175 protein-coding genes, 2 tRNA genes, 3 rRNA genes and 1 riboswitch are annotated in these 192,905 nt (G+C 55.3%); of the genes, 6 read left to right on the forward strand and 174 right to left on the reverse strand.

The genetic code is table 11. The features are described 5' to 3' along the window. Window positions 1–136: 136 nt before the first annotated feature. From Q8Q08_11850 to Q8Q08_11895, 10 genes are all read right to left on the reverse strand, one after another. Window positions 137–334, reverse strand: coding sequence for a hypothetical protein (locus Q8Q08_11850; protein MDP2654707.1), 198 nt, complete (start codon window positions 332–334; stop codon window positions 137–139). Window positions 335–356: 22 nt separating this feature from the next. Further along, window positions 357–800, reverse strand: a complete 444-nt coding sequence (locus Q8Q08_11855; protein MDP2654708.1) for a hypothetical protein — start codon at window positions 798–800, stop codon at window positions 357–359. A gap of 79 nt (window positions 801–879) precedes the next feature. Next, entirely contained in the window at window positions 880–3,657 is a 2,778-nt protein-coding gene (locus Q8Q08_11860; GenBank protein ID MDP2654709.1) for an RHS repeat-associated core domain-containing protein, read from the reverse strand. A gap of 106 nt (window positions 3,658–3,763) precedes the next feature. Further along, window positions 3,764–4,618, reverse strand: a complete 855-nt coding sequence (locus Q8Q08_11865) for an outer membrane beta-barrel protein (GenBank protein ID MDP2654710.1) — start codon at window positions 4,616–4,618, stop codon at window positions 3,764–3,766. A 120-nt stretch (window positions 4,619–4,738) separates the two neighbouring features. Beyond that, window positions 4,739–5,335, reverse strand: a complete 597-nt coding sequence (locus Q8Q08_11870; protein MDP2654711.1) for a transposase — start codon at window positions 5,333–5,335, stop codon at window positions 4,739–4,741. Window positions 5,336–5,480: 145 nt separating this feature from the next. Next, a complete protein-coding gene (locus Q8Q08_11875; GenBank protein MDP2654712.1) occupies window positions 5,481–5,957 on the reverse strand; it encodes a hypothetical protein in 477 nt (158 codons plus the stop codon). Window position 5,958: 1 nt separating this feature from the next. Beyond that, window positions 5,959–12,945 (reverse strand): toxin TcdB middle/N-terminal domain-containing protein, encoded by a 6,987-nt coding sequence (locus Q8Q08_11880; GenBank protein MDP2654713.1) that lies wholly within the window; start codon window positions 12,943–12,945, stop codon window positions 5,959–5,961. Between the two features lie 643 nt (window positions 12,946–13,588). Next, window positions 13,589–13,825, reverse strand: a complete 237-nt coding sequence (locus Q8Q08_11885) for a hypothetical protein (GenBank protein MDP2654714.1) — start codon at window positions 13,823–13,825, stop codon at window positions 13,589–13,591. A 52-nt stretch (window positions 13,826–13,877) separates the two neighbouring features. Further along, on the reverse strand, window positions 13,878–14,987 hold the full coding sequence (locus Q8Q08_11890; protein MDP2654715.1) for a hypothetical protein: 1,110 nt from the start codon (window positions 14,985–14,987) through the stop codon (window positions 13,878–13,880). Window positions 14,988–15,468: 481 nt separating this feature from the next. Next, entirely contained in the window at window positions 15,469–15,747 is a 279-nt protein-coding gene (locus Q8Q08_11895; protein MDP2654716.1) for a hypothetical protein, read from the reverse strand. Window positions 15,748–15,959: 212 nt separating this feature from the next. Between Q8Q08_11895 and Q8Q08_11900 the strand changes: the two genes are divergently transcribed. Genes Q8Q08_11900 through Q8Q08_11915 form a run of 4 tightly spaced genes read left to right on the forward strand, consistent with a single transcriptional unit; the run spans window position 15,960 to window position 18,981 of the window. Further along, window positions 15,960–16,508, forward strand: a complete 549-nt coding sequence (locus tag Q8Q08_11900) for an XRE family transcriptional regulator (protein MDP2654717.1) — start codon at window positions 15,960–15,962, stop codon at window positions 16,506–16,508. A 51-nt stretch (window positions 16,509–16,559) separates the two neighbouring features. Then, window positions 16,560–16,946: a four helix bundle protein gene (locus Q8Q08_11905; protein MDP2654718.1), complete on the forward strand. Its 387-nt coding sequence runs from the start codon at window positions 16,560–16,562 to the stop codon at window positions 16,944–16,946. 51 nt (window positions 16,947–16,997) lie between these two features. Continuing rightward, complete coding sequence (locus Q8Q08_11910; GenBank protein MDP2654719.1) at window positions 16,998–17,363, forward strand: response regulator; 366 nt, start codon at window positions 16,998–17,000, stop codon at window positions 17,361–17,363. Further along, window positions 17,353–18,981 (forward strand): ATP-binding protein, encoded by a 1,629-nt coding sequence (locus Q8Q08_11915; protein MDP2654720.1) that lies wholly within the window; start codon window positions 17,353–17,355, stop codon window positions 18,979–18,981. Before Q8Q08_11910 ends, Q8Q08_11915 begins: the two co-directional genes overlap by 11 nt. Here Q8Q08_11915 and Q8Q08_11920 read toward each other — a convergent pair. From Q8Q08_11920 to Q8Q08_12005, 18 genes are all read right to left on the reverse strand, one after another. Next, window positions 18,971–20,158 carry an HD domain-containing protein gene (locus Q8Q08_11920; GenBank protein MDP2654721.1) on the reverse strand — a complete coding sequence of 396 codons (1,188 nt, stop codon included), beginning with the start codon at window positions 20,156–20,158 and terminating at the stop codon, window positions 18,971–18,973. The two genes, Q8Q08_11915 and Q8Q08_11920, sit on opposite strands and share 11 nt — an antisense overlap. Further along, window positions 20,155–20,523: a response regulator gene (locus tag Q8Q08_11925; GenBank protein ID MDP2654722.1), complete on the reverse strand. Its 369-nt coding sequence runs from the start codon at window positions 20,521–20,523 to the stop codon at window positions 20,155–20,157. Before Q8Q08_11925 ends, Q8Q08_11920 begins: the two co-directional genes overlap by 4 nt. A 26-nt stretch (window positions 20,524–20,549) precedes the next feature. Further along, on the reverse strand, window positions 20,550–22,730 hold the full coding sequence (locus tag Q8Q08_11930) for an ATP-binding protein (GenBank protein ID MDP2654723.1): 2,181 nt from the start codon (window positions 22,728–22,730) through the stop codon (window positions 20,550–20,552). Beyond that, entirely contained in the window at window positions 22,723–23,778 is a 1,056-nt protein-coding gene (locus Q8Q08_11935; protein ID MDP2654724.1) for an SDR family oxidoreductase, read from the reverse strand. Before Q8Q08_11935 ends, Q8Q08_11930 begins: the two co-directional genes overlap by 8 nt. Window positions 23,779–23,786: 8 nt before the next feature. Beyond that, a complete protein-coding gene (locus Q8Q08_11940; protein MDP2654725.1) occupies window positions 23,787–25,022 on the reverse strand; it encodes a beta-ketoacyl-[acyl-carrier-protein] synthase family protein in 1,236 nt (411 codons plus the stop codon). A 3-nt stretch (window positions 25,023–25,025) separates the two neighbouring features. Continuing rightward, window positions 25,026–25,454 (reverse strand): 3-hydroxyacyl-[acyl-carrier-protein] dehydratase FabZ, encoded by a 429-nt coding sequence (locus Q8Q08_11945; GenBank protein MDP2654726.1) that lies wholly within the window; start codon window positions 25,452–25,454, stop codon window positions 25,026–25,028. Window positions 25,455–25,583: 129 nt separating this feature from the next. After that, entirely contained in the window at window positions 25,584–26,504 is a 921-nt protein-coding gene (fabD, locus tag Q8Q08_11950; protein MDP2654727.1) for an ACP S-malonyltransferase, read from the reverse strand. Between the two features lie 127 nt (window positions 26,505–26,631). Continuing rightward, a complete protein-coding gene (locus tag Q8Q08_11955) occupies window positions 26,632–27,018 on the reverse strand; it encodes a four helix bundle protein (protein MDP2654728.1) in 387 nt (128 codons plus the stop codon). A gap of 44 nt (window positions 27,019–27,062) precedes the next feature. After that, window positions 27,063–28,043 (reverse strand): beta-ketoacyl-ACP synthase III, encoded by a 981-nt coding sequence (locus Q8Q08_11960; protein ID MDP2654729.1) that lies wholly within the window; start codon window positions 28,041–28,043, stop codon window positions 27,063–27,065. Next, on the reverse strand, window positions 28,040–29,032 hold the full coding sequence (plsX, locus tag Q8Q08_11965; protein ID MDP2654730.1) for a phosphate acyltransferase PlsX: 993 nt from the start codon (window positions 29,030–29,032) through the stop codon (window positions 28,040–28,042). Before plsX ends, Q8Q08_11960 begins: the two co-directional genes overlap by 4 nt. Before the next feature lie 41 nt (window positions 29,033–29,073). Then, on the reverse strand, window positions 29,074–29,274 hold the full coding sequence (rpmF, locus tag Q8Q08_11970) for a 50S ribosomal protein L32 (GenBank protein ID MDP2654731.1): 201 nt from the start codon (window positions 29,272–29,274) through the stop codon (window positions 29,074–29,076). A gap of 91 nt (window positions 29,275–29,365) precedes the next feature. Continuing rightward, on the reverse strand, window positions 29,366–29,779 hold the full coding sequence (locus tag Q8Q08_11975) for a DUF177 domain-containing protein (protein MDP2654732.1): 414 nt from the start codon (window positions 29,777–29,779) through the stop codon (window positions 29,366–29,368). Continuing rightward, the gene (coaD, locus tag Q8Q08_11980) at window positions 29,776–30,258 is read right to left on the reverse strand and encodes a pantetheine-phosphate adenylyltransferase (protein MDP2654733.1); all 483 of its coding nucleotides are present in this window, start codon (window positions 30,256–30,258) and stop codon (window positions 29,776–29,778) included. The genes Q8Q08_11975 and coaD overlap by 4 nt, the downstream gene beginning before the upstream one ends. Before the next feature lie 58 nt (window positions 30,259–30,316). Beyond that, window positions 30,317–30,895, reverse strand: a complete 579-nt coding sequence (gene rsmD / locus Q8Q08_11985) for a 16S rRNA (guanine(966)-N(2))-methyltransferase RsmD (GenBank protein MDP2654734.1) — start codon at window positions 30,893–30,895, stop codon at window positions 30,317–30,319. Between the two features lie 54 nt (window positions 30,896–30,949). Then, complete coding sequence (gene recG / locus Q8Q08_11990; GenBank protein MDP2654735.1) at window positions 30,950–33,031, reverse strand: ATP-dependent DNA helicase RecG; 2,082 nt, start codon at window positions 33,029–33,031, stop codon at window positions 30,950–30,952. A 100-nt stretch (window positions 33,032–33,131) separates the two neighbouring features. Further along, entirely contained in the window at window positions 33,132–33,551 is a 420-nt protein-coding gene (locus Q8Q08_11995; GenBank protein MDP2654736.1) for an EamA family transporter, read from the reverse strand. Between the two features lie 214 nt (window positions 33,552–33,765). After that, window positions 33,766–34,158 carry a hypothetical protein gene (locus Q8Q08_12000; GenBank protein ID MDP2654737.1) on the reverse strand — a complete coding sequence of 131 codons (393 nt, stop codon included), beginning with the start codon at window positions 34,156–34,158 and terminating at the stop codon, window positions 33,766–33,768. A gap of 9 nt (window positions 34,159–34,167) precedes the next feature. Continuing rightward, the gene (locus tag Q8Q08_12005) at window positions 34,168–34,299 is read right to left on the reverse strand and encodes a hypothetical protein (protein ID MDP2654738.1); all 132 of its coding nucleotides are present in this window, start codon (window positions 34,297–34,299) and stop codon (window positions 34,168–34,170) included. Window positions 34,300–34,360: 61 nt separating this feature from the next. Between Q8Q08_12005 and Q8Q08_12010 the strand changes: the two genes are divergently transcribed. Further along, a complete protein-coding gene (locus Q8Q08_12010; GenBank protein MDP2654739.1) occupies window positions 34,361–34,864 on the forward strand; it encodes a hypothetical protein in 504 nt (167 codons plus the stop codon). On the opposite strand, the gene Q8Q08_12015 is transcribed toward Q8Q08_12010, so the two are convergent. The 62 genes from Q8Q08_12015 to Q8Q08_12320 form a co-directional block, all read right to left on the reverse strand. Beyond that, complete coding sequence (locus Q8Q08_12015) at window positions 34,830–37,961, reverse strand: efflux RND transporter permease subunit (protein ID MDP2654740.1); 3,132 nt, start codon at window positions 37,959–37,961, stop codon at window positions 34,830–34,832. The two genes, Q8Q08_12010 and Q8Q08_12015, sit on opposite strands and share 35 nt — an antisense overlap. A 35-nt stretch (window positions 37,962–37,996) precedes the next feature. After that, window positions 37,997–39,487, reverse strand: a complete 1,491-nt coding sequence (locus Q8Q08_12020; GenBank protein MDP2654741.1) for a TolC family protein — start codon at window positions 39,485–39,487, stop codon at window positions 37,997–37,999. A 17-nt stretch (window positions 39,488–39,504) separates the two neighbouring features. Further along, window positions 39,505–39,924, reverse strand: a complete 420-nt coding sequence (locus Q8Q08_12025) for a MarR family transcriptional regulator (protein ID MDP2654742.1) — start codon at window positions 39,922–39,924, stop codon at window positions 39,505–39,507. A gap of 326 nt (window positions 39,925–40,250) precedes the next feature. Further along, window positions 40,251–40,367, reverse strand: a 5S ribosomal RNA gene (gene rrf / locus Q8Q08_12030). A 92-nt stretch (window positions 40,368–40,459) separates the two neighbouring features. After that, window positions 40,460–43,420 (reverse strand): 23S ribosomal RNA (locus tag Q8Q08_12035). A gap of 136 nt (window positions 43,421–43,556) precedes the next feature. After that, window positions 43,557–43,629, reverse strand: a tRNA-Ala gene (locus Q8Q08_12040). 213 nt (window positions 43,630–43,842) lie between these two features. Beyond that, window positions 43,843–43,919, reverse strand: a tRNA-Ile gene (locus Q8Q08_12045). A 174-nt stretch (window positions 43,920–44,093) separates the two neighbouring features. Beyond that, window positions 44,094–45,679, reverse strand: a 16S ribosomal RNA gene (locus Q8Q08_12050). The 16S, 23S and 5S rRNA genes sit together here with 2 tRNA genes alongside, the layout of an rRNA operon. 280 nt (window positions 45,680–45,959) lie before the next feature. Continuing rightward, a complete protein-coding gene (locus tag Q8Q08_12055; GenBank protein ID MDP2654743.1) occupies window positions 45,960–47,444 on the reverse strand; it encodes an AAA family ATPase in 1,485 nt (494 codons plus the stop codon). 18 nt (window positions 47,445–47,462) lie between these two features. Continuing rightward, on the reverse strand, window positions 47,463–48,371 hold the full coding sequence (locus Q8Q08_12060; protein ID MDP2654744.1) for an amidohydrolase family protein: 909 nt from the start codon (window positions 48,369–48,371) through the stop codon (window positions 47,463–47,465). Between the two features lie 96 nt (window positions 48,372–48,467). Then, window positions 48,468–48,704: a transcriptional coactivator p15/PC4 family protein gene (locus tag Q8Q08_12065; protein MDP2654745.1), complete on the reverse strand. Its 237-nt coding sequence runs from the start codon at window positions 48,702–48,704 to the stop codon at window positions 48,468–48,470. A 91-nt stretch (window positions 48,705–48,795) separates the two neighbouring features. Then, window positions 48,796–49,575 carry an SDR family oxidoreductase gene (locus Q8Q08_12070; protein MDP2654746.1) on the reverse strand — a complete coding sequence of 260 codons (780 nt, stop codon included), beginning with the start codon at window positions 49,573–49,575 and terminating at the stop codon, window positions 48,796–48,798. 14 nt (window positions 49,576–49,589) lie between these two features. Then, window positions 49,590–50,726, reverse strand: a complete 1,137-nt coding sequence (locus tag Q8Q08_12075) for an MFS transporter (protein MDP2654747.1) — start codon at window positions 50,724–50,726, stop codon at window positions 49,590–49,592. A gap of 58 nt (window positions 50,727–50,784) precedes the next feature. Beyond that, on the reverse strand, window positions 50,785–51,243 hold the full coding sequence (locus tag Q8Q08_12080; GenBank protein ID MDP2654748.1) for a polyketide cyclase: 459 nt from the start codon (window positions 51,241–51,243) through the stop codon (window positions 50,785–50,787). 675 nt (window positions 51,244–51,918) lie between these two features. Further along, a complete protein-coding gene (locus Q8Q08_12085; GenBank protein MDP2654749.1) occupies window positions 51,919–53,115 on the reverse strand; it encodes a hypothetical protein in 1,197 nt (398 codons plus the stop codon). A 62-nt stretch (window positions 53,116–53,177) separates the two neighbouring features. Further along, a complete protein-coding gene (locus Q8Q08_12090) occupies window positions 53,178–53,981 on the reverse strand; it encodes a cyclase family protein (GenBank protein MDP2654750.1) in 804 nt (267 codons plus the stop codon). Window positions 53,982–54,063: 82 nt separating this feature from the next. Continuing rightward, window positions 54,064–54,303, reverse strand: coding sequence for an acyl carrier protein (locus Q8Q08_12095; protein MDP2654751.1), 240 nt, complete (start codon window positions 54,301–54,303; stop codon window positions 54,064–54,066). Between the two features lie 96 nt (window positions 54,304–54,399). After that, window positions 54,400–55,632 (reverse strand): beta-ketoacyl-[acyl-carrier-protein] synthase family protein, encoded by a 1,233-nt coding sequence (locus tag Q8Q08_12100; protein MDP2654752.1) that lies wholly within the window; start codon window positions 55,630–55,632, stop codon window positions 54,400–54,402. Window positions 55,633–55,645: 13 nt separating this feature from the next. Further along, window positions 55,646–55,936, reverse strand: coding sequence for a hypothetical protein (locus tag Q8Q08_12105; protein MDP2654753.1), 291 nt, complete (start codon window positions 55,934–55,936; stop codon window positions 55,646–55,648). A gap of 26 nt (window positions 55,937–55,962) precedes the next feature. After that, window positions 55,963–57,225 carry a beta-ketoacyl-[acyl-carrier-protein] synthase family protein gene (locus tag Q8Q08_12110; GenBank protein MDP2654754.1) on the reverse strand — a complete coding sequence of 421 codons (1,263 nt, stop codon included), beginning with the start codon at window positions 57,223–57,225 and terminating at the stop codon, window positions 55,963–55,965. A gap of 117 nt (window positions 57,226–57,342) precedes the next feature. Then, window positions 57,343–57,768, reverse strand: a complete 426-nt coding sequence (locus tag Q8Q08_12115; GenBank protein MDP2654755.1) for a DUF4440 domain-containing protein — start codon at window positions 57,766–57,768, stop codon at window positions 57,343–57,345. Between the two features lie 42 nt (window positions 57,769–57,810). After that, complete coding sequence (locus tag Q8Q08_12120; GenBank protein ID MDP2654756.1) at window positions 57,811–58,848, reverse strand: 2-dehydropantoate 2-reductase; 1,038 nt, start codon at window positions 58,846–58,848, stop codon at window positions 57,811–57,813. Continuing rightward, entirely contained in the window at window positions 58,845–59,360 is a 516-nt protein-coding gene (locus Q8Q08_12125) for an SRPBCC family protein (protein ID MDP2654757.1), read from the reverse strand. The genes Q8Q08_12120 and Q8Q08_12125 overlap by 4 nt, the downstream gene beginning before the upstream one ends. Further along, the gene (locus Q8Q08_12130) at window positions 59,357–59,638 is read right to left on the reverse strand and encodes a hypothetical protein (protein ID MDP2654758.1); all 282 of its coding nucleotides are present in this window, start codon (window positions 59,636–59,638) and stop codon (window positions 59,357–59,359) included. The genes Q8Q08_12125 and Q8Q08_12130 overlap by 4 nt, the downstream gene beginning before the upstream one ends. Before the next feature lie 81 nt (window positions 59,639–59,719). Beyond that, window positions 59,720–61,198 (reverse strand): radical SAM protein, encoded by a 1,479-nt coding sequence (locus Q8Q08_12135; GenBank protein ID MDP2654759.1) that lies wholly within the window; start codon window positions 61,196–61,198, stop codon window positions 59,720–59,722. Window positions 61,199–61,368: 170 nt separating this feature from the next. Further along, on the reverse strand, window positions 61,369–62,874 hold the full coding sequence (locus Q8Q08_12140; GenBank protein MDP2654760.1) for an aldehyde dehydrogenase family protein: 1,506 nt from the start codon (window positions 62,872–62,874) through the stop codon (window positions 61,369–61,371). Window positions 62,875–62,878: 4 nt separating this feature from the next. Continuing rightward, window positions 62,879–63,898, reverse strand: a complete 1,020-nt coding sequence (locus tag Q8Q08_12145; GenBank protein MDP2654761.1) for a class II aldolase/adducin family protein — start codon at window positions 63,896–63,898, stop codon at window positions 62,879–62,881. Further along, the gene (locus Q8Q08_12150; GenBank protein ID MDP2654762.1) at window positions 63,891–64,391 is read right to left on the reverse strand and encodes a hypothetical protein; all 501 of its coding nucleotides are present in this window, start codon (window positions 64,389–64,391) and stop codon (window positions 63,891–63,893) included. The genes Q8Q08_12145 and Q8Q08_12150 overlap by 8 nt, the downstream gene beginning before the upstream one ends. Continuing rightward, window positions 64,381–65,388: an S-methyl-5-thioribose-1-phosphate isomerase gene (locus Q8Q08_12155; GenBank protein MDP2654763.1), complete on the reverse strand. Its 1,008-nt coding sequence runs from the start codon at window positions 65,386–65,388 to the stop codon at window positions 64,381–64,383. Before Q8Q08_12155 ends, Q8Q08_12150 begins: the two co-directional genes overlap by 11 nt. Further along, complete coding sequence (locus Q8Q08_12160) at window positions 65,385–66,158, reverse strand: hypothetical protein (protein MDP2654764.1); 774 nt, start codon at window positions 66,156–66,158, stop codon at window positions 65,385–65,387. Before Q8Q08_12160 ends, Q8Q08_12155 begins: the two co-directional genes overlap by 4 nt. A gap of 30 nt (window positions 66,159–66,188) precedes the next feature. Further along, on the reverse strand, window positions 66,189–67,694 hold the full coding sequence (locus Q8Q08_12165) for an AMP-binding protein (GenBank protein ID MDP2654765.1): 1,506 nt from the start codon (window positions 67,692–67,694) through the stop codon (window positions 66,189–66,191). 153 nt (window positions 67,695–67,847) lie between these two features. After that, window positions 67,848–68,411 carry a PadR family transcriptional regulator gene (locus tag Q8Q08_12170; protein ID MDP2654766.1) on the reverse strand — a complete coding sequence of 188 codons (564 nt, stop codon included), beginning with the start codon at window positions 68,409–68,411 and terminating at the stop codon, window positions 67,848–67,850. Window positions 68,412–68,419: 8 nt separating this feature from the next. Beyond that, on the reverse strand, window positions 68,420–68,872 hold the full coding sequence (locus Q8Q08_12175) for a hypothetical protein (protein ID MDP2654767.1): 453 nt from the start codon (window positions 68,870–68,872) through the stop codon (window positions 68,420–68,422). Between the two features lie 54 nt (window positions 68,873–68,926). Further along, a complete protein-coding gene (locus Q8Q08_12180) occupies window positions 68,927–69,349 on the reverse strand; it encodes a hypothetical protein (GenBank protein MDP2654768.1) in 423 nt (140 codons plus the stop codon). 13 nt (window positions 69,350–69,362) lie between these two features. Next, complete coding sequence (locus tag Q8Q08_12185) at window positions 69,363–70,847, reverse strand: hypothetical protein (protein MDP2654769.1); 1,485 nt, start codon at window positions 70,845–70,847, stop codon at window positions 69,363–69,365. A 19-nt stretch (window positions 70,848–70,866) separates the two neighbouring features. Next, the gene (gene rfaD, locus Q8Q08_12190; GenBank protein MDP2654770.1) at window positions 70,867–71,835 is read right to left on the reverse strand and encodes an ADP-glyceromanno-heptose 6-epimerase; all 969 of its coding nucleotides are present in this window, start codon (window positions 71,833–71,835) and stop codon (window positions 70,867–70,869) included. 17 nt (window positions 71,836–71,852) lie between these two features. Beyond that, window positions 71,853–72,410 (reverse strand): hypothetical protein, encoded by a 558-nt coding sequence (locus Q8Q08_12195; protein ID MDP2654771.1) that lies wholly within the window; start codon window positions 72,408–72,410, stop codon window positions 71,853–71,855. An 80-nt stretch (window positions 72,411–72,490) separates the two neighbouring features. Then, entirely contained in the window at window positions 72,491–73,990 is a 1,500-nt protein-coding gene (gene malQ, locus Q8Q08_12200) for a 4-alpha-glucanotransferase (protein ID MDP2654772.1), read from the reverse strand. After that, entirely contained in the window at window positions 73,987–76,434 is a 2,448-nt protein-coding gene (locus Q8Q08_12205; GenBank protein ID MDP2654773.1) for a DUF3536 domain-containing protein, read from the reverse strand. Before Q8Q08_12205 ends, malQ begins: the two co-directional genes overlap by 4 nt. A gap of 57 nt (window positions 76,435–76,491) precedes the next feature. Then, the gene (glgB, locus tag Q8Q08_12210; protein ID MDP2654774.1) at window positions 76,492–78,405 is read right to left on the reverse strand and encodes a 1,4-alpha-glucan branching protein GlgB; all 1,914 of its coding nucleotides are present in this window, start codon (window positions 78,403–78,405) and stop codon (window positions 76,492–76,494) included. 279 nt (window positions 78,406–78,684) lie between these two features. Further along, on the reverse strand, window positions 78,685–79,857 hold the full coding sequence (locus tag Q8Q08_12215) for an EAL domain-containing protein (GenBank protein MDP2654775.1): 1,173 nt from the start codon (window positions 79,855–79,857) through the stop codon (window positions 78,685–78,687). A gap of 115 nt (window positions 79,858–79,972) precedes the next feature. After that, window positions 79,973–80,527, reverse strand: a complete 555-nt coding sequence (locus Q8Q08_12220; protein MDP2654776.1) for a dihydrofolate reductase — start codon at window positions 80,525–80,527, stop codon at window positions 79,973–79,975. A 165-nt stretch (window positions 80,528–80,692) separates the two neighbouring features. Continuing rightward, the gene (locus tag Q8Q08_12225) at window positions 80,693–81,508 is read right to left on the reverse strand and encodes a thymidylate synthase (protein MDP2654777.1); all 816 of its coding nucleotides are present in this window, start codon (window positions 81,506–81,508) and stop codon (window positions 80,693–80,695) included. Between the two features lie 88 nt (window positions 81,509–81,596). After that, window positions 81,597–82,625, reverse strand: coding sequence for an FAD:protein FMN transferase (locus Q8Q08_12230; protein MDP2654778.1), 1,029 nt, complete (start codon window positions 82,623–82,625; stop codon window positions 81,597–81,599). A gap of 83 nt (window positions 82,626–82,708) precedes the next feature. Continuing rightward, window positions 82,709–85,027, reverse strand: coding sequence for a fused MFS/spermidine synthase (locus tag Q8Q08_12235; protein MDP2654779.1), 2,319 nt, complete (start codon window positions 85,025–85,027; stop codon window positions 82,709–82,711). Then, window positions 85,027–85,983, reverse strand: a complete 957-nt coding sequence (locus Q8Q08_12240; GenBank protein MDP2654780.1) for a DegT/DnrJ/EryC1/StrS family aminotransferase — start codon at window positions 85,981–85,983, stop codon at window positions 85,027–85,029. Before Q8Q08_12240 ends, Q8Q08_12235 begins: the two co-directional genes overlap by 1 nt. Then, window positions 85,980–86,729 (reverse strand): class I SAM-dependent methyltransferase, encoded by a 750-nt coding sequence (locus Q8Q08_12245; GenBank protein ID MDP2654781.1) that lies wholly within the window; start codon window positions 86,727–86,729, stop codon window positions 85,980–85,982. The genes Q8Q08_12240 and Q8Q08_12245 overlap by 4 nt, the downstream gene beginning before the upstream one ends. Window positions 86,730–86,742: 13 nt before the next feature. Next, window positions 86,743–87,780 (reverse strand): GNAT family N-acetyltransferase, encoded by a 1,038-nt coding sequence (locus Q8Q08_12250; GenBank protein ID MDP2654782.1) that lies wholly within the window; start codon window positions 87,778–87,780, stop codon window positions 86,743–86,745. Continuing rightward, window positions 87,777–89,402 carry a glycosyltransferase family 39 protein gene (locus Q8Q08_12255; protein ID MDP2654783.1) on the reverse strand — a complete coding sequence of 542 codons (1,626 nt, stop codon included), beginning with the start codon at window positions 89,400–89,402 and terminating at the stop codon, window positions 87,777–87,779. Before Q8Q08_12255 ends, Q8Q08_12250 begins: the two co-directional genes overlap by 4 nt. A gap of 34 nt (window positions 89,403–89,436) precedes the next feature. After that, complete coding sequence (locus Q8Q08_12260; protein MDP2654784.1) at window positions 89,437–90,165, reverse strand: glycosyltransferase family 2 protein; 729 nt, start codon at window positions 90,163–90,165, stop codon at window positions 89,437–89,439. A 1-nt stretch (window position 90,166) separates the two neighbouring features. Further along, window positions 90,167–90,631: a cyclic pyranopterin monophosphate synthase MoaC gene (gene moaC, locus Q8Q08_12265; GenBank protein ID MDP2654785.1), complete on the reverse strand. Its 465-nt coding sequence runs from the start codon at window positions 90,629–90,631 to the stop codon at window positions 90,167–90,169. A gap of 11 nt (window positions 90,632–90,642) precedes the next feature. After that, entirely contained in the window at window positions 90,643–91,068 is a 426-nt protein-coding gene (locus Q8Q08_12270; protein ID MDP2654786.1) for a peptide chain release factor-like protein, read from the reverse strand. A gap of 3 nt (window positions 91,069–91,071) precedes the next feature. Further along, on the reverse strand, window positions 91,072–91,920 hold the full coding sequence (locus Q8Q08_12275; GenBank protein MDP2654787.1) for a 50S ribosomal protein L11 methyltransferase: 849 nt from the start codon (window positions 91,918–91,920) through the stop codon (window positions 91,072–91,074). Window positions 91,921–92,165: 245 nt separating this feature from the next. Further along, a complete protein-coding gene (locus tag Q8Q08_12280) occupies window positions 92,166–92,366 on the reverse strand; it encodes a cold-shock protein (GenBank protein ID MDP2654788.1) in 201 nt (66 codons plus the stop codon). Window positions 92,367–92,597: 231 nt separating this feature from the next. Then, window positions 92,598–93,569 carry a GGDEF domain-containing protein gene (locus Q8Q08_12285; GenBank protein MDP2654789.1) on the reverse strand — a complete coding sequence of 324 codons (972 nt, stop codon included), beginning with the start codon at window positions 93,567–93,569 and terminating at the stop codon, window positions 92,598–92,600. 131 nt (window positions 93,570–93,700) lie between these two features. Next, on the reverse strand, window positions 93,701–97,969 hold the full coding sequence (locus Q8Q08_12290; GenBank protein ID MDP2654790.1) for a hypothetical protein: 4,269 nt from the start codon (window positions 97,967–97,969) through the stop codon (window positions 93,701–93,703). Between the two features lie 114 nt (window positions 97,970–98,083). Further along, window positions 98,084–99,715 (reverse strand): 2,3-bisphosphoglycerate-independent phosphoglycerate mutase, encoded by a 1,632-nt coding sequence (gene gpmI, locus Q8Q08_12295; protein MDP2654791.1) that lies wholly within the window; start codon window positions 99,713–99,715, stop codon window positions 98,084–98,086. Window positions 99,716–99,819: 104 nt separating this feature from the next. Next, window positions 99,820–100,119, reverse strand: coding sequence for a hypothetical protein (locus Q8Q08_12300; GenBank protein ID MDP2654792.1), 300 nt, complete (start codon window positions 100,117–100,119; stop codon window positions 99,820–99,822). A 109-nt stretch (window positions 100,120–100,228) separates the two neighbouring features. After that, on the reverse strand, window positions 100,229–101,284 hold the full coding sequence (locus tag Q8Q08_12305) for a class I fructose-bisphosphate aldolase (GenBank protein ID MDP2654793.1): 1,056 nt from the start codon (window positions 101,282–101,284) through the stop codon (window positions 100,229–100,231). A gap of 168 nt (window positions 101,285–101,452) precedes the next feature. Beyond that, the gene (locus Q8Q08_12310; GenBank protein ID MDP2654794.1) at window positions 101,453–101,776 is read right to left on the reverse strand and encodes a hypothetical protein; all 324 of its coding nucleotides are present in this window, start codon (window positions 101,774–101,776) and stop codon (window positions 101,453–101,455) included. Between the two features lie 43 nt (window positions 101,777–101,819). Beyond that, window positions 101,820–102,431 carry a DUF3251 domain-containing protein gene (locus Q8Q08_12315; GenBank protein MDP2654795.1) on the reverse strand — a complete coding sequence of 204 codons (612 nt, stop codon included), beginning with the start codon at window positions 102,429–102,431 and terminating at the stop codon, window positions 101,820–101,822. A gap of 110 nt (window positions 102,432–102,541) precedes the next feature. Next, on the reverse strand, window positions 102,542–104,284 hold the full coding sequence (locus tag Q8Q08_12320; GenBank protein ID MDP2654796.1) for a M3 family oligoendopeptidase: 1,743 nt from the start codon (window positions 104,282–104,284) through the stop codon (window positions 102,542–102,544). 187 nt (window positions 104,285–104,471) lie between these two features. On the opposite strand from Q8Q08_12320, the gene Q8Q08_12325 reads away from it, so the two are divergent. Next, a complete protein-coding gene (locus tag Q8Q08_12325) occupies window positions 104,472–104,702 on the forward strand; it encodes a L28 family ribosomal protein (protein ID MDP2654797.1) in 231 nt (76 codons plus the stop codon). Between the two features lie 70 nt (window positions 104,703–104,772). Here Q8Q08_12325 and recJ read toward each other — a convergent pair whose 3' ends face one another. The 84 genes from recJ to Q8Q08_12745 all read right to left on the reverse strand — a co-directional run bounded on the left by recJ (window position 104,773) and on the right by Q8Q08_12745 (window position 192,543). Beyond that, a complete protein-coding gene (recJ, locus tag Q8Q08_12330) occupies window positions 104,773–106,473 on the reverse strand; it encodes a single-stranded-DNA-specific exonuclease RecJ (protein ID MDP2654798.1) in 1,701 nt (566 codons plus the stop codon). 51 nt (window positions 106,474–106,524) lie between these two features. After that, window positions 106,525–108,201, reverse strand: a complete 1,677-nt coding sequence (argS, locus tag Q8Q08_12335) for an arginine--tRNA ligase (GenBank protein ID MDP2654799.1) — start codon at window positions 108,199–108,201, stop codon at window positions 106,525–106,527. Between the two features lie 184 nt (window positions 108,202–108,385). Beyond that, window positions 108,386–108,709: a ribosome silencing factor gene (gene rsfS, locus Q8Q08_12340; GenBank protein ID MDP2654800.1), complete on the reverse strand. Its 324-nt coding sequence runs from the start codon at window positions 108,707–108,709 to the stop codon at window positions 108,386–108,388. Window positions 108,710–108,861: 152 nt separating this feature from the next. Further along, on the reverse strand, window positions 108,862–109,035 hold the full coding sequence (locus tag Q8Q08_12345; GenBank protein MDP2654801.1) for a hypothetical protein: 174 nt from the start codon (window positions 109,033–109,035) through the stop codon (window positions 108,862–108,864). A gap of 103 nt (window positions 109,036–109,138) precedes the next feature. Beyond that, on the reverse strand, window positions 109,139–110,410 hold the full coding sequence (locus Q8Q08_12350) for a pitrilysin family protein (protein MDP2654802.1): 1,272 nt from the start codon (window positions 110,408–110,410) through the stop codon (window positions 109,139–109,141). Between the two features lie 19 nt (window positions 110,411–110,429). Next, on the reverse strand, window positions 110,430–111,227 hold the full coding sequence (gene trpA, locus Q8Q08_12355; protein MDP2654803.1) for a tryptophan synthase subunit alpha: 798 nt from the start codon (window positions 111,225–111,227) through the stop codon (window positions 110,430–110,432). A gap of 8 nt (window positions 111,228–111,235) precedes the next feature. After that, entirely contained in the window at window positions 111,236–112,423 is a 1,188-nt protein-coding gene (gene trpB / locus Q8Q08_12360; GenBank protein ID MDP2654804.1) for a tryptophan synthase subunit beta, read from the reverse strand. A gap of 37 nt (window positions 112,424–112,460) precedes the next feature. Next, window positions 112,461–112,994 (reverse strand): hypothetical protein, encoded by a 534-nt coding sequence (locus Q8Q08_12365; protein ID MDP2654805.1) that lies wholly within the window; start codon window positions 112,992–112,994, stop codon window positions 112,461–112,463. A gap of 44 nt (window positions 112,995–113,038) precedes the next feature. After that, on the reverse strand, window positions 113,039–113,962 hold the full coding sequence (locus Q8Q08_12370) for a DPP IV N-terminal domain-containing protein (GenBank protein ID MDP2654806.1): 924 nt from the start codon (window positions 113,960–113,962) through the stop codon (window positions 113,039–113,041). 21 nt (window positions 113,963–113,983) lie between these two features. After that, window positions 113,984–114,676: a DUF3108 domain-containing protein gene (locus Q8Q08_12375; protein ID MDP2654807.1), complete on the reverse strand. Its 693-nt coding sequence runs from the start codon at window positions 114,674–114,676 to the stop codon at window positions 113,984–113,986. Further along, on the reverse strand, window positions 114,676–115,119 hold the full coding sequence (locus tag Q8Q08_12380; protein ID MDP2654808.1) for a hypothetical protein: 444 nt from the start codon (window positions 115,117–115,119) through the stop codon (window positions 114,676–114,678). Before Q8Q08_12380 ends, Q8Q08_12375 begins: the two co-directional genes overlap by 1 nt. Window positions 115,120–115,134: 15 nt before the next feature. Continuing rightward, complete coding sequence (locus Q8Q08_12385; protein MDP2654809.1) at window positions 115,135–116,280, reverse strand: ArgE/DapE family deacylase; 1,146 nt, start codon at window positions 116,278–116,280, stop codon at window positions 115,135–115,137. Continuing rightward, the gene (locus tag Q8Q08_12390; GenBank protein MDP2654810.1) at window positions 116,277–116,579 is read right to left on the reverse strand and encodes a hypothetical protein; all 303 of its coding nucleotides are present in this window, start codon (window positions 116,577–116,579) and stop codon (window positions 116,277–116,279) included. Before Q8Q08_12390 ends, Q8Q08_12385 begins: the two co-directional genes overlap by 4 nt. 173 nt (window positions 116,580–116,752) lie before the next feature. Continuing rightward, window positions 116,753–116,897: riboswitch (cyclic di-GMP riboswitch) on the reverse strand. Window positions 116,898–117,094: 197 nt separating this feature from the next. Then, on the reverse strand, window positions 117,095–117,715 hold the full coding sequence (locus Q8Q08_12395) for a phosphoribosylanthranilate isomerase (GenBank protein MDP2654811.1): 621 nt from the start codon (window positions 117,713–117,715) through the stop codon (window positions 117,095–117,097). Window positions 117,716–117,731: 16 nt separating this feature from the next. Then, a complete protein-coding gene (gene trpC, locus Q8Q08_12400; protein MDP2654812.1) occupies window positions 117,732–118,520 on the reverse strand; it encodes an indole-3-glycerol phosphate synthase TrpC in 789 nt (262 codons plus the stop codon). 14 nt (window positions 118,521–118,534) lie between these two features. Next, window positions 118,535–119,551 (reverse strand): anthranilate phosphoribosyltransferase, encoded by a 1,017-nt coding sequence (gene trpD, locus Q8Q08_12405; GenBank protein MDP2654813.1) that lies wholly within the window; start codon window positions 119,549–119,551, stop codon window positions 118,535–118,537. A gap of 22 nt (window positions 119,552–119,573) precedes the next feature. Further along, the gene (locus tag Q8Q08_12410; protein MDP2654814.1) at window positions 119,574–120,146 is read right to left on the reverse strand and encodes an aminodeoxychorismate/anthranilate synthase component II; all 573 of its coding nucleotides are present in this window, start codon (window positions 120,144–120,146) and stop codon (window positions 119,574–119,576) included. 2 nt (window positions 120,147–120,148) lie between these two features. After that, entirely contained in the window at window positions 120,149–121,411 is a 1,263-nt protein-coding gene (gene murA / locus Q8Q08_12415) for a UDP-N-acetylglucosamine 1-carboxyvinyltransferase (GenBank protein MDP2654815.1), read from the reverse strand. Between the two features lie 15 nt (window positions 121,412–121,426). Continuing rightward, a complete protein-coding gene (gene prmC / locus Q8Q08_12420; protein MDP2654816.1) occupies window positions 121,427–122,236 on the reverse strand; it encodes a peptide chain release factor N(5)-glutamine methyltransferase in 810 nt (269 codons plus the stop codon). Continuing rightward, the gene (gene prfA / locus Q8Q08_12425; protein ID MDP2654817.1) at window positions 122,233–123,297 is read right to left on the reverse strand and encodes a peptide chain release factor 1; all 1,065 of its coding nucleotides are present in this window, start codon (window positions 123,295–123,297) and stop codon (window positions 122,233–122,235) included. The genes prmC and prfA overlap by 4 nt, the downstream gene beginning before the upstream one ends. A gap of 92 nt (window positions 123,298–123,389) precedes the next feature. Beyond that, a complete protein-coding gene (gene rpmE, locus Q8Q08_12430) occupies window positions 123,390–123,587 on the reverse strand; it encodes a 50S ribosomal protein L31 (protein ID MDP2654818.1) in 198 nt (65 codons plus the stop codon). Between the two features lie 13 nt (window positions 123,588–123,600). After that, on the reverse strand, window positions 123,601–124,968 hold the full coding sequence (gene rho, locus Q8Q08_12435; GenBank protein MDP2654819.1) for a transcription termination factor Rho: 1,368 nt from the start codon (window positions 124,966–124,968) through the stop codon (window positions 123,601–123,603). A gap of 84 nt (window positions 124,969–125,052) precedes the next feature. Continuing rightward, window positions 125,053–125,691, reverse strand: a complete 639-nt coding sequence (gene coaE / locus Q8Q08_12440; protein MDP2654820.1) for a dephospho-CoA kinase — start codon at window positions 125,689–125,691, stop codon at window positions 125,053–125,055. Next, entirely contained in the window at window positions 125,688–127,097 is a 1,410-nt protein-coding gene (gene glgA / locus Q8Q08_12445) for a glycogen synthase GlgA (GenBank protein MDP2654821.1), read from the reverse strand. Before glgA ends, coaE begins: the two co-directional genes overlap by 4 nt. Window positions 127,098–127,122: 25 nt before the next feature. Continuing rightward, window positions 127,123–129,702, reverse strand: a complete 2,580-nt coding sequence (gene polA, locus Q8Q08_12450; GenBank protein MDP2654822.1) for a DNA polymerase I — start codon at window positions 129,700–129,702, stop codon at window positions 127,123–127,125. Between the two features lie 132 nt (window positions 129,703–129,834). Then, window positions 129,835–130,530 carry a tetratricopeptide repeat protein gene (locus Q8Q08_12455; protein ID MDP2654823.1) on the reverse strand — a complete coding sequence of 232 codons (696 nt, stop codon included), beginning with the start codon at window positions 130,528–130,530 and terminating at the stop codon, window positions 129,835–129,837. A gap of 169 nt (window positions 130,531–130,699) precedes the next feature. Continuing rightward, window positions 130,700–131,983: an FAD-dependent oxidoreductase gene (locus tag Q8Q08_12460; protein ID MDP2654824.1), complete on the reverse strand. Its 1,284-nt coding sequence runs from the start codon at window positions 131,981–131,983 to the stop codon at window positions 130,700–130,702. Continuing rightward, window positions 131,962–132,837 carry a bifunctional 5,10-methylenetetrahydrofolate dehydrogenase/5,10-methenyltetrahydrofolate cyclohydrolase gene (locus Q8Q08_12465; GenBank protein MDP2654825.1) on the reverse strand — a complete coding sequence of 292 codons (876 nt, stop codon included), beginning with the start codon at window positions 132,835–132,837 and terminating at the stop codon, window positions 131,962–131,964. Before Q8Q08_12465 ends, Q8Q08_12460 begins: the two co-directional genes overlap by 22 nt. 11 nt (window positions 132,838–132,848) lie before the next feature. After that, on the reverse strand, window positions 132,849–133,337 hold the full coding sequence (locus tag Q8Q08_12470; GenBank protein MDP2654826.1) for a cyclodeaminase/cyclohydrolase family protein: 489 nt from the start codon (window positions 133,335–133,337) through the stop codon (window positions 132,849–132,851). A 140-nt stretch (window positions 133,338–133,477) separates the two neighbouring features. Next, window positions 133,478–133,858, reverse strand: coding sequence for a YraN family protein (locus tag Q8Q08_12475; GenBank protein ID MDP2654827.1), 381 nt, complete (start codon window positions 133,856–133,858; stop codon window positions 133,478–133,480). Continuing rightward, on the reverse strand, window positions 133,858–134,481 hold the full coding sequence (locus tag Q8Q08_12480; GenBank protein MDP2654828.1) for a ribonuclease HII: 624 nt from the start codon (window positions 134,479–134,481) through the stop codon (window positions 133,858–133,860). Before Q8Q08_12480 ends, Q8Q08_12475 begins: the two co-directional genes overlap by 1 nt. A gap of 45 nt (window positions 134,482–134,526) precedes the next feature. Then, the gene (gene rplS, locus Q8Q08_12485; protein MDP2654829.1) at window positions 134,527–134,913 is read right to left on the reverse strand and encodes a 50S ribosomal protein L19; all 387 of its coding nucleotides are present in this window, start codon (window positions 134,911–134,913) and stop codon (window positions 134,527–134,529) included. 110 nt (window positions 134,914–135,023) lie between these two features. Further along, window positions 135,024–135,701, reverse strand: coding sequence for a tRNA (guanosine(37)-N1)-methyltransferase TrmD (gene trmD / locus Q8Q08_12490; GenBank protein ID MDP2654830.1), 678 nt, complete (start codon window positions 135,699–135,701; stop codon window positions 135,024–135,026). Continuing rightward, window positions 135,688–136,824, reverse strand: a complete 1,137-nt coding sequence (gene tgt / locus Q8Q08_12495) for a tRNA guanosine(34) transglycosylase Tgt (protein MDP2654831.1) — start codon at window positions 136,822–136,824, stop codon at window positions 135,688–135,690. The genes trmD and tgt overlap by 14 nt, the downstream gene beginning before the upstream one ends. Window positions 136,825–136,840: 16 nt before the next feature. After that, window positions 136,841–137,848 carry a tRNA preQ1(34) S-adenosylmethionine ribosyltransferase-isomerase QueA gene (queA, locus tag Q8Q08_12500; protein ID MDP2654832.1) on the reverse strand — a complete coding sequence of 336 codons (1,008 nt, stop codon included), beginning with the start codon at window positions 137,846–137,848 and terminating at the stop codon, window positions 136,841–136,843. 17 nt (window positions 137,849–137,865) lie between these two features. After that, window positions 137,866–139,041 (reverse strand): SpoIID/LytB domain-containing protein, encoded by a 1,176-nt coding sequence (locus Q8Q08_12505; protein MDP2654833.1) that lies wholly within the window; start codon window positions 139,039–139,041, stop codon window positions 137,866–137,868. Window positions 139,042–139,048: 7 nt separating this feature from the next. Next, on the reverse strand, window positions 139,049–139,264 hold the full coding sequence (locus Q8Q08_12510; GenBank protein ID MDP2654834.1) for a DUF2905 domain-containing protein: 216 nt from the start codon (window positions 139,262–139,264) through the stop codon (window positions 139,049–139,051). Between the two features lie 53 nt (window positions 139,265–139,317). Beyond that, on the reverse strand, window positions 139,318–140,355 hold the full coding sequence (gene ruvB, locus Q8Q08_12515) for a Holliday junction branch migration DNA helicase RuvB (protein MDP2654835.1): 1,038 nt from the start codon (window positions 140,353–140,355) through the stop codon (window positions 139,318–139,320). A gap of 19 nt (window positions 140,356–140,374) precedes the next feature. Then, window positions 140,375–141,142, reverse strand: coding sequence for a segregation/condensation protein A (locus Q8Q08_12520; GenBank protein ID MDP2654836.1), 768 nt, complete (start codon window positions 141,140–141,142; stop codon window positions 140,375–140,377). Continuing rightward, a complete protein-coding gene (trpS, locus tag Q8Q08_12525; protein MDP2654837.1) occupies window positions 141,132–142,124 on the reverse strand; it encodes a tryptophan--tRNA ligase in 993 nt (330 codons plus the stop codon). The genes Q8Q08_12520 and trpS overlap by 11 nt, the downstream gene beginning before the upstream one ends. Window positions 142,125–142,153: 29 nt before the next feature. Further along, on the reverse strand, window positions 142,154–144,571 hold the full coding sequence (gene infB / locus Q8Q08_12530; protein MDP2654838.1) for a translation initiation factor IF-2: 2,418 nt from the start codon (window positions 144,569–144,571) through the stop codon (window positions 142,154–142,156). 44 nt (window positions 144,572–144,615) lie between these two features. After that, a complete protein-coding gene (gene nusA / locus Q8Q08_12535) occupies window positions 144,616–145,854 on the reverse strand; it encodes a transcription termination factor NusA (GenBank protein ID MDP2654839.1) in 1,239 nt (412 codons plus the stop codon). Window positions 145,855–145,874: 20 nt separating this feature from the next. Continuing rightward, window positions 145,875–146,336: a ribosome maturation factor RimP gene (gene rimP, locus Q8Q08_12540; protein ID MDP2654840.1), complete on the reverse strand. Its 462-nt coding sequence runs from the start codon at window positions 146,334–146,336 to the stop codon at window positions 145,875–145,877. An 8-nt stretch (window positions 146,337–146,344) separates the two neighbouring features. Beyond that, complete coding sequence (gene proS, locus Q8Q08_12545) at window positions 146,345–147,538, reverse strand: proline--tRNA ligase (GenBank protein MDP2654841.1); 1,194 nt, start codon at window positions 147,536–147,538, stop codon at window positions 146,345–146,347. Window positions 147,539–147,559: 21 nt separating this feature from the next. After that, window positions 147,560–148,825, reverse strand: a complete 1,266-nt coding sequence (locus tag Q8Q08_12550; protein MDP2654842.1) for an ATPase, T2SS/T4P/T4SS family — start codon at window positions 148,823–148,825, stop codon at window positions 147,560–147,562. A gap of 52 nt (window positions 148,826–148,877) precedes the next feature. Then, on the reverse strand, window positions 148,878–149,960 hold the full coding sequence (gene rseP / locus Q8Q08_12555) for an RIP metalloprotease RseP (GenBank protein ID MDP2654843.1): 1,083 nt from the start codon (window positions 149,958–149,960) through the stop codon (window positions 148,878–148,880). 84 nt (window positions 149,961–150,044) lie between these two features. After that, window positions 150,045–151,226, reverse strand: a complete 1,182-nt coding sequence (locus tag Q8Q08_12560; GenBank protein MDP2654844.1) for a 1-deoxy-D-xylulose-5-phosphate reductoisomerase — start codon at window positions 151,224–151,226, stop codon at window positions 150,045–150,047. A 27-nt stretch (window positions 151,227–151,253) separates the two neighbouring features. Next, window positions 151,254–152,075, reverse strand: coding sequence for a phosphatidate cytidylyltransferase (locus tag Q8Q08_12565; protein ID MDP2654845.1), 822 nt, complete (start codon window positions 152,073–152,075; stop codon window positions 151,254–151,256). Window positions 152,076–152,088: 13 nt separating this feature from the next. Beyond that, window positions 152,089–152,829 carry an isoprenyl transferase gene (locus Q8Q08_12570; GenBank protein ID MDP2654846.1) on the reverse strand — a complete coding sequence of 247 codons (741 nt, stop codon included), beginning with the start codon at window positions 152,827–152,829 and terminating at the stop codon, window positions 152,089–152,091. Window positions 152,830–152,945: 116 nt separating this feature from the next. Then, on the reverse strand, window positions 152,946–153,311 hold the full coding sequence (locus Q8Q08_12575) for a hypothetical protein (GenBank protein MDP2654847.1): 366 nt from the start codon (window positions 153,309–153,311) through the stop codon (window positions 152,946–152,948). A gap of 31 nt (window positions 153,312–153,342) precedes the next feature. After that, entirely contained in the window at window positions 153,343–153,969 is a 627-nt protein-coding gene (locus Q8Q08_12580; protein ID MDP2654848.1) for a flagellar motor protein MotB, read from the reverse strand. Between the two features lie 222 nt (window positions 153,970–154,191). Further along, complete coding sequence (locus Q8Q08_12585) at window positions 154,192–155,463, reverse strand: adenylosuccinate synthase (protein ID MDP2654849.1); 1,272 nt, start codon at window positions 155,461–155,463, stop codon at window positions 154,192–154,194. 11 nt (window positions 155,464–155,474) lie between these two features. Next, a complete protein-coding gene (locus Q8Q08_12590) occupies window positions 155,475–156,236 on the reverse strand; it encodes a hypothetical protein (protein MDP2654850.1) in 762 nt (253 codons plus the stop codon). A gap of 20 nt (window positions 156,237–156,256) precedes the next feature. After that, entirely contained in the window at window positions 156,257–157,840 is a 1,584-nt protein-coding gene (gene serA / locus Q8Q08_12595) for a phosphoglycerate dehydrogenase (protein ID MDP2654851.1), read from the reverse strand. Window positions 157,841–158,028: 188 nt separating this feature from the next. Beyond that, window positions 158,029–159,171 (reverse strand): alanine--glyoxylate aminotransferase family protein, encoded by a 1,143-nt coding sequence (locus Q8Q08_12600; protein ID MDP2654852.1) that lies wholly within the window; start codon window positions 159,169–159,171, stop codon window positions 158,029–158,031. 147 nt (window positions 159,172–159,318) lie between these two features. Then, the gene (clpP, locus tag Q8Q08_12605) at window positions 159,319–159,933 is read right to left on the reverse strand and encodes an ATP-dependent Clp endopeptidase proteolytic subunit ClpP (GenBank protein ID MDP2654853.1); all 615 of its coding nucleotides are present in this window, start codon (window positions 159,931–159,933) and stop codon (window positions 159,319–159,321) included. 1 nt (window position 159,934) lies between these two features. Next, on the reverse strand, window positions 159,935–160,828 hold the full coding sequence (locus Q8Q08_12610; protein MDP2654854.1) for a trigger factor: 894 nt from the start codon (window positions 160,826–160,828) through the stop codon (window positions 159,935–159,937). Window positions 160,829–160,966: 138 nt separating this feature from the next. Continuing rightward, window positions 160,967–161,695, reverse strand: coding sequence for an LPS export ABC transporter ATP-binding protein (gene lptB, locus Q8Q08_12615; protein ID MDP2654855.1), 729 nt, complete (start codon window positions 161,693–161,695; stop codon window positions 160,967–160,969). 69 nt (window positions 161,696–161,764) lie between these two features. Next, a complete protein-coding gene (lptC, locus tag Q8Q08_12620; GenBank protein MDP2654856.1) occupies window positions 161,765–162,679 on the reverse strand; it encodes an LPS export ABC transporter periplasmic protein LptC in 915 nt (304 codons plus the stop codon). Between the two features lie 8 nt (window positions 162,680–162,687). Further along, a complete protein-coding gene (locus tag Q8Q08_12625; protein MDP2654857.1) occupies window positions 162,688–163,227 on the reverse strand; it encodes an HAD-IIIA family hydrolase in 540 nt (179 codons plus the stop codon). Between the two features lie 208 nt (window positions 163,228–163,435). After that, window positions 163,436–164,395: a KpsF/GutQ family sugar-phosphate isomerase gene (locus tag Q8Q08_12630; GenBank protein ID MDP2654858.1), complete on the reverse strand. Its 960-nt coding sequence runs from the start codon at window positions 164,393–164,395 to the stop codon at window positions 163,436–163,438. Between the two features lies 1 nt (window position 164,396). Further along, the gene (gene kdsA / locus Q8Q08_12635) at window positions 164,397–165,224 is read right to left on the reverse strand and encodes a 3-deoxy-8-phosphooctulonate synthase (protein ID MDP2654859.1); all 828 of its coding nucleotides are present in this window, start codon (window positions 165,222–165,224) and stop codon (window positions 164,397–164,399) included. A gap of 1 nt (window position 165,225) precedes the next feature. Beyond that, window positions 165,226–165,960, reverse strand: a complete 735-nt coding sequence (gene kdsB, locus Q8Q08_12640; protein ID MDP2654860.1) for a 3-deoxy-manno-octulosonate cytidylyltransferase — start codon at window positions 165,958–165,960, stop codon at window positions 165,226–165,228. 107 nt (window positions 165,961–166,067) lie between these two features. After that, entirely contained in the window at window positions 166,068–167,093 is a 1,026-nt protein-coding gene (rfaE1, locus tag Q8Q08_12645) for a D-glycero-beta-D-manno-heptose-7-phosphate kinase (protein MDP2654861.1), read from the reverse strand. An 88-nt stretch (window positions 167,094–167,181) separates the two neighbouring features. Continuing rightward, the gene (locus tag Q8Q08_12650; GenBank protein MDP2654862.1) at window positions 167,182–168,219 is read right to left on the reverse strand and encodes a glycosyltransferase family 9 protein; all 1,038 of its coding nucleotides are present in this window, start codon (window positions 168,217–168,219) and stop codon (window positions 167,182–167,184) included. Window positions 168,220–168,236: 17 nt separating this feature from the next. Then, window positions 168,237–169,178 (reverse strand): glycosyltransferase family 9 protein, encoded by a 942-nt coding sequence (locus Q8Q08_12655; protein ID MDP2654863.1) that lies wholly within the window; start codon window positions 169,176–169,178, stop codon window positions 168,237–168,239. 18 nt (window positions 169,179–169,196) lie between these two features. Continuing rightward, a complete protein-coding gene (waaF, locus tag Q8Q08_12660) occupies window positions 169,197–170,231 on the reverse strand; it encodes a lipopolysaccharide heptosyltransferase II (protein MDP2654864.1) in 1,035 nt (344 codons plus the stop codon). Window positions 170,232–170,420: 189 nt separating this feature from the next. After that, window positions 170,421–171,512 carry a glycosyltransferase family 4 protein gene (locus Q8Q08_12665; protein ID MDP2654865.1) on the reverse strand — a complete coding sequence of 364 codons (1,092 nt, stop codon included), beginning with the start codon at window positions 171,510–171,512 and terminating at the stop codon, window positions 170,421–170,423. After that, window positions 171,509–173,617, reverse strand: a complete 2,109-nt coding sequence (pelF, locus tag Q8Q08_12670) for a GT4 family glycosyltransferase PelF (GenBank protein MDP2654866.1) — start codon at window positions 173,615–173,617, stop codon at window positions 171,509–171,511. Before pelF ends, Q8Q08_12665 begins: the two co-directional genes overlap by 4 nt. A gap of 137 nt (window positions 173,618–173,754) precedes the next feature. Continuing rightward, window positions 173,755–175,734 carry an ELM1/GtrOC1 family putative glycosyltransferase gene (locus Q8Q08_12675; protein MDP2654867.1) on the reverse strand — a complete coding sequence of 660 codons (1,980 nt, stop codon included), beginning with the start codon at window positions 175,732–175,734 and terminating at the stop codon, window positions 173,755–173,757. Then, the gene (gene lpxK / locus Q8Q08_12680) at window positions 175,694–176,776 is read right to left on the reverse strand and encodes a tetraacyldisaccharide 4'-kinase (GenBank protein MDP2654868.1); all 1,083 of its coding nucleotides are present in this window, start codon (window positions 176,774–176,776) and stop codon (window positions 175,694–175,696) included. The genes Q8Q08_12675 and lpxK overlap by 41 nt, the downstream gene beginning before the upstream one ends. Window positions 176,777–177,065: 289 nt before the next feature. Further along, the gene (locus tag Q8Q08_12685; GenBank protein MDP2654869.1) at window positions 177,066–178,325 is read right to left on the reverse strand and encodes a 3-deoxy-D-manno-octulosonic acid transferase; all 1,260 of its coding nucleotides are present in this window, start codon (window positions 178,323–178,325) and stop codon (window positions 177,066–177,068) included. A 28-nt stretch (window positions 178,326–178,353) separates the two neighbouring features. Then, complete coding sequence (gene xerC, locus Q8Q08_12690) at window positions 178,354–179,214, reverse strand: tyrosine recombinase XerC (protein MDP2654870.1); 861 nt, start codon at window positions 179,212–179,214, stop codon at window positions 178,354–178,356. Window positions 179,215–179,251: 37 nt separating this feature from the next. Then, window positions 179,252–181,237, reverse strand: a complete 1,986-nt coding sequence (gene topA, locus Q8Q08_12695) for a type I DNA topoisomerase (GenBank protein MDP2654871.1) — start codon at window positions 181,235–181,237, stop codon at window positions 179,252–179,254. A 133-nt stretch (window positions 181,238–181,370) separates the two neighbouring features. Further along, entirely contained in the window at window positions 181,371–182,462 is a 1,092-nt protein-coding gene (dprA, locus tag Q8Q08_12700) for a DNA-processing protein DprA (protein ID MDP2654872.1), read from the reverse strand. 50 nt (window positions 182,463–182,512) lie between these two features. Next, entirely contained in the window at window positions 182,513–183,031 is a 519-nt protein-coding gene (locus Q8Q08_12705) for a shikimate kinase (GenBank protein ID MDP2654873.1), read from the reverse strand. 137 nt (window positions 183,032–183,168) lie between these two features. Continuing rightward, window positions 183,169–184,188 carry a prepilin peptidase gene (locus tag Q8Q08_12710; protein MDP2654874.1) on the reverse strand — a complete coding sequence of 340 codons (1,020 nt, stop codon included), beginning with the start codon at window positions 184,186–184,188 and terminating at the stop codon, window positions 183,169–183,171. After that, on the reverse strand, window positions 184,185–185,051 hold the full coding sequence (gene aroE / locus Q8Q08_12715; protein ID MDP2654875.1) for a shikimate dehydrogenase: 867 nt from the start codon (window positions 185,049–185,051) through the stop codon (window positions 184,185–184,187). The genes Q8Q08_12710 and aroE overlap by 4 nt, the downstream gene beginning before the upstream one ends. Window positions 185,052–185,095: 44 nt before the next feature. Then, entirely contained in the window at window positions 185,096–186,613 is a 1,518-nt protein-coding gene (locus tag Q8Q08_12720) for a 2-isopropylmalate synthase (protein MDP2654876.1), read from the reverse strand. A gap of 2 nt (window positions 186,614–186,615) precedes the next feature. After that, the gene (locus tag Q8Q08_12725; GenBank protein MDP2654877.1) at window positions 186,616–187,485 is read right to left on the reverse strand and encodes a hypothetical protein; all 870 of its coding nucleotides are present in this window, start codon (window positions 187,483–187,485) and stop codon (window positions 186,616–186,618) included. Window positions 187,486–187,753: 268 nt separating this feature from the next. Continuing rightward, on the reverse strand, window positions 187,754–188,746 hold the full coding sequence (gene ilvC, locus Q8Q08_12730; protein ID MDP2654878.1) for a ketol-acid reductoisomerase: 993 nt from the start codon (window positions 188,744–188,746) through the stop codon (window positions 187,754–187,756). A 221-nt stretch (window positions 188,747–188,967) separates the two neighbouring features. Continuing rightward, on the reverse strand, window positions 188,968–189,933 hold the full coding sequence (gene pfkA, locus Q8Q08_12735) for a 6-phosphofructokinase (protein MDP2654879.1): 966 nt from the start codon (window positions 189,931–189,933) through the stop codon (window positions 188,968–188,970). An 87-nt stretch (window positions 189,934–190,020) separates the two neighbouring features. After that, entirely contained in the window at window positions 190,021–191,514 is a 1,494-nt protein-coding gene (locus Q8Q08_12740) for a hypothetical protein (protein MDP2654880.1), read from the reverse strand. A gap of 312 nt (window positions 191,515–191,826) precedes the next feature. After that, complete coding sequence (locus Q8Q08_12745; GenBank protein MDP2654881.1) at window positions 191,827–192,543, reverse strand: hypothetical protein; 717 nt, start codon at window positions 192,541–192,543, stop codon at window positions 191,827–191,829. Window positions 192,544–192,905 lie beyond the last annotated feature (362 nt).

The following is a 192,905-nucleotide window of genomic DNA, read 5'->3' on the forward strand; positions in this document are numbered from 1 at the left end:
CTGGATCGTCGCCTACAACACCGACTATCCGCATCAGTCCTTGAACAACATGACGCCTAAACAGTATTTTGAATCGTTTAACGCTCAACCCAAGGAGCCCGTTCTAACAAATTTTGCCCTTGCTTAAATAGTGGCATTACAAATCTGCATCATCTACTTTAATCAAATGCCCCTCCACCCCCTCTTGTCCAAGATTGCGCGAGCACGCAATCCTCACGCAACTGGCATTTAAACCGCTCGAATCCAATCGAAAAACATTCTGGACCGTTTTTTGTGTTGTCGCACACCCAAGGAAAGCCAGCAAGACGACAATGATGGCATATTGGGCTTTCATAAGAACTCCGCCCGGATTGGCGTCAAAGTTTATCCATGCTGTATTTAGTAAAAACCTCCCCCGTCTTGGCATCGATATCGACACCTACGACTCTAACGCCCTTGTCAAAATCAACGCCATGTAAAGGCACAAACCAAACATGCCAAATTAAAACTTTTTTCCCAAATCCGTTCGAGAGGGCTCCATTTTTCTTCAGCGACCGGAACTCCACTCTCGCCCGCGGATGGCCCCAATCAATCGCATAGCCATATTCATAATTTTCCATTTTCAATTGTTCAATAGAGACCTTTTGTTTCTCATCATAAACAAACACATATTCCTTATTCTGCCGGTATTCCAAAGCAATCTTGATTGCTTCTTCTTCTCCAATTATTTCATCTTTATACTTTACTCGCAATTTATCGGATTGCTCCTGCAATCGCTGGGTCTCCTTTTCAACAAACTTATTATTTTTATCTTTCATCATGACATCCTCCCCATAAACGTAGGGCAAGAAGAAATTGAGCAGCAAGACAAAAGCGCCTATTTGAAGTACTCTCATAGTTCTACTTTGAAAACCAATACTGGCTATTCGGCCCCGTACCGTAAACACCGACTTCCCCGGCTTTTGTTCTCGCTTGAGCGGCAAATTTTGAACAATATATGCCATCACTACCCGTCAACGGCATACCCCCAAAACGCACACCATTGCTATGCAGGTCAGCGGCCAGACTTCGAGCTGCATTTGCCAAACCTGCTTTACGTTGAATTGTAAAAATGCGATCCCGGTCAGAATAACCTCCAAAAGTTCGGACACTTCGAACTCCCGGCCCACTCAAATCCCCAACATCCGGGTGACTATCAACCACTTCTCCATTTCCCGCCCCAATCCCTGTATGATTGAACGGGCCTGGATCAAAAATCGCCATCCCAATACTATATAATTTACCGAGCCACCCACTGCTCTCCTTCCCTATCCGCGGACCGGCGAAAAATACTTGCGAATCTTCGGGTATTAGCGCAGTGTCTTTCGGTGAATATTGCCAAGACGCTACTGTACTCCCTAATGTAAACCCAATATTGTATGTCAATCCTCCCAACGCACCTTCGCCAAAATCGCCACCGGAGATTTCGGAACCAACGCCGCCCCCGATGATCGTTCCTAAGCCGGCCAACCCGGTCATGGCACCCACCGTGTACCCTGACCAACTGCTTCCCAACCCCGACAGAGCTGCCAACCCGACGTTGCCCCCGCCCATACCAGCTCCGGCGGCACCTCCCAACGCTCCTCCTCCAAGGACACCCCAAAAATTGCCAAACGTTTCCCCTAAAACACCCCCGCCGAAATATCCAACCACGGCACCGCCAATGGCCGCGCCGATATTTCCGCCTTCAAGGCCAGCGGTGAAAGCATTGTAAGCGGAGAATCCCAACCATGGCTGGCCAGTTGCAATCCCAACAACAGTACCGATAACGGCCCCTGCCAGCTGTTTAAAGAATTTCTTTAGCGAAAAATGCCCAGATGGGTCAACCCGGTTAACAGGATTGTTTAAAACATAACTATACCTGTTAAACTCTTGAGGGTTATTTGGGTTGGGGACAACTGTATCCGCCGTGATAAACCTCCCCAATCCCGCATCGTAATACCTGGCACCATAATAATACAATCCGACCTCGTCATCAAGACGTTGGCCGGTAAAGTAGTGTTCGACACTTTGGCCGGCGGAATAGTCATCGTGCCTTGTAAATTGGCCGTACGGCTCGTATTCCACCACCTCCTTGATCACCCCGCCCCAGTCTGTCACCACATTCGTGCCGCCCAAATGGTCCCCATGATAGAAAGACGCCTCGCTGTTCCCTGCCGCCGCCACACGCTGATCGCCCAAATAGATAAAATTCGTCCCCGCACCGTCTGTCTCTTCATACAACGCGCCCACAAACACAAATTCTTTCGTCATCGCACCGTTATCGTATAAAATCTTTTTGGTCCTGCCTCCGTCGCCGTCGTATTCGAATTTCGCCGCTAATTCGCTGTCCCGCCGCACTTCGACCAGCCGGTTCTCCGCATCGTAAAGGTATTCCGTCATCACTCCGCCTTGCTGCCTTACCGTCATGTTACCGTTAGCGTCATACTGAAAAACCGCGCCATCACTCAACGATGTGACAGCATGCGGCCCGGCGCCGTTCTGTCCGTATGTATATGTCAGCCCGTCTTTCTGAATAATGTTGCCGATCTCGTCATATTGATAATTCTTGCTCCCATAACCATCCCCCGTGGCTGTCGTCAGGCGGTTCAGGGCATCATACGCAAATGTCTGGCCGGCGGTGTGAACGGCGTCTTGGATTTCTACGATATTTCCAACGCCATCGTAGGTGTATTGAAAATCCTGGATGATCGTGCTTTGCGGGTCGGTGCTTTTGAGGCGTGTGAGCCGCAGGTTTTCAGGGTCGTACGAGTAATCCGTGACCACCCCGTTGCCGTATGCAACCCGGGCGATCTGTCCTGCGGCGTTGTAATCCACATCACTGATGAAAATTTCTTCGACAACCTGGGCATGCGCGGGTTCGGCGCCCAGCAGAAAATCCATGGCGTGAATGACCGCCCCCCCTAAAACCGCAGGGATAGCCTGCCATCCAGTTCCCCTGCCACGCTCGGCCGGGACAGCGCCCACTTCGGCCACACCCTCTCCCGTCCCCCATCCGCAAACCTCTCCGCTCATGATCTTGTGGCTCTGCCCGTTGACCCAGGAGCTAATACCGTATAAGTATCGCGTCGGTTCGTTTATTTCCGTCCTTCCCTCAAACGTCTTCAACAGCCTTTTTCGCTGGGAATCCAAATGGACATGCACCGTGACGATTGCCCCTTTACGAGCAACCGTGAAATAATACCTTTTGCCGATTTCCACCACAGTGGACTGGGCCAATTTCGACCATTGACCGTTCCGATACTGGTCGAGCTCAACCTGCAGATCACCGTTATTGTTGTAAAATCCCAGATAAATTCCATTATTCCAGAGCGCAACATTCTTGTCCGGAGTGTCCGAAAGGCCCCACACCAGCAATTCGCCGGCGTCTTTGCCGGATTGCGAGATCACCGCGTCAAACGTATGCGTGAAGGCGGCCGGAGCAAAGTACGGGACATAAGCGTAAGTATCACTTTTGCGGACATCCAGGCCGCTGAACCGGACACACCCCTCACTTACAGACAAGCGGCGATCGGGGTCATGGACGATAAAGTGCGGAGATCCGATTGAAATATTCGGCCGGGGAACCTGCGGCTTGGCCTGCACTGCGGAAACAACAAAAAAACCCAACACCCCCAGACAGAGAAACCCCTTGCGCATGATTGCCAACCTTTCTGGGGTATCGATAGCGGGGAACGGCTAAGGGGAAGGGTTACGAAGGGCCCGGCTGCCGTGGGGCAGGGCAGCCGGGCCGGATTAAAGCGGTTTAAAAATGCATTCCTAATTTAACGCCATATTCGGTTGAGTTGTTCTTGGGTTCATACCCGACAACTCCGATCGGCGTTCCGTTGAAAGTCACGGCCTGCAGATCAGATTGTTTGATATTCCAATAACGGACAAACGGCTCCACAAAAATATCATATTGCTCCATGGTCTTGACGATCTGCACCGAGCCGCGCATCCCGTATCCTTCATCCTGATTGTTCTCAACGGTGTCGATGCCAGCGATCGCGTCTCCGAGCTCGCTTTTCTGCTTGCCATCCAGAAAAGCGTCGTATTCCACGGTAAAGCCCAGAAACCAGCCATTATCCAGCGCCGTCAGGGTCTTCACGCCCACAGGTAAATAAAAATAATTTGATTCCCGATCATATCCCAGAGCGCCGGTGGTGGAGACCTCACCGCCCAACTGGTCCCGCAGGAAGCGATAGCCCAGGCCGATATACGGCGTGAGGCGCGTGTTCGCAGAGGCGGCGATATCGTATCCGACATACCCCCGTCCTTCTAAAATGAAATCACTGATGTTATCAATGGAGCCGGTGGACACCGAGTCATAATCCACCTGGCCGTAGCTGAACCGGCCGTCCACGCCCAGCACCACCTTTTGCGGCAATCGGACGGTATAAGTCCCAAAAACACCGCCCATCACGCCCTTTTCCTCCATGACGTCAGGTTCTTCATATTTGATATACGAGATTTCCGGGCCGATTTCCCATTCCGTAACAGTTCCTCCTTGCGTTTCATTCAGATTGATGGCCGCGCCGGCAGGCAGAACGCAGATGGACAACACCGCCGTCGCCAAAGCCAAGGCCTTCCATTTTCCAGCAAACTTCAAATTACTCATTTCCATTTCTGTTCCTTTCGGTTGGGGGTATGCTCAAAACAAAGACCGTTAAATTTGAAAGTAAGGAAAAGTAAGGTGCCAAAAGTAAGGTGCCAGGTACATTTTTAGGGGACAGGCTGGTTACACTGCCTGCAGCGCATCCCTCAAATACAGCTTGAACAATCCAGAGCCAATGCCTACTCCTCTGGTAAAAAACACCTCTTCCTGGGGATCAATTCCTTTTGGCATTTCAGGAAATTCATACCCATCAACCAAGGGATCAGATATCTTCTTGAAATAAAATCCTGCAGAGCTATACGCCCATTGCTCAGGACTTTTTATCATGCCGGCTTTTACCGGATTAAACTCAATATACTTCCCGCAGGCATGAAGATAACCTTCATTTTCAATGAGCAAGCTTTTAAATCTTTCTCGCCATAGCGGACCACGCCTTTTATATTTCCTATTAAACCAAAACGTATATTCTCGCTTAATTTCTTGAAAACAGCCAGAGAATTCGGGTAAGCTACGAATCCTAACCGCCAAATGAAAATGGCTGCTCATGAAACAATAATGATGGACTAAGAAGACACCTGTTTTCTTGGTGTCAATTATTAATGACCTGAAAAATTCGAAATCATCGGAATCTTTAAAAATCCATCGCCTTTCAATCGAACGACTGAACACATGAGCAAAGCACCCCTCATACAGCAATTTTCCCCTGGCTATTCTACCCATTTCTGTGAAGTTTATTTTCCTGTCCCCTTTTTATGTACCTGGCACCTTGCTCCTCCTTGCTCCCTTTTATGTACCTGGTACCTATCTCCGCCTAATGAGGTCTTTCACAATCTGTTGCACTAGAAACTTGAATCTACCCCGGTCCTTAGGGCATGGGAGTGGGGAACTTAAACCAAATCGTCCTAGATACTACACCGAGAAATCTCTGATCTTGATATTGCGTATAAAAACATTCCAGCCCACTAAACAAATCTCCGGTGAATTTTATTTTTTCAGTCGATTTCCAAATCTTTTTTTTAGAAAATAAATATAAAGAAGGCGGCGTATACTCATTCAACTCCCCGGGAAAATCCTCCGATCGCACCACCGTAAACCGTTTCAATTTCTGCGTTTCTTGCAATGGCATAGCCAAGACAACGTCTTTTTCAACTCCCACGTCACCTCTGGCTATCATTTTTTTGACTTCATCCAACAACTCTGATGATATCCAGATCCATTGCGACCGATAACATTTTCCAATCACCAGCTGGTCAATATGGATATCGTGAAAGTGACTATAATCATTAGATACCTTGGTGTCGAGAATCCATTTCCGCAGTTTCGCTTTCTTTATTCTGATCATCTTACTCTCCATGGATTTTCCAACCCACCTTCTTAAGAAAGTCTTTTTCCGCATTGTTTAAAACCTTAAACCCATGTTTCCAAGAACCATCAATATTTAAAGCCGCTCCTTTTTTAAAATGAACATGTGCCTGCTCTCCCAATATCTTTCCTAAATCTACCCTCAAAATTGAAGACGGGGCTTTTCCTGTTTGAATTAACTGATTAATTTGGTTTGTCGTTATGCCTTTGCTAATTCTTGCAAAACCTAATTGACTGGTCAATTTCGCAGCCAGGCCACCAGTAAAACCTTTTGTAGCCGACAATCCCTTCGATAGGGGGCCTGCTCTTCCCAACGAAACAACTGTAAAAATATCACTGAATGTTACATCAACAAGCCCTGGTTCGTATGGCACAAAGTCTACTGCTGAATTAGCGGCTTCAACGACGACTTCAGCAATGGCGACTTTTTGGAAAACATTCGTACGAACATCGTTATACATGGCCATGAGCTCGGCTTCACCGATCTCACCAGAGCTAATGCCAGCGGACAATTTCTCAGCGGTTGCCCCAGCCTCGCCTCCATTCGTACCAGTTGCCTGTGAGGATTGAATCCAAGCATTGGCAACCAACCCCCCTGCAATTCCCCCTGTGAGCCCACCTATAAAACTGTCCCATCTGTCTGTCGCTCCTGCAGCTCCCGCACCGGCAATTAACATCCCGGCACCAAACTGCCAACCAAACTCGCTTATTCCCCACGCTCCTATACCCCCCAGGGCACCTCCCCCCAATGCACCAAATAGCGCACCTCTCCACCCCGCCTCAAGTCCACCTGTTACAGCCCCTCCTACTGCACCGCCAATTACGCCAGCCATGGTTGCACCAACCAGAGCTAAACCAGCTGGCCCTGCAATAATTCCTGCGACAGCACCAATAAACGCCCCAACTGCTGCCTTCCAGAACTTTTTAAACGACCAATGCCCGGAAGGGTCAACCCGGTTTATTGGATTGTTTAATGCATAAGAATAACGATTAAAAGCTTGCGGATTGTCGTATCCGGGGACAATTGAATCAGCTGTGATAAACCTCCCCAACCCCGCATCGTAATACCTGGCACCATAATAATACAATCCGACCTCATCATCAAGCCGTTGGCCGGTAAAGTAGTGTTCGACACTTTGGCCGGCGGAATAGTCGTCGTGCCTTGAAAATTCGCCATACGGAGAATACTCCACGACCTCTTTGATCACCCCGCCCCAGTCTGTCACCACATTCGTGCCGCCCAAGTGGTCTCCGTGATAGAAAGATTCCTCGCCGCCCTTTACCGCCGCCACTCTCTGATCGCCCAGATAAATGTAGTTCGTCCCCGCGCCGTCCGTCTCTTCATACAACCCGCCCACAAACACAAATTCTTTCGTCAACGCGCCGTTATCGTATAAAATCTTTTTGGTCCTGCCCCCATCGCCGTCGTATTCAAATTTCGCCACCAGTTCGCTGTCCCGCCGTACTTCCGCCAACCGGTTCTCCGCATCGTAAAGATATTCCGTCATCACTCCGCCTTGCTGGCGGACTGTCATATTGCCGTTCGCGTCATACTGAAAAACCGACCCGTCGCTTAACGAGGTGACGGCGTGCGGGCCGGCGCCGTTCTGGCCATACGTGTAGGTCAACCCATCTTTCTGGATGATGTTGCCGATTTCGTCATATTGATAATTCTTGCTCCCATAGCCGTCCCCGGTAGCCGCCGTCAGGCGGTTCAGGGCATCATACGCAAATGTCTGACTGGCAGTGTGGACGGCGTCAGTGATTTCCATAATATTTCCGACGCCATCGTAGGTATATTGGAGGTCCTGGATGATTGCACTTTGCGGGTCGGTGGTCTTAAGGCGCGTAAGTCGCAAATTCTCGGGGTCGTAGGTGTAATCCGTGACGACCCCGTTACCGTATTCAACCCGGGTGATCTGTCCTGCGGCGTTGTAATCTACATCATTGATGAAAATCTGTTCCGTGACCTGGGCATGGGCGGGATCAACACCCAGCACAATATCCAAAAAGCCGGCCACAGTTTCCTGCAACCGGCTTTTGAACGCTTTCCAACCCTGGTGCGGGACCTCCCCGCTGGCCAACTCGGTCGCCCCGGGGCCGTCCCTCTCATCCTGCCGTAAGAAGGCCCCTTCCGGGATGGGCGGATTCTCTTCTTCTGTCCCGGTGTCGTTATTGTAGATCGCGAGGATCTCCTGCAGGGTCAGCGCACGTTTGTAATACCGCACATCATCAATGGTGCCCTGCAAGTAATCCATATACGCAGACGGATCGGCATGGTTCCTGGCCGCGCCCATGCGGCCGGTCTGCAGACCGTTGGCGGAAAGGAAACTGAACCAGGCGGCCGGATTGCTGTTGAACCAGTACGTCAGGGTCTGCTGGACCCCGTTGACGTAGATCCTCACCCCCGTCCCATCCTGGACAAACGCGATATGCGAGAACACATTGCCCGGAACGCTCCCTCCGGCGGTCGTGCAGGAAATCGGCGTTCCTGCGCCGGAGATGGCGAAGCTCGCGGACTGATTATTCTTGAACCACTCCATGGTGAAATAGCCGGCGGACCCGTTGAAATTAAGGAATGTCCCTCCCAACTCCGGTTTGACCCACATGGTGAACGTGCCGACCGTATCGGTCCGCAAGTCGTTCATGATCGCGTCAACATTGCCGTACTGGCTGGTGCCGTTGAACCGGTAAGCGGCATTTATTTTCCCTGCGCTGCTCAATGAGGAGGTCGCCACCGAGGCCTGACCGTCGTTGTGGCCGGTCCCTGCGTCGGCGATGACCGTTGAAGAGGAATTCTCGTTCAACCGCAACTGGGTGAACGGAGACTCCAGGAGCACCGGATCGCCGCCACCGCCCCCGGGCGGAGGTTCCGGGATCTCCCCGATCTTCACCTGCTCGATCTGCCCCGCGCCGTTATAGATGTAAACCAGCTGTGTCGTATCCGGGTATTCCAGCGATACAAGCCGGTTCAGCGCGTCATAACTTCGATTGACCTGATAGCTCTGGGAACCAATCGTTTTCACGGACGCAACTTCGCGCCCCAAAGCATCATACTCAAAACCGGTCTGGTCGGTCCCCGCGCCGTACTGCACCTGGCCAAGCCGCCCTTTGCCGAACCCGGATTCGATGGTGTCATAGAGATAACTGACATTCAGAGCAAACGGGCCGGTTTTGTCGGTCAGCCGGTTCAGATTGTCATAGACAAAATCCAACTGCTGCTGTTTCGCGTCGGTCTGGGCCAACAGATTCCCGTTGATGTCATACTCGTATTGCCAATCGCCCATGTCCGGATCATTCATGCCGGTCTTGCGGCCCAGCTTGTCATACGCAATGGTCGTGATGTTCCCGTGCGCGTCCTGGGTTTGGGTCAGATTGCCTTCCGAGTCGTAGGTATACAACGTCGTGGCATAAAGCGTGTAGGGCGACTGCGGATAATGGGAGTCGCGGCCGTCCGCCCCGAGATATTCCTCCTTCTTGATCAGCCGGCCGTAGGCGTCGAAATAAGATTTCTGCATGTGGCCATTCTCGTCAACGGATGTTGCCGTCCAGTCCTCATACGCGGCGTCCGCAAACGGTCCGTCAGGCCGGATGGTCCGCACCGCGCGGCCCATGGCGTCGTATTGGATCATCGTGAATGGAGCTGACGGGTTGATCGGATCGATTTCCGTAAGCGGCTGGCTGGTAAAAGCGGGCAAGTATTGTTTCACCGGAAGCCCGCGCAGGTCGTATTCTGTTTGCCCGCTGACGATATTCTGTCCGGCGGTTTCCGAAGGTGTTTTTGTCTGAAGCAGCCGCCCGAGGCCGTCGTAGAATTCGGCCGTATCCAGGCTCCCGGCCGCACCATGATTGATCCGCTGTTTCGTGATGACCTTGAACCAATAGCTGGCGTCGATATATTGCATCGACACGGTGGGATAATCGACGCTGTCCAACGGCGAAACAACCGCGCTTAAACGGCCGTTGGGGTCGTAAATCTTCCGTCCCTTTTGCCCGTTGGGGTCTGTGGTAGACTTGAGATGGCCCCAGAGCCCATGGAAACCTTCGGCATCCTGCAAGGCAACGCCGTTGACGCCGTAATACTCGTTCGTGACGGTGTGCGTGGCGGCGTTAGCCGTTGTCAGCGGGAACAACCGATAGGTCGTGTCAAACGTGATAGTTGTTGTATTCCCTTCCGGGTCCTGCGTTGAAACCAAATTCCCGATGTTGTCATACGTGTAACTTGTTGCCGGGTGAACTGTCCCCGGGGCATCGCCAGCCCAATCCGACTGTTTGGTCAGGAATCCCTGGGACGGCAGGGCGTTCAAGTCCGTGCTCCCGTCATAGTAAAACCAGGAACGCCGGACAACGGCGCCGCTGTTGTCTTTGATCTCCTTTTGTTTAGGCAGTCCCAACAACCATTTGCCGCTTTGTGTATTATTAAGGTAAGCGATTTCAACCGTCCGCTTGTCGCTGCCGGTGTCCGTCCCCGCGGCCAGATCGACCTCACCGAGCTGGATGGTTTTTGTCAGGTTTCCGTATTGGGGCGTTTCATCGTAAAAATACTGTGCCTGCGTCCTCCGGCCCGTGGCGTTGCCGTCATAAACATACTGGTCCGCCTGACGGAGGAAAATAAAATTCACATTGGAATAAACCTGCTGGGACTGCCAGGAATTCACCGTCTTGGCAAAGAGGCGATTCAAGGAATCATACGTTTCCTGTTTAAGGGCCCGCCCCTTATAGACGTCGCCCTGGGCGAATTCGGTGAACGTATAATTGCCGTCCGGGTCGATCATTTTGACGTTCTTGAACCCCCGGTACTCGCGATCTCCATGGTCCCAGAGGGCGTCTTTCAGGTCATACCGGGAAACATAGGTCTGGCCAAACCCCGTTGTCCTGCGGATTTCCTTCACAACGCTGAACACGGTCGGGCTGTTGACCACTTTGTAAGAACTGCCGCCCAATCCCTTGACCGGGACATCCTGGTATTCGATCTCCAAGTGCCCCCCAAAGGTATTGTCAACGTCCAACAAAGACCCAACGCGGCCTCCCTGCTCAAGGCCCTGTTGACGCCAAGTCTTGAAATTATTCTGATTCCCCTGAATGATATCCGTCAACCCGTCACCATCGATATCCCCTAACATCGTGTTGGCGTCATTCAGGCTTTGGGTGGGATACGCCGCCAGCGTGATCGGCGCCAGGAACCCCCGGCTCCCGTCATTCAACCAGACTTTATACGGTGCCCCCTGTGAGCGGTCGCCCACCATCACGTCCGGGAACCGGTCGGCGTTCACATCCAGGACTTTGACGTGCTGATTGTCCGTGCCCAAATTCGGCGGGTTATTGGCAACAATAAAATTATTAAAATTCGTCTTTCCATTGTTGTAATAGATGTAATATTGCTTGTTCTGTCCGGAAAACGTCCGCAGGATGTCCGTCAACCCATCCCCGTTCATGTCGGCCAACTGGACTAAGGGGTTGGAGATGGACAGCGACGGAGGATAATTCGTAGCCGCGACCGGCGCTTTAAACCCATTCTGACCGTTGTTGATCCAAAGGCGGTAATTGTTGGACTGCCCGTAAATGATGTCCAAAATCCCGTCTCCGTTAAATTCCCCGAATTGGATTTCAGTGGAACCGGCCGATGCGGGAGGGGAATTCTGGGCCGTGATGGGCGCATTGAAGTTGTTATTTCCGTTATTAAAATAAATCTTGTAAGAACCGGCAGACGTCGCAAGGATGTCCCCGAAGCCATCACCGTTCATGTCCACGATATGCACCTGATTCTGGGACAGGGAGCTGGTGGGACAATTCCCCGCCAAGACCGGCGGATTAAATCCGTTTACGCCGTTATTGATCCAGTATTTATACGGATTTCCGGGCCCGTAAAGAACGTCAAGAAGACCATCGCCGTTGATATCCACAAGCCGCACGTTGACATTGTCCACAGTGACATTGGGAGAATTAACCGCCACGATGGACGACTGAAAGCTGACGCCCGTCCCGTTGCTCGTATTGAAATAAATATCATACCGGTTGCTGCTGCTCCGCACGATGTCCATGAGGCCGTCGCCGTTCATGTCCATCATCCGCACCACATTGGAATCGCCCAGCGTCACATTCGGAGGGATTTGCGTAAAATTAACCGGAGAAGACCATTGAGGCAAGCCATCGCTATAGGACAAAACCGTCGGTAAGAGCGTCGTAGTCCCATCATCGCCGATTTCCTGCACATATTGCATGATGGACTTCCCTGAAGCCAGCGCTTCATACGCCATTTCATAGGAACGGACGGGATTCCCACCGACCGAAACTTCAACGCCGCTAAGACGGCGCAGTTGCTGGATAGGAAAACCGGCGATATATGTGAGAGTATCATCGGCCGCAGTTGTCCGAGATTCATAAAGTAACTGGACCAGGGCATAAGTCGGCAAGCCGGCCAGGGCATTGCCGGTGTACCGGATCGAGTTGGGATACAGCTGGTTATCATCACGAACATAGGCAATGGTCATATAATTGCCGTTGGTGTCCTCAACCCTTTCCAGGCACCACTTGAAAACACGGGACTGATTCGCGGGGTCGTAAACGCGGGTATCTGCGGTTGAACCAAAGATGTATTTTACCCCTCGGCGATCGGTCACTTCCCAGGACGACCCGGTATAACGGATCTTAGCGAAAGCCCCTTCAATTTCCGGACGAAACTCCGTCCCGTTACCGCTGATATCAACGAGCTCCTGGCTGCTGCCGCTCTGAACCAGGACAAAAGTATCGGTCGTGTTGTATTGGGGCGCTCCTTTTTTAGTCGATCGCTGGACAGCCCCAAGCTCGAACCCCCACCCCATACCCAAAAGCCCGTTGCTGGCGCTTGAGTTGTAAAACAGCGTCAGATTGGGCTGGATACCGGCCCTGCCGGCCGGGACTTTGATGGGTATTTGGATGGATGCCGCGCCCGTGTTGGGGTCCACATCCACACCTTGAGATAATCCCATGAATTGGTTGGAAGACGGCGGTTTTGCCGCGTCGGCAACCCAGGGAAAGACTCCGGAAAAGGCGATAAAACAGGATAAAACTGAAAAAAGGATAAATTCCCCCGACGCCCGCAAAGATTGCGCAGTGGCACGCTCCATATTCCCCTCCTAAATCAAAATAGCTATGTTCGATTTTTTATTGGGGACCTTAGGGGAAATGATTCCGGGGTAATTCAGGAAAACAACAGACGACGGGGGTAGAACTCAGCAGGGGATTGCCAATCCAAAGACAACTCGGGGATCAGGGGAAATTTCGTTTTAAATGGAGCCCCACGGGCATAGCCCGTGGTACCTTTGCATGACCCGTCTCTGCCAAAGTACTTTCGTCTTTGGCTTCGCCGGGTTCATCCGTCTTCGCAGGGCTTCCGGCGGAATCCGGCGTAACCGGAGACCTCATTTTTCGCCTTCCTCCCCAGGCAAAGCCTATGGTCTCCGGCGAAGACGGATGAAACAGGGTAAGGGGTAAATTCGGGTGCCCTGGCTATCCCCTTTTTCCCCTGTTTTTCTCCTGCATCATCTCCCTGTCGCTACCCCTAACGACAATACCGGGAGACGCCTACAGATCGCACAGGGCACCCGAAAAGCATACGGCTAACGCAACGCCTTACTTCTTTGGCAGCTTCTTGGGGGTGTCCGGGGACAGACACTTGCTGCACGGCTTCATTTTTCGCTCAACGGCCTTTTCTTCGGGGATGGCCGATGTTTCCTTGTTTTTCAGAAACGGACACGCGGCAGAATGGTATTTCTTGCCTTGCTTTGTGACATAAACGTCCGCCGCAAACACCGGCCCCGCGACCGCCTGAAAAATCAAAACAGCCGCCATCAACATAACCTTCTTCATTGCATCCTCCTGTTGTGCGGGGTAGGTTCGTTAGTGGGGATATGGTATGCCGTCAATTCATCGCGCATAAACGGCTGAAGCCGCCGCCCGTGTGCGCGTCAAGCAAGGCGGTCAATTCCGCAATGCGCATTTCTCTTTCCAGATGACTCCGCGCGTCTGCCGCCGCATCCAGCAACAACTCCATTTGCATCCGGCGCCGCTCAAAATAAATGCGTGTGACCTGGTCCAGGATATCTTCCCTCAATTCCGACATCAGTTTGGCCCTTGAGTCGATTGACGTCTGGGCAGGGTTCCAGATGACTTCCGAGAAATCCCAGGATAAGGAAAGACTCCAATCCAAATAATCACGCCCCTTGAGGAGAGAATCCGGATTTCCTCCGGAATCCCAGTGAAAAAGCTCTGTGTCGGCCCGGCTTAATCCGGTGGACAACGTCGGCATCCAGGCACTGGACTGGGCCGCCTTCTGCCATCTTTTAATCTTCTGCGGGCTCACATCCGCGTACTCAAGAGCAAGAAGCTGGACCTCGCTGACCGTCGGCTCCTTAGCAAAACGCTCCTTCACCGTCGCCACCTGGGCGTCTGAAATGCTCCCCAGGATGGCGCTCTCCTCGGGGGACAATGCAAAAACGCCCCTGTCGGTGCCGGCGAAAAGTTTGTCGCCGGCCATAGCCAGCGACAAAACATGCCCGCCGGACATCCCGGAGGCCGTAGCCGTCCATTGATTCCCTGCCAGCTCATATACCCCGTTGTTCGTTCCCGCAAATATCCGAAAGCCCCGCCATGGAAAGGACGGCTCCTCCGCCACAAACGGGGCATTTTCGGGACCGTGGCTGGAAATGACCGCAACGGCCAAAGACGTGACGGTCTCAGGGACAAGACCCAGCCGGGGCAAATCATGCCAGCGTTCCTCATCCACGTTCTTAAAAAGCACACCCGAATCCGCCGCCAAGAAAATATATTGCCGGCCGCCATCCAGAACCACCATATCCTTGAGTGCCGACGAGTTAAAAACCGTATCGGTCTCTTCCCCATTGATCAACAGGTCAGCGTCTTCCTCCATGACCGTTTCGTTATAAATCTTTTGGGTCGACAAATCATTGCTGTCCACGCGGTAAACCTCATTACCGGCTATCGCGTAGAGGTAAGCCCCGGCGGCTCCCATTTTAGGTATCCTTGCATGCCCGAGTGGGCCGGACAGTTTTTCCCAAACCGACACGTCTGGATCCCAGAGATACACTCCCTGCTCCGTCCCCGCAAAAAGCCGGCCTCCCGCCACTTGCACACTCAACGATCGACCCAAAGACGAACGGTCCAAACCGGGAATATTTTTCCAATCGGTTTCCCCATCCTGGCTTCGGTAGATACCGTTATCCGTAGCGGCATAATAAACACCTGTCCCTTCGGGATATTGAATAACCGCATTGATCCCTGTTTCTCTGCCGGACGGCTGGAAGAGCAATCTGGGCACCCCGGCTTCCCCCTGAGAATACAATCCCCTTTCCGTTCCCAATACCCTTGGGGATCCTCCTTGAATCAAAAAACAACGCATTTCCCTGTCAAGGATCCCGGTCTTTAGCGGCTGCCAAAGGGCCGTCTCAGCCGGGATAACGGCGGTCAAACCGATCGCGACAATTCCAAACCATCTAATCACGGCGCTCTCCCATCGCATCACGGTACATTTTCTTTACCGACATCAACGACAAGGCCTGCTCAACAGCGGCTTTAAATTTCGGGTTGCTTTGCTCAATGATTTCCAGGAATTTATTCTGATACTCCAGCATGGCTTCTAATCCAAGTTCACGCTTCATTTTGAGCAAAATGCACAGAACGGTATAGATTGCGGCGGTGTGGTCGGGGCTGAAGCATGGGATTAACTTCGCGGGATTTTTGGAAGATGAATTGTTGAATTGATTATTATCCATATCTGACCTCAAAACAAAGAAAGTCTAACATGCGTTTGATTTTTTGTCAATACAATGTTTGATTTTAAAGCAAATATTGTATATTTGTAATATATTGAGATGTATGTGCTTACAATATTCAGCGAATGAAAGTTGTTTTTTATGAAAAAATATTTGACAATAAATCAAACAGCGTTATACTTTTCTCATAACCACAACTTAGGAGTTACCACATGCTCATCGGAAAGAAAGTCAAAGAATTGCGGGAAAAACGTGGGCTTACGCTCTCGGAACTTTCCAAACAAAGCGGCATCCAGATTGCCACACTAAGCCGCATTGAAAACATGAAAATGACCGGGACGCTGGAGTCCCACATCAAAATCGCCAAGACGCTTGGCATCGACATCACCCAACTTTACCAGGACGTCTCTATTATAGAGAAGGAAGCCAACATCTCCCCCTCCCCTGACCGCGAGACCTTTTCCTACAATGACAAGGCCTCCTATGAAATCCTGACCACGAATTTGCTCTCCAAAAAGATGATGCCCGTAGTCCTCAAGATTGAGCCTCACGGAGCCACGAACCCCGAACAAGGGGCCTTTGGCGCAGAGCGATTTGTATTTGTCCTGGAGGGAGAGATCACGGCGCAAGTCGGGGAGAAAACCTACCCCCTCCCCGCGCACAAAGCGCTTTACTTCGACGCGTCATTAAAGCATTTCTTTCGCAACCCCGGGACGAAAACCGCAAAACTGATTTCAATCATGACCCCTGTGGTGCTATAAGGCAGGATTTCAGGATGGAGGATTTAGGGATTAAAGGGCTTGGAGTTGGACATGGCGGAAAATAAAAAATTACGGACTTATAAGGACCTGATCGCTTGGCAAAAAGCATATGAATTGTGCGTTAAAGTTTTTAGGGTTGCCAATGCGTTCCCGGCCAAGGAACAACTATGTCTCGCGAGCCAAATCAAACGCAGCTCCCTCTCGGTCCCGTCAAATATTGCAGAAGGATACACCCGGCACCAAACAAAGGAATACCTCCGCTTCCTTTATATCGCCTATGCGTCGTTAGCGGAACTGGAAACGCAGCTTTTGCTTGCCAATGATTTAAAATACATTCTACAGGATGATTTCCGACAAATCGTCCAATTGCATGGTGAGACACAAAGAATCATTCATGGCTTACTAAAATCTTTAAAAAGAATCCCCGCCTACGCATGAGCCCCTTAATCCCTCAATCCATTAATCCTCAATTCTTCATTTGGAGGCAAAATGAACAAAATCCTGATCTGTGACGATGAAGAAGGCGTGAGAGAATCCCTGAAACTGATCCTGGGGGATTATTATGAATTGATTTTAACGACGTCGGGGGAACAATGCCTGGAGTGCCTTAGGAATTCCAAAGACGTCAAATTGGTCCTGCTGGACATCAAAATGCCGCAGGTCAACGGGCTGGAAATCCTTAAAGAGGTCAAAGCGAAGCATCCGGATAAAAAAGTCATCATCATCACCGGCTACAAATCCGTGGAAACCGCCACAGAAGCCGTCCGCCTTGGAGCATCAGGGTATATTGTGAAGCCGTTTAAGGCGGAGGAGATACTGGGGGCGGCGAGGAAGAACTTATCACATGCAAATTAACCCATATTCAATCCCTCCCGCGGCTAGCGCAATTTTTATTCTTGGATTTGGACTTTTTACTCTCCACAAAAATTTCTCTTCGCCCAAGAATCACGCATTTTTTCTCTTGTGCCTTTTTACAACAATTTGGCTCTTAACTTACGCAATCAGTTTCTCTCTATCAGAGAAAGGCCTGATATCCCTTTTACAAAGAATTGGATTTAGCAGTGTCGCAATAATACCCGGGGCCCTTTTTCAACTCATTACAGCTCTTTTTAATATACACTCATATAAAAAATGGACAAAAATTATTTACTGCATTGGGGCATGTTTTATATATTTAATCCTTACCACTAACATTATCATCGGAGACCCGATCCCATATTTTTGGGGGATGTATCCGAAAGCTGGTATAGCCCATCCTTTCTTTCTGATTTATTTTCTTAGTGTTGTTTTTATAACGTACCTTCCGTTAGTGCAAATCACGATCTTCAACCAAGGAAATTTAGAAAAAACCCGCCACGCCAAGTATATATTGCTGGCATTGTTATTCTTTTCTACAGCATGCCTGGACTATTTGCCAAATTATGGCAAAGAAATCTACCCTGCTGGGTACTTATTTGCCGTGCTTTTTTTAATTGTCGTGGGCTATGCCACAATTAGGCATCATCTGTTAGATGTAAATATAATCATAAAAAAGGGAATTATATACTCCTGCCTGTTGACATTAATTTCATTAACTTATGTAATTATGGTCCTATCATTTGAGCGCATATTTCAAGGTTTTTTTCAATACAACAACCTGCCCTATTCAATATTTATTGCCACTTTGGTCGCACTAATGTTTATACCACTGCGGAACCAAATCCAGGAATTCTTAGATCGGCATTTCCTCAAGGGAACCCCCATAGAAATTGCGGAAGAGAATGAACACCTTTGGAGAGAGGTAGCAAATAGTGAAAAGCTTCACGCCATCGCCACCCTGGCTAGCGGCCTTGCCCATGAAATTAAAAACCCTCTCACATCAATAAAAACATTTACGGAATATCTCGACCCAAAAAAGAACGACCCTGAATTCCTGAAAAAGTTCTCCCGCATTGTGGGCCACGAAGTTGACAGAATAGACAACCTTGTCCACCAGCTCCTCGAATTTGCCAAGCCCACCCCACCACTTTTAAAAATAACTGATGTCCATCTTATCATTAGCGATACCCTGACCTTGCTGAACAACGAATTTCTTAAACATCAAATCAACATTTCACTAAATCTCAACGCGGCATCCATGCCGTTGGCGGATGCAAATCAGTTGAAGCAGGCCCTGCTCAACATTTTCTTAAATGCGTTGGACGCCATGAAAAACGGCGGGACTCTTGCCATCGAAACCAGCAACCCCACCGCGGGGTTGTTCCGTTGCGCAATCAGTGACACAGGAATAGGTATCGATAAAAATGACCTCCCCCACATCTTTGATCCCTTTTTTACAAAAAAGGACCGGGGGACAGGGTTAGGGCTTGCTATCACTTACGGAATCATCAAGGAACACGGTGGGAGCATTCGCGTGGAAAGCGCTTTGGGGAAAGGCACAAAATTTATTATTGAACTCCCAGTCCAGGGCACTACAAATGAAATCAAATCTTAGCCATTTCAAACAATTCGACCATCGCCCGGGCCGGCTTCGGGTTAAATTGTTTTCCAATTTGCTTTTTAATCTCCTCAATGGCCTGCGCACTGCTTAGCCCCTTCCTGTACGGCCGGTCGGTCGTCATCGCATCGTAGGAATCGGCAACCGCGATAATCGCGGCAATCATGGGGATATCCTCCCCCTTTAAATGATCCGGGTAGCCGTTGCCGTCATAACGCTCATGGTGGGACCGGACGCCGGACAAGCTCTCCTTCAACTCCGATAAGGGGGCAAGGATTTCAACACCATGGATCGTGTGCCGCTTCATGATCTCCATTTCTTCTTGGGTCAGGGGACCATTTTTATTCAAAATGGTTTCGGGGATGCCGATTTTGCCGATGTCATGCAACATCCCGGAGATGTAAAGGTTATCGAAGAAAGACTCCGGAAAATTCGCCGAGCCGTTGGCCAGCATCTGACGGGCAATCGTCAAGGAATACTGGGTAACCCGCTCGGTGTGGCCGGACGTGTATTTATCTTTGGCTTCAATCGTAGAACCCAGGACGATCGTTGTGCGCAAAAAGAGATCCTTGTTTTTCTGGGCTTCCTTCTTTAGATTATTGAACAGTTGGGCGTTCCGGATAGCCATGGCCACGTCGTGGGCCAGCGCCGAGAAAAAATCCAGCTCCTCTTGCTCAAATTTAGTGCCGTCATTTTTCTCCCCCAGCAACAGAATCGCCAGGAGCTTGTCCCGGTAATACGCCGGGACACAGGCCACGGCATTAAACATCTGCATCTGATCCCCAACGTGGTGCAAAAGCTCTTTAATGCCGTTGCCATTGCTGATGACGCTTTCCTGCCAGATCATCTTGTTGATGTCCTGGGAAATGATCGCACTTTTATTAAGGGTCAGCGGCCGGTAGGCTTTGTGTGTGAATAATTTGATCAAAGGGGATTCCCTTGTTAAACGGGCATAGCCGGCAGGGACTTTTACACCCGTCTCCCCTTTAGAAATCGTCAAAACATAGGAATTCCGCCTGGTATCAAACAGGATCATCCCGGCGTGCTTGATTTCCACCTTGCGCACAATCATGCGGACAATGAGCCGGATCAGCAATTCCGGCTCGTGAATCATGATCATGCCCTTGCTGGCGGCTTCAAGTTCCTTTTTATAGTCAATGTGGGTAATTTTCATGCTGTTGGCGGTTGCAATTCCTTCAGGACGATCTTTTCAAGCTCGTCCAGGATCAACGGCTTATGAATAAATCCGAGAACTCCCAGACTTTTTGCCTCGGATACCGTCTCCTCATCTTCAACACCGGAGACCATGATGACTTTCGACTGATTCTGTTCCTGGCGCAATTTCCTTAAAAGCTCCACGCCGGTAAAATCCTCCATCCGGACATCCAGAAGGACAAGGTCCGGGCTTTCCGTTTTAATGATTTCCAGCGCCTCGTTCCCCCCTGATGCCGTAAATACATCAATGTGGCGCTTCCTGAAGAAATTCTTTGCAAACTCCCTAATGTCGATTTCATCATCGACAATCAACAACTTAGACATCGCACCGCTCCTCTCCATAACAAAATTTAAACAACAGGCAAACAGAGGTGAGCCTTGGTCCCCTTTTTATAAAACGATTCGTAAGAAACTTTCCCACCATGATTCTCTTCTATGATTTTCTGGATCACATAGAGCCCTAAGCCGGTCCCTTTTTTACTCGACAACTTTGTCGTAAAAAATGGGGTGAAAAGCTTCTTCTTGTCCTCGTCTTTTACCCCGATCCCGTTGTCTTCAATAAAAATGTCTAAATGGCCATTCCCATTTGCAACAGCGGACACACGGATGGTCGCCTCGTACCCCGGCTCCTTAAATTCACTCTTCCGTTGCATCATAGCATCATACGCGTTGTCAATCATGTTAAAAAAGACTTCCTGAAGCTGGGTAAAATTTCCCTTAAGCTTGGGAATATCCTGGCCGTACTCGCGAAGGATCTTCAACTCCCCTGGCTTGATCTTGAACTGGGTCATTTCAACCGCCGCGCTGATCAGTTGATCAAGATCAACCGGCCCCATGCCCTCCTCTCCCTTACGGCTATATTTTAAGAGCCCCCGGACAATCTCCCCACCCTGAGTCACATTTTCCTGGATGCGGCTCAAGGCGTGTTCAATATCGACCATGACCTCCTTAATCTCGGGAGTCATCGGGGCATCTTTTTTCAATTTAAGCGTATCCAGGACATCGCTCGCGATGAACCCCAAGGCATGAAGCCGATTGTTGATCTGATGCGACAATCCATCCGCCATCGTCCCGATTGTGGCCATTTTCTCGGCCTTAAACAACTGTTCATTTTTATGCTTCATATCTTCATAAAATTGTGCATTTTCAATGGCAAGAGCGGCTTGATTGGCAAGGATAGAAAAGACATTGAGATCGTCTTCTGTATATTGCCTTCCTGATAACTTTCTCCCCAAAATAATAATTGCTAACATCTTATCATCAATAAGGCTGGGGACAGCGACCGCAGCGCTCAACTCTAACATGGCTAATTCCACCCTTGCTAAACTTAAATCACCAAAATCTTCGGTCCGTTGCTTTATTTCATCTCTTACAACTGGCGCTCGTGCCCCTAACAAATATTGAATTAATGCAGAATCTTCAGATATCTCACCGTTAACAAATGCATCTCTCGCAGAGTATGATTTAACAGCCCCAAGTTTAAATTTACTTGTCGCCTTATCAAACAAATAAACAGCAGCATAATCAAGGCGAACTGTACGCGTAACAATATGGGCGATTAATGCCACAAGTCGATTTAAATCTTTAACACGTCCCATACCCCCGGACGCTTGGCGCAATGTTGTTTGATATCTATGTTGTTCTTCAAACAACCTATCCTCCGCTTTCTTTTGTATATAAAGATACAAAAATGGGCCCGCTGTCGCCAAGACCGTAGAACAAACCAGTGGGAACATCCACCAGTTTTCTTTAAATACGCCAAGCAAGTATTCCTTCAATCCAAATGCTATGGCGAAAGGAATCCCCAGAACAAAACTGTATGTTCCGACAAAAATACCAGTTCGGGTAATTGCGATTGATATGTCCAAAAGACGGTATCGCAAAATCGCATATGATAAAATCGATGGGTAAACAATCATAAATAGAAAACCCATCGGATAAAAATCCAGCCCGTAACTTGCCAAATTATCAATGGAGCCAAACACGCCGAAACAAGAACCGACTAAAATGTAGCGAATTTTTGTTCGCTGGATTTCGCTGCTATGCTTATCAAAAAAGGAGGCCTTGATAAGCAAAAAGAAAGCGTAAGAAAAGAGAGAATTGAAGTAAATAAGAAAGATGGGGTGATAAAGATGCGAAACCTTGGGATATATCCCCCAAGAATAGACATATACCCCATCAACTAATGGGAAGGGCGAGAAATTTAGAAAAAGGAAGAATGCAGCCAGTCCATATCCGACCCTCAATAATATTGGCCGGGGTTTGCCAAGCAAGTAGTTCAGAAATAAATGAAAATTTATCGGAATTAATATGATCCCGATGTACCCGACCCTGAACAAGGCAATCTTCAAAGATTGGTCACTACATGAATACGCCATCCCAAAAGAAGCCAACCACAAACAAATTGTTAGCCCGAAAAATGCAAAGGCGGCATTTACTTTCGATTTGCTGTTCTTGAAATAAACAATGATATTAAACAAGAACAAATAAGAAGACGCAGCAAAGTTTAATATTGCAGGAATATTAAGCATAAATTTTTCGTTTTATAAATCCGACCTTCTCGCAGTATTCGAACATTTTATTAAAAAAATCCACTCGTGGCGCGGGTTGAACAAAATTATACTTTTCTAAAATTTCGCATGTCCTTTCTGCAGCAAAACCACCCCTGTACTGAAAATATGGTAAAAAAGGGGCAATCAAATGATGTTGCACAGGAGTAAATTCAGAAAAAGAGAACTTTTCAGGGGAAACCCATCGAGGATTCTCATAGCCAAAATACCTAGCGGCTGCTTCCATAAAATCAAAACACAAAATATTCTCTTTGTTTATGATATGGTAAGTTTCCCCTTTAGATTCTCGCTGTGAAATAATACATATGGCTCGCGCCGCAATATCAACGGGGATCAAGTTGTGTTCCACTTTCAAATCAACAGGGATTTTTTTGTATATGCCAACTGAAAATAACTTCAACGTCTCAAAAAACAATTTAAAATTTGCAATTCTACCCGTCTTGGAGTGACCGACAATTATACTGGGGCGATAAATATAGACATTAAGCCCATACTTTCGATAACGATTTACCAAAACTTCAGCTTCAAACTTGCTCTCTTCATAACTATTATTGAAACCCTGCCCGATGTCAAGATCTCTCTCCCTCAAGACATGTTTTCTGTTCCCCAGCAAAAACGTTGTGCTAATATAATGAACTTTATTTAATTTCCGGCAATTCTTTGCAAAATCCATCACGTTACGCGTTCCACTAACATTAACTAATCGAGCATTCTTAAGGGGCAGACGGAACCCTGTAATTGCAGCGCAATGATAAACCTGATCGATCTTCTTAAATAAAGAATGAATAACATTTTTCTCAATACCCAAATTCTTATAAATGATATCGCCATTGATGATTTCGACTCTGCGTAAAGATTGAGCATTTGTTAAATTTGAAATCTTCTCTTGGATATCATTCCGATCGCCTCTCGCCAATAAAAACAACTTATCCTTGGAATACCGCAATAAATAGCACAGGATGTTAGATCCCAATACGCCTGTTCCACCTGTTATTAATAAATTTGCCATAAATCTTATTATATTTTTTTAAATACTACGCATGCGTTGTTACCACCGAAGGCAAAAGAATTATTCAAAACACAACGTAATTTTGTAGGACGCGATTTATTAGGGACACAATCCACGGGGCAATCAGGGTCTGGAGTAGAATAATTAATAGTCGGTGGAATAACGCCCTTCTCCATCGCCAAACAGCAAGCGATAGCCTCTATGGCAGACGCAGCACCCATAGCATGCCCCAGCATCGATTTAATTGAACTAATGGGAGGGCGATTGGGGCAATGTGTAAAAACACGATTAACAGCTCTCGCCTCCATCATGTCGTTTAGCCTAGTGCCAGTGCCGTGCGCGCTAATGTAATCAATCTGTTCCGGTTTAACTCCCGCATTCTCCAGCGCATTATTAACACAGGAAACTATTCCCTGTTCGGAGGGGTCTGTCATGTGTAGAGAATCACAAGACAGCCCATAACCCAATATCTCCGCATAAATTCTTGCCCCCCTCTTCCTTGCTGATTCTATGCTCTCCAAAATTAGCATACCTGCACCTTCCCCTACCAAAATGCCCTGTCTATTCTTATCAAACGGCCTGCATTTTTCCTCAGCAGTTGACATCAGTCTATTAAAGCCGGTAAAGTTTAATCTTGTAATCGAATCAACTCCTCCAGCTAACGCAATATCTATATTCCCTGCTTTGATGCAATCAAACGCATACCCGATAGAATAGTTCCCTGCAGAACATGCATTTGCAAATACAACACTTACATTCTTAAAACCTAATTCTTGTGACAAATTTAAGGAAATTACATTTGCAGGGTAAATATTCATTAAATACGGATTCACAAACTTCAATCCCCTTAAAAATCGGACACTATTAATTTTCTCTAATGTCTGCGGCTCTCCCATGGTTGTCCCGACGCAAACACCTGCGCGACAAGCAATTCTGTTTAAAGAAGTCATGGCGGCATCGGATAACGCCATTTTTGCAGCCGCTATAGCAAACTGTGAGGTGCGGCCTATTTTATTCATCCGTGCTGGAGAGAGGTACATTGCCGGATTAAAATTTTTAATTTCTCCACCGAAATATTTCCCAAAAACACTAGTATCAAAACTTACAATTCGAGAAATTCCCGATTTCCCAGCGATTAAATTCTTCCAAAACTCTTCCCACCCAATCCCGATCGACGACACGACCCCAAGGCCGGTGACAACAACTCGTCGATTGACTGGTTTTCCTTTATCGGACTTATTCATAAATTATGTCCTGACGCTATAAAATAAATTAAGCTCGCCGACCGCAGATCCTTGCCCGCTGATCACACAATTCGCTAACCCGCCAAAGCTGACAACTTTTTGCATCTTGGCGGAAAACTGAACGGAGGAGCCGATATTGACGGGACGGAAAAACTCCACCAGGACCTTACCAATGGCATAGCGCGGCTTATGGGGGGAATCCTTCACCTTCGTCACATGATATAAAACTAAAGCCGCCTGGGCGGCGGCTTCGATCAAGAGGGTCTCGGGATAATGTTCCTGCTGGTGGGCATTCGGCCATTCGTTGCTGGTGATGTTTTTCACAGCCACCAGGCTCTCCCCTTCTTTGTAATCCAGCACTCTGTCAATAAGGACAAAGGGATAGGCGTGAGGAAGGATTTTTTTCAATTCTTCATACTCAATGGTGGGCATGGATATAACTTATTCGGGGTTATTAAGTTATATTAATATAACTTATTATAGGGCGAAGGCGGGCCGACCTCAAGGAGAATTCAATAAAAATACCCCTTTGTATCGGCGAAAAGGATGCGGAAAGATGAATTACGGAAACAGTTCGATGTCGGCCGGTTTTTCGATGTTGAAAACCCGGAGGGTGGGATCGGTCCGCTTGATAAGACCGGCAAGGACTTTGCCGGGGCCGATCTCGATGAAATCAGTAACGCCCTGGCTGGCGATGTGCTGGATGGTTTCAACCCACTGGACAGAGGACGTGATCTGTTCGGCCAGCTTCCTGCGGATGACTTCGGGATCCTGGGAGGATCTCCCGTCCACATTGCTAACTGCGGAAACGGTTGAAGGCCGGATGGCAACGGTTTCAAGAACGTCCACAAATTTCTCCGCGGCCGGCTTCATGAGCGAGGAATGGAAAGCGCCGCTGACATCCAGGGGGATCACGGTTTTAGCGCCAGCCTCCTTGATCAGCTTGCAGGCCTCCTCCACCTTGGCGGCGTGGCCGGTAATGACAATTTGTTTCGGAGAATTGAAGTTGGCGACTTCCGCCCCGGTCTTTTGGCAAATCTCGACGAGCTTGTCTTTGTCAAAACCGATAATGGCGGCCATCGACCCTTTGTTCATCTTGGTGGCTTCCTCCATCAGGGCGGAACGGCGCTCCACCAGCCGGAGCGTGTCTTCGAAGGACAGGTTGCCTGCCGCGGCCAAGGCGGAATACTCGCCCAGGCTCAACCCGGCGGTAAATTTCACGGTATAATTCTTATATTTCGGATGGGCTTCGAGCGCCTTCAACGCCGCCATGCTGAAGGTGAATATTCCCGGCTGACAATAGGCGGTCGCGGTTAATTTCTCGGCCGGCCCGTTGAAAATGACGTCCCTTAAACCGTTTTTCAGGACCTGATCGGCCCGGTCAAAGACCTCCCGCGCCGGCGATGAGGAGTCATAAAACTCCTTCCCCATCCCGACATACTGGGCGCCTTGCCCTGGAAAAATGAGAGCGACACTTATCATAGCGGAGAGCGTAGAGCGTTTAGCGTATAGATATTGGCCACAGGGTCACACGGCACAGGTCACACGGCACAGGGTCACAGGGGCACACGTCACAGGGGGCACACGTCACAGGGGGCACACGTAAAGGCTAACAATAACTCCTGTAAAACTTCCATAAGAGTGCTCCGACTTTCTGACGCAATGACTCCAATTCATTGAACTTGGTTTCATCCAAATAGTTCAGCCTTCTGCAAAACTCCAACAGATACTCCGTTTCCGACAATGAGCCCAACGCAATATTCAAAAATCGCTTCGACTCCCCTTTATTTTGACATCCTGAAGATTCACTGATATTCGTTGGTATTGAGACCGCGGCTCTTCGTATTTGGAAAGTTATCCCGTATATCTCCTCCTTCGGGAACGCCCGGCTTGCAACATATATTTGATATGCCAACTCATCCGCAACTTGCCAAACGATTAACTTCTTGTATCCCTTTTCCACTCGTTCCCCCTTTCGCTCTGGGGTCACGAGCATTTGCTTGTGTCGTGTGACTTGTGACTTTGTGACCTACGTCTCCCTCACCAAACCACCACATTCGCGGCGCTGACCAGTCCCGCCCCGAACGTCACCAGGACGACACGGCTGCCTTTTTTGATCTTCTTTTGCTCGACGGCCTCGCAAAGGGCCACGGCGATGGAGGCGGCGGACATGTTGCCATACTTGTGGATATTGATAAAAATCTTGTCTTTCGGAATGCGCAATTTTTTGGCAACTGCCGAAATGATGCGATCGTTGGCCTGGTGAGGCACAACGCAGTCGATTTCCGCGAGCTTCAGCCCCGCCTTTTTGACCGCGATTTCAACCGCTTCCGCCATGGACTTGACAGCGATCTTAAACAATTCCTGCCCCTGCATGACGACCTTCGGGATCGGCATGGTTCTTTCTTTTTGGTTGAGCGGTTCGCGGTCTTCGGTGATGACCGCCATCAACTCGCCGAATTGTCCCTGGGAGTGCAGGTATTCGGAGATGATCCCCCGCTCGCCGCTGACAGGCCCCAGGACGCAGGCCCCGGCGCCGTCCCCGAACAGAACGCAGGTGCCGCGGTCGCTCCAGTCGATCAGGGACGTGATTTTTTCCGCGGCGATCACCAGTGCGTTTTTGTGCGATCCGGCCGCGACAAACTGTTTCGCGACGGTCATGGCGTAAAGGAATCCTGAGCAGGCGGCGCTCACGTCAAAAGCCGTGGCATGCCTGGCTCCGATGGCTTTTTGGACAAGGCAGGCGACCGAGGGAAAATTGCTATCGGGGCTAATGGTCCCGACGACGATGAGCTCGACCTTCGAAGCGTCCAGGCCCGCGCTTTTCAAAGCGGCGAGAGCGGCCTTGACCGCGAGGTGGCTCGTCCGTTCGCCTTTGTGGGCAATACGCCGCTCATTGATCCCCGTGCGGGTCACGATCCACTCGTTGGTCGTTTCCACCAACTTTTCGAGATCGTAATTCGTCAGGATACGTTCGGGGACATACGATCCGACACCCAGGATGCCGACGTTCTTGCTCATGCCTTGGCACCTATCTCTCGGGTCATACACTCAATGATGTTGTGCTCGATTTCCTGCATGGTCTTTCGGATGGCGTTCTTGATGGCCTTGGGACTGGAGCGGCCGTGGCTGATCATGACAATGCCTTTGACCCCCAGGAGGGGCGCGCCGCCGTATTCGGAATAGTCGGATATACGTTTAACGTTTCGCAATGCCGGTTTCATCAGGAGAGCGCCGAGGATCGCCAGGGGGTTCTTTTGGACCTCGCGCTTGATGAGCTTGGTGGCCGATTCCGCCAGCCCTTCGGAGACCTTCAGGACAACATTGCCGACAAAACCGTCGCAGATGATGCATTCGCATTTGCCGGTATAGACCTCATTGGCTTCGATGTTGCCGATGAAATTCGGCAGGTGCTCGGAGAGAAGTTTGTGCGTGTCTTTGACAAAATCCGTTCCCTTGACGGCTTCCTCCCCGATATTCAAAAGCCCGATGCCGGGATTGGCCACTCCCATGACTTCGCGGACATACACCCCCGCCATGAGCGCCCACTGCATCAGGTGCTCGGGTTTGGGATCGGTGTTGGCGCCGACGTCAATGAGAAAGGCGAGATCTTTTAAGGTGGGGATGGTCAACCCGATAGCCGGCCGTTCGACGCCGGGGATCATGCCGAGATTGACCGTGGCCGCGGCCACGACGGCGCCGGTGTTGCCGGCGCTGATGAAGGCGTTGTAGGCAGGGTCTTTGATCAGCTCAAGGCCGAGGGTGATGGAAGAATTCCGCTTCTTGCGGATGCTGGCGGTCGCCGGGTCGTGCATTTCAACCACTTCCGGCGCGTGAATGACTTCAATTCTGTCTTTTGGGTACTTCCAAGCTTTGAGTTCCTGCTCGACACGGTCCTTGATGCCGATCAGCGCGATGTTGATGTCATAGGTCTTCAGGGCGTCGACAACCCCAGCAATAACCGCGGCCGGGGCATGATCACCCCCCATGGCATCAACGACGATTTTCACTTTTCACTCCCTCGGTGGAAGGTTAAGTGCTCAAGGAAAATTTACGCCTGCGCTTTTTCTTCTTTGGCCTTGACCGCGACGATCTGCTTGCCCTTGTAGAAGCCGCAGAACGGGCAGACCCGGTGGGGGACGATGAGACTCTTGCAGTTGGAGCAGGGGCCAACGCCGGAAAGCCGGATTTTCCAGTGCGTGCGGCGCTTGCGGGATCTCTGCTTGGAATGTTGACGTTTTGGATTTGCCATGTTTTTATTCTCCGTGAGTTACGAGCCCGGAACTTGATAAGCACCGGGGACCCTGTTTTTGCGGACCTGTGCTCGTGTGTTCGCGCGCTCCTTATTTCTTATGACACTTACACTCTTCGTGGTTCAAATTTGCCCCGCATGTCAGGCACATCCCTTTGCAATCGTCCTTGCACAGGACTTCGGCGCAGTACGCCACGATCATCTCCTGGCGGAGGTCCTCCCCCAGGTCGACGTATTCAACCGTGGAATCGACGTCAAAATACAAATCAAAATTGTCGCTCAATCGGCACTCGACCGGGTCCAGGCACCTCAGACACGTGAATTCGTAATGCCCCTTCACCCCGACGCTGGCGATCACAGCATCCTGGGCCTTCTCCACGTGGGCGCTGATTTCCAGCGGTCCCAGGCACTTGATATCCTTGTCCTCAAGCCCGATCTCGGAGGCCTTCAACGTCTCGGTCAGGTCAAGCCCGTCGAGGGGGATGTCGCGGACCTTCACTTTCACGTCTTCAACCGTTCCTTGAGACTTTTTTCGACAAATTTCGGCACGAACGAGGAAATGTCGGCCCCCAAAAACGCAGCCTCCTTCAGAAGATTCGACGAAGTGAACGAATAGCTCTCCGACGGCATCAAAAAGACCGTTTCGATGTCTCCGGCCAGCCGGCGGTTGGTCAAGGCCATCTGGAATTCGTATTCAAAATCCGAAAGCATCCGCAGTCCCCGGATCAGGACATTCACCTTTTTTTTCTTCGCGTAATTGATGACCAGGCCGCCAAACGATTCCACCCGGACGCCGCGCATCTTTTTCGTGGCCTTTTTGAGCATGTCCACGCGCTCCTCGATGGTGAACATCGGGGTCTTGCGCGGGTTGTCCGTGACCGCCACGATGACCGTTGTAAAAATCTGGGTCGCGCGGTGGATCAGGTCAATGTGCCCATTGGTCACAGGGTCAAAGCTTCCCGGATATATGGCTGAATTTCCCATAGTCGGCAGTCAGGTGGTTTTTTGAAAAAATTAATATAAAGTCTTTGTTCGCAGGAGTTTATGCTTGGGGGCTCTCCCTTTGCAAAACAGCGAGGCATGTGGACCCGTAACAGCGCTCCCTAATAACAGAAAATCTACCTTTAAGACCAGGTAGAATTTCATCCTTGCGGAACTCGATGATAATGTAACAATCGGGGTGTAATATATCATAGCCCGCCAGGAGATTCAAGGCTTTTTTTACCAGTTCCTCGCCGTAGGGGGGGTCCAGGAAGATCACGTCAAACTTCCGCTTCTGCGAGGCCATCTGCTTGATCGCCACAAAGGCGTCGCACTGGATCAGTTCGCACACCGCCCCCTGCCCACCCGGCCGGGCGGGGGGATCAAACATGGCCATATTCTGCTGGATGACCTTGATACACTTGAAATCCCGCTCCACAATCGCCACTTTTTTAGCGCCGCGGGAGAAGGCCTCAAACCCCACGGCCCCGCTTCCGGCAAACAACTCCAGGAACTCCACCCCCTCCATGTCGTTGCCCAACAGATCAAAAACCGCTTTGCGGATGATGTTCTGCGTCGGCCGGATGCCGGCCGGCATGAAAAAATTCTTCCCTTTGAATTTGCCACCGATGATTTTCAAATCAGTCCTCCCTCTGTTCTATCCGCTATCCGCTAATCGCTGTACGCTTTGATTTCATCCCGCTCCTATCATATCAAGATAATTGGGATACCGCTTAACGATAACATCTTTTAAAACACCGTTTGCAGGCGATGCCAATTCCGGGTCTGCGTGTGTGAGCTCCAGCGCTTCCTTGCGGGCCAGTTCCAGGATATCGATCTGTGCCACGGGATTCGCGAATTTAAGCTCGTTAAGCCCATGTTGGTGACGGCCGAAATAATGGCCAGGGCCGCGGATCAGCAGGTCTTCCTGGGCAATTTTAAAACCGTCTGTGGTTGCCAGGACCGCCTTCAGCCGGGCCTGGGCGTCTTCTGTCACCGGGTCGGCGATCAGCAGGCACTGCCCGTCGTCCCGGCCGCGGCCGATGCGGCCCCTCAGTTGGTGGAGCTGGGACAGCCCGAAACGTTCCGCGTGTTCCACCACCATGATGCTGGCCCGTGGGACATCCACCCCGACCTCCAGGACCGTTGTGGCAACCAAAATCTGGATCTCGCCCTTTCTGAATTTTCCCATGACCTCCTCTGTCTGCTCGCGCGAAAGCTGGCCGTGAAGAAGCCCGACATTCAGCCCTTTGAACTCGTTTTCCAAAAAATGCCGGTACATCGCCTGCGCGGCCTTAAGATCCAGCTTCTCGCTTTCTTCGATGATCGGATAGACCACATAGGCCTGGCGTCCCTTTTCCGCCATCTCGCGCACCGTCCGGTAAACCTCCCCGGCCTGTTCCGAGGTAAACAGGCGGGTCTCCACCTTCCCCCGGCCGGGCGGCATTTCGTCGATCACGGAAACATCCAGGTCCCCGAACAACGTCAGGCTGAGCGTCCTGGGGATGGGCGTGGCGGTCATGACCAGGACGTCCGGGTTTGTTCCCTTGGTGGACAGCAAGGCCCTCTGCCGGACGCCGAACTTGTGCTGTTCATCAATGACCACAAAACTCAATTTTTTGAATTTGACCTCCTCCTCCAGAAGGGCGTGGGTGCCGATCAACAGATTGATGTCGCCCTTTAACAAACGGGCCAAAATGTCCTCCCGCTCCCTGGGTTTGAGGGCGCTGACAAGGCAGGCCATACGCAAACCCCTAAACGGGCCGCGGCCGAACATCTCCTGCGCCGCCTGGTAATGTTGGCGGGCCAGGATCGCCGTCGGGGCCATGACAGCCGCCTGATGTCCGCTGCGGCAGGCCGCCACGCATCCGAAAAAGGCCACCAAAGTCTTCCCGGAGCCGACGTCCCCCTGGAGCAGACGGAGCATGGGCGCGGGCTTCTGCATATCTGCCGCGATCTCCGCGATCACCCGCTTCTGGGCCGGAGTCAGGGAAAACGGAAACGCCTTCCCGTATTCCTGAACAAGGGCCAGGTCGATTTCATGCTCAATCCCCGGTTTGGACACGATCGCCATCCTCCGCTTGATCACCGAAAGCTGAAATAAAAAGAACTCCTCAAAAGAGATCCTTTTGATGGCCTCTTCCTGAAGCGCGGGGCTTTCGGGGAAATGGATATTTTCGATACTCCGGCGGATATTCGGCAGGCGGCACTTGTTACGAACCGGGACAGGCAGGATGTCCTGCAAATCATCCCTGCATTTATCCAGAGAGGCGCGCACGACCTTCCGCAGATAACGCTGGGTGATGCCCCTCGTCAAAGGATAGATCGGGACGATCCGCCCGGTGTTCAAGCCGGCGTCCTGTTCAGTGATGATTTCGTATTCCGGCGAGATCATCTGCAAACGTTTCTTGTAAACTTCCGTTTTGCCGTAAAGCACGACCCGGAGCCCCGGCTTGAAGTACCTCTCCAGATAGGGCTGATTAAACCAAACGGCAAACAGGCGGCCGCTTCCATCATCAATCACCGCTTCAGACACATGTTTGCGCGTGTACCAGCTGCGGCGGGACGCCTTGCCCACGACTTTACCGCTGACCGTCTGGGTCTCGCCCAATTTGAGCATGGCGATCGGCGTCATTTGGGTGCGGTCCTCATACCTCCGGGGGAAAAGATAAAGAAGGTCCTCGACGGTCTCTATGCCCAGATTCTTAAAAAGCCTGGCACGCGCCGGACCGACGCCTTTGATGTACTGGATGGATATTTCACGCAAGGATTTCATAAAGCCGAGGGCTGAAGATGGAAAATGGAAAACGGAAGACGGGAAAACCATCCCGCCTTCATCCTGTTTTCCATCCCCTACCATCCATCTTCCATTTTAGTTATTTTAACAGGACCACACCCGCCAGGATGCAAAATAATCCGCCCGTTTTAAGAAGGGTAATTTCTTCACCCAGAAAAAGCACGCCGAGAATAAAACTGATCAGCGGATACGCCGCGGCCAGCGGCACGACCTTAGACGCCTCTCCCGACTTGAGGGCATGATAAAAGAAAACCTGTCCCACCACGCTGGCCAGGAAGCCTCCCAGCACGAGAAAGGCAATCCCGGGTGGGGGGTTTGCCAGGGAGGCCCGGATGTCCCGGCTTTTCCAGACGTACAACATGACGATGCCGATGAGCACGCCGACGCAACGGAAAAACAAACCGGTCAGCGGGTCGATCTTTGATAATCCAACCTTTTCCAGCGGAGGGACGCAGCCCCAGACCAGCGCCGTCAATACCGACCAGAGGAACCAACTCATGCCCTGTCCTTTCTGTTGGATGGACGCCCCTGTTCCGCAAACGTTCGTGCGTAAAGCTCGCTCACGATTCACAGGGTTAATTCCTGCGGCAGGCAGGTGGCCAAACGACTTATATTCGCTGACACTCCATAAGTCGCAGCCTCATTAAAAAACAAAAGACAAGGTCGATAGCAACCCTGTCTTTAAAAACCCTCCGCGCTGAAATCCGCGCGGGTCATCTCATCCGGCTGATCTTCTTGGCCAGCAACGACCGGTATCCCTTGTCGAAAACTTCTGCAAAATCGTATTTATCCTTAAATCCGTCGATGCTGTCCTCTTCCGTTTTGCTGAGGATTTTTCGCTCCACAAGGTTAAAAACGATATTGCCGAAATCCTCGGTACTGCGGACGCCCCAATGCTGCAGGACCGACAGGGCCATCGGACCGAACTGCTCCATGAGAAGATCTTTGATCCCCTCGAGGAGCTCCACGCCGGTGACGTGCTTGCTGCGCCGGAATTTTTTCTGGGTGAACGTCAGCGAAGACAGAACGAATTCGTAGGCTCCCTGCCGATACCGGGGATCGGATTCGCATATCTCCAATAATACATTGTCGAGTTCCTGTTTCATGATTTCATTTTAGCAAAAGGCCGTGGCGCGGGCAAAAGAAATTCTAAAAAATCTTTCCTCGGGCCCGGACACCCGGCCATGCCGGCCTGACGCGGACAGCTTCTCAAAAAAAAGAATGAATTCCCGGATGAATTTTGACATAATAAAGACCTTCCTGAAAAATAAAATCCCGCAAAACGCGCGAGAGGATATTCACCGACCTATGGAAACCAATGATTCCATACCGATCAAACCGGGCTGGATTTGGAAACTTTACCTGTTTATTTATTTTACCATCTCCCTGGGTATGTGCGTCGTTTGTTTTGCCCCCTCGTCTCCCGCGACGCTGTACTACCAGATCCTGCTCGCCTTCAACATCTACTTCCTCTTCCCCTACTCCCTGCAAGTCCTCTCCCTGATCCTCAACCTCCTGACCTGTCTGCCGGTTTACCTGTTCGTGTACCAAATCGATGTGTTGCGCCCTAAATTCTGGAGGATGTTTTTATTGGCGCGGCTGGCCGCTGAAATCTTCGGTCACTCGTATGAATATAATATCATCAAAGCCGCGTGGGTCGACTCCCCTGTCACGGCCGCGAACATGATCATTTCCTATGTGATGGCAGTCAGCCCGTCATACATCGTCCTTGGCCTCTATGCCTTTCGGGACCATTTGGGGTTATACGAAAAAGCCGTTACTCCTTCTCCAAAGCCACAAGAGGCCGTTTGAAAAAACGCTGGGTGAAGTCTTCCAGAATGTGGTAAAAGCACGGGATGGCAAAAAGCGTCAGGGACGCGGCAAAAAACAGGCCCCACATCATCGCGAGCGCCATCGGCTTCAAGAACGGGTCCCCTCCTCCGATCCCGTATGCGACCGTCACCAAACCCGCGATCGTCGTGCCGGTTGTCATCAGGATCGGCCTCAGCCGGGCCTGGCTGGCCTCCACCAAGGCCTCCAAGAGGGCGAGCCCGTTCCGTCGACGGCTGTTGATAAAATCCACCAGAATGATGGCGGAGTTCACGACCACACCCGCCAGCCCCACCATCCCCATGAAGGCAAAAAAGCTCAAGGGACGCCCGTGGAGAAGGAACGTCACCACCACGCCGATGAATCCGAATGGGATCGTTACCATGATCAAAAATGGCAGGAGCAGGGAATTGAACTCCCTCGCCAGGATGATGAAGATAAAAAACAAAACCAGCAGGAACGAAGCGAGAAGGTTCCTCAACGTTTCCTGCTGTTCCTCAAATTCCCCCTTATATTGGATCGTGGTCCCCAAGTATTGATGGGCGACATCTTTCAATTTTCTTTTAAGCATCTGGTTCACGCTCATTGAGGTCGCCTTTTTGTTGTCCACCTCCGCGGCCACCATGACAACCCGCTTCCCATCCAGGTGGTTGATCTGGTAAATGCTTTCCGTCTCCTCCACCGTTGCCACGGACAAAAGGGGAACGAGCTTGCCCTGCCGATTCGCGATTTGGATATTTTGAAAGACGTCGGCCCTGTTTCGGACTTCTCCGGGGAAACGCACAAGAACGTTGATCTCTTCCTCGGCTTTGGACGGCTTGATGGAAGTGGCCAACCCGCCCTCCACGACATTGCGGATGGTGGTGGCGATCTGCTCAACGGTCAGATGGTATTTCCTGGCCTTCTGTTCGTCAATCCGGACACGCAGCTGCTTTTTCCCGAAATCATATCCGAGACTGATGTCGGATACGCCGGGTGTCTTTTCCAGAATACTGCGGACCTTGCCGGCGACTTCCAGCAAGACGTTGAAATCCTCTCCCCGCACACCGACGGCCACGGCGTTCCCGACCGGCGGGCCTTCCTTCGGCATATAAAAATACAGTTTTTCAAACCCCTGGATTTTTTCAAGCTGAGGCCGCAGGGAATCGATGATTTCCTGAGGGGTCCGTTTGCGATCCTGCATAGGGGTCAAAAAGACCGTGACCTGCCCCAGATGAGTCCCCCGTTTCGCGTTCGGATCAAAGTTGGCCTCGGTTTCTATACTGCCCAGATACGTTCGAAACGAATCGAGCTCCCGGGGAGAAATGTTTGACACAAGTTTTTCAATCGGCACGATCAGGTCATCCATTTTCTTCAGCGGGGTCCCCATCTTGGCTTCGGCCCGTATAAAGAAACGCTCGATCCCTTCCCCCGTGAAAAGGACCACTTTCAAGTAGAACGCGGCCAGGAGGATCGAGACAACGAATGCCCCCGCCAAACTGAGAGCGAAGCGGTAGCGGTGCCTGATACAAAACTGCAAGGCCCTGGTATAAAGCCGTGTCATCTCTTTGAACCAGCGCTGTTGGCTGCCGTTGGCTTTCCGGTGACGGGACACAAATTTCTTTAAAACGGGGTGATTGGCCCAGTCAGCCAAGTGGGCGGGGAGGATGACAAACGCCTCAAACAGCGACGCGGTCAGGGCGAAGATCACGATCAGGGGGATGAAACGGATGAATTTCCCGATAATGTCGGGCATGAACAACAGGGGAAAAAACGCCGCCCAAGTGGTCAGGATACTGCCCAGAACGGGGGAAACGACCTCATTGGCGCCCATGACCACGGCCTGACGGACAGGAACCCCTTTTTCGATATACCGGTAGATGTTCTCCGATGCGACGATCCCGTTGTCCACGAGCATCCCCAGGACAATGATCAGCCCCAACATGGTGATAAGGTTGATGCTGATTCCGAGGGCATACATGAACCCGAACGTGGCAAGAAGCGCGAAAGGGATGCCCAGGGCCGTTGAAATCGCGGGGACAGGATCAAGGAACAAAAAAAGGATCAGGATCACAAGAAGGAAACCCTGGGCGCCGTTGACTTGCAAGACCCCTAAACGGCGTTTGACGTAATACGAATAGTCATTCGTCAAGGTGACGCTCAGCCCCGGCGGCAGCTTGGATTGATACTCCCGGACAACCTCTTTGACCTTATCGGTGATCTTGATGGCGTCCGCGTTCTCCCTTTTGACGACGACCATGGCCAGGGCTCTGTGGCCGTTGATTTTGGCAATGCGCGTTTCATCCTCAAACGTGTCCACAACCTGGGCGATATCCTTGACCTTGACCCAGTTGCCGTCATCATTGGCCCGGACCACGACTTCTCCCACTTCCTCCGGCGTCAGGAATTCCCCGGTGATGCGGACATTAAACTCCACCTCCGGCAAGGTGATCTGCCCGCCGGGGACAGTAATGTTGCGCGACCGCAGGGCCGCCATCACTTCATCAAAAGAGACGTAATATTCCTTCATTTTCCCCGGATCCACTTCCACCCAAAACTCCCGGTCTCTCCATCCGATCCGCCGGACCGAGGAGACATCGTTGATGTCCAGGAGGAGGTCTTCCAGGATCTCCGCGTGCTGGCGAAGCTGCGGTTCAGGAAAATTTCCGCTCAGGGAAATCTCGATGACCGGGATCTCCTTGGACGTCATCTCCACGACGAGGGGGTCTTCGACCTCTGCCGGCAGGTCCCCCACCCTGTCCACCGCCCGCTGAATATCATCCACGACTTTCTTTTTATCCCGTTCACTCGGCTCAATCTTGAGCCCGATCAAAGAGATACCTTCTTCGGACGAAGAGTTCATCTCCTTGACGCCGCTCACAGACTTCAACTCCTCCTCCAAGGCAATGGTCACCAGCTTTTCCACGTCTTCGGGAGACGCGCTGGGATAAACGGTCTGGATGGTAACCTCATCGAAGGAGACCTCAGGGAAGGCCTCGCGGCGGACGCTGAACATCGCCATCATCCCGCCAAAAAAGATGAAAATGGATATCAGGTTAACGAAAAGAGAATTCTTGACTGCGAATTCAGCCAGTTTCATGATTCCACCTTTTCCCTATCAAAGCCAATCAATGGTCAAAGCCCTTCCTGCCAAAAGGCATTCAGAAGGACCCCCTCCCTGCGTTTCAATTCAACCAAAGCCGTTGCATACCGATACTTGTCCTGGGCCGCTTTCCAGCGGGCCTCGATCACGTCTTCCTGAAAGCGGATGAGGGTGTCCGTGTCCGACCGGCCGGTCCTGAAACGCTTTTCTTCTTCCATCAGCTTGTTTGCCTGCAATTCGGCCACAATATCGCTGTTCGCGGCCACTTCGAGGAACACGTCGCAGCTGCGGACTTGGTCCATGATATCAATGGCGATTTTTCGCTCCAGCAGTTTGATGTTGACCAAAGCCCGGGCCTTCTCCAGATCCGCTTTCTTCAAATTGGCCTTTGCCTTGCGGTTTTCCAGGGGGAAAGAAACGGATAGTGTGGCGGCAACATCGGCGTTGTATTCAGAGCCGATCTGTTCAACAGCGCTGCGAAAACTGTCGGCCGAAACGCCGTTCTGCGCCAAGGACGCCGTCAGGTTGATTTCCGGCCAAAGGTTATTTCTTTCCATGGCCAGCTTGATATCGCGATTCTTGAGCTCATTGTGCGCTTTTTTAAAATCTCTACGGTTTTCCAGCGCGGCTTTAAGGGCGGGATGGACAAGAGTTTCTTCCTCCGCGGCACCCAGAGTGTCTTGCGGGGCGATCTGCGCCGTGTCGTCCGGGATATTGAGAAGAAAACGTAAAACGTTCTCCCGCGTTTTCAGCTCGCTCTCGGCCATCATCACATCACTTTGGCGGGTCCGGTAATTGGCTTCCGTTGCGATCAATTCCGGTTTTTCCACCAGGCCGTCCCGAAACTTGGCCTGATCGTGTTCCCACAGCCGCCGGGCCTGCTCGAGCATGTCCCGGGCAATCTGTGCCCTTTCAACATGCAATGCCATCTCCCAATAAGCTTTCTGGACGTCCGCCAGATACTGCTCAATTTTATCGAGTGACGTGTATTCGGAATTTTCAATCTCACCCTGAGTGATCCGGATATTTCCCCGATCCTGGATGCCGAAAAAATTCTTTCCCAGGTCCTGCTCGACCGTCAGCCCTAACGAAGAGTCGTGCGCGGGATTGAGCGTGACAAAAGAGGAATTCGTCCAATGACGGTTGTTGGCCATATCCACGCTGACCGTCGTCCCTGTCGGCAGTTTTCGGGATATCCCGATGTTGTAATCGTTATCCAACGATTTTGTCCCCATAATTGAGGACGTCGGCTCACTTTGGTCATCCTCGTACCCCACCATAGCGCTCAGGATCGTGTCATAAATGGATTCCGCTTCGTCCTGCCGTGTCCTCGATATATATACGTCAAACTTTGCCAATTGGATGTCAAAATTATTTTGAAGCGCCAAACGGCTGGCCTCATCCATGGTCATAGCATACGTCCGCATTTCCGAAGAAGGCACAAGATCATCCACCGCCTGCTCGACGGCCGAAGATTCGGCTTTGCCGTGATAAGGGATCATTAATATGAGGAAGGCAGCCATTATTGCCGCGGGCGTTCTCATGTCAAAAGCCCCTGGATGCGCTTCAAAATCCTGAGATAATTTTCCGCGTCCTCGGCAGGCAGTTTTTCCACGACCCCCTGCCAGCGGTCCTGGATGGTCTTACGCAACTTTTTCGCAACGGAGACCCCCTTCGGGGTCAAAACAATGTGAATGACCCTCCTATCTTCACGATCAGGGATGCGCTTGGCGTATCCGGCCCGCGCCATCCGGTCAATCAGGCCGGTGACGGTCGGAACGGAAACCTTCATCAGGGAACTCAGTTCGGAAACCCGGCAGGTTTTCTGCTCATGCAGGATCATAATGACGAACAACTGCGTCTGGGGGATATCGACCATCTGGAAGAACCTGAAGACAATGCCGCGGGCGACCTTGGGCATAATGACAGCAATTTCTTTGGCAATTTGCGCTGAGCTCATATTCCGCCTCCCATGTTGTTAGCCTGGCTAAATATTAGCATAGCTAATTAAATATGGCAAGGGGGCTTTTGGGGAATACCCCGCGCGCCACACCGGGCCATTAAAAACCCCGGTGACTGCCTTGTAAGTAATCCGCGGGGTTCATTCGTCCGCCAATGTATGCCGTGTGCTGGATCTGCGGTGGCTGCGCTCCGCAAAACCCCGGAAGAGCATGAAAAAAACCATTTCCCCTTATCCTACAGCGGGACGGAGCGCAAAGCCCCTATCGGGACGAAACGCCGCAAAAAAAATGCCCCATGATCTTATGATCACGGGGCATCAAATAAACCCGGTAACGTTCTACTCTCCCATAGCCTTACGACTATAGTACCATCGACCTCTAAGGGCTTAACTACCGTATTCGGTATGGGAACGGGTGTTTCCCCTTAGGTAATGTTACCGGAAATTCTTAAATTTTACAGTTAGGTCTTTTCGAAAGATACGATAAACGAGTAAATCTCATTCTTTCAACCGGCCGAGACCGGAAGAAAAAATAAAGATCAAGCATTCGGCAGATTAGTACTGCTTAGCTAAACCCCTTACAGGGCTTACACCTGCAGCCTATCAACCTCGTTACTCTTCGAGGTGCCTTTCCTCCCTTGCGGGAGATCGATATCTTATCTTGAGGGGGGCTTCGCACTTATATGCATTCAGCGCTTATCCCTTCCGAACGTGACTACCCGGCCTTTGCCCTTGGCAGGACAACCGGTACACCAGAGGTTCGTCTCTTCCGGTCCTCTCGTACTAAGAAGAGCTCCTCTTCAGATATCGTGCGCCCACACCAGATAGAGACCGAACTGTCTCACGACGTTCTAAACCCAGCTCACGTACCCTTTTAACCGGCGAACAGCCGGACCCTTGGGACCTTGTCCAGCCCCAGGATAGGATGAGCCGACATCGAGGTGCCAATCCGCGCTGTCGATATGAACTCTCGAGCGCGATCAGCCTGTTATCCCCAGAGTACCTATTGTTCGTTGAGCGATGGCAATCCCATAATCAACCACCGGATCACTATCCCCTACTTTCGTATCTGCTCGACGTGTCCGTCTCGCAGTTAAGCCTCCTTATGCGATTGCACTCTAAAGCCGATTGCCGACCGGCTTGAGGAGACCTTTGGACCCCTTCGTTACATTTTAGAAGGGAACCGCCCCAGTCAAACTGCCCGACTGGCACTGTTACATGCCCTGATATAAGGGACATGATTAGAATTCTAATACTTTAAGGGTGGTATTTCACCGTTGGCTCTTGCACGGCTAGCGCCGTGCCGTCACAGCCTCCCACCTATCCTACACATAAAGGACCAAAATTCAATACCAACCTGCAGTAAAGGTTCTGGGGTCTTTTCGTCTAGGTGCGGGTAAGCGGCATCTTCACCGCTACTACAATTTCACCGAGTCCCTCCTTGAGACAGCGCCCAAGTCGTTACACCATTCGTGCGCGTGGGAACTTACCCCACAAGGAATTTCGCTACCTTAGGACCGTTATAGTTACGGCCGCCGTTTACTGGGGCTTCAGTTCGGAGCTTTGCCTTACGGCTAACCCCTCCCCTTAACCTTCCAGCACTGGGCAGGTGTCACACCCTATACATTGTCTTTCGACTTAGCAGAGTGATGTGTTTTTACTAAACAGTCGCCCGGGCCTCTTTACTGTGATCCTCAGGACTCCGCCTGTGCGGCTTCATCCCTCGGACACCCCATATCCCGAAGTTACGGGGCCATTTGTGCCTAGTTCCTTAAGGAGAGTTATCTCGAGCGCCTTACCATGTTCTGGTTATCTACCTGTGTCGGGTTACGGTACGATCAGCTATGGAGCTCGTTTAAGAGTTTTTCTCGGTAGTATGGCATGAGTGCCTTCGCCTTTGGCGTACCGCAGGCTCCCCGTAAGCTCTCACACCCGTGTCTCCACGAGTGCCACAGCTTTGAACGGAGACGTCCAACACTCCGCGCACCTAGCCTTCTACGTCATCTTAAACTGGTAACGCCCATAGCCGGTTCCGGAATATTAACCGGATGTCCATCGCCTACGCCTTTCGGCCTCGACTTAGGATCGACTAACCCTGGGTGGATTAACCTTCCCCAGGAAACCTTAGATTTTCGGCGCTATGGTTTCTCGCCATAGTATTCGTTACTCATTCCGACATTGTCACTACTGTCCTCTCCAGCGCTCCTTACGGTACGCCTTCACAGTGAGACAGTACGCTCCTCTACCACTGCACCCGTCCGAAGACGGATACAATCCAAAGCTTCGGTTATCGCCTTGAGCCCCGATTATTTTCGGCGCAAGATCACTCGACCAGTGAGCTGTTACGCACTCTTTAAATGATGGCTGCCTCTGGGCCAACATCCTGGCTGTTTACGTGATCTCACTTCCTTTACCACTTAGACGATATTAGGGACCTTAGCTGTTGGTCTGGGCTGATGCCCTCACGACCCTGAAGTTTAGCCCTCAGGGACTGACTCCCGGAATAAGATACGCAGTATTCGGAGTTTGGTTAGGTTTGGCAGCCCGGTGAGGCCCCTAGCCTATTCAGTAACTCTACCCCTGCGCATCCGATCATCCGAGGCTAGTCCTAGAACTATATCGAGGAGAACCAGATATTGCCAAGTTTGATTAGCCTTTCACTCCGATCCACAGCTCATCCCTACCTTTTTCAACAGATATGGGTTCGGGCCTCCACTGTGTTTTCACACAGCTTCGCCCTGGCCATGGATAGATCACCTGGTTTCGGGTCTATTATACGGTACTAAACGCCCTATTCAGACTCGCTTTCGCTACGCCTACCTCCGAGACGGAGTTAAGCTCGCACCGCACAATAACTAGTCGGACCATTATGCAAAAGGTACGCCGTCAGCCATTCATACCCGAAGGTATGCATAGGCCTCCGACCGCTTGTAAGTCTATAATTTCAGGTTCTATTTCACTCCCCTCGCCGGGGTTCTTTTCAGTTTTCCCTCACGGTACTAGTCCGCTTTCGGTCAGACTCTAGTATTTAGGCTTAGCCCATGGTCGGGCCGGATTCCTGCCGAATTTCCCGTGCTCGGCAGTACTTGGGATGCCTCTAAGGTGCCTGATGATGTCAATTACAGGACTATCACCTTCTATGGTGTGGGTTTCCAGCCACTTCATTTATCACCAGACAATCCTACGTTGAGGTCCCGCAACCCCCTGGTGCATGCACCAGGGTTTAGCCTGTTCCCTTTTCGCTCGCCGCTACTGGGGGAATCCCTTACGGTTTCTTTTCCTGGGGCTACTTAGATGTTTCAGTTTGCCCCGTGTGGCGTCAAGCACCTATGTATTCAGTGCAAGATATCCAGGTACAACCCTGGATGGGTTCTCCCATTCGGAAATCTCCGGATCACGGTCTATTTGCGACTCCCCGGAGCGTATCGCCGCTTATCGCGTCCTTCATCGCCTTAGTCTGCCTAGCCATCCATCATAGACTCTTTGTAGCTTGATCACTATAGCGTTGAGATATACTCGGTCAAAGTATTTCTCGAAAAGACCTAACTGTCAAAGAACGATCCGATCGCGCCGGGGCACGACCCGAAAATCGCACAAAATCTTGTTATCTCTGTGAGCAAATCGTGAACAAGTGGAGCTGAGGAGGATCGAACTCCTGACCCCCTGCTTGCAAAGCAGGTGCTCTCCCAGCTGAGCTACAGCCCCGTTTTACCTCAATCAATAAGATCTATTTGAGAGGAAAACGGGGCTCGCCCTTGACTTCCCAGAGGCAAACTTGCCACGAGATGAAATCAAGGGCAGCCCCATCTTGCCTTTTGAAAGCAACGCTCATGAGGAAAATGGGGCAATCCCGACTACCAAAAATGATTTAGAGTCGCCGGGGCAGCCCTCATTTTACGCACCCCTCTTCCACTAATATGGTGGGCCCAAGGGGAGTCGAACCACTGACCTCGTCCTTATCAGGGACGCGCTCTAACCAACTGAGCTATGGGCCCAATTGATTACTCGACTCTAAGCAATGCAAGGAGAAAAAAAGATAGCCAAGTCGTTTCAAAGAATCCGAAACGCTCTTGTATTTACAACTCAACGACTCATCTGTTCGACGAGTTTGTCCTGTACACAGTGGACAGATTGGTTTTCCATTTCATCCGCCGAAGCGAAAGAAATAGAAAGGAGGTGATCCAGCCGCACGTTCCCGTACGGCTACCTTGTTACGACTTAGCGCCAGTCACCAGATTTACCTTCGGCCTACCTACATAGGACTTCGGGTACCTCTGGCTCCCATCGCTTGACGGGCGGTGTGTACAAGGCCCGGGAACGTATTCACGGCAGCGTGCTGATCTGCCATTACTAGCGATTCCGGCTTCATGAAGTCGAATTGCAGACTTCAATCTGAACTGGGGCGGATTTTTAGAGATTAGCTCCCCCTCGCGGGTTGGCAACCCTTTGTATCCGCCATTGTAACACGTGTGTAGCCCAGGGCATAAGGGCCGTACTGACTTGACGTCATCTCCACCTTCCTCCTGGTTATCCCAGGCAGTCCCCTAAGAGTGCTCTCGCCTCACCTTTCGATGAGACAAGATCGCAACATAGGGCAATGGTTACGCTCGTTGCGGGACTTAACCCAACATCTCACGACACGAGCTGACGACAGCCATGCAGCACCTGTACAGGCTGACGGACTTGACGCCTCGTTCCCCTTTCGGTTCACTACTTCCTGTATGTCAAGCCCTGGTGAGGTTTTTCGCGTAGCATCGAATTAAACCACATGTTCCACCGCTTGTGCGGGCCCCCGTCAATTCCTTTGAGTTTTAGCCTTGCGACCGTAGTTCCCAGGTGGAGCACTTAATGCGTTAGCGGCGGCACTGACCCTTGCGGGCCAACACCTAGTGCTCATCGTTTACGGCTAGGACTACCAGAGTATCTAATTCTGTTTGCTCCCCTAGCTTTCGCAATTTAGCGTCAGGACAGGACCAGGAAATCGCCTTCGCCACTGGTGTTCTTCGCGATATCTACAGATTTCACCCTTACACCGCGAATTCCATTTCCCCCTTCCTACCTCAAGCCTGCCAGTTTGAAAGGCAGTTCTGCGATTGAGTCGCAGGATTTCACCCCTCACTTAACAGGCCGCCTACTTGCCCTTTACACCCAATGATTCCGAGTAACGCTAGCCACCTCCGTATTACCGCGGCTGCTGGCACGGAGTTAGCCGTGGCTTATTCGTCAGGTACCGGCAGTTTCATGGCTATTAACCATGAAATTTTCTTTCCTGACAAAAGAGGTTTACGATCCGAAGACCTTCATCCCTCACGCGGCGTCGCATAGTCAGGCTTTCGCCCATTGCTAAATATCCTCGACTGCAGCCTCCCGTAGGAGTCTGGGCCGTGTCTCAGTCCCAGTGTGGCTGACCATCCTCTCAGACCAGCTACCCGTCATAAGCCTTGGTGGGCCGTTACCCCACCAACTAGCTGATAGGACGCGAGCTCATCCATAAACGGCAGGCCTTACGGTCCCCGCCTTTAAACACTCTGACATGCGCCAGTGTGGTGTTATCAGGGATTACCTCCACTTTCGCGAAGCTATACCTGATTTATGGGAAGATTACTCACGTGTTCCTCACCCGTTTGCCGCTCCTCTTTTCAATTTCTGCATCCACCTTGCGGCTTCAACAAAAGCCGAAAAGAGGTCGCTCGACTTGCATGCCTAATCCACGCCGCCAGCGTTCACTCTGAGCCAGGATCAAACTCTCCAAAACAACTTGGCTAAATTGTTTGATTGCTCAAAGATAACAAGATTTCAAAGAACGTTTTTGTCAATTGAGACAAAAAACCTCCTGGCACTATTCTTGGCGGATTAGTGCCGGGAGTTGATTGCGAAAGTATTTTGAAGAAGAACTGTAACTGTGATGTACTTCTAAGGTTTAAGAAGAATAACAGATGGGCATTTTATTGTCAAGAATTATTTTAAACTATTTTCGGTGTCCCCTTGCCCGGAAACATTTTCGCCTCCCGACGGAGAAAAAGCCCCCTCCGTCCCTAAACCCGCACCGTGCGGTCCCGGCACCAATCCCTCACGGCCTCAACATCTTCGCGCCGCAAAACAGCCAGGGGTTTTGTGCCTGCGATCTGCGACAGCACATCCTCCTGCGTCACGCCAAGGCCTTTGGCTTTCGCGCTGTAAAGCGCCGCGATCACCGCCTGTTCAATTTCCGCTCCGCTGAAATCAACGCTGCGCTCTGCCAGCCGTCGGCACTCGAATTTATCCGGCGAAAGCGAACGGCGGCCGAGATGGATTTTAAAAATCTCTTCCCGCTCTTTCGCGTTGGGGAGGTCCACAAAAAAAACTTCGTCGAACCGCCCCTTGCGCAGGAGCTCCGGCGGAAGCTTGAAAACATTATTGGCGGTCGCGGCAACGAAACACCGGGATTTCCTCTCCTGCATCCAGGTCAAAAACGTCCCCAGGATTCTCTGGGAAACGCCTCCGTCCACATCGGCCCCGGACGACGCGAGCCCTTTCTCGATCTCGTCAATCCACAAACACAGCGGGCTTAATTTATCAACGGTCATCAGGGCTTTTCGTAAATTCGTTTCCGTTTCGCCGATATACTTGCTGTAAAGCGCCGAGATGTCCAGACGGTACAACGGCAGGCCCATCTCACCGGCGGCCGCCTTGACCACCAGGCTTTTCCCGCAGCCCTGCACCCCGACGAGGAGGATCCCTTTCGGCGGGGGGAGATCCGCAGGCGGCGCGCCGCTAAAGGCCTGCTTGCGCTCGCCGATCCATCTCTTGAGGTTTTCAAATCCCGCGACCGCGCCGGAACTCTCGGACGAACAATATTCCAGCAATCCCTCCTGGTCAAACAATCTCTTCTTAAAATCTTCAATTGTTTTGATGTCCCCAAAATCCAGCATAAAGTCATTCAACACACACCGGGTCACCAGACTGCGGATCTGCTGGGCCGTCAGGCCCTTAAGCAGATGAAGGACCCTCTCCTGCCCCGCCTCATCCAATCCTACGTTAACCGCCGGGTCCACCCTCTTCATTTCCCGGATCACCTCGTCCAGAAGGTTGCGGATCTGGGCCGTATCCGGATACCCTCCAAGAAACCGGACCATGTCCGGCTCGAGTTCCTGGGGGAATTTATATTCCGCGGCCAGGACGATCACCGTTGACGGCGTGGAACGAACCGCGTTGATCACGTCCTTGAACAAACGCAGAGCGTACGCGTCATCCAAATATTTCTGAAAATCCTTGAGCAGGATCACAGCGCCGCTATCGCCAAGGTTCGGGAGGAGCGTCAACAGGGTCTTCAGCATGTAAGCCGGGTCCGCTGTTTTATAAAACCCCCCCTCCTTCCCGATCCCCATGCCATTGGACACGGACCACTGATAAACAAGCATGTTGAGCCGGCGCGCCGTTTCCTGCACCTCATTGATGGCACCGGTCTCATCAGGGCTTTCGTAATAAATCACCGGATGGCGGGATTTGAGCAGCAGGAGGAGATCTTCAGATGGATTCATAGCGTTGCAGGCGGCTCGTCACCGGAGCCCGAGAAGTTTTTTAGTATTGGCGGAAAGTATCTGTTCTTTGGAACTTTCCCCGGCCGCAGACTGCCGGATAACGGCGATGGAAGCCGGCATGTCCTGGTTGGCCGGGAAATCGCTGCCGTAGAGGATGTGAGACGGGTCCGTGACCTCCAGGGCGCACAGCAAAGACGCGGCAGACTTGGAACCGCTGGTGTCAAAATACAAATTCCTGAAATACTCGCCCGGCAAACGGCCGAGGTCCCTGACAAAATTTCTGCGCCGGAGCATCTGATAGGTGTTATCGAATCTCTCTTTGACAATCGGCAGAACGCCGCCGTAATGGGCGAAGATGAATTTCACGTCGGGGAAACGCGCAAAAACCCCGCTCATCATCAGCTTTCCGATACACACGGAAACATCAAAAACATACTCCAGAACCGGCGACAACAGCGGGTCTTTGAGCCTCTCCTCCCCGATGGGATTCAATATCTGCGGATGGACATGGACAGGGAGCGAGCGACTCGCCGCGAACTCATACACCGGAAAAAAATATTCATCATCCAAATATTTACCGTTGTAACTGGAGGCCAGTGACAAAACCCTGAACCCGAGGTCCGCAAGGCGATTCAGCTCATTTTTCAAAGACGCGGGGTCGTCCGGCGGCAGGATCCCTCCGCCGATCAACCGGTCCGGATGCTTTCGGACAGCGGAGGCGATCGCTTCGTTATAGATGCGGCAAAGGTTCGGCCAGCCGCCCATGTTCAGATGGGCGTCGCTGGTAGGATACAGCAGCACGGATTTTTCAATGCCGCACTGATCCATGGTCTCCAGCTGGCGATCAAGATCGGACCAGTTCACCTTGAAAAACATGGTGTTCTGCGCCACGTCAGGAGGCATATAATGGCTGTGCACGTCAATCATGAGGAATCCGTCATCTGGCAGGGATATGAATACAAAACGGCATTGAGCCCGAAACCGCAGGCGTACCGTCCTTGGGTCAAACAACCGGCAACGGAATTACTTCAACATCCCGTTGGTCCGCAGCTCCTTCTCAACGTTATCAAGGGCTTTCTTGAGTTCCATCAACAGGCTGATGTTGATGGAAACCCCCTTGGCCGTCGGGACCATTTCGTTTGACCCCTGGGTCATGGTCCATGTCCGGATGTCCACGAGGTCGTTCCCCTTGAATTCCCGGATACCCACGCGGACTTCCTGGAACTTGTTTTTCTGAAAAACCGCCACGGTTTTGTCCATTTATTGATCACCTCCCGTGAAGGACACATGCCACAGGTCACAAACCACACGCAAAGGCCTTATCGCGTGGCGTGTGTCGTGTGACGTGTGTCTATTTCGCTTGTTGTTGAGCATAATCAATCACCGGCTTGGTCCACGGCGTCTGCTGGTTAATGACGGCCAGCTCAAGAGGACAAGCGTTCTGCGGCACCGACAGGGCAAACATGACCATATCGGCCACCGCTTCGGGCGACATCAACCGGTCCTTTTGTTCCTTCGCGATGTCCTGCAGATGACCGGTCAGATCGCTGTCAACGACTCCCGGCAATATTGAGGTCACCTTGATGCCGCGGTCGCGCATTTCCCAGAACAAACCCTTCAGGAAGGCGCGCAATCCCACTTTCAGCGAGCTATAAACCAAAAAGTTGCGCGGCAGAGGGTCGCATAACGTCGAACCGGAGACCATATTGATGATGGACCCGTTCTTCTGCTCAAGCATGTAGGGGATCACCAAACGGATAAGCCGCACGTAACCCAGATAATTCGTATGGGCCAATTTTTCCAAATCTTCCATCGGCTGCTTCTCAAACGGATATTGGCTGGACACGCCGGCGTTGTTCACGAGGATGTCGATCGTCTTGAATTCCCGGATTGCGGTCACGACCAGACGCTGCAAATCATCCAATCTGGACACATCCGTTGAAAGACCATAAACTTTGACGCCGTATTTCTTGGAGATTTCTTTCGCAGTCTCATCCAGCGTGGACTGTGTGCGCGCGGCCAAAAACAGATTAACGCCGTTCTCCGCCAAACGCATCGCCACGGCCTTGCCGATCCCCTTGCTGGCCCCGGTGATGATGGCGTTTTTGCCTTTCAAATTCAACTTATCCATGTCCTCTCCTTGTTTTATTCCGCGATGACGTACTTCAAAAACAACGAACTGACGAACATCAAAACCCCCATGGTCAGGAACGTCAAAGAAAAACTTTTTTCCACAAAAAACCCGCTCAAATAAAATCCGAGCCCGCCGCTGGCGAAGCGAAGCGCCGAATTCAACCCCGCGATCATCGGCCTGTCTTCCTCCGGGAAATCAGTCAACACGGTGGAAACACCGTTGTGATTGATCGTCCACCCCAGGGACAGGACCGCCATGATTGCCCCCAGCAGCAGCAAAGGATATTTTCCAGCCAGAGCCATCGTGGCCAAGGCCAGGAATAAGGCTCCGGCCCGGCAGGCCGCTCTGCGTCCCTTTTTGTCGGTGATCCATCCGCCAACCAGCTGTCCGGAAGCGCCGCTCACAGCAGCCACCGTGAAAAACAAACTTATCGCGGCCTTGTCCAACTGATAAATCTGGCTCAAATAAACTCCGTACCACTTGTGGACGCCGTGGTACAAAAAACTCATGGCAAAAATAAACATAAAGACATTGCGGATCCGCGGCTCGTGAAAAACCCGCCAATAATTCACCGGGGAGTCGTGGACCCGGGACAGATCTTTCATCGGCAATAAAATCAGGCACGCCACGGTCAGGACCCCCGCGACCGCCGGCAGATAAAACAACGTGCGCCAGGGCGCCACGCCGGACAAAAGGATCCCGGTCAGCGACGCCATGAAGCCGCAGCCGAAAAACGCGCCGACAAGCCGTCCCCGCACGTCTTTTTCAAATAAATCGCCGATGACCATCAATCCCAGAGGGATAGCTCCGGCGGCAGTGAGACCCATGCCCACGTTCCCGACGAGCAACATGCCGAACGACTTGGTCAGCCCGCAAAACAGAGCGCAGACGGCATAAAGGGCCAATGAGCCGCCCAGCACGGCGCGGTATGTCAAATAGCGGGTCAACCACCCGTACCCCAAGGCCCCAAGGCCGTACGGGATCATATAAAACGTGACGATCCGGGACGTCTCAACGTCCGTGATCCCAAATTCCGCGCTGATGGTGGGGATCACCGCCGCGATGGCCGCGAGGTTGAAGTTGATCGTGACCATTCCGGCGCAGAGCAAAAAATATATCAATTTCCGTTCGGAAATGTTGTTGAGCATAAGAAGAAGCCCTACTCAGGAGCACACGTACACACGGGCACAGGAACACACGGGGGACCTATTTCTTCCCCGCGGTTTGGGCGGCTTCCTGCTCGATGACACGCTTAAAAATTTTCATGTTGTGCCGGGAGTGCTCGTTGATAAAACCCTCGATCTGTTCCTCGGTGAATTTTTTGAACCCGGCGTCCATGGCGAAATCCTGGATCCAGATCATCTCCACCCCGTCCGGCGTTTCATTGTAAAGCCACATGATCTTCATGTAACGGAACGGAAACATCGGTTCATGGCGGGAGGCATAGGCCAGCTTGACGTCCTTGTAAAGCCAGCGCTTCGACACCCAGGATTTGCCTTCGTTGTCCGTCAGACGAAACGTGATCTCATTCCCCTTCTTCTCCAGCACATCCGCCTTCACGTATTCATCCCCGAACAACTCCGTCCATCGCTCGATGTTGTTGGAGATGTCGAAGACGAGCGGGTAAGGAGCGTTGATCACGATTGAATTTCTTGTATGGCCCATTTTATTCTCCTTGTTAGAGCGTATGGCGATTAGCGTAGAGCGGATAGTTAAAGTCACATGTCACACGACACACGTCACATAACACTCCGCTAATTACCTGTTTGGTAATGGCAAAAGCATTTTCAAGAAAAACCCAACCAGCCCACCTAACAAGACGTTAAAAAGACAGCCGAGCAAATAAATATTTAATTCCGCCTTTTTTCTCCCAGAAATTTCAGCCCTAATCCTTACGTCCTTGGTATCTCCTAATTCAGGCATGCAATCTACAATTGATTCAGGCCCATTCGATGTCCAACGCCCTATAGCCTTTATACCAAGCCATAGACCTATGAATTCAGCATGCCCCAAGTAATAACTTGTAGCATAGGCCAGACACTCACATTCACCTAATCTATCAGCAAGTTTAGGGAGACGGAAGACCTTCGAACCCCTGACAACATATTGTTCATGCAACTTTGATATTGTATTCCCTATTTGCTCTCCCACTAATCTTAATGTTACATATGCAACAGATAGAACAACCCAGCAATACAAAAAGCCATCCAAGCACATATACCGTATCCGCCTTTGCTTGTGTCCTTGTGACGTGTGACCTTATAACGGCATATAATACGATAAATATTATTATATTACTACTATATATTGTAAAGAATTATCTTGGGGAACCCCCAGGCCTTATTTCATCCATTTGAGGAGCGTTGCGGCAAGCCGGGCGGCGATGATGCGGGGAGGGCCGAAAGGGTTGGTGTGGCCGATGTCGTAAAAGTCCTGTTGGTCCCCCCTGCCGTTGAAGGCATCCGATAAGTCAAGGAATGCGTCCTGCCGGGCAAGCTTGGCCGCGATGCCCTTATAAAAGCGCCGGTAAGCGATCAACAGCCCCGGATTTTGTTTATCGATCGAATCCAGCTCCCTTGTCTCTGCCCCATGAAGCGGCGATTTCGTAAAGAGCATGGGCTGAAGGACGTGCAGGCACCGGATCTGAAAAGCCCCGCAGACCGCGTCTGTCATGGTCTTGTTTTTTAAATATGTTGAGGTCGTGTCTTCCAAAATTCTCGAAAAATTGCCCCCGCTGATGCTCAACCCGCTCGGCGGGACCTCGTGGCCGACAATCCGCGGATGGACATACCTCTTCCAGAAAGCGGAATGCCGTAAAAGGGAATCGTACAACAACCGGTAAAACTCGGCCTTGGGGTGATTGCGTTCAATGACCGCCGCCGCACCGGAGGATGCCTCCAGTGGGATATTCCCGGGACCGGAATAAAGCCCGTAATACGGATCGTTGTACCCGTCATAGAATACCGCGAACGCCGGGCGCTCTGCCTCGGGGACCCGGCGCAGGAGGTCTGTGAATTTGACGAATTCCAGACTGGAATGGAACATCAGCGTGCCGAAGTTGACCACAGCGGCCCTGACGCCATTTCGTTTGAACTCCTGGGCCATGAAATTGGCGATGGTTTGCTCATCCGGCGCGTCAAGATTCTGCATGGTTGAACCGCCGAACAGCCAGATGATCACATCGGCGCTGTCCAGGGGGGCGCTGTCGGGGACGCGGCGGGAGGAATAATAATCGGTGAAGACGACCGTCGGCGTCTTCACCGGAGCAACGGAAAAAAGAAAATAATCGTAGTATTTCAGCCCCGCGCGCGTGGCCGTAAAAAGGCTGTCACGGTGCGCTTGCGCGCCGGGAAAGGCATTCAGTATCTCCCGATAAGCCGGGCTCTCCAGATGCCAAATGTGGGCATACCGCTCGTTCTCAGAGAAACGCTGCCGCACCCGTGTCCCGATCTCCAAGATGGAAAAGACCGCGGCAAAGAACGCAAGGAAGACCAAAAAATTGATCGCCAGAATTCTTTTGATCTTCTTCCGGTTCATGCTTTTGGGAGATGGGTCTTAATGGGTCCTGACGGGGGGAAGAAACGCATCACTTCCCGCCCCTATTCGATCATCGCCACGACACGGGCCCAGCCAGCGCCAGCATTTCTGACCTTGACCGGCAGGCAGGAGACGGTGAAGCCGTGGGGCCGGGGAATGGCGCCGAGGTTGCCGAGGCGTTCCATATGGCAGTATTCCCTGCGGCGGCCGAGGAAATGACAGGGCCATATCTTGGATTTGTCCTTGGTGGTGAGGAATTCCTTGAACATCAAAAAGCACGGCCGGTCCAGGCCGATGGTGTCGATGCCCATCATCTTGACGCCGCAATCCAGCAGATACTCGACGGCATCCGGCGTGCAGCCGACATATTTATTGACATAATCATCCGTGCCCAGCAGCTTGTCGCCGCCGGTGTAAAGCAGAACGATGTCTTGGGGTTTCAGCGTATAGCGTATAGCGGACAAGGCTTTAACAACTTCTTCTTTCGTGATCGCGGCCGGAAATTTCAAATGGGTGAAATCCAGGACAACCCCGGGGCCGTAGCACCACTCCAAAGGGATATCCATGATCTGTTTCGCGGGCTTGCCTTCACAGGTGCTGCCGTAGTGGAATGGCGCGTCCACATGGGAACCCATATGGACCGAGGAATGGACCACTTCCAGGGAGAGCATTTCCCCGTCGGGAATCTCCTCCTTGGTCGCAACCCTCTCTCCTTTGTCGAAACGGGCCTGGCCGTCGGGCTGTTTGTTCATCACGACCCAGTTGAAATGCTCGACACCATCCGCGTGCGAGATGCGGTCGATCTTGGCATCATGGGTTTCCACGAGCGTATCGTCAATGGGCAGGGAAAGGTCGATAATTTTCATAGGGGACACAAGAGCACACGACACCGGCACACAGATTGCTGCCTTTCTGCGTACGCGTGTCCGTGCGTACCTGCGCTCACTTTCAGGCCGTTACTTTTTTGGCCTCAATAATTTTGATGATCTCGCTGAACGAGTGACTTTTCTTGAGCTCGTTGTCCTTCAAAGGGACGTTCAGCCCCTTCTTGATCGCCACGGAGATTTCCACCAACTCCGTCGAATCAATGCCGAGAGATTCGTCGAGCTTGGCGCCCGGCACGATATCCTCCGGCTTGATGTCGAGGACCTTCTTGAAGATATCTTTCACTTTTTGTTCGGTGCTCACGGTTGTTCCTCCTTCGGAGACGTCACAAAGTCACCCGGTCACACGTCACAAGCGATCCATCGACTCCTGTGACATGTGACGTGTGGCATGTGACCATTAGGTTTTTTGTAAAATCAATACGCAATTGATCCCGCCGCGGCCCCGGCTGATGATCAGGGCATTTTTGATTGTTTTTTCCTGCGCCTTGTTGGGGCAATAATCCAGGTCGCACTCCGGGTCCGGCGTCGTGTAGTTGATCGTCGGGGGAACGGTACCGTGCTCCATCGCGAGGATGGTCGCGATCACGTCCACGGCCCCGCAGGCGCCGAGCATGTTGCCAAACACCGCCTTGGGCGCAGAAACCGGGATCTTTTTGGCGCTGCCGTTGAAGGCCTGCTTGATCGCCCGGGTCTCGCTCAAATCACCGATGACCGTTCCTGCTCCGTCGGCGCAAATGTAATCGATCTGGGACGGCTCCAGCTCCGCATCATCCAGGGCCATCCGGATCGCCCGGGCCAGCTGAACCCCGTCCGCCGCCGGTTCGATGCGGTCAACGCCGTCCGTGGTGGTCGCGAACCCGATGATGTTCGCGTAAACACGCGCGCCCCTGCTCTGGACCCTCCCTTGCGGCTCCAGGGTCAGGATACCCGCCCCCTCGGCGATGGCGAACCCGTCACGGTTTTTGTCGAAAGGTTTATAAGCGGTGGCCGCTTCCCCGTTCTTCGCCGTCAGCATGCCGGAGGTGTTGCAGCACAACAGCGCGTACGGCGTTACAGGAGCTTCCATCCCGCCGGCGAGGATAAAATCGTTCTTCTTACGGATCAGGTTCTTGGCCGCATAACCGATGGCCATCAGCGAGCTCGCCCGGTCGGAGACAACGGTCTTGCTGTAACCCTTGATCTGATAGTGGATCGAGACCTGGCCCTGCGGCGCGGCCGGGAACCAGGCCGACGCCATGAACGGGCTCACCCCTTCGCGGCCCTCCAGATACAGGTCGCGCAGTTCCGTTTCCGCGTACAGCCAGCCTCCGATCGCGTTGCCCATAAAAATCCCGGCGCGTTTCAAATTCTCTTTCGACATGTCCAGCTTCGCGTCCTGGATGGCCATCTCCGAAGCCACCAGGGCCATGTGCGAGAACAGGTCGATCTTTTTCAAAAGGCGGGACGAGACATTGCTGTACACGTCCAGCTCGTGCACCTGGCCCGCGACATGCGAACGGTAAAGAGACGCGTCGAACCGGTCGATCACCTTGACCGCCGAACGCCCGGCCTTGATGTTCGCCCAAAACTTCCTCTTGTCGATCCCCGAAGGGGAAACGATCCCCAAACCTGTGATGGCGATTTTTTCCATGAATGCTCCGCTTTTATTCTTTTGAAAGTGACAGGGTATATTTTACGGCCTTATACAAAAAATAAATCCCCAAAATCAACGTCGGGAACCCGACAAACCAGTAAATGAAAATGATCCATTCCTTCATGTGTTGATGCGTCTTGCTCGTCCAAATAAATGAAAACGCCAGGGTCCCGCTCCCCAGCAGCGCATAAATAACCGCCGCCGCAGTCCTGACGTTGGGGCCGGATTTCATAATAAAATCGTCGAGCATTTTACCCAGATCAAAAGACCTGGTGACGGGATAACGGTGCATCATCGCCATGCCCTCCCTCTGTCTGTCATGCCCTGCTATCCATCGAACCGCCGAAGAACCATGGCCGAATGGATGCCCGAAAACCCGCTGCTTGTTTTCAACATACAATTGATCCGCTTGGCCCTGGCCTGATTCGGGATGTAGTCCAGGTCACACTGGGGATCGGGGTTTTCCTGATTGATCGTGGGCGGCAAAATGTCCCGCTCGAAGATCAGGGCGCCGATGGCCAATTCCAGGCCATTGGCCCCAGCCAGCGGATGGCCGATCATGGATTTTAAAGAACTGATCGGCAAACGATAGGCGTCCTTGCCCAGGGCCTCTTTGTAGGCATTCGTTTCAAAGACGTCGTTCTGGCGGGTCGAGGAACCGTGCGCGTTGATATAATCCAGGTCCTTGGGCTCGACAGCGGCGTCCTCCAGAGCGAGCTTGATGCAATCGGACATGGCCTCCCCCTCCGGGGGCAGATCGGTCATATGGTAAGCGTTATTCGTTGTTCCAAATCCCAGGACTTCGCAATAGATCCGGGCGCCGCGTTTCCGCGCGTGCTCCAGCTCTTCCACCACCAGGATCCCCGCGCCCTCGGAAATGACAAAGCCGTTCCGCTTGGCGTCGAACGGGCGGGAGGCTTTTTCCGGCCGGTCATTGGTGACGGACAGAACGTTCACGGTGTCAAACGCGCCGAAAGTGATCGGCGTGATCGGCGCTTCGGACGCGCCGGTGACCATGATGTCCGCCTCCCCGTCCTGGATCGCCTCCAGGGAGAAACCGACGGAATCGGTCCCGGCCGTGCAGCCGGTCGAGATCGTGTTGCAAATCCCCTGCAGGCCGTATTTGGCGGAGATCTCGCTGGACGGGGTGTTGAACATCGAGGCGTCATAAAGGTCTGGCCTCACGATCGACGGGTCGATCGGGTTTTTCCCGCTGTCCGTGACCAGGGCGAACTCCTCCTCCATGTACTTTGTCCCGCAGATCGCGTTGGCGAGCGAAACGCCCATCATTTCCCGGTTCACCTTCGAGAGGTCAAGCTTCGAATCCTCGATGGCCATCCGCGCCGCAACAAGCGCGAACTGGACGTAACGGTCCGTACGGATCGATTCGTCCCAGGTCAGGCCCAGCGCAACGGGATCAAAGTCCCGAACCTGCGCCGCGATCTTGGTGTTGAACTGCGAGACATCGAACTCCGTGACACGACGGACGGCCGAAACGCCGTTGATCATGCTGGTCCAGCAGGCCTCTTTGCCGATCCCGTTGGGGGAAACAATCCCGACCCCGGTAACAACGACTCTGCGTTTTTTCATATAGGATTCCTGTGTTTTGAAAATCGGAGAGGGAAGATCGAGGATGGAAAAGAAGAATTCTAACCTCTGCCTTGCTCCATCTTCAATTCCCCATCTTCCATCCTCATGTTTTATAAATTAATCCCTTATAGCTTCATTCATCAAGTTATTGTGGCTCCCGATCACGACCCAGCGTTCGGGGGTCTTTTTCCAGGTCATGGTGTAACGGCGGATCACGCGCTTCCCCCCCTCTTTATTGACCTCGACGGTGAAAATGAAATACTGCAGAATGGCGATGTCTCCGTGGAGCTTGATCTGGATCGGCCTCAGCTCGCAGATGGCGATCTGGGTGTTTTTTGTCCAGAAGCCCACCCATTTCTCCAGCCAGGGGCGGTCCACCGGCAGAGGACTTTCGTGGCCGTAGCCGATCATGTCCGGATGGATGAATTTGATGAATTCATCAACGCGCTTGTTGATAAGATGGTCCCAATGGGTTTCCAGGCAATCCCACACCTCGCGCTCGCGGGCGCCCCAATATTCCGGAATCCATGATGCAAGCTTCATATGACCTCCCTGTTGGCTTTCCAAAGGCATTTTCAACAAACCTTAAATCCGGCGCCCGGCAGGATCCCGGCCGGCGCCGTCGTTCAGCAGTCCGAATTCCTTCTTGATGTCTTCAACGTCAAAAAACTTACCCGATTGCTCCACGCGGTGCACCCAGTCCACCACGCGCCGGTTCAGGGGCGCGTCCTGCTTCGTGCCAGACGCCAGCGCCACCACCTCGCCGTTGATAAAGTCGATTTCGCTGGTCTTACCGCGCATGATGCTCTGGAGAATGGACCCGTAAAGGGGCTCCTTGCTCAAAGTCGTCAGGGTCTTATTCATAATCCCCGCGGCCTGGTCCAGCGGCATCGTTGACAAACCGGTCACGCGCTCAACCGGGAACTGCGGCAAAGAAACGAAAGAAATGCCCGCGTTTCGAACTACCTCCATCCCCTCCCGCAACAGGAGGATGCTCAAACGGCACAGGTCCATATCGGCGAAGGTCTCCTGCATGGACTTGCCGGTCAGCGCCGGAATGCAATTGTTAAAATTTATAAAGAGCTTGAGCCATTTCATCCCGATGATGTCAGATGTGACAACCACCGGCAAGACTTTACGAAGAATGTCCGCAACAGCGTGGACGCGGGGATCATTGGGCATGAAGGGTTTGCCGAGAATCCAATCTCCGGGAAAGTTGAACGTGACCTCTCCGGGCGTCATGTACGTTGCCCCGAACATCACAATGCTGCTGATGATTTTTGAACGGTCAAAATGATGGCTTAAAAGGTTGTCCGCCTGCACGCCGTTCTGAGTCGTCAAAATCAGGCTGTCCTCAAGGAACCGGTGATTGTCCTGGTAGGCCTGCTCAATATCCTGGGTTTTTGTGGCGAAAATCGCCAGGTCATACGGCTGGTCCAGGGCTGTGGCCGCCTTCAGGGGGATGGTCTCCTCTCCCTGGGTCGTTTTGACGGTCAATCCTTTACGGCGGATTTCCTCCACATGGGATGGTTTTCCGACGAGCAAAACGTCAACAGACGCCTTTGCCAGCAACCCGGCCACCAGGGAACCAATCGCTCCCCCTCCGATGATCGCAATTGTCATGGCTGTCCTTGTGTCTGGTCCGGTTCCGGCATTTGACTTTTACGTACCACGTAATCTTTGAACGCGGCCAGGATCAGCTTGATGCCGTTCTCGTAAGGTTTTTTCCCGCCAAGCCCCCACACAATCCCGTTGAAAAAGCCGCCCGTGACCTGGTATTCGCTTTCATAGTCCACCCGCGCCCCGTTGGCCCGTTCACCAATCCTGATGACCTCCCGGCCTTTCAGGGGCCCCTGCTTGAAAGTCAACTCCAGGAGACGCCCGGGGACCATGCGGGTGATTTCGGAAACCCAGGGGCGGACCGCTGATTTCAGAATCCTGTTTTCAAATGTCGTCCCCACCTGGGCCGTCCCGCCGGCTGTGCGCCGGATTTGCAGGGGGCAGATCTTCGGCCACCAGGCCGCCTCCCCCCAAAGCTCCAGTTCCGCTGAAACCATGGGAAACGGGACTTCGATGAAAACAAATTGCTGAATGGATTCGCCCTGCTTTTTGGGGGACTTTTTGGCCGCTGTCATTTTTTGCCTTCGCGTTGCTGGTGTTCCCTGTAGTTGAATCCGCTCTCATCCAGAAGACGGATCATCAGGCTGTAAAACGCCTTGGGCACTTCCGAAAAGAACGCGGCGATGATGTCGTCGTCGGCGACCACCGCGGCCCCGCGGGCGGCGGCGTTCAACTCCGCTTTTTTCTGGACGACCTGCTTGGCGATCTCCCGGTGGAAAACCGGGATCCGGGCAATGATGCGGTTGAATCGTTCCGAAGACCCTGTTTCCCACTGCAGTTGTGACTGTGTCATTGACATTCTTTCACCTCTTTGATGTCAGATGTCAGATGAAAAATTACAAAGCCAACTTCCTTTTCTTCTGACTTCTGACTGTTAAACGCCCGAGACGGCCGGCGCGCGGGAATTGGCCTCCCACTTGGCAATGTTGCTCATAAAGTCCTTGACGCACAGTTTGACCTTGTCGTCGTAATTGCTCGAAAAGATCCTGTGGATGCGCTCCGGCTTGGAATAATATTCGCGCATACACCAGGCGCCGAGGCGGCCGACTTCCTCCACGGTCAAATGGTCCGTCGGAATGACCGGGTGCTGAAAATCCCAGGTCTTGAGGTCGATCTTGTCCGGATCAAACCAGCCCTTCTTGATCCCGTATCTCCAGTCCGGGGAGTTCGGGACAGGGGTGAGATAATCCAGGGCAAAGATGTCCGGATCGATCTCGTCGGCGACACGCAAGCGCTCCTTGATCTTGGCCTCGGTGTCCTCCTTGAGCCCGACCAGGACCGTCCCGACGCTGCCGATGTCGTTTTCCCGGAGGATCTGGACCGTCTTCTTGATCTGCCCGATGGTCACGCCCTTGCCGGTCTTGTTGAGCGTCATGTCGTCCTCGACCTCGACACCCGTCAGGGCCAAAAACAGCCCGGCCTTTTTCATCAACGGCAGGATGTCGTGCTGGCTGATCCACTGGTCGGCGCGGCCGAGGCAGACCCAGTCGATCTTATTGCCGCGGCGCAATTTTTCTTCGCAGAACTCGATCATGGCCTGCGTATCGGTATTGAAGGCGTCATCCTGAAAAACGACCGTCGTGATACCGTAGGTCTTTTCGAGCAGGTCCAATTCATCCACGATCCGCTTCCCGCTCAATCCTCTCCAGGAAGTGAAGTCCTTGGTGGCGGTCCGGCTGTCGTAAAGGGCCCATTCATAACAAAAATGGCATTTGCCCGGGCATCCGCGGGAGGTCATCAACTCCGCGAAGGGTTTCCAATAGGTATGCCCGACATACTTCTCCATCGGGAACAGGTCATACGCGGGCATGGGCAGAACGTTCAAATCCGGGATCAGGTCACGGTGCGGCCCAAGCTGGATCGTCCCATCGGCAGCGCGGGAAACCAGGCCGTCAATGTCCCTCTCCTTTTTGGCGCCGCTTTTCAGGTTGGAGATCAGTTCATCCATCGTCAGCTCAGCTTCGCCCAGCATGATGTAGTCGATCCAGGGGTTGAGTCTCATCTGGCGCTCGTAATCCCCCGAGTACCAAAGACCTCCGGCGACCGTTTTGATGGCGGGGTTCTGTTTCTTCAACAATCGCAACCCCTCATTGAAATACCAGATAACGGCGGCCCCGCACGTCGAGTGCAGGAGTTCGCCGACAAAAACCATATCGGGCTTGCTGGCCTCGGTGTGCTTGAGCATCGCGTCCCAGTCCATGTCCAGGGCGCGGCAATCCAGGGCCTCGACCTGGGCGAGTTTTTTCTCGCGCAGATACGCGGCGAGCTGGGCGTGCATCTGATTGGCGGCCTTATGATCCCCGTGCGAATCCCAGGCTTTCAACGGCGGCGTTAAAAATAAAACCTTCATCATCGTCCTCCCTTGTGTTTTATTCTGAGAAATCCCAACGTCCTCATCTCTGCGAGAGAAGTCAGGGCCTCCCTTTGTTATCGTGCCTTGCTTCGCACTCTCAATTTGATCGATTTCGCTTTACCGATGATTTTCGTAATAACGAAAATCCCCAAAGACCTCAGGCTGTTCAGTCAGAACCAGGATGTGACCAGCGATTTGCCTCCCGGCGTGTTGTCGACACAGATGTGCTTGCTCTGCGTGTACTCCCAAAGCCCTTCCAGTCCCAATTCGCGGCCGAAACCGCTTTCCTTGTAACCTCCGAAGGACGCTTCATTATAAAACCCGCCGTAGGTGTTCACCCAGACGGTCCCGCACTGGAGATGGCTGGCGATCCGTTCGGCCTTCGCCGGGTCTTTTGTCCAGACACAGCCGGCCAGGCCATACCGGGAATCATTGGCCGCGGCCACAGCCTCTTCCACATCCGAAAATTTAATGACCGACAAGACAGGCCCGAAAATCTCTTCCCGGGCGATCGCCATGGCATTTTTCACGCCGGCAAAGATCGCCGGCTCCAAATACGCGCCGTTGGCTGTTTCCGGCGGCATCTCGGGAATCCGCCCGCCGCAAAGGAGCTTCGCTCCTTCGGCCTTGCCCGTTTCCACGCACGCGAGGACTTTGTCACGGTGCGAACGGCTGACCAGGGGGCCAAAATCAGTCTGATAATCGGTGGCGGGCCCGACCTTCAACTGGCGTGCTTTTTTCACCAGGGCATCCAGGAACCGGTCATAAATTGTATCCTGCAACAAAAGCCGGGACATCGCGGTGCACATCTGCCCCTGGTTCATGAAAATCGAGGATAACGTTCCGCCGACCGCCGCCTCAAAGTCGCAGTCTTCCAAAACCAGGCTCGCCGATTTCCCGCCCAACTCGAGGCAGATTTTTTTCGGCAGGCCGGACGCCAGCCGCATGATTTCGCGCCCCGTGTCCGTCCCTCCGGTAAAACTAACCATCGCCACGTCCGGACTGGCCACCAGCTCGGCGGTGGCCTCGTGGCGGGCAGACGAGATCATCTGAAAAATCCCTTCCGGCAGACCGGCATCCGCGATGATCTGGGCAAGACGCATCAGGGAAACGCTCGCCTGAGATGACGGCTTGAGGATGACTGCGTTACCGGCGATCAGGGCGGGCGCGACCTTCCACGCGGCCATGATCAGCGGATAATTCCAAGGGATGATGCAGGCGGCAACACCGACCGGTTCGCGGTCCGTCAAGCTCGTGACCGGCGCCGGGACCGGGTTGACAACCCTCTTCAGGAGACCGCCGGCCTTCCCAAAATATTCAAACGTGTCCGCGCAGGTCGGGACGTCAATGAACGTGGTTTGTTTGATCGTCTTGCCGGTATCAAGGCACTCCAGGTCCGCCAGTTCCTTGGCATGATCCCGGACCAATTGCGCGATCCGCAGCAAAACGTGTCCGCGGTCTTTCACCGACAACCCCGGCCAGCCTCCGGAAACAAACGCCTTCTTCGCCGAGACGCTCGCCTGTCTCATATCATCAACCGAGGCATCGGCAACCTTGGCAAAAACATCCCCGGTAGACGGGTTGACGCTTTCAAAGTATCTCCCGCCGGCCGCTGGGGCAAATCTCCCTCCCAGCCAAAGATCAAACTGCGGAATTTTCAGTCCTGTTGTTGCCATTGCTTCACTCCACCGGCGCCTGGGCCCAAAGCTCAAAAATCCGGCTGCAGGGGGCGTACCACTTGGAGATCCTGGCAAAATCGCCCTTCAGGGCCATTTTTTTCTGTGTCGTTGCCACAAAGGGATCAATCTCCCGGTTAAACACCGCCCGCCAGATTTTCTCCGGCGCTGAGATCAGGAACTCAACGCCCTCCTCATTCCCCACCCGCACGATCCGGCCCTTGTCGAAATGAAAACTGTACACCTGCCCTGTTTCGTTGAGCAGGACCCCCAGGTCCATCGTCATGTTGGTCTTCGCGCCCAGTTCAGCGAGTTGGCGGTCAGCGTTCACCAGCCGGACAATTTCATCAATTTGTTCTTTGGAAAAAAGCTTGTACTTTTTACTGTGACCAGCGGCTCGTGACCCGCGACCCGTCGAAGCGGCTGACTTCTGACCTCTGACTTCTGACTCTCGAGCATACAGCCGGCTGATCGCGTCCATCTTCACCGCGTCCTCAAGACACTGGATCAAGAGAAAACAATCGAAGAGGTCCTTGCCCATGGCGACAACACCGTGATTTTTCAGCACCGTGATGCTGTTGGCCTTTAACGCCTCGATCACTGGACCGGCATCGGTCACGGAAGGCGTCGTTTGGGGGACGGCGGAAACCTCTCCCAAATAGAACTTGGATTCAAAAATCCTCGGCGTCAGAGAATCATTCTCCAAAAAATAAGCGTTTGTGAACGTCGTATGGGTATGAATGACGGCTTTGGCATCCGGAAAATTCCTGTAAATCTCGGTGTGTAACAGCCTCTCGCTGGAGACTTGCCCGTCCTCCAGGACTTCGCCCGTCAGATTCATGCGCAGGACATCTTTGTCCTGCAAAAGCCCCAGGCAGGTCTTGGTCGCGGTGATGAGGACCGTCTCTTCATCCACCCGTGAACTGATATTGCCGTTCAGTCCAGTGACCAGCTCTTTTTCCCAGAGCAGGCGGCCGATGGCAATGATACCGGTTTTCAAATTCTTGACAACAGTTTCACTCATGGCTGTCCTTGGGATAGATCTTGGTGATGTACTTCACCGGGAGCCATTCCAGCAGCGGCACATAACCCTTGGCCCTGTTCGGCGCAACACGCACGCCCTCAAAACAGAACAGGTCCTTGGGCCGGCCGAAAAATCTGGACTTTTCCGCCACCGGATACAGATAGACCGGCACGCCGTGGCTCTTGCCCAGGACACCGAGGATCATGGCGCCGATCGGGCACAACGCCCCCTGCTGCCCCGAGGCCTGGTAAGCGATCCAGATTTCCTTGACCCAGTTCTTAAAAAACAAAAAGCCGGCCATGTTGTCCGCGATCAGCGTCGGTGAGATCTTCCGCTTCAACAGCGCACGGCTGTTGCTCCGGGCCGCCTGCAGGCCGGGCCGTCCTTCCAGGATGATAACGTCCTTCACCTTGCGGCCGCGGAAGCCGTCGAACAAAGTTTCCTCCACGACCCCGTGGACCAAAACATTTTTTTTTATTTTTTCAATTAACATTGATGGCGATCTGTTTTGTCACATATTCGTGGGGCACGATGTCGAACCCCGGATAGAATCCCTTGACCCCGGCCGGGACAATGCGTTTGCCGTTGAATCGCAGCAACTCGTCTTCCGGCCTGACCTCCACCGGGATGTCCCGCCCTTCCTTGATTTTCTTAGACGGCTGGGTCAGGACGTAGAATGGGATCCCGAATTCCTTAGCCAGGACGGCGATCTGATACGTGCCGATCTTGTTGGCAAAATCTCCGTTCGCGCAATTGCGGTCCGAACCCACGATCACCTTGCTGATCTGGCCGTTCGCCATCAAAAGCCCCGTGGCGTTGTCGGCCACCAGGGTCACGTCCGCTCCGGCGCGCCTCAATTCCCAGACCGTCAGCTTGGCCCCCTGAAGATAGGGCCTGGTTTCCGTCGCGAAAAACCGGATGGATTTGCCCTGCAGGCGGCAAATGGCGGCCGCCATGGCCAGCTCGCCGCTCACGTTGCAATGCGTCAAGATGCTGTCCCCGGACCGGATCGCCTCGGCAATCTGGATCACACGGTTCAAACGCCGGCCGCGGATCCCCTGCAAATATCCTTCGATGTTCTGCTCCAGTTGTTGACGGATATTGGCCCCTTCTTCAAAAGCGCTTTTCGCCCACGCCACGACCACGGCCGTCACTTCCGAGAACGGAAACGTCGGGCGGCTTTTATTCAGTGCGTCGGCGGTCCTGATGATCTTTTTTAAAAGCACCGGTTGCGACAGCCGAGGATTCCGGCGGATCTCCACCAAAAACGTGTTCAAGACCACGAGAAACTGGCCGAAGGCCCGGGTCTTCATCTTTCGAATCACGTCGACCGCTTCGGCCGTTGAAATGACCTCGATGTATTTCATCTGTTTGGGGATCAACGTCTCGTCCAAGACCCAGAGAGTTCCCCCATCGAGTTTCGCCGGCCAGAACAACGGCGACTCTTTGATGGAGAACTGCTGCTGCATTGTCGGGTTGGATCGCCTCATGTCCGCGCGGCCGCCTGGGACTTTTCCAGCTTCTTGACCAGATTCAACGCGATGCCGATCATGGAGGACTCGGCCATGTAATAGTCCGGATTCATGAACCCCATCTCGCCGGTGATGACGTTGTCGCTGACCGCCAGGATGACCGCCGCCGGGATCTTGTACGTGTGGCAGATGGTTAAAAACGCGGAGCTGACCATGTCCACGGCGATCGCGCCGCCGCCCACGGCCTTTCCGATGACCTCGCGGGTCTCCCGCAAAATCGCGTCTGTTGACCAGACCTTGCCCACATGCACCGTGGACATGCCGCCGGCCCTGGCCGCTTCCGCGAGCTGCGCCGTCAACGCGGCATCGGCTTTCGGCTCGAAGTTCCCGTCAACGTAATACGGCGTCACGCCTTCGCCGCAGAGAGCGCTGTCCGCCACAATGAGATCGCCGACCTTGATGTCCTCCCTCAAAGCGCCGCAGCTGCCGATCCGAAGCATCACCTTGGCCTGGGCGTTGCACAGGATCTCCGTCGTGATGCCGGTATCGGCGGCAAACCGGCCGCCGTTGATCGTCGTGATCTTGATCCCCTCATATTCGCCGGTATACATCGTGTATTCCATGAAACTGAAATTCTTGACCGGATTCTGGAGTTTCTTGACAATCGCGTCCAGGCGCTCTTTCGGCCCGGGGACAAGGGCGTATTTCCCCAAATCCTGGGGGCGCAGCTGCACCATCCCCATCAAATCTTTCCCCGTCAAATGAACGTCTTTGCGCATATTCTGCATGTCTTGTCTCCTTTATTTTCGGTCAATGGCTTACGTTAACACGGCCTGCTTCAGGGCCTCTTTATCGACCTTCCCGGTCCTGTTTTTAGGAAGGGCCTCGCGGATCTCGATGGCTTGCGGAACTTTAAAATGAGCGAGATGCTCTCGCGCGAAATACCGGAGGTCTTCGGAGGAAACGCCCGGCGTTTTAAGCACGACAAAGGCCTTGACCGCCTCGCCGCGCAGAGCGTCAGGGACGCCGATCACGGCCGCCTCGGCGACCGCCTCATGTTTGTGCAGCGCCGCTTCCACCTCAGGGGCATAGACGATCTGGCCCGCGACCTTGATCATCTCTTTTTTGCGTCCCATGATATACAGAAAGCCGTCCTTGTCGTACCGGCCCAGATCGCCGGTGTACAGCCAGCCGTCGCGCTTCATCTGGGACGTGGCGTCCGGGTCCTTGTAGTATCCTTCCATCACCACCCACCCGCTGATGAGGATCTCGCCGATCTCGCCGGCGGGAAGCGCTTTGCCGTTGTCGTCAACGATCTTGATCAGAGAGAACGGCGACGGCTTGCCGATGCTGGCAATATTGTCGCTGCCGAACGGCGTCACCGTGTTGGGCGGACAGGTTTCGGTCATGCCCCAGCCGTTCAAAAGCTGGGCGTTGGGACAATATCTGTGGAACCTCTCCATGATGTCCGGCGAGTTCGGGGCGCCGAAAACAACCACCCACCGCAGAGAGGAAAGATCAAATTGATCGATTTGTTTCAACGACAGGAAGGCCGTGTACATGGCGGGAACGATATGGAAACAGGTGATTTTGTGCTGCTGAACATTGCGCAAAAATTCATAGGAATTAAACCGGTCCATCAACACCAGGGTGATGCCGAAAATGACGCAATTCTGGATATAAATCAAACCCGCGATATGGCTGAGCGGCAGGGCGCAAAGCTTGACATCCCGGTCGCTCAGGTCCACAAAATGTTCCATGGCTTTCGGGGACCCCTCAAGGTGCTTGTAATTGAGCAGGATCCCTTTAGGCCGTCCGGTCGTGCCTGAAGTATACATGATCAGGGCCGGTTCGTTGTCCGCGATGCTGACCTCAGGCAGCCGGTCATAGGCCTTGCGGACAATCTCGCGATACGCCACCGCCCCCTCGGACTCCCCGGCGGTTATGATGATCTGCTGGAGAGATGGGATTTGGGTTTTTAGTTCAGCGAGGGAAACGTCATTCTTGGGACAGGCGATCAGGAATTTGGCCTCCGAATGCCCAAGACAGGAGCCCAGCTCATCGCTCTTAAGCATATAGTCCAGGGGAACGACAACCGCGCCGAGGCAGAAACAGGCCAGGTAGCTTTCGATATACTCCGGGCTGTTGGGGAGATATACGGCAACCTTGTCTGATTTTTTGACCCCAAGCCGTGACAGAGCGCCGGCCAGACGAAAAACACCCGATTGCAGTTCTGCAAAAGAAATCGTCTTCTCTTTAAAAACGACCGCGGCTTTGTCCCGGTGACGGGCAGCGTCTTCCTGAAGAATTTTGCGGAAATCCATGACAGCTGTATCCTATAGAAATTCTAAAGTTTGCGTTTTTTCTGTAAATAGTAAAATTTTGTTAGTTTGATTTTAGTATAAACCCGCCCTTTGTCAAGAAATATATATAAGTTATTAGGCGGAGGGTCTGGGCCGGCGTGCGGCCCGCCAGAGCTACTTTGCCCTGGAATGGGCTTCAAACTTAGAGGACAGGGAATCCTCGGCCTCGATCGTGGCGCTGAGCTGGGTGTTGGAATTGATCTCGGCATCCACCAGATCAAGGTCATGCTGGAGGATGATGTGAAGGTACTTGCGAGAAGGATCGCTTTTTTTCTTCAATTCCTCAAGTCCGCGCTTGATGCGATGGAGGAAAATGATCCGGCCCTTGAGCTTGCGCCGGACGATCTTCTTGTCCGCGTATTGCAGAAAATAAAACGCCAGGTCGATGTTGAAATACGGCCTCTCAATCGACAAAAAACTTTCCATGATCATAAGATTAAAAACCTTGCGGCCTTGGGGGGTGATGCTATAAACGAATTTTTCCGGCCATTTTCCCTCTCTCCCCACGTCCTTGTTCACGAGCTTGAGCTGCTCCATTTTCCTGAGAGGATAATAAATGGATTTTACTTTCAGGCCGACGATCGGGAAAAGTTCCTCCTCGATGACCCGCTTAATCTCATAGCCGTGTTTCGGGCCGTCCATCAAAAGCCCAAGGAACAGCATTTCATGCTCAATCATAAGGGTCCTTATTTCACTTCTTCGTGAAACTGCCCGAGCTGTTTGAAAACGAGCTCAGCCGCGTTGGCCTTGGCGGAAGAACTCAGAGAGGACAGATCGACCTTGAGAGCGCCGTTGCCCGATGGCGTGAAGAAAATCCCCACCTCCGTGGTGTCCACGCTGCCGGGCACGCCCATGACAACGATCATCTTCTTGGCGGGATTTTTGATGAACAGCACCATGTGATTTTTGATCTGCTCTTCGGTCGCGCCCGCCGGGAGGTCCGCGGTCAGTTTCAACACGGTGTCAAAACAATCTGCAAAAGCGCAGCGGTAGGTTTTTGCGACGGCACCGTCACGGGCGCTTTCCAGCTGTCGCGTGGAAGAACCCCAGAGGGTTTTGCCGGTTTCCGTCACGTGAGCGCAGCCGCTTCCCGCAGCAGCGGCCAGACACACAACAAAAATAAGAAAACGCGCGTTCATAGATGAGCTATTATAGCAAAACTCCGGGGGAAAGCAATTTGCTCTTACCCCTGTTTAAATCTCGGAAATTTTCTCCAGCAGGGGCAAGAGGTAATCCTCCTCCATCCTGATCCGGGCCAGGATCGCGCCGGAGAACTCGGCGAAGTCCAGGGAAAACGTTTTCGGATGTCCGCCGGTCATCTCCGCCGCGTGCAGCTCGTAAAAGACCAGATAACGGACCTTCAAATCCTTTAAATCGTGGAGCAAGAACTCCAACATCTTGCCGGAGGGGCGGTCATCTTGGTAAAACTGAAAAAGCGACTCATAAAACGTCCCGCCCTGCCGGCTGAAATGGTTCAGGAGCTTCTCGTAAAAATCGCGCAACAGCGGCTTGGCCTGGGAATAGGAACGGCTGGCGGACTGAATCTGAGAAACAGATTCGGCCAGCATCTGATGGCTGACCTTGAGGCTTTTGACCATCGACAAGGAATCCGTCATGACGTCCCGGGCGTCACCCGGTCTTTTCCAGCTGGACCTTGAACTGCTCGCACATTTTCTGCAAGCCCATCGCCTGGGCCCGGCTTTTGGTGAGTTCCGACTGGATCATCTTTTCCTTCTCCAGCAGACGCGCGTTGAATTCTTTCAGCTTGCGGACTTCTTCCTCGAGCGGGCGCTGATCCCCTGAAATTTTTACGGCCGGCGCCGGAGGCGCTTCCGCCCTGGCCTTGGCCTGGCGGTCCTGCAGCGACCTGTTTTCGGCTTTTAGCTCATCGATCGTTTTCTGCATGAAATCCATCTGCATCTTCAATTCCCCGCAAATCCGCTTCACTTCCATCTCCTGCTCCAGGACCGCCGATGTCTCTTCTTTCTGGCCGCGCCCGCGCATCTGGGCCAGGTCCATAGTGATCTGCTGGATCTGAAATTCGGCGTTCTTGACCTTCGACATCAGGGACTGATTTTCAAAGCGGAGATTTTCGATCGTCAGAGCGGACTGGGCCAGCTCATGGTCCTGGGTCCGGCGGATACGGTCCACGTCCTCCCGCAGTTGGGCCGATGCCCCTGCCTGCGGCGCACGGGCCGCTTCCGACGCGGCGCCTTGGCGGGCAACAACCAATTCCCCCTCCAACTGCCGGATCCGCACGCCGTCTTTTTCGATCTGTTGCTGAAGCTCCGCGATCTGGGTTTTAAGCTGAACAACATGCTCCCCGGACACGCCTTGGGCGGCATGGTCCGCGGTCGAACGCGTTTGGAGCGTTTTCAATTCCGCCTGCAATTCTTCGATGGTCCGGGTGGCCTGCGTCAGGCGCTCCCCGTTTTCTTTGTTGACCGACTGCACCTGCTGCTCAAGCTCGGACACCCGCGCCAAGGCCTGAGCCAAATCGTCTTTGAGCTTTTGATTTTCCTTGGTCACATCCTCCAGAGACGTCCTGGCCTCTGTCAACCCGGACTGGGACTCCCGGGCCGCGCTCAAATCCTTGTCGAGCTGGATGATCTTGGCCGACTGTTCCTCCACCCGGGCCTTGAGCGCCTCGTTGTCCTTTGTTAGCTGCTCGACAGCGGCGGGATCAATGCCCAGGAACTGTTCCACCTGTGATTTCAAGGCCTGATTTTCCGTCTGAAGTCCCGCCACGGTGGAGAGCGCTTCCTGGACCTGACGGTCCGCGTTCAGCGCCACCGTGTCCAGCTTCAGTTCAAGCTCTTGGACCTTGACCTTAGCTTCAGTTTCGCTGGCCTGGACCGACTTAAGGGTCTCCTGGTCTTTTTTAGCCTGCTGCCACTGGGCTTGCGTTTCCTGGAATTGGACGGTGATCGTGTCCAGTTGTTTTTTAAGCTGTTCTTCCTGGGACTTTGCAGATTCGAGCGTCTTTTGCAATTGCTCGTGCTCGACAAGCGGGACAACCGTTCCTGCGGAAGGGATCTGCGTGTAGCCCTTGAACAACAGAGCGATCCCGCAGACCAAGAGGACAACTCCCAATATGACGAAAACGGCGATCATTGTTTATTTTCCCAAATTGTCAAAGGTATGCCCCTTTTTGCAGATAGCCCGCGTAATCTGCCACAGCCGATTCCAGCGGGGTGAATTCTTTTGCGTATCCCGCCTTCCGAAGCTTGTCCATCTCGGCCTGGGTGAAATACTGATACCGCGCCCGCAAGTGTTCCGGCATGTCGATATAATCGACGCAAAGCGGCTTGTCCGCCGCGGCGAACATGGCCGTTGCCAGATCATTCCAGCTTCGGGCCTTGCCGGTGCCGACGTTGAAAATCCCGTTGGCCTGGCGATTTTCCATAAAAAACATCACCACATCCACGGCGTCCTTAACGTAAATAAAATCCCGCTTTTGCTCCCCGTCCCCGTATTCAGGCCGGTACGACTTAAAAAGCTGCATCCGCCCCTCGGCAACCACCTTCGGGAACGCCTTGGCCACGACGCTTCGCATATCGCTTTTGTGGTATTCGTTAGGGCCAAAGACATTAAAAAATTTCAGCCCCACCATCTCCTTCTCAAATCCTTGTTCCAGCACCCAGAGGTCAAAACGCTGCTTGGACTCTCCGTACAGATTCAGCGGCCTGAGCTTGCGCGTGGATTCATCGGCATCACTGTATCCCTGCTCCCCTTCCCCGTAGGTGGCGGCGGAACTCGCGTAAATGAACCGGCTCCCGTTCACCTTCGCCCAATTCGCCAGATGGCAGGAATACTCGGTATTATTGCTGCGGTAATAATTTTCGTCCTGGCCCGTCGTGGAACTGCAGGCCCCCATATGGATCACACAATCCGCCTTTTCCTGAAAAATCCCTTTTCGGATTTTCCGGAGAAACTCGGTCTTGTCCAGAAAACGGCGGTAACGTTTGTGTTCCAGATTTTTTTTCTTGATGTCACCGGACAGGAGATGGTCCACAATGACCAGGTCGTCTATCCCCATGGCATTCAAACGCGAAACAATGCAGCTGCCGATAAATCCGGCGCCTCCGGTCACAATGATCACAGTCCCTGCTCCTGTCCTTAAAAAGCCTGCTGGGCCGCGAGGAAACGGCCGACATCCTGGCCGATTTTTTCACCCAAATTTTCGTATGACGCCTGATCGCCCCTTCCGGATTTCTGGTGCGATACCTGGGCGATGACTTGTCCTGTTTTGGGGTCTATGAGCTTGGCTTCCACCGCCAGGGCGCGCCAGCGCCGCCGGAGGACCCATCTCTTCATCCGGCCTGGTTCTTCCTGGCGGATGATACGGCCTTCAAGGAGAAAATCCGCTGTTTCGGCGCCGGTATCCCCAAGCACGAAGATGTTGGATCCGTCCTGCCGCAACCCATCGGAAACCCCTTTCACGATCCGCAACGCGACCTTGTCCACCTCATCGGACGCAGTGACGTCGGGCCCGGGAGAAAACGGCACGACCAAAAGCTGGCCGCCCTTGCGCAGGCGCCCCGCGTCAAGGACCTTGCCGTCCGAAACAAAACGGACTTGGGCTTTCGCCGGAACGACACCCTGGGAATCCTTGTGGAACAGTGAGCATCCCGTCAGGAATATACAGATACTGATAAATATTATAATTTTTTGCATTATGCTGATTCTAACACAGCGCCAGGGGGGACTCAAGGATTTCACCGGGAATTTCACCCCGGGAAAACACCACGGAAGGATTATGGAGCGCGGCCGGCTGCCACGGTTCGATGGCCGAGGTCGGGAGTCAGGGACCGCAGGACGCTCTCATCCGCGAGGCGCCAGGCCCAATTGCCGTGCGTTGTCCCCGGGATGTTCATCCGGCTCTCTCGTCCCATTCCCAGAAGATCCTGCAGAGGGATGATCACCGTGTCCGCGACCGACTCCATCAAGGCGTCAATCATCCGCCGCGGCAGATCCCCCTCCCTCACGTCATCACCGAAATACTTAAAGAGGTTCTCTTTCTCATCGGGGGAGGCGTCTTGGCTCCACCAGCCCCTGATCGTGTTGTTGTCGTGGGTGCCGGTATAGGCCACACAATTCGGGTCGAAATTCTCGGGCAGATACGGGTGGTCCTCGTCGTCCTCGCCGAAGGCGAACATGAGGACTTTCATCCCCGGGAAACCGTATTTTTCCATCGCAGCTTTGACGTCATCGGTGATCACGCCCAGATCTTCCGCGATGATCTGCATGTCCGGAAAGCCGGACTGGAGGACGTCAAAAAAATCGTCGCCCGGGCCGTCCACCCATTCGCCGTTGACGGCCGTCGGTTCAGAACTCGGGATTTCCCAGTACGCCACCAATCCCCGGAAATGGTCGATGCGGATGGCGTCGAAAAACCGCAAGGTGTGCCGGATCCGGTCAAGCCACCATGCGAAACCGGTCTCCTTGAGACGATCCCAATTGTACACCGGATTCCCCCACCGCTGACCGGTCTCGCTGAAATAATCCGGCGGAACTCCGGCAATCACGTGCGGTTCGAGATTGCGGTCCAGTTTGAAAATCTCGGGATGGGTCCAGACGTCCACGCTGTCGCCGCTGACATAGATCGGGATGTCGCCGATCAGACTGATCCCTCTGGCCTGGCAATAACTTTTCAACTGTTCCCATTGCTTGAAAAACAGGAACTGCGCGAAACGAACGCGGTCCAGATCCTCCCGGCAGTGGGACGAGAACTCTTCCAGGACCCAGCGGTCGCGGCGCTTAAAGGGCTCCGGCCACTCAAACCAGCTCCGCCCATTGAAATGCGTTTTCAAAACTTCAAAAAAAGCGTAATCAGCAAGCCAAGAGGCCTGCTCTCGACAAAAAATCTCGAATTCTTTATCGGCGCCTCCCCGGCTCCGGAACCTCTGATAGGCGCGCTCCAGCAGAACGGATTTGTACGCGACGACCGGAGGAAAATCCACCCGCCCCGCCGGGAAAGCAGGGCAATCCAGGACATCACCGGCTTCCAGCCAGCCGTCCCGGACCAGAAGATCGGGAGAGATCAGCAAGGGATTGCAGGCGAACGCCGAAGGGCTGCTATACGGTGAATGGCCGTAGACCATGTGGGTCGAGGCCAGCGGGAGGATCTGCCAGCACGACTGCCGGTTTTCCTCAAGAAAATCTGCAAAGCGGTAGGCGCTGTCCCCCAGGTCGCCGATGCCGAATCGCGACGGAAGAGACGTGATATGCAGCAAAACTCCGCATCCCCTTTTCATATGTCCATCCCTTTAAATATTTCCGGGTTCCATATCTTCAGGCCGTACCCCACGTCCTCAAAGGCCTCGGCCCACGGGAGGTCTTCGTCTGTTTCCCGCCGCAGTTTCCGGTTGATCAGATCCCTCTGCTTGCGGCAAAACACAAAATAAACATTCTGCGCCTTCCAGAGATCCATCACCAGAGGCAGAGAATTTAATATACGCAAAATTTCGCGCATTGTCAGCAAAATTCCCGCATTTTCCGGCGCACGCACAAACATCTCGGCCAAATGGGCGATCCTGTGGCTGGCGGCCAGGCTGACCGTCTCGCGGTCGCGGCCGAACGACCACTGCTTGAGCAATTTCACGATCCTCTCCAGGGCCTGAGGCTCCAGAGGATCTTTTTCCAAAACACGGATCAAGTCACGGTTCAAGGTATATTCCGCGATCATGGCAAAGGCCTTGGGAACCGGATAACTGATATTGTGCTTGGCCTCCAAGAGTGGATGAATGCGGTCATAGATCCCCTGCAAACTGCTTTCCAGGATTTCCAGGGAGTCGTCGATGATCCACGCCAGGACGCTCTGCTGCTCGCTTTTCCAGAGATCCCAGACCGAACCACGGCAACGCTCGAACAGCGATGGGATACGGGCACGCAGACCCTCCAGATCCCCCGCCAAAAACATTTCGCGCAAGGCCCTGCACGCCTCATCGAAGGCCTCCTCATTCAGGTGCGGACGCGACGCCAACAGAAAATCAAAATTCCCCAAATGCAAAACGACGAAATCCACGCGGGCCTGCTCCCTGGTGATGTTCGTGGAAACGTGCGCCAGGCCGATCAGCAGCCGGTCTTTCCCCTTTTCAAAACTCTGAAATTTTTCTCGCCGCACGTCAAAGCAGGCGAAACTCTGGGTCTCCTGACAACCGTCCCGGACCGCCGCCACCCCGTAATGCACGGCCACATCCTGGGCGTCCACCACCGAGGACCGGAGAGAACGCTCGTACACAACGGCGCCGTTATCGTACTCCGGCAGGTTGCTCGGAGCCGTTTTCAGAATCTTGAGGAATCCCGGCTCAAAGTCCTGCCCGGAAACTTCGCGGGTCAGATGAATCACGCGGGCGGCGTACCGGAGAATTTGCGTGGACTCAATCCCCGAAATCTCGTCGAAAAACCATCCGCAGCTGGTGTACATGAGCATGGCGTTACGCTGCATTTCCAAAAGCTTCAAGGCATGGGTCTGCTCGTGCGGCGGCAGGTCCCTCCCGGCATGGCGCGAAAGGAAACGGGACACACGATCCGGGGAACGGTCAAGGATCACCTCAATGTACTCGTCTCGAGCGCGCCAGGGATCGGAGGAATAAGTTTTCCACTGGGCTTCATACACGAGCGCGACACTGTCCCGCAGCCAGTCCAGGGACTTGCGCAAGGGCTCCCGCCATTTCTGATGCAACGGACCCGCCGCGATCCGGCAGCCGCAGTCCGCCCGCCAGCGCTCAACTCCGTGCGCGCAGCTCCAGGATGAATTTTCCACAATCTGCACTTCGTATTGCGGCGGGTTCTTAGCGAGATACTCACCGTAAACCGTCAGCGAAACATGCTCATCCTTCTCCAGGACATGCAGACAATAGGTCAAAGCCATATTCCCGAAACGGTGGTGGTGCCCGTAGGATTCCCCATCCGTCGCAATATGCGTCAAACGCGACCCGGCGAATTCCGGCGGAAACGACTGCGCCAGCCGGCCGGCAAACGCCTCGCCATTGCGCAAAAGACCGCTGAATGCCACGTCATGCGAGACAGGGCCATCGTAAAAGAACACGGCGATCTGTCGCCCCGACGGCAAACGGCAAATGTAGGGAAACTGTGTGTCCACGCTTCCGTTGGCCACCGCCGCCCAGGTCTTTTCCCCGATCTTGCGCACGCTCCGGGCCTGGTGCGGGGCCAAAACCGTGAACGCGATCCCGGCTTCGGCCATGACATCCAGCACCTCCATATTAACCGCGGTCTCCGGGATCCACATCCCTTCGGGAAGACGGCCGAAGCGGTGCTCAAAGTCTTTCACGCCCCAGAGGACCTGGGTGCGGCGGTCTCGCGCGTTTGCCAAGGGCATGATCATGTGGTTATAAGACTGAGCCATGGCCGAACCGTGGCCGCTGAAACGGCCGCGGCTCAAACGGTCCGAGTCCTGGATCAGGGCATAGGTCTCGGGGTCCGCTTTTTCCATCCAGGACAAAAGCGTGGGGCCGAAATTAAAACTGATCTTGGCGTAATTATTGACGATGTCGACAATGTGGCCGTGGGGGCCGAGGACGCGGGACGCGGCGTTGGGAGCGTAACATTCCTCGTTGATGCGCTCGTTCCAATTCGCGTAGGGAGACGCCGACTCTTGAATTTCAATGTCCTCGAGCCAGGGATTCTCCCGCGGAGGCTGATAAAAATGCCCGTGGATGCAGATGAATTTTTTCATGAAAGGTCGTTGGAATAGATGCCGGGGCGCAAGACGCGCGGCCGCGGTCGACAGCCGTCAGGATCTTTTGAAAAAAACGGCCGCCAGCGGAGGGATCGTGATGGCGATGGAATGAGGACGATTTTGATAGGGAACCGGCTGCGAGCCAACCCCGCCCTTGTTGCCCATGCCGCTGCCGCCGTATTCCTTGGCATCACTGTTGAACAGTTCTCGCCAGTATCCCGCCTCGGGGACACCGAGCCGGTAATTTTCCTTGGGCGTGGGGGTAAAATTGCAGACCGCAAGGATGGTCTCCTGGGGATTGTTCCCCTTGCGGATAAAACTCAGCAACGATCTCTGCCAATCGGCGATATCGATCCATTCAAAGCCGTGCGGGTCAAAATCATGCTCATACAGCGCCGGCTCCCGGCGGTAAAAAGCATTAAGGTCCTTGGCCAGCATCTGCAAACCCTGATGGGGCGCGTATTGCAGGAGATGCCACTCAAGGCTGTGCTCATGGTTCCATTCCGCCCTCTGCCCGAATTCGCCGCCCATAAAAAGCAGCTTCTTTCCGGGATGGGCGTACATGTAGCTTAACAAAAGCCGGTGATTGGCGAATTTCTGCCAGTCATCACAGGGCATTTTGCTCAGGAGCGACCCCTTGCCGTGGACAACTTCATCATGGGACAGCGACAGCACGAAATTCTCCGTGTAGGCGTAAAGCATGCTGAAGGTCAGTTCGCCGTGGTGGTGTTTGCGGTAAACGGGGTCCTTGCAAAAATATTCCAGGGTATCATGCATCCAGCCCATGTTCCACTTCATACCGAAACCAAGCCCCCCGGAGAACGTCGGACGGGACACGCCGGTCCAGGCGGTTGACTCCTCGGCGTACATCTGCACGTCCGGATAGTTGGCGTAAACCACTTCATTCATGCATTTCAGGAAGGAGATGTTTTCAAGGTGTTCCCGGCCGCCGAAAACGTTCGGGCACCATTCGCCGTCCTTGCGGGAATAATCAAGATAAAGCATGGAAGCCACCGCATCCACCCGCAGGCCGTCCACATGGTATTTCTCCAGCCAGAACAAGGCGCTGGAAATTAAAAATTCTTTCACTTCATTGCGGCCGGCATTAAAAATGTAGCTTTTCCAATCCGGATGAAACCCTTTTTGCGGATCGGAATGCTCATAGAGGGCGGTGCCGTCAAAATACGCCAGACCGTGCTCATCAGAGGGAAAATGGGACGGAACCCAGTCCAGGATGACGCCGATCCCGTTCTGGTGGAAAGAGTCCACCAGGTACATCAAATCCTGCGGCGAACCATAGCGGTTGGTCGGAGAAAAATACCCGAGGGTTTGGTACCCCCAGGAACCGTAAAACGGGTGCTCCATGATGGGGGTCAGTTCCACATGGGTGTATCCCATCTTCTTGACATAATCCACAAGATAATTCGCGTGCTCGCGGTAGGTCAAGGACCGCCGGTCCTCTTCGATCATGCGGCGCCAGGACCCCAGATGGACTTCATAAATCGCGATGGGAGCATTCAGGGAATTCCTCCAATGGCGGTTGCGCATCCAATCGTTGTCTTTCCACTGATATTCCAGGTCCCAAACGATCGATGCCGTTTTGGGCGGCGTCTCGCAATAAAAACCATACGGATCCATTTTGTCAGCGGCATAGCCGTTGAACTGGGAGGACACGTAATATTTGTAAATTTCCCCCCTGTGGATTCCCGGGACAAACCCTTCCCATATTCCGGAGCCGTCCCACCGAGCGGCCAATTGGTGCGATTCCTTGTTCCACCCGTTAAAATTGCCAATAACAGACACTCTGTTCGCATTCGGGGCCCAGACCGCGAAGTAAGTCCCACGAAGCTCCCCCCGGCTCATCTCGTGAGCCCCGAGTTTGTTATAGAGCTGATAATGCGTCCCCTCTTTGAAAAGGTGGATATCGTGGTCCGAGAAAAGGCTTACATCGTGGTAGACAGGGTGCATGATTTCGGAGGATTGGGGTGGTCGCCGATCTTGAACACTTTTACGCATGCCGTTAACCTTGGCTGGAAATCGATTTACGCAACGACTTTAAAAATCAAGAAGTTACGTCTCTGAAAAATTTTCCCTATTATAAACGATACACGCATAAAAATACAAGAAAAATCTTCTTAAATGGATGGCGCTCATAGAGTTTCCCATTTGCCCGGCGGACGATCAATGTTCCCGGCAAAAATATGCGCTCATGAATGATCAAAAATTGGGAGGGAGACCTCTCTTGAACTACATCGGGGGGATTTTCGTCCAGAATGCCTGGAAATCGACTTCCACAGTCGGCCTGAAAAGATAATATCCCTGTCCCCCAGTCACGCCCAGGTCGCGGACAAGCTGGAGGTCATCCTTGTTCTCGATGCCTTCGGCGACAGGGATGATCCCGTTTTCCTTACAGAAAGAGACGACAAATTTGATGATGCTCCTCTTATAGGGATCATGGCTGAGGTTCCGGGTGATATTCCGGTCAATTTTGATCACTTCCGGGCGGGTCTCGGCGATGGATTCCAAGCTGGCGTATCCGCCGCCGACATCATCGACCGCAAAGCTGAACCCGTGCTTCCGGTAGATCTGAAGTTTCTGGTAAAACAGATCGAAATCGGCAATGGCGGACCGTTCGGTGATCTCCAGGACCACATTCTTAGGCGGGATATGGTTGCTCTCAAAAATCTTCAGCACGCGTTCAAAATCGATCGATTCAATAAAATAGGGATTGCAGTTTAAGAAAATTTTTTCGGTTTTGAGGAAGGGGCCGACCAACGGGAGGGCTTTCGACCATGACAACAGCTCCAATTCAGGATACATCCCAAATCTGACAGCCTGCTTGAAAAAGGTTTCCGGACTCGCCAGCAACCCGGTGGTTCGCGGCCGGGTCAACAACTCGACCCCCAGGAGACGCAGAGGGTCAAAAACATAAATGGGTTGAAAATACGGCGTGACCAGGGCTTCATCCAGGATCTTTCGCAATTCCAGGATGATGCTGTCCTGCTGACGTTGCTCATTGGTCGGGGCCTTGCCGTTGCCCCGGCGCATGACCGCCTCCATCCGGGCGAAAAGCTCCTCATACTCGCACGGCTTGGCTAAGAAGTCATCCGCGCCGAGATACAGCCCCTCGACCTTGTCCGCGTGCAAGGAATGGGCGCTTAAAATGATAATGGGAATGTGGTTGGTCCATTCGTCTTCCTTCAAACGGCGGCAGATTTCAAAACCGTTAAAATCCTGAAGAATCAAATCTAAAATAATGAGGTCAAGATGGGGCGAGACTTTTTGGAGGGCTTCCCGACCGCTGTTGGCGACATCGACATCATAGCCCCGCGTTTCAAGGAGCATGGCCAACATCTGGGTCAATGGCTTCTCGTCATCAACTAATAGAATGTGTTTCTTATTAGTGACTCGGTCGATCATACTTTTCAAAGTGCAGGAACCGCGAATCGCCTCCTTTCGGCAGGAGTAATCTATTTATATTATAGTCTATTCTTAGCGGAAAAGGCAAGGGAATGCTTCCCAAGGCAGGATCGGGTTATTCCCTCTGGTATTCCTCGAAATGGCACCGGATGGGCTGGCTGGCCTCGGGGCGGGTTTCCCCTGTTTTCCGGAAACCTGTCAAATCTCCCGGGAAGAAACGGTCGCACTGGAAGGATTGGGCAATTTTGGTAAGAAAAATTTTTTGGCACGCCGGATGGCGGAGGGCTTCATCAAACACTTCGGCGCCTCCGATGACAAAAATCTGCTCAATGACCGATGAGGTAGGCCCCTGGGACAAGGCCGCAAGGGCGGACCCAAGGCTCTCGGCCTTCAAAACCTCATCCGGCAAGGACAAGAAAGCCGGATGCCGCGATAGAACAACGTTCAAGCGGCCCGGCAAAGGACGAAAGGAGACCGGGATGGACTCCCAAGTCTTGCGTCCCATCACCACAGCGTTTTTTTTGCCGGGGGACCGCACGTTGGTCGTTACAGCCTTGAAATGCTGCATATCTCCGGGCAGTTTCCAGGGGAGCCCCCCCTGTTTTCCGATGCCAAAATTGCTGTCGACGGCAACAATAATGGAAAATGGGCGGATGGGGACGAGCGGCATGGATAAAATCTCCCGTAAACTAACCCTTCATAATTTGCTTCGCAAATCAAGGCTTCGGGGCCTACGGTGGTTTGGCCCTCTGGCCAAACCACCCTGAGCGAAGTCGAACGGGTTCGCTCAGTTGGTTTATGTCGCCTACGGCTCCGCAAACCAAGCGCTCATTAATTAAACCGCAATCGGAAATTTAATGAAATCATGGTGCTGATAATTCAGCAACTCGATGTCCTCAAAGGCCATCTCCAGCACCGGCCGGGAAACCATCTTCAGCTGCGGCAGGGGCTTGACGGCTCTCTCCAGCTGAACCCGCAACCCATCGACATGATTGAGGTAAATGTGCGCGTCCCCGAGCGTATGGACAAAAACCCCCGGCGTCAAACCACATTCCTGGGCCACCATGCTCAACAGGAGGGCATAACTGGAAATGTTAAACGGCACGCCAAGGGCCACATCCGCCGAGCGCTGGTAAAGCTGGCAGTCCAGCCGGCCGCTCACAACATAAAATTGAAAAAGGAGATGGCACGGCGGCAGGGCCATGCGCTCAATGTCAGCGACGTTCCAGGCGCTCACAATAAGGCGCCGGGAATTGGGGTTGGATTTGATCATCTTGATCACGTCTGTGATCTGGTCTATGTGGGTCTTGCGATAAAAATCCGCTCCCTCATCTTTGACAAACCTCTCCCATCGCCGCCACTGATAACCGTAAACCGGCCCCAATTCGCCCCTGGGATCGGCCCAGGCGTTCCAGATGGGGGTGTGCTGCGCCAGGCCGTCGTTGATATTGGTGGAACCCCTCAAAAACCACAGCAGCTCCCGGACAACCGCCGGGAAAAGGATCTTTTTCGTTGTCAGGATCGGAAACCCATGCTGCAAGTCATATCTGGACTGATACCCGAAAACCGAGATCGTGCCTGTCCCGGTCCTGTCCTCTTTTCGTTCCCCGTGGTCCAAAATATGCCGCACAAGATCAAGATATGGCTTCATACGGTGTCCTCAATAAAATGACTTACGCGTTAAACCGAAACATTATACCAAAAACTCCCTTTCCCGACCCGCGCCAAATTCCCGCGGATCATTTCTCCCTCGCCCGAAAAACAGGGAAGCTGTCACTCTGATAAGTCTGGAGCGCGTCACCCGGCATGGCAAAAATGAGGCAGGCATACCGGTCTCCCAGCGATTTGATCAAATCCAGCCCTTCCCGTGGCGGCAAAACACAGAGCGCCGTGGACAAGGCGTCATTTTCCAGGGCCGTGGGAGCGATCACCGTCGAGCTGACCACGCCCTTCTGAGGGAACCCGGTGACGGGGTTGATGATGTGCGACCAGCGCTGGCCGTTAACCTCATAATATTTTTCATAGTTGCCTGATGTCGTGATCGCCGCATTCTCAATTTCCACAATACCGGCGAACCGGGAGGGAAACCGGGGGTCTCGGATGCCGATCCGCCAGGGACGGCCCTCACAGTTACGGCCGCCTGCGTAAATGTCTCCGCCGATGTCAATGTAAAAACTTTGAAACCCCTCTTCGCGAAGGATCTTTGCGGCCTCGTCGATCGCGTACCCTGCGGCGATTCCTCCGAGATCAATGCTGGACTGCGGATGCAACAGCTCCACCCGATGATCCGGTCCCAAACGGATTTGAGCCGGGCCGATCGCCCGCCGGGCCCCGGCGATCTCATCCGCGGACGGCAGGCGCTGGTTGTCGGCGGCCTTTTTCCAAAGAACGATCAGCGGCCGGACGGTGATGTCAAACGCCCCGCCGGTCAAAAGGTTGAATTTCAACGATGATTCGATGACGCCATAGGTGTCGGCTCCGACCGGCACCGGATCCCGGAAAGACCGGTTGACCCGGGCCACATCGCTTTTGTCATTGTAAACGTTCATGTCCGCATTGACATGTTCCATCAAGGCCCAAACCCTCGCATAACTCTTTGCCAACGCGGGTTCCTGACTGACCTCATAACAAACATCCACCTGGATGTACGTGCCCATCAGGAGCTTCTTCTCCCGGTACTTCGCCAGCGTCTTTTCGCCGGCAGGACCTCCGCAGCCCACGCAGAAAAAAACAAGAAGGAAAACAATCGCTGAAAGATTCTTCACCATCAGGAAAATCCGCCCATAAGACAAAGGTTAAACATTATAAAAAAATCCGGCCGCAGAATCCTGCCGGGCCGGGACGCACGCGGCTACTCTTGAGGAGTGAGCTTGATCGGACCGGAAGTCCAGATCCGTTTCCAATAATGTCCAAGATAATACTCCGCGATGGGGCGCCAATCCTGGTTGATCAATGGGCCCTTTGTCCGGAGAATCCCCTGTCCTGCCCCGATGAAACGGCCGTCATTGTGCGCCCGCCCCTGATACACCGTGGCCCGGATCGCTTCCCTCTCCTCGGGGGTAAACTGACCGAGAAACTTAAGAAAACGGCGGTCATTGAGAACCATCACCTGGTCTGAAAACAAGACAAAGCTCTTGTAAAGCCGATAATGGCTGAAGACCGACATGGCGGTCATCGGCGTCACCGTGTGCTCATCGATCCAGATCATCAGAATGCCGCCCTCCGTCAGACGGTCTTGCGCGAGACGGAAAAACTGACGCGAATAGAGGTTGTTGCTGTACGCGGTCGTGGCGCGCAACGGGTCCATCAGAATCAGATCATATTTCGTCTTGTCCCGCAAAAGGAAACGCCGGCCGTCGTCAACGACGAGACGGACCCGCGGGTCGCTCATGATGGCTCGGATCTCCGGGATCTTTTCAAGATTTTTCACAAGGGTCTTATTAATCTCAAGGACCGTGACGCTCTTGACCTCGTCCAGCTTGATCAGGGCTTCCACGGTCGAGGCGGTTCCCAGCCCGATGACGCAGACATGCTCGGCCCGGGGGGCGAAACTGACCGCCTCCAGGGTCTTATGAAAAAAATGATGCCCGGGCCGGCCGCCGTGCGCGAGGCCGTTGATAAAATTCGTCATGCCGCCGCCCGGAGACGTATAGATAAAATCCGTCCCTTCCAGGCCTTCCTCAAAATAGACGTCGACAACCTGGATCGGGCTGGACGGCCAATGAATCATACGATACAACGCCCCCTTCCCGGGGGCCCACATCACGTTCAACGCCAGGAGAGCGGAAAGAAAAATCACTTTCGCGGCCATGTTGACCTTCCACCGCCCAAGTCGGACAACGAACATCCCCAAAAGAATTCCCACCGTGGAAAAGGCCAGCACCGTGATCTCCGTGCCGCAATACGTGAGCAGGAGAAAGCCGGTCACAAGACTGCCCATGATATTGCCGAGCACCGTAAAAAAATAGATCGTTCCGATGGTCTTTCCCTCCTCCCGCCGGTTGGCCAGGGTCAGGTAGGAAACCAGCGGGAAGCTCGCCCCCATAAAAAATGTCGGGACAAAGACGAAAAACAGCGGCCAGATAAAAACGTCAAATACCAGAAAGATTCGAAGCAATTGAGCGGGAAACGGGGCCGGGGGCAGCAGGAACAAAAAAGGGTTCGGGTGCAGCTCATGATTAAAAGATAAAAATGTCAACGCCCCGAAAGAAGTTTTTTTCGTCAAATGGTAGTAGGCGATGAAAATCACCGCCACGCTCACGCCGATCATGAGTTGAAAGAAAAAAAACAGGCTGCGGGGGTCCTCCAGTCTCTTGCGGGCCATGAACCGGCGGATCCAGAGACTGCCGGCCGCAATGCCCAGGAGATAAACGGACAAGACGCTTGAAAAGGCATACGGCGAGGCCTTGACCAGGATTTCAATCACGCGAAACCAGAGCACTTCATACCCGATGGCCAAAAACCCCGTCACAAACACCAGCACGTAAGCCAGCATGGGAGACAACGGGGACCCCGTCAACGGCTCCTGGGGGCCTGCGGAATCCCGCTCCCCTTCACGCGCCCTCAAAGTATTGACATAAAAAATCAGGGCAGCCAACACGAAATTGACGGCGGCCGCGCAGTAAACGGCCTTGTCCAGTCCCCAAAGTGAGATCAAAATATAGGTGGCAAAAATTGTTCCCAGCGCAGCTCCCAGGGTATTGATGAAGTAGAGGAAACTGACGGTCTCCAGGAAATTTTTGACCCTGTGGTTAAAAATTTTCGTCAGGATCGGGAGGGTGGTCCCCATTAACAGGGTTGGCAGGGACAAAAACAGAAAAATGTAAAAAACGGCCACCGTGTAATCGCAGCCAGCGGTCTTTCGCCCGATCACGTCGAGCAACGGCAGGCTCACAGCCCCGAACAGGCCGATCAGGAACTCAATCAGGCAATACAAGATGATGAGACGGGGAAACCGGTCGGCGATTCTCCCTCCTATCAGCGCTCCCACTCCCAGGCCGAACATGTAAATGCCCACAATCAAAACAATCGAAACAGACCCCACGCCGTAATACAGCGTCAGGAATCTTTGCCAGACGACCTGATAAATCAGCGCCGAGAGTCCGGAGAGAAAAAAGATCAGCGATAGAATCGCGATCATGGGATCAGATTTTCTTTGCTTCTGGGGCATCAACGCCTCTTATGCAATGCTTCAAAAAGTTGTGCGAGAATGTATTCTTTCTCATACCCTGAAAGGAACTGATGAACAGGAAAATAAAATCCCCCCTGGCCGTAATATTCCGTGGCTTCCACGCCTGCCTCCACAAGCCGGGCCTTGCAGGCCGCCCCCGGGAATCCTTTCGGCACCGCCGCCAAAAAAACGCCGGGAACGACCCCTGGCCGCAGAACCGCGTAGGGACGTAATCCCGCGGTTTTTAATCTGCGGGCGAAAAACATCCAATGGGCCCGCCGCCGTTCGCTCCACGATTTTAAATCCCGGGATGCGGCGTCGATGAACCCGGCCATGAAACGCTTGCCGGCAAAATGCCCGCACGGCCTGATCCGGCTCAACGGAAGCCTTTTCCTGCTGGCCAGCAGTCCGCCGAAAGGGACAGGAAAAAATTTTGTCAGGCTATACAACGCATAATCCCCGCGCCGGCCCACACCCCCGCTGGAAAAACGCGTCCCCACACCATAGGCGCAATCCTCAACAATGGGGATCCCCTTCTTCTGATATCCCGCGTAATATTTTTCCGGGCAGGGAAATCCGAACTCGTGAATGACCAGGATCAGACGGGTCCTGGACGAAAATTTCTGAGACCAGCGGCAAACCCGGCGGATGGTATTGGTGACGCAGCTGCTGATATACGGACCCGGGAAGGTTTTGACAATCAGGACCTCGTCGTCAGGCCTCAGGCCTTCATTGACCAGGCATGCCCAAATCGCCGAACGCCCGCTATCAAAAAATTCCAGGGAACCAGCATCGTTCAGCCAGCGGTCCGGGGCCAGAGCCCGGCCTCCCTGCCCGGCCTTCAGGGCCAAGGAGGCGTAATCCTCCCAACGGTCCGGCAGAAAAGGCGAAATCCTCACATGCGGCACCATGTGCGGCAACAGCCGGAAGGACTGTTCCGGCAACGCTCGGCTCATCGGACATCTCCGTAGGTTATCAGCACGTCGTACCGCTCAGAGGCGGTCTCCTTCTCATGGATATCCTGTCTCAGGATGCGGCAGTGGTACCCGCGCCTGCGGCAATACTCCAGGAAAAACGCCGGAGCGATTTTCAATTTTTTAAGGTCATGGGACAGCGCCGCTGGCCACCAGGTTTTATTGGGAAGCGGCGTCTGCTGGCGGGCGGCATATCCTCTTTTTGGGGACGCGGGCCGGGCCGGAGGATACAGGACATCCCCGACAAAAACCAGGCCGTCTTTTTTGAGCACCCGCATGAATTCGCTTAAAACCTTGCGCACATGCGTCAAATCGGTCAGATAATGAAAAACGCTGTAACAGACGACCCGGTCGAACCTGCCGGAGTCGAACGGCAGGGCCGAGGCCTCGCAGGCGAGAAAAGTTCCCCGGGGGTTCAAACGCACTGCGTCCTTCAGCATCCCGACCGCAATGTCCGTGGCCACGATTTTCTTGACCCGGCGCTGAAAAAGCCTTGAGCACAATCCTGCGCCGCCGCCGACATCAAGCAAGACATCCCGTTTCCGCGCCCGGATCTTTTGCCAGACGTCCTCATAAATGTTCGTCATGATCCGCATCGGCAGGGCTTTGCCGTCCTGGTAATACGCCATCTTCATGCGGGGATCTTTGTAATGCCGGGCGCAACGGTCAAACCACTCGCCCCAGGAGGAGGTTTTATCGGCCTTTAAAGATATTTTTGATCGGCTCATCGTATTCTCACAGCTATGCCAAATAAGGATAAATCAGACTGCTTCCCCACTCCGTGCAACAGTCGGGAACCCATCCCTGGGTGAAAGACCTGGTCAGCAGGCTCAAAATAATTTTGCGGCTGTACTTGTAATCCGGCGGGGCAAAACCAAGATGGTGAATCTCCATGCTATTCGCGCCCGCATGATTTTTAAAAAGCACCAGGCCCTCCTGGTGAAGGCCGCTGGAACCCAAGTCCACATAATCAAGCCCGCGTTCCTTGGCCAGCCGGAGACCTTCCCAGAACATATGGTTGTTGGGACGAAAGCGGAGCGCCCCCAGGCTCGAAGTATTGAACTTATAATACAACGTCTTGTCGCAGATCAGATAAACGTTGCCCCCGATAAACTGTCCCTGCGGGTCAAACGCGCCGAGGAGGACACCGTTGTCTTTCGTCATGTACTGTTCCCAGATATTATCAAAAAAACGGTACGGCTGGGGAAAAAGGCGGTATTTGTTTTTGCGCAGTTGGAGATGCAGGCGATAGAATTCCCTCAAGTATCCTTTGCCGCAGGGCTTGACCAGCACGCCCATTTTCTGGGATTGTTTCACGGCGGACTTAAAAGAATCGTGGGTCCGCTTCCATACGGACTCAAGGTCATCCCGGACATCAACGATGTGAAACCATTCCTTGCTCAAAAACTTAAAATCCGGGCTTTGCCGGACGACGTCATCACGGAGGTTACGGACGGCGATACGGTACTGGGGGTACTCGTCCCGGAGGGACTGAAAAAACAGCCGCCAGTCATCCCGGGAATTCACGCGGCAATCAAAATAATCGCAATAGGAACAGACGCAAATCTTCCATTCCAGAAAATTCTTGACCACGGAATAAATGATATAGGCGTCGGGCTTCCCGTCGCGCTCGATATATTTTAAAAAAATCCGCAGCCCGTACGTTTTCTGAAGGACAGCCAGCCAGTCGGATGACGCGAAAAGATTCTTGTTGAAATCCGGCAGTTCCAGGCGGTTGACGGCCTGGTCAAATGGCAATGTCTTTACAATCAACGTCATCGGCCTTCCTGATGGTGGTGTGCCGCGGCCCGGAGCATCCCATCCACGGCCGCAGGCAGGGAATACACACGCAGGGTTCCCAGGCCGTAACGGCGGGCGACGCGGAGAAAGGCGATTGACCGCCTCAAATTCGCATTGTGCTCGAAAACGAAACGCTCCAGCATCACGTCGTCAAAATGTTTCAGGACGACCTCCGGCTTGACCCGGGAGGAAAGAAAATCCAGGTATCCGATCAACTGCGTGTTGAATCTCTCGTCCTTGTCCGTCCAGGAAATATACGACTGGGGACACACTACTATATACTGAAACCCCTGCTCGCGCAATCGCAATAATCCCTCAAATTGGTGAGGGAGCTCTTTCACGTGGCTGGGATTGGGCACGTAAAGGTTTTGCACCCAATGCTGGGTGGACGCGACTTTGGCCTGAGGACTGCGGGACAGGATCCATTGCATTGAACTGCGATAATCTGAGCCGCTCGCGGCGATCAGCAGGGATTTGTAACCGAGGCACCCGAACATCAGCAGAGAAACGCCGATCAGTCCGGCCTTGAGCAGGAGCCGACCCCCTGCCATCCGGACAAAAGATTCCAACGCATAGGCGGAAGCGGCGGCCATGAACGGCATCATTACGCAGACATACCGGGCCCCCTTCTCGCTTGCGAACGAAAAAATCAGCATCTGCACGCACGCCAGCGCGAACGGGAAAACCGCCACCCAGTCCCTGCGAGCAAAAAAGAAAATGCTGGAAAAGAATAACAGCCCGAAAAGCCCATGCTCAAGCCGGAAGAGATAATACGGATAGGACAAGATGTTTAAGATATCCGTGCTACCTTCGGCCATCTGGGCCTGGTGAAAAAGCCAGGCGGAAATGATCCGCGTGTTCTCCCCGCCGTGAAAACTGCCCGTAAGGATCACAACGGCGAAAAATGCCACCGTGTGCCAGACATATTTGCGAACGTCCGGCCAGCGCTTCTCGACCAGGCTGAAATACCCTTCGGTGAAGGCCACAAGGAACGGAAGGATGATCATGCGGTAATTTGAAAAAAAACCGCCGGCCAGGATCACAGCCGACAAAAAAGTCCTTCCCGAGAATCCCCGCGGGAAGAGATAGAAATAAAAACCGGCCAGAACCAAAAATGTGCTGCAGGCCTCCTGCAACCCGATCCGGGAATAAAAAACATGGCTCGGCAAGACCGCCAGGATCGCCACACTGAGCCACGCGATGGAAGATGATGCGAAATAACGACGGGAGAAACGGTAAAGCATGGCCAGCGTCAACGCGCCGAACACGGCGGACAGGACACGGGAAAAAGCCCAGAATTCCACGGCGCCGAAGAAAATACGGGAATCCACCAACAAAAACCAGAGCGCTTTTCCCGTCGCCAGGCAGACCCGCAGGTAGGCGTAAAGCGCATGAAAAAAGTCGCCGAAGGTGGCTGGAAAATGGTGTTTGAGGATCTCTCCGACCAAGCGGTTATGATTCAGGTAGAAACCCTCATCATAAAAAAGAAAATCCGCCTGCCAGACTTTCCAAAACCGCAGGATCACGCCAAAAGAGATCAGAAGAAAAACGCCGATCCCGGCCGCGCGCCGCTGCGGGTCCTGCTCATGGAATAAATTCATCGATCACCTGATCTTTCAGGCCGCAAAAAACCCTTTATTTCTTAATCCCGAGCGCCAGATAAACCAGCGGGCGAAGGATGCTCCACCACCCGGAAAACGGCTTCATCTTGGTATACCCCTGCTTTCGCGGCGGATAAATCTTACTCACCGGCACCTCCGTGACCCGGTACCCGAGGCGGATGGCTTTATAAAACAGATACGGCTCCAGCTCATACGCGTCCAGCCAGCTCTGGCTCAGGTCAATCCTGGGGTCATCGTACAAGGAGACCCGGATGGCGCGAAAACCGTTGGTGCTGTCCGTGATCCTTTTGCCGGTGATCAACGAAAAGAACAACGGGTGGATCCAGCGGGTCGCCACGATCCGGTAAAACGGCATCTGTCCATAACGGCCCCCCGGCAAATACCGCGACCCCTGGATAAAATCATACCCGTCGTCCAGGGCTTTTCTTAACTTGGCCATGTCCGCCGGGTCATCTTTGTCGTTGCCGGAAACGAAAAGGATCGCCTCATAACCGCGCTCCTTGGCATAAGCCATGATCTGGCGCGTGCCGTATCCGGCCCCCATCGTCTTGGGATTCCGGATCACGGTGACCGGCAATCCCGGGGCCGGGGCGTCGACGGAGTTGTCATCAGACCCGTCGTCAACGATCAAGACATCATACATCTCATAATCATTGAATTTCCGGAGGACTCGGCGGATCTTGTCGCCCTCGTTGAAAGAGCAGATCCCGGCCAGATATTTTTTTCTCGGTCCCTCCACCATGTCACGCCCTGTGGTAATCCCCGCTTTTCCCGCCGTGCTTTTTCAGAAGCCTGACGTCCGATATCACCATCCCCTTGTCGGCCCATTTCATCATGTCATAAATCGTGAGGGCCGCAATGGCCGCCGCTGTCATGGCTTCCATCTCCACCCCCGTCCGGCCGAGACAGCCGACCCTGGCCGACACGTCCACGCAACGCCCTTTCTTCTGGATCTCAAAAGACACATGAACGCTCGTCAATTCCAGGGGATGACACATAGGGATCAATCCGGGGGTGGCCTTGGCAGCGAGGATGCCGGCAATGCGGGCGGCTTCCAGAACATCTCCCTTGGGAGATGTTCCGCTGACAAAGGCCTTCCAAGCCAATGGCGTCATCGAAACTCTTGCCGTTGCCACCGCTTCCCGCCGAGTGATATCTTTTGGGCTGACATCCACCATGCCGCCGGTTTTTTTCTGCGCTCTTTGCATCCCGTATCCTTTTAGATGTCCCTCATAGAAAATCTTCTTCGGCCCTGCTTACGTTCGGCGCGGCGGCGCTTGTCTTCCAGGATCTTCGCCCTGGCCGCCGGGGACGGACGGCGCTTTTGACGGCGCAGTTTTTCCCTCTGGTGCACGGCCTGGCGATGCAACGCGACGCGACGCTCCTCAACCCGGTCAAGCAAAAGACGAAAGGCCCGGTAACGGTTCGCGGCCTGGCTGCGTTCTTCCTGGCATTTTACCCGAATACCCGTCGGGCGATGAACCAGGCACACACAGCTGGCAACTTTATTGACGTTCTGCCCGCCCTTGGCGGAAGACCGGACAAAAGATTCTTCCAAGTCTTCTTCCCTGATCGACAAGCCCTGCATCCGCGCTTTTAAAACCTGGGCCTGAGCCCTGGAGACTGCCAGCGTGTCCACGATCATTGTTTATCTCCGCTGATACAGAACGGCCGCCCATTTTCGCCCTTTGATCACGGCCCGGCAGCGCAGAGGCAGGCCGGAAAAAGCCTTCCTCAAAACCGTCAGATTACCCAGAGACACGCCGGAGACGGCCAGATATTTCCCCTGCCCCACGGCGGAAAGGATCTCCCGCCGCATTGCAATGAGGTCCTGGGTCACGAGATTCGCGGCGACAAAATCAAATGTCCGCCCAAGGGCAATGTTCCGGAAATCGCCGGCCTTCGTCCTGGAAAACCGCAGGCCGTTGGCCGCAAGGTTTTGCCGTGCCACGCGAAGACTCGACGGATCAATGTCAACGCCCCAGACCGTCCTCGCCCCGCAATGACTGGCCACAATTGCCAATAACCCGGTCCCTGTCCCGATATCCAGAAAACTGTCAAAAGTCCCTCTGCGGCTCTCCATGAGACGCGCCATAAAGCGCGTGGTTTCGTGCAGCCCGGTCCCGAACGCCAGGACCGTGTCGATCACAACCGGTATCCGCCGGCCGCGATACGAAGCCTGACGCCAGGCCGGAACAACGTCTAACCGGTCGGTCAGCTTAAAAGGGACAAAAGCCTTCTTCCATTTGTCGCGCCAATCGCTCGCGGCCAGGTGCTTGACGCGGCCCGAAAGACATTTCATTCCGGAGGCCCGGATTTCCCGCAACGCCGCCTGCGCCGCTCCGCGGCTTTGATAATAAAAAGAAAACCGGGTGCTGCCGCTGGCGGTCGTTTCGACAAAACCACGGGGCGCCAGGGCCGCCCTTAGCAATTCAATCTTGATGGGGTGCTTCGTTCGCGGGAAAACATTCAGTTCAAAAACCTGCCGGCTTGCCATAGGATTGATAAAAAGAATTTGGGTATCTAAACCTTAGAAACAAACAAGAAACCACTCCGGTGATTCAGTAATAGAGTATCTCCAACGAATCCATTCGTCAACCTTCTTTCCGGTTTTCCGCACGAAGAGAATCACTCCGACAAGTTTCTACACAAAAAGCTGTCGCACAGAAGGACTCCCGAGGGGGCATTGAAACGTGTTGCGGACGCTCCAAATCCTTGAATCGAAGGAAAAAATGCGGATATCTAAACTTTCATAACGTCACGGGCCTGCTCGCCCTTCTCGCTCTGGTGGATCTCAAACTCGACTTCCTGTCCGGCGGTCAGGGTTTTATATCCGTCACCCTGGACCATGGAATAATGCACAAAAATATCTTTCCCTCCTTCCGGCACAATAAAACCGTACCCCTTCTGATTATTGAACCACTTGACTTTGCCTCTGACCATACCTGATCCCTCCTGTCCTCTGGATTGATTTGTTTCCAGAACGCGCACGAGTTAAAAATGACATAAAAAAGCCGTCAGTTTTTTCTGACGGCAGTATCACACGCTGAATTCGTAAATCTTACGGCTCATAACGAGGTTAGTATAGGCCAGGCAGTCCCGGTTGTCAATAGATTTGTCAATTATTCGGGTAGACAGTCCGGGTATGTCATGGTAAGCGACAAAAAAATTTTCCTAAACGACAGCAATGCGATTACGGCCGGATTTCTTGGCGTCATACATCGCCTTGTCGGCCAGGGCCACAAGATCCTTGGACGCCTTGACCTTACGCGAAGGATAGCCGCTGATGCCGATACTCAGGGCGATCCGGAAAGAGATCAGACGCTGATAACGAAACATCTTGTTGGCAAACATGTTCTGGATGCGCATAGCCGCGTACCTGGCATTCCGCGATTTTGTTTCCGGCAGGACAATCAAAAATTCATCCCCGCCATAACGCCCGACGATGTCCACCTTGCGGACGCAGTTTTTGATCATGACGGCCACATGCTTGAGGACCTGGTCCCCCCTGGGATGGCCGAATTTGTCATTAATCACTTTAAAATGATCCAGATCGATCATCATGCAGGACAGGCTCAAGCCGTAACGCTTGGAGCGGATCAACTCCTCTTCCAGGCGCTGCATAATCGTGTTGTGATTCAGCAGGCGCGTGAGGCCGTCCAACTGGGCCCGCTTGCGAAGCTCACGCTCAAGGCGTTTCCAGATCGTGATGTCCTGCAGGGCCGCGATGACTTTCTGAAACCCGCCGGTCTTCCCGGGGATGGAAACCTTCAAAAAGACATCCTGAAACTTCCCCTTGGCGGATTTACATTTGAATTCTCCCGCAAATTCCCTATCGCCCTCCAGAAGGGCGACAAACTGCTCAACCAGGATATCGATCGCCATCGTACTGAAAGTTTTGACAAGGCCTGTATAAAGTTCGCGCTTGTTGCCGGCGCCGAAAAGCTGAAGGGCGGCCCTGTTCGTCTCCAGGACCCGGATATTACGGTAGGTCCGTTTGACAACATCAATGTGCTCGAGCAGGTATTGGCGAATATTCGTGACGGTCTGGGCCTGCAGCTGACGGCCGAGGGCGGCCAGAGGAGAATAGTCCAGGACCAGGATCGCGACGGGAGAGTGTTCAAAAATGGTTTCGTATTTTTTCATAGGGAGAAACGCTGAATATTTCAGAATTATAGCAAAATTTCGGCGATCCGGCTATCGTCTTTTAAAAATCGTGTGTTCATGGAATCTGGCGGAGGAGACGACCAGGGGCCAATTCGCCCGGCCTGGAGAGATCACTCCTGCGAAGACAACTGACGGATTCCCCTGGGGGAATCCTGCTCGTAGATACGGGACAAGGTGGGCAAGATATCTTGACTGGCAGGCGCCACATCGATGATGACGGGATAAAGCCCTTCAATATTGATCTGGTCCAAATCCTGGAACGAGACCGGCAAAGGGACCCCTTTTCCATCGCGCTTGATCTGCAGGGCAAACGTACTCACGTTGAAATCGATACCGCCGACCTGTTCCGGCTCCCGGTTTCTTAAGATAGACCGGTCTGATCTGTCGGCAAATTGCGGCGCCGCGCTGACTCTCTTCGCGAGCCGCTCCGACAGCAACGGCTGGCGGGTCAAGAGCTGCGCGGCACCTTGAGCGATCTCGGCCACACGCAGCGGCTCCCGGACGATGCGTCCATCCTGAGCGATCGCGCTTTGCAAAGCGACTGTCGCGCGCCGTAGTGTCTGCGCGTCCTGGTCTGACAATTTCATGTCCCGGACCAGGCTGTCCACCTCCCGGCTGCCGGAAACAGACAGCATCGCCAATCCCCGCATCGCGTCAAACTGCTGCGTACTTTGCTGGGACGGCCGAACCTGATCGGCTAAATGGGACGCCAGTCTCGGCTGGGCTGAAATCGCACGAACAGTTTCCGGGGCGATCTGGGCGATTTGCAACGGCTGATTGGCAATCGCCGGATTTTGCCGGATGGCGGCTTGCAGAGAGGCGCTTTCCTGCCGCATGGTTCCCCTCAGTTCATCGGAAATCCCTAAATCTCCCGCGTTTTGTCCGACCACCGCGTCAAAATTTCCCAGGGACGACACCAGAGTCACCCCTCGCACAGCTTCCATTTGCGTCGCCTGGGCCTCCACCGGATTCACCTGCTGGGCCAAACGCGCGGCGAAGCGGGGTTGAGACGCAATCATCCGCATGGATTCAGGAGCTAACTGTGCAATCTGAAAAGGTTGATTGAGGACCTCGGGGTTCTGCCGGACAGCGCTCTGAACAGCCGCGCTTTCCCTTTTTAAGGCATCCGTCGTCGCGCGGGACAAATTCAATTCCCCGGCGGCGCCATCGACCATATCATTATACGTCCCTACGGAAGACACAAACGCCAACCCGCTGACGGCCTGAAGCTGGCGGGATTGGTCCTCCCTCGGCTGGACCTGCTGAGCCAGGCGCTCAGCCAAGCGCGGCTGGACGGCAATGACCCGGACCGTCTCCGGAGCGATCTGGGCCATCAAAAGGGGTTGATTCCCCAAATCCGGATTCCCCTGCATCGCCCGCTGCAACGTGACACTTTCCTTCCGTAAATTTGCGGAAACATCCGCTGGCAAATTCAATTCCCTGCTCAATTCCTGAATGTTCCCGGAGTTGATGGAAAGGACCGCGAAACCTTTCAGGGCGTTGTTTTGCATGTCACGCCCCACAGAAAGTTGGACCTGCTGCCGCAGCTGGTTGGCCAACACGGGGCTCTGGGAAATAGCCTGAACGGTTTGAGGAGCAATCCTCGCAATTTCAAACGGCTGACTGGCGATTGCAGGGTTATCGCGGACCGCCTCCTGAAGCGATACACTTTCCTGCCGCATGGTTTCCACCTGCTGGGCAGGCAAATCCAAATCCTTGATCATCCGGCTGAACACACCGGCACTGGAAACCTGGGCAAAGCCGCGAACAGCTTCAAACCTGGCCGACTCTTCACCCGTTACTGCCGGCTGTGATTGCTCGGAAAACCTCTGGCTCAATTGCGGCCGGCTTGCAACCGCCCTGGCTGTCTGGGGAGCAATCCTGGCGAGCTCGAACGGCTGTTCCGCCAATTTCGGATTCTCCCGGATCGCTATCTGCACGGCCGCGGCTTCCTGACGGATGGCCGCTGAGTCAGGCAAATTCAACCCTTCCAGCGCGCGATCCACGCTCCCCGTGCGCGCCGCCTCCCCAAAACCTCGCATCGCATCCAGCTGATTCACAATTTCAGCCACAGGCCGGACCTGGGAAATTAACCGACCGCTCAACTGCGGCTGGCTGGCAACCGCCTTGGCCGTCTGGGGAGCAATCCGCGCGATCTCAAAAGGCTGTTCCGCGAGTTTCGGATTTTCCCGAATCGCCGTCTGAACCGCCACGGCCTCCCGCCGGATCACAGCCGTCTCCTGAAGATTCAATCCTTCCAAAGCGCGCTCCACGCTTCCCGTGCTCGCCGCTAATCCAAAGCCGCGCATCGCGTCCAATTGGCCGACGCTTTCTACAGTAGGACGGATCTGCTCGGTCAACCGGGCTGTCAATTGCGGCTGATTGGCCAAAACCCTCGCCGCCTGGGGTGCGATCCGCGCGATCTCAAACGGTTGTTCGGCAAGCTTCGGGTTCTGCCGGATCGCCGTCTGAACCGCGGACGCCTCCTGGCGAATCGCATCCGCATCGGGAACATTCAACCCCTCCAGGGTGCGACCCACGCTTCCCGAAACCGCCGCCAAAGCAAATCCCCGCATCGCGTCCAACTGACCCGATTGTCCCTCCGAGGGACGAATCTGTTCGGTTAACCTAACTGTCAGTTGTGGCTGGCTCGCCACCGCCCTCGCCGTCTGCGGCGCGATCCTTGCGATCTCGAACGGTTGTTCAGCAATTTTGGGATTGTTCTGGATGGCCGCTTGCAGCGCACCCGCTTCCTGGCGGATTTCCGGTGTCTCCGGAATATTTAAACCTTCCAACGCACGATCAAGAGTCCCCGCGCTCGCGGCCAAACCAAAACCACGCATCGCATCCATCTGGTTCACGCTCTCGACCGTCGGCCGAACCTGCGCCGACAAACGACTGGACAGTTGCGGCTGGGCAGCCAAGGCCTTGCGCGTTTCCGGCATCAACGCCGCCACTTCAAACGGATTATTGGCAAGTCCTGGATTACGGGCCATCGCCGCCTTGATCGCCCCACCTTCCTGCATGATTTTCATCCGGGTATCGGCCGGCAAATCCACCGCGCGCAAATCATTCTCCAGCGTCCCCAAAGAAGCGGCGACCGCCATCCCGCGCAGGGCGTCAAACTGATCGACGCTCTCCTGCGGCCTGGCCTCCCCGCGCTCCATGAGTTTGATCCGGACCCTCTTTTCCTTCCCCAACTGGACCGCCTGGGGGAGTTGTGCGGTCATAAACCGCCGACCGGCCGGGCTCAGGTTCCGGGGGCTCGTTTTCCGCTCCATAAGCCTGGGGTTAACGCTCAGCTTCAAACCACCGGAAAAATAATTCCGTTCGAGAACGGCCTGGGTGGAGGCATCAACTTCTTCTTTAATCAGGTTGTAAACGCCTTTCCGGAACGCCACCATGTACTGCTCAAAAATCTTCTGCTTGATCTCCTTGTCGTCAACATCCACGCCGGCGACCTTGTTCTGGTCCACATAAATCTTGCTCAACAAACTCTCCTTCAAGCTCTGCTTGTACCAGGTGGCAAGGATAATCGAATTGTATATCTGGCGCAGAAGAGAGAAATTCTTTCCTTCGTTGACCTCTTTTTCAATCTCCGGGATGATCACATCGCGCACGATGGCGGACGACACATTGCTGATGTCCTCGGCCTGTTTTTTATCCATCTGGTCCATGCCCAACTGCGCGTTATCCAGATTCTGCTTGATCGCCAGGTAATCGTCATCCAGCATGACTTTCAGGTGCGATTCCACAACCAGGACCGAATTCCCCTGCTCGTAAACCACGGCCTTGTCCGGGATGACCCAAACTTTATTGAACGTGTTGATCGGAATATCGGTCGTCCCGTAAAGCTCCCTGGCCTTGGCATAGACCCTGTCCCAAAACTTCTTTCCCAGCTCCTGCTCGGGGTGCGTCAGCGTGGCCGTCAGCTGTTTGAGCAGATAATCCTGGGACAGCATGTCCTTTCCCAACTGAGTCAGGCCCAGTGGCTCGGGGATCATTTTGTCATGTTCATACGGAGACAGATTGACCCAGACATCATCATCCGGGATCGTCAGGGCGGCGAGAAAGTACTGGACGATTTTCTGGGTTTCATCATTGAAGGCGGTGTCGCTCACTTGAGCGTCGCCCTCATAGACGACGAAATCGAATTCAAGCGGATTCTGCGGGTCAATCGTGAGGCCGTGCAAAAGCGTCGGCGTGTATTTGACGCTGAGGTCAATGGGAGAACCGGCGTCCGGCAGTCCTTCGACGGCAGATTGGGCCTGGAGAAAACCCGGGAGGGATGAAAAAAAAAGAGACAGAAAAAGGACAAAAGTCCGAAAGGCCACATTGCTGCGCGGCCTTTTCCATAATCGGCACAGCGTCATAACCATGTCACGACCCGCCTCAATAACGAAATGATTACTATTTTGATGCAGAAATCATGGAGGAAAACGAAAACCATAATAAATATATCATGTCTGCCTTCCGGCGGCAAACAAATTCTCTTACGGGAGAAATTCGATCAATGAGGGGTCGTACTCGGCCGGCTGTTCATAACCGAGCAGATTCAGAAGTGTGGCGGCCACGTTGGACAAACCGCGCTTGGGAAGGCTGGCAATTTTGTATTCCCCCGCATAGCAGGGGTCCACGATCACAAAGGGTACCGGGTTCAGGGAGTGCGCAGTGCTGACCTGTTTCTTGCCCTTCTTCACGGTGAACATCTCGTCGGCATTGCCGTGGTCCGCCAGGATGACCGCGATCCCCTTGAGGGCCTGAATCACCTGAAGGATCTTCGCCGTGCAATCATCCACCGCCTCCACCGATGCGATGATCGCCTCCGGAACGCCCGTATGGCCGACCATGTCCCCGTTGGGAAAATTCAGACGGCCGAACTGATAACGGCCGCTTTTTAAAAGCTCGACGGTCTTGTCCGTGATCTCATAAGCCTTCATCTTGGGCGCGAGGTCAAAACGGATCTTGTCCGATGGGACCTCAATGTAAGTCTCCATCTCTTTGTTGACATACCCGGACTTGTTGCCGTTCCAAAAATAAGTCACATGGCCGTACTTCTGCGTTTCGGAGATCGCAAAGGTGCGAACGCCGTTCGCGCACATATAAACGCTGACCGCCCCCTCGATTTCCGGGGGATTGACCAGGTAATTTTTCGGCACATGCAGATCGCCGTCGTATTCCATCATCCCGGCAAACAGGACCTTCGGATGCCGCACGCGGTCAAATTTATCAAATTCCGTTTCGTCAAAGGCCCGGGACAATTCGATCGCCCGGTCCCCGCGAAAATTGAAAAACACCACTGAATCACCATCCTGAATGGTACCGACCGGCTTGCCGCCCTCCGCGATCACAAACGGGTCCAAATACTGGTCGGTGGCCTTCGGATCTTCCTTATAATACGTCAGGACAGCGTCTTTGGCGGACGCGAACGGCCTGCCCACACCCAGAATATGTGCGTCCCAGCCGCGCTTGACAATGGTCCAGTCGGCGTTGTAGCGGTCCATGGTCGTGACCATCCGCCCGCCGCCGGACGCGATCCGGTAATCTGTTCCAGGCGAACCGTTGATTTCCTTTAAAACGTCTTCCGTCCGGTCAATATAATCCGGAGCGGATTTCTCGTAAACATCGCGGCCGTCCAGCAGGGCATGGATCCGGACGCGCTTAACGCCTTCCTGGGCGCACCGGCGGAGAATGGCGATAAGGTGCTCGATATGGGAATGGACATTGCCGTCCGATAGGAGGCCGACCAGATGGAATGTTTTCCCCTCTTGCTTGGCTCCAGCCACCAATTTTTCCCAGGTCGGCGTCTGGAAGATAGCCCCTTGGGCGATCGCCTGGCCGACCAGCTTGGCCCCCTGGGCGAACACTCGCCCGGCCCCCAGGGCATTGTGACCCACCTCACTGTTGCCCATGTCTTCATCGCTGGGCATGCCGACAGCCGTGCCGTGCGCCTGCAGCGTGGTGTAAAGTTTACTCCTAAAAAGCCCATCAAAGCACGGGGTCTTGGCCAAAAAGACTCCGTCGCTGTCGTCCCTTTTGCCAAGCCCCACCCCGTCCAGGATGATGAGGAGGACAGGGCCTGGGCGAACTTTAAAGTTTGGTAATTTTTTAAGCTGATGGGTCATAACAGTTCCAACGGGAATCTTGTATTTTTTACGGTCAAGGTACCCCTGCCGGCATTGATGCGGACTGTTGCAGGTGCAGCGTTAAAGGAAGGGCGTCTTCGGGGTCAGGCGAAGTACGACTTGGCCCGGCGGCGTTTCACAGGAGCGGCCTTGTCCTTCTTGGCCTTTTCCTGCTCGCTTTCAGGGGCAAGCGCCTTCACGGCGGCGGCCTTTTTGGCCTTGAGGAGCTCTTCGGGCATGTGATATTCCATCCAGGCCTTGGAAAAATTTTTCAACCAGTCCAGCTTCGCATTTTCAAAACCGACGTCAAACCCGACCTTCTCGCTTTGGATCCAAAGATGGCGCTGGATTTCTTCCACGACCCGTCGGTCACCGAGCAATTTTTCCGTATCCATGTCCGGCATATGTCCTCCTGAATTTAGAGAGCGCCCGGCCGTGCGACCGGGCACCGTTGTCATTCTAACCTTGAAGAAGTCCCGTTGTCAAACAAAAAGACATCGTCGCCGGCTGCCGTTAAGCGACCGTGACCTCTTTGGAGAGATAAACATCCTGGATCGCGTTCAACAACTGCACGCCCTCGTGCATGGGGCGCTGGAACGCCTTGCGGCCGGAAATCAAACCCGTGCCGCCGGCGCGCTTGTTGATGACCGCTGTCTTGACGGCTTCCTGAAGGTCGCCAGCCCCTTCCGAAGCTCCGCCGGAGTTGATCAAACCGATCTTGCCCATGTAACAGTTGGCGACCTGGTAGCGGGTCAGATCGATCGGATGATCGGAGGACAATTTTTCATAAACCAATTTATGCGTCTTCCCGAATTTGAGCGCGTTGTAACCGCCGTTATTGGTCGGGAGCTTCTGCTTGATGATATCCGCCTGGATCGTGACGCCCAGATGGTTGGCCTGGCCGGTCAGGTCAGCGGCGGTGTGAAAATCCACCCCGTCTTTCTTGAAACCGGCATTGCGCAGATAGCACCAGAGGATCGTGAACATCCCCAGCTCATGGGCCCGTTTGAAGGCCTTGGCGATCTCAACGATCTGCCGGGAACTTTCCTCGGAACCGAAATAAATCGTCGCCCCCACGCCGGCCGCGCCCATGTCAAAACAGTTTTCAACCGTCGTGAACAAAAGCTGGTCGAATTTGTTGGGATAGGTCAGGAATTCATTGTGGTTGATCTTCACGACAAAAGGGATCTTATGGGCATACTTGCGGGACACCAGGCCCAGGACACCAACGGTGGACGCAACGGCGTTGCATCCGCCTTCGATGGCGAGTTTCACGATGTTCTCCGGGTCAAAATAGACCGGGTTGGGCGCGAACGACGCCCCGGCGGAATGCTCGATGCCCTGATCCACGGGCAGAATGGACAGATAGCCCGTGCCGGACAACCGTCCGCTGTTGTGCATCCACTGCAAATTTTTCAAGACATTGTTGGGCCGGTCGGAATTGATGAAAATCGTGTCCACGAAATCCGGGCCCGGGAGCGTCAATTGCTCCTTGGGAATGGTCGTGCATTTGTGCTCAAGCAAAGACTGGGCGTCTTTACCGAGAAGATCCGCGATCTTTGTAGCCATTTTCCTGCTCCTTTTGGTAAATACGGTTGAAAAATCTACGGAAAGCCGAGATGTCGCCCCGGCGCCGATTCATTTTTAAAAATTTAAATTATTATATTCTTTTAACTCATATTGTCCAGCACAAAGTTTACGGCAATGCAGGTCCCGACGGCAGACCCCGGGCATGGGTCAATAACGGATCTTCTGCTGGCTCGAAAGCAATCCGATTTGGGAGGAAGGGAGAATCGCGCGGACATACTCCAAGGCAATCAGGCCGCCTGTGCGGCCCACGTCAAAAGTGTCGATTCTCACCCCCAGGAAGGCTGTCCCTGAAATTTCCTTAACCCATTGAATTTGAACATTATTGACCACGGCCAGGCATTCCGAGGCGCCCGAGACATAAATATTGTATTTCGTATCCGGATCAAAATTCCAGCCGGGGTCTTCCGCCCTGCCGGCGGCTGCCGCCAAAAACCACACCAAACCGGCCAGCACAAGAATTCTTCGTCGCATTCTTCTCCCCAATCCAGGTCCTATGGCCAACAAACCCGCCAGGCTAAGGATTTGACGGCTGTTTGACCTGAAGCTCGACAGACCCGACATCCATCGCACACTCAATATATTCCAGCTGATTGGCACCGGCCGGAACAAGCTCCACCGTCACCTCGGTCCATTCTCCCGGAACAAGCCGTCCCTTATAAACATATTCACCCGCGGTCAACGAATTTCTCCAATCGTCATAGCTCACAGCCCCCTGGCCCGCGTCCCACGTCCTGCCCCATCTCAATTTCAACGTGATCGTCCCAAAAGCGGCGGCGTGAGGATTTCCGATGTTGAGCAGCATCCGGTAACCGTTCTCCAACCGCTGCATTTTCTGGACGGCGATCAAAAGCATTCCGGCATTGGTTTCAATTTTACTGAATTTCCGTGACACCGGATTCAGAGCGATGACGCGCCCGTTTTCGGCCTTGATCTTGGTCTCGACGCTGCTGATCAGTCCCTCGGAATATTGCTTGAGGCTGTCCCCGAGCTTTTGAGTATAATCCTCAAGTGCTGAAACCCGAGCTTCCAACAGGGATGGGTCCTGGGAGGAATCCTCGGCGGATAAAGTGGGGACGAAAAGGGCGGCGATGACAACGACAGCGGCGAGGACGGGATAACGGGCCATAACCTGCCTCCTTAGTGGGATGGAACAGGATACTGTTTATTGTAGTGCCAAATCCGGATAACCTCAAGACCCGCGGAGATCGAAGAAAACGGCCCCGGCAGGCCGCGCCCCTACTCTGTCAGCCCCAGTTCTTCCTGAACGGCGGCGATCAGCGGGGCGATCGTCCGGGCCGAAAAATCGAATTTCAAACCCGCGGCTTCAAAAAGTTCCGGCAACGGCCGCGAACCTCCGAGGGCCAGGGCCTCCTTATACTTGGCCACTGTCCCTCCCAGGTCCTTTTTGGCGTTAAGCCACAATTGCAGGGCTCCCAGCTGGGCGATCCCGTACTCGATATAATAAAACGGCACTTCGAAAATATGCAGCTGGCGGTGCCAAAGCGATTCCTGATACATCTCAAGCCCCTTCCACTCCATGAGCTGGCCGCCGAAACGGTTGTAAAAACCCAGCCAGGCCTGGGAACGTTCCTGGACCGCGTGCTGAGGAACTTCATAAATCCAGTGCTGGAACGCGTCGATGTTGGCCACCCACGCCAGGACCTGGATCACGTCTTCCAGGTGGTCGATTTTGGACCTCTCCCATTCCTCCGGGCCGTAAAAAACGTCCAAATATTCTCCGCCGATCAACTCCATGGACATGGATGCGACCTCGCAGAATTCCATCGGCGCGTGCCGGTAGTCGCGGATGTCCTGCGGAGCGCAGGCAAAGGCGTGAAAGGCATGCCCCCCTTCGTGCAGAAGCGTGCGGACGTCCTGGTCCACTCCGACGGCATTCATGAAAATGAACGGGAGCCTCGCCTCGGCCATGGTGTTCTGATAACCGCCCGGGGCCTTGCCTTTGCGGCTGTCCAGATCCAACAGCCCCATCTTCGCCATGGCGTCGAACTGTCCGCCCAACTGGGGATCCAGCCGGTTAAAAATTTTCTTGAGCCCGGTGATCAAATCCCGGACCTCGATGAAGGGTTTGAGCGCCGGGCGGCCCAGCGGATCGACATGCACGTCCCACGGTCGCAAATGCGGCAGCCGCATCAGACGGCGACGGCGCTCCATGATCTTGGCGCACAACGGCACGACCAACGCAGCTACAGCCTCGTGGTACTGACGGCATTCGCGGCTGCTGTAATCGAACCTGTGATACGATTTGAATTGATACTCAATGAAATTTTTAAACCCGGCATTCAACGCGACCGTGTGGCGCAGGGCCAGCATCTCGTCAAAAAGTTTGTCCAGCTTGTCCCGGTCGTCCAGACGGCGATGCGCCATCCCCTTCCACGCCCGCTCCCTCGTGGGCCGGTCGGGATCCATTAGAAATCTCCCCACTTGCGGCATGGTGAGGTCCTTGCCGTCCCAGGGGACCGTCATCGCTCCGCAAACCGTCTGATAATCCTGCGACAGGAGTTGGACCTTGGTCAACAGAGGGATGTTCTCCTCCCGGAAAAGCGCCAGATCCGTTTCCACGGAACGGTCATAAACACGGTATTTTGCGGCATCCAGGGGCCAATCCTTTTTCAAGGCCCAATATTTCTCATTCAGCCGGTGCTCCAGCTGTTTGACAGAGGGAAGGATGTTTTCCACAAAATCCTTATAATCCCCGCTCCGCTTGGCATCGTCCGTCTGACAGGTCATCCGGATATAAAGCACTTCCCCGGCCTGGCTGACCGCGGCGTCCATTTCAAAACGGTCCTGAAGCCAGATCTCCAATTCGGAAGCGGAACGGATATCTCGCCCCAGGAGGGCCTCGTAAAGGCGCACGACTTCCTCTTTATCCGTTAAACGCGCTTCGGCAGGGACAAACCGGCGTGAGCGGTATTTGGGCAAACGGTCGAAATCCAAACTTTCAGCGGCCGTTGTCGGCATAAGACTCCTTTCATTTCCTCAAAACGGCCCGTCGCCGCGCGCCAGGAACATCACGTGCCGCGGGGGCCCTTTCCCCTGAAAATAACACGAGGGACGTAAAATTTGAATTGACAAATCAAGATTTTACGATATACTCAAGCTTCAAGTTAATCAACAAAAATTCCAGAAATATCAGAAGGACATTTCCATGGCAAAATCTTGCGTGATCTGCGGAAAAACCCGGCAGCCGGGGATCAAATACAGAAGGCGCGGCGCCATCAAGAGGACCGGCGGCGCGGGCGCCAAAATCGTCGGAAAAACGTTTCGGGCTTTCCTCCCCAATCTCCAGAGGGTCAAGATCGTCCTCAACGGGACCGTCAAACGCGAAAGCGTGTGCGTGAAGTGCATCAAGGCCGGAAAAATCACCAAGGCCGCCTAACGCCCGCCGTCGTTCCTGCCCTCCCCGCTTCTCAACCGTCAATTCAAAAAACCCTGGCAAGCTCCGAAGATCACTGGCTCTGCCGTATGTCTTTGAGCCGCAAAAGCACCATCGGGGACTTGTTCCAATCGTCTATGCCGAGCTGATAGGCGACATCCACCTTCTGCCCGGCTGACAACAACGGGCGGAACTTCCCCATCCCAAAACCGACCGCCGAAAACGTCATCCGCCCGTCCGTCAACCAAGTTTTCAATGTGTCTTTCGCCATGACCGTCGGCGTCGCCTTGACAGTCAACTGCCGGGAGCAAAAAACCGGCTCCGGGTTGCCCTCGCCATAAGGTTCAAGGGCGTTGACCGTCTCCACCAGGGCCAAGTCCAGGTTCGACAGCGCAATCTCGCTGTCAATCTGCAAAGCCGGGACCAGCGCCTCGCCGGACATGGTCTCGCGCGCGAGGTCATTGATACGCCGCCGGAATTCCCCGATATTTTCCGACCGGATGGTCAGCCCCGCGGCCAGCTTGTGCCCCCCAAAATTTTCCAAAATTCCCTCGCAATGGCGCAAGGCGTCATGAAGGTGAAAGCCCGCAATGGACCGGGCCGAAGCCGTGCCGATGCCGTTTTCGACCGAGATGACAATGCTCGGACGATAATACATCTCTGTCAGCCGCGACGCGACGATCCCCAGGACACCCCGGTGCCAGCCCTCCTGGCTCAAGACGATCACGCGATCCTCGTTGAAATTGACGTCGCGCTGGACCAGGTCAACCGCCTGCTGGGCCACATCTTTCTGAAGGCGTTGGCGATCCGCGTTGTGTTGTTCCAGGACCTGGGCCAACGCGTAGGCCTCCCCTGCATGCTCGGTCAACAATAAATCCAGGGATTTCCGCGCCGAGCCCATCCGTCCCGTGGCATTGATCCGGGGTCCGAGGATGAAGCCCACAAAATACGGTTTAAATTCCTTTCCCTTCAACTTGGCCACATCAATAAGAGCGGCCAACCCTTTGTTGGTTGTCCGTCCCAGCCGGGGCAAGCCCGCTTTCACAAAAATCCTGTTTTCCCCGACCAGGGGAACGACATCCGCGATCGTCCCCAGGGTCACAAGGTCAAGCGCCTCCTGGTCCAAAACCCCCAACAGCGCCTGGCTGAATTTGGCCGCAAGCCCCACGGCCGACAGATGCTTGAACGGATACGGACAATCGGCCCGTTTGGGATCAATCACGGCCTTCGCCGGCGGCAATGCTCCCGGATGCGGCTCATGATGATCGATGATGATCACGTCCAACCCCATCCGGTTAAGGGCTTCCACTTCCCGGCAGGCGGTGATACCGCAGTCCACGGTGATGATCAAACGGACACTATTCTCCAGAGCCAGCTCTCCGACACTTTCGTTCAACCCGTAACCTTCCTGGATCCGGTGCGGGATGTAATTCATCACCTCAACATCAAATTTCTTGAGAGTTTTGTAGAGCAGGGCCGAAGATGTCACGCCATCCACGTCATAATCGCCGAAAATCAGGACGCGCTCGCCGTTCTGCCGGGCCTCACGGATCCGCTCAACGGCCTTGTCCATGTCCTTGAGCAAAAACGGATCATGGAGTTTCCCAAGCCCGGCATCAAGGAAATCCCGCGCCGCGGCCTCGGACCCCAACCCCCGATTCACGCACAATTGGGCCACGATGGGGTGAACTCCCAGAGCGTTGCTCAACGCGACCTGCAATTGCGGGTCAGGATTTCGGATGTTCCAAATTTTTTGGGAAAAGGAAAGGGACATCGGTCCGTTTGCAATACCGTTTGGGATCCGGGCAGAGACCGCGGACAAACGTTACATTTTGGCCGGTGTGCTGACGCCCAACAGGCGCAGGCCGTTGGCCAGGACGATCCGGGCCGCGTCAATCAGCGCCAGCCGCTCTCCGGACAAAGCGGAATTCTCCTGATCGACCACGCGGTGGCAGTCGTAAAATTTATGGAAACACGTGGCCAGTTCCTGCAGATAACTGACCAGGGCGTAGGGGTCTCTTTGCTGCCAGCACATCAGAAGGACATCGGAGAATCCCCCGACAGTCTTGATCAAATCCATCTCTTCCGGCTGAACCAAAAGGTTCAATCCGGAGGTCCTGGGTGAAAGATTAGCCTCCGCGGCCTTGGCGATGACGCTGTGGATGCGGGCGTGGGCATACTGGATGTAATACACCGGATTTTCCGCGGTCTGCTTCTTGGCCAGTTCCAGGTCGAATTCCAGGTGCGCGTTGATGTGCCGCATCATAAAAAAGAACCGCGCGGCGTCCACCCCGACTTCATCCATGACCTCCCGCAGGCTGATGTACTGGCCCCGGCGGGTCGACATGGACACCGGCTTGCCGTCCCGGTAAATCGTGGCGAGCTGGACAATAAGGACTTCCAGGGCCGAGGGATCATACCCGAGGGCTGCCACCGCGGCCTTAAGCCGCGGAATATACCCGTGGTGGTCCGGTCCCCACATGTTAAAAACCCTGGCAAACCCTCTTTGAAATTTATCACGGTGATAAACGATGTCCGGGGTGAAATAGGTATACGCGCCGTCGCTTTTTTTGACCACGCGGTCTTTGTCGTCTCCGAATGCCGTGGTCTTGAACCAAAGCGCCCCCTCCTGCTCGAAAAGAAAGCCCTTGTCCTTCAAGGAACGCAGGACATCCTCGATCTGCGGTTGAGTGGCGATGTGGCTCTGGTGCGACCAGACATCGAAATGGACGCGAAAGTCTTCCAGTTCCTTCTTGATCACGCCCAACAGATAATCCACGCCGTACCGGGAAAACTCCTGGGGCAAAACTTTTGCGAGATCCTCCCGGCCTTTGATCTGTTTTTCCTTGATCAACCGGGCGGCGATGTCGCGGATGTATTCTCCCTGATAGCCGTTCTCCGGCAGTTCAGCCGTGCCGCCGAAAATTTCGATGGCGCGGCATTCGATGGACTTGCCCAGAAGGTTGATCTGGTTGCCCTCATCGTTAAGATAAAATTCCTTCACAGCCTGAAAGCCGATAAAATTCAGGATATTCGCGAGCGCGTCGCCGACAGCGGCCTGGCGGGCATGGGCCACGCTCAACGGGCCCGTGGGATTGGCGCTGACGAATTCAATCTGGATCTTTTGTCCCTGGCCGAATGTCGACCGCCCGAACTGTGCCTGTTCTCGGAAGACCGCGTAAAGCACGTCGTAGGCCGCAAAACGGGACAAATAAAAATTAATGAACCCCGGCTTTTCGACCGTAATTTTCTCAATCTTGTCTTTTAGAACGGAATGGGAGATCGCTTCGGATAAAATCTTACGGAATTCCTCCGCCAGCAGGACCGGCGGCTTTTTAAAGATCCGGGAGGCTTTCAGGGCGATGTTGCAGGACAGATCGCCGAATTTTTTGTCGGAAGGGCATTCCAGAAGAATGGCCGGGGATTCTCCGTGGGCCGCAAAAGGCGCCTTCAGCGAAGACTCGAGGAAAGACTGCAATTGCTGTTTCAAATCGGTAGCCATGGTTCAAGACTTGTGTCCGGCGGCTGGAAAGCCGAAGCGAGCACCAAAAATTGGAAAACCGGAGATACGAATGGGCGGTTTGAAAGGAAGGATCGAAAAAACCGTAGAAACGTTATGCCCTGCGGTCGAGGGGGACACACGGACAGGAATCCCTGAAAAACAATCGACAGGCGAGACCGGGGACTTAAATGTGGACCTTCTTGGCTTCCTGCCAGAGATGCTCGAGGCCGTAAAACTCTCGCGTTTCCCGGTCAAAGACATGAGCAACGACCGTTCCCAGGTCCAGGAGAACCCAATGCCCGTCCCGGAAGCCCTGCTGATAGCGCACGTTGACGCCTTTCTGCCCCAGCCCTTCGCTGATCCCTTCGGCAACCGCCCGGACCTGCCGGTCGGAGTTACCGGTGCAGATGACAAAATAGTCGCAAAAATTCGCCACCTTGCGCATGTCAAGGACGACGATATTTTCCGCTTTCTTGTCAGAGGCGCATCCTACGATCGCCTGTGCCAATTGTCGTGCTGATAAATCCCGAGGACTGATAACGCTGCAACCCTTCTACGAGTGGACCGCGTCCGATGGGCGCGATCCCGGATCACCGGATTTTCGATGGAATAAAAACAAACCCCTTCCGGCGGGATCCCCGCCGGAAGGGAAAAAGAAATCTAACCCTGCTTCATCTTTGCGGCCTGGTCCTTACTCAAAACGCGCCAGCATTCATGCGTACCGCCCTTGGCTTTCGTCACGGCGAAGAATCTCCCGGCTTTCTCACGGACCTGATATTCAGTGGTCTTAAATTTCGATTTGGTCTTAACATCGTAGAAGGATAATTCTTCCATACTGCCTCCTTATTGATGAAAGTTAAATAATGAATTGAGTCTAACCGATATTACAATCCTTGTCAAATCAAAAAACATCAAATGAAGCCTTCTTCTCCATCCCTCACGGGATCGAGAGCAGACCCCTCATCTTTTTTTCCTGTTCATCGGTGATCGGGCCGATCAGAGCCATGCTGTACCGGTCGTCCCTGAAAATTTTCCGCGTGACCGCACGGATATCCCCCGGTTTGACCTTGCGGATCAGGGCGATCAGCTCCTTGAGCGTGCGGATGCGATCGTAGATCATGGTGGACTCTCCGATCCAGAGCATATGATCCATGGTCTCTTCCAGTCCGAGCGTGACCTGACCGATGAAATAGTCCCGGGCCCGGGCGAATTCACCGGCCCCCACCCCGTTGCGGCGGATCTTGACCAATTCCCGAAGGACCACATCCACGGTATCCACGATTTTCGCGTTATCGACCCCGGCGCGGACCACAAGGGCCCCTGTATCGTAAAGATATTTCGTGGAACTGGAAATCGAATACGCCAGCCCCCGTTTTTCACGGATCTCGTTGAAAAGACGGCTCGACATGTTGCCTCCAAGAATAATGTTAAGAAGGCTCAGGGCGTAGCGCTCCGGGTCCTGGTTGTCCATCCCTGGCATGCCCAGGGCCAAATGCATCTGCTCTGTGTCTTTGCGGAAAAACCGCGCTTTCGGATGGTCCTGGGAAGCGGCAGCTTCGAGAAAATCCGGGCCTGTCCCTGAAGAGATTTTCCCGAGCTTCTGCCTGACCAGCCGGACAAACGCATCGTGCCTCAAATGACCGCAGGCCGAAATGACCACGTTCCCGGCTCTAAAATTATCCGCATGGAAGGTCTTCAGGGCGGCCGCCGACAAGCCTCCCACAGACTCTTGCGTCCCCACAAGGCTGATGCCCAGCGGGTGGTCAGGCCACATCAGTTCGTCCAAAAGGTCATGGACATAATATTGGGGAAGATCATGGTACATCTTGATTTCCTCAAGAATGACCCCCTTCTCCTTCACCACATCTTTTTCAGCGAGAGACGGAAAAAACGCCATGTCGGCAAGGACGTCAAAGGTCAGCGACAGATGTTTGGCCGGGATTTTGGCGTAAAAACAGGTCTGTTCCTCGGTCGTGAAGGCGTTGAGCGCTCCGCCCACGCCCTCAACGGATTCTTTGATCTGCTTGCAGGAATATTTCCGGCTGCCTTTGAACACCATATGCTCAAGGAAATGGGCAACCCCTTTATTGGCCTTCTCTTCATAACGCCCGCCCGCGCCCACAATGATTCCGATCGCTACGCTTTGCCTGTCCGGGACGCTGTGGGTGACGACGCGCAATCCGTTTTCAAGATCTGTCCTGTGATACATTCTGTTTTCCTTTATTTAATCAGGTTCTCAGCGGTCTGGCCAGCCTGCTGACAAAATGGCTTACACTGGCAACGAGATCCCTGTTCCCCGCATTTTTCTCGATGGCTTTAACGATCGCGCTTCCGACAATCACGCCGTCTGCAAACCGTGCGATCTCCCTGACCTGGTCCGGCGAAGCGATGCCGAACCCCACGCACACAGGTTTTCGCGTCAACCGCTTGGCCTGTTGCACTCCGGCAAATAAACTGGCCGGCAAACGCTGTCGGGCGCCGGTCACGCCGGTGAGGGACACATAATAAATGAACCCGGTGGCCTGCTGGATAATCGTTTTCATACGCTGCGGCGTGGTGGTCGGGGCAAGGAAAAACACCGTGGCCAGCCCTTCCTGGCGGGCCGAAATCCGCAAACGGACCGCTTCTTCCGGGGGAAGATCCGGGATGATCACACCGTCCACCCCGGCTTTCACGGCTTCCCTGACAAATTTTTCTTCGCCGAAGCGAAAAACCGGATTGTAATACGTCATCAACGCGATCGGGATTTCCGAGTGCCGGCGGATATCTTTGACCAAATTCAAGATTTTGGCCAACGTCGCACCTTTTTTGAGGGCGCGGAAGGACGAGGCCTGGATGGTCGGGCCGTCCGCCATAGGATCGGAAAATGGCACCCCCAGTTCAACGATGTCCGCCCCGGACCGGTCGAACGCCAAGACCAGCTGTCCGGTCGTTGCCATATCCGGATCGCCGGCCGTAATGAACGTGATCAGTGCTTTTCGGCCCTCACGTCTCAACTCCTGAAATTTCCGGTCAATGCGGTTCATAGAACCTTTCAAATCAGATCTTTGATCGCGGCCACATCTTTATCTCCCCTGCCGGAAAGGCAGACGATCACATCCGCTTTGTTCTTTACTTTTTTGGCCAATTTCGTCAGATAGCTGACGGCATGGGACGATTCCAGGGCCGGGATGATCCCCTCCATCCGGGAAAGCAGTTTGAGTCCCTGCATGGCCTCCTGGTCCGTCACCGCCACATACGCCGCCCGCCCGGTTTGCTGGTAATACGCGTGTTCAGGCCCCACGCCGGGATAATCCAGCCCGGCCGCCACCGAATGCGCGATATGGACCTGGCCGCCCTCATCCTGAAGCAACGCGCTTTTACTTCCGTGCAAGACCCCCACCTTCCCTTTGTTCAAACTCGCGGAATGCTGTTTCGTGTGCAGGCCGTGCCCGGCCGCTTCGACACCGATCATCTTCACCCCGCGGTCGCGGTAAAAGGCATGGAACAACCCCATGGCGTTGCTGCCGCCCCCCACGCAGGCCACGAGGTAATCCGGCGAACTCCCCCGCATTTTGAGGAACTGCCGGCGGGCCTCCTGCCCGATGACCGCCTGGAAATCCCGGACCATCACAGGATACGGGTGCGGGCCGGCGACCGACCCGATGATATAAAAAGTATTGCGAACGTTCGTGACCCAGTCCCGGATGGCCTCATTCATGGCATCTTTTAATGTCCTCGATCCGCTGGTCACCGGGATCACTTCGGCGCCCAGGAGCCGCATGCGAAAAACGTTCAACGCCTGCCGCTCGATGTCCTCCGCGCCCATGTAAACATGACACTCCAGCCCGAAAAGCGCGGCGGCCGTGGCCGTGGCCACCCCGTGCTGGCCCGCGCCGGTCTCCGCAATGATGCGCGTCTTACCCATTCGCCTGGCTACCAGGATCTGACCCAGGGTGTTGTTGATCTTGTGAGCGCCCGTGTGCAAAAGGTCCTCGCGCTTGAGATAGACGTTCAGCGTCTTCAAATAGCGGCTGAGCCGGCCGGCAAAATAAAGATTCGTCGGGCGGCCGGCATATTCACGCAAATACCTGCGGAATTCCGTCTGGAATTTACGGTCGCTTTTTAAACTGTAGTAAATTTTTTCCAGCTCCGAGAGCACGGCCATGAGCGTTTCAGGGACAAACTGTCCCCCGAATTCGCCGAAACGGCCGCGGCGGTCTGGGATCAAAACGCTTTTCATATCAATGCGGGGAGTCCCGGGGAAAAACTCTCTCATTCTAAAAAATGTCGGACTTGATCTTTTGCTCCAGAAGCCGGACAAGGATCGCCCGCTCTTCAGGATCGATCTCTTTTGTGGACTCCAGAAATTTCGCCATGCGGTCCTTCTGCTGGGCATAGTAAAAAACGTCCCCGATCACCCGCGACCCGTCGGTCAAAAGGCCGCGCATGCGGCAGGTCCCGGCCAGGTCCAGGTTGCCGGCGTTAAGGAGGCTGATCTCTTCCATGATACGCTTGAGCTCATTCTTCCAGTCCTGCAGATTATTTTCCATGGTCGTATAATAATCCGCGTCGCCCACCATCCACAGCTTGACGACCTCCAAGTCCTGAACGGTCAGGGTCTCTCCGCCCTTGAGCTTCTGAATGACCCGCTTCAGGTCCTTTTCGGTCAAACTCTGCATATGCTCGCGAAAGGCCTGCTCAAGCCCGCCGAAGATCGTGGACAAGCGGCTGTAGGCATCCCCCGTGTCCAACTTGACGGCGGCGGCGTAATCCTGATTCAGTTTAGCGACAACCTGACGAAAATCACCCATGATTGATCCTCCCGATTATAGTGCGCTGCTCAACGAATGAAGCCTTAGGACGTCCAATCCGGATACCTGTCGGTCCCAAAGAAATTCTCCGGATAAAACTTTCTGCGGATCGGCTCCGGCAGGAATTGAAAAAAGAAAGCGCCCTTGGCCTCCGCACCGATCTCCCGCTCCAGGGCCTTGCGGTCGAACCGTATCGCGCCGATATCCGGCGTCTGCGTGTCCGCCACCCAGAGCCGCTCCACGGTGGACCGCGGCTGGTTGGAAGCGAAAACGAGGAACCGCCCATCCGGCGACCAGCCCACGTGGCGGTCAATCCCCAGATTTGTCGTGACCCGCTTCTCGTTCTTGCCATCGCTGTCCATCACGTAAATCTCGAGATTTTCCTTGCCGTCCGCCCCGGCCAATCCAGTGACAAAGGCGATCCGGGAACCATCCGGCGAGAAGGCCGGGGAATAATCGCGTCCCCGGAACTCGGTCAACTGCCGCAGGGACTTCGTGGCGATCTCATAAGCCCAGAGATCCGAATTGCCGCTGCGTTTCGACGCGAAGATGATCCGCCGTCCGTCCGGCGAAAAGTTGGGAGTGAAGTCCATCCCTTCATAATCCGTGATCTGAGCCAAATCCGACCCGTCCGCGTTCATGGTGTAAACGTCCATGTGCCCGTGATAGTTCGCGCAGAACACCAGCTTGCGCCCGTCCGGCGACCAGTCCGGGGACTGGTGGTGCTTCCCGGATTTCGTGATCTGGGCCTTCTCAGAGCCGTCGGCATTCATGACCCAGATCTCGGCGGTGCCGCTCTTGTTGGAGATGTACGCGATCTTCCGGCCGTCCGGCGACCACTTGGGCATATCGTTCCATGAATCGCCGGTTGTCAGCTTATCGATCTCTCCGGACGGAAGCTCAACGGTAAAAACATCGTAATCCCCGTGTCTGCCGGAAACAAAAACAATCGTGCCTTTCAAATCCATGTCAACCTCTTTTCCGTAGTCCTAAAGGTTCCCTGCGCCCGCGGGTTCATACTGGTTCATGATCATGACCGTGTTGCCGAACCCCACGGCCCCGTCGATGCGGAGCGGGATCCTCTGCGGGCCGGCATCGAACCAAACCCGGTATTTTTGGGGATCACTTTGCATATGATAGGCCTGATAGACCTGCCCCCCGGCCTTGATTTGGACTTTCTCCTTTAACTGGATCAGGACATCCGTGGTGGGAAGGTTCATCGCAATCTTCTCCTCGGGGTCGAAGCGGCCTTCCCGGCGGTAACGGTAAATGAACCCGTAAAGATTATCCAGGGGCTGTTCCTTCTCAATAACCTGCTCCGTCGTTTTTCCTCCGGCTGTCTTCACGATCCGGACGCGCCCGGTCTCCTTGTCATAAAACTCCAGGATCTTTTCCTTTTTCCCGAAAACGTGCAAATCACGGTGGACCTGAACGGGCCGGTAGGTCACAGGGTCCACGAAGATCCTCTCTTCGCCGTCGTATAAATTCCCGGCTTTGGCCTTGAAAACGATTTCCAAGACTTTTTGACCAGAAACCTCCTTCGCCCCGAGGAACGTCAGGGTCGCCTCCCCGGCTTTCACTCCGACTTTTTTGATCGAATACCGGATTGTTTCCCCGCTGAAAAATACCGTCTCCTCAGCCGGGAGAGGCGCAACGGATGAAAAAGCAACGGCCAGGGACATCACGACAATCCGCCGTAATAGTCTTCCAAGAAAAGGTAACGTTTTTGAAATCCGTGTTTCCATCGGTATGTGAAGAAATAAACAAACGGGCGCAACGGGTTCGTCACGGCATCACAAAGGATATGGACGGTCAACCCCACCGCCGCTCCCCACCACGCCAGGGACAACCCCTGGAGGACAATCACAGCCCAGAAAAGTAAAAGCGCCTCATAGGAGTGCAGGACCAGGCGCAACTTGCCTTCTCTTTCCTTGGCGCAAAAATTCCACAATTCGCCGTAGGTGAAAACCAATTTCCTTTTCGCGAACCAAAAATCAAGAATATGGTCCAGGTCAATGAACACCCCGCATAAAAGGCAGGACAACGCGCCGTCCCAGGACCGCGTAGCGGCGCCGAACAGGGAACCGGCCGCCAGGGAGATCGCGACATGATGGGACGGCTTCATAAACCGGCCCGCTCCTTACACCGCGGCGTCATAATCTTTCAGAAACCGCTCCAGCAGCTGTGTCCCGCGGTAAAGGGTCCCGATTTCCGCGTACTCATCGGTCGTATGATACGTTCCCTCCGCCCCGTAACCCGTGGCAAACGCCGGGATCCCGTGCTTCTTGAAAAACGTGATGACCGTCGCGCCTTCGCTCCCCTTCAAGGGAGCGCGAAGCCCCAGCTTCCTGGCGCTTTGGACATAGGTCTTCACAAACGGGTGCTCCGGGTCCATGGCATACGGTTGCTGAAGATCGTCGATCTCGATCCGGAATCTCTTTGCATGACGCCGGATCAATTTTTTAATATCGTTCAGGAGGGGTCCGCTGGTCATGCCGGGTAGATACCGGACATCCACGGCAAATTCACAAAAATCAGCCACCATGTTGACCTTGTCCCCGCCCTTGATGACGCCGATATTGATCGTGGGCGCGTGCAGCATCGGATGCGGCAGGAATTTGAACCGGTAGGCCTTCAAATCATTAATCACCCGGGACGCGATTTCAATGGCGTTCGTCCCCCGCCAATTGTAAGCCCCATGCGCCTTTTTGCCGAAAATCTGAACGCGCATATGGATGAGCCCCTTTTGGGTGATGATCGAGTTGAACTCATCGGAATCCAGGATCAGGGCGACCTTGGGCTTGAGGATTTTCTTATCCAATAAAGGAATGATCCCGGCGTGGCTGCCGGTCTCCTCGTCCACGGTCGCGGCCATGATCAGGTCGCGCTTCAGCTTCGCGCCGTCCTCGACCAGGCTTCGCACAGCCTCCATGGCGCTGGCCAGATTTCCCTTATCATCGCTGGCCCCACGGCCGTAAATGCGCCCGCCCACGATGTCCGTGCCCAGGGGATCAAATTCCCAGCCCTTGCCGATCGGCACAGTGTCAAAATGCGGCGTGATCAGGATCGCCTCCTTGGCAGCGCGGGCCCGCGGCCAGGAGCCCTTGAGCGTGGCCACCACGTTGGGGCGATTCTTCTCAAAGGTATACGTCTTCACCTCCAGGCCAAGGGATTTCATGTCCTGGACGATGTATTTCGACAGGGCCAATTCATTGCCCGGGGGATTCTCGGAGTTATAACTCAAAACTTTCTGGGTCAGCTTGACAAGACGGGATTTATTGATCATCTCAAAAACTCCTCGGCTTTGAGTGCGCCCAGGATACGGCTGAAATCCTCAAAATCCACGAACACCAGTTCGGGGCGCTGTTCATTCAGGCGCTGTAATTTGGGAAGGTGATGCTTGACGTTCCGGAACGCAATGTACTTAAAGGGCGTCCCGCACTGGGGGCACTGTTGGGCATCCAATTTGAGGTCAATGGCCTGACAATTTCCACAGTTGGCCGAAACATCACCATAAACCAGCAGATGCTGTTTGATCTCGTGGATATCCAGCTTTTTGTAAATTCTTATAAACCGCTGGCTCATGAGAAGTTATTATAACATAAACGACTTGTGAGGAAGAAATTTTCGCTGGAAAATCACGGGCAACAAGCCAAACCGCGGCAGGCAATAAAAAAACCCTTATCAAATCTAAGGGTTTTGGCTTTTTAGGAAATAAAAAAAGCCGATAAAGACGGGGATGTCGGATCCCCTCGCGCTTCGGCAACTCAGCCACCGTATTGTCCTACCAACCCCACGAACATCTTCGCGTGCCCGATCGCCTCACGGGCCTTTCCGGTCGTCAGACAAGTTAGGTCTGGAGCTTTGCGTCCCCGGGTTTCCCCGGGTTTGCCTTTATCGGCTATAAAAACTATATCATATAGATATATTGATGACAAGGGACCGGGCCGGAATATTCAGGATTTTTTTGTTTTCCGCAAGTCTCTGTTCCGCAAACGGTTACCGGCTGAAAAAAGACACCCGCAGAGCAAAGAATTTTGGGAAAGACCCGATCCCGCCGGACGAGCGAATCCCGACCTTCGGGACGAAATCAAACCCGGTTAAACAGGAATGTAAACCCTGCTGATAAAATCCTTCATCAACTTCTCGCTTTTACGGCCCGGCGCCTCCTCTACCCCGCTGGAAACATCAACGGCAAACGGCCGGACCTCTTCAACGGCCTTTGTCACATTCTGGGCGTTCAGCCCCCCGGAAAGGATCGCGGGTTTGCCGTAATTTTTTACCCCTGTCAGCAGCGACCAGTCAAAAACCTGTCCCGTCCCCCCATGCTTGCCCGGATGATGGGCATCAAAAAGAAAAGCGCTGACATGATAATTTTTCAAGCGCGCTACGTCAAATTGATCGCCGACCCGGAAGGCCTTGATGACATGGCAACCTTTGAAACGTTTGCAATACTCCGGGGTCTCGTCGCCGTGAAACTGCAGAGTCCGGATCCCGCAGAATTTCGCGATATCCCGCACCGCCCCTTCCTTCTGGTCCACAAACACGCCGACCGGCGTGACAAACGGCGGAAGGGCGTCGATGATCGCCTTGGCCCTGAACGGCCCGACATACCTGGGACTCTTTTTATGAAAAATGAAACCGACCGCCCAGGCACCCAGGGAAGCGGCTTTCAAGGCGTCTTCTTTCGTCGTTATCCCGCAAATCTTCACTCTAATCATGACCACGATCCTCTCTTTATTTTCCCGACATGACTTCCCGGACCTTCTGTCCGATGTCCGGGGCCCGCATAAAAGTTTCACCGATCAGAACCGCATTCACGCCCATGCCCTGCAAGGCCATGATGTCCGCGTGCGTCCTGATCCCGCTTTCGGCCACGATGGTCTTGCCTTTTGGAATTTTCGGAATAAGTGTTTCACAAATTTTCATATCCACGGCAAACGTCCTCAAATCGCGGTTGTTGACGCCGATGACCTGGGCCCCGGCGTTCAGGGCGCGGTCCAATTCGGCCTCATTGTGGACCTCGAGCAGGCAATCCATATCAATATCCCCTGCTGCTTCCAGAAGACGGCGGCAATCCTCGTCTTTCAGGATCGCCATGATCAGAAGGACCGCGCTGGCCCCGCAAACGAAGGCCTCATGGATCTGGCCTTCATGAAGGATAAAATCCTTTGTCAAAACCGGCACCGGGAAATTCTCGCTCACCGCGGCCACATACCGGGGCTTGCCGAGAAAATATTTTTCTTCGGTCAGGACGGAGATCGCGGCCGCGCCGTTTTTCACGTACGCGCGGGCGATGGACAGGACGTCAAACTCCTCACGGATCAAGCCCATCGACGGGGAGGCCTTCTTGATTTCGGCGATCAGATTGACCTGCCCGGGCTGCGAAATCTGCCTTTGAAAAATATGGTACCGGGACAGTTTTTCCCCTTTGATCTTCTTGGCCAAGGACTGGTAATAAGCGTCCTTTTGCCTGTTGACTTCCTGCTTGTGCTCAACGATCTTTTTTAAAAAATCATTGTCCATGAACGGCTCCCGGCTCATCCCGCGTTGGTGAACCGCACCATATCCTCAAGCTTTTTCCGCGCCGCGCCGCTGTCCAGGGATTGGGCCGCCAGGGTCATGCCTTGCTTCACATCAGCCGCCTTCCCCGCGATCAACAAGGCATACGCGGCGTTCAACACCACGATCTCCCGTTGAGGCCCTTTGACTCCTCCAAGGACATCCCGGGCAATCTGCAGGTTCGCGGACAAGTCCCCGCCCTTCAGCGCGGATTCCTCAACAGGCGCAATGCCGAACTGTTTCGGATCAATTTCGTAAGAAACCACGTCCCGGCCGTTAAATTCGCTGGCAAAGGTCTTGCCGGTTGTCGTGATCTCGTCCAGCCCGTCGCTGCCATGCACCACCAGGGCGCGTGCAATGCCCAAATTTTTAAGAACCTGCGCCATCGGCCCCACAAAATCCCGGCTGTAAATGCCGATCACCTGGTGGGTGGCGAACGCCGGATTGATGAGCGGCCCCAGGATGTTAAAGATCGTTTTCACCCCCAGCTCCTTGCGGACCGCGGCCACATTTTTCATGGCCGGATGGAGCCGCTGGGCAAAAAGGAACGCGATCCCGATCTTATCCAGGCATTCCGATAATCGCTCTGCCGGGATGTCCAGCTTAACGCCCAGGCCTTCCAGGACATCCGCGCTTCCGCACCGGCTCGAGACCGAACGGTTGCCGTGTTTGGCCACCGTCACCCCGGCGCCGGCCACGGCTAAGGCCACAAGGCTGGAAATATTGAACGTGTCCTTGCGGTCGCCCCCTGTGCCGCAGGTATCCATCACAACCGGGGACTGGGCAGGAACACGGATGGAAAACTGCCGAAGAATCTGGGCCGCGCCCGTGATCTCATCCACCGTCGGCCCCTTATCGTTCAGGGCCAGGAGGAAATCCTTGATCTCCTGCGCCGGCGCCGATCCCGACATGATCTCCTGCATCACGGCGCCGATCTCGGCCTGCGAAAGATCCAGGCCAGACCTGATTTTAACGATGCACTCCCGTGTCTTCACAACGGCGGCCCCTTCAGGATAACTATTTTAATTTGAGAAAATTGCTTAAAATCCGCATCCCGGCCCTGGTCAACACGGATTCAGGATGGAATTGAACTCCCCAGAGAGGGAATTTCTTGTGACGGACGCCCATGATCTCACGGTCTTTGTCCTTTGTCCAGGCCGTGACTTCCAGGCAGTCAGGGACCGTTTTGGGATCGATGACCAGGGAATGATACCGCGTGGCGTCAAACGGGTTGTCCACGCCGGAAAAAATTTCCCGGCCGTCATGGCGGATCGGCGACGTCTTCCCGTGCATGAGCCGCCTGGCCTGGATGATCTTCCCGCCGTAGGCATATCCGATCGCCTGGTGCCCGAGGCAGACCCCCAGGGTAGGGATCTCGCCGGCCAATTCCCGGATGATATCCACGGAAACGCCCGCGTCCTCCGGCCGGCCGGGGCCGGGTGAAATCACGATCCGGGACGGCTTCATCTTGCGGATCTGCCGGAGCGTCAGGGCGTCGTTCCGGAACACCTTAAGGTTAGCCTTCAACTCCCCCAGATACTGAACGAGGTTGTAGGTGAAAGAGTCATAATTGTCGATCATCAGGATCATTGTTACTCCCTCGCGCGGCGGACAACCGCTCCCAGGTCGGTCAGCTTGCGGTCGATGTTCTCATATCCGCGGTCGAGATGATAAATGCGGAGAATTTCCGTCTTCCCCCTGGCCGCGAGGCCAGCGATCACCAGCGCTGCCGAAGCGCGCAGATCCGACGCCATGACCGGGGCGCCGTAAAGTGTCTTTCCCCCCTCGACAATGGCGCTGCCGCCCTCTCGGCGGATCTGGGCGCCCATGCGGTTGAGTTCCGCGATGTGCATGAAACGGTCAGGGAACACCTTGTCGGTGATGACGCTCACGCCGGGCACCGTGGCCATCAGAGCCATGTATTGGGCCTGAAGGTCCGTCGGAAACCCGGGATGAGGATAGGTCGTGACGCTCACGGGTTTCAAATTCTTGCGGGGCTTCACGCGGATCAAATTCCCGTCCTTCTTCACGTCCACGCCGACTTGCTCCAGCCGGTCGATCAGCGCCAACAGGTGCGAATAATGGGCGTTGCGCAGAACGATCTCGCTGCGCGTCGCCGCGGCCATCAGGACGAACGTGCCGGCCTCGATGCGGTCAGAGGTGATGCGGTAATCCGCGCCGCCGAGCTTGCGCACGCCGTTGATGAAAATGCGCGGGGTCCCCTGCCCCTGGATCTTGGCGCCCATGGCGCTCAAAAAATTTCCCAGGTCTTCCACTTCCGGCTCGCAGGCCGCGGACTCGATGATCGTCTCGCCATGGGCCAGGGCCGCGGCCATCATGACGTTGGCCGTTGCCAGGACCGACGAGCCGAAAACCCCACCGAGATAAACCTGCTGTCCTTTCAAGCGGTTCGCCCGGGCCGTGACATACCCCGCCTCAAAATCCGTCTTGGCGCCCAGGGTCATCAATCCCTTCATATGCAAATCCACGGGACGCACCCCGATAACACATCCCCCCGGAAGCGAAACCTTGGCCTTGCCGAGCTTCGCCAAAAGCGGCCCCAGCACGCAGAACGAACCGCGCATCGTGGACACCAGCTTGTAATCCGCGATGTAATTCAGCGGACCGCTCGGAGAAACTGTGACGCGGTCCTCATGGATCTCGACAATCTTCCCCAGGGACCTGAGAAGCTTGCACATGGTCAGGGTGTCCCGCAACTTGGGGACGCTGCGGACAACGCATTTCTGGTCGGTCAGCAGGGTCGCCGCCAGGATGGGCAGTGCCGCGTTCTTGGAGCCGCTGATCTTGACCTCGCCCTTGAGGGGACGCCCCCCTTCGATCACAAACTTTTCCATGGGTTCGTTTCTCCTTTAAGGAATTTGACCCGTTGGTGAAAGCCGCCGCGCGGCAAATATCCTGTCTGTGCCGGCGAGATCCCTGCGAAATTCAAGGCCGACGAAGCTTGCGGTTGAATGAAGCAGCCGCTCGATTTCCGGACGCTGCCCGTCTCCCATTTCCATCATCAAAAATCCGTCCAGAGCGAGCCATTCAGCGCAGGCCCCGACGATCCTGCGATAAAATCTCAAGCCGTCCGGGCCTCCGTCCAGCGCGGACACCGGCTCCTTGCGGACATCCGGCGGTAAAAACGCAATTTTCGCGGAAGGGATATAGGGCGGGTTGGAAACAACCGCGTCAAAGATTTTTCCCGATGGCGTCCATGAAAAAATGTCCGCGCAAACAAACTCGACCCGGTCCGAGACCTGATTCCGTTCAGCGTTCCGGCGCGCCACATCCAGAGCGGCCTCGGAAAAATCCAGGGCCGTGACATGACAACCGGGACACAATTTTGCCAGGCTGACGGCGATGGCGCCGGACCCGGTCCCGACATCAAGGATCTCAAGTTGGCGCGTTGTGCCAAGCAATAAAATTTTTTCTATGGCCCATTCCGCCAGATGCTCTGTCTCCGGCCGGGGGATCAGGACGCGGGAATCCACATAAAACGGGGATCCCATAAATTCGCATTCTCCCAAAAGATACTGAAGGGGCTCTCCGGCCTGCCGCCTGGCCAGGATGCCCCTGAAACGGGCCTCTTGTTCCGGTGACAGCGGCACCGGACGCGCGTAAAGGTCCACTCGGCGGCAGCCCCGGATCGATGTCAGGATCAATTCCTGTTCGGTCATGAGGCATTCACCTCGGCTTCCTGTTCCGCTTTGATCAATGCTTCGGTCAGCTCATCCATCTCGCCTTCCAGAACGTCCACAAGGCGGTGGGTCGTGAACCCGATGCGATGGTCTGTGATGCGCCTGTCGGGGAAATTGTACGTGCGGATCTTTTCACTGCGGTCCCCGGTCCCGATCTTGGCCTTGCGGTCCTTGGCGGCTTTTTCAAAATTTTCCAGACGGATCTTGTCCAGAAGGCGCGCCCTGAGGACGCGCATCGCTTTCATCTTGTTCTTGAGCTGGGAGCGTTCGTCCTGGCAGATAACCACCAGCCCGCTCGGAAGGTGCGTGATGCGCACCGCAGAATCCGTGGTGTTGACGCTCTGTCCACCGGGGCCGGACGAACGGAAAACGTCGATCTTCAAATCTTTGGGCTCGATGCTGATCTCCACTTCCTCAGGCTCGTAAAGAACGGCGACCGTGGCCGCGGAGGTGTGGATACGCCCCGACGCTTCGGTGGCCGGGACGCGCTGGACGCGGTGCGCCCCGCTTTCCCATTTGAGCCGCTGGGCCGCGCCTTTGCCGCTGATGCCGAAGACAACTTCCTTGAACCCGCCGCTCTCGCTCGCATGGCTGCTCATCAACTCCGCCTTCCAGCCCTTCTTCTCGGCATAACGCGCGTACATGCGGTAAAGGTCCGCGGCAAAAAGGCTGGCCTCCTGCCCTCCGGTGCCGGCGCGGACCTCAATGATCAGGTCCTTGTCCTTCTCTTCCCGTTTGGGGTTGGCCAGCTCTTCAAGTTTTTTCTCGAGCTCAATTTTCTGGCGGCCACAGTCCGCGAGCTCCGCCCTGGCCAAATCCTCAAAGTCGGCGTCGTGCTTCTCCTGAAGCAGGCGGCCCAACTCTTCGATTTGCCCCAGATTCTGGCGGTAAGCGTTCAAGGTCTCCACGAACGGACTGAGCTCGGAATATTCCTTGGCCAGCTTGGGATACTGGTTCTGGTCCCCGACGATCTTGGGGTCGCCCAGCAGCGCCTCCAACTCCCGGTAACGGGCCTCGATTTTTTTAAACTTTTCAGAGATCATGGCGTTTCCGATAGAGAAAGAAACAATCCACGGAGACAAGGCATAACGATGTCCTCCCGTGGATCGCCCCTTTCGCGCCCGTTAAGGGATTACTTCTTGTATCTCTGCTTGAACTTCTCGATACGCCCGGCGGAGTCCACATACTTTTTCTCACCGGTGAAGAACGGATGGCAATTCGAGCAGATCTCGACGCGGATGTTCTTCTTGGTGGACTTGGTGTGGATCACCGAACCGCAGGCGCAGGTGATCGTGGTTTCTTCGTAAACAGGATGAATGTCCGACTTCATTTCGTGCTCCTCCTTACTTGTTCATGTTATCCAGAAACTCTTTGTTGGTTTTGTACTTGGCGATTTTGTCAATCAACAGCTCCATGGCCTCGGCCGCGTTAAGGTCGTTGATGGCCTTGCGCAGGAGCCAGACCCGCTGAAGCTCTTCCTGGGTGATCAGGAGCTCTTCGTGGCGGGTGTTCGAGCGCTTGATGTCGATGGCCGGGTAGATGCGCCGCTGGAAAAGGTTGCGGTCCATCTGCAATTCCATGTTGCCGGTCCCCTTGAACTCCTCGAAGATGACTTCGTCCATGCGGCTGCCGGTGTCCACCAGGGCGGTGGCCAGGATGGTCAAGCTTCCGCCTTCCTCGATGGCGCGGGCCGCGCCGAAAAACCGCTTCGGCTTATGGAGCGCGTTGGAATCCACGCCGCCGGAGAGGATCTTCCCACTGTGCGGGACAACCGTGTTGTACGCGCGGGCCAGACGGGTGATGCTGTCCAGCAGGATCACGACGTCGCGCTTGTGTTCGACCAGGCGCTTCGCTTTTTCCAGCACGATCTCGGCGATCTGCACGTGGCGCTCCGCCGGTTCGTCGAAGGTCGAGGCGATGACCTCGCCCTTGACGCTGCGCTGCATGTCCGTGACTTCTTCCGGGCGTTCGTCGATCAGAAGGACGATCAGATAAACGTCCGGGTTGCTCACGGTGATCGCGTTGGCGATTTTTTGCAACAGGACCGTTTTCCCGCTGTACGGCGGGGCGACGATCAGGCCGCGCTGCCCCTTGCCGATCGGCGTCAACAGGTCCATGATCCGGGTCGAAACCTCCTGCTGGGTCGTCTCCAAAACAAGCCGCCTGTTGGGATACAGCGGCGTGAGGTTGTCGAACAGGATCTTGTCTTTGCATTTCTCCGGGTTCTCATAGTTCACGGCTTCGACCTTGAGAAGGGCAAAATATTTTTCCCCTTCCTTGGGGGGCCGGATGTGGCCGCTCACATTGTCGCCCGTCTTGAGATCGAACCGGCGGATCTGCGACGGCGACACGTAGATGTCGTCCGGACAGGGCAGATAATTATAATTTGAACTGCGCAGGAACCCGAAGCCCTCGGAAAGGATCTCCAGGGTCCCCTCGCCGAACATCAGCCCCTCCTTCTCCGCCTGGCGCTGGAGGATCTTGAAGATCAGGTCCTGCTTCTTGATCCCGCTCACGCCGTTGACGTCCATGTCCCTGGCGACCTTCGAAAGCTCGGACATCTTCATGTCCTTGAGCTTGGTGATGTCCAGCTGGCTCTGGCCGGGCTTCACTTCGATCTTTTCTTCCTGTTCGGTTTTCCTGTCCGCCTTGTCCGATGATTCGATCTTTTTATCGGGCTTTTCCGCGGCCCTGGAGGGAGCTCTTTCCATATCCGTGTTCTCCTCGGTGGTTCCGTTGGTTTTCCTGGTTTCCCTGCTTGAAATTCTCGTCATACTGCTCGACCTCGTTAAATGTTATCGTGCGTTAACCTGCGTTGAACTTCGCCCCAAATTCCTATATATGATCTTATCCCAAACGCGCTGGACCTGCCTTTGGGTCTCTACCAGGGATCGGCCGTTGCGAATGACAATGTCCGCCATCGCGGCCTTGCGCCGGAGAGGCATCTGCTCCGACATCCGCCGCAGGACATCTGCGCGGGACATCCCCAGTCTTTTCTTCGTTCGATCGACCTGCTGCTTCTTGGACGCGGTCACCGTGACGGTGTAATCCGCCAGGCGGTCCATTCCGGACTCAAACAACAGCGGCACATCCAGCGCCGCGACTTTCACCCGCCCGCCCCGTTTCCAGCGGGACAATTGTTCCCGGGCGGTTTTCATCACCAGGGGATGAACGATCCGCGTCAAATCGTCCAACGCCCCGGTATCGGAAAAAACCACCGCCGCGATTTTCCTGCGGTCAATCGTCCGGCCGGAGAGGATCCCCGGACCGAACCTCTTGATGATCCGCGCCCGGCAGGCCCGGTCACGCATCATCAGGCCGTGGACGATCCGGTCGGCGTCAAGGATCTTCGCGCCCCGGCGGGCGAACATCGCCGCCACCGTGGACTTTCCCGAACCGATTCCTCCCGTAATGCCGAAAACAAGCATGTTCATCGCGTCTCGGACGCCAGGCGCCGGGTATACAGATCCATGTACTGACGGGCTGAGTCGTCCCAGGTGAAATGACAATCAAAGGCCTTTTTGACCAGGCCGGCGAACACCGTCTTCCGGTGATAAATCTTCACCGCTTCGCGGACCGCGTGCAAAAAATCCTTGAGCGAATAATCCTGAAACACAAACCCGTTTCCCCCCTGGTCATACGGCCGGATCGTGTCCACCAGGCCGCCGGTGTGGTGCACCAGCGGGATCGTCCCGTATTTCAAGCTGATCATCTGGCTCAACCCGCAGGGTTCGTACACCGACGGCATCAGGAAAATGTCGCTGCCGGCATAAACCTGGTGGGCCAGATTTTCGTCAAAAATGATGTGCAGGGCGAACTTGTCCGGGAACCGGTGCTGAAGGGCCCGCAGCATGGCATGATACTTCCCTTCCCCCAGCCCCTTGACCACAAGCTGCAGGTCCATGGACATCAAATCCTGCATCGCGTCATAAATCAGGTCAATCCCCTTCTGGTGCGACAACCGGCCCACAAATCCCAGCAACGGCACGTCGTCCAGGACCGGAAGCTGGGACAGCTCCTGGAGCTTTCGCTTGTTTTTAATCTTGCCGCCCGGATCGTCGCGCGTGAACCGCTCGGCGATTAAAGGGTCCGTGGCCGGGTCCCAGGTCTCCGCGTCAATGCCGTTCAAAATGCCGGCCACCTCGTCCTTGCGCGTCCGCAGGACGCCGTGCAGGCCGCATCCCAGACGCTCACCCAGGATATCCTTGGCGTAAGTGTTGCTGACCGTGGTCACGCTGTCGCTGAAAACAATGCCCGCTTTCAAAAAATTGATCTGGTCATAGAACTCGAACCCTTCGGAATTGAAAAGCTTCTCTTCCAGCCCCAGGAGGGGATAACGCTCTTTAGGAAAAACACCCTGATAGGCCAGATTGTGGATCGTCAGCACGGATTTGACCCCGGCAAAGAACGGGTCCTTGGCGTGCAAAAATTTCAAATACGCGGGGACCAGGGCCGTCTGCCAGTCGTGGCAATGCGCGATGTCGATCTTGAGATTGAGCTGTTTCAGGACCTCAAGGGATTTGGCGCAAAAAAACTGATACCGCTCCAAATTGTCGGGATAATCTCCCTCACTGTTTCCGTAAAGTCCGGCCCGGTCAAAATATTTTTCATTTTCGATGAAATAGACCTGGACGTTGTCCCCGATCACGGTCGTCCAGACCGAGCTGTTCAGCCTCTTGAGCTGAAATTTGGACGGGACAATGCACTGGTACCGGGGCAGGAACACAACCATCTCCGCGCCCAGTTTCTCGAGCGCCAGCGGCAGGGACCCGCAGACATCGGCGAGTCCGCCGGTCTTGGCGAACGGAACGACTTCAGATGAAAAAAATGCGATTCTCATAGAACCCTGCACATTCATTTAAAAATCATCGTTTCCCGCGGGACGGCGCTGAAGCCGCGATCTCTTCGGCCTCGAGCCAGTTGGGGCCCCGCTTCACGGCGACCTTGACCGGCACGGTCAGCTCCAGGGCCTGCTCCATGTTCACCCGGATCAGCTCCACAAGGTCCGCTGTTTCGCTGCTCAACGCGTCAAACACAAGCTCGTCATGGACCGTGATCATCATTTCCGACTCCAGCTTCCGCTCGCGCAAGGCCCGGTCAACACGGATCATGGCCAGCTTCATCAGGTCCGCCGCCGATCCCTGCACCGGCGTGTTAATCGCCTGGCGCTGGGCGAACTGCCGGACCGCCTGGTTAGGGCTCTGGATTTCCGGGATATATCTCCGCCGGTTCAGCAAGGTCACGACATAGCCGTCTTTTTCGCAGCGTTTGACCGAATCATCCATAAATTTCTTCACGCCCGGATAACGCAAAAAATACCGGTCAATGAAATCCTGCGCCTGGTCCTGCGGAACGTCCAAATCCTTGGCCAGGCCGAACGCGCTCATGCCGTAAATGATCCCGAAATTCACGCGTTTGGCGGCGTTGCGCATCTCCGGCGTCACGTTCTCTTCCGCCACATCAAACATCAGGGCAGAGGTGAACCGGTGGATGTCCCTGTCCTCAAAAAAAGCCTGCCGCAGATTTTCGTCCCCCGACAGGTGCGCCAGGATCCGCAGTTCAATCTGCGAATAGTCAGCAGCCACGATCTCGTGCCGGTCGTCCGACGGGATGAACGCCCGCCGGATATCCCTCCCCAGTTCTGTCCTGATGGGGATGTTCTGCAGGTTGGGGTCATGCGAGCTCAACCGGCCCGTTTCCGTCCCGGTCTGATCAAAGGTGGCGTGCACCCGCCCGGTCCGGGGATTCACGAGCTGCGGGAGAGCGTCAATATACGTCGATTTGAGCTTGGCCAGCTGGCGGTATTCCAAAATGGCCCCGGGCAACGCATGATTACCGGCCAACTTGGTCAGCACGCCCTCGTCCGTCGAAAACCCGGTCTTGGTTTTCTTCACGGCCGGCAGCTTCAACTTTTCAAAAAGAATATGGCCAAGCTGTTTCGGGGAGTTAAGGTTGAACTCCTCCCCCGCCATGTCATAGATCCGCCGCTCCAGGCCATCGATCTTCTTGCCGGTTTCACGGGACAGATCGGCGAGAAGACCGCCGTTCAGACGGACACCGACGCCTTCCATGTGCGAAAGAACAAATGTCAGCGGAATTTCAATATCCGCGAATAACTTCAACAAATCTTTGGCATTGAGCTGCTCACGCAGGGGGCCCAGCAAACGTTCCATGTACCCGGCCTTCTGCGCCGCGCCGGCCGTTGCCGGCACCACGATCTTCAAGTATTCCCACGCCAGGGATGAGATGTCCGGCGCGGACTTTCCGGGAGACACCAGATACCCTGCGAGCATCACGTCGAACACCTCCCCGTCCCAGGAACATCCCAGCCGCTTTAGAATCTTCAGCCCGTCTTTGAGGTTGTGCGTGATCTTGAGAATATTTTTGTCCGCGAAAACGGCCTTCAGGCCCTTGATCTGTTCCGGGGAGACACTGAAAACCTTCTCTCCTCCGGCAGCGATCGCGCAATCGACAACGCCTTCCGACTCCTCGCAAATAAAACCAAATCTCTTGGCCCGGACGATCTCGCCGGCCAACGCCTTGACGTCCGTAAGCGGCTCAAGGACCGGCCCGCCGGCTTCTTCCGGGGGCTCCAGATGCCGCGCGGCATCATCGGCGAAACGCTTGAATTCCAATTCACTGAACAGGGCAAACAGACGCTGGTAATCCGGCTCGCGGACCTTCAGGTCCTCCGGATTTAATTCGAGGGGAACGCGTTCCTCCAGCTGGGCCAAACGGCGGCAGAGGAACGCCTGCTCTTTTTGTGTCTCCAGCTTCTGCCGGACCGATGCCGACTTGATGCCGTTTAAATTTTCAAAGATCTGTTCCAGATGACCGTGCCGCGAAATCAAATCCCTGGCCGTCACCCCGCCGATCCCGGACACGCCCGGGATATTGTCCACCGAATCCCCGGCAAGGCCGATATAATCGCCGATGTATTCCGGGCCCACGCCGATCAGTTCCTGAACGTCCGCCGGTCCGATCAGACGCTCCTTGCGCGAATTGTAAATGGCCACACCGTCATCAACCAGCTGAAACATGTCCTTATCATCGCTCACGATAACGACATCCATCTCGTCCCTGCGCCGGGAGCGGGCCACGGTGGCGATGATATCGTCTGCCTCAAAACCGTCGGCCTCAAGCACCGGCAGCCGGTACGCCGCCACCACATCCTTGATCAGTCCGATCTGGCTGATCAGCTCATCAGGCATCTTGGGCCGCTGAATCTTGTAATCGGCATACAAGGCCTGACGCTGGGTTTTCCCCTTGGAGTCAAAACAAACCGCCATGCATTCCGGCTTGTGTTCCCTGAGGATCTTATTCAGCGTGTTGATGAAGCCGTAAACCGCATTGGTCGCCTGGCCCTTGCTTGTGGACAGCCCCTTGATGGCAAAAAACGAACGGTAACAGAGCGCATGGGCGTCAATCAGGAATAACTTAGGCACAGACATCAATCAATGGTTTCCTTGGGGCTCACGATGCATCGGAGTGGCGCTTATTGCGCACAATACAGGGACCGCAGGCTTTCAGCCTGTTGGCTCACCATCGGGACGCGTCCGCGGGATTTATCAAAAGATTCATGGGTCAGGGAAATCGGCGAGGATACCTTGGAACTCTTTCCTGGCAGACTCAGCATCACCCGTTTCAAGCTGGCTGACAGCTTTGTCAGCGCGGCGGCGGATGTGTTCCGCCCGTTTGCCGCGCGCGGCTTCTTTGCGGAGTTCGAGAATTTTCGGGTTCCCCGGTGTCAGGGCCAGGGCGCGGTCAAATTCCACGAGGGCTTCCCCGAACTTCTTTTCCGTTAACAGCAACTGTCCGTTCTGAAAATGCTTGTCGGCCCGGATCACCTGCAGGACAAACTCCTGCCGCGCTTTTTCAACCATCTCCTGGTGGAGCTCCCGGGATTCGCGCTCGATCTTTTCCCTCTTGAGCTGGGGGTTCATCCGGTAAAAATCTTCCTCGATCCTGGCGACCCAGGGGTCGTCCGGCGGAGCCTTTTCGAGGCGTTTCCGGAAGAATTCCGCGGCCCGCGTGTCGTCCCCCTGCTCCTGATACAAATATGCCAAATTGGTGTACGGGGGAAGATAATCGGGATTGGACCGAACGGCTTCCATGTAATATTCTTCGGCCTTGTCCTGGAGCCCAAGCTGGTCATAGACAACCGCCATGTCGTTGTAGATCACGGCGTTCTTGAGCCCTAACGTGACGGCCTTGGAGTAAAACGATAACGCTTGACCGAAATTGCCCTTTTGCTGCGCCTGATAGCCCTTCACATGATATTCTTCGGCTGTTTGGTCAAGAGGTTCCGCAGAAGATTGCGATGGAAAAGCAATAACGAAAACGGATATGGATAAAAGCGCGGTAAAAAAGTGGCAAGCGAACGCTAACTGCTTATGGCGTATAGGATAATATAGTTTTTGCGTCTTGGCAAGAAAAATATTATCAGCCCTCCCCGGCCGTTGCAGGCCCCAAATCATCAGCAGAGGCCGGCAGCGCCGGCTCCGTGGGGACCTCCGGATGTCCGGCAGGCATCTCTGCCTCCCGGGCGATTTTAAAAAACGCTGGATCAAGGCCGCTCAGACCTGTCCCGTTCTCGATGATCTCCTGCCACGCCTTCTGTTCCGCGGCAGCGTTGACAAGGACACATCCGACCACTCGATTCCCTTCAACCCAGATCCTGCGGAAAACGTCTCCAGACTTGTCCTCAAAGATCTGCGCCGTCCCATCCGCCACGCGCCCTATCAAACCCAAAGAAATTCCCTCCGCTTGCAGAGAAACAAACGGTACTGTTTTTTCCGGCTGGGTCGCCTGACCGGAGATGGACAGGGCGAGGTTGCCTCCCTGCCCTTCCAAAAGGTCGCGGCTGTTGTCACACCCGGTCCCCCATGACGTTCCCACGCATCCGGCCTGATCCACGGCAAAAATACCGGACATGTTCGTCCGGCCCTGCTCATCAACGGTGACCTGCCCGTTGACCGCCAGCTCCGTGTCCGCGAACAACCGAAAATCCGGCCCGGCGTCGGGAAAAATGACCATTTCCGCGGCGATGACCTTGCCGGTTTTCAGGCGGACGGCTTTGGCATCGCTGTCTCCCAATACTTCCGAAATGGCCGTCCCGCTGATCACGCGCAGCCCCTGCCGTTCCAGCGCGTCCAGGAAGGCGGCCGAAATTTCCGCAGGCAGCCAGTCGGGAAAAATCCGGTCCTCCGGGATAATCCACATGGCTTCCTTCTTGCGTTTCAAAATCGCAAGGGACAATTTCAATCCCCAAAAGGTGCCGGACGGAACCGCGGCGGCTTCAATGAACGGGACCGCCTTCACGATGTCCTGAATTTCTTTAAACAGCCGGCAGCCGAAGACGCCGGTCTTGTTCGCGCCTTTGACCGGCGGCAATTTGGTGGCTTCCGTGTCCGCGATCACCAGATTCTCAAAATCCAGGGATTCGCGATCTTCAAAAAAAATCTTTTTGCGTTTGAGGTTGATCCGGGTGACTTTTTGGTTCAGCACGGTCTCAATGCCCAGCCGGGCCAGGTCACCGGAGGAGGAAGAGAACAGCTGTTTCTCCGTCAGATCCCCGGCCAAAAAATCAGGGAACATCCCCCGGAGATACGGCCAGGCGCTGTCCGAAGAAATGAGGAACACCGGGTCCTGCCGTCCGCTTGCACGCAGGGTCTCAATGGTTTTGATCGCAGCCGGAGACTGGCCTAAAACAACGATTTTTCCCATAATTGGAGTTTGTACGCTTCGATGCCGTTCCGCATCAGCATGACAACCGTGACCGGCCCCACGCCTCCGGGGACCGGGGTGATAAAAGAGGCCTTCTGTTTTGCCGCTTCAAATTCAACATCGCCGACAATTCTGTTTCCCACCTGGTTGATCCCCACGTCAATCACGATCGCCCCGGGCTTGATCCAGTCTCCCTTTACCACGCCGGGCTTGCCCACGGCCACAACAAGGATGTCGGCCTGGCCGACGTGGTGCGGCAAACGTCCGGCCTCGGCCGTGGCGACATGACAAACCGTGGTCGTGACATATTCCCTAAGAAGAAGCAGGGACAAGGGCTTGCCCACGATCTCGCTCGCGCCCACCACCACAGCGTCTTTGCCGCGCAAAGGAACGCCCGTTGACCGGATGTGCTCCATCACCGCCGCGGGGGTGCAGGGGATCATCTTTGTGCTCCCCAGCAGCATCTTCCCGACGTTGGTTACGTTGATCCCTTCCAGATCTTTGGCTGTCTCGATGCCGTTGGCCACGGCCCGGTAATCGATCTGCTGCGGCACGGGCTTATGGATCATGATGCCGTGCACCGAAGCGTCCCGGTTCAACTGGCGCACATGCTCCAGCAGGTCCCGCTGGTCCACGTCCTCCGGCAGGCTCGAAAGCTCGTACTGTATCCCGACGGCCTCGGCCACGCGTTTTTGCGAGTTGGCGTAGGCGCAGGACCCGGGGTCCCGCCCGATCATCACGTTGATCAGCCGGGGAACGGCGCCGGTGGACTCCTTGAGGGTCAGCACCTCCTGCCTGAGCTCTTCACGGAGACGGCCGGCCAAAAGTTTGCCATCAAGGATTTGCGCTGACATTCGGCTCTGCCTTACTGCTGGTTGACCTTGACGTTGATCATAGCGGATTTGAATGCGGCGGACAACAACTCGACGGCGACCTCGACGTCGCTCAAAAGATGGGGATTCCCGTATCGCACCAAATCCGGTGTTAAGTCCATCGCCTGGTAACACAGGCGGCACACGTCCAGGGGGACCTCTCCGGCCTGTTTGAGCGCGGCCCTGCGGACCGCCGGAGAAGATTTTCGCGTCCTGACAACTTTCAAATACGCCTGGGCATCCCGGTCCACATCTTCCATCAGGCGCTTCCGGATCTTTTCACTTCGAGCCAGGACCCTGCGGATCTTTCGCTCAACCGCCGCCGAGGGGCTTCGGCCCTTCGAATAGTTGGCCGACATGGAGATCAACGCCGTGCCCACGGCCGCCGTCAGGGCCGCCGCGGAACCGCCGCCGGGGATCGGGGCCTTCTGCGACAAAACGTCCAGATACTTCTGGACCGTGTGGTTTTTGAATTTTTTCATGAAGATCCTTTAGGAAGAAGGATAGTCCCGTCGGGAATGAGGAATTGATGGTCCGGGAAAAATTCGTCAGTTAACGATTTTATGATAACGTAAACAGGGGGGTTTTTCAATAACTTCTCTGGATTTTCTCGGCCCAAAATTCAGGACGGGTCCACCTGGAACGCGTTGCGGAACAATTCGATACGGCACCCCCCGTCCGGGGACTTCCGCAGGGACACCACGTCAAAACGCGCCCTGCGCCCGTGAAGATTCTCGGCTTTCAAATAGGCCTCGGCCGCCAGCCGGAGCCGCCGCCGCTTGTGAAAAGTCACGGTCTCCGCCGGCGTGCCGAACGCATCCGACCCGCGCAGCCTCACTTCGACAAAACAGATGACCCCCCGCTCCTCGGCCACAACGTCGATCTCGCCGAAGGGAACGCGGAAATTCCTCGTCCGGATGCGGTACCCCTGGCGCTTGAGGTGCTCAACCGCCGCATCCTCTCCCTGAAGGCCTTGCTCTCGTGAATTATAGATTGTTGACATCAGGCAAACTGAAAAGACCGTCGATGGATCAGGGACAGACCGTGCTGCTTGATGGCCGCCCGGTGCTTCAGGGTGGGGTATCCTTTGTGAAGCGCGAAACCATATTGGGGAAAAATCCTGTCATACGCCTGCAGAACCCTGTCCCGGTAAACCTTGGCCACAATGGAGGCGCAGGCAATAGACATGCTCAAGCTGTCGCCCTTCACAATTGTCTGGTACGCGTAGGGCAATTCCGAGCGAAACAGGTTCCCATCCACCAGCAGTAAGACGTTCCCGGGATCGCCCGCAATAGGTCGTGAATCTTCCGGTAAGCGGGCGGTCAGCTGATTGACGGCATTGGCCATCGCGAAAAACGTGGCCTGGAGAATATTGAGACGGTCAATGACCGTTTCGCTGATGACGCCGATCCCCACGTCGGCTTTTTCCCAGATCTCCCCGCAGGCGCGCTCGCGCTGGGCCGGGGTCAGGGATTTGGAATCGCCGATCTTGCTGGAAAAATGCGTCGTCCGGAGAGAGACGGCCGCGGCCACCACCGGACCGGCCAGAGGACCTCGGCCGGCTTCGTCAATACCGATCACAAGACGGAAACCTTTTTTCCTTGCCTTGTTTTCGTAAGACAACATGCGGTGACGGACACCTTGGATGAAAACAGCCGGATTGCAGGAGAATTACGAAGCCGCGGGAGCAGGCGTCTTTTCGACTTCTTGGCGCACGAGCCGGGCGCTTTTGCCCGATCTCTGCCGCAGATAATACAGGCGGCTGCGATTGGTCTTGCCTTTGCTGACGACCTGGATGCTCTCAATGAGAGGGGAATGGGCCGGGAATGTCCTCTCCACCCCTTCGCCGAAGGAAATCTTGCGGACGGTAAAGGTCGCTCGCGCGCCCGTTCCGTTGATCCGGATCACAGTCCCTTCGAAAGGATGAAGACGGATTTTATCCGCCTCGGCCACCTTGATCTTCATCTTGACGGCGTCACCGACGGAAAATTTCGGGAGGTCGCTCCTCAAATACGCTTTTTCGATCTGCTTGATAATGGCACCGGTGTTCACGTTCAATCACCTTCCTTTTCGATAAATCGTCGTCCCGCCGAGCGGCGGGATCAAAGAACGCAACAATATTAACGCAGAAACCCTGATCTGTCAACCCGAATTTGCAGACGGAAAACTCAAGGCCGAAGCAAATCAGGGCGGGTCTTTTTCGTCCGCTCCTCGGCCTGCCGTTTGCGCCATTGCTCAATCCGACCGTGGTGGCCGGACAAAAGGACCTCCGGAACTTTACGGCCGCGGAAATCAGCGGGGCGGGTGTACTGCGGATACTCAAGCAAACCATGCTCGAACGATTCGTGCTCCAACGACTCCTCTTTGCCGAGGACCCCGGGGATCAGCCGCACAACGGCATCCACGATCACCATCGCCGGGATCTCCCCACCCGTCAGGACATAATCCCCGATCGAAATGCTCTCATCCACGATCCCCTCGCGGACACGCTCATCCACTCCTTCATAATGACCGCAAATGATGATCAAGTCCCTGGCCCTGAGAAGTTTTCTGGCCATGGCCTGGTCGAATTTTTTCCCGGCCGCGCACGTCAGGACCACCCTGGCCTTGCGCCGCCCCTTGATCTTTTTCACGGCGTCGAAGATCGGCTGAGGCGACATCACCATCCCCGGTCCCCCGCCGAACGGGCGGTCGTCCACCTTGCGATGCTTGTCCTTGGTGTAATCGCGCAGGTCGTGCAGCCGGATCGCCGCCTTTTTCTTCTCCTGGGCGCGCTTGATGATGGAAGATTGAAAAACGGGCTGAAAGATCTCAGGAAAAATGGAAATGACGTCAAACCTGCGCATAGGGCTCCTGCCGGTAATCTCTTAAAAATGCGTCGCGGAATTCCGTGAACGATCCGTCCCTTATCGCCGCGCGGATCTGCGTCATCAGATTAACATAAAAATAAACATTGTGGTAGGACAACAGCCTCAGGCCCAGGATCTCGCCGGCGTTGACCAGATGGCGGATATAGCTGCGCGTGTATTTCCTGCACACAAAACAGCCGCAGGACTCGTCCACCGGCGACATGTCGCGGGCGAATTCGGCGTTGCGCACCGTCACGCGCCCCCGACGGGTGAACGCGGTGCCGTTGCGGCCGTAACGGGTCGGGATGCAGGTGTCGAACATGTCGATGCCCTCGGACACCGCCCGCACGATCTGGTCCGGCATGCCGATGCCCATCAGATACCTCGGCCGGTCCTCCGGCAGAAGCGGCGCGATCCATTCCACGGTTTCGAACATCAGGTCCACCGGCTCGCCGACGCTCACTCCGCCGATCGCGTAGCCGTCAAATCCGATGCCCAGGATCTCTTCGCAGGACCTGTGGCGGAGGTCTTTAAAAGTCGCCCCCTGCACGATGCCGAACAAAAACTGTTTTTGTTCCTGCGCCTGGTTCGCCAGAAAATCTTCCCGGCACCGCTTGGCCCAATGGGTCGTCCGCCGCACCGATTCTTCGGCCAGATCGCGGTCGCAGGGATACGGCGCGCACTCATCCAGCGGCATGATCATGTCCGCGCCGAGCGCGCGCTCGATGCCCATGACGTCTTCGGGGGTAAAAAAATGCGTGCTGCCGTCGACGTGGGACTGGAATTCCACGCCCTCGTCCGTGACTTTGCGCAGTTTGGCCAGGCTGAACACCTGATATCCCCCGCTGTCGGTCAGGATCGGCTTGTCCCACTTCATGAACCCGTGCAGGCCGCCGTGCTGACGGATGATCTCCGTGCCGGGCCGCAGGTACAAATGATAGGTGTTGGACAGGACGATCTGCGAGCCCATCTCAACAAGTTCTTCGGCGGAAACCGCCTTGACCGTGGCATTGGTGCCCACCGGCATAAAAAACGGGGATTCGATCTTGCCGTGGGCCGTGGTCAAAATTCCCAGGCGGGCCCGGGTCCGGTCATCTTTTTTTAACAATTGAAAAAACATCTTCACCCCTTATATCTTATATGATCAGCATCGCGTCGCCGTAACTGTAAAACCGGTACTTCAATCGGATCGCTTCCTGATACGCTTTTTTCATCAGCCCCATCCCGCCGAAGGCGTACACCAGCATCAACAGCGTGCTCTCCGGCAAGTGGAAATTGGTCACCAGGGCGTCCACCCATTGAAATTCGTATCCGGGATAGATGAAAATATCCGTCGTCCCTTTACCCGTCCCGGTCCGCGCCAGGGTTTCCAGCACCCGGCAGCTCGTTGTCCCGACGGCGGTGATCTTCCTCCCGGCCTTCCGGGCCCGGGCAATCGCCGCAGCGGTCCCGCCCGGGATCGAGAATTCCTCAGCATGCATCCGGTGCCGAGTCACATCCTCAGACTCCACCATCTTGAACGTCCCGAGATTCACATGAAGAGTGACCGGCCGGATATCATGGCCCTGTCGCTTCAACTGCCGCAGAAGCTCTTGCGTGAAATGCAGCCCGGCTGTCGGGGCCGCCACCGAGCCGCGGGGACGGGCATAGACCGTCTGGTAATCCTCCCGGTCTTCCACCGAATCCGGCCGCCGGATGTAGGGCGGCAAGGGCATGTGCCCGATCGCGTCCAGGTCTTTGCGCAGGTCCCTGCGGTTAAACCGCACGATCCGTTGTTCCCTGTCAACGACCTCCGCCGTCAGGGACGAGCCTTCGAAACGGATCACGTCGTCCTGGCGGACCTTCTTGTAAGGCTTCAGCATCGCCTCCCAGCACCCGCCGGACAGCCGTTTCAGGAGAAAAATCTCGACCTTCCCGCCCGTCCGCTCCTTATGTCCCAGAAGACGCGCCGGAATCACCCGGCTGTTGTTGAGCACCAGGGGACTTTTCAAGGGCAAATACGTCCCGATGTTCTGGAATCGATCGTGGAGGAACCGCCCGGTCGCCCGTTCAACGACGAACAACCGCGCCTGGGCCCTGTCCTTCAGGGGCGTCTGGGCGATGAGCTCCGGTGGCAGATCATACGAAAATTGCTCAAGCCGCAATGACGTCGACATACCGGTCAGTATTTATCCGTGCCGCGAAACAGCGTGATCTCGGCTCCGGGATAATAATGCCGCAGAATCTCGCGGTAAGTATACCTCTGCATGGACATCCCGTAAGCGCCCCACTGGCACAAACCCACGCCATGCCCCCACCCCTGGCCGACCACGTCAAAATAATAGCCGCGCATCTGAATCTCGTACATATTGCTGCGAATGACGTTGGGGCCGAGGATCTCCCGGAAATCCTTGCCGGAAATTTTCGTCCGCTGGCCGTCCCGGGTCTCGATCTCCAGTTCCTTGATGCGCCCGCTTGCGTTGCGCCGGGACACGATGATGTCCTTGATCAACCCCAGCCGATAACCTTTTTGATTGAGCTTTTCCTGGACCGCCTTGGACTGAAAATTCTTTTTCCATGCCATGTGCGGGGAATGCCCGCAAAAGCCGCAGGCCACACCCTTCAACGGAGGAAGGTCCTGCTTCCACAATTCGCTGACATCTTCGGTGCGGCCGGCGCAGGTCGCGTGAAAATACGCAGGCACGACCTTACCTTTATAAGTCAGGATCTCGCCCTTGGTCCGGTTGACCGCGATGTTGGTCCGAAAATGCTCCGAAGTTCTCCCTCCGTAAACCTGCGAGTAAATGTCGCTGGTCATGTCGTAGTCGAATTTGGCCTTAGACTGGATCTGAAACACCGCGTAACTGCGGGCGGCCACCGCCTGGGCCATGATGGCGTCCAGGGGCCACCGGTCGGAGACCTCGTGGTACAGCACGCCTTTGATGTAATCGTCCAGGTCGATGCCGTTGACCACCAGCAGGCGCTTGTCCTTGCGGATCACATCGATGCGCCCGCGGTAACGCCGGTTTTTATCTCCCACACGGACCGTCACGTCCTTGCCCGGGATCAACCGGAGGCGTTCCAGAGGATATTCTTGCTCGCCGATCAGGATCCCGTCACCGGAGGGCGACACGGCGCTCCAGCGCAGATTTCTCCCACGGAATAAAACGACTTCGGCCGCCGGATCGACGATCTCATACGCCCCCCGGATATAGACCTCGGCCTCGGGGACGTCCTTAAGGATCAGGATCCTGACAAAACGGCGGGCGGTGAGATCCGAGACCGCCATCCCCGCCTGGAAGACCACCAGCGCGGCAATGATCAGGGCCGCCGAAATTTTACAAAAAAATCGAAGCATAGGTTTATTAACGCCGATTCCAGAGGAAGAATAGGAGACTCAGCACCAGACTGACCACAAGGCTGGTGGTCAAGGGGAAATAAAACGTAAAGTTGTCCTTCTTAAGTAAAATATCACCCGGCCATTTCCCCATCCCGGGGATCTTCCCCGCGAGAAACGCGAGCCCTCCGAGAAAGATGAGGACCAAACCGGCTGTAACCAAAATTTTCGCTATGTCGCCCATCTCTCTCCGCCGCTGGGGGCGTCGAATCCGGCCTTCAACCGCCTCGCGGCCGGTCAAAACAGGTCTTTGGGGGATTTAGACTTGGCCAACGATGTCCCGCGGATATGCCGGACGGCGGCTTCGGTGAGTTCCCGGCCGCGCGAAGTGCGTTTGAGCAGACCGATCTTCAACAGATACGGCTCGACCACATCCACAAGGGTATCCACCTCTTCATTCAGGGTTGCTGCCAAAGCATCGATCCCGACAGGCCCCCCCTTATAATTGGCGTCGATCACGCGCAAGAGGCGGCGGTCGATTTCATCCAGCCCGATCGCGTCGATCCCCAGCGTGACCATGGCCTGATCGACCACGGCTTTGCCGACCCGGCCGTCCGCGGTCTTGACCTGGGCGAAATCCCGCACGCGGCGCAGAAGCCGGTTGGCGATGCGCGGCGTGCCCCGGGCCCGGCCGGCGATCTCCCGGCAGGACTCGGCGTCGATCGCGACGTTCAGTTTGCGGGCGGAATTCTCGATGATGCAGCTCAAATCATCCGGGGAATAAAAATCCAGGTGGTGAAAGATCCCGAAACGGTCGCGCAGGGGCGAGGCCAGAAGCCCGCTGCGGGTCGTGGCCCCGATGATCGTGAACGGCTTGAGGCTGAAATTGATCGTCCGGGCATGCGGGCCTTTGTCCACCACAAAATCGATCTTGTAATTTTCCATGGCCGGGTAAAGGAATTCCTCCACGACCTTGGAAAGCCGGTGGATCTCGTCGATGAAAAGGATGTCGCCGAGCTCCAGGTTGGTCAGGATCCCGATGAGGTCCCCCGCCCGCTCGATCGCGGGGCCGGAGGTCACGGTGATGCGGGCGCCCATCTCATGGGAAATGATGTACGCCAGAGACGTCTTGCCCAGTCCGGGCGGGCCGGAAAACAGCATGTGTTCCAGGGGTTCCTGACGCTGTTTCGTGGCTTCAATGGAAACGCGCAGATTTTCGACGATGTCCTTCTGCCCGACAAACTCATCCAGCCGCGAGGGGCGCAGAGACAGCCCGATGATCTTGTCTTCCTCGGTTTCCTGATTGACGACCAAGCGGCGTCGTTCGTCCGTCATGTCACACCATCGCTTTGGGTTACTTGTCCGCCGGAGGCGGAGCGGATTTGTCGTCCGGGACAACGTTGCTGCGGTTGCGCGAGACCTGGATGTCGTCAAAAATCCTCTTCTGAAAAACGAGGATCTCTTTCAGCCGGATCAGCTCCAGAACCGCCATAAAGGTCACGATCGCCTCCAGCTTGTTGCGGGACTTCGCAAAAAGGTCCGCCAGCATCACGGACTCTCTGTCCAGGAGGACATGCAGGATGTCGTGAATCTTTTGCTCGACGGTATATTCCTCTTTATCGACCTGGTAGACCGTCTCGTCCTTAAACTTGTTCAACGCCTTGGTGAAGGCCGTGATCAGGTCGAACAGGTTCGCCTCAAAAAACACTTCCTTGGCGTCGTTACGAAGCTCCTTGGTCTTTCCCTCGTCCAGTTTCCGTCCGAACAGGTCCTGGCGAAAAAGCTCCTTCTCTTTGAGCTTCTCGGCGATCTCCTTGAACATTTTGTATTCCTGCAGGCGCCGCACCAGCTCATCGCGGGGGTCTTCCTCTTCCGGCTGCACCTCGCTGGGATCAGGCGGCAGGAGCATCTTGGACTTGATCTGCATCAGGGTCGCGGCCATGACCAGGAAATCGCCCACAACCTCCAGGTCCAGCATCTTCATGAGCTCGATATACGACAGATACTGGTCCGTGATCTTGGCGATGGGAATGTCGCAGATATCGATATCGTCCTTCTTGATCAGGTACAGAAGGAGGTCCAGGGGGCCTTCAAAAGTGTCGAGCTTGATTTTATATCCCATGGGCGAACACGGCCTCCTTGACCTCGAGCATGGTTTTCTCCGCGATGGCCGCGGCCTTTTTACGGCCCTCTTCCAGGATCTCGCGGATGCGGTCTTTCCTGGCGGCGAGGGCCTTCCGTTTGTCCTGAATGGGCTTGAGCCGCTTCATCAGGGCCCCGGCAAAAAATAATTTACAGTCCGTGCATCCTTTCTTCGCTCCCGTGCACCAGGCATGGACATCCGCCGCGTGTTCCGGGGCAAAGACCTGAAAATACGAATACACATTGCATTCGTCCGGGTGCCCGGGGTCGGCCAGCTTGATCCGCCGGGGATCGGTGAACATCTGCTTGACCTTGGCCGTAACGTCTTCCGGAGAATCGGACAGATTGATGGCGTTCTGATAACTCTTGCTCATCTTGCGACCGTCAACTCCTAAAAGCCGCGGGGTTTGCGTGAGGATGGCTTCACACTCGGGAAAAATCCGGACTTTGTAAAGGTGATGGAACCGGCGCAGGATTTCCCGCGTCAGTTCCAGGTGAGGCAGCTGGTCCTCGCCGATCGGAACGGCATTGGCTTTATAAAGCAGGATGTCGGCCGCCTGCAGGACAGGATATCCGAGGAAGGCGTACGTCTGCAGATCGCGCGTCGTGATTTCCCGGAGCTGTTCCTTGTAGGTCGGGTTGCGTTCCAGCCAGCCCAGGGGAGTGAGGCAGGACAGGATCATGGCCAGCTCCAGATGCTGGGGAACCTGCGACTGGACAAAGACAATCGACTTCTCGGGATCGATCCCGCAGGCCATCCAGTCCAGCGCCATGTCTATGATATTCTCGGAGATCCCGGAGCTGTTCTCGTATTCCCCCATCAGGGCGTGCCAGTCCACGATCCCGAAAACGCAGGCATGCGTGTCCTGCATGGGGACCCAGTTCTGGAGAGCGCCGACGAGATGCCCCAGATGGAGCTTGCCGGTCGGGCGCATCCCGCTGAATACGACTTTTTTCTTCATGCGAGGAGAATCTCGGTTATCGGATCAAATTACAAGGTCCGGGCGATGGATTCCACTTCGAAAGCCTCGATGATGTCGCCGGGCTCAAATTTGTCGAACCCTTCCAGGGTGAGGCCGCATTCAAAACCTTCGGCCACGTCCCGGACATCGTCCTTGAAACGCTTCAGGGAGGAAATGCTGCCAGTATACGCCACCTCTCCGTTGCGGATCAGCTCGGCCTTGGCCTTGCGGTGGACCTTCCCCTTCACCACAAAACATCCGGCGACGATCCCGGACTTGCTGAGCTTGAACACCTGGCGGACCTCAATGCGGCTTAAAAACTTCTTCTTGAGCTTCGGTTCCAGAAGCCCTTCCAGGGCCTTGCGGATGTCATTGACGGCGTCATAGATGATGCGGTACAAACGGACGTCCACCGGCTGCTTTTCCAGTTCCTCCTGGCCGCGGGTGTCGAGCTCCACATGGAATCCGATGATGATGGCGTTGGAAGCCACCGCCAGGATCACGTCGGAAGCGTTGATGTCTCCTACGCCGAGGTGGATGAATTTGATCTTCACTTCTTCGCTGGGAATCTTTTCCAAAGAATCCTGCAGGGCTTCAACGGACCCCTGAACGTCGGCCTTGAGGATAACGTTCAATTCCTTGAGTTTGCCCTCCTTGACATGGGAATAAAGGTCTTCCAGGGTGATTTTCTGGAGCGGCCTGAGTTTGGCGGCCTTGAAATATTCCTGCCTGACCTGGGTGATCTCCCTCGCCCGCTTCTCGTCCTCAACCACATAGAACAGCTCTCCGGCTTCCGGAACGGCCGGGAGGCCGAGGATCTGCACCGGGGTTGAAGGGCCGGATTCGGTGATCGGCCGTTCCCGGTCGTCGAACATGGCCTTGATCTTGCCGTAATGAGGCCCCACCACCACAATATCGTTGCTCCGCAGGGTCCCGCTCTGGATGATCAAATCCGCAACGGACCCCCGGCCCTGGCTCATATGCGCGTCGACAACAATGCCGGTGGCCTTCTTGTCATAGTTGGCTCTCAGTTCCAAAAGCTCCGCTTCCAGCAGGATCATTTCCAGAAGACTGTCGATCCCTTCGCCGGTCAAGGCGGACACGCCGACAACGACCGTCTTCTTTCCCGGCATGCCGTCCACCCACCATTCCTCGGGCACGAGCCCGAGGTTCATGAGCTGTTTCTTGACGCCGTCCTGATCGGCGTTGGGCCTGTCAATTTTGTTCAAGGCCACGACGATCGGGACCCCGGCGGCGCGGGCATGATCCAGGGCCTCGGTGGTCTGGGGCATAATCCCTTCGTCCGCCGCCACGACCAGCACAACGAGGTCCGTGATATGCGCCCCGCGGGCCCGCATGGCCGTAAAGGCCTCATGGCCCGGCGTGTCCAGGAAGGTGATGCGCCCCTTGGAAACGCTCACGGAATACGCCCCGATATGCTGGGTGATGCCGCCGTGCTCTCCCTCGGCGACCTTGCTCTTGCGGATCTTGTCCAGCAGGGACGTCTTTCCGTGGTCAACATGGCCCATGAACGTCACGACCGGAGCGCGGGATTTGAGGAGCGAGGGATCGTCCTGTTCCTCCTTGTGGACATCGATCAACTGCTGTTCCAAAGTTTTGATCTGTGTGACCTCATAACCAAGGGCATGAGCGAGTTTTCTCACAATGTCTTCGCCGAGATTCTGGTTGATCGTGGCCAGGACACCCATCTGCATCAATTGCTTGAGGATCACGCTCACTTTTTCCTGGACCTTGACGGCAAAATCCTTGACCGTGATCGGGACATTGATTTCCAACGGTTTGAGACCGGAAACGGCAGCCCCGGCGCCGTCCGTAAACGCAGGCGCCGAGAAAGAACCGGACGGTTCCCCGGCCCCAGGCAAAGCTTCCCCCGGGTGCGCGTGCGGCCGGCCAAAATGGTCCGACCTTCCCATGGGCCGTCTTTTGCGCTTCAATGTCGGCTTCACAGCAACAAAAGGTTCGCTGGAAATCGGGACCCTTGACTTGGCCGCCGATTCGGTCACGGCAGGAGCGGCCGCAGGGGCAGGGTCAGCTTTAACAGCCGCCGGGGGGACCGGGGCCGGTTCCTCCGGCTTGACCGCTTCTTTGGCTTTCTCGGGCGCAGCCTTTTTCGTTATTTTGGAAACTTTGGATTTTGCGGCCGGCGGTTCCGCCGCGGCCGCTGTTTTAGCGGCTTTCGCCGGTTTGGCCGCTTTGGCCTCTTTCACCGGCTTGGCCTCTTTGATTTCGTCCTTGGCCTTGGGCGGTTCAGGCTTTTTCACGGAGGCACTCGGCCTCATCTTGCCAAGCTCGCTGCGCAAAACCGCGACCACGGCCCCGCTCAGTTCCTGTTGGGAATCTTTGGCCTTGAGCTTCATGGCCTTAAGTTTTCCCAAAACGTCATCGCTGGATAAATTGTATAATTTGGCTAAGTCTGCAACTTTCATATCACCAACAGCTTTCTTATAGAGCCGGTTATCGGGAGAATCGGTTACGAGTTCTCCTTTAGCATGGATTTCGCCTCATTGACGACTTTTTCCGCTTTGATTTTACCCAAACCCTTTATCTCTGTCAAATCATCCGGATTCTGCTGGGAAAGTTTCTCCAGAGTGTCAATTCCCTTGTCCTTGAGCGCCGCCAGGATTTTTTCGCCCAGCCCGGGAACGTCTTCCAGGGTACACAGCGCATCTTTCCCTTTAGCTGCCGGTTCTGCGACCGCCGCCTTTGCAGGCACTGATTCGGATTTTTTCGGCTGCTGTTCGGCTTCCATCGCGGCCTGGTGTTCTTTCCACTGATCGGCCGTGAAGATATTGATCTCCCAGCCGACCAGACTGCTGGCCAGCCGGACGTTCTGCCCGTGCTTGCCGATGGCCACCGACAACTGATCTTCATTCACGATGATGTTGGCCCGTTTTGAGGCCGAGTTGATCTGGATCTGCGAGATCTCGGCCGGCTTGAGGGCTTCCTGGATATATTCCTTGATGTCGTCCGAATGACGGATGATGTCGATCTTCTCGCCCTGGAGTTCGGAAACGATGTTTTTGACTCTCGCCCCCCGCATCCCCACGCAGGCGCCCACGCAGTCCACCTTGTCGTCCTTGGAATGAACCGCGATCTTGGTCCGCTCACCGACATCGCGGGCGATAGACTTGATCTCGACGATCCCTTCGTAAATCTCCGGGACCTCCAATTCAAACAGACGCTTCACAAAATTCGGGTTGGCGCGCGACAGGATGATGACAGGCCCCTTGGCGTCGCGCTTGACTTCCAGGACATAAGCCCGGATACGGTCCCCCTGCTTAAACTCTTCCTTGGGAGACTGCTCGCTGCGCGGGACCATGCCTTCGGTCTTTCCCAGATCAATGATGATGCTGCCTTTCTCAAAGCGGTAAACCCCGCCGCTGATGATCTGCCCGACGCGGGTCTGAAATTCTCCGAACACCACGTCCTTTTCGGCTTCGCGGATTTTCTGGATGACCACCTGTTTGGCGGTCTGGGCGGCGATGCGGCCGAACTCGCTGGACCGGATCTCCTGGCCCGCCGCGTACGCGGTGAGTTTGCCGCTCTTGCGGTCCAGGACCACCTTGATGTCCTCTTCCTTGCCCACCGTCCACACCTTTTTCGCTGCCGAGGCGACCGCGGCTTCCACCGCCTCGATCAAAATCTCCTTATTGATGCCCTTGTCGCGCTCAAGTTGTTCCAGAATTGCCAACAATTCACTTCTGTCCATAGTTCGTGTCCTTCCTATTCCTAATCGATGTATTGTACGGCTTTTTTGATTTTACTGAAAGGGATCGCCAGCTCCCCGGTTCGGCCCGAAACGCGGACACAATCTCCGTCAACTCCGGCGATGTCCCCGATATGCTCCCATTTCCCATTGACCGGTTCTTCCAAAAAAAAGTGGACGGCCCGGCCCGACACGCGCAAGAAATCCCCGGGAGTTTTCAACGGCCAATCCAGCCCCGGCGAAGAGACTTCCAGAGAATAATCGCCGCCGAACATGTTTTCGGCGTCCATCGTGTCCACCATCTTGCGGTTGAGTCCCGCGCATTCATCCAGCGAAATGCCGCCCCGGGGACGGTCCACAAAAACCTCGATCGCGTGCGTGCGGCCATGCAGAACGACCCGGAAACCCACAAGCTCCAGCATTTTTTCCGCCACCAGGGGCTCCAGCATCCCCCGGATTTTATCCAGCACGTCCTGAGAAATCATCGTCTCCCTCAACGGTCCAAAATCTTCCGGAGATGCCCGACCGCCTGGTCGACCGCGACCGTCGACATCTGGCCGGTGGCCCGGTCCTTGACCTCCACCATGCCTTGGGCAAAGGCTTTTTTCCCGATGACGATCCGGTACGGGATGCCGATCAAATCCGCATCGTTGAATTTCCGCCCCGCGCTTTCGTCCCTGTCGTCCAACAGGACCTCCAGCCCGGCCCCGGTCAATTCCCGGTAAAACTTTTCGGCCGTTTCCATGAGCGCGGCATCCTGCACCTGGACCGGCAGGATTTCAACGTCGAACGGGGCCACGCCGGGCGGCCAGATGATGCCGTTTTTATCATAATGGGTCTCGACGATGGCCGCGATCATGCGGCTCACCCCGATCCCGTAACATCCCATGATGGCCGGTTTTTGCTTACCGTCCTCATCCAGGAACAGGCACCCCATGGACTCGCTGTACTTGGTCCCCAACTGGAAAATATGCCCCAGCTCGATGGCCACCTGCTTCTCGGTGCGGCCGTCCTTGCTGATTTCGATTTCATCCTCGCCGATGGGCGCCGGGATCAGGAATTCATGCGAAAGCTTGCCGCCCATCGCGCCCGAATCCGCTTCCTTGATCACGACCTTCAAATCGCAGCGGGAAAAGATCCGGACATAAGCGTCATGCATCAGCTGATAATTTTTCTTGAGCCCGGCCTCATCCCTGTCAAAACTGTACGCGTCTTTCATGATGAATTCGCAGGCCCGCACGATCCCGAACCGGGTGCGGATCTCATCCCGGAACTTGGTCTGGATCTGGTAGAGGGTCACCGGCAGCTGACGGTACGATTGAACAAACCCGCGGACCAGTTCCGTGATCACCTCTTCATGGGTCGGGCCAAGGCACATGTCCCGGCCCCGGTTGTCCTTGAAACGGATCATCACGTCCTTGAGGACCTGGTCCCGGCCGCTCTTCTGCCAGATCTCGATCGGCTGCAGCACGGGCAGGAAAAGCTCCAGGGCCCCGGCCCTGTTCATCTCCTCGCGGATGATCCGGGACACTTTTTCCAGCACGCGCAACCCCAGGGGAAGATAGGTATAAACCCCGGAGGTCAGCATGTTGATGTGCCCCGCCCTCAACAGCAGCTGATGGCTCACCGCCTCCGTCCCGACGGGGATTTCCTTCAACGTGGGAATAAAATATTTTGACCAGTACATCTCAACTCCTCAAACGCCCTCTTATTCAAAAAACCCGTCCGGAAGAGTGACGTTGTGCTTGGAAAAATCCTCGTAAAAAGACGGCCTCTGCCTGTTCATGGCCCAATGGCCGATAACCTTGCCGTTCGGGTCGATCCTCTCCTGCTCGAACCGGAAAATCTCCGGCGTGACGACGCGTTGGGCTTTCTCATCGTAATACGAATCGTTCACAAAGGTGATCCGGCGCACGCCGTCGCGGAACAACTCGATATGGACGACCAGGTCCACGGCCCGCGCGACCTGCCGGCGGATCTCCTCGGTGCTGAGCTGGATCCCGGTCATCAGCATCATCGTGACCATGCGGTTGAAACAGTCTTCGGGAGAATCCGCGTGAACGATGGCGAGCGAGCCCGAGTGCCCGGAGGAGATGGACTGGATCAGGTCCAGCATTTCCACGCCGCGGACTTCCCCGATGATGATCCGGTCGGGGCGCATGCGCAAAGAATTGACAAACAGGTCCCGGATCGCGATCGCCCCCTTGCCTTCGATGTTGGACGGCTTGGCGATCAGCGTGACAACGTGGTCCTGCAAAAGCCGCAATTCCGGGGTGTCCTCGATGGTGATGATGCGCTCATCCTCGGGGATATGGCGCGACAAAACGTTCAGGGCGGTCGTCTTACCGGTCCCGGTCGCCCCGCAGAACACGACGTTGAGCTTGGCCTTCATCGCGGCCGTCAACAGCACCGCCATCTTTTTATCGAGCATCCCGCGGTTGACCAGATCGTCAACGGTGTTGATATCGCTGGAGAACTTGCGGATCGTCACGATCGGCCCCGCCAGGGAGCACGGGGGGATGATAACGTTGACACGGGACCCGTCCGGGAGCGAAAAGTCGACGTACGGCGACGATTCGTCCACGCGCCGGCTGGTCCCGGAAAGGCTGAGCAGCTTCTGGACCGTATGCAGAAGATGGTCATTGCTGAGAAACTTGATGTCGGTGAGCTCCAGCTTCCCGAATTTCTGGATGTAGACTTTGTTGTATCCGTTGATCATGATCTCGGAGATGGCCTTGTCTTCCATGATGGTGCGCAGGGGGCCGAGACTGACGGAAGCGGTGACGAGCTCGCGGATCAGGGTGATGCGTTCCTCCGTGGCCAGCTCGATCTCTTCCTCCCGGCACATGTCCGAGATCGCCTTGTCCACAAAGATCCGCATCTGATCCTCGGTCAGTTTGTCCTTGACCTTGATGAAATCGGTCTTCTTGATCAAAAACTGGTGAATCAGATTCCTGATCTCTCGTTCAACCATAACCACCTCACCTTGGGGTTAGTGTTTTGTCCTTGAGGGCCGCGCCCCGCATCTATTTCGGCCAGAAATTTTTGAGCTTGTCGATCCATCCCAGATGGTCGATGTCGCTGTAAATCACAAAAACGACCAGGCACAGCAGCAGGGTCAGCCCGGCGCGGGTCAGGTGCTCCTCCACCTTGAGGGACAGGGGCCGTCCCCGCACTTTTTCAACAGCCAAAAGCATCAGATGCCCCCCGTCCAGGACCGGGACCGGGAAGAGATTGAAAATCGCGAGATTCGCGCTGATGATCGCCGTCGTGATCACAAGATACGCCCATCCCAGAGAGGCCGCCTGTTTGACCACATCAAAGATCCTCAGCGGCCCGCCCAGGGCGTCCTGGGCCGGCATCGCGCCGGTGACCACGTGGTAAAGCGCCTTGAACATCAGGACACAAAGATCGGTCAGGTGCTCGTACGCCTTGACAAACGACTGGCCGGGGCCGTACTTGAAAAAAACGATCTCCTCCGCGGGCTGGATACCGACCAGCCGGACCGACTCTTTCTGCCCGAAAATATTTTCCACGCTGCGGATCTTGGGAGCGATCTCCTTGGCGATTTCCTGTCCGTCCCGGACGATCGTGAAATGCAGGGTCTGTCCGCCGGAGGTGCTGACATACTTGTGGAGGTCCTCCCAATTGACGATGGCCTTGTCATCGATCCGGGTCACGCGGTCGCCGGGAAGCAGGCCGGCCGCGGCGGCCGGGTGGTCCTCCAGGACCTTCCCGATCTTGGCGGCCAGGGTCGGATATCCCAGCAGGAAAATAAAATAAAAACAGATATACGCAAAAACCATATTGACCATCGGCCCCATCAGGACAATGAGCGCCCGATGACCGACCGGATGGGAAAAAAACTCGTCCTTGTCCCCTTTGCACGCGGCCCGCTCGTCGCCCGCCATCTTGACGTATCCGCCCAGGGGGATGGCGCACACCATGTATTCCGTATCTCCCCGCTTACGGGAAAACAATTTGGGTCCAAACCCGACCGAAAATTTTTCCACGCGCACGCCCAGGAGCCGGGCCGTGATGAAATGCCCCCACTCATGGACAACCACCAGAACGCTCAACACCAGGATAAAAACCAGAACGTCCATCATGCCCTTTCGCTTAATGCGCCGCCGTCAAGGGACGACCCTTCGGGTCGCCACTTGGCCGTGGCATGACCACGGCCAAGTACTGCATCAAGCCACGGGCAAAGCCCGTGGCATCTGATTTGTTAAAATCCGCGCCGCCTCCTGACGCGCCCACGCGTCGGCGGCCAAAATATCGTTCAGCCCCGGATCCTTCCGGGATTTATGGCGTGCCACGACCTTTTCCACGGCCCCGACCAGATGGACAAATGAAATCCGCCCCTGCAGGAACGCCTCGACCGCCAGCTCATCGGCGGCGTTGAGGACAGCCGGGTGGGTCCCCCCTTTTCTGGCGACATCGACCGCCAGGGCCAGCGCCGGGAACTTCCGGAGATCGGGCTTTTCAAACGTGAATTTCTTAAGCCGGAAAAAATCCAGGTCTTTCAACCCCGAGGGGAATCTCCGGGGATAGGTCAAGGCGTACTGGATCGGCAGGCGCATGTCCGTGATGCCCATCTGCGCCATGACCGACCCGTCCCGGAACGCGACCATCGAATGGATGATCGCTTCGGGGTGGATCACCACTTCGATCTCATCGTCCCGCAGATCAAAAAGCCGCTTGGCCTCGATGACCTCGAACCCCTTGTTCATCAGCGTGGCGGAATCCACCGTGATGCGTTTGCCCATCTTCCATCGCGGATGGTTCAGGATCTGTTTCACCGTCACGCGCCTGAACCGGGACACAGGAATGGTCCGCAAGGGACCGCCGGACGCCGTCAAAAAGACCTTTTTCACCTCGGCCCGGCTCTGCCCTTCCAAGCACTGAAAGATCGCGCTCTGCTCGCTGTCAACCGGGATGATCCTGGCCCCGCAGCGTTTCGCCTCGCGGATGATGATCTCCCCCGCGATGACCAAGGCCTCCTTATTGGCCGTGGCCACCGTCTTGCCGGCGCGGACCGCCGTGAGAAAAGGCAGCAACGCGGCGCTTCCGCTGATCCCCATCACTACCGTGTCCACGTCGCTGCGGCTGACCATCTGCGGCAGGTCCGTCTCGGAATTAAAAACTTTGACGCCGGTCCCCTGGGTCAACTCCTTCAGATCCGCCACCTGGCCCGGCCCGATCGCCACACAGGCCGGCATAAACCGCTTGACCTGTTCGGCCAGCAGGCCGGCATTGTTCAAGGCGGAAAGGCCCACCACCCGGAATTCCGCCGGGAACCGATCGACAACCTTCAGGGTGTTGATGCCAATGGACCCGGTGGATCCGAGGATGACAATATTCTTAACGCTCATAGATGCCGCCGCGGTTGACGATCTCGGCTATACGGCCTTCAGAACGGCGCTCATATACAGATAAAAGGCCGGGCCCGAAAACAATACGCTGTCAATGACATCCAGGACGCCGCCCATCCCGGGGAGGAACTTTCCGGAATCTTTGACGTTACAATCACGTTTCATCAACGACTCCGACAGGTCTCCCAACTGGCCCAGTCCGCCGATCGCGGCCCCCATGACAACCACCTGCCATACCGGGAAATTGAGGACCGACGGCAAAAAGTCCTTCGCCAGAACGGCCGCCGCCATGCTGAAAATGAAACTCCCCACCGCCCCTTCCACGGACTTGTTGGGGCTGACCCGCGGCAGCAGTGCATGCTTCCCGAAACGGCTGCCGATGAGCAATGCCCCGATATCGCCGGATTTCGTGACGATCAGGAGGAACGCCAAAAGGGCGATCCCATCCTGGTCGGGCAACAGGAAACGGATCTTGATCAAAAAGCTGAACAGCCAGGAAATATAAAAAACGCCGAACATCGTGGTCGAGACACCGACGATCGCGTTGCTGTTGTCCTTGCGCGCGAACTGCATCAGCAAAACAAGCAGGAACGCGAGAACGATGAACAACAGTTCCCAATTCTTCGTCAGCTGGAAGCGGCTGTAGATGGACGCGGGAATCAAAATCCCCAGGAAGATGCCGACATAGCTGTAAATCGGGATCCCCTTTTTCTTGATCATGTAAAAGAACTCGTAAAGCCCGCCGATCGTCAGGGCCATGAGGAGCACAATGAAGGCCCACTCAAAGGCAATGCCGATCGCGATCACGGAAATCGCCAAAACCGAGCTGAAAAATCTCTTTTGACTCATACCCAAACCGCTGTCAGGAGGATGCGATCCCCACCCGCCCGTAGCGCCGGTCCCTTTTCTGGTAATCCGCGATGGCCTTCTGAAACTCACCGGTGTTGAATTGCGGCCAATAAATATCGGTGAAATAAAATTCCGCGTAGGACAACTGCCACAGAAGGAAATTGCTGATCCGCTGTTCACCTGATGTCCGGATCAGAAGATCCGGATCCGGCATACCGGCGGTGTACAGGGCCTGCTGAAACGTTTCCTCGCTGATATCCGACAAGGACATCTGCCCCGATGTCACCTTCTCCGCCAAATTTTTGGCGGCGTCCAGTATCTCCGAGCGGCCCCCGTAATTCAAGGCCAGGTTCAGGATCAGCCCCGTGCAGTCCTTCGTGGCGCCGGAGGTCCTCTCCATACTCTTGATAACATCCGCAGGCAGGCCGTCCTTCCGCCCGATCGTCTGCAACCGAATATTGTCCCGGATCAACTGATTGACTTTCCTGTCAAGCACCGCGCACAGGGTCGTCATCAGCATCTGCACTTCGCTCAACGGCCTGTTCCAATTTTCCGTTGAAAACGTGTACAGTGTCAAAACCTTAATGCCCATCAGGCGCGCCGCCTCGACGATCTCCTCAACGCGCCGCACGCCTTCCAGATGGCCCTGGGTCCTCGGCAAATTCCGGCTCTTGGCCCAGCGGCCGTTGCCGTCCATGATGATGGCCACATGGCGCGGCAGATGGGGAGCGCTTTCCGGCCCCGAATTCCCCATGAGGGATTCCTTTCCTGCAAATCGTTCCGGTCCCACCAAAAAAATGGGGGGATAGTTTATCCCCCATTTGAGAAGAACCACTCATTGTGATCACCCGGGGACTGTGCCGGATGATCTTAACGGGCTGCGTTCGGCGCCGCTTGTTCTGTCAGCGCGCCTTCCAGCTCCTTGACCTTCCCGGCCAGGGCCTCTTTTTCCTGCGCCGCGGCCTCAAGCTGGGACTTCAACGCATTGGCTTTTGAAATCCCCTGATCAAGAATTTCTTGAATGCCCTGCAGGCGGGACTGCGAATCCGACAACTGGCCTTCCAGGGCCTTGACCTGGGCCTTGGCCTGATGCAGATCATTTTCAGTGGAAATCCTCTGATATCGTTCCTGCTGCAGGGTTTCGTGCATTTTACTTGTGGTAACGTTGGCGCTGACCGCGAGAACACACCCCAAAATCGCGACCGCCACCGCAACTGCCAGAGATCGGTTTTTCACAGGACTCCCTCCGTTTAAAAAATAGACCGAATTATTGACCGGCTTCCGCCGCCTTTTCCTTGCTCACAGGCGGCAGGATCACGATCTCGACGCGCCTGTTCTGCTGTCGCCCCTCCCGTGCGTCGTTAGACGTCACAGGGCGGTGCTCGCCGTAGCCGATCGCAGAAAGGCGGGCGGGATCCGTGCCGTGATTATCCTCAATATAATGCAATACACTCAGGGCCCGGGCAGCCGACAGCTCCCAGTTCGACTTCCACCCCGAATGCTTGATAGGCTGGTTGTCCGTATGCCCCTCAATGCCGACATTCAGGTCCCGGACCGTTGTGTTCAAAACCGGGGCGACCTTGTCCAGCTTCTCCTTGGCTTCGGAGCGGAGCTTGTCCTTGCCGGAATCAAACAAGACCTCGGCCACAAACGTGATGACAAGGCCTCGGTCCTGCATCTCAACCTTGACTTCCTTATCGCCGATTTCCCTCTTGAGGCGCTCTTCAAGCTCTCTCTTGGCTCTTTCCAGATCGGAGAGCTCGCTCTTAAGCTGGTTGATCTTCTCAATGTCCGTGCGGCGGCCTTTTTGAAAAATGAGCGTGCATCCTGACAAAGAAAGCGCCGTCGCGGCAATCAAAAAACATTGGGCGAAAATTGCAAATTTGTTACGCATATCTGTTCCTCCCGTTAAACGTTGCACTGGATTTTCCAAAAGGCCACAAAAACCTATTAATTTCAGTCTGTGAAATGGTTTAAAATTTTTTCCGATTATACTTAGTCAAAGTATCATACGGGTTATTCAAAGTCAAGCAAATTTCCGGATAATCATAACAATTTCAACGGGATACAACCGCCCCGCAACTCTACAAATCCGGTCAATTATGTTCACGCCCGATCAACGGACAACCATTTCGTCCCGCTTGGAGCCAGTAGAGACATATTTGATTCCCACCTTCAAAATCTGCTCCAGGCGCTTGATATATTTCCGGGCATTGGGCGGAAGCGCCGCAAACCGGCAAACCCCCCGGGTGGAGCTTTGCCAGCCCTTCAGCTCTTCGTAAACCGGCGTGGCCTCGGACAGGGCCTCAAAGTCCATCGGAAAGTCATGGTGGACCTTCCCTCCATATTGATAACCCGTGCAGATCTTGATGGCCGGGAGATCGTCCAGGACGTCCAGTTTCATGATCGCCAGCTCGGAAAAACCGTTGATGACCGCGGCATACCGGACCATCACGGCGTCGAACCACCCGCAGCGGCGGGGGCGGCCCGTGGTGGCGCCGAATTCATGGCCCTTGGTGCGGATGTCGTGCTCCATCGCCGATGAAAACTCCGTCGGGAAAGGCCCCTCTCCCACACGCGTGGTATACGCCTTTACGGCGGCGACCACCTTGTGGATCCGAGCCGGAGGAACGCCGCTTCCGACACAGGCGCCGCCCACGACCGTGTTGGACGACGTCACGAACGGGTAGGTCCCGAAATCGATGTCCAGGAAGGTCCCCTGGGCCCCTTCAAAAAGGACCTTCTTTTTCTTTTCGATCTGGGCGTTGACATAAAGCGCCGTGTCGCACACGAATCCGCGGATCCTCTCCCCATACTCCAGATATTCGTTATACACATCCCCGAACGGGAAATTGGAATGCCCGTAAACCTTCTCAAAGACCTCGTTCTTTTCAACAAGATTGTCCTCCAGCTTGGCCTTCAGGATGCGGGGGTTCAGCAGGTCGATGACGCGGATGCCGCAGCGGGCCACCTTGTCGGCGTAACACGGGCCTATGCCGCGGCCGGTCGTGCCGATCTTGTTCTTGCGCTTGGATTCCCGCAACCCGTCCAGGATCCGGTGATACGGCATGACCACGTGGGCATGCCCGGAGATCTTCAACTGCTTCGGGGTCGGACGGATATTGCGCTTTTCCAGGGCCTGGAGCTCGGCCAGCAGGGCCTTGGGATCAATGACAACGCCGTTCCCGATGACGCAGACTTTGTCCTTGTGCAAAATCGCCGACGGCAGCAGGTGAAAAACATATTCATTTTTCCCAACGACAACCGTGTGCCCGGCGTTATTCCCGCCCTGGTACCGGACAATGACATCCATGTCCTTGCACAAAAAATCGATCAGTTTCCCTTTGCCCTCATCCCCCCACTGGGCCCCAACAACGGCAATGTTCATGGACATCTCCCTCACATTTCTTTCAAAATATAATAAATGGATAAAAACGCGATCCCGTATGCGAGAAAAACGCCCGCAACCGTAATCTGAACAACCGATAACCTGTCCTTCAATACCTGCTTCGCCCGGGGGAACTCGATGCCGAACCGGACGGCCAGAAGGGCGGCGTAAAGCGGCCAGACGACACAGACCCCGTAGATCAGGAAGAACGTCAACGCCATAAGGCGCTTTCCCGGAAGCGTCAACTGGTAAAAAAGCCATCCCATGTATGAGTTGGGCGGCCAAGCGGAAGCCATAAACGCCACGCCGCACCCCAGGGTGTAGGCGCCGACAGACAGAAAAAAATTCCGGACAAACCAGTAACACAGCATCGCCCTGCCGGGCTTGCCGGACGGGACCGGATCCGGGTCCCAAAAATGATACGCGATTTTCAGCCCGGCGGTCCGACCGGTGGACAGAAAAACAATCCAGTCGCGAAACGAGACCGCGCCGACCCCGAGCGCCGCGAGGGCCAGGAACAGATACCAGGCGTCCAACGCCGCGTCATACCACTCCGCCGTCAGATAGGCGTCGAAAAGCCCCATCGCCAGGGCCGAAAGCGTAAAAACCGCCCCGGCAATGAACAGCCCCCCCGGCAACAGGACGGGAAGCCGTCGCTTTTTCAGCACCAGGAGCCCGAAAACAAAGACCAGGAACACAGAGATGGTCCCCGGAGTGACGCTGTCCAGCAGCGACGCCCTGATCGTCGAGAAAATCGAAAAGTTAGGATCCATGCGTTTTTAAGGAAACCGGTTCAAACCTTGAGCAGTTTGGCAAAAAGGATGTTCTTGGTCTTACGGATTTTTCCCAGGGCTTCGTCCGGAACGTCGCGGTCGACATTGACGACGCTGACCGCCAGGCCTTCCGGAGATTCGCGCCCCAGGGTGATGCCGGCGATGTTGATGTTCGCCTCGGCCAGGATCGTGCCGACGGCCCCGACGATCCCCGGCTTGTCCTTGTTATTGATGAACAGCATGTAGCCGTTCGGCGCGGCCTCAACGTAAACATTGTTGATCTTGACGATGCGCGGCTGCTGGTTGCTGGACAGGGTGCCCCAGAGCGAAAAGGTGTCCTGGTCGGAAACCACCTCCAGATCGATGAGGTTGACGAACTCCCCCTCCCGGCTGGACTGGGTTTCCTGGACGTTAATCCCGCGCTCGCGGGCCATGTCCAGGGCGTTGATCCTATTGACCGTTTCTCCGAGGATCGGCGAGAGCAGGCCGTTGACCAGAGACATGGCCACCGGCGCCGTCTTGTATTTATTGATGACGCCGCTGTAAACGACGCGCACTTCCTTGAGCCGCCCGGCGATGAGCTGTCCGGCGAACTTGCCCATGCGGTCGCCCAGATCCACGAACGGCGCCAGGACCTGGAATTCTTCCGCGCTCAGCGACGGGAAATTGGCCGCGTTGACGATCCCTTTCCCCTCCAGAGCGTTCTTGACCGTTTCGGCGATCTCGATGGCCACGTTGATCTGGGCCTCGGACGTGGACGCGCCCAGGTGGGGCGTCAGGATGCAATTGTCGAATTTCGACAGCGGCGAATCCGGCGGCAGAGGCTCCGCCTCATAGACGTCCAGGGCGCAGCCGGCGATCCTCTTGGCCTCCAGGGCCTTGACCAGGGCTTTTTCGTCGATGATGCCGCCGCGCGCGCAGTTGATCAGCCGCACGTTCTTCTTCATCATCTCGATCTGTTTCTCCCCGATCAAATGTTTGGTCTCGGAACTTTTGGGGATATGCAGGGTGATGTAGTCCGCGTTGCGGATCAGATCGTCCATCTCGCTCACCGTGACCCCCATGGTGGAGGCCACTTCCATCGAAAGGTAAGGGTCATACGCGAGGATCTTCATCCCGAAACCCTTGGCCATGCGGGCCACCGTGGAACCGATGCGGCCCAGGCCGATGATCCCCAGCGTCTTGCCGTGCAGCTCGACGCCCTCGAATTTCGAGCGGTCCCACCGCCCGGCCTTCATCGAGGCGCAGGCCTGGGGGATGTTGCGGGACAACGCCAGGATCATGCTCATGGTGTGCTCGGCGGTGGACGTGGTGTTGCCGGCCGGCGTGTTCATCGCCACAACGCCTTTTTTGGTCGCGGCCTTCAGGTCCACGTTGTCCAGCCCCACCCCGGCGCGGCCGATGACCTTGAGGTTGGCGGCGGCCTCCAGCAGGTCCGCGGTCACCTGCGTGCTGCTGCGGATGATGAGCGCGTGGTAATCCTTGATGATCGCCTTGAGGTCCTGTGGGGAAAGGCCGTATTTGCAATCCACCTGGAACCCTTCGGCCCCCTTGAGGATGTCGATCCCCTCCTGCGCGAGCTTGTCGCTGATCAGAACTTTCATCGAATTGTCTCCCTAATGAGCACAGGGCTTAAAGAAGTCCCGCAAAGCGGGACGACGTAAGTCATCTGTGCGAACCCGTTCATTACGTTCCGGATGGTTTGGCCCAGAGAGGCCAAACCATTAGCCCCGATGATTTGCTTCGCCTCCGAAATCGCCTTGCGATTTCGGAGCGTCTGAAGCCATCGGGGTCAACTGTTAAAATGTTTCTGCGCCGCCGAAACCCCGGCACCGAGCGTAAAGGAATGTCCCATCTCTTTAAGGACTTTCTCCAGGCAGGAAATCCCGGCGATGATGTCGTACTCATCCAGGCTGCCCATGTGCGCGATGCGGATGATCTTGCCCTTGAGGTCCTCGCCCTGGCCTCCGGCCACGGAGATCCCGTAGGTGTCACGCATGCGCTTGACCACCTTCTCTCCGTCGACGCCCTCTGGCAAAAGGATCGGGGTCACGACATTGGAAATGCAGGTCTCGTCGGCCAGAAGTTTAAGGCCCAGCGCGTTCGCGGCCGCCCGCGTGCCCTTGGCCAGCCGGGCGTAATGCGCGAAAAGATTTTCCAAACCGGATTCTTTGACCATCTTGAGCGCGTCCACCAGCGCGATGACCAGGCCGATCGCCGGAGTGAACGGCGTGTCCGTCTTGGCCGCGGCCTTCTTGTATTTGCGAAGGTCAAAATAATACCGGGGTGTCGCGTTCTTTTCGATCATGGCAAAGGCCTTGGCGCTCACAGACACGAACGCCAGCCCCGGGGGGAGCATCAGCCCTTTGTGGGACGCCGACGCCACGATGTCCACAGACCAGGCGTCGGACTTCAGGTCCGTGACCCCCAGCCCGCTCACCGCGTCCACGACCAAAACCGCGTTTGTCTCTTTGACGATCTTTCCGATCGCCTCGACGTCGGCGGTCACGCCGGTCGAAGTCTCGGTCAGGGTGATGAAAACCGTTTTGATATCTTTATCGGCGGCCAGCACGGATCTGAGCTGGGCCGGATCCACGTCCTTGCCGTTGGCGACCTTCATCGCGTGCGCGTTCACGCCGTAGGCCTTGCAAATTTCGGTCCAGCGCTCGCCGAACTTCCCGGCCTCGACCGTCACGGCTTTGTCCCCGGCGGACAGCAGGTTGCAGACGCTCGCCTCCATCGCGGCCGTCCCGGACCCGGCGAGAATATAGACGTCGTTCCTGGTCTGGAAGACCTCCTGCAGTCCCGCGACCGCCTCCTTCAAATATTCCTGGAACTTGGGTGTTCGGTGATGGATGATGGGGCGTCCCAGGGCCTGCAGGATCCTGGGAGGGACCTGGGTGGGGCCCGGGGTCAACAAAAGATTGCGTTTCATGACGATGATCCTTTCCTGCCGTTTCCGGCTTTAATAAAAATACTGAAAGGCTGACTCAACAATTCTGAGTTCAGCCGGGATGCGCACGGTGGTCCGTCGGTTGGCGTTCCGCCGGAATGGCGGAAACGGCGCCCGTCCCGCGCCCTGTTACGCGGCGGGCTTCTTCATCGGCTGGTCAAGGACCTCATCAACCAGGCCGTAATCCTTGGCTTCATAAGAGGACATGAAGTAGTCCCGGTCCGAATCTTTCTCGACTTTTTCGACAGGGTTGCCGGTGTGCTTGGCGAGGATCTTGGTCAGGTCCTCTTTCATCCTCAGGATTTCCTTGGCGTGAATGGAAATGTCGCTGGCCGTCCCCTGCATTCCGCCCCACGGCTGATGGATCATGATCCGCGAATACGGGAGGGCGTAACGTTTGCCCTTGGCCCCGGCCGCCAGAAGGAGCGCGCCCATGCTGGCCGCCTGGCCGATGCAGTAGGTGCTGACGCTCGGCTTGATGAACTGCATGGTGTCATAGATCGCCATCCCGGCGGTGACGGAGCCGCCCGGCGAATTGATGTACAGGTTGATGTCCTTGGCCGGGTCCTCGCTCTGCAAGAACAGCAGCTGGGCGACGATGAGGTTGGCCACGGTGTCGTCGATGGCCGTCCCGATAAAAATGATACGGTCCTTCAGCAGGCGGGAATAAATGTCATAGGCCCTCTCACCATGACCGCTTTTTTCGATAACGATGGGAACTAACACCTGGTCTTTGGGCTCCATGTTATTTCTCCTCCTCCCACTTGGCTTCTTTGAGTAAAAGCTCCATGACTTTGCCGGGAAGGCTTTCGCCTTCCTGGGCCGTGATCCCTTCCATCTGGGCTATCTTATCAAAAATCAGATAAACTTTAACATCTTTTTCCGAGGCCTTGTGCAGGTCTTTGCGCAATTCCTCTTCTTTCGTCTTGATGTCCTCTTCCTTCATCCTCTGCGACTGCATCCGCTGGCGGATCTCCTTCAGGCGGTGCTCCAGCTGCCTGTTCACCAGAGACTGGGGGACATCCAGCTTCGCATTCTTGATCACAGCCTCCAGCACCTGGTTTTCGATGTCGAGGCGATTGTGCCGGTCTTTGTCCATTTCCATCTGGCGGGCCAGAGACTGTTTGAACTCCTCCAGACTGGGATACCCGAGCCCGCGCGCCAGGGCGTCGTCCACCGGCACGTCCTTGTCCTGGCCCTGGCTTTTCTTGAAATAATCGAGCATCTTGCCGAGCTCTTCGTCGGTCACTTTGGAGCTCTTGCGCTTCACCGCGATCCCCTTGTAATCCTTGACCGTCACCTCCGGCTTGATGTCCACCTTGGCAACGAAGGAGATGCCCCCGTCCTTGAATTCCACGTCCTGGATGTCCGGGAGGTCCATGGCATCGATCTTCTCCTGTTCGATACCTTCCTGATAAACCTCCGGGATCAGCTTTTTCAGCATCTCTTCCCTGGCTAAAGGCCCGTGGTGCTGTTCCAAAAGATGGCGCGGGGCCTTGCCCGGCCGGAACCCGCGGATCTTGGCGACCTTCCCCAATTCGGCGTAAATCTCCTCAAGCTTCTTCGAGACCCTGTCCCGGGGGATTTCAAACTTGAGCTCGCGTCTGAGCGAGTCGACTTTTTTAACGGAAACTTTCATGAGGCATGACTCCTTCAAACATGGACAACTTTCAGGGCTGTCGGTTATTGATATTAAGAAGAAAGGGCTATTATAGCCAATCTTCGGAAAAAATCCAGCGCCAGAGTAAAAATCGATCAGGCCGGCCGGGACGAGGCCTCACATCCGGAATTTCTCGCCCAAATAGATCTTCTTGGCCTGCGGATCGTTGATCAGGTCATCGGCCGTGCCGGAGATGAGGACCTTGCCATCAGCGATCAGATAGGCCCGGTCGGTGATCGCCAGGGTCTCACGGACATTGTGATCGGTGAGCAAAATTCCCAGCCCCTTCTTTTTCAAGTCCCGGATGATCTCCTGAGCCTCGGCCACAACGATCGGGTCGATCCCGGAAAACGGCTCGTCCAGAAGCAGGAACGACGGATTGGTCACCAGCGCCCGGGTGATCTCCAGCCGCCGCCTTTCCCCGCCGGAAAGAGTATAGGCCTTGCTTTTGGCCAGATGAGAAATTTTCAATTCCGCCAGAAGGGATTCGAGCCGTTTCCTGCGCTCGCGGGGCCCGATGTCCAGGGTCTCCAGGATCGCCATGATATTTTCCGCCACGGTCAATTTCCGGAAGATCGACGGCTCCTGGGCCAGATAGGCCATCCCCAGCTTGCAGCGGTCGTGGATCGGCTTGCGCGTGATGTCCGCCTGGTCGAACCGGATCTCGCCCTGGTCCGGCGCGATGATCCCCACGATCATGTAAAACGACGTGGTCTTGCCGGCGCCGTTAGGGCCCAGAAGCCCCACGATCTCGGAACGGCCGACGCTGATGCTCACGCCGTCCACCACCCGGCGGCCGCCGTAAGCCTTGACCAAATCCTTGGTTTCTAAAAGGTGAAGTGACATGGGCAAACAGTTAATGGTTGATGGCGCATGGTTAATAGCTACGGCAAAAAGCGGAAAAACGTATTCGTGTTATTGCCCCGGAGCCCCTTGATCCGCCGCCGGTTGTCCCGGATCATCCGATTTGTTCTCGTCCTTGTCGCCGAACGACGCGATGCTGTTCTTCCCTTCGGTGATCAAGATCAGCTTCGGCCGGCCGGACAGCGTCAATTTCTTGTCGGCGGCGCTGTAAACGGCCTTTTCCGCGAACGTCTTGTTCTCGCCCTGCGTGATCTCCACGTGGCCGATGCAGACCATTTCCTTGATCTGGTTGGTCTGGGCATCGAAATACACCTCGACCCGGTCCGCCTTCAACTCACGGCCTGTCTGGACCGCCACCACGTTCTCATTGAACACCGCGATGTATTTGGCCTGGTCGATCTCCAGCGTCCCGTCGCAGGTGATCGTCACCGTGTCGGTGCCGGCCGTCTTTTCCTCGGTCTTGACCTCCACGGTCACGTCGCTGTTGAGCTGGGCTATTTTCAATTCCGGATGCGCGACCAGCCCCGTGCCCGTGGCCGTCATGCGCTCGTCCACGATCGTGACCTTGTCGTTTGTGGTGACCAGGTCTTTTTCTTTCTGCCAGTCCAGGGAATCCGTCTTGAGGTTCGAGCCGGTTTCCGACGTGATGACGACGTCCCGTTCCAGATGAAGGTTGCCGCTCGCCTTGTCCATAGTGCCGTTCTTGGCCTTAAGGTTAACGTCCTGCTCGCCGTATTTATTGGCGTCAATGTTCGTGAGCTTGATGATGTCCCCGGCGATATCGGCCGTGTCGCCCTTGACGTCCCAGGCCTTTTCTCCTGTCTCGGTGTAACCCTGCAGATTGAACCCTTCAAACTGCTGGACGCCGGCAGGGGCGGGGGCAGCCGTTTCCTCCGCGAAAACCGGCGAGGACAAAGCAAGAACCAGAAAAGATACAGCGAAAAGCTCCATCCATCGGCTTGGCATAGACGTCCTTATGGTTTTTCGAATGTTGCCAGGGCCTTTTTCCAGGTGCCCTGGGCTTTCATGATCAACTCAATCACTTCGCGCACGGCCCCCTGGCCGCCGGGATTCCTGGTAACATAATCCGCCGCCTTCTTGGCTTCCTCAACGGCGTTGGGGACGGTCACCGCCAGCCCGACGCGATTGAGCACAGGCAGGTCCGGCAGGTCGTCGCCCATGTAACAGACTTCTTCGTCTCTGACTCCAAATTCTTTGAGCATGTCCTCATAGGCCGTTGTCTTGGGGAACGCGTCCTGATAAACCTTGTGGATCTTCAGGTCCTGGGCGCGGGCCGCGACCGCCGTGGCCGAGCGGGCCGTGATGATGGCGGTCTTGTACCCGAATTTCTGGAACACCACGATGCCGAACCCGTCCTGGACGTTGTAGATCTTGGTCTCTTTTCCATCGCCCTGGACAATGATCTCCCCGTTGGTCAGGATCCCGTCGACGTCCATGGCGAGGACTTTGATTTTTTTGAGATTGGATATTGGCGGCTTCGTCTTCTTAATCATCCCCATCAATATTTTTTCTTCCATCATCGATTTTCCATTCTCTATCTTCGATTTTTACTGTCCCGGCTCGCTAACCGCAAAGCAGGGCAAAACGCCGGGGCTAATGGTTGGGCCCCTCCGGGCCAAACCACCTGAACACAATGACCGGGTTCGCGCATATGCCTTGCGCCGCCCCCCTTCGCGGGAACGTCCGCAAGTCATGTGTCCACTAAAATAATCCCGCCTTCAGCAAATCCTGAATGTCCAGCAAGCCCACGCAGCGGCCGCTGGAATCCACCACAGGAAGCTCGTCGATCTTGCGGTCCTTCAAAAGATTGAACGCCTCGACGGCCAGTTTGTCCCTGCCGATGGCCGTGGGCTTGCGCGTCATGACCGAGCTCACTTTTTTGCCGAGCAGGTCCTTGTCGGTCTTCAGATGGCGGCGCAGATCGCCGTCGGTGAATATCCCGGTCAGCCGGCGCTTGCCGTCCACGACGCAGGCCGACCCGCACCGGGCCCGCGTGATGGAAAACAAAACGTCTTTGACCGCCATCCCTTCCCCGACCGCGGCGTAATCGCCCCCCTTGCGCATGATGTCTTCGACCTTCAGCAGAAGGCGGCGGCCCAGCGCGCCGGCCGGATGATAAAAAGCGAAATCTTCTTTGCGGAATCCCTTGCGCAGGATCAGGCACGCGGCCAGGGCGTCGCCCAGGACCAGCATGACCGTAGTGGACGCCATGGGCGCAAGGCCCAGGGGGCAACCTTCCGTCTTCACACCGACGTCCAGCGCCACATCGCTGAAGCGGCCCAGGCTGGATTTGACATTGCCTGTGAGGGCGATTGTCTTGCAGCCGATCTTTTTAATAAGAGGAAGAAGCCGGGTGGTCTCTTCGGTCTCGCCGCTGTTGGACAAGACCATCAGAACGTCCCTGCGCGTCACCTGCCCCAGGTCCCCGTGCACGGCCTCGGCGCTGTGCACCCAGATGCTCGGCGTGCCCGTGGAGGAAAAGGTCGAGGCGATCTTGCGGCCGATGATTCCCGTCTTTCCCATGCCGGTGGTGATGACCCGCCCTTCGCATTTGACGATCAGGTCGACGGCTTTCAGAAAACGGGCGTCCAGCCTGCGCGCCAGGTCCTTGACGGCCTGGGCCTCGATCGAAATGACATGTTTGGCTTCTTCAAGGGACATCTCAGGACTTTCTCACGATGCGATGAATTTCTCTAAGGGTCTTCAGCAATCCCGCCGCGTTTTTGAGCGCGATCATATTCGGTCCGTCGGAAAGGGCCTTTTTCGGGTCCGGGTGGACTTCCAGAAAGACCGCGTCGCACCCGGCCGCGATCCCGCAGCGGGCCAGCAACGGGATATATTGCGACGTCCCCCCCGAAGCCGTGCCCAGGCCTCCGGGCTGCTGGACGCTGTGCGTGGCGTCGAACACGACCGGATATCCGGTTGTTTCGCGCATGATCGCCAGCGACCGGAAATCCGTCACGAGGTTATTGTACCCGAAACTCACGCCCCGCTCGGTCAAAAGGATATTGCGGTTGCCCGTGCTTTCGATTTTTCTCACGGCCTGCTTCATGTCCCAGGGCGCGAGGAACTGTCCCTTCTTGACGTTCACGGCCCGGCCTGTCCGCCCGGCGGCGAGCAGCAGGTCCGTCTGCCGGCACAGGAACGCCGGAATCTGCAAAATATCCAGAACGCCGGCCGCGGCTTCCGCTTCCTCCGCCGAATGGACGTCGCTCAAAACAGGCAGGCGTAATTTTTCCTTGATCTCCCGGAGAATGGCAAGCCCTTCGCCCAGCCCGGGGCCGCGGAACGATTCCACCGATGTCCGGTTGGCCTTGTCGTAACTGGCCTTGAAAATATACGGGATCCCCAGACGGCCGGTGATGCGCTTGAGTTCCGACGCCACCTGAAACACCAGCTTGCGGTTCTCGATCACGCACGGCCCGGCGATCAGCACGAACGGGCGCCCGGCGCCGATCTTCACATTTCCGACGGTAACGATCCTGTCCATCTTATACCCCCGCCAAAAGCTTTTCGACCTTTTGCAAATCCTCGGGCGTGTCCACACCGACCGACTCGTAATTGGTGACAACGGTCCTGATCTTATAACCCGCTTCCAGCGCCCGCAGCTGCTCCAGCCGCTCGATCTGCTCGAGCCTGGACGGCGGGAGCCGGGTGAATGTCCTCAAAAAACTTTTCTTATAGGCGTACAGCCCTATATGTTTGTAATAAACGACGTTCTTGGAGCTTTTCTTGTCCCGGATGTAGGGAACCGGCGCGCGGGAAAAATACATCGCGTGCCTGTTCTGGTTGATCACGACCTTGACGACGTTGGGGTCACTTAACTCGTCCTCATCCTGGATCGGCTTGATGACCGTGGCCATGGGACACTCGTCATCCTGGATCAGGGCCTTGGCCAGGTTGTCAATGACGCTCGGGCGGATCAGCGGCTCGTCGCCCTGGATGTTCACGATGATGTTGGCGGGGATGTTCTCGACCGCCTCGGCGATCCGGTCGGTGCCGGAAGCGTGCTCCGGCGAAGTCATCACCGCCTTGGCCGAAAAACCTCTGGCGGCCTCTACGATCCGTTTGTCGTCGCAGGCGATCAGGACCTCGTCCAGCAGGCGGCACTTCTTCACCTGCTGCCAGACGTGCTGGATCATCGGCTTCCCCTTGATCTCCGCGAGGATCTTGCCTTCAAAACGGCTGGAGGCCCAACGGGCCGGGATCATGCCGATAATCTTCACAGATGGTCTCCAAATCCGCTGATAAAAATGTGTTAAGCGTCCCTACAGGGTCCCGGCTGCCTTGCCCCGCGCAGCGTTGGGGGCAAGGCAGCCGGGATGTATATTTTCTAAACCGCCACCGCGGCCTTCAATTCCGCCGGGGTAACGGCCGCAACACCCATCTTGCCGACCACGATGCCGGCCGCAAAGTTGGCCAGTTCCGCGGCCTCCCACTTGGCGGCGCCGGCCGCCAACGCCAGGGTGAAAACAGAAACCACCGTGTCCCCGGCGCCGGTCACGTCAAAAACTTCCTTGGCGCGGGTGTGGATATGCCTCGGCTTCTTCCCTTTTTCAAACAGGCACATCCCCTGCTCTCCCAGGGTCACCAGGAGCGATTCCAACCGCAAGAATTTTAACAATTGCTGGCCGGCCTTTTCCACATCCGCCACGGATGTCAGCCGGTCGCTGGTCAGGCCAAGTTTGCGTGTGTCATGGTGGGTGATCTTGATGTTCCGGATGGCGTTCTCGGTCTCTTTTTTGTTGGGAGTGATGCAGGTGACGCCTTGATAAAACGAAAAATGCTCCACTTTAGGATCAACGTTGATGATCTTCTTCTTGCGCAGGGCCAGACGGCAGACCTCGTGGACCAGGGGCGCGGTGATCATCCCCTTGCCGTAATCGGACAAAATGATCCCGTCTAAGGAAGTGATGTTCGCCCGGACATACTTCAAAATTTTATCAAGCGTGGGGCCCTCACAGGCGTGCTGGGCGTTTTCCCGGTCCAGCCGGAGGACCTGCTGGTGCTGGGCCATGATCCGCGTTTTCAGAATGGTGGGCATCCGGGAATCTTTAAAAATCCCCCGGACAGGGATCCCCTGCTTTTGGATCCCCTGCAAAAGGACCTTGGCTTCATGGTCAGCCCCGACCCGGCCCATCAGGGCCACGTCCGCGCCCAGGGCCTTGAGATTGCTGGCGACATTGGCCGCGCCGCCCGGAACAAACGAGGGGCCTTTCTCCTGCAGGACAATAGGAACAGGCGCTTCAGGTGAGATCCGGGACACACTGCCCTGGATATACTGATCCAGGATCAAATCCCCGATCACAAGGATTTTCTTTTTTTTAAGACTTTCGATTATCTGATAAAAACGGTGCACAAAACGGCTCGCTGGAATATAAGTGATTGTTTTTCAAGGAGTAAACGAATCCGGAGAAAAATCCGAAAACCGTTTCGAAGGGTTGATTCTAACATAGTTTAAAAATCCCGTCAACAGCTTCCAGAACTTCCGAGACAGGAACAAGATCCAAATACGCGGATTCGACCGCATCCTTCTTGCCGAAGGATTTCTGCCCCAGGAACGGCGTCACAACGATTCCGGATTTCGGGCCCAGGGGCTTCCAGCGCTCCGGGTTGATGCCCGGCTGATTTCGGGTGAAAATCGATATGACCGGCGTTCCTAGCGCGTCCGCCACATGGACCGGGCCGGAATCATTCGAGACCAGGACCCGGGACCTCTTCAAGACCCCGGCCATCTGCCCGACCGTTGTCCGGCCGGACAAGTCCACGGTTCTTGACCGCACGCGGGCGCGCATCTGCTCGGCCAGCGGCCTGACGTTGTCCGCGCCGATGATGATAGCCGCGGTCCCGTATTTTTCCCCGAGGATGTCCAGCAACTCGGCAAAACGCGCCACGGGCCATTGCCGGGTCGCGTCGCTCGATCCGGGGTGAAGAGCCACTGTTTTTTGCGGATCCAGGCCTTCCTGCCGGAAAAAATCATCCGCCCATTTTTCCGATTCCGGCTGGACCGGGATGAACGTCGAAAGTTCTCCGCCGGGAATGCCGAGCCCCTGGAGGACATCCAGACAATACTGCGCCTCATGTTTCAAACCCAGGTGCCGGGCGTCGGCCAAAGGCATCGTCAGAAGAAAGCCGAACTTTTTGTTGCGGAACCCGGTCCTCAGAGGAATTCCGGCGAAAAAACACAGGCTGTTCGTGCGCTTCTTCGTGTGATAGATGATCGCCGCGTCAAATTTCCGGCTTCGCAGTTCACAGGCAAGCTTCCAAAACCCGAAGAGACCGGCATGCCGCCCCTTCCGGTCGTCCAGCAGGACCTCGTCCACATCCGGATGCCCTTGCACCAGCTCCCTTGTGGACGGGGCAACCAGGATGGACAATCTTGCCCGCGGATAAGCTTTCCGCAGGGCGCGCAAGGCCGGAGTCGTCAGGACAACGTCTCCCATGCGGTCAGTGCGGACAACCAGAATGTTTTTCAAATTTTCCATCAAGGTCTCGTCCTTCGTCAGGCCATTCGGCCGTTCACTCTCGCGATAGCGTCCAAAACCGCCTGGTCCGGGATCAGGCGGACATCCTCCCCGCCGGAGCGGACCACCTCGTGCACCCGGCCCCAGGGCCCGTAACGGGCGGGGTCCGTCGGGCCGAACAGGGCCACCACCGGCACGCCCAGGTAACTGGCCATGTGCAAGGGAGCGCTGTCATTGACAACCGCCATCCGGCAGAGACTGAACAAATACCCAAGCTGAAGCAGAGAGATCCGGCCGCTCAAATCCACGGTCCTGCCCTTAAGCATCTGCCGGATGCCTTGCACTGTCTCCCGGTCGTTCCCGTCCCCCACAAAGACAACCGTCATCCCGTGATCGCGCTCCAGCGCCCGGGCCACGGCCGCGAACCCTTCTTCCCTCCAGCGTTTCTTGTGATCGGCGGCGCCGGGACTGAGAACAGCCAACGGCCTTCCGGCCGGCGCTTCCGCGCGCAGGATTTCATCGACAGGCTTCCTCTCCCCGTCCGGAATATGCAGGGCCAGCCGGTCCTTGCTTTCCGACTCAAAAGGATAAACCGACATCAACCGGCGGAGATGCTGGCGCAGCATATGTTCGGTTTTGTCCCGCGCCAGCAACAGCGACGTCCGGTACCGGGCGCCGGCAAGGAAGGGGATCGCCGAATTACGCAGATCCACGGCCAGGTCAAAACGCTCCCGCCGCAGTTCGCCCATCCATTTCAGCGTGACAAGGCCGGGCTGGTGTTTGTTATAAATGTACAGCTTGTGCAGGCGGGGGTGGCCCTTCAAAAGGAACTCCCCTTTCGGGCCGACGATCATCGACAGCCGGGCCTCCGGGAAATCCCGCAGGAGAATATCCAGCACGGGAAAAGTCAGGATGATGTCCCCGATGTTGGTCAGGGAGACCATGAGGATTTTTTTGATATTCTCCGGATGAAAAGACATCGCGCTCACCATGCAGGATCAGACAGGCCGCCTGCCGTCCAGACATCGGAACGCGGCCTGCAGCACATCATCGGGTTTGACAGATTTCATGCAGACATTGTCGGGGCATTCCAGGTAATAACACGGCGCGCGGTTGCAACCCACGTCATTGATCAGCGGTTCGCAACGCCCTGCCCCCCTCGGCCCGGTCACTTCCGGCCGCGTGGGGCCGAAAATCCCGACCACCGGAGTCCCGGCGGCCGACGCCAGGTGCAAAGGCCCGGAATCGGCGGAGATCACCACAGAAGCCCGGTCCATCAGGGCCAAAAGCTGTTTCAAGTCCGTCTGTCCGGCGAGGACCACAGGCCGGCGGCCGGATCTCCCGGAAATCCATTCGGCGTCAGGCGCGTCTCCCTTTCCACCCGAGATCACCACCCGGAGCGACCGCGCCTGCAGGCCCTCCGCAACCGGGACAAAATTCTCTCTGGGCCAGCGCTTGAGGTCCCAGTTCCCGCCGACGTGAAAGACCGCGATCCTGTCCGTGTCCTCAATGCCTTTCGAAGATAGGAGAGATCGGACCGACTTTCCCGCTGGAGCCGGGACAGCCAGCCGGCAGGTCCGGTCCGGTACCGTCCATCCGATCCCTTCCAGAAGCCCCAGATACTGATCGCTCCGGTGCCGGTCCTCCGGCAGAGGCTCGACGGAAGACGTCAAAAACCATCGGCCCTTCCGCGCGGTGCCGATCCTCGCCGGGATCCCCGCGGCCCACGCCAATGTGGCGCGGCTCAGGGACGGACGCAGAAAAAACGCCGCGTCGAATTTCCGGCGGCGCAGTTCGCGGATAATGCTCCCCTTCCCCAACAGTCCCCTGTGCCGGCCTTTCTCTTCATAAACAAGGATCTCATCCACGTCCGGACAGCACTCAAGGATTTCCGCGACACGCGGGACAGCGAGACACGAGACCCGGGCGCCGGGACAATTCTGTTTGATGTTCCGGAAAACCGGCGTTGAAAAAATCACGTCCCCGAGCCAATTGACGCTGGAGACCAAAATATTTTTATAAGTGCCTGCCATGCGAATCTTCCCAATAACAAATTCAACAAGAGAATAGAGGGCCGGGGCAGTGTCCCGCGCGAGTTCCCTGCCTGCCGGCAGGCAGGCGCAGCCCGAGGCTTTCATTTCTATTGAAAAAAGCCGAGGAGCGAGGACTGTCTGAGCACGGGATACTGCCCCGGCTCTCCAACGCTACCCTAATTCACATTTCTACCCGTCGACGGACCTGTAAACATCCAGGGTCTTCTCCACCATCTGCTCAGCGGAGAAGTTTTTCCGGATAAACTCGCGGGCCGCGCTCCCGAACGCGGCGGCCCGGGCCGGGTCCTGCAAAAGCCCGGCTATCGCCTCCGCCAGCGCGGCCTCGTCTCCCGGAGGGACAAGCCGACCGGTCCTGCCGTCTTCGATGAGGCTCGGCAATCCTCCGACGCGGGACGCGACCACCGCCAGCCCCGCGGCCTGGGCTTCCATGACCGAAAGCCCCAGCCCTTCCTGCAGGGACGGCATGACAAAAACGTCGAATCCGGTTAGAAACTCCCGGGTCCGGTTGACCGAGGGATGGAAACGGACCTTCTGCTCAAGACCCAGGGCCTTGACCCGGCTCCTCAGGACCTCCTCCTCGCGGCCGACGCCGACGATCATCAGCACGGCGGCCGGGACTTTTTTCAAGACCGCGGGCATGGCCTTGATAAGAACGTCATGGCCTTTGACATCCGACAGGCGGGCGATGATGCCGATCACTTGATTGTCCTGCAGGCCCCACGCCGCCCTCGCCTCCCTCCTCCGCCCTTCCGGAAGGACGAACGAATCCACGTCGATGCCGTTGGGGACGAGCGCGATCCGGTCCTGCGCGACACGGAAATCCTTAGCCAGATGCTCCCGGACCTGCGGGCTGATCGCGATCACGCGGTCTCCCCAGAGGGGAAACAGCCGGCGGAACAGCCGTGGCTTGAAAAATCCGTGACAGGTCGAAACAAACGGCGTCCCCGTCATTTTCTTCAGGCAGGCCGCCATGACCTGGGTCACGCGCGTGTGCGCGTGGACCACGCTGATGTTCTGCTCACGGACCACCAGCCGCAATTTCCCTGCGGTGAGATATATCTTCGGGTTCAACTCCGACTTCGTACGGATGTTTTCGGTCAGGCACCGCACGCCGCACGCCGCGAAATCGGCTTCCTGGTTGCCGCCGGAAGACGCCAGCCACACCCCGTGCCCCTTGAGGACCAGTCCCCGCGACAGGGTCAAAAGATAACTGGTGATCCCGCCGGTGTTCACGTGGGTTGTCGTCAGCAGAATGTTCATACGCTCACGGTCACAAAACGTTTGACCTGCTTGAAGACTTCTTCGGGCGTGATCTCCTTCATGCAGGCGTGGGTCAAGATCTTGCACGCCGGACTGTAGCACGGCTTGCAGGCCATGGACTTTTCCATGACCACGTAATCCTTGGCCGGCGGGACGTGCCGGGCGGAATCCGTCGGGCCGAACAGCGCGATGAAAGGCACGCGCATGGCCGCGGCGATGTGCATGGGCGCGGAATCCGGAGAGATGTAGACGTTGCAGCGCTTGATGAGCGACGCCAGCTCCATCAGGTCCGTCTTGCCGATAAAAACCGCCGGCTTGGACTTCGCGAGCTTCAAAAGGCGGTTTGCCGCCTCACGGTCCTTTTCGATCCCGGTGACGAGAACCCGGACATTCTCCCGGCCCAGCATGTCGCACAAGGCGGCGATGTGTTCGACCGGCCAGTTCTTCGTCTCCCACTTTCCCGAGGCCGCGATGTTGATCCCGACGATCTGCGCGGTGCTGCCCATCCATTCCGAATCGAGCAGGACCTGCGCGTGGGCGTGGTCCCGGGACGACGGCCACAAATTCAAATTCACGTCCTTGCGATACGGGATGTCCAGCATGCGCAGGACCTGGAACTGGTGTTCCACCGGAGGAAGTCGGGGGTTGGGGTCCTTGACCGGGCGGTTGAGAAAAAAGCCCAGCTTCTTGAACCCGTTGTTGTAGCCGTAGGTGTCGCGCGCGAACAACAGATACCCCAAAAAATGACTGCGCGCGTTGTTCTGGAAATCCACCACTTTGTCGAATTTATAATCCCTCAATTTTTGCGCCAGCCGGACAATCCCCCAGAACCCGCCGTCGCGGCCCTTCGTGTCCCAGGGGATGACGCCCTCGAGGTAGGGACATCTCCGCAGGACCTGCCGGGCGTCCTCCCCCACCAGGCAGTAAATCTTGGCCAGGGGGAAACGGTCTCTCAGCGCCTTGAGCGACGCGGTCACCAGGATCACGTCCCCGATCGAGCTGAGTTTGATGACGAGGATGTGCGTCATCTCGAGCAATTCATGGTAGACCTTCAGGGTCTGCCCGGCCATGTGGTCCAGCGTGTATTTCTGCTCCAGCTTTTTGCGCGCGGCGGCGACGAGATGGGACGCGAGCTTGCGGTCGCTCAGGACCCTCAGCACGGCCTGGGCCATGGCGTCGGGGTCCTGGGGCATGACCAGCAGTCCGGTCTTTTCGTGTTCAATGATCTCCATCACCCCGCCCACTTCGGTGGCGACAACAGGCACGCCGACGGCCTGGGCCTCGACGATCACCCGGCCGAAGGACTCCGGCTCAATGGACGCCATCACCAGCACGTCGGTGTTGGCAAGCAGTTCCGGGACGTCCCGGCGGTTGCCGAGGAATTCGACATATTCCTGCAGGCCCAGCCGCTGGACAAGGGTCTCCAGGTCCTGCCGGTAATTCTCCTTGCCTTCCGGGGCGTCGCCGATGATCCAGATCTTCACATACGGCCTCTGCCGGACCACCCTGGCCATGGCCTTCAAAAAATAAATGTGCCCCTTGAGCGGCGTGATGCGGCCCACGATGGAAATGACAGAATACGGACGGTCCGAGGTGTCGGGCTTCCGAACCGTGAACCGGGAGAGATCCACGCTCCGGGGAATGCAGCGGATGCTGTCCATCGAGACGCGAAAATCCTCGATCATGTGGCGGCCGATCACCTCGCTGGGCACGATCACCAGTTTTCCCCACCCCATCACCCGGCTGGGGAATTTATTGGAATAATATCCGTGGCACGTCGTGATGAACTGGGCGGTCGTGGAACGGCAGGCGAAATACGAGACCCAGGCCGGGACGCGCGACCGGGCGTGGACGATGTCGATCTTTTCCTGCCGGATGATCTTGCGCAGGGCCATGACGCACCGGAAGGCGACCCAGGGATTTTTGCGGTGGACCGGCAGGGCGTAATGCCGGATCCCTTCCTTGTCCAGCTCGGCCACCATGGGCCCGCCGTTGGACACCACGACGGACTCATAGCCGTGCTTCTTGAGATATTTGGCGAAGTCCACGGTGCCGGTTTCGACGCCGCCGACGTTCAGTTCGGGAAGGATTTGGAGGATGCGCATATTCTTAATTCCTGTGAAATGGACCCCGGCTGCCCCACCGCTTCGCGGGGCAAGACGGCCGGGGTTAATTCCTGCCTGCCGGCAGGCAGGCGCACAGATCATTTGCGTTCGCTAACGCTCCGCAAATGATGTGCTCATTAAATGACCTGTTTGACGGCGGCCAGGATGATTTCGTAGTCATCCAGCTTTTTCGTGCTGATCTTTTTCTTGGCGACGTCGTATATCGTCCGGCCGATGTCCTTGACGTCGGCGCTGACGATATAGCCCTGCGCCTGCAGGCGGTCCAGGAACGCGATGTGCTTGTGCGGCCGTTTCCCCTCGGGATTGCGGACCTGGATCGGGAACACGATGGTCTCTTTGCCCGAGCTGGCCGCCTCCGACACCATGGAAATGCTGTCCCCGGACACCACCAGGATGTTCGCCAGCCCCAGGATCCCTCCGACGGCCTCAGGGACGTTGTGCCGGTTGGCCAGGATCAACAGCTCGCAGCAGGGGTGCTTCTTGAATTCCCTGGCCAGGATATTTTCCACGCCGGACGCGGTGCGCCGCGACGTGGTCATCAGGACCTCGGCGTTGAACTCGTTGGCCACTTCCTTGATCTGGTTCATCACGGTGCGGGCGTACGACTCGGTGAATTCGTAATCCTTGGTGTCGCCTCCCAGCAGGACGCCGATCTTGATCTTCCCGCTGTATTTCAAATGCGAGTACCGCCGGGTCAGCAGCCGCGCCTGTTCTTCCAGGTATTCCGGTGAAATCAGGTTCGGCGCCCCCTTGGTCACCGCCACCAGGGACGTGGTCTCCTTCGGCGCCTTGTCATGCTCCGGAAGGATCACAAGGTCAAAACGGTCATAGGACAACAGCCCCGGCCTCATGATAACGATGCTCTTGGCCAGGAAATCGTTGGCGAGCAAAAAATTCACCGCCGCCAGCGAGGAGCCGCAGGAGATCACAAAATCGGCCTTGCACGACAAGAGTCCCTGGCAGGATTCCGGCCTCAGGAACCACCGGAGCATTCCCGCGCGGCCGTGGAAAAAATAGCTGTTGGCGAAAAGACTGATCAACGACATCAACCTCTGGAACCAGCGGTTCCTGAACACAACGTCCTGGACCACGGCCGACGACGTCACGCCCCGCTCCGCCAGGGCCTTTTCGATCGTGGAGGCCACGGCCTGGGACTGGCGCAGGTGCCCGGTCCGCCCGTCGTTGAGGATCAGCGTCACCGATTCCTTGGCGTATTTCCATATCTTGTAAAACCACATGTATTCCGCCGGATATTCCTGGATATATTTTTCCATGTTCGCGGTGACCTTGCGCAGATTCGAGACCACGTCCGCTTCGCCGTCGTCGGTCTGGTCCAGGACCATCGGCTCATGGATGATCAGCCGGTGATACGGCCCTTCGCTCTTGCCTGTCCGGACAATGACCGCGAAACAGATCGGGACCCCCATCTTGATCCCGATGCGGATCGCGCCGGACGACATCGAGGCCTGGCGCTCAAAAAACGGGACCAGGACCCCGTCCCGCCCGCCCTGGTCCACGACCATGCCGATGATCTCGTTGTTCTTCAGACTCTTGATCAATTCGCGCGTCCCCACCCCCCGCTCGATTACCACCGACCCGCCGCAGCCCCGGTAATCGTTCAGCAGCTGGTCCAGCCGGGAGTATCGTTTCTGCGGCTTGACGATGACCTTGTACTGACGGCTCAGCATGGCGCAGGCCACGCTGGACAATTCCCAGCTGCCGAAATGCATGGCCAGAAGGATCAACCCCTTGCCGCCCTTGAGGGCCGCCTCGGCGTGTTCCCGTCCCTCGATCTGAACGTACCTTTCATAGTTGGCGGCGTTCAACAGCGGAAGACGGAGCAGTTCAACCAGATTCTGCCCGTAATTCCCAAAGACCTGCTTGGCGATGGACTTGATTTCCGGGTAGGATTTGGTCTTGGCAAAGGCGGCCTTGATGTTCGCGTAGGCAATGGAACGGTGCTTGAAATCCCCGTAATAAGCCAGCCGGCCGATGCCGCGCCCGACGGCCAGCGCGGCCGAGACCGGCAAGATCCGGACAATGGCCCCAAAGGACTTAACGAGCCAGTAAATGATCCACTCTGCGAAGAAATTCATCGTACCCCTCTGTGATGCTGATGGTGATCTTCAGTTCAAAAATTTTGAGGCCCTTCAGTTCCGGCACAGGCGCCTGCATCACTTTAACGGCGTCCTTGGACGTCGTCACCAGCCATTCCACACCGGCCTCGCGGCAGCCGCCCGCGATCAGTTCCCAATCGCCCGGCGTATACCAATGATGGTCCTCAAAGGCGAAAAATTTTTCAACCTTTGCCGACTGCTGTTCCAGGGTCTTGCGGAAACCCTCCGGGTCTCCGATGCCGCAGAACGCGGCGATCCTGCGGCCTTTCAGCGCGTCCAGCCCGACCACCGGGCCGCCGGACAAAGGCGCGAGCGCCCTGGGCCGGTGGACCGAAACAACGACCGTCGCCGACGGATGGATCAGGCGGACCCGGTCTTTCAGATCATAGATCCCCGGCCCCGACAAGTCGGCCTTGGTCAGGACAACGACGTCCGCCCTCTTCAGAGACGACAGGGGCTCCCGAAGGATCCCCCGCGGAAGAAGATGCCCGTTGCCGAACGGGTTCCCGCTGTCCACGACAACGATATCCAGATCCCTGCGGACGCGCCATTGCTGAAAACCGTCGTCCAGAAGAAAAATATCAACGCCCGGATTTTTTTCAAGGAGATTCCCGGCCGCCCGCGCCCGGTCTCTGCCAACCTCCACCGGAATTCCCGGCAGGGCCTGCCGCAAAAGCAAAACTTCGTCGCTCTCCCCGTTGCCGGAACCGCCGGCGCGCCGGGACCCGTAACCGCGCGTCAGGACCGCCGGTGTTTTTCCCCGGCCCGCCAGAGATTCCGCGAGGAATAAAACCAGGGGCGTTTTGCCAACGCCGCCCCACGTCAGATTGCCCACGCTGATCGCCGGCCGTCCGAGGGTTTGCCGCTTGAAAAGCCCTTTCAGGTAAAGGCCCCGGATGAGCCCGGAAAGGCAGGCATAGCCCAGGGACAAAAGCCACAACAAAGGATGCAACCACGCGCCCCGCTTTCCCGTTGGGTCGGCGATGACGCTGTGGAGATATGCTCGGGGTTGGAATGGCATTGGGTTTTGTGCGATGGTTCGCAAGTCTCATTTACCCTGCTTCGCAGTCATTCGCTCGCAGGCTCGCTCATGCTACGCAGGATGAATTCGGCCTCAAATTTATGCCGCATAACGGCATAAATTTGGGCTCTTCTATACTCATTCATCCCGCCTCTTGCTGCGCAAGAACCGGCGGGATGAATTCGGCCTCAAATTTATGCCGCATAACGGCATAAATTTGGGCCTCATTCATTTTACACAAAAATCATTATAATACGAGTATTGAAATAAATATTGCTTTATTACGGGGTCAACGGGGCAGGAGACTGGAGATGGTGTCCAGGGCGCGCTGGGTGGCTCCCTGGCATTTGCTGATCACGGCTTTGGCCGAACCGCCAAGGGCGGCGGCGCGGTCGGGATGCCGCAGAAGTTCTCTGAGCGCAGAATACAATTCCTCCGGGCCGGAGACCTGGACAAGGGCATCCGCTCCAAGGAAGAGCTCCGTGACCTGGCGGAAGTTTTCCATGTGCGGGCCGGTGAGGATCGGCTTGCCGAACACCGCCGGCTCGATGATGTTCTGCCCGCCGTGCCCGCGCAGGCTTTTGCCCATGAACACGACCGAGGCCAGGCCGTACAGCGGCCGCAAATGCCCGATCGTGTCCACGACCAAAACCGCGCCGGCCGGGACAGGACCTGACCTTTTGGAAAAGAAAACCGTCTGAAAGCCCCGCGATTCCACCAGGGCCGAGACCGGCTTGCCCCGTTCGACATGCCGGGGCGCGACGATCAAACGCAGGCTCGGGAACTCTCCGCGCAGACGGGCGAACACATCCAGGACGATCTCCTCTTCCCCCGGGTGCGTGCTGCCGGCGATCCACACGGCCTCATCGGGCTTGTACCCGAAATCCTCCCGCCGGTAACCGTCCTTGTCGGAAAGTCCGTCGAATTTGATGTTGCCGAAAATCCTGATCTTGTCCACCGGCGCGCCCATCTCCAGGATCCGGGCGGCATCCTCCTCTGTCTGCATGCCGAACACGGTCACCGCCTGAAGGACCCCTTTAAGGAACATCCGGACCTTCCGGTAATTCCGGAACGACTTTTCCGAAATGCGGCCGTTGACCAGCACCAGCGGCACGCGGTAATCCGAGAGGACGGCGAACAGGTTGGGCCAGATCTCGGTCTCGGCCGAGAGATACATTTTCGGGCGGATCAGCCGGACATATTTGCGGGCCGCCCAGCTGAAATCCAGCGGGGCGAAGATCAGCACGTCATCGCCGGACAATTTGCTCTTGGCCAGCTCGTATCCGGTGCGCGTGACCGTGGACAGGACGATCCGGTACCTGGGGAAGACCGATTTGATCCTCTGGATCAGCCCCGCGACCGCCAGAACTTCGCCGACGCTGACCGCGTGGACCCAGATGTTCTCCCTCTGGCGCAGGTCATCGGCAAGGGCTTTGGGGAAAGCGCCGAACCGCATCCCGAGACCCGCCGGCCATTTTCCCCGCGCCACCGCGACCGGAAGATACACCGCAATGAAGATCAGGTAAACAATGTCATACAACAACGCCATAGTCCCTCACCTCTGTCACTGCGTCTCCTCACGCCCTCGGATGCGCCTTCTCGTAAACGCTCTTCAACTTTTCCGTGGTCACGTGCATGTAGATCTGGGTCGTGGACAGGTTCACGTGCCCGAGCAGTTCCTGGACAGACCGCAGGTCCGCCCCGCGGTTCAGCAGGTGTGTGGCAAACGAATGGCGCAGGACGTGCGGGGAGATATTCCTGTTGGCCGACGTCAGCTTGATGTATTTGTGCGCGATGTTGCAAACGCTCCGCGCCGACAGCCGCGTTCCGTTCTTGTTCAAAAAAAGCGCCGAGCCCCGGCCTTTGCGCTTTTTCAGGTACTCCCGGACCGCCTCGACGGCTTTTTCGCCGACCGGCACCAGCCGCTCCTTCTTCCCCTTGCCCCGGACCTTCGCCAGATTGCCGATCAAATCCACGCTGTCCACGTCCAGCCCGACCAGTTCGCTGACGCGGATCCCGGTGCCGTAAAGCGTCTCCAGGATCGCCTTGTCCCGGGAGCCCATCGCCTTTACCGTCGATGGCGAATCGATCAGCTCGGTCATTTCCTTTTCCGTCAAAAATTTCGGGAGCGTCTTGTCGAGCTTGGGCGTCTGCAGAAGCACGGCCGGGTTGTTCTTGATAAGCCCTTCCCTCTGGAGGAAACGGAAAAAACTGCGCAGGGACGAAAGCTTGCGGGCCATGGTGCGGGGCCTGTGCTGGCGGCCCTTCAGCTCGACGAGGAACTTCCGCAGATGGAGATAATCCATTTTTTCAACGGCCATCTCGCCGCTGAATTTAAAAAACTCTTCGAGGTCAAGCCGGTAGTTGAGCGAGGTGTGCGGGGAATAATTTTTTTCGATCTCGATGTACGAAAGGAATTTTTCCAGATACCTGTTCATGGGGGGTCCCCTCTTGCGACAGGCCGGAACGAAAACGTCAGACGGCCGCCCCGCCTCCGGGCGCCGGCGACGCGTCGCCGGGCAGCTCATTGGCGGTATAGGTGCACTTGGGATACCGGCTGCAGCCGTAGAACGCGCCCCGGCGGGAACGGCGCTTGGTGAGTTCCCCGTCGCAGTCGGGCAGGGGGCATTTGATACCGGTCGTGATCGGTTTGGCGTATTTGCACTCGGGGAAACCGGAACAGCTCAGGAACTTTCCGCGTCGGCCCCATTTCACGACCATCTTGCGCCCGCAATCGGGGCAGTCCATGTCCACGAACTCCTGGGTCTTCTCGATGGTGTTCATGGCGTAATCCAGCTCTTCCTTGAACGGCTTGTAAAACTCGCTCAAAAGGCCGACGTAATTCAACTGTCCCTCTTCCACCAGGTCCAGCGACTCTTCCATCTTGGCGGTGAACCCGATGTCCATGATCTTGGCGAAATATTCGACCAGCAGATCGCAGATGCGCATCCCCAGTTCCGTCGCCGTAAAATACCCGCGCTCCCGCAAAACGTAATTCCGCGCGACCAGCGTCGAGATGATGGACGCGTACGTGCTGGGCCGCCCGATCCCTTCCTCCTCGAGCGCCTTGACCAGGCTCGCTTCCGAATAGCGGGCCGGCGGCTTGGTGAAATGCTGGGTGGGCCTCACCTCGACCAGCGCGAGGGGGTCGCCCTTCAGGTAATGAGAAATATCGACTTTGCCCTCTTCGTCCTCGACGTCCCGGTACAGGGTCAGATAACCGTCAAAGACCAGCGAGGAACCCGACGCGCCGAACTGGAATTTTCCGGCGTTGATCTCAATGCGCTTCTGCTCGAACACGGCGGGCATCATCTGGGAGCTCACGAACCGCTTCCAGATCAGGGAATACAGCGCGAACAGATCGTCGGAAAGAACGCGCCGCACGTCTTCGGGCTTGCGCAACACGTCGGTGGGCCGGATCGCCTCATGGGCTTCCTGGGCGGACTTTTTGGATTTATACACATTCGGCGAGGACGGCAGGTATTTCGCGCCGTAAGATTCTCCGATGAACCCGCGCACCTTGTCCACGGCCTCCTTGGCGATGTTGACCGAGTCGGTCCTCATGTAGGTGATGAACCCGACGGTCTCGCCGTCCCCCAGGTCGATCCCTTCATAGAGCTCCTGGGCGAGCATCATGGTCCTGCTGGCGTTGAATCCGAGTTTGTTGAAGGCGTCCTGCTGGAGGGTGCTGGTGATGAACGGCGCGGACGGATTTCTCCGGACCTCTTTTTTGGAAACGTCGGCGACCTCGAACGACTCGGCCTTGATCTGGTTCGTCAGGTCTTCGGCCTCCTGCTTGTTCTTGATCTCCGGTTTGACGCCGTCGATCTTTTCCAGCTGGGCGGTCAGAAGGTCTTCGTAGCCCTTTTTCTGCAGGTCCGCCGCGATCTGCCAGTACTCCTGCGGGACGAAACCAAGAATGGCCCTCTCTCGCTCGACGATCAGCCGCAGGGCGACCGATTGGACCCGCCCGGCGCTCAGCCGCGACCCGACCTTCTTCCACAACAGTGGGCTGATCTGGTAACCCACGATGCGGTCCAGTATCCGGCGGGCCAGCTGCGCGTTGATCTTGTTCATGTCGAACTTGCGCGGGTGCTCAAAGGCCCTCTTCACCGCCTCTTTGGTGATTTCCTGGAAGGTCACGCGGTAGATCTTTTTGCCGTCGCCGATATGATTGACGATGTTCCAGCCGATGGCCTCCCCTTCGCGGTCGGGGTCGGTGGCGATATAAATTTCTTTCTTGGTCTTGGCCTCTTTTTTCAGGGCGGTCAGGACCTTCTGTTTCTTCCGGACCACGATCCATTTGGGCGCGAAATCGGCCTCGACATCCACGCCCAGCTTGGATTTCGGCAGGTCGATGAGATGCCCCATCGAGGACACGACCTTGAACTTGTCCCCCAGGATCTTGTTGATGGTCTTGACCTTGGCGGGAGATTCGACGATGACTAAGGCTTTGGACATAAATGAATGCATGAGTTATGGAAGTCCCGCGCAAGCGGGACGACATAACTCATTTGCATGAATTTACCCCGGCGGTTTGCTTCGCCCGAAATCGTGAAACGATTTCGGCGGTTGAAGCAGCCGGGGGGATTACTTAACTTCCCTTAGAAGCCCGGACGAAAAATTTCCCGGGCAGTTGTTTGACCTGACGCTGCAATTCCAAATCCAGAAGGGCCGGCAAAAGGTCCGGCCCGGACAATCCGCTTTTTTCGCTCAACGCGTCCACATGGACCGGTTCCGGACCCAAATACTTCAAAATTCTGTTTCCGCCCGCGGCCTGTTCCGGCGCCGGCTGCGGCTCTTTCAGGCATTCCCGCATTTGCGGGGCCAACTCTTCCAAAATGTCTTCGACACACCCGGCCAGCTTGGCGCCTTCCTTCAAAAGCTGGTGCGCGCCTTTCGCGTTGGGTCGGTCCACAGGGCCGGGAACGGCAAACACCTCGCGCCCCTGCTCCAGCGCGAACTTGGCCGTCAATAACGCCCCGCTCTTCATGGCCGCTTCCACAACGATCACGCCCAGCGAAAGCCCGCTGATCACGCGGTTGCGGCGGGGAAAATTGTAAGGCATCGGCTGGGCCTGCATGGGAAACTCGGAGATCACAACCCCCGTCGCCGCGATCCGCTCGAACAACGGCTTGTTCTCCGGAGGATACACGCAGGCGAGTCCGCTTCCCAGAACAGCCGCCGTGCTCCCGCCGGCCCTCAGCGCGCCGCGGTGCGCGGCCGTGTCGATCCCGCGCGCCATGCCGGAAACGATCGTGATTCCCATCTCCGCCAGCCGGACCGAAAAACGCTCCGCCATGCTCATCCCGTAGACCGAGGCCAGCCGCGAGCCGACAACAGCCAGCGACAGCGGGCGGCAGACGCGTAAATCCCCCCGGGCATAAAGGACCACGGGAGCGTCCGGAATTTCTTTAAGCTGAGCGGGATACAACCCGTCTTTTTCAAGGACCAGGGTGATCTTGTTTTGCGTGATTAGATTATATTCGCTTTTCAGAAACTTGTCTTTGGGAAATTCGGAAATCTTGCGGGCCGTGTCCGAGGGCAGGCCGGCTTCGGCCTGCAGGACGTCCTTCCCAAGCCCCAGGACCCGTGCGGCAGAGCCGAAATACCCGATCATCCGGCGCAGGCGAAGGTTGCCGACATCAATGGCGTTCAGAATTAAACACGCCTCATGCTCATTCATATCTTACCCCCAACCCCGCCACCACAACCCCCGGGGTTGTGGTGGTCCACTCAATCGAGTCTAAGATTCTTGCATAACGCCACGATCTCGTCCCCGACCTCTTCCCAGGTCTTGGCATCCGTGTCAACCGTGTGATCGGCCTGGCGATAGGCCGGTTCCCTCTCCTTCAGTAACTCCGCGATCTTTTTCTGCGGATCAGGGACATTCAACAGCGGCCGTTTCACCTGCCCCTTCACCCTGCGGTAAACCCATTCCGGGCTTGTCCGCAGGTAGATCAGGACGCCGTTTTTCTTCAAGGCGGCGACGTTTTCAGGGTCCAGGACAATCCCACCCCCGCAGTCAACCACAACCCCTTCTTCGCAGACGATTCCGGCAACGACTTCCTTTTCCAGAGCGCGAAAATGCTTCTCCCCTTCGTCACGGAAGATCTCGGCAATGGACTTCCCGGCTTTTTTCTCCACAAGGTCGTCCGTGGACAGGACCCGCCGGTTGAGCTTCTTCCCCAGGTCTTTGCCTGTGAAAGACTTGCCCGACCCCATAAACCCGATCAAAACAATATTCTTTTTCATGGCCCGATTGTAACACAGGGTTCTAAGAAGTGTCAAATTGCGAAAAAAATGGGGAAAACAGGGGAAAACGCGGGGAAACGGCACAGCGACTTACAATTTTTTAGTTCTTTCGATCTTCAATCTTCTCTCTTCTATCCTCAAAAAATAGCATACCCGCTCAAGGCCCAGTTGACGATCCGCTCACCCATGAACAGGCTGATCATGGCGGCGAGGACCAGGAACGGGCCGTAGGCGATGACGCTCTCCTTGGTCCTGATCTTTTCTTCGATACCCCAGACAGCGCCGAAAAAGGGCGCCAGGAAAAACGTGAGCAAAGCCAGCTTCCAGCCCAAGAACGCGCCCATCATGGCCAACAGCTTGACGTCCCCTCCGCCCATGGCTTCCTTTTTGAACATGAGCTCCCCCAGCAATCCCAGGAAATAGATCAACCCGCCCCCGACCAGCGCCCCGATCAGCGATGCGTCCAGACTGAGCAAATAAGGCCAAATCCCATCCCCCGCGCGGTCTTTGGCCACATTGGTCGCGAACGCGAGCGCGCCTTCCAGGCCCAGGAAGATACCCAGGAGAAGCATGAAATTCTTTTCTCCGTCCATGTCCTCCTTGCTCAGAGTCGCGCGGTGATAATACAAACTCGCCAGGTAGGCCGCCAGGCATATCCCCACGACCGCCCACATGAAAATACGGCCGGCCGAGATCAGATAGAACGAGGCGCTGTGCAGGCCCGGGATCACGGCGCTCAAGGCCAGCCCCGCGAACATCCCGCCGACGCTGATCTGGTCCGGGATGATCTTGTGTTCCCAGTCCACGAACGTGGCAATGATGAAACAGCCGAGCATCACCAGGTACGCCCCCAGCAGGGGCGTGAGCCCGAACGCTAAATAAAATCCCAAAAACCCGCAGGCCGTGACGAATTCCACCAGCGGGTAACGGAAAGAAAATCTCTCTTTGCAGAAGCGGCACTTGCCGCCCAGGATGAACCAGCTCAGAATCGGAACATTGTCATACCACAAAACCGGCTTCCGGCACTTGAAACAGTGCGAGCCCGGCCAGACGATGGACTGGTCCAGCGGCATCCGGGCAATGCAGACGTTCAGAAAACTACCGATGATCGCGCCGAGAATAAAAAACAAACCTCCCCATATTTGAGGCTCTGTCATATGACCCTTTCCTGTTCCAGACTCTGCCTCATTTTGGCTTTCACGTCCGCTTCCAGCGGGACACCGGCCCAGTGCTGAAAGGCCAGCACACCCTGGTAAAACAGCATCCCCAGGCCGTTGCTGGTCCTGGCGCCTTTGGCCTTGGCCCTGCGCAGCAATTCCGTTTCCTTAGGATTATAGACCACGTCATACACCAGCATGTTGGCGTGCAGAAGGTTCTCGTCCACCAGGCACGGGTCGCCCTCCTTCAGTCCCACCGAAGTTGTATTGACCAGCAGGTCCGCCAGCTCCACGTTCAAGTCGTCCATCTGGTCCACCACTTCCACCAGGCCCGTGTCGATCTTTTCTCCCAGCCGGGCCACAAGTTCCCTGGCCTTGGCTGTGGTCCGGTTGTAGATCTTGATCGCCGCCGGCTTTTCCGGCAAAAGGCACAACGCCGCGAGCACCGCCCGCGTGGTCCCGCCCGCGCCGAGGACCGCGATTCTCTTGCCGGCGGTCGAAATTCCCATCTCCATCAGGTGCGTCAAAAATCCGGGGCCGTCCGTGTTGAACCCGGTCAGTTTCCGGTCTTCGTCAATCACAATGGTGTTCACCGCCCCGACCCGGATCGTGAACGGGCTCAGGGCGTCCAGGAACGGGAGCACTTTCTCTTTATAGGGGACCGTCACGTTCAGGCCGAAGACAGGGCTTTTCTTCTCCTTGAGGTGCGTGAAAAACGACGGCAGTTCGGCCTCCTGAAGCGGAAACGTCTTGTAGACCGCGTCCACCCCGAGGGCCTTGAAGGCCGTGTTGTGCATCAAAGGGGACAAGCTGTGTTGAAGGGGGTAACCGATAATGCCGTAGGTTGAGGTGTGTTCTGTCATGAGTTGTCCCTCCCCCTCGCGGGGAGGGGAAATTCTCAATCAAATCATTCCCGGTTGGCGAGAACTTTGTTGACCGCGTTGATATAGGCCTTGGCCGACGCCACGATGATGTCCGTGCTGGCGCCGTGCGCGATGACCTTGCGGCCCCGCAGTTTGACCTTGATGGTGACCTCGCCCAGGGCGTCCTTGCCTCGGGACACGGACTGGATCGAGTAATCCAGCAGTTCGCCCTTCATCCGGGTGATGCTGTCGATCGCCTTGTAACAGGCGTCGATGGGGCCGTCGCCGGTCAGGGTCTTGGTGTATTTTTTCTTTTTCGACTGCAGGACCACCTTGACCTTCGGGGTCCTGTTCGTGCCGCTGGCCGTTTCCAGGGCCACCAGCGACCAGGTGTCGTCCACCATCTTGAATTCGTCTTCCACGATCGCCTTCAGGTCCTCGTCAAAGACTTCCTTCTTTTTGTCGGCGACCTGCTTGAACCGCTCAAAGGCCTTGTCGATGTCCTCTTCCTTCAGCTCGATGCCCAGCGCCTTGATCCGCGCCTTGAACGCGTGGCGGCCCGAATGCTTGCCCAGGACCAGGCCGGTTTCCATAAACCCGACGTCTTCCGGCCGCATGATCTCGTAAGTGGAACGCTCCTTCAGCATGCCGTCCTGGTGGATGCCCGACTCGTGGCGGAAGGCGTTGGCCCCGACGATCGCTTTATTCGGCGGAACGGGAAAGCCGGTGAGCTTGCTGACCAGGCGCGAGGCGCGGCAGATCTCCTGCGTGCGGATGTTGGTCGAACAGCCGTAAAAATCACCGCGCGTCCGCAGGGCCATCACGATCTCTTCCATCGAGGCGTTGCCCGCGCGCTCGCCGATGCCGTTGAGGGTGCATTCCACCTGGCGCGCGCCGTTGCGCACGGCCGACAAAGAGTTGGCCACGGCCAGACCCAGGTCGTCGTGGCAGTGCACCGAGATCACGGCCTTGTTGATGTTCGGAACGTTGTTCTTGATGTCCGCGATCAGCTGGCCGTATTCCAGCGGCGTGCTGTAGCCGACGGTGTCCGGGATGTTCACGGTCGTGGCCCCGGCGTTGATCACGGCTTCCAGGATTTTATACAGAAAATCTTTTTCACTGCGGCTGGCGTCTTCCGGCGAAAATTCGACGTCGTCCCTCCTGTCACGGGCGTATTTCACCGCGTCCACCGCCATCTGCATGATCTCTTCCTTGCTCTTGCGCAGTTTGTGCTCCAGATGGATCTTGGACGTGGCCAGAAAAACGTGGATGCGGGCGCGTTTGGCGTCTTTCAACGCGTCGGCCGCGGCGTCGATGTCCTTCCTGATCGAGCGGGCCAGCCCGCAGATCGTCGAGCCGTGGATATGGCGGGCCACGGTCCGGACGGAGCTGAAGTCGCCGGGAGAGCTCACCGGAAACCCGGCCTCGATGATGTCCACCCCCAGACGCTCCAGGGCATAGGCGATCTCCAGCTTTTCCTTCTCGTTCATGCTGGCGCCCGGCGCCTGCTCTCCGTCGCGCAGGGTCGTGTCGAAAATCATCACTCTGTCGGCATTGTCCATGGTCAGTCTCTCTTCAGAAAAAATTTTTTAAACTTGGTATTCAGCGGCATTTGAAATTCAAACTCTTTGTTTTCCAGGGGCGCATCCAGAATCACGTCGTAATAGGTCTCCGCCCTTTTCCCTCCCGGGACGCCCGGGGTGATGAACTGGTCCAGCCCGGGAGACATCTTCGCCATCACGGCCCGTTCCCGCTCCAGACGCTTTTTGTCCGCGGGCCTTTTCAAGGCCTTTTCGATCTCCTTGTCCGCGGAAAACGTGTCCATGGCGCCCAGGCCCGACTCGTCATACACAAATTCATTCTTCACAATCACGAAGCGCGCCTTGGAGACCCACAGCTTGTGGTTCGCCGAAAGGTCGGATTTGCCGGTGAGGACATAACACTCTTCCCCCCGGACGAACTCCGACTCTTCCAGCTTGAGGTCGGTCATCCCGGCGAGAAAATCCTGGATCCGGAAAAAGAGCGCCGGGACCGAACGGGTGAGCCCCGAAGATTCCACGGCCACATCAAAGAACATGTCCTGGTCGCTGTCCTTGCTCCTGCGGACGTCCCCTTTTTCCGAGAAATAATTGGCGCTGCTTCCGGAATTCCAAATCACGGTCTTGGTGAAGCCCTCGGGGAGGTCCTCATACCACTCGAGCAGATACAGATTGGGGCGACCCAGCTTGATCTTGAACGACTTTTCAACCCTCTTCAGCTTGCCCCCGGACACGATCTCGTCGTTCACAAACCCTTCCGCCTGGAGCGTCCGCAAAGATTGGTACGTCTGCCGGGCCTTATCCACCACTTCCTGCGGGGTCAGCTCCTGGGCAAGCGCCGCGCGGGGAAGCGGGACAAACACAAGGGCCAAGATCAAACTCAAAAGGATTCGCATGATAAAGGATTTGTCACTTTCTCCGCGCGCCGCGAACCTACGACTTTCCTAATCCCCCATGCAGGAAACTTTCCTCTTTCCCCTCCCCCCATGCGGAAATTTTTTCCACTTCCACCCTCTCCCCATACGGAAATTTCTCCCACTTCCACCCTCCCCCTCGCGGGGAGGGAACGGGAGGGGGGCACCCTCCCCTAACCCCTCCCATCAAGGGAGGGGAATAAATTATTTCTCCCTCCCCCTGGTGGGGAGGGCTGGGGAGGGGGGAAAACTACTTCTTCATCCAGGGCATCATCTCGCGGAGCTGGGCGCCGACCTTTTCCACGGGATGATTTTCGCTGTCCTGGCGGAACTTGTTGAAATTCACGCGGCCCTTCTTGTTCTCGCGGATCCATTCGCGGGCGAACTTGCCCTTCTGGATCTCGGCGAGGATTTTTTTCATCTCTTTGCGGGTGCGGTCGGTGATGATGCGCGGCCCCCGGGTGTAATCCCCGTATTCGGCCGTGTCCGACACGCGCTTGCGCATGCCCTTGATGCCGCCTTCATAGATCAAATCCACAATGAGCTTGAGCTCATGCAGACATTCAAAATACGCGATCTCCGGCTGATACCCGGCTTCCACCAAAGTTTCAAACCCGGCCTTGATGAGCTCGCTGGCCCCGCCGCAAAGCACGGACTGCTCGCCGAACAGGTCGGTCTCGGTCTCTTCCTTAAAGGTCGTTTCGATGACGCCGGCGCGCGTGCCGCCGATGCCCCGGGCGTAAGCCAATGCGTCGCGCATGGCGTTGCCTGACGCGTTCTGATGAATGGCCACCAGGCAGGGAACGCCCCGGCCTTCTTCATACTGACGGCGCACCAAAGCCCCCGGGCTCTTGGGCGCGATCATCCACACGTCCACGTCAGCCGGCGGCTTGATCTGCCCGAAATGGATGTTGAAGCCGTGAGAAAAGGCAATGGCCTTGCCTTTTTTGAGGTGCTTCTTGATGGATTTCTTGTAGAGATCGGCCTGGACATGGTCCTGGGTGAGGATGATGATAATGTCGGCCTGTTTGGCGGCCACGTCGGCGTCCACCGGCTCAAATCCGTCCTTCTTGGCCTGCTCATAGTTCGGCCCGCCCGGTCTCTGCCCGATCACGACCTTCAGCCCGCTGTCGCGCAGGTTCATCGCCTGCCCGCGGCCCTGGATACCGTATCCGATCACCGCGATCGTCTTGCCCTGGATAGCGTTCAAATCTGCGTCTTTGTCATAGTAGATCTTAGCCATACATCTCCCCCCATTCGAAATAAATTAGAATTTTATGCCCTCTCTCATAGTGAGGGTTGGGGCTGTGTCCCGGGCGAGTTCCGCAGCCCGAGGCTTTCATCCCCTTTAGAAAAAGCCGAGGAGCGAGGACTGTCTGAGCCAGGGATACAGCCCCAGCCCTCACGGCTGATGCTCTAAATCAAGACCGTGAAACCTCTTATATTAGAAAGAATAATTCTAATTTAAGTCAGCGTTTTTATCAAGCGATAATATTCGTCGATCCGCAGGTTTGACGTGCGGCGGGCGTCTTTGAGGTCGACCACGTTGATCTCGTTCTTCAGAATCCCCACTGCCTTGCCGTATTCCCCCTTCACCAGCAGATTAACCGCCGCGTTGCCCAGCCGGGTCGCCAGCACCCGGTCCGAAGCCACCGGCACTCCCCCGCGCTGGATATGGCCCAAAACGGTGCAACGGGTCTCAAGCCCGGTCCCTTTGGTGATTTTCTCCGCCACGTCCACGGCCTTGGCCGCGCCTTCCGCGGTAACCACCAGCCAGTTGGCCTTGCCCGCCTTGTGGCCTTCCTTCATGCGGTGGAACATCTCCTCGTAATCGAATTCCAGTTCCGGGATGATGACGTCCTCCGCGCCTCCGGCCAGGGCCACCTCCATCGCGATAAACCCGCTCTTGTTGCCCATGACCTCGATCACAAAGATGCGCTCCATGCTTTGCGACGTGTCGCGGATCTTGTCGATGGCGTCCAGGGCCGTGTTGATGGCCGTGTCCGAGCTGATGGTGTGGTCTGTGCCGGTGATATCGTTGTCAATGGTGCCGGGGATGCCCACGATAGGAATTTTGTATTTCTCCCACAGTTCCGCGGCCGCGCGGTAAGTCCCGTCCCCGCCGATCACGACCATGCCGTCGATCTTATGCTTCTTCACCGTTTCCGCCGCTTTGGCCATACCTTCCGGCGTGCGGATGCGGGGCGAGCGGGCCGTTTTGAGGATAGTCCCCCCCCGGTTGATGATGTTCGACACCGAGCGGTGGTCCATCTCAATGACCAGGTCGTCGATCAACCCGTCGTAACCTTTCATGATCCCGACAATTTTTAATCCCTGGGAAAGGGCCGACCGGACAACACTGCGAATCCCGGCGTTCATACCGGGCCCGTCACCGCCGGCGGTGGTGATGGCGAGGGTGTGGATGGGCATGGGGGAAGTCTCCTTTAATAAAATGTTAGGGGTTTTAAAGTTAACATTTGCACATTAATAGGGCCTCAAGAACACTACCCAAGGACATTACTTTGCTTGTCCCTGCGTAATCCTCAGCCCCTTAATCCATATTTTGGGTATTCGATAGTATCCTTTTTTAGGATCATGCTTTATAAGACCGATGGAAATCAAATCATTTGTTACAACTTTCCAATCTGCACCAAAAAGTTTTTCAAGGCTCTGGGAACTATGTATAGAATATCCTCCCTCAAGTTTAAGAATGCTATCTCGCTTATGCGGAAACTCTGCCATTAAAATTTTATTTCTTTTTTCAACAGATAGTTGCTCAAGCGCACTTTTCAAAGATTTTGCACTAATCAAATACTCTCTATCGGTTGCATTCAATTGAAAGTCGTTATATTCTTCCGCTTTCGCAAGATTAAAGAGATCTATAATATCCCTTGGGGTCACTATCCCATTCCCATCGGACAAAACATTCATTAGCCAATCAAGCGTAGAGACTTTCCCTATCTTTTTGGGGAGCATGCCATAGAAAACTTTTTCTCTATAATTGGGATCATTCTCCAATGCTTCATGATTAATTGAAAAATATTGCGCCATGCCCACATTCGAAAAGGCCCTTTTTACAATTAGACGCAGAATCGTTTCTTTTGCCCATCGCATTGTTGAAGACGCCCTATCCGTGACGTGTGTAAGCGCTGTAAACCCCCCTTGCGAGGTTGCCAGCTGTTCAATAATGTCGTCCCTAAGAAATACTTTAATCCTTAATTCGGGCTCGGACAAATTGTATGCCGCCCTTAGCAAACCTTTCAGGCCATTTTCCTCTTCCTGGGATCGTCTCGGAAAAACCTCATCTAAACGATCCAACATAATCCAAATTCTAAATTTCTGCGCTTTTAATAATGAACACAGGATAGAACGGATGTCCCCAATATATCTCGGCTTTTCTGTATTTTGTTTTTCATTAAATTCTATCCCCATCGCTGGCTTATATGTAGTACTGCCGTCTAACTTATGGTTGACAGCAACGCCTGGTTCAATTCTCCTCACAGAAGGGAACTTCCTCACAATAGATTCGACAATACCTAAAAGCCCAGACTTGCGTTCATATGGGATATCGAGGCTCCCCCACAAGGCCTCAAGGTTTTCAGCCTCCGATGCATTCGATATAATTGCCTGCAGCTTTTTATCTCGATTGATCGAATCCCTTATGAGTGACAAAAAATATAAAGTCCAGAATTTCTCAAAATCAAGCGCCGAAAATCGCGCAAAATAGTCACGAAAATTACAAAAAACAGGATCCCCTGTTGCCTCCACCCCGAAAATACAAAACAAATTTTCATCCTGCCATAAAGATTCAGACAACAAGTGAAAGACCCTATACAGTGCGGTTTTGCCCGCCCCTTTAATTCCCCTTACGATATCAATTCGATCCATCCAAAGATCATGGAACTGCTGCGTCCGGATTTGCGCAACGGGCAGGAGAGGGTCTTTCTCTGCAGTTGAAGTTCCCAAATCAAACAAGTTTATCAAATAGTCAAATTTATCTCTTGAAATCATTTCGGCTCCTTTGCGGCATGGCTGAATACTAGCCGAAGGCACCCGGCACTTCCCGAGCGCACTTACCGCTCAACTGCTCCTATTTTGTGCCTTGCACCGGCATCTTCTCATTCAACTATACGGAAAGAGGGCAGCCCCCATTCAGGGGCGCCTCTTCAATTAACTTCTTTGCCCTTTTTCAAAAAAAGGTCAATTCCACGCAGTCACCGAAGGGCAAGGACATCGCCAAAAAGGATGTCGCAGTGGTTCCAAGGTTTATTAACTATTTTTGGGGGGCACTCATAAGCGAACTCAAATAACCTTACTTGCGTATCACGGATTTTGATCTAATCTTTCCCTTGCCACACGTTCAATGTCATCCTTATCATGTTCTTCCAACTGATAAAGCGGCACTTTCTTATCGAATCCATCCAATTGAATTTCTCTAATTTTCTTAAAACCATGATGCGCTCTGGCAATTGTTGGCCAAGCAACATGATACGCTGGTTCAGTCAACACAATTTTACCCGCTGAAACAACTTTTTCCATTTTAAATGTTTGCGATACCGCAAGAGATAAGGGGTTGACCCCTTGAAGCGAGACTTCTCCCACATTAACACAAATGCGTATTTGATACGTATCGCCTCCCTCACTCAAAGAACCAAGCCATTTTTGAAATGACGCGGCCCAAAGAAGAATATCAGGGAAATGATGAAACACGAAAAGAACTGCATCGCCAATTTCTTTTACAAACAGACTTATATTTTTAAGCTGCACTTCATTTAGAGCGCTAAATGATGCTGTGACAAAATTCTTGATTCTTTGAGCAAGGGCATCATTGCCATATGCAGCCCCATACTTTGTAGATCCGATAAGATCAACAAGAACTATATAATAAAGTCCGTTTCGAAGAACTCCCTGTTTTTGGAGTTCCATTACCCTGCATATTGCTTGCGCAGCCTCCTTTTGCGCGTAAGCCGGCGCATACTTCAAGAATTCTTTCTGAATTTCATCCAAATCGTAATACTGAGTTCTTGTTATGTCGTTCATTTCTGGTACTCCTTACTAAGGACCGCGCATAATGAGCTAATTGCCCTGTCCCTGTTGGGGACTGTCCCCCTGCCCTCTTCACTGCATTCAAGCTTTCCAGTCATATTCGCACACTCGACAATGACACCGGTAAGGCAAAAAAGGCCATAAAATTACTAAAAAGGGTACTCTCCAGAACGTTTCTATCGATCCTCCCCCGCCCCAACAACTTCTAACAGACCTGAGATACCCCCGATTTAACGGACGGGTTAATTAAAGGACAGCCGTGGTCTCAGCCATCTCTGGCGTAATATAGTTCAAGGACTGATGGATTCGTTGCCTGTTATAAAATATTTCCAGGAATTTGAATACTTCCGACTGGG

This window comes from Candidatus Omnitrophota bacterium (assembly GCA_030688425.1).
Taxonomy (GTDB): domain Bacteria; phylum Omnitrophota; class Gorgyraeia; order Zapsychrales; family JANLHA01; genus JAUYIB01.

Bases quoted from the DNA above. Each gene is read 5' to 3' on its own strand.
- Q8Q08_12320 (MDP2654796.1), bottom strand. From the start codon at position 104,284: ATGCCGACAACGGCCGCTGAAAGTTTGGATTTCGACCGTTTGCCCAAA.
- Q8Q08_12290 (MDP2654790.1), bottom strand. From the start codon at position 97,969: ATGGTTATGACGCTGTGCCGATTATGGAAAAGGCCGCGCAGCAATGTG.
- Q8Q08_12465 (MDP2654825.1), bottom strand. From the start codon at position 132,837: ATGTCAGCGCAAATCCTTGATGGCAAACTTTTGGCCGGCCGTCTCCGT.
- recG (MDP2654735.1), bottom strand. From the start codon at position 33,031: ATGAAATCCTTGCGTGAAATATCCATCCAGTACATCAAAGGCGTCGGT.
- Q8Q08_11880 (MDP2654713.1), bottom strand. From the start codon at position 12,945: ATGGGATTATCTCAAGGTGTGGATGTGGACCCCAACACGGGCGCGGCA.
- dprA (MDP2654872.1), bottom strand. From the start codon at position 182,462: ATGAATGAGCATGAGGCGTGTTTAATTCTGAACGCCATTGATGTCGGC.
- Q8Q08_12300 (MDP2654792.1), bottom strand. From the start codon at position 100,119: ATGCCGGACATGGATACGGAAAAATTGCTCGGTGACCGACGGGTCGTG.
- Q8Q08_12125 (MDP2654757.1), bottom strand. From the start codon at position 59,360: ATGACAGCGGCCAAAAAGTCCCCCAAAAAGCAGGGCGAATCCATTCAG.
- Q8Q08_11890 (MDP2654715.1), bottom strand. From the start codon at position 14,987: ATGGGAGCCGCCGGGGCTTACCTCTACGCGATAGCCGGTAATGAGGTT.
- Q8Q08_12720 (MDP2654876.1), bottom strand. From the start codon at position 186,613: ATGGACAATGCCGACAGAGTGATGATTTTCGACACGACCCTGCGCGAC.
- Q8Q08_12280 (MDP2654788.1), bottom strand. From the start codon at position 92,366: ATGGTCAGAGGCAAAGTCAAGTGGTTCAATAATCAGAAGGGGTACGGT.
- Q8Q08_12305 (MDP2654793.1), bottom strand. From the start codon at position 101,284: ATGGCTACAAAGATCGCGGATCTTCTCGGTAAAGACGCCCAGTCTTTG.
- Q8Q08_12140 (MDP2654760.1), bottom strand. From the start codon at position 62,874: ATGGCAACAACAGGACTGAAAATTCCGCAGTTTGATCTTTGGCTGGGA.
- Q8Q08_12215 (MDP2654775.1), bottom strand. From the start codon at position 79,857: ATGATCGACCGAGTCACTAATAAGAAACACATTCTATTAGTTGATGAC.
- Q8Q08_12385 (MDP2654809.1), bottom strand. From the start codon at position 116,280: ATGATCAATAAATCCCGTCTTGTCAAGCTGACCCAGAAAGTTTTGAGT.
- Q8Q08_12075 (MDP2654747.1), bottom strand. From the start codon at position 50,726: ATGCTCAACAACATTTCCGAACGGAAATTGATATATTTTTTGCTCTGC.
- Q8Q08_12020 (MDP2654741.1), bottom strand. From the start codon at position 39,487: ATGGCTGCCTTCCTCATATTAATGATCCCTTATCACGGCAAAGCCGAA.
- proS (MDP2654841.1), bottom strand. From the start codon at position 147,538: ATGTACTGGTCAAAATATTTTATTCCCACGTTGAAGGAAATCCCCGTC.
- Q8Q08_12270 (MDP2654786.1), bottom strand. From the start codon at position 91,068: ATGATCGTGGACACGCTGGCAGTCTCCAGGGCTCAGGCCCAGGTTTTA.
- Q8Q08_12350 (MDP2654802.1), bottom strand. From the start codon at position 110,410: ATGTATCACAGGACAGATCTTGAAAACGGATTGCGCGTCGTCACCCAC.
- Q8Q08_12180 (MDP2654768.1), bottom strand. From the start codon at position 69,349: ATGACGGATTCCTTGTCGATGGTCAAAAGCCTCAAGGTCAGCCATCAG.
- fabD (MDP2654727.1), bottom strand. From the start codon at position 26,504: ATGATAAGTGTCGCTCTCATTTTTCCAGGGCAAGGCGCCCAGTATGTC.
- Q8Q08_12165 (MDP2654765.1), bottom strand. From the start codon at position 67,694: ATGGATTTCCGCAAAATTCTTCAGGAAGACGCTGCCCGTCACCGGGAC.
- xerC (MDP2654870.1), bottom strand. From the start codon at position 179,214: ATGAACAGGTATCTGGAAAAATTCCTTTCGTACATCGAGATCGAAAAA.
- Q8Q08_12170 (MDP2654766.1), bottom strand. From the start codon at position 68,411: ATGATTGAGCATGAAATGCTGTTCCTTGGGCTTTTGATGGACGGCCCG.
- Q8Q08_12260 (MDP2654784.1), bottom strand. From the start codon at position 90,165: ATGGTGGAGGGACCGAGAAAAAAATATCTGGCCGGGATCTGCTCTTTC.
- prmC (MDP2654816.1), bottom strand. From the start codon at position 122,236: ATGACCGAACAGGAATTGATCCTGACATCGATCCGGGGCTGCCGCCGA.
- Q8Q08_12725 (MDP2654877.1), bottom strand. From the start codon at position 187,485: ATGCGAATCCTTTTGAGTTTGATCTTGGCCCTTGTGTTTGTCCCGCTT.
- Q8Q08_12600 (MDP2654852.1), bottom strand. From the start codon at position 159,171: ATGAAACGCAATCTTTTGTTGACCCCGGGCCCCACCCAGGTCCCTCCC.
- glgA (MDP2654821.1), bottom strand. From the start codon at position 127,097: ATGAGAATCGCATTTTTTTCATCTGAAGTCGTTCCGTTCGCCAAGACC.
- Q8Q08_12570 (MDP2654846.1), bottom strand. From the start codon at position 152,829: ATGGGGAATTCGGGGCCGGAAAGCGCTCCCCATCTGCCGCGCCATGTG.
- Q8Q08_12310 (MDP2654794.1), bottom strand. From the start codon at position 101,776: ATGCGACGAAGAATTCTTGTGCTGGCCGGTTTGGTGTGGTTTTTGGCG.
- Q8Q08_11895 (MDP2654716.1), bottom strand. From the start codon at position 15,747: ATGGATAATAATCAATTCAACAATTCATCTTCCAAAAATCCCGCGAAG.
- Q8Q08_12520 (MDP2654836.1), bottom strand. From the start codon at position 141,142: ATGGGATATAAAATCAAGCTCGACACTTTTGAAGGCCCCCTGGACCTC.
- Q8Q08_12475 (MDP2654827.1), bottom strand. From the start codon at position 133,858: ATGTCAACAATCTATAATTCACGAGAGCAAGGCCTTCAGGGAGAGGAT.
- glgB (MDP2654774.1), bottom strand. From the start codon at position 78,405: ATGCACCCTGTCTACCACGATGTAAGCCTTTTCTCGGACCACGATATC.
- Q8Q08_11850 (MDP2654707.1), bottom strand. From the start codon at position 334: ATGAAAGCCCAATATGCCATCATTGTCGTCTTGCTGGCTTTCCTTGGG.
- rimP (MDP2654840.1), bottom strand. From the start codon at position 146,336: ATGATTTCTCAGGACGTGCTGGATAAAATCCGGGGGATGCTGGAGCCC.
- recJ (MDP2654798.1), bottom strand. From the start codon at position 106,473: ATGTCCCTTTCCTTTTCCCAAAAAATTTGGAACATCCGAAATCCTGAC.
- topA (MDP2654871.1), bottom strand. From the start codon at position 181,237: ATGTCCAAAGCCTTAGTCATCGTCGAATCTCCCGCCAAGGTCAAGACC.
- Q8Q08_11995 (MDP2654736.1), bottom strand. From the start codon at position 33,551: ATGAGTTGGTTCCTCTGGTCGGTATTGACGGCGCTGGTCTGGGGCTGC.
- Q8Q08_12345 (MDP2654801.1), bottom strand. From the start codon at position 109,035: ATGGAAGAATTATCCTTCTACGATGTTAAGACCAAATCGAAATTTAAG.
- coaE (MDP2654820.1), bottom strand. From the start codon at position 125,691: ATGAACATGCTTGTTTTCGGCATTACGGGAGGAATCGGTTCGGGAAAG.
- clpP (MDP2654853.1), bottom strand. From the start codon at position 159,933: ATGGAGCCCAAAGACCAGGTGTTAGTTCCCATCGTTATCGAAAAAAGC.
- Q8Q08_12160 (MDP2654764.1), bottom strand. From the start codon at position 66,158: ATGCAGAATATGCGCAAAGACGTTCATTTGACGGGGAAAGATTTGATG.
- waaF (MDP2654864.1), bottom strand. From the start codon at position 170,231: ATGGCAGGCACTTATAAAAATATTTTGGTCTCCAGCGTCAATTGGCTC.
- Q8Q08_12175 (MDP2654767.1), bottom strand. From the start codon at position 68,872: ATGAACGCGCGTTTTCTTATTTTTGTTGTGTGTCTGGCCGCTGCTGCG.
- Q8Q08_11875 (MDP2654712.1), bottom strand. From the start codon at position 5,957: ATGATCAGAATAAAGAAAGCGAAACTGCGGAAATGGATTCTCGACACC.
- Q8Q08_12410 (MDP2654814.1), bottom strand. From the start codon at position 120,146: ATGATCCTGATGATCGACAATTATGACTCTTTCACCTACAACCTCGTT.
- Q8Q08_12185 (MDP2654769.1), bottom strand. From the start codon at position 70,847: ATGATCGCCGTTTTCGTCATATTGGGAGTTGTCCTCTTGGTCTGCGGG.
- lptC (MDP2654856.1), bottom strand. From the start codon at position 162,679: ATGCCAAGCCGATGGATGGAGCTTTTCGCTGTATCTTTTCTGGTTCTT.
- pfkA (MDP2654879.1), bottom strand. From the start codon at position 189,933: ATGCCCATCCACACCCTCGCCATCACCACCGCCGGCGGTGACGGGCCC.
- Q8Q08_12135 (MDP2654759.1), bottom strand. From the start codon at position 61,198: ATGATGAAGGTTTTATTTTTAACGCCGCCGTTGAAAGCCTGGGATTCG.
- Q8Q08_12005 (MDP2654738.1), bottom strand. From the start codon at position 34,299: ATGTCAAAATTCATCCGGGAATTCATTCTTTTTTTTGAGAAGCTGTCC.
- Q8Q08_12090 (MDP2654750.1), bottom strand. From the start codon at position 53,981: ATGAAAATTATCGACCTTTCCCTGCCCATTGACGATACGCTCGTGGAA.
- lptB (MDP2654855.1), bottom strand. From the start codon at position 161,695: ATGTCACTTCACCTTTTAGAAACCAAGGATTTGGTCAAGGCTTACGGC.
- Q8Q08_12250 (MDP2654782.1), bottom strand. From the start codon at position 87,780: ATGACGTTGATTGTAAAGACATTGCCATTTGACCAGGCCGTCAACCGC.
- argS (MDP2654799.1), bottom strand. From the start codon at position 108,201: ATGGCTACCGATTTGAAACAGCAATTGCAGTCTTTCCTCGAGTCTTCG.
- Q8Q08_12120 (MDP2654756.1), bottom strand. From the start codon at position 58,848: ATGACAATTGCGATCATCGGAGGGGGAGCGATTGGTTCCCTGGTGGCC.
- Q8Q08_12220 (MDP2654776.1), bottom strand. From the start codon at position 80,527: ATGCCGCTCGTCCCCATCCGCCCATTTTCCATTATTGTTGCCGTCGAC.
- Q8Q08_12630 (MDP2654858.1), bottom strand. From the start codon at position 164,395: ATGTCCCTTGAAGAAGCCAAACATGTCATTTCGATCGAGGCCCAGGCC.
- Q8Q08_12085 (MDP2654749.1), bottom strand. From the start codon at position 53,115: ATGAACCGGAAGAAGATCAAAAGAATTCTGGCGATCAATTTTTTGGTC.
- Q8Q08_12245 (MDP2654781.1), bottom strand. From the start codon at position 86,729: ATGAGCCGATCAAAAATATCTTTAAAGGCCGATAAAACCTCCTCCTGG.
- Q8Q08_12285 (MDP2654789.1), bottom strand. From the start codon at position 93,569: ATGAAAAAATACGAAACCATTTTTGAACACTCTCCCGTCGCGATCCTG.
- Q8Q08_12705 (MDP2654873.1), bottom strand. From the start codon at position 183,031: ATGAAAAAGAATATTGTTTTGATCGGGTTTATGGGGTCGGGCAAGTCT.
- Q8Q08_12480 (MDP2654828.1), bottom strand. From the start codon at position 134,481: ATGTTGTCTTACGAAAACAAGGCAAGGAAAAAAGGTTTCCGTCTTGTG.
- Q8Q08_12225 (MDP2654777.1), bottom strand. From the start codon at position 81,508: ATGAAGCCATATCTTGATCTTGTGCGGCATATTTTGGACCACGGGGAA.
- Q8Q08_12000 (MDP2654737.1), bottom strand. From the start codon at position 34,158: ATGAAACAGGAACTCGACAATGTATTATTGGAGATATGCGAATCCGAT.
- Q8Q08_12240 (MDP2654780.1), bottom strand. From the start codon at position 85,983: ATGAGCCGAGCGTTGCCGGAACAGTCCTTCCGGCTGTTGCCGCACATG.
- Q8Q08_12685 (MDP2654869.1), bottom strand. From the start codon at position 178,325: ATGGCGTTGTTGTATGACATTGTTTACCTGATCTTCATTGCGGTGTAT.
- Q8Q08_12115 (MDP2654755.1), bottom strand. From the start codon at position 57,768: ATGAAGCTTGCATCATGGATTCCGGAATATTGGGGCGCCCGCGAGCGC.
- malQ (MDP2654772.1), bottom strand. From the start codon at position 73,990: ATGAAAAGGGGATGCGGAGTTTTGCTGCATATCACGTCTCTTCCGTCG.
- Q8Q08_12145 (MDP2654761.1), bottom strand. From the start codon at position 63,898: ATGAGTGAAACTGTTGTCAAGAATTTGAAAACCGGTATCATTGCCATC.
- Q8Q08_11870 (MDP2654711.1), bottom strand. From the start codon at position 5,335: ATGGGTAGAATAGCCAGGGGAAAATTGCTGTATGAGGGGTGCTTTGCT.
- Q8Q08_12470 (MDP2654826.1), bottom strand. From the start codon at position 133,337: ATGAAAAAATTCAAAAACCACACGGTCCAGAAGTATCTGGACGTTTTG.
- Q8Q08_12370 (MDP2654806.1), bottom strand. From the start codon at position 113,962: ATGGATTTGAAAGGCACGATTGTTTTTGTTTCCGGCAGACACGGGGAT.
- Q8Q08_12105 (MDP2654753.1), bottom strand. From the start codon at position 55,936: ATGGCGATGATGCACCGTTATCCCGTCACCAGGTCTTTTGATCTGGGT.
- Q8Q08_12325 (MDP2654797.1), top strand. From the start codon at position 104,472: ATGGCAAAATCTTGCGTGATCTGCGGAAAAACCCGGCAGCCGGGGATC.
- kdsA (MDP2654859.1), bottom strand. From the start codon at position 165,224: ATGGACAGGATCGTTACCGTCGGAAATGTGAAGATCGGCGCCGGGCGC.
- Q8Q08_12395 (MDP2654811.1), bottom strand. From the start codon at position 117,715: ATGATTAGAGTGAAGATTTGCGGGATAACGACGAAAGAAGACGCCTTG.
- Q8Q08_12055 (MDP2654743.1), bottom strand. From the start codon at position 47,444: ATGAATCCATCTGAAGATCTCCTCCTGCTGCTCAAATCCCGCCATCCG.
- Q8Q08_12230 (MDP2654778.1), bottom strand. From the start codon at position 82,625: ATGGTGAAGAATCTTTCAGCGATTGTTTTCCTTCTTGTTTTTTTCTGC.
- Q8Q08_11865 (MDP2654710.1), bottom strand. From the start codon at position 4,618: ATGAGTAATTTGAAGTTTGCTGGAAAATGGAAGGCCTTGGCTTTGGCG.
- Q8Q08_11935 (MDP2654724.1), bottom strand. From the start codon at position 23,778: ATGGCAAATTTATTAATAACAGGTGGAACAGGCGTATTGGGATCTAAC.
- tgt (MDP2654831.1), bottom strand. From the start codon at position 136,824: ATGTTTTTTCAATTGTTAAAAAAAGATGACCGGACCCGGGCCCGCCTG.
- rho (MDP2654819.1), bottom strand. From the start codon at position 124,968: ATGGAAAGAGCTCCCTCCAGGGCCGCGGAAAAGCCCGATAAAAAGATC.
- serA (MDP2654851.1), bottom strand. From the start codon at position 157,840: ATGAAAGTTCTGATCAGCGACAAGCTCGCGCAGGAGGGGATCGACATC.
- murA (MDP2654815.1), bottom strand. From the start codon at position 121,411: ATGGAAAAGTTTGTGATCGAAGGGGGGCGTCCCCTCAAGGGCGAGGTC.
- Q8Q08_11860 (MDP2654709.1), bottom strand. From the start codon at position 3,657: ATGCGCAAGGGGTTTCTCTGTCTGGGGGTGTTGGGTTTTTTTGTTGTT.
- ilvC (MDP2654878.1), bottom strand. From the start codon at position 188,746: ATGGCTAAGATCTACTATGACAAAGACGCAGATTTGAACGCTATCCAG.
- infB (MDP2654838.1), bottom strand. From the start codon at position 144,571: ATGAAAGTTGCAGACTTAGCCAAATTATACAATTTATCCAGCGATGAC.
- Q8Q08_11905 (MDP2654718.1), top strand. From the start codon at position 16,560: ATGGCGGAAAATAAAAAATTACGGACTTATAAGGACCTGATCGCTTGG.
- nusA (MDP2654839.1), bottom strand. From the start codon at position 145,854: ATGGACAGAAGTGAATTGTTGGCAATTCTGGAACAACTTGAGCGCGAC.
- rpmE (MDP2654818.1), bottom strand. From the start codon at position 123,587: ATGAAGTCGGACATTCATCCTGTTTACGAAGAAACCACGATCACCTGC.
- Q8Q08_12550 (MDP2654842.1), bottom strand. From the start codon at position 148,825: ATGGTTGAACGAGAGATCAGGAATCTGATTCACCAGTTTTTGATCAAG.
- Q8Q08_12390 (MDP2654810.1), bottom strand. From the start codon at position 116,579: ATGAGCCAGCGGTTTATAAGAATTTACAAAAAGCTGGATATCCACGAG.
- Q8Q08_12195 (MDP2654771.1), bottom strand. From the start codon at position 72,410: ATGCAAAAAATTATAATATTTATCAGTATCTGTATATTCCTGACGGGA.
- Q8Q08_12560 (MDP2654844.1), bottom strand. From the start codon at position 151,226: ATGAGCGTTAAGAATATTGTCATCCTCGGATCCACCGGGTCCATTGGC.
- Q8Q08_12155 (MDP2654763.1), bottom strand. From the start codon at position 65,388: ATGAGGCGATCCAACCCGACAATGCAGCAGCAGTTCTCCATCAAAGAG.
- trmD (MDP2654830.1), bottom strand. From the start codon at position 135,701: ATGCGCAGGTTTGACGTCATTTCCATTTTTCCTGAGATCTTTCAGCCC.
- Q8Q08_12505 (MDP2654833.1), bottom strand. From the start codon at position 139,041: ATGCTTCGATTTTTTTGTAAAATTTCGGCGGCCCTGATCATTGCCGCG.
- Q8Q08_12585 (MDP2654849.1), bottom strand. From the start codon at position 155,463: ATGAACATTGCCGTTGTTGGGGCCCAGTGGGGGGATGAGGGCAAAGGG.
- Q8Q08_12650 (MDP2654862.1), bottom strand. From the start codon at position 168,219: ATGGAAAATTTGAAAAACATTCTGGTTGTCCGCACTGACCGCATGGGA.
- Q8Q08_12460 (MDP2654824.1), bottom strand. From the start codon at position 131,983: ATGGGAAAAATCGTTGTTTTAGGCCAGTCTCCGGCTGCGATCAAAACC.
- trpB (MDP2654804.1), bottom strand. From the start codon at position 112,423: ATGAAAAGCGTTTTGATCCCAGACCGCCGCGGCCGTTTCGGCGAATTC.
- Q8Q08_11910 (MDP2654719.1), top strand. From the start codon at position 16,998: ATGAACAAAATCCTGATCTGTGACGATGAAGAAGGCGTGAGAGAATCC.
- Q8Q08_12665 (MDP2654865.1), bottom strand. From the start codon at position 171,512: ATGAACATTCTGCTGACGACAACCCACGTGAACACCGGCGGGATCACC.
- Q8Q08_11925 (MDP2654722.1), bottom strand. From the start codon at position 20,523: ATGTCTAAGTTGTTGATTGTCGATGATGAAATCGACATTAGGGAGTTT.
- rseP (MDP2654843.1), bottom strand. From the start codon at position 149,960: ATGATGGACGTTCTGGTTTTTATCCTGGTGTTGAGCGTTCTGGTGGTT.
- lpxK (MDP2654868.1), bottom strand. From the start codon at position 176,776: ATGCCATTCCAACCCCGAGCATATCTCCACAGCGTCATCGCCGACCCA.
- Q8Q08_12015 (MDP2654740.1), bottom strand. From the start codon at position 37,961: ATGAAACTGGCTGAATTCGCAGTCAAGAATTCTCTTTTCGTTAACCTG.
- Q8Q08_11960 (MDP2654729.1), bottom strand. From the start codon at position 28,043: ATGAGCAAGAACGTCGGCATCCTGGGTGTCGGATCGTATGTCCCCGAA.
- Q8Q08_11855 (MDP2654708.1), bottom strand. From the start codon at position 800: ATGATGAAAGATAAAAATAATAAGTTTGTTGAAAAGGAGACCCAGCGA.
- coaD (MDP2654733.1), bottom strand. From the start codon at position 30,258: ATGGGAAATTCAGCCATATATCCGGGAAGCTTTGACCCTGTGACCAAT.
- trpS (MDP2654837.1), bottom strand. From the start codon at position 142,124: ATGAAGAAAAAAGTCGTATTCAGCGGGATGCGCCCGACCGGCAAGCTC.
- Q8Q08_11920 (MDP2654721.1), bottom strand. From the start codon at position 20,158: ATGAAAATTACCCACATTGACTATAAAAAGGAACTTGAAGCCGCCAGC.
- Q8Q08_12025 (MDP2654742.1), bottom strand. From the start codon at position 39,924: ATGAGCTCAGCGCAAATTGCCAAAGAAATTGCTGTCATTATGCCCAAG.
- pelF (MDP2654866.1), bottom strand. From the start codon at position 173,617: ATGCGCATCCTCCAAATCCTTCCCGAACTGAACGTCGGCGGCGTCGAA.
- Q8Q08_11940 (MDP2654725.1), bottom strand. From the start codon at position 25,022: ATGAATAAGTCCGATAAAGGAAAACCAGTCAATCGACGAGTTGTTGTC.
- ruvB (MDP2654835.1), bottom strand. From the start codon at position 140,355: ATGACGGACGAACGACGCCGCTTGGTCGTCAATCAGGAAACCGAGGAA.
- aroE (MDP2654875.1), bottom strand. From the start codon at position 185,051: ATGACAGAACACACCTCAACCTACGGCATTATCGGTTACCCCCTTCAA.
- Q8Q08_11945 (MDP2654726.1), bottom strand. From the start codon at position 25,454: ATGCCCACCATTGAGTATGAAGAATTGAAAAAAATCCTTCCTCACGCC.
- Q8Q08_12080 (MDP2654748.1), bottom strand. From the start codon at position 51,243: ATGGGCCATACAAGAAATTCAATCGTGATCAACGCTCCTTACCCGCTC.
- Q8Q08_12565 (MDP2654845.1), bottom strand. From the start codon at position 152,075: ATGAGTCAAAAGAGATTTTTCAGCTCGGTTTTGGCGATTTCCGTGATC.
- Q8Q08_12110 (MDP2654754.1), bottom strand. From the start codon at position 57,225: ATGAAAAAACGCAGAGTCGTTGTTACCGGGGTCGGGATTGTTTCCCCC.
- Q8Q08_12060 (MDP2654744.1), bottom strand. From the start codon at position 48,371: ATGATTGACGTGCACAGCCATTATATGCCTCCTGACGTGGCGCAGAAC.
- Q8Q08_11930 (MDP2654723.1), bottom strand. From the start codon at position 22,730: ATGCTTAATATTCCTGCAATATTAAACTTTGCTGCGTCTTCTTATTTG.
- Q8Q08_12580 (MDP2654848.1), bottom strand. From the start codon at position 153,969: ATGCGTAACAAATTTGCAATTTTCGCCCAATGTTTTTTGATTGCCGCG.
- Q8Q08_12100 (MDP2654752.1), bottom strand. From the start codon at position 55,632: ATGGAAAAAATCGCCATCACAGGTTTGGGGATCGTTTCCCCTTCGGGG.
- Q8Q08_12380 (MDP2654808.1), bottom strand. From the start codon at position 115,119: ATGAAGCCGTCCCATCATGTCGCGATCTCCCTGGCGGCCGGTTCCCTG.
- Q8Q08_12590 (MDP2654850.1), bottom strand. From the start codon at position 156,236: ATGGATCCTAACTTTTCGATTTTCTCGACGATCAGGGCGTCGCTGCTG.
- Q8Q08_12510 (MDP2654834.1), bottom strand. From the start codon at position 139,264: ATGGGCGACATAGCGAAAATTTTGGTTACAGCCGGTTTGGTCCTCATC.
- Q8Q08_12235 (MDP2654779.1), bottom strand. From the start codon at position 85,027: ATGCCCCAGAAGCAAAGAAAATCTGATCCCATGATCGCGATTCTATCG.
- rpmF (MDP2654731.1), bottom strand. From the start codon at position 29,274: ATGGCAAATCCAAAACGTCAACATTCCAAGCAGAGATCCCGCAAGCGC.
- Q8Q08_12315 (MDP2654795.1), bottom strand. From the start codon at position 102,431: ATGGCCCGTTATCCCGTCCTCGCCGCTGTCGTTGTCATCGCCGCCCTT.
- moaC (MDP2654785.1), bottom strand. From the start codon at position 90,631: ATGCAAAGAGCGCAGAAAAAAACCGGCGGCATGGTGGATGTCAGCCCA.
- Q8Q08_11885 (MDP2654714.1), bottom strand. From the start codon at position 13,825: ATGAAGAAGGTTATGTTGATGGCGGCTGTTTTGATTTTTCAGGCGGTC.
- Q8Q08_12065 (MDP2654745.1), bottom strand. From the start codon at position 48,704: ATGGACAAAACCGTGGCGGTTTTTCAGAAAAACAAGTTCCAGGAAGTC.
- Q8Q08_12610 (MDP2654854.1), bottom strand. From the start codon at position 160,828: ATGAAAGTTTCCGTTAAAAAAGTCGACTCGCTCAGACGCGAGCTCAAG.
- Q8Q08_12255 (MDP2654783.1), bottom strand. From the start codon at position 89,402: ATGAATTTATTCCATGAGCAGGACCCGCAGCGGCGCGCGGCCGGGATC.
- Q8Q08_12150 (MDP2654762.1), bottom strand. From the start codon at position 64,391: ATGTTAATTGAAAAAATAAAAAAAAATGTTTTGGTCCACGGGGTCGTG.
- Q8Q08_12365 (MDP2654805.1), bottom strand. From the start codon at position 112,994: ATGGGTGATTTTCGTCAGGTTGTCGCTAAACTGAATCAGGATTACGCC.
- gpmI (MDP2654791.1), bottom strand. From the start codon at position 99,715: ATGACCCATCAGCTTAAAAAATTACCAAACTTTAAAGTTCGCCCAGGC.
- Q8Q08_11955 (MDP2654728.1), bottom strand. From the start codon at position 27,018: ATGCTCGTGACCCCAGAGCGAAAGGGGGAACGAGTGGAAAAGGGATAC.
- Q8Q08_12675 (MDP2654867.1), bottom strand. From the start codon at position 175,734: ATGAATTTCTTCGCAGAGTGGATCATTTACTGGCTCGTTAAGTCCTTT.
- Q8Q08_12625 (MDP2654857.1), bottom strand. From the start codon at position 163,227: ATGATTAAGAAGACGAAGCCGCCAATATCCAATCTCAAAAAAATCAAA.
- Q8Q08_12745 (MDP2654881.1), bottom strand. From the start codon at position 192,543: ATGAACGACATAACAAGAACTCAGTATTACGATTTGGATGAAATTCAG.
- Q8Q08_12740 (MDP2654880.1), bottom strand. From the start codon at position 191,514: ATGATTTCAAGAGATAAATTTGACTATTTGATAAACTTGTTTGATTTG.
- Q8Q08_12710 (MDP2654874.1), bottom strand. From the start codon at position 184,188: ATGACAGAGCCTCAAATATGGGGAGGTTTGTTTTTTATTCTCGGCGCG.
- Q8Q08_12130 (MDP2654758.1), bottom strand. From the start codon at position 59,638: ATGACACAGTCACAACTGCAGTGGGAAACAGGGTCTTCGGAACGATTC.
- Q8Q08_12070 (MDP2654746.1), bottom strand. From the start codon at position 49,575: ATGGATAAGTTGAATTTGAAAGGCAAAAACGCCATCATCACCGGGGCC.
- Q8Q08_12655 (MDP2654863.1), bottom strand. From the start codon at position 169,178: ATGTCTTTTCATCCGGAGAATATCAAAAAAATCCTCATGGTCTCCCTG.
- Q8Q08_12375 (MDP2654807.1), bottom strand. From the start codon at position 114,676: ATGTCCCTGGCCGTTGCTTTTTCATCCGTTGCGCCTCTCCCGGCTGAG.
- Q8Q08_12275 (MDP2654787.1), bottom strand. From the start codon at position 91,920: ATGGCAAGCCGGCAGGTTTTTGAACTGAATGTTTTCCCGCGAACGAAG.
- Q8Q08_12205 (MDP2654773.1), bottom strand. From the start codon at position 76,434: ATGAAAAAATTCATCTGCATCCACGGGCATTTTTATCAGCCTCCGCGG.
- Q8Q08_11915 (MDP2654720.1), top strand. From the start codon at position 17,353: ATGCAAATTAACCCATATTCAATCCCTCCCGCGGCTAGCGCAATTTTT.
- trpC (MDP2654812.1), bottom strand. From the start codon at position 118,520: ATGGACAATGATTTTTTAAAAAAGATCGTTGAGCACAAGCAGGAAGTC.
- Q8Q08_11900 (MDP2654717.1), top strand. From the start codon at position 15,960: ATGCTCATCGGAAAGAAAGTCAAAGAATTGCGGGAAAAACGTGGGCTT.
- Q8Q08_12010 (MDP2654739.1), top strand. From the start codon at position 34,361: ATGGAAACCAATGATTCCATACCGATCAAACCGGGCTGGATTTGGAAA.
- trpA (MDP2654803.1), bottom strand. From the start codon at position 111,227: ATGAACCGCATTGACCGGAAATTTCAGGAGTTGAGACGTGAGGGCCGA.